Annotated in this window: 148 protein-coding genes and 1 rRNA gene; 36 read left to right on the forward strand and 113 right to left on the reverse strand. The window is 74.0% G+C overall.

Features of this window, described 5'->3' with window-relative positions:
* Positions 1-146: 146 nt before the first annotated feature.
* From ACIPYS_RS25315 to ACIPYS_RS25325, 3 genes are all read right to left on the reverse strand, one after another.
* The gene (locus ACIPYS_RS25315) at positions 147-950 is read right to left on the reverse strand and encodes a DUF3710 domain-containing protein (protein ID WP_093864850.1); all 804 of its coding nucleotides are present in this window, start codon (positions 948-950) and stop codon (positions 147-149) included.
* 69 nt (positions 951-1,019) lie between these two features.
* Positions 1,020-1,487 carry a dUTP diphosphatase gene (gene dut, locus ACIPYS_RS25320; protein WP_093860213.1) on the reverse strand — a complete coding sequence of 156 codons (468 nt, stop codon included), beginning with the start codon at positions 1,485-1,487 and terminating at the stop codon, positions 1,020-1,022.
* Positions 1,484-2,101 carry a PaaI family thioesterase gene (locus ACIPYS_RS25325; RefSeq protein ID WP_231978753.1) on the reverse strand — a complete coding sequence of 206 codons (618 nt, stop codon included), beginning with the start codon at positions 2,099-2,101 and terminating at the stop codon, positions 1,484-1,486. The genes dut and ACIPYS_RS25325 overlap by 4 nt, the downstream gene beginning before the upstream one ends.
* 115 nt (positions 2,102-2,216) lie before the next feature.
* On the opposite strand from ACIPYS_RS25325, the gene ACIPYS_RS25330 reads away from it, so the two are divergent.
* Positions 2,217-2,666, forward strand: coding sequence for a DUF3093 domain-containing protein (locus tag ACIPYS_RS25330; protein ID WP_400749871.1), 450 nt, complete (start codon positions 2,217-2,219; stop codon positions 2,664-2,666).
* A gap of 236 nt (positions 2,667-2,902) precedes the next feature.
* Here the strand turns inward: ACIPYS_RS25330 and ACIPYS_RS25335 are convergent, their stop codons facing one another.
* From ACIPYS_RS25335 to ACIPYS_RS25350, 4 genes are all read right to left on the reverse strand, one after another.
* Positions 2,903-3,202, reverse strand: coding sequence for a DUF4193 domain-containing protein (locus ACIPYS_RS25335; protein WP_030396554.1), 300 nt, complete (start codon positions 3,200-3,202; stop codon positions 2,903-2,905).
* Between the two features lie 508 nt (positions 3,203-3,710).
* Positions 3,711-4,619 carry an acyl-ACP desaturase gene (locus tag ACIPYS_RS25340; protein WP_093864852.1) on the reverse strand — a complete coding sequence of 303 codons (909 nt, stop codon included), beginning with the start codon at positions 4,617-4,619 and terminating at the stop codon, positions 3,711-3,713.
* A gap of 382 nt (positions 4,620-5,001) precedes the next feature.
* Positions 5,002-6,321 carry a sensor histidine kinase gene (locus tag ACIPYS_RS25345; protein ID WP_400749875.1) on the reverse strand — a complete coding sequence of 440 codons (1,320 nt, stop codon included), beginning with the start codon at positions 6,319-6,321 and terminating at the stop codon, positions 5,002-5,004.
* A gap of 55 nt (positions 6,322-6,376) precedes the next feature.
* Positions 6,377-7,030, reverse strand: coding sequence for a response regulator transcription factor (locus ACIPYS_RS25350; protein WP_030396557.1), 654 nt, complete (start codon positions 7,028-7,030; stop codon positions 6,377-6,379).
* A gap of 502 nt (positions 7,031-7,532) precedes the next feature.
* Between ACIPYS_RS25350 and ACIPYS_RS25355 the strand changes: the two genes are divergently transcribed.
* Entirely contained in the window at positions 7,533-7,718 is a 186-nt protein-coding gene (locus ACIPYS_RS25355) for a hypothetical protein (RefSeq protein WP_030301315.1), read from the forward strand.
* Positions 7,719-7,943: 225 nt separating this feature from the next.
* On the opposite strand, the gene ACIPYS_RS25360 is transcribed toward ACIPYS_RS25355, so the two are convergent.
* Both ACIPYS_RS25360 and ACIPYS_RS25365 read right to left on the reverse strand, forming a co-directional pair.
* Positions 7,944-8,750: an inositol monophosphatase family protein gene (locus ACIPYS_RS25360; RefSeq protein ID WP_093864853.1), complete on the reverse strand. Its 807-nt coding sequence runs from the start codon at positions 8,748-8,750 to the stop codon at positions 7,944-7,946.
* A gap of 54 nt (positions 8,751-8,804) precedes the next feature.
* A complete protein-coding gene (locus tag ACIPYS_RS25365; RefSeq protein WP_400749880.1) occupies positions 8,805-9,947 on the reverse strand; it encodes a ferrochelatase in 1,143 nt (380 codons plus the stop codon).
* A 133-nt stretch (positions 9,948-10,080) separates the two neighbouring features.
* On the opposite strand from ACIPYS_RS25365, the gene ACIPYS_RS25370 reads away from it, so the two are divergent.
* Complete coding sequence (locus ACIPYS_RS25370; protein ID WP_400749883.1) at positions 10,081-11,337, forward strand: MFS transporter; 1,257 nt, start codon at positions 10,081-10,083, stop codon at positions 11,335-11,337.
* A gap of 93 nt (positions 11,338-11,430) precedes the next feature.
* The gene (locus tag ACIPYS_RS25375; protein ID WP_400749886.1) at positions 11,431-12,753 is read left to right on the forward strand and encodes a D-arabinono-1,4-lactone oxidase; all 1,323 of its coding nucleotides are present in this window, start codon (positions 11,431-11,433) and stop codon (positions 12,751-12,753) included.
* Here ACIPYS_RS25375 and ACIPYS_RS25380 read toward each other — a convergent pair.
* A complete protein-coding gene (locus ACIPYS_RS25380; protein ID WP_400749889.1) occupies positions 12,750-13,691 on the reverse strand; it encodes a hypothetical protein in 942 nt (313 codons plus the stop codon). The two genes, ACIPYS_RS25375 and ACIPYS_RS25380, sit on opposite strands and share 4 nt — an antisense overlap.
* A gap of 516 nt (positions 13,692-14,207) precedes the next feature.
* On the opposite strand from ACIPYS_RS25380, the gene sepH reads away from it, so the two are divergent.
* Positions 14,208-15,287: a septation protein SepH gene (gene sepH, locus ACIPYS_RS25385; RefSeq protein WP_093860219.1), complete on the forward strand. Its 1,080-nt coding sequence runs from the start codon at positions 14,208-14,210 to the stop codon at positions 15,285-15,287.
* A gap of 86 nt (positions 15,288-15,373) precedes the next feature.
* On the opposite strand, the gene ACIPYS_RS25390 is transcribed toward sepH, so the two are convergent.
* Positions 15,374-16,234 (reverse strand): sulfurtransferase, encoded by an 861-nt coding sequence (locus ACIPYS_RS25390; protein ID WP_400749893.1) that lies wholly within the window; start codon positions 16,232-16,234, stop codon positions 15,374-15,376.
* 165 nt (positions 16,235-16,399) lie between these two features.
* On the opposite strand from ACIPYS_RS25390, the gene ACIPYS_RS25395 reads away from it, so the two are divergent.
* A complete protein-coding gene (locus ACIPYS_RS25395; RefSeq protein ID WP_093860220.1) occupies positions 16,400-17,149 on the forward strand; it encodes a VOC family protein in 750 nt (249 codons plus the stop codon).
* Positions 17,150-17,158: 9 nt separating this feature from the next.
* Here the strand turns inward: ACIPYS_RS25395 and ACIPYS_RS25400 are convergent, their stop codons facing one another.
* The 4 genes from ACIPYS_RS25400 to ACIPYS_RS25415 all read right to left on the reverse strand — a co-directional run bounded on the left by ACIPYS_RS25400 (position 17,159) and on the right by ACIPYS_RS25415 (position 22,775).
* Positions 17,159-17,815 carry a thymidine kinase gene (locus tag ACIPYS_RS25400; protein ID WP_093860221.1) on the reverse strand — a complete coding sequence of 219 codons (657 nt, stop codon included), beginning with the start codon at positions 17,813-17,815 and terminating at the stop codon, positions 17,159-17,161.
* Positions 17,816-17,848: 33 nt separating this feature from the next.
* Positions 17,849-19,033 carry an alkaline phosphatase family protein gene (locus ACIPYS_RS25405; protein ID WP_093860222.1) on the reverse strand — a complete coding sequence of 395 codons (1,185 nt, stop codon included), beginning with the start codon at positions 19,031-19,033 and terminating at the stop codon, positions 17,849-17,851.
* Positions 19,034-19,200: 167 nt separating this feature from the next.
* Positions 19,201-19,800 (reverse strand): DUF5998 family protein, encoded by a 600-nt coding sequence (locus ACIPYS_RS25410; RefSeq protein WP_093860223.1) that lies wholly within the window; start codon positions 19,798-19,800, stop codon positions 19,201-19,203.
* A 92-nt stretch (positions 19,801-19,892) separates the two neighbouring features.
* Positions 19,893-22,775 (reverse strand): GNAT family N-acetyltransferase, encoded by a 2,883-nt coding sequence (locus tag ACIPYS_RS25415; protein ID WP_400749899.1) that lies wholly within the window; start codon positions 22,773-22,775, stop codon positions 19,893-19,895.
* Between the two features lie 229 nt (positions 22,776-23,004).
* On the opposite strand from ACIPYS_RS25415, the gene ACIPYS_RS25420 reads away from it, so the two are divergent.
* A complete protein-coding gene (locus ACIPYS_RS25420) occupies positions 23,005-23,286 on the forward strand; it encodes an HPr family phosphocarrier protein (RefSeq protein WP_030396570.1) in 282 nt (93 codons plus the stop codon).
* 82 nt (positions 23,287-23,368) lie between these two features.
* On the opposite strand, the gene ACIPYS_RS25425 is transcribed toward ACIPYS_RS25420, so the two are convergent.
* The 11 genes from ACIPYS_RS25425 to ACIPYS_RS25475 all read right to left on the reverse strand — a co-directional run bounded on the left by ACIPYS_RS25425 (position 23,369) and on the right by ACIPYS_RS25475 (position 36,467).
* Complete coding sequence (locus ACIPYS_RS25425) at positions 23,369-25,939, reverse strand: ABC transporter permease (RefSeq protein WP_400749902.1); 2,571 nt, start codon at positions 25,937-25,939, stop codon at positions 23,369-23,371.
* 73 nt (positions 25,940-26,012) lie between these two features.
* Positions 26,013-26,765 carry an ABC transporter ATP-binding protein gene (locus tag ACIPYS_RS25430; protein WP_093864855.1) on the reverse strand — a complete coding sequence of 251 codons (753 nt, stop codon included), beginning with the start codon at positions 26,763-26,765 and terminating at the stop codon, positions 26,013-26,015.
* Positions 26,766-26,803: 38 nt separating this feature from the next.
* Positions 26,804-27,208: an SHOCT domain-containing protein gene (locus tag ACIPYS_RS25435; RefSeq protein ID WP_400749905.1), complete on the reverse strand. Its 405-nt coding sequence runs from the start codon at positions 27,206-27,208 to the stop codon at positions 26,804-26,806.
* A gap of 190 nt (positions 27,209-27,398) precedes the next feature.
* Positions 27,399-28,064 (reverse strand): response regulator transcription factor, encoded by a 666-nt coding sequence (locus ACIPYS_RS25440; RefSeq protein WP_093860227.1) that lies wholly within the window; start codon positions 28,062-28,064, stop codon positions 27,399-27,401.
* Complete coding sequence (locus ACIPYS_RS25445) at positions 28,061-29,284, reverse strand: sensor histidine kinase (RefSeq protein ID WP_093860228.1); 1,224 nt, start codon at positions 29,282-29,284, stop codon at positions 28,061-28,063. The genes ACIPYS_RS25440 and ACIPYS_RS25445 overlap by 4 nt, the downstream gene beginning before the upstream one ends.
* Positions 29,285-29,297: 13 nt before the next feature.
* Positions 29,298-29,966 carry a DUF2269 domain-containing protein gene (locus tag ACIPYS_RS25450; RefSeq protein ID WP_400749909.1) on the reverse strand — a complete coding sequence of 223 codons (669 nt, stop codon included), beginning with the start codon at positions 29,964-29,966 and terminating at the stop codon, positions 29,298-29,300.
* Positions 29,967-30,279: 313 nt separating this feature from the next.
* Positions 30,280-30,918, reverse strand: a complete 639-nt coding sequence (locus tag ACIPYS_RS25455) for an NAD(P)-dependent oxidoreductase (RefSeq protein WP_030396577.1) — start codon at positions 30,916-30,918, stop codon at positions 30,280-30,282.
* A gap of 172 nt (positions 30,919-31,090) precedes the next feature.
* Positions 31,091-31,720, reverse strand: coding sequence for an NAD(P)-dependent oxidoreductase (locus ACIPYS_RS25460; protein ID WP_093860229.1), 630 nt, complete (start codon positions 31,718-31,720; stop codon positions 31,091-31,093).
* Between the two features lie 75 nt (positions 31,721-31,795).
* On the reverse strand, positions 31,796-33,442 hold the full coding sequence (locus ACIPYS_RS25465) for a PQQ-binding-like beta-propeller repeat protein (protein ID WP_400749912.1): 1,647 nt from the start codon (positions 33,440-33,442) through the stop codon (positions 31,796-31,798).
* A 31-nt stretch (positions 33,443-33,473) separates the two neighbouring features.
* The gene (locus ACIPYS_RS25470) at positions 33,474-34,448 is read right to left on the reverse strand and encodes an NAD(P)-dependent oxidoreductase (RefSeq protein ID WP_078896849.1); all 975 of its coding nucleotides are present in this window, start codon (positions 34,446-34,448) and stop codon (positions 33,474-33,476) included.
* A 303-nt stretch (positions 34,449-34,751) separates the two neighbouring features.
* On the reverse strand, positions 34,752-36,467 hold the full coding sequence (locus ACIPYS_RS25475) for an MDR family MFS transporter (protein WP_400749915.1): 1,716 nt from the start codon (positions 36,465-36,467) through the stop codon (positions 34,752-34,754).
* Positions 36,468-36,654: 187 nt separating this feature from the next.
* On the opposite strand from ACIPYS_RS25475, the gene ACIPYS_RS25480 reads away from it, so the two are divergent.
* Both ACIPYS_RS25480 and ACIPYS_RS25485 read left to right on the forward strand, forming a co-directional pair.
* Positions 36,655-37,551 carry an SDR family NAD(P)-dependent oxidoreductase gene (locus ACIPYS_RS25480; RefSeq protein ID WP_400749918.1) on the forward strand — a complete coding sequence of 299 codons (897 nt, stop codon included), beginning with the start codon at positions 36,655-36,657 and terminating at the stop codon, positions 37,549-37,551.
* Between the two features lie 172 nt (positions 37,552-37,723).
* Positions 37,724-38,476: a GNAT family N-acetyltransferase gene (locus tag ACIPYS_RS25485; protein WP_400749920.1), complete on the forward strand. Its 753-nt coding sequence runs from the start codon at positions 37,724-37,726 to the stop codon at positions 38,474-38,476.
* 142 nt (positions 38,477-38,618) lie between these two features.
* Here ACIPYS_RS25485 and ACIPYS_RS25490 read toward each other — a convergent pair whose 3' ends face one another.
* From ACIPYS_RS25490 to ACIPYS_RS25550, 13 genes are all read right to left on the reverse strand, one after another.
* Positions 38,619-39,668, reverse strand: a complete 1,050-nt coding sequence (locus ACIPYS_RS25490; protein WP_093860234.1) for an ArsR family transcriptional regulator — start codon at positions 39,666-39,668, stop codon at positions 38,619-38,621.
* Between the two features lie 146 nt (positions 39,669-39,814).
* Positions 39,815-40,993 (reverse strand): hypothetical protein, encoded by a 1,179-nt coding sequence (locus ACIPYS_RS25495; protein WP_093860235.1) that lies wholly within the window; start codon positions 40,991-40,993, stop codon positions 39,815-39,817.
* A 32-nt stretch (positions 40,994-41,025) separates the two neighbouring features.
* Positions 41,026-41,424 (reverse strand): nuclear transport factor 2 family protein, encoded by a 399-nt coding sequence (locus tag ACIPYS_RS25500; RefSeq protein ID WP_030301365.1) that lies wholly within the window; start codon positions 41,422-41,424, stop codon positions 41,026-41,028.
* Between the two features lie 132 nt (positions 41,425-41,556).
* Entirely contained in the window at positions 41,557-42,984 is a 1,428-nt protein-coding gene (locus tag ACIPYS_RS25505) for an NAD(P)/FAD-dependent oxidoreductase (protein ID WP_093860236.1), read from the reverse strand.
* A 4-nt stretch (positions 42,985-42,988) separates the two neighbouring features.
* The gene (locus ACIPYS_RS25510; RefSeq protein WP_030396587.1) at positions 42,989-43,354 is read right to left on the reverse strand and encodes an antibiotic biosynthesis monooxygenase; all 366 of its coding nucleotides are present in this window, start codon (positions 43,352-43,354) and stop codon (positions 42,989-42,991) included.
* Between the two features lie 61 nt (positions 43,355-43,415).
* A complete protein-coding gene (locus ACIPYS_RS25515; RefSeq protein WP_093860237.1) occupies positions 43,416-44,651 on the reverse strand; it encodes a beta-ketoacyl synthase N-terminal-like domain-containing protein in 1,236 nt (411 codons plus the stop codon).
* Positions 44,648-45,934, reverse strand: a complete 1,287-nt coding sequence (locus ACIPYS_RS25520) for a beta-ketoacyl synthase (RefSeq protein ID WP_093860238.1) — start codon at positions 45,932-45,934, stop codon at positions 44,648-44,650. The genes ACIPYS_RS25515 and ACIPYS_RS25520 overlap by 4 nt, the downstream gene beginning before the upstream one ends.
* Positions 45,931-46,359: a cupin domain-containing protein gene (locus ACIPYS_RS25525; RefSeq protein WP_045942344.1), complete on the reverse strand. Its 429-nt coding sequence runs from the start codon at positions 46,357-46,359 to the stop codon at positions 45,931-45,933. Before ACIPYS_RS25525 ends, ACIPYS_RS25520 begins: the two co-directional genes overlap by 4 nt.
* A gap of 5 nt (positions 46,360-46,364) precedes the next feature.
* Positions 46,365-46,847, reverse strand: a complete 483-nt coding sequence (locus tag ACIPYS_RS25530) for an SRPBCC family protein (RefSeq protein ID WP_030396591.1) — start codon at positions 46,845-46,847, stop codon at positions 46,365-46,367.
* 3 nt (positions 46,848-46,850) lie between these two features.
* The gene (locus ACIPYS_RS25535) at positions 46,851-47,120 is read right to left on the reverse strand and encodes an acyl carrier protein (protein ID WP_030301380.1); all 270 of its coding nucleotides are present in this window, start codon (positions 47,118-47,120) and stop codon (positions 46,851-46,853) included.
* Between the two features lie 109 nt (positions 47,121-47,229).
* Positions 47,230-47,562 (reverse strand): TcmI family type II polyketide cyclase, encoded by a 333-nt coding sequence (locus ACIPYS_RS25540; protein ID WP_093860239.1) that lies wholly within the window; start codon positions 47,560-47,562, stop codon positions 47,230-47,232.
* A gap of 111 nt (positions 47,563-47,673) precedes the next feature.
* A complete protein-coding gene (locus tag ACIPYS_RS25545) occupies positions 47,674-48,129 on the reverse strand; it encodes an ester cyclase (protein WP_030301382.1) in 456 nt (151 codons plus the stop codon).
* A gap of 148 nt (positions 48,130-48,277) precedes the next feature.
* Positions 48,278-48,742: a DUF1772 domain-containing protein gene (locus tag ACIPYS_RS25550; RefSeq protein ID WP_231978553.1), complete on the reverse strand. Its 465-nt coding sequence runs from the start codon at positions 48,740-48,742 to the stop codon at positions 48,278-48,280.
* 409 nt (positions 48,743-49,151) lie between these two features.
* Between ACIPYS_RS25550 and ACIPYS_RS25555 the strand changes: the two genes are divergently transcribed.
* From ACIPYS_RS25555 to ACIPYS_RS25570, 4 genes are all read left to right on the forward strand, one after another.
* Positions 49,152-50,282, forward strand: coding sequence for an amidohydrolase family protein (locus ACIPYS_RS25555; RefSeq protein WP_400749931.1), 1,131 nt, complete (start codon positions 49,152-49,154; stop codon positions 50,280-50,282).
* 156 nt (positions 50,283-50,438) lie between these two features.
* Entirely contained in the window at positions 50,439-51,488 is a 1,050-nt protein-coding gene (locus ACIPYS_RS25560) for an SDR family NAD(P)-dependent oxidoreductase (protein ID WP_400749933.1), read from the forward strand.
* 68 nt (positions 51,489-51,556) lie between these two features.
* On the forward strand, positions 51,557-51,937 hold the full coding sequence (locus ACIPYS_RS25565) for a SchA/CurD-like domain-containing protein (protein WP_030396597.1): 381 nt from the start codon (positions 51,557-51,559) through the stop codon (positions 51,935-51,937).
* A 5-nt stretch (positions 51,938-51,942) separates the two neighbouring features.
* Positions 51,943-52,815, forward strand: a complete 873-nt coding sequence (locus ACIPYS_RS25570) for an LLM class flavin-dependent oxidoreductase (RefSeq protein ID WP_400749936.1) — start codon at positions 51,943-51,945, stop codon at positions 52,813-52,815.
* A 202-nt stretch (positions 52,816-53,017) separates the two neighbouring features.
* On the opposite strand, the gene ACIPYS_RS25575 is transcribed toward ACIPYS_RS25570, so the two are convergent.
* The 4 genes from ACIPYS_RS25575 to ACIPYS_RS25590 all read right to left on the reverse strand — a co-directional run bounded on the left by ACIPYS_RS25575 (position 53,018) and on the right by ACIPYS_RS25590 (position 56,412).
* Positions 53,018-53,650 (reverse strand): TetR/AcrR family transcriptional regulator, encoded by a 633-nt coding sequence (locus tag ACIPYS_RS25575; protein WP_400749938.1) that lies wholly within the window; start codon positions 53,648-53,650, stop codon positions 53,018-53,020.
* Positions 53,651-53,835: 185 nt separating this feature from the next.
* Entirely contained in the window at positions 53,836-54,342 is a 507-nt protein-coding gene (locus ACIPYS_RS25580) for a quercetin 2,3-dioxygenase (RefSeq protein ID WP_231978554.1), read from the reverse strand.
* A gap of 71 nt (positions 54,343-54,413) precedes the next feature.
* Positions 54,414-55,403: an alpha-ketoacid dehydrogenase subunit beta gene (locus ACIPYS_RS25585; protein WP_093860242.1), complete on the reverse strand. Its 990-nt coding sequence runs from the start codon at positions 55,401-55,403 to the stop codon at positions 54,414-54,416.
* A 22-nt stretch (positions 55,404-55,425) separates the two neighbouring features.
* Positions 55,426-56,412 carry a thiamine pyrophosphate-dependent dehydrogenase E1 component subunit alpha gene (locus ACIPYS_RS25590; protein WP_197698758.1) on the reverse strand — a complete coding sequence of 329 codons (987 nt, stop codon included), beginning with the start codon at positions 56,410-56,412 and terminating at the stop codon, positions 55,426-55,428.
* Between the two features lie 362 nt (positions 56,413-56,774).
* Here ACIPYS_RS25590 and ACIPYS_RS25595 point away from each other — a divergent pair, with 362 nt between their 5' ends.
* Positions 56,775-57,674 (forward strand): sensor histidine kinase, encoded by a 900-nt coding sequence (locus tag ACIPYS_RS25595; RefSeq protein WP_093860243.1) that lies wholly within the window; start codon positions 56,775-56,777, stop codon positions 57,672-57,674.
* Between the two features lie 132 nt (positions 57,675-57,806).
* Entirely contained in the window at positions 57,807-58,463 is a 657-nt protein-coding gene (locus ACIPYS_RS25600; protein ID WP_030396604.1) for a response regulator transcription factor, read from the forward strand.
* Between the two features lie 147 nt (positions 58,464-58,610).
* Here the strand turns inward: ACIPYS_RS25600 and ACIPYS_RS25605 are convergent, their stop codons facing one another.
* Positions 58,611-58,880: a DUF6059 family protein gene (locus ACIPYS_RS25605; RefSeq protein ID WP_093860244.1), complete on the reverse strand. Its 270-nt coding sequence runs from the start codon at positions 58,878-58,880 to the stop codon at positions 58,611-58,613.
* Positions 58,881-59,080: 200 nt separating this feature from the next.
* Positions 59,081-60,103 (reverse strand): medium chain dehydrogenase/reductase family protein, encoded by a 1,023-nt coding sequence (locus tag ACIPYS_RS25610; protein WP_093860245.1) that lies wholly within the window; start codon positions 60,101-60,103, stop codon positions 59,081-59,083.
* 169 nt (positions 60,104-60,272) lie between these two features.
* Here ACIPYS_RS25610 and ACIPYS_RS25615 point away from each other — a divergent pair, with 169 nt between their 5' ends.
* On the forward strand, positions 60,273-60,902 hold the full coding sequence (locus tag ACIPYS_RS25615) for a TetR/AcrR family transcriptional regulator (RefSeq protein ID WP_093860246.1): 630 nt from the start codon (positions 60,273-60,275) through the stop codon (positions 60,900-60,902).
* Positions 60,903-61,287: 385 nt separating this feature from the next.
* On the opposite strand, the gene ACIPYS_RS25620 is transcribed toward ACIPYS_RS25615, so the two are convergent.
* The gene (locus tag ACIPYS_RS25620) at positions 61,288-61,989 is read right to left on the reverse strand and encodes a DUF4386 domain-containing protein (RefSeq protein WP_093860247.1); all 702 of its coding nucleotides are present in this window, start codon (positions 61,987-61,989) and stop codon (positions 61,288-61,290) included.
* Between the two features lie 213 nt (positions 61,990-62,202).
* On the opposite strand from ACIPYS_RS25620, the gene ACIPYS_RS25625 reads away from it, so the two are divergent.
* Positions 62,203-62,640, forward strand: a complete 438-nt coding sequence (locus ACIPYS_RS25625) for a MarR family winged helix-turn-helix transcriptional regulator (RefSeq protein WP_231978555.1) — start codon at positions 62,203-62,205, stop codon at positions 62,638-62,640.
* Between the two features lie 73 nt (positions 62,641-62,713).
* Here ACIPYS_RS25625 and ACIPYS_RS25630 read toward each other — a convergent pair whose 3' ends face one another.
* The 3 genes from ACIPYS_RS25630 to ACIPYS_RS25640 all read right to left on the reverse strand — a co-directional run bounded on the left by ACIPYS_RS25630 (position 62,714) and on the right by ACIPYS_RS25640 (position 67,026).
* A complete protein-coding gene (locus ACIPYS_RS25630; RefSeq protein WP_093860248.1) occupies positions 62,714-63,907 on the reverse strand; it encodes an RtcB family protein in 1,194 nt (397 codons plus the stop codon).
* 372 nt (positions 63,908-64,279) lie between these two features.
* On the reverse strand, positions 64,280-65,647 hold the full coding sequence (locus ACIPYS_RS25635) for a pitrilysin family protein (protein ID WP_093864861.1): 1,368 nt from the start codon (positions 65,645-65,647) through the stop codon (positions 64,280-64,282).
* A 20-nt stretch (positions 65,648-65,667) separates the two neighbouring features.
* The gene (locus ACIPYS_RS25640) at positions 65,668-67,026 is read right to left on the reverse strand and encodes a pitrilysin family protein (protein ID WP_093860249.1); all 1,359 of its coding nucleotides are present in this window, start codon (positions 67,024-67,026) and stop codon (positions 65,668-65,670) included.
* Between the two features lie 263 nt (positions 67,027-67,289).
* Here ACIPYS_RS25640 and ACIPYS_RS25645 point away from each other — a divergent pair, with 263 nt between their 5' ends.
* Both ACIPYS_RS25645 and ACIPYS_RS25650 read left to right on the forward strand, forming a co-directional pair.
* Entirely contained in the window at positions 67,290-69,740 is a 2,451-nt protein-coding gene (locus ACIPYS_RS25645) for a DNA topoisomerase (ATP-hydrolyzing) subunit A (protein WP_400749949.1), read from the forward strand.
* A 245-nt stretch (positions 69,741-69,985) separates the two neighbouring features.
* A complete protein-coding gene (locus ACIPYS_RS25650; protein ID WP_400749952.1) occupies positions 69,986-70,894 on the forward strand; it encodes a sucrase ferredoxin in 909 nt (302 codons plus the stop codon).
* 79 nt (positions 70,895-70,973) lie between these two features.
* On the opposite strand, the gene ACIPYS_RS25655 is transcribed toward ACIPYS_RS25650, so the two are convergent.
* From ACIPYS_RS25655 to ACIPYS_RS25680, 6 genes are all read right to left on the reverse strand, one after another.
* Complete coding sequence (locus ACIPYS_RS25655) at positions 70,974-72,731, reverse strand: cation acetate symporter (protein WP_093860252.1); 1,758 nt, start codon at positions 72,729-72,731, stop codon at positions 70,974-70,976.
* Positions 72,728-73,195, reverse strand: coding sequence for a DUF485 domain-containing protein (locus ACIPYS_RS25660; RefSeq protein WP_400749956.1), 468 nt, complete (start codon positions 73,193-73,195; stop codon positions 72,728-72,730). The genes ACIPYS_RS25655 and ACIPYS_RS25660 overlap by 4 nt, the downstream gene beginning before the upstream one ends.
* A 123-nt stretch (positions 73,196-73,318) precedes the next feature.
* The gene (locus ACIPYS_RS25665) at positions 73,319-74,065 is read right to left on the reverse strand and encodes a response regulator (protein WP_400749960.1); all 747 of its coding nucleotides are present in this window, start codon (positions 74,063-74,065) and stop codon (positions 73,319-73,321) included.
* Positions 74,062-75,228: a sensor histidine kinase gene (locus tag ACIPYS_RS25670; RefSeq protein ID WP_400749963.1), complete on the reverse strand. Its 1,167-nt coding sequence runs from the start codon at positions 75,226-75,228 to the stop codon at positions 74,062-74,064. Before ACIPYS_RS25670 ends, ACIPYS_RS25665 begins: the two co-directional genes overlap by 4 nt.
* Before the next feature lie 30 nt (positions 75,229-75,258).
* On the reverse strand, positions 75,259-75,744 hold the full coding sequence (locus ACIPYS_RS25675; protein ID WP_093860256.1) for a DUF1453 family protein: 486 nt from the start codon (positions 75,742-75,744) through the stop codon (positions 75,259-75,261).
* A gap of 150 nt (positions 75,745-75,894) precedes the next feature.
* Entirely contained in the window at positions 75,895-78,006 is a 2,112-nt protein-coding gene (locus tag ACIPYS_RS25680) for a type IIA DNA topoisomerase subunit B (protein WP_400749968.1), read from the reverse strand.
* Positions 78,007-78,554: 548 nt separating this feature from the next.
* Between ACIPYS_RS25680 and ACIPYS_RS25685 the strand changes: the two genes are divergently transcribed.
* On the forward strand, positions 78,555-78,785 hold the full coding sequence (locus tag ACIPYS_RS25685) for a hypothetical protein (protein ID WP_030396621.1): 231 nt from the start codon (positions 78,555-78,557) through the stop codon (positions 78,783-78,785).
* A gap of 235 nt (positions 78,786-79,020) precedes the next feature.
* Here ACIPYS_RS25685 and ACIPYS_RS25690 read toward each other — a convergent pair whose 3' ends face one another.
* From ACIPYS_RS25690 to ACIPYS_RS25720, 7 genes are all read right to left on the reverse strand, one after another.
* Positions 79,021-79,833, reverse strand: coding sequence for a S1 family peptidase (locus tag ACIPYS_RS25690; protein WP_400750103.1), 813 nt, complete (start codon positions 79,831-79,833; stop codon positions 79,021-79,023).
* A 308-nt stretch (positions 79,834-80,141) separates the two neighbouring features.
* Positions 80,142-81,788, reverse strand: coding sequence for an RNA polymerase sigma factor (locus tag ACIPYS_RS25695; RefSeq protein WP_286158629.1), 1,647 nt, complete (start codon positions 81,786-81,788; stop codon positions 80,142-80,144).
* 691 nt (positions 81,789-82,479) lie between these two features.
* Positions 82,480-83,412 carry a FadR/GntR family transcriptional regulator gene (locus ACIPYS_RS25700; protein WP_093860259.1) on the reverse strand — a complete coding sequence of 311 codons (933 nt, stop codon included), beginning with the start codon at positions 83,410-83,412 and terminating at the stop codon, positions 82,480-82,482.
* Positions 83,413-83,521: 109 nt separating this feature from the next.
* The gene (locus ACIPYS_RS25705; RefSeq protein WP_159424883.1) at positions 83,522-84,436 is read right to left on the reverse strand and encodes a hypothetical protein; all 915 of its coding nucleotides are present in this window, start codon (positions 84,434-84,436) and stop codon (positions 83,522-83,524) included.
* 3 nt (positions 84,437-84,439) lie between these two features.
* Positions 84,440-86,164 carry an ATP-binding cassette domain-containing protein gene (locus ACIPYS_RS25710; protein ID WP_400749974.1) on the reverse strand — a complete coding sequence of 575 codons (1,725 nt, stop codon included), beginning with the start codon at positions 86,162-86,164 and terminating at the stop codon, positions 84,440-84,442.
* Positions 86,165-86,463: 299 nt separating this feature from the next.
* The gene (locus ACIPYS_RS25715; RefSeq protein WP_093864863.1) at positions 86,464-87,222 is read right to left on the reverse strand and encodes an NUDIX domain-containing protein; all 759 of its coding nucleotides are present in this window, start codon (positions 87,220-87,222) and stop codon (positions 86,464-86,466) included.
* Between the two features lie 150 nt (positions 87,223-87,372).
* Positions 87,373-89,505, reverse strand: a complete 2,133-nt coding sequence (locus ACIPYS_RS25720; protein ID WP_093864864.1) for a glycogen debranching N-terminal domain-containing protein — start codon at positions 89,503-89,505, stop codon at positions 87,373-87,375.
* A 689-nt stretch (positions 89,506-90,194) separates the two neighbouring features.
* On the opposite strand from ACIPYS_RS25720, the gene ACIPYS_RS25725 reads away from it, so the two are divergent.
* Positions 90,195-91,511, forward strand: a complete 1,317-nt coding sequence (locus ACIPYS_RS25725; protein WP_400749977.1) for an alpha/beta fold hydrolase — start codon at positions 90,195-90,197, stop codon at positions 91,509-91,511.
* A gap of 157 nt (positions 91,512-91,668) precedes the next feature.
* On the opposite strand, the gene ACIPYS_RS25730 is transcribed toward ACIPYS_RS25725, so the two are convergent.
* Complete coding sequence (locus tag ACIPYS_RS25730) at positions 91,669-93,213, reverse strand: DUF4192 domain-containing protein (protein ID WP_400749980.1); 1,545 nt, start codon at positions 93,211-93,213, stop codon at positions 91,669-91,671.
* Positions 93,214-93,435: 222 nt separating this feature from the next.
* Between ACIPYS_RS25730 and ACIPYS_RS25735 the strand changes: the two genes are divergently transcribed.
* Both ACIPYS_RS25735 and ACIPYS_RS25740 read left to right on the forward strand, forming a co-directional pair.
* The gene (locus ACIPYS_RS25735) at positions 93,436-95,643 is read left to right on the forward strand and encodes a RecQ family ATP-dependent DNA helicase (protein ID WP_400749983.1); all 2,208 of its coding nucleotides are present in this window, start codon (positions 93,436-93,438) and stop codon (positions 95,641-95,643) included.
* A 502-nt stretch (positions 95,644-96,145) separates the two neighbouring features.
* Entirely contained in the window at positions 96,146-96,802 is a 657-nt protein-coding gene (locus tag ACIPYS_RS25740) for a hypothetical protein (RefSeq protein ID WP_400750105.1), read from the forward strand.
* Between the two features lie 388 nt (positions 96,803-97,190).
* Here ACIPYS_RS25740 and ACIPYS_RS25745 read toward each other — a convergent pair whose 3' ends face one another.
* The 3 genes from ACIPYS_RS25745 to ACIPYS_RS25755 form a co-directional block, all read right to left on the reverse strand.
* Entirely contained in the window at positions 97,191-97,601 is a 411-nt protein-coding gene (locus ACIPYS_RS25745; protein ID WP_400749986.1) for a hypothetical protein, read from the reverse strand.
* Positions 97,602-98,001: 400 nt separating this feature from the next.
* Complete coding sequence (locus ACIPYS_RS25750; protein WP_400749989.1) at positions 98,002-98,712, reverse strand: ribonuclease HII; 711 nt, start codon at positions 98,710-98,712, stop codon at positions 98,002-98,004.
* A 201-nt stretch (positions 98,713-98,913) separates the two neighbouring features.
* Complete coding sequence (locus ACIPYS_RS25755; protein WP_400749992.1) at positions 98,914-99,639, reverse strand: TetR/AcrR family transcriptional regulator; 726 nt, start codon at positions 99,637-99,639, stop codon at positions 98,914-98,916.
* Between the two features lie 158 nt (positions 99,640-99,797).
* On the opposite strand from ACIPYS_RS25755, the gene ACIPYS_RS25760 reads away from it, so the two are divergent.
* Positions 99,798-101,345: an MFS transporter gene (locus ACIPYS_RS25760; RefSeq protein WP_400749995.1), complete on the forward strand. Its 1,548-nt coding sequence runs from the start codon at positions 99,798-99,800 to the stop codon at positions 101,343-101,345.
* A gap of 155 nt (positions 101,346-101,500) precedes the next feature.
* Here ACIPYS_RS25760 and ACIPYS_RS25765 read toward each other — a convergent pair whose 3' ends face one another.
* The 15 genes from ACIPYS_RS25765 to nrdR form a co-directional block, all read right to left on the reverse strand.
* Positions 101,501-103,261, reverse strand: a complete 1,761-nt coding sequence (locus ACIPYS_RS25765) for a DUF4153 domain-containing protein (RefSeq protein ID WP_400749998.1) — start codon at positions 103,259-103,261, stop codon at positions 101,501-101,503.
* Between the two features lie 232 nt (positions 103,262-103,493).
* Positions 103,494-106,691: an Ig-like domain-containing protein gene (locus tag ACIPYS_RS25770; protein ID WP_400750001.1), complete on the reverse strand. Its 3,198-nt coding sequence runs from the start codon at positions 106,689-106,691 to the stop codon at positions 103,494-103,496.
* A 252-nt stretch (positions 106,692-106,943) separates the two neighbouring features.
* A complete protein-coding gene (locus ACIPYS_RS25775; protein ID WP_093860270.1) occupies positions 106,944-107,861 on the reverse strand; it encodes a carbohydrate ABC transporter permease in 918 nt (305 codons plus the stop codon).
* Positions 107,858-108,850 carry a carbohydrate ABC transporter permease gene (locus tag ACIPYS_RS25780; protein ID WP_400750005.1) on the reverse strand — a complete coding sequence of 331 codons (993 nt, stop codon included), beginning with the start codon at positions 108,848-108,850 and terminating at the stop codon, positions 107,858-107,860. The genes ACIPYS_RS25775 and ACIPYS_RS25780 overlap by 4 nt, the downstream gene beginning before the upstream one ends.
* 283 nt (positions 108,851-109,133) lie before the next feature.
* Positions 109,134-110,549: an ABC transporter substrate-binding protein gene (locus tag ACIPYS_RS25785; RefSeq protein ID WP_400750008.1), complete on the reverse strand. Its 1,416-nt coding sequence runs from the start codon at positions 110,547-110,549 to the stop codon at positions 109,134-109,136.
* Positions 110,550-110,802: 253 nt separating this feature from the next.
* The gene (locus tag ACIPYS_RS25790) at positions 110,803-112,014 is read right to left on the reverse strand and encodes a cytochrome P450 (RefSeq protein ID WP_093860273.1); all 1,212 of its coding nucleotides are present in this window, start codon (positions 112,012-112,014) and stop codon (positions 110,803-110,805) included.
* 201 nt (positions 112,015-112,215) lie between these two features.
* Positions 112,216-113,460: a cytochrome P450 gene (locus ACIPYS_RS25795; protein ID WP_093860274.1), complete on the reverse strand. Its 1,245-nt coding sequence runs from the start codon at positions 113,458-113,460 to the stop codon at positions 112,216-112,218.
* The gene (locus ACIPYS_RS25800) at positions 113,457-114,122 is read right to left on the reverse strand and encodes an ATP/GTP-binding protein (RefSeq protein WP_093860275.1); all 666 of its coding nucleotides are present in this window, start codon (positions 114,120-114,122) and stop codon (positions 113,457-113,459) included. Before ACIPYS_RS25800 ends, ACIPYS_RS25795 begins: the two co-directional genes overlap by 4 nt.
* Positions 114,103-114,492, reverse strand: a complete 390-nt coding sequence (locus tag ACIPYS_RS25805) for a DUF742 domain-containing protein (RefSeq protein WP_093860276.1) — start codon at positions 114,490-114,492, stop codon at positions 114,103-114,105. The genes ACIPYS_RS25800 and ACIPYS_RS25805 overlap by 20 nt, the downstream gene beginning before the upstream one ends.
* Positions 114,489-114,935 carry a roadblock/LC7 domain-containing protein gene (locus ACIPYS_RS25810; RefSeq protein WP_400750014.1) on the reverse strand — a complete coding sequence of 149 codons (447 nt, stop codon included), beginning with the start codon at positions 114,933-114,935 and terminating at the stop codon, positions 114,489-114,491. Before ACIPYS_RS25810 ends, ACIPYS_RS25805 begins: the two co-directional genes overlap by 4 nt.
* Complete coding sequence (locus ACIPYS_RS25815; protein WP_400750017.1) at positions 114,932-116,749, reverse strand: sensor histidine kinase; 1,818 nt, start codon at positions 116,747-116,749, stop codon at positions 114,932-114,934. The genes ACIPYS_RS25810 and ACIPYS_RS25815 overlap by 4 nt, the downstream gene beginning before the upstream one ends.
* A 188-nt stretch (positions 116,750-116,937) precedes the next feature.
* Positions 116,938-117,492, reverse strand: a complete 555-nt coding sequence (locus ACIPYS_RS25820; protein ID WP_400750020.1) for a Clp protease N-terminal domain-containing protein — start codon at positions 117,490-117,492, stop codon at positions 116,938-116,940.
* A gap of 3 nt (positions 117,493-117,495) precedes the next feature.
* Positions 117,496-117,735 carry an RNA polymerase subunit sigma-70 gene (locus ACIPYS_RS25825; RefSeq protein WP_093860279.1) on the reverse strand — a complete coding sequence of 80 codons (240 nt, stop codon included), beginning with the start codon at positions 117,733-117,735 and terminating at the stop codon, positions 117,496-117,498.
* Between the two features lie 135 nt (positions 117,736-117,870).
* Positions 117,871-120,765, reverse strand: coding sequence for a vitamin B12-dependent ribonucleotide reductase (locus ACIPYS_RS25830; RefSeq protein WP_400750024.1), 2,895 nt, complete (start codon positions 120,763-120,765; stop codon positions 117,871-117,873).
* A gap of 214 nt (positions 120,766-120,979) precedes the next feature.
* The gene (gene nrdR, locus ACIPYS_RS25835; protein WP_030396649.1) at positions 120,980-121,477 is read right to left on the reverse strand and encodes a transcriptional regulator NrdR; all 498 of its coding nucleotides are present in this window, start codon (positions 121,475-121,477) and stop codon (positions 120,980-120,982) included.
* 345 nt (positions 121,478-121,822) lie between these two features.
* Here nrdR and lexA point away from each other — a divergent pair, with 345 nt between their 5' ends.
* A complete protein-coding gene (gene lexA, locus ACIPYS_RS25840; protein WP_369826377.1) occupies positions 121,823-122,704 on the forward strand; it encodes a transcriptional repressor LexA in 882 nt (293 codons plus the stop codon).
* Between the two features lie 180 nt (positions 122,705-122,884).
* Here the strand turns inward: lexA and ACIPYS_RS25845 are convergent, their stop codons facing one another.
* The 5 genes from ACIPYS_RS25845 to ACIPYS_RS25865 are packed head-to-tail and all read right to left on the reverse strand — an operon-like array spanning position 122,885 to position 130,975.
* A complete protein-coding gene (locus ACIPYS_RS25845; protein WP_093860281.1) occupies positions 122,885-125,017 on the reverse strand; it encodes an ATP-dependent DNA helicase in 2,133 nt (710 codons plus the stop codon).
* A gap of 12 nt (positions 125,018-125,029) precedes the next feature.
* Positions 125,030-126,856, reverse strand: coding sequence for an IucA/IucC family protein (locus ACIPYS_RS25850; RefSeq protein ID WP_400750029.1), 1,827 nt, complete (start codon positions 126,854-126,856; stop codon positions 125,030-125,032).
* Positions 126,834-128,297: a lysine N(6)-hydroxylase/L-ornithine N(5)-oxygenase family protein gene (locus ACIPYS_RS25855; protein ID WP_093860282.1), complete on the reverse strand. Its 1,464-nt coding sequence runs from the start codon at positions 128,295-128,297 to the stop codon at positions 126,834-126,836. Before ACIPYS_RS25855 ends, ACIPYS_RS25850 begins: the two co-directional genes overlap by 23 nt.
* Before the next feature lie 15 nt (positions 128,298-128,312).
* On the reverse strand, positions 128,313-128,915 hold the full coding sequence (locus ACIPYS_RS25860; protein ID WP_231978560.1) for a GNAT family N-acetyltransferase: 603 nt from the start codon (positions 128,913-128,915) through the stop codon (positions 128,313-128,315).
* Complete coding sequence (locus tag ACIPYS_RS25865; RefSeq protein WP_400750034.1) at positions 128,912-130,975, reverse strand: IucA/IucC family protein; 2,064 nt, start codon at positions 130,973-130,975, stop codon at positions 128,912-128,914. Before ACIPYS_RS25865 ends, ACIPYS_RS25860 begins: the two co-directional genes overlap by 4 nt.
* Positions 130,976-131,148: 173 nt before the next feature.
* Here ACIPYS_RS25865 and ACIPYS_RS25870 point away from each other — a divergent pair, with 173 nt between their 5' ends.
* Complete coding sequence (locus ACIPYS_RS25870; protein ID WP_093860284.1) at positions 131,149-132,336, forward strand: serine protease; 1,188 nt, start codon at positions 131,149-131,151, stop codon at positions 132,334-132,336.
* 83 nt (positions 132,337-132,419) lie between these two features.
* Here the strand turns inward: ACIPYS_RS25870 and hflX are convergent, their stop codons facing one another.
* From hflX to miaA, 5 genes are all read right to left on the reverse strand, one after another.
* Entirely contained in the window at positions 132,420-133,928 is a 1,509-nt protein-coding gene (gene hflX / locus ACIPYS_RS25875; RefSeq protein WP_093860285.1) for a GTPase HflX, read from the reverse strand.
* A gap of 107 nt (positions 133,929-134,035) precedes the next feature.
* The gene (locus tag ACIPYS_RS25880; protein WP_400750039.1) at positions 134,036-136,516 is read right to left on the reverse strand and encodes a RelA/SpoT family protein; all 2,481 of its coding nucleotides are present in this window, start codon (positions 136,514-136,516) and stop codon (positions 134,036-134,038) included.
* A gap of 214 nt (positions 136,517-136,730) precedes the next feature.
* On the reverse strand, positions 136,731-137,642 hold the full coding sequence (dapF, locus tag ACIPYS_RS25885) for a diaminopimelate epimerase (protein ID WP_400750042.1): 912 nt from the start codon (positions 137,640-137,642) through the stop codon (positions 136,731-136,733).
* Between the two features lie 105 nt (positions 137,643-137,747).
* Positions 137,748-138,296 (reverse strand): hypothetical protein, encoded by a 549-nt coding sequence (locus tag ACIPYS_RS25890; protein ID WP_197698759.1) that lies wholly within the window; start codon positions 138,294-138,296, stop codon positions 137,748-137,750.
* A 226-nt stretch (positions 138,297-138,522) separates the two neighbouring features.
* Positions 138,523-139,482: a tRNA (adenosine(37)-N6)-dimethylallyltransferase MiaA gene (gene miaA / locus ACIPYS_RS25895; RefSeq protein WP_231978561.1), complete on the reverse strand. Its 960-nt coding sequence runs from the start codon at positions 139,480-139,482 to the stop codon at positions 138,523-138,525.
* Between the two features lie 139 nt (positions 139,483-139,621).
* Between miaA and ACIPYS_RS25900 the strand changes: the two genes are divergently transcribed.
* A complete protein-coding gene (locus ACIPYS_RS25900; RefSeq protein WP_093860289.1) occupies positions 139,622-139,957 on the forward strand; it encodes an antitoxin in 336 nt (111 codons plus the stop codon).
* Positions 139,958-139,981: 24 nt separating this feature from the next.
* Here ACIPYS_RS25900 and ACIPYS_RS25905 read toward each other — a convergent pair whose 3' ends face one another.
* Both ACIPYS_RS25905 and miaB read right to left on the reverse strand, forming a co-directional pair.
* Positions 139,982-140,680 carry a class III extradiol dioxygenase subunit B-like domain-containing protein gene (locus ACIPYS_RS25905; RefSeq protein WP_093864869.1) on the reverse strand — a complete coding sequence of 233 codons (699 nt, stop codon included), beginning with the start codon at positions 140,678-140,680 and terminating at the stop codon, positions 139,982-139,984.
* A gap of 123 nt (positions 140,681-140,803) precedes the next feature.
* On the reverse strand, positions 140,804-142,306 hold the full coding sequence (gene miaB / locus ACIPYS_RS25910) for a tRNA (N6-isopentenyl adenosine(37)-C2)-methylthiotransferase MiaB (RefSeq protein WP_286158630.1): 1,503 nt from the start codon (positions 142,304-142,306) through the stop codon (positions 140,804-140,806).
* Positions 142,307-142,389: 83 nt separating this feature from the next.
* On the opposite strand from miaB, the gene ACIPYS_RS25915 reads away from it, so the two are divergent.
* Positions 142,390-143,397, forward strand: a complete 1,008-nt coding sequence (locus ACIPYS_RS25915; protein WP_093860290.1) for a TAXI family TRAP transporter solute-binding subunit — start codon at positions 142,390-142,392, stop codon at positions 143,395-143,397.
* Positions 143,398-143,475: 78 nt separating this feature from the next.
* Here the strand turns inward: ACIPYS_RS25915 and ACIPYS_RS25920 are convergent, their stop codons facing one another.
* Entirely contained in the window at positions 143,476-144,915 is a 1,440-nt protein-coding gene (locus ACIPYS_RS25920; protein WP_093860291.1) for a HAMP domain-containing sensor histidine kinase, read from the reverse strand.
* Positions 144,916-144,921: 6 nt separating this feature from the next.
* The gene (locus tag ACIPYS_RS25925) at positions 144,922-145,677 is read right to left on the reverse strand and encodes a response regulator transcription factor (protein WP_093860292.1); all 756 of its coding nucleotides are present in this window, start codon (positions 145,675-145,677) and stop codon (positions 144,922-144,924) included.
* A 414-nt stretch (positions 145,678-146,091) separates the two neighbouring features.
* On the opposite strand from ACIPYS_RS25925, the gene ACIPYS_RS25930 reads away from it, so the two are divergent.
* From ACIPYS_RS25930 to ACIPYS_RS25950, 5 genes are all read left to right on the forward strand, one after another.
* Complete coding sequence (locus ACIPYS_RS25930; protein ID WP_093860293.1) at positions 146,092-146,865, forward strand: amino acid ABC transporter ATP-binding protein; 774 nt, start codon at positions 146,092-146,094, stop codon at positions 146,863-146,865.
* Positions 146,866-147,001: 136 nt separating this feature from the next.
* A complete protein-coding gene (locus ACIPYS_RS25935) occupies positions 147,002-147,910 on the forward strand; it encodes a glutamate ABC transporter substrate-binding protein (protein ID WP_093860294.1) in 909 nt (302 codons plus the stop codon).
* Positions 147,911-147,981: 71 nt separating this feature from the next.
* Complete coding sequence (locus ACIPYS_RS25940; protein WP_093860295.1) at positions 147,982-148,635, forward strand: amino acid ABC transporter permease; 654 nt, start codon at positions 147,982-147,984, stop codon at positions 148,633-148,635.
* A complete protein-coding gene (locus tag ACIPYS_RS25945) occupies positions 148,632-149,483 on the forward strand; it encodes an amino acid ABC transporter permease (RefSeq protein WP_093860296.1) in 852 nt (283 codons plus the stop codon). The genes ACIPYS_RS25940 and ACIPYS_RS25945 overlap by 4 nt, the downstream gene beginning before the upstream one ends.
* Positions 149,484-149,617: 134 nt before the next feature.
* A complete protein-coding gene (locus ACIPYS_RS25950; protein ID WP_400750055.1) occupies positions 149,618-151,483 on the forward strand; it encodes an FAD-dependent monooxygenase in 1,866 nt (621 codons plus the stop codon).
* Positions 151,484-151,541: 58 nt separating this feature from the next.
* Here the strand turns inward: ACIPYS_RS25950 and rny are convergent, their stop codons facing one another.
* The 7 genes from rny to ACIPYS_RS25985 form a co-directional block, all read right to left on the reverse strand.
* Positions 151,542-152,993, reverse strand: coding sequence for a ribonuclease Y (rny, locus tag ACIPYS_RS25955; RefSeq protein ID WP_400750058.1), 1,452 nt, complete (start codon positions 152,991-152,993; stop codon positions 151,542-151,544).
* Between the two features lie 290 nt (positions 152,994-153,283).
* Complete coding sequence (locus ACIPYS_RS25960) at positions 153,284-154,318, reverse strand: regulatory protein RecX (protein WP_400750061.1); 1,035 nt, start codon at positions 154,316-154,318, stop codon at positions 153,284-153,286.
* A gap of 4 nt (positions 154,319-154,322) precedes the next feature.
* Positions 154,323-155,441: a recombinase RecA gene (gene recA / locus ACIPYS_RS25965; RefSeq protein ID WP_093860298.1), complete on the reverse strand. Its 1,119-nt coding sequence runs from the start codon at positions 155,439-155,441 to the stop codon at positions 154,323-154,325.
* Positions 155,442-155,595: 154 nt separating this feature from the next.
* Positions 155,596-156,738, reverse strand: coding sequence for an AI-2E family transporter (locus ACIPYS_RS25970; protein ID WP_400750065.1), 1,143 nt, complete (start codon positions 156,736-156,738; stop codon positions 155,596-155,598).
* 249 nt (positions 156,739-156,987) lie between these two features.
* Entirely contained in the window at positions 156,988-157,182 is a 195-nt protein-coding gene (locus tag ACIPYS_RS25975; protein ID WP_093860300.1) for a DUF3046 domain-containing protein, read from the reverse strand.
* 64 nt (positions 157,183-157,246) lie between these two features.
* Entirely contained in the window at positions 157,247-157,807 is a 561-nt protein-coding gene (locus ACIPYS_RS25980) for a GNAT family N-acetyltransferase (protein ID WP_400750069.1), read from the reverse strand.
* Between the two features lie 85 nt (positions 157,808-157,892).
* Complete coding sequence (locus tag ACIPYS_RS25985) at positions 157,893-159,377, reverse strand: S8 family peptidase (protein WP_400750072.1); 1,485 nt, start codon at positions 159,375-159,377, stop codon at positions 157,893-157,895.
* 379 nt (positions 159,378-159,756) lie between these two features.
* On the opposite strand from ACIPYS_RS25985, the gene ACIPYS_RS25990 reads away from it, so the two are divergent.
* Entirely contained in the window at positions 159,757-164,511 is a 4,755-nt protein-coding gene (locus tag ACIPYS_RS25990) for a DEAD/DEAH box helicase (protein WP_400750075.1), read from the forward strand.
* Positions 164,512-164,771: 260 nt separating this feature from the next.
* On the opposite strand, the gene ACIPYS_RS25995 is transcribed toward ACIPYS_RS25990, so the two are convergent.
* The 9 genes from ACIPYS_RS25995 to ACIPYS_RS26035 all read right to left on the reverse strand — a co-directional run bounded on the left by ACIPYS_RS25995 (position 164,772) and on the right by ACIPYS_RS26035 (position 178,512).
* Positions 164,772-165,020, reverse strand: coding sequence for a hypothetical protein (locus ACIPYS_RS25995; protein WP_093860303.1), 249 nt, complete (start codon positions 165,018-165,020; stop codon positions 164,772-164,774).
* A 127-nt stretch (positions 165,021-165,147) separates the two neighbouring features.
* Positions 165,148-165,516: a helix-turn-helix domain-containing protein gene (locus tag ACIPYS_RS26000; RefSeq protein ID WP_045940221.1), complete on the reverse strand. Its 369-nt coding sequence runs from the start codon at positions 165,514-165,516 to the stop codon at positions 165,148-165,150.
* A gap of 384 nt (positions 165,517-165,900) precedes the next feature.
* On the reverse strand, positions 165,901-166,470 hold the full coding sequence (locus ACIPYS_RS26005) for a CinA family protein (RefSeq protein WP_400750080.1): 570 nt from the start codon (positions 166,468-166,470) through the stop codon (positions 165,901-165,903).
* 95 nt (positions 166,471-166,565) lie between these two features.
* Positions 166,566-167,204, reverse strand: coding sequence for a CDP-diacylglycerol--glycerol-3-phosphate 3-phosphatidyltransferase (pgsA, locus tag ACIPYS_RS26010; RefSeq protein ID WP_093860305.1), 639 nt, complete (start codon positions 167,202-167,204; stop codon positions 166,566-166,568).
* Positions 167,201-168,673, reverse strand: a complete 1,473-nt coding sequence (rimO, locus tag ACIPYS_RS26015) for a 30S ribosomal protein S12 methylthiotransferase RimO (protein ID WP_093860306.1) — start codon at positions 168,671-168,673, stop codon at positions 167,201-167,203. Before rimO ends, pgsA begins: the two co-directional genes overlap by 4 nt.
* Positions 168,674-168,769: 96 nt before the next feature.
* Positions 168,770-169,642, reverse strand: coding sequence for a RodZ domain-containing protein (locus ACIPYS_RS26020; protein ID WP_093860307.1), 873 nt, complete (start codon positions 169,640-169,642; stop codon positions 168,770-168,772).
* Between the two features lie 305 nt (positions 169,643-169,947).
* On the reverse strand, positions 169,948-172,647 hold the full coding sequence (locus ACIPYS_RS26025; RefSeq protein ID WP_400750085.1) for a DNA translocase FtsK: 2,700 nt from the start codon (positions 172,645-172,647) through the stop codon (positions 169,948-169,950).
* Positions 172,648-172,804: 157 nt separating this feature from the next.
* Positions 172,805-173,440 (reverse strand): response regulator, encoded by a 636-nt coding sequence (locus ACIPYS_RS26030; protein ID WP_030396687.1) that lies wholly within the window; start codon positions 173,438-173,440, stop codon positions 172,805-172,807.
* A gap of 347 nt (positions 173,441-173,787) precedes the next feature.
* Positions 173,788-178,512, reverse strand: coding sequence for a HAMP domain-containing protein (locus ACIPYS_RS26035; RefSeq protein ID WP_400750090.1), 4,725 nt, complete (start codon positions 178,510-178,512; stop codon positions 173,788-173,790).
* A gap of 415 nt (positions 178,513-178,927) precedes the next feature.
* Here ACIPYS_RS26035 and ACIPYS_RS26040 point away from each other — a divergent pair, with 415 nt between their 5' ends.
* Both ACIPYS_RS26040 and ACIPYS_RS26045 read left to right on the forward strand, forming a co-directional pair.
* Positions 178,928-181,486 (forward strand): SpoIIE family protein phosphatase, encoded by a 2,559-nt coding sequence (locus tag ACIPYS_RS26040; RefSeq protein ID WP_400750093.1) that lies wholly within the window; start codon positions 178,928-178,930, stop codon positions 181,484-181,486.
* Positions 181,487-181,817: 331 nt separating this feature from the next.
* On the forward strand, positions 181,818-182,381 hold the full coding sequence (locus ACIPYS_RS26045) for an acetate uptake transporter (protein ID WP_079008255.1): 564 nt from the start codon (positions 181,818-181,820) through the stop codon (positions 182,379-182,381).
* A gap of 69 nt (positions 182,382-182,450) precedes the next feature.
* Here the strand turns inward: ACIPYS_RS26045 and ACIPYS_RS26050 are convergent, their stop codons facing one another.
* On the reverse strand, positions 182,451-183,287 hold the full coding sequence (locus tag ACIPYS_RS26050) for a phosphatase PAP2 family protein (protein ID WP_400750097.1): 837 nt from the start codon (positions 183,285-183,287) through the stop codon (positions 182,451-182,453).
* A 95-nt stretch (positions 183,288-183,382) separates the two neighbouring features.
* Positions 183,383-183,470 (reverse strand): 5S ribosomal RNA (gene rrf / locus ACIPYS_RS26055); the annotation flags it as partial.

Below are 183,470 nucleotides of genomic sequence, written 5' to 3' on the forward strand. Positions count from 1 at the left end.
GGAGTTTCATTCAACCGACTTCGCTTTCCGCTTGTCCCCGCTCTCTCGCGGCGACTCCGGAACTGTACGGGGACCGGACCGTCAGAAGCAAATCGCCCCCGCCCGGTGGTCCGGGCGGGGGCGATCGGCGTGCTGGGGCGCTGTGCTCAGCGGACCTCGGTGATCTCCGGGCCGCGGGCGAACGGGTCGAGCGAGGTGCCGCCGAAGCGGTTGTCGCCCTCACCGGTGGCCGCGACGGCGCCGCCGCCGTCGGCGACCATCTGCGCGTCCTCGGGGAGCTTCAGCACGATCGGGTCGCGGGGCGCCATCGGGGTCTCGCCGCGGACGACCACCGTCTGCCGGAAGACCTGCTCGAGGATCCCGCCCATCTCGGGCTGGACGGCGGCCTGGCCGGAGATGACACCGCGCAGGAACCAGCGCGGACCGTCGCAGCCGACGAAGCGCACCAGCTGTACACCCTGCGTGCCGTCCGGCAGCTGCACCGGGACCTGGGCGCGGAGGTGCCAGCCCAGCGGGCCCTCCTCCTCCTCGACGAGGCCGCCCTGCGAGGTGATGCCGTTGGCGATCTCCTCACGGACCTCGCCCCAGATGCCCTCCGACTTGGGGGCCGCGAAGGCCTGGAGCTGGATGGCGCTGCTGCCGAGGACCAGGGTCGCGGCCACGATCGAGTCGCCGGCCACCTCGACCCGGAGCTCCATGCCCTCGACACCGGGGACCAGCAGGCCGCCGAGGTCGACGCGGCCCTCCTCCGGGTTCTCCAGCTCGGAGTGGTCCCACGGACCGTCCGGACGCGGAGCCGGCGGCAGGCCGACCCGGTCCGTCGGGTCCAGCTCGGTCACGTTCTCGCTCTCGGCGGAACCTTCGACGTCATCGGCCGTCTCGTCGGCGCTGATGGCGTCGTCGGCGAGCTGCTCGACAGCGTCCTCGCTCTTCTGGCGACGACGGAACACGGTCACTGTCCTTCCCGGTCCAAGACCGATGCGAATACCTGCTCGGCTTCCTGCGAGGCCGCGGGCAGCCTAGACCGCGGCGTGGCCACCGGTCGACCCGAACCCGCCCTCGGCCCGTGCCGACCCCGGCAGCTCGGCCACTTCGTGGAAGCGGGCCTTCTCGACCTGCTGGACGACCAGCTGGGCGATCCGGTCCCCTCGGCGGAAGCTGACGGCCTCGCGCGGATCCAGATTGACGACGATCACCTTGATCTCTCCACGGTACCCGGCATCGACCGTCCCTGGGGCGTTCACCAGAGCAACACCGCAACGAGCTGCGAGTCCGGACCGGGGGTGGACGAACGCCGCGTAGCCGTCGGGCAACGCGATGGCGATGCCGGTGGGCAGCACCGCGCGCTCACCGGGGGCCAACTCCGCGTCCACGGTGGTCCGCAGGTCGGCGCCCGCGTCGCCGGGCTGCGCGTACTCGGGCAGCGGCAGCTCGGGGTCGAGCCGGCGGATCAGGACGTCGAGGGGCTCGCGGGGGGTGGTGCTCAAGGGTTCACCTCAAAGGTTCGGGCGCGCTGCATCAGGTCCGGGTCGTCGAGGACCTTCTCGATGTCCTCGGGACGACCGTGCTTGGTGAAGTGTTCCAGCTTCACCTGGATGAAGAGTGCCCGTGCGCGCACGGCGACCGGGCCGTCGGGCCCACCGATCCGCGCCTCGGCGGCACTGTAGATCTTCCGGCCGTGCGCGCCGGTGATCCAGGCCCGCAGGTGCAGCGTGGAGCCGACCGGCACCGGGGAGAGGAAGTCGGTCTCCAGCCGGCCGGTGACGGCGGGGACGTGCAGCAGCCAGTTGAGGGTGCCGAGGGTCTCGTCCATGGCCGTGGTGAGCAGGCCGCCGTGGGCCAGCCCGGGGCCGCCCTGGTGCTCCGGGCGGACGGTGAACTCGGCGGTGACGTCGAGGCCGGTCCCGGCGACCGCGTCGATCCGCAGTCCGCCGGGGTGCTGCGGGCCGCAGCCGAAGCAGTGCTCGTAGTGGGAGCCGAGGCGGGTGCCGGGGGCCGGGGCCTCGGGCGCGCGCGGCGGGAGGACGGCCTCCGGCGGGGGCGTCGCGGGCGACGCCGGGTGGGCCGGGGCCGCGGACTCGCTGGGGGCGGCGGGGGTCAGGGGCGCGGTGGGGGCAGTCGAACCGGTCACGGCGCCCAACCCTACCGACCGGTAGCCGTGCCGGGAGCGGGGGTTGCGTCGGGAGCCCGGTGTATCGACGCCCACAATGGGGGGCATGTACGACGAACGCCTCACCGCGCCGCGCTCCTGGTGGCTGTTCCCGGTCCTGATCGGCCTCACGCTCGCCCTGATCCTGCTGCGGATCAGCGCGGTGGGCGCCCTGGTCGGGCTGGTGGTCGGCATCGCCGCCGGCGCCGCCGCGATCAGCAGTTACGGCTCCGCCCGGATCCGGGTGGTCCAGGGCTCCCTGGTGGCCGGCCCGGCCCGGATCCCGGTGGACGCACTCGGCGCCGCCCACGCGCTCGGTCCGGCCGAGGCCGCGGCCTGGCGCGGCCCCAAGGCCGACCCGCGGGCCTTCATGCTGCTGCGCAGCTACGTGCCGACCGCGCTCCGGGTCGAGGTCAGCGATCCGACCGACCCGACGCCCTACCTCTACCTCTCCACCCGCTCGCCGATGAAGCTCGCCGAGGCCCTGGAAGAGGCCCGCCGGAACGCCCGCGCCTGAACGGGGCCCGCGGGGCCGACGCCCGGCCCCGGCCGGAACAGACGGAGAGGGACGGTACCGCCTCGCGGTACCGTCCCTCGGCGTCTCCGGGAGACGCGCTTCCGTCCGCCCGTACGACTGGTGCGTCCGTCGGGACGGACGCCGGAGCTGCCGTCCGGCCCCGCTGCCCGGGGCCGGAAGGGGCGTCGCACCGGTCTCGCGGACACCGCGAGGCCCGAGTCATGACGCCCTGGTCCTCAGGCGCCGCAGTCCCGGCAGATCGGGTTGCCGTTCTTCTCGCTGTACAGCTGGCTGCGGTGGTGGACCAGGAAGCAGCTCATGCAGGTGAACTCGTCGGCCTGCCGCGGCAGCACCCGGACGGAGAGTTCCTCGTTCGAGAGGTCCGCGCCGGGGAGCTCCATGCCCTCGGCCGCCTCGAACTCGTCGACGTCGACCGCGTTGCCGCCCTTGTCGTTCCTGCGGGCCTTGAGCTCCTCGATGCTGTCTTCATTGAGCTCGTCGTCGGTCTTGCGTGGGGTGTCGTAGTCGGTAGCCATATTTCGCTCTCCCCCTCCGGGTTGTGCGGTGTGTGCGGTATCTCCAGCGCACGTAACGCATGGGGGGTCGGTCTTGTGCCCGACCCGAGGCGGAGATTTTGCCTTACTTCAAGCCCTGTTACTCAATCGACACCCGGCCGGGGGTCCGCCGGGATGATCCACTTGGGCTCCCGGAGCCTCACGCAGGGCCATCGCCGGAGCGGGTCGGCGAGCGACCGGCAGACACACTCCGTAAGCGAAGGTCCCCCGCGCGCCCGCCAATTCCCTTGCCCACCAGGGCGGGGAGCCGATCCTTCGCCCCGCGTCCGATCGCCGTTCCGGTCACGGACGGCAATCGCGGGGGCCCGAACGATGATCACTCTCCGGGGTTGCCCGATCCCCCGGAGCGACACGGTGTGACCTTGGTCACGTTAGGCTCCGGGCTGGGCAAACCATGGAAAATCCGCCCAAGCCAGTACGTCTGCCGCGGTGCCCGCCGGAGCGTCCGGACGGGCACCCGCCGCCCGGCCTACTGCTGCCGGGCCGCGATGCGCGCCAGCCGGGCCGCCTGCCGCTCGTCGAACTTGGTCGCCTGGGCGTCCAGCCCGCCGAGGAAGACGCCGAGCTCCTCCTGGGCCCGCAGGCCCTCGGGGCCGAGTCCGCCGATCTCCATCACCTTGAGGTGGCGCAGCACGGGCTGCAGCACGTCGTCGTGGTGGATGCGGAGGTTGTAGACGCCGCCGAGGGCGATCTGCGCGGCGGCCCGCTCGAAGCCGGGGATGCCGTGGCCGGGCATCCGGAAGTCGGTCACCACGTCGGCGATCGCCCGCATGGCCTGGTCGGGGGCGATCTCCAGGGCGGCCTTCAGCAGGTTCCGGTAGAAGACCATGTGCAGGTTCTCGTCGTTGGCGATCTTCGCGAGCAGCTGGTCCGCCAGCGGGCAGCCGGCGTAGTGGCCGGTGTTGCGGTGCGAGATGCGGGTCGCGAGCTCCTGGAAGGCCACGTAGGCGACCGACTGCAGCATGCTGTGCGCGTTGTCGGACACGAAGCCCTCGGCCATGTGGGACATCCGCGCCCGCTCCAGCTCGTCCGGGTCGACGGCCCGGGTGGTGAGCAGGTAGTCGCGGATGGCTATGCCGTGCCGCCCCTCCTCCGCCGTCCAGCGGTGGACCCACGTCCCCCAGGCGCCCTCGCGGCCGAACATGGTCGCGATCTCGTGGTGGTAGCTCGGGAGGTTGTCCTCGGTGAGCAGGTTGACCACCAGCGAGACCCGGCCGAGCGGGGTCACCTTGGAGTCGCCGGGCTCCCAGGCCTCGCCGCCCAGCACGCCGGGGAAGTCGCGCCCGCGGCTCCAGGGCACGAACTCGTGCGGCATCCACTCCTTGGCGACCTTGAGGTGGCGCTCGAGCTCCTTCTCGACGACCTCTTCGAGGGCCATGATCAGTCGCGCGTCGGTCCAGGCGCTCGAACCGAGCGAGGCGCTGCGCTGCACGGGGGCGATGGTCACGGGTCTGGCTCCTGGGGGAGGTCACGCGCCGGAGGAGCGCGTTGGACGGGCACACCGGAGTACTGGGGGCAACCGCACTTACGGTTGCGTAGGTTACGACACCGTAAGTTGCCCGGGCCGGAAAAGACAAGCCGCCCCCGCCAGGGCTTATGTCGTCTTGACATGCCTGGCGGGGGCGGCTGGGAACGGTCCGCGCACGGAGCTGGCCCGGGCTGGGCCGCGGACGGGCCCGAGAAGGGCCGTGAAGGGGTCGTGGCGGCTCCGGGAGCCGCCCGGTGCGGCCTCTGTGCGGGAGGGGTGCCGGGAGTGCCCGCTAGATACCGGGGATGCGCACGCGCATGGTGAGGCCGCCGCCGGCGCGCGGGGTCGCCTCGATGGTGCCGTTGTGCGCCCGGACCACCGAGCGGACGATCGAGAGGCCGAGGCCGACCCCCTTGTCGCTGCGGGTGCGGTCGGCGCCCTTGACCCGGCGGAACGGCTCGAAGATGTGCTCCAGCTCGTAGCCCGGCACCACCGGGCCGGTGTTGGAGACCACCAGCTCGCCGCCGCCGGGGACCGGGGCGGTGGTGATCTCCACCCAGCCGTCCGGGGAGTTGTAGCGGACGGCGTTCTGGAGCAGGTTGAGCGCGATCCGCTCCAGCAGGATGCCGTTGCCCGCGACCATCGCCGGGTGCAGCGTGGCGCGCAGGTCGACCTCCCGCTTGGCGGCCTCGGAGCGGGTCTGCTCCAGCGCCCGGGTGGCCGCCTCGGACAGCTCCACCGGACGGCGGTCGGTCAGCTCGTTGTCGCTGCGGGCCAGCAGCAGCAGGCCCTCGACCAGCTGCTCGCTGCGCTCGTTGGTGGCCAGCAGGGTCTTGCCGAGCTGCTGGAGGTCGGCCGAGGCGGCCGGGTCGGAGAGCTGGACCTCGAGCAGGGTGCGGTTGATCGCGAGCGGGGTGCGGAGCTCGTGCGAGGCGTTGGCGACGAAGCGGCGCTGGGAGTCGAAGGACCGGTCCAGCCGCTCCAGCATGTCGTCGAAGGTGTCCGCGAGCTCCTTGAGCTCGTCGTCCGGGCCGTCCAGCTCGATCCGCCGGTGCAGGTCGGAGGAGGCGACCTCACGGGCGGTGCGGGTGATCCGGCCGAGCGGGCGCAGCACCCGGCCGGCCATCGCGTAGCCGGCCGCGAAGGCGATCGCGGCCAGGCAGACCAGCATGGTGAGGGTCTTGCGCAGCAGGGTGTTCAGCGCGGTGTTGGCCTGGTTCAGCTGGAAGGCGTCCAGCCAGTTGTTGAAGCCCTGGGCCGACACCTGCTGCCCGTCCGGGGTGATGAAGGTGAACGGCACGTCGGAGCGGATCGAGATGTTCGGCACCTGGCTGTCGCGGAAGCCCTGCCGGACGAAGACGTACATCAGCAGCAGCAGCGCCACCCCGGCCATCAGGAACATCCCGCCGTAGAGCAGGGTGAGCCGGATCCGGATGGTCGGGCGGAAGGGCAGCCAGGCGAGCATGCCGTCACCGGGCACGTAGCTCTCGGGCTGGTGCAGCCGGGGCGCGCGGGGCGGCTGGGAGGGCTTGGGCGGGACGGGCCGGCCGGGCACGGCGCGCCCGCCGGAGGGCGCGCCGGAGGGCCCGCCGGCCGAGGGCGGGGTGGTCATGATGGTCCTCTCGGGGCGTCCGCCGGGGGCGGGCGCGGGGTGGGGGCGGGTCCGGTCAGATCCGGTAGCCGGACCCGGGCACGGTGACGATCACCGGCGGGTCGCCGAGCTTGCGGCGCAGGGTCATCACGGTGACGCGCACGACGTTGGTGAACGGGTCGGTGTGCTCGTCCCAGGCCTTCTCGAGCAGCTGCTCGGCGGAGACGACGGCGCCGCCGGCCCGCATCAGGACCTCCAGGACGGCGAATTCCTTGGGGGCGAGCTGGACCGGGCGGCCGTCCCGGATGACCTCGCGACGGCCCGGGTCGACCGAGATGCCGGCCCGTTCCAGGATCGGGGGCAGCGGGACGGTGGCGCGGCGGCCCAGGGCGCGGACCCGGGCGACGAGTTCGCTGAAGGCGAACGGCTTCGGAAGGTAGTCGTCCGCCCCGATCTCGAGGCCCTCGACCCGGTCGCTGATGTCGCCGGAGGCGGTCAGCATGATCACCCGGGTGGCGAGGCCCTGCTCGACCACACTGCGGCAGACGTCGTCGCCGTGGACGAGCGGCAGGTCGCGGTCGAGGACGACCACGTCGTAGTCGTTGACCGCGATGCGCTGGAGCGCGGCCTCCCCGTCGTACACCACGTCGACGGCCATCGCCTCGCGGCGCAGACCCGTGGCGACTGCCTCGGCGAGCAGCTGCTCGTCCTCGACGACGAGAACCCGCACGGTCGTTGTCCCTTCTCCAGGCCGGCCCCGGAGGCGGACGCACGGCTCCGACGGTGCCTCCATCCTGCCTGGTCCTGCGGTAAAGCAGCGATAAGCTGCCCCGGAGGCAGGTCCGCCGCCGGACGGTGCCGGGCGCGCTGCGGTTCCGCGACGGGGGTCCGCGGCCGGGGTCCGCACAGGGGTTCGCACAGGGGTTCGTGGCGGGAACAGTCCGGTTGGACTGTGACGCGGGCAACTTTCTCGCGGCAGGAGGTTTCCCCACCCCGGGGGCGGGGAGGACAGCTGCACACCCGCGATCCGGTTTCTGAGCCGATCGCACCCACCCGCCGTGCGTTCATCCGCGCCGGCCCTGGGGCTCGGGGCGTCACGGGAGCGGCCGAGGGCCGTCTCCGCGCCCGACCGGACATCTTCACCGAACCGGATCGGACGCTTCCGTTGGCTACCGCACACCTGGGGCAGGGGGCGCACGACCGTGCACGTCCGACACAGTAAGGGGGCCCGTATGGACGCCTTCACCGCCGGAATCCTGCAGCGCATCGCCAACGCCGAGCAGGACCTGCACCGCGCGATCGAGGCCGGGGACGAGTTCCTCGCCGAGGTGGAACAGTCCGAGCTGGACGATCTGCGCCGTCTCGCCGCCGAGCACGGCGTGGACACGGTGCTGGAGCGCCACCGCACCGCCGCCTGATCCTCCGACCGCCCGACCCGTCGCCGGACCTCCGGCACCAGCGGCCCTACGGGGGCCGTGCGAAAACCCAGGCCCTGGCATCCCCCGTATGTCAGGGCTCTTCGCTGCCCCTCGTGGCCGGAACCGCCACCGGGCCCGCCCGCCGTCGCGCGGGCGGGCCCGGTGGCGTCGGGGCGTGTCCACACGTTCGCGTCGCGACATCCGGCGGGAAGGTGCAGACACGCCCTACCGGTCGGCCCAGGCCCGCAGGGCGGCCAGTCGCTCCTGGAGCGGCTCGTACACCCCGGGCGCGGCGGCCACGGTCAGCTCGCCGTCCGGGCCGTGCCCGGGGCGGCCGCCGACCAGGGCGCCGGCCTCGGCCGCGATCAGGCAGCCCGCCGCCCGGTCCCAGGGGGCCAGCCCGCGCTCGTAGTAGCCGTCCAACCGGCCCGCCGCGACGTCGCAGAGGTCCACGGCCGCGGCGCCGGCCCGCCGGATGTCGCGCACCTCCGGCATCAGGGCGAGCACCACCTCGGCCTGCCGCACCCGCACCTCGCGGACGTAGGCGAAGCCGGTGCCGATCAGCGCCTGGCCCCACGGCGGCGCCGGGCGGGTGGAGAGCGGCTGTCCGTCCCGGTGGGCCCCGCGACCGATCACGGCGTGGAAGAGCTCGCCGCGCGCCGGGGCGTACACCACCCCGACCACGGCGTGCCCGTCCAGCTCGGCGGCCACGCTGACCGCCCAGGAGGGAAGCCCGTACAAATAGTTGACCGTGCCGTCGAGCGGATCGACGACCCAGCGCACACCGCTGGTGCCGGGCCGCTCCGCGCCCTCCTCGCCGAGGTAGCCGTCCTCGGGCCGGCGGGCCGTGATCAGCTCCAGGACGAGTTTCTCCGAGGCCAGGTCCATCTCGGTCACCACGTCGACCGGGCTGCTCTTGGTGCCGGCCACACCGAGGTCGGCGGGCCGGCCGTCGAGCAGCAGCGCCCCGGCCCGGCGGGCGGCGTCCAGGGCGACGTCGAGCAGCTCGTCGAGCAGGGCGGGGTCGGGCACGGCGGGGCTGGACACGGGTTCTCCTCCGGGACGGTTCGGAACGGGACCGGGCGCTCAGCGCTCGGCGGCGGCCGGGCGGGGCGCGCGCGGGTTGGGGCAGCAGGCCACCGCGCAGACGTCGTGGCTGGGCCCGAGCGCGCCCAGGGCGCAGCGGGACACCGGCTCGCCGCGCTCGGCGGCGGCCCGCTCCAGGACGAGCTCGCGGACGGCGGCGGTGAACCGGGGGTCGGCCCCGACGGTGGCGGCCCGGGCGACCGGCAGGCCCAGTTCGGCCGCCCTGGCCGTCGCCTCGGTGTCGAGGTCGTACTTGACCTCCATGTGGTCGGAGACGAAGCCGATCGGGACCATCACCACGGCCGGGGCGCCGTCGGCGTGCTGCGCCTCCAGGTGGTCGCAGATGTCGGGCTCCAGCCACGGGATGTGCGGGGCGCCGCTGCGGCTCTGGAAGACCAGCTCCCAGGGGCGGTCCGCGACGCCGGTGCGAGCGGCGACGGCGGCGGCGACCAGCCGGGCGACGTCCAGGTGCTGGGCGACGTAGGCACCGCCCGGGCGGCCCCGGGCCGGGTCGTCCGGGGCGCCGGAGGTCTCGGCCATGGTGTCGGGGATCGAGTGGGTGGTGAACGCCAGCCGGGCGCCGGCCCTGGTCCGCTCGGGCAGCCGGTCCAGGGCGGCCAGGGTGGCCTCGGTCATCGGCTCGACGAAGCCGGGGTGGTTGTAGAAGTGCCGCAGCTTGTCGACCCGGAGTTCCGGCAGTCCCTCGGCGGCCAGGGCGGCCAGCGCGTCGGCGAGGTTCTCCCGGTACTGGCGGCAGCCGGAGTAGCCGGCGTAGGCGCTGGTGGCGAGGACGGCGATCCGGCGGTGCCCGTCGGCGGCCAGCTCGCGCAGGGTGTCGACCAGGTAGGGCGCCCAGTTCCGGTTGCCCCAGTACACCGGCAGGTCGAGGCCGTGCTCGGCGAAGTCCTTGCGCAGCGCGGCCAGCAGGTCGCGGTTCTGCTCGTTGATCGGGCTGACGCCGCCGAACAGGAAGTAGTGCTTGCCCACTTCCCGGAGCCGTTCCTTGGGGATCCCCCGGCCGCGGGTGACGTTCTCCAGGAACGGCACGACGTCCTCGGGGGCCTCGGGCCCGCCGAAGGAGAGCAGCAGCAGGGCGTCGTACGGGGCGGCGCCGGTGAGGGAGGTGTTGCGCGCGTCGGACATGGGACCGATCCTGCCACTGTGGGCCCCGGGGCCGACGCCGGGACGGCGCCCGGTGTCCGGAAAATACCGATTGCCAAGGTTCGTAAGCTGTTGAGACCAGCCTCGTCCCTTACCCCCGATTTGCGGAGCTCCCGTGCTGTCCAGCTACCGCCAGATATTCGCCGCCCCCGGCACTCTGGCCTTCTCGTCCAGCGGCTTCATCGCCAGGTTGCCGATCTCGATGACCGGCATCGGCATCGTCACCATGCTCTCCCAGCTGAGGGGCTCGTACGGCATCGCGGGCCTGGTGTCGGCGACGCTGGCGGTCTCGGCGGCGATCCTGGGGCCGATGGTCTCCTGGCTGGTGGACCGGCACGGGCAGCGCCGGGTCGCCGTGCCGGCGACCGTCATCACGATCGCCGCCGCGACCGGACTGCTGCTGTGCGCCCACTTCTCGGCGCCGACCTGGACGCTGTTCGTCTTCGCGGTCGGCATGGGCGGGATGCCCAGCACCGGCGCGATGGTCCGTGCGCGCTGGGCGCACCTGTACCGGGACGAGGCGCCGAAGCTGCACACCGCCTACTCCTTCGAGGCGGTGGTCGACGAGGTCTGCTTCATCGTCGGCCCGATCCTGTCGATCGGACTGGCCACCGCGGTCTTCCCGGAGGCGGGCGTCCTGCTCGCCGGGGTCTTCCTCGCCGTCGGCATCGCCCTGTTCACCGCGCAGCGGCGGACCGAGCCGCCGCTGCATCCCGCGCACGCCCACACCGGCCGCAGCGCGATCCTGAACGGCGGCCTGGTCGTCCTGGTGCTGACCTTCGTCGCCACCGGGGCGATCTTCGGCTCGGTCGAGGTGGTCACCGTCGCCTACGCCGAGGCCCAGGGCCACAAGGCGCTCGCCAGCGTGATCCTGGCGCTCTGGGCGCTCGGCTCCTGCGTGGCCGGCTTCGTGTTCGGCACCCTGAAGCTCACCGGGTCGATGGCGAGCCGCTTCTTCGGCGGGGTGGTCTTCATGGCGGTCAGCATGGTGCCGCTGCTGCTGGTCGCCGAGGCGGTGAGCGGGGTGGGCGGCCTGGTCGCGGTCGGCGGCGCGCTGCTGATCGCGGGCATCGCCATCTCCCCCACCCTGATCACCGCGATGGCCCTGGTCGAGCGGCTGGTGCCGCCCGCCCAGCTGACCGAGGGCATGACCTGGACGACCACCGGGCTGGCGATCGGCGTCGCGATCGGCTCCTCGGTCGGCGGCTGGACGATCGACGCCGCGGGGGCGGCGGCCGGTTACTGGGTCCCGCTGACCGCCGGGCTGTTCGGCGTCCTGACGGCGGCGGCCGGACTCAAGCGGCTGCGGGCCGGGCTGGACGCCGAACCGGGCAGCCCCGCGTCCGCCGAAACCGTGGACCTCGGACGCTGACCTGACTTACCCTCCTCCCTACCCGCGGCCTACCCGCGGGTAGGGAACGAGGTGAGCCGAAGCCCGTTCGGCCACGGAGCAGGAGGCGCCGCAATGCCCCAGGCCAGTACCGCTGCCCGCACCCGCTGGACCAACTGGGCGGGCAACCAGAGCACCGTGCCCGCGCGGGTGGTCACCCCCGGCAGTGCGGAGGAACTGGCCAAGGAGATCCTGCGCGCCGCCGACCGGGGCGAGACCGTCAAGGCGGTCGGTTCCGGCCACTCCTTCACCGCGATCGCCTCCGCCGGCAACGGCGTCCTGGTCCGCCCGCACGGGCTGACCGCCGTCCGCGGGATCGACCACGAGAACGGCACCGTCACCGTCGAGGCCGGACTGCCGCTGCACCGGCTCAACCGGCTGCTCGCCGCCGCGGGCCTCTCGCTCACCAACATGGGCGACATCGAGGTGCAGACCGTGGCCGGCGCCACCAGCACCGGCACCCACGGCACCGGCCGGGACTCCGGTTCGCTGGCCGCCCAGATCCGCGGGCTGGAGATCGTGCTCGCCGACGGAAGCGTCCGGCACTGCTCCCCCGCCGCGGACCCGGAGCTGTTCGAGGCCGCCCGGCTCGGCCTCGGCGCGCTCGGCGTGATCACCGCGCTCACCCTCGCCGTCGAACCGGCCTTCCTGCTCACCGCGCACGAGCAGCCGATGCGCTTCGACGAGGTGCTGCACCGGCTGGACGACCTCACCGCCGTCAACGAGCACTTCGAGTTCTACTGGTTCCCGCACACCGACCGCTGCTCCACCAAGCGCAACAACCGCAGCCAGGGGCCGGCCGCGCCGCTGCCCCGGTTCAAGGGGTGGCTGGAGGACGACTTCCTCTCCAACACCGTCTGGGAGGGTGCCTGCCGGGTCGGGCGCCGCTTCCCCGCCTCGGTGCCGACGATCGCCGCGCTGGCCAGCCGGGCCTGGTCGGACCGCAGCTACACCGACACCGCCCACCGGGTCTTCACCAGCCCCCGCAAGGTGCGCTTCGTCGAGATGGAGTACGCGGTGCCGCGTGCCTCGGTGGGCGAGGTGCTGCGCGAGCTGCGGGCCTTGGTCGAGCGGTCCGGCTGGCGGATCAGCTTCCCGGTCGAGGTGCGGTTCGCCCCGGCCGACGAGGTCTGGCTCTCCACCGCCCACGGCCGGGACACCGCCTACCTCGCCGTCCACCTGTACCGGGGCACCGCGGAGCAGGGCTACTTCACGGCGGTGGAGCGGCTGATGACCGAACACGGCGGCCGGCCGCACTGGGGCAAGCTGCACACCCGGGACGCCGAGTACCTCGCCGGGGTCTACCCGCGCTTCGCGGACTTCACCGCGCTGCGCGACGAGCTCGACCCGGACCGCCGCTTCGGCAACGACTACCTGCGCCGGGTACTGGGCGCCTAGGACGCCTGGGGTGCCGGCGGCAGCTGGGGGGCCCGGGGCGTGGTCGCCGGGTCCGGGGCCGCCGACGGGGGGACGACGGCGGTGGTCGGGTCCGGGGGCTTCGGGACCGCGCCGCCGGACGGCTTCGCGGAGGCGCTCCCGCCGCCGGACGGCGCCGGGGACGTGGCCGGGGCGGAGGGCTCGCCGGAGGGGCGGGCCGAGGGGGAGCCCGAGGCCGGCGCGGACGGCGTGGCGCCGGAACCGCCCGGGGCGCCGGAGGACGGGGAGGCCGTCGGGGCGGAGGACGGCCCCTCGCCGTCCTCGCCCGGACGGGCACCGGGGGCCGGCCGGCCGGAGGCGCCGCCGTCCCGGCCCGCGGAGGGCGAGGGCACGGCCGCCGGCCCGGAGGGCGGCGCGTCGCCCGGCGGCTTCCGGTCGACCCGGCCGCCCAGCGAGGTGCCGGTGCCCGACTCGCCCTGGACCGTCGCCGACACCGGTCGGCCGGTCGCCAGCTCGAAGGCGAGGATCGGCACCATCGCGACCGTGAACACCAGGGCCGAGACGGCCGCGTACGTCCTCCAGCTCCGCCGGCGCCGCGCCCGGAGCAGTCGCGGCGCGCTCCACCCGTCCGGACCGGGCGGCGGGACCGGGTCGGCCCGGTCCGGCTCCGGCGCCTGCCGCAGACCGTTCGCGAGCTGCCCCGGACCGGCGGCGCGGTCGACCGCGCCGCGCAGCTGCTCGCCGGTGCGCCGGAAGAGGTGCTGGAACAGCGCCCCGCCGGTGGTCGCGCCGATACTCACCACCGCCGCGCCGAGAATGGTTCCGTACACCCCGAGTTCGGACGCCAGCACCGCCCCCACCACGGTGGCCAGCGCGCTGGCGGCGACCTGAGTCGCACTCAGATCAATTCGCCTGCGACCTTCCTCCGCCGCGCCCCGTTCGGGCTTCTGCTCCGGCATCGACATCCCTCGCGTCAGTACGACTGTCCTTCGAACAAGTCACTCCATCCTGCCCAAAGAAGGACACAAGGGTCGAAAATGCGGTTCTCCGCGAGAGATATATGTGAAGATGATCACCGTTCATCGGTCGATCCTCGGCCATTGGGGTCGTGTGCTCTTGAGATTCCCGTGAATCGCGGGAGACTTGAGCGGCGAGCCGCCCCTTCGGATGCCACGAATGGAGTACTGTTCGTAAAGCCTGAGCCCAGGTCGACTTGTCGACTGCCCATCAACCGGCAGCTTGACAAGGAGTGGTGGCGCAGGCGCGCACGGCGACACCGGTCCCGGATCGTCGCGTCACTCCACGTGCGAGGACGGTCGGGGCACCCAGGCGCGACGTCGACGGATGACGTGGCAAAAAGGCAACCGTGCCACAGCGGTGTGGCCGGGCGTAAGCCCGACACGCCGGGGAACTCAGCAAGGTTGTGGCCAGTCGCGAGTGGGCAGGCCACACTCAGTACGGGAGCAGCGACGCAGGTGACGTCGGCAGGCACCACCCGGGAGGTAAGCGTGCCCGAACTGCGGGTTGTGGCCGTCAGCAACGACGGCACACGGCTGGTGCTCAAGGCTGCCGACAGCACCGAGTACACCCTCCCCATCGACGAGCGGCTGCGGGCCGCCATCCGTGGTGACCGGCCGCGCCTCGGCCAGATCGAGATCGAGGTCGAGAGCCACCTCCGCCCCCGGGACATCCAGGCGCGGATACGAGCCGGTGCCTCCGCCGAGGAGGTCGCCCAGGCCGCCGGCATCTCCGTCGACCGGGTCCGCCGCTTCGAGGGTCCGGTGCTGGCCGAGCGCGCCTTCATGGCCGAGCGGGCCCGGAAGACCGCGATCCGCCGGCACGGCGAGGCCCCCGGCCCGCAGCTGGGCGAGGCGGTCTCCGAGCGGCTGGCGCTGCGCGGCGCCGAGAAGGAGACCGAGCGCTGGGACTCCTGGCGGCGCGACGACGGCACCTGGGAGGTCATCCTCTCCTACCGGGCCGACGGCGAGGGCCGCAGTGCGGCCTGGACGTACGACCCGCCCCGGCGGCTGGTGCAGCCCAACGACGACGAGGCCCGCGCGCTGATCGGCGAGTCGGTCGAGCGCGAGGACGATTCGGTCTTCCCGTTCATCCCGCGGATCGCCCGACTCCCCCACGACCGGCCGCTGCGCCCGATGATCGACCGGCCCTCGGCGGACCGGATCATGTCGGCCCGCGAGGTGCGGGAGTCCCGTGAGGCGACGGCCGAGTCCCGGGACTCGCTGACCAGCCTGCTGGACGTGGTGCCCGCCTTCCGCGGCGACCTCGCGGTCGGCGCGCCGCCGCCGATCGAGCCGGTGCCCGCCGAGGTGGCCGAGGAGGAGGTCGCGGAGCCCGCGGCCGCCGCCCCGGCGGTCGGCGCGGGTTCGGCGTACGCGGACATCCTGATGCCCCGGGCGGTGGCACCGCACCGGGAGCGGCTGGTCGGCACCACCGACCGTCAGGCCGAGGCCGACGGTGTGCGGCCCGGGCGCCGGGCCACCGTGCCGAGCTGGGACGAGATCGTCTTCGGCAGCCGGCGCAAGAAGCAGGAGTAGCACCGCGGGGCGGCAGGACCGCGGCGCGGCAGAGCGGTGCGAAGGCGCGGACGACCCGGTCGTCCGCGCCTTCGGCGTCGGCGGGCTCAGCCGGGCTGGTCGGTGACGGCGACCGGGCGGGCCGCGTCACTGGACCACTCGCTCCACGAGCCCGGGTAGAGGGTGGCCGGCAGCCCGGCCACCGCGAGCGCCAGGATCTGGTGCGCGGCCGTCACCCCGGAGCCGCAGTAGACGGCGGTGCCCCGCTCCCCCGCGCCCAGCTCCCGGAACCGGGCGGCGAGTTCGGCGGCCGGGCGGAAGCGGCCGTCCGGACCGACGTTCTCGGTGGTCGGCGCGGAGACCGCGCCGGGGATGTGGCCGGCGCGCGGGTCGATCGGCTCGGTCTCGCCCCGGTAGCGCTCCCCCGCCCGGGCGTCCAGCAGCAGCGCCTCCCGGGCCCAGGCGGCGGCGCCGTCCGCGTCGACCACCGGCAGCTGCCCCGGGACCGGCTTGAAGTCACCGTCCCCGGCAGGCGGCACCTCGGTGGTGACCGGCAGGCCGGCCTCCTCCCAGGCCGCGAAGCCGCCGTCCAGCACCCGGACGTCCGGGTGGCCGGCCCAGCGCAGCAGCCACCAGGCGCGGGCGGCGGCCAGCGAGGTGGCGCCGTCGTAGACCACCACCGGGCGGTCGGCCGAGACGCCGAGGCGGCGCAGCACGGCGCCGAACTCCTCCGGGTCGGGCAGCGGATGGCGGCCGCCGCGCCCGGGCGGGCCGGCCGGGGCGGCGAGGTCGGTGTCGAGGGCGACGAAACGGGCGCCGGGCAGGTGGCCGGCGGTGTAGTCCTCGATGCCGGGCGGGCCGCCGAGCTGCCAGCGCACATCGAGCAGGATCGGCGGGCGCCCGGAGTCGAGCGACTCCCGCAAACCGGTCACCGACACCAGCGGGGAGTCATCGTGAAGGGTGGTCATGGCGGTCATTCTGGCGCAGGACCGGAGCGCCCCGGCGGGGTGGCGCTCTTTGTGCGCTCTTTGCCGGACTTTCCGCGCGGCCCGAGGGTTCGACGAGCGCCACGGTGGAAGCATCACCCTCACTGCGCCGTTTCGTGCGCCGACCGCCCGTTGAGGAGACCTGTCATGCCCGCGCTGACACTCCGGCTGGCCCAGGGCACCCCGTGCTGGGTCAGCCTGATGACCGACGACCTGCCCGGTGCCCGGGCCTTCTACGGCGAACTGCTCGGCTGGACCTTCGCCCCGGGACCGGCCCAGCTCGGCGAGTACGTCCGGGCCCGGCTCGGCGAGGAGCCGGTGGCCGGGCTCGGGCTGTCCGCGGTGGCCGGCTTCCCGGTGCAGTGGACCAGCTACTTCGCGGTGGACGACGCGGACCGCGCGGCCCAGTTGGTGCGGGAGTGCGGCGGCACGGTCGCGGTCGGACCGCTCCAGGCCGAGCGGGCCGGGCGACTGGCGATCGCGGCCGACGTCTCCGGCGCGGTGTTCGGGCTCTGGCAGGGCGAGGAGCACCTCGGCCGGGAGAGCGGGCCGGGGCCGGGCGGACCGGCCTGGGCCGAGCTGCTCACCCCGGACGCGGAGGGCGCGGCCGTGTTCTACCGCGCGGTGCTCGGGGTGCCGGTGGCCGAGGCCGAGGGCGGGTCGGCCCTGCTGGTCGGCGGCCGGCCGGTGGCCGGGATCCGGCACGGCGCCGAGCTGCGCGGCCACCCGCCGCGCTGGCGCACCCACTTCGCGGTGTCCGACGTCGATCTGACGGCCCGCCGGGCGGTCGAGCTGGGCGGCCGGGTGCTGGTGGAACCGCAGGGGACGCCGCGCGGCCGGGCGGCCCGGCTGGCGGACCCGCGCGGCGGGCACTTCTCGGTCCTGCAGGCCGGCTGACGGCACGGCTCAGGCCTGCTGTTCCTCGAAGGGGAGCACGTCCGGGGAGAGCACGGCTGCGCGGGCGGTGGCCGCGGTCAGCCGACGGCGGTGGTGCCGGCGGCAGAGCACCTCGTAGCCGACCTCGTCCTCGCGCACCGAGATGTCGCCGATGACGACCTGCGCGCCCTCGACCACCATGACCCCGCCGACGGTACGGGCGTTGTGGGTGGCCCGGGCTCCGCACCAGCAGAGCGCCTCGACCTGGAGCACCTCGACCCGGTCGGCGAGTTCGATCAGCCGCTGGGAGCCGGGGAAGAGCCGGGTGCGGAAGTCCGTGGTGATGCCGAAGGTGAAGACGTCGATGTCGAGTTCGTCGACCACCCGGGCGAGCTGGTCGATCTGCGCGGGGTCGAAGAACTGGGCCTCGTCGCAGATCAGGTAGTCCACCCGGCCGCCGGCCGAGAGCCGGTGCACGACATGGGCGTGGAAGTCGAACTCGTCGGCCACCTCGACCGCGTCGGCGCGCAGACCGAGCCGGCTGGAGATGGTGGCCGCACCGGCCCGGTCGTTGCGGGTGAGGATGATCCCCTGCCGGCCGCGGGCGGCGTGGTTGTGGTCCATCTGGAGCGCGAGGGTCGACTTCCCGCAGTCCATCGTGCCGGAGAAGAACACCAGTTCAGCCATGGGTGGTGCGAGGGCCTTTCAGGTCGGGGGAGTTCAGCGGCGGAATTCGAGCAGCGGCACGAACTGCTCGACCGGGGTCATCGAACCGTGCAGGCCGATCATCGCGGACTCGCCGGGCTCGTTGCGGGAGGCGACGACGGCGATGTCGTCGCGGGCGGCGGCGACCACGTCGCCGATCCGGTGGTAGACCCGGTCGTCCACCGCGGGGCCGAACCAGCCGGCCTCGATCGCCTGGTCCCTGGTGGCCACCCACATCCGGTCGCCGAGCACCTCGCTCCAGACCGTGTGGACGTCGGCGGCGGCGCCGGGGACGGCGTAGACGTGGCGGGCGCGGCCCTCGCCGCCGAGCAGCGCGACGCCGGCGCCGAGCTCCCAGTCCTCGTCGAAGTCGATCCGGTCCTCGGGGGCGATGTCGATCATGCCGTGGTCGGCGGTGACGTACATGACCGAGCGCGGGGGCAGCTGTTCGGCGAGCCGGCGGGCCAGCCGGTCGACCGCGTCCAGGGTCATCCGCCACTCGTCCGAGTCCACCCCGAAGCGGTGGCCCGCGCCGTCGAGTTCGCTGACGTACGTGTAGACGAGCGCGCGGTCGTGCTCGGCGAGCCAGGCGGCGGCCCGGTCCATCCGCTCCTCGCCGGTGGTGCGGCCGAGGAAGGTGCCGCCGGAGAGCGCGACCCGGGTGAGCGGGGTCTGCGCGAACAGCGGGGAGGACACCTGGGCGGTGGCCACCCCGGCGGCGTGCACCTGCTGGAAGACGGTGGGGTACGGCTGCCAGCCGGCCGGATCGGTCGGCGGCTGCCAGCGCAGCTGGTTCATCAGGTGCCCGGCGCCGGGCACCGCCACCGTGTAGCCGGCCAGGCCGTGCAGACCGGGCGGGGTGCCGGTGCCGACCGAGGCCAGCGAGGTGGCGGTGGTGGACGGGAAACCCGCCGTCAGCGGGCGGCCGGTGCCGCCGAGCGAGCCGGCCGTCAGCGAGGAGAGGAACGGCGCGTACTCGGGATGGCGCAGCAGCAGCTCCCACCCGAGGCCGTCGACCAGGAAGACCACCGCCCGGTCGGCGGGCGCGAGCGGCAGCGCGGCGCCGAAGCCGGGCACGCCGAGGCCGGCCGCCACCGAGGGCAGCAGGTCGCAGAGCGAGCCGCTGCCGTAGGGCGGCGCGGGCGCGGTGGCGGGGTCGAGGAGCTCGAAGGCGTCGTGGCCGTCGGGGGCGAAGGGCATGGTGGCGGGGGTGGCTTCCTGGCTGGCCGGCGCGGTCCGGACCCGTGGCGGGCGGTGTCCGGACGGCGGCGGGTCGGCGGCGGTCGGCGCGCGACCGTGCGGGTCGGCGCCGGTCGGCGCGGTGGGGGCGGGTCGGCGCGGGTCTGTGCGGCTCGTCCGGGGCGGGGTCAGACCCGGGGGCCGCTGGTGACGGTCGCCTCGGAGAGGGCGCGGGCGAAGACCAGGGCCTGGGCCACCGTCTCCGGTCCGTCGCCGGCCTCGCTGACCCGCAGGGAGAGGTCGTCGGCGGTGGCGGAGCCGGTGTAGCCGTGGTCCGCCTCGCAGTTCGGGTCGGAGCAGCCGGCCGGTTCGAGGTCGAGCCGCTGGACCGCGCCCCAGCCGATGGTCAGCACCACCTCGCGGGGCAGCGTGCCCGGGGTGTAGGTCTCCGGGTTGGCGACCATCCGGCTGACCACCACGGAGTTGATCCGGTCCAGCCGGACGCTCTCGGTGGAGGTGGTGGCGAGCGGGACGGCGGGGCTGCTCCCGTCCCCGGTCTGCTCGTCGGTGTGGCTGACCACGAAACGGGTCGGGGTCAGGACCAGGACGGTGACGTGCCGACGCACCTCGTTGGCGTCGAAGGTGGTCTCCTGGTGCACCAGGTAGGAGCTGATCGGCTCGGGACCCACCGCGGACTCGACCGCCTCGGACACCAGGGCCGGGTAGTAGCCGCTGCGCTCGATCGCGGAACGCAGGTCCTGTGTGGTGGTGGTACCGGTCTTCGCCATAACTCCATCCTGGCATGGTCCGCCGACGAAGCGGGCGGTGCGGCGCCGAGCTTCGGACAACGGCGCCCGGGTCCGGACGCAACCAAGGAAGGTTACAGCGTGCTCATGGCGCGCGGGCCCAGATCACTGCGGACCGGCAGGGGCGCGATGCGTACGCGCGCCCCCAGGATCGCCAGTCCGTGCGGGGCGACGACCACCGGTTCGAGGTCGACCGAGGCGACCTCGGGCAGGTCGTCCACCAGCCGGGACACCCGCAGCAGCAGTTCCTCCAGGGCGTCGGTGTCGACCGCCTCGGCGCCCCGCCAGCCGAACAGCAGCGGGGCCGCCCGCACCTCGCGGACGAGCGAGGCGACGTCCTGGTCGGTGGCCGGAACCAGTCGGTGGGCGACGTCGCCCAGCAGTTCGGCGGGGGCCCCGGCCAGACCGAAGGACAGGATCGCGCCGACCGCCGGGTCGACGGTGGCGCCGATCACGGTGTCCACGCCGCGGGGGGCGAGCCGCTGGACCACCAGCGCGGCCTGGGCGGCGCCGCCGAGCAGCTCGTCCAGCTCGCGGTGCGCGTGCCGCAGTCCGGCCTCACCGGTCAGGTCGAGCCGGACGCTGCCGAGGTCGGGGCGGTGGCGCAGGTGCGGGGCGGTGGCCTTGAGCGCGACCGGGTAGCCGAGGGCCGCGGCGGCCCGCACCGCGCTCTCCTCGTCCGGGGCGGGCAGGGTCGGCGAGACGTCGATGCCGTAGCGGCCGAGCAGCGCGGCCGCCTCGGGGTCGGGCAGGGTGATCCGCGCCCCGCCGGGCTGGGTGCGGGCGGCGACCGCGGGGCGGGTGGCGAGCGCGGCGTCGACCAGGGCGCGGGCGCCCGCCTCGTCGATGCCCTCGAGCTCGGGGACCCTGGCGGTCTCCTCGGCCTCGGCCATCCGGCGGCGCCAGTCGGCGTAGTGGACGGCGTGCGCGAGGGCCCGGACCGCCCGCTCGGGGGCGGGGTAGGAGGGGATGCCGCCGGGGCGCAGCCGGTCCGGCAGGTCGGTCAGGGCCAGGTGGGCGAGGAGCAGCGGCTTGCCGGCGGCCCGGGCGCGCTCGCCGGCGGCGAGCAGGGCGGCGGCGATCTCCGGATCGTCGGACCCCACCTCGGGGCCGGCCCCGGGACCGTCCGGGCCGGCGGGGCGGCCGGCCGGGCGGGCGCCCCAGGACTGGCTGCCGATCGGCGGGATGGCGACGGCGATCACCGCGTCCACCCCGGGATCGGTGAGCGCGGTGTCCAGGGCGATCCGGAAGTTCTCACCGGTGGCGGCGGTGGTGAGGTCGACGGGGGTGCGCGGGCGCAGGCCGGCGGAGAGGCAGGCGTCGTGGGTGAGCAGGCCGAGGGAGTCGGAGTTGCCGACCACCGCGACCCGGTCGCCGGGCGGCAGCGGCTGGTGGGCGAGCAGGTCGCCGGTGTCGTACAGCTCGGTGATGGTCTCCACCCGGGTGACGCCGGCCTGCTGGAAGAGGGCGTCGACGGTGGCGTCCCGCAGGCCGGTCGCGGTGGCCGGGACGGCGTGGCCGGGCGGCAGGCTGCCGGTGTGGCGGGCGCCCTTCACCACGACCACCGGCTTGGCCTGGGCGAGCCGGCGGGCGATCCGGGTGAACTTGCGGGGGTTGCCGAAGGACTCCAGGTAGAGCAGGACGACCTCGGTGGCCGGGTCCTCGGCCCAGTACTGGAGGAAGTCGTTGCCGGAGACGTCGGCGCGGTTGCCGACCGAGGCGAAGGAGGAGACCCCGAGGCCGCGCCGGTGGCCGGCCTCCAGCAGGGCGACGCCGATCGCGCCGGACTGGCAGAAGACGCCGAAGGCGCCCCGGGCGGGCAGCACCGGGGCGAGCGAGGCGTTCAGCGGGTGCTCCGGGTCGGTGGAGATCAGGCCGAAGGCGTTGGGGCCGATCACCCGCATGCCGGCCGCCCGGGCCTGGCGGACCAGGGCGCGCTGGCGGTCGCGGCCCTCGGGGCCGGTCTCGGCGTAGCCGGCGGTGACCACCACCAGGCCCTGGACGCCGTGCGCGCCGCACTCGGCGACCGCCTGGGGCACGGCCGGGGCGGGCACGGCGATCACGGCGAGGTCGACCGGGCCGGGGATCTCCAGGATCGAGCGGTGCACCAGGAGGCCGTCGAGTTCGGTGCCGGGCGGGGCGCTGCGGTTCACCGCGTACACCGGGCGGTCGGCGGCGGCGAAACCGCCGAGCAGGTCGCGCAGCAGCGTCCGGCCGACGGTCTGCGGGTTGCGGGAGGTGCCGATCACGGCCACCGAGCGCGGGGTGAGCAGCCGCTGGACGGAGCGCGCCTCGGCGCGGTGCTCGCGGGCCCGCATGACGGCGAGCGAGGCGGCGGTGGGTTCGAGGTCGAACTCCAGGTGGACCACGCCGTCGGCGAAGCTGCGGCGCTGGACGTAGCCGGCGTCGGTGAAGACCTTCACCATCTTGCGGTTCTCCGGCAGCACCTCGGCCTGGAAGCGACGGATGCCGCGTTCCTGGGCGACCGCGGCGATGTGCTCCAGCAGGGCGGAGGCGACGCCCCGGCCCTGGTGGGCGTCCTGGACCAGGAAGGCGACCTCGGCGTCGGTGCCGGTCTCCGAGGGGCGGCCGTCGGCGTCGATCCGGTCGTAGCGGACGGTGGCGATGAAGCGGTCGCGGACGACGACGGCGAGGCCGACCCGGTGGACGAAGTCGTGGTGGGTGAAGCGCCGGACGTCCTTGGCGGAGAGCCGGGGGTAGGGCGCGAAGAAGCGGAAGTACTTGGACTGGTCCGACACCTGTTCGTAGAACTCGACCAGACGGCCCGCGTCCGCCGGGGTGATCGGGCGGATCCGGGCGGTGCCGCCGTCGCGCAGCAGGACGTCGGCCTCCCAGTGCTGCGGGTAGTCCGGGCCGGTCGGGCCGTGGTCGTGGCGGGCCTCCGTCCGGGCGGGCGTCGGGTCCTGCTCGGGGTGCGGTGCCGCGGAGTCGTCCACGATCGTCAGGTTATCCGGCGGCGGGCCGAATGGCGCCGGGCGTGCGTTCACGGCAGGGTGGGCAGGGCCTCTGAACGGGGATTATGCGCCGTTTATGGCTCTGAAAGAAACAATCACAACTCCCGAACGCGGCGACTCGCAGGGGTCGGCTGCGTGCAACACTGGTCTAGACAACATGGCCGTTCCCCCCATCGCGGCCATGACCAGCTTCACCGGAAAGGCACGTCTCATGGCCGAGCGCCGCGTCACCATCGGTTGGGCCGAGGGCCTGCACGCCCGTCCCGCCTCCGTCTTCGTCAAGGCCGTCGCGGCCACCGGCGTGCCGATCACCATCACCAAGCCGGGCGGCAACCCGGTCAACGCCGGCTCCATGCTCGGCCTGCTGGCGCTCGGCGCGCAGGGCGGCGACGAGGTCGTCCTGGCCTCCGACGCCGAGGGCGCCGACGAGGCCCTGGACCGCCTGGCCGCGCTGGTCCAGCAGGGCCTGGACGAGCTGCCCGCGGCGGCCTGAGCCCCGCGGCACCGCGCACACGTCCGGAGCCCGGGCCCCGTTGGTCGGGGGGCCCGGGCTCCGGTGTGCGCGGCGGCGGCCGTCAGCCCGCCGCGATCGCCCGCAGGATGTCCAGCCGGGCCGCCCGGCGGGCCGGTCGCAGACCGGCCACCGCACCCGCCACCAGCCCGGCCACCAGCACCACGGACAGCTGGAGCGGCGGGACGGCGAAGCTGCCCGTCCCCTCGGTGTCCGCCGCCCGGACCAGCGCCCAGCCCAGGAACGCCCCCAGGCCCAGGCCGCCGATCGTGCCGAACAGCGCCACCAGCACCGACTCCCAGCGCACCATCGCGCGCAACTGGCTCCGGGTCTGGCCGACCGCCCGCAGCAGGCCCAGCTCCCTGGTCCGCTCGTGCACCGCCAGGGTCAGCGTGTTGGCGATCCCCAGCAGCGCGATCAGCACCGCCAGCGCCAGCAGCGCGTAGACCACCGAGAGCATGATGTCGACCACCGAGGCCGAGTCCTTCGCGTACTCCGCCCGGGTCTGCACCTTCGGGTCGCCGAACGGCACCGCCGCCGCCGTCACCGCCGCCTTGCCGGCCGACAGCGAGACCCCGTCCTTCAGCGCCACCGCCACCAGCGAGTCGGAGTCCTGGCCCTTGTGCGGGGCCCACGCCTCCCGGGTGACCAGGTAGTCGCCGGCCAGCTCACTGCCCTGGTACAGCGCCTTCACCGTGAACGGCGTCTCGGTGCCGTCGCTGAACCGCACCGGCACGGTCGTGCCCACCTGCCAGCCCTGCTTCTCCGCCTCGGACCGGGACACCGCCAGGCCGTCGGTGCCCAGCTGGAGCGAACCGTCCACCCGGCCGAGGTCCACGATCCCGGCCAGCCGGGCCGGGTCGGTGACGTCCAGGGTCCGGCCGTGGCCGTCCACCCGCGCCACACCCCGGCCCAGGCCCACGCTCTGCCGCACCTCCGGCAGGGCGGCCACCGCGTCCGCCAGCTTCGGGCTGAGCGCCCCCGCCCGGAATCCGCCGGTGGAGACCGCGAGGTCCCCGGCGAAGGTCCGGCTCACCGTGTCGTCCATGGTCGCCTTGATCGAGGCGCCGAAGACGGTGAACAGCGAGACCACCGTGACCCCGACCATCAGCGCGCTGGCCGTCGCGGCCGTCCGCTTCGGATTGCGGGTCGCGTTGCGCTGCGCCAGCACGCCCGGCATGCCGCGCAGCCTCGGCAGCGGCGCGCCCAGCACCCGCACCACGAAGGTCGCGAACACCGGGCCGAGCACCACCACACCGAGCAGCGTCGCCACCGCCCCGCCCGCGGTCAGCCCCACCGAGGGGCCGTCCGTGGCGCCGACCACCGTGGCGGCCACCCCGGCCGCGACCATCAGCGCGCCGGCGGTCCAGCGGACCCGGCCGGCCCGGCCGTCGGCCGCGCCGTCCACCGCCACCGCCCGCATCGCGGCCAGCGGGGCCGTCCGGCCCGCCCGCACCGCCGGCGCGACCGCCGAGCCGACCGCCGTGACCGTGCCCACCAGCAGCGGCAGAGCCACCGAGACGGCGCCGATCACCAGGCTGCCGGTCGGCAGGCTGAAGCCGATCACCTTGAACAGCGACGTCAGCCCGGCCGCGATCCCGATCCCGCCGAGCACTCCGGCCGCCGAGGCCGCCAGCCCGACCACCACCGCCTCCGCCAGGGTCGCCCCCAGTACCTGGCCGCGGGCCGCGCCCAGTGCCCGGAGCAGTGCGTTCTCCCTGGTGCGCTGCGCCACCACGATGGCGAAGGTGTTGTGGATGGTGAAGGTCGCCACCAGCAGCGCGATGCCCGCGAAGACCAGCAGCAGGGTGGTGAACATGGTCAGGAAGCGGCTGGACACCTGCGCGGTGGCCTCCTCCGAGACCTTCGTCCCGGTCACCGCCTCCAGCCCGGCCGGCAGCTTCGCCGTCAGCACCTTCACCAGCTCCTGCTGGGAGACGCCGCCCTCGGCCCGGAACTGGATCGAGGTGGCCTGGCCCTGCCCCTTCGGGGTCAGGTAACGCTCGGCGTCCGCCAGGGTCAGCCCGGTGTAGGTGTTCTGGCCCATGCCGTCGGCCGAGGCGCCGAAGGTCGCGATGCCGACGATCGTCACCGGCACCGGGTCGGGGGCGCGCAGGATGGTCGAGTCGCCGATGCCCAGCCCGCCGGCCTTGGCCGCGCCCCGGTTGATCACCGCCTCCCCCGGCTGCTGCGGCGCCCGGCCCTCGGCCAGCCGGTACGGGTTGAGCCCGCTGTCCGGCTGCCAGTAACCGGCCAGCGTGGGCGGCCCCTGGCCGCCCACCGCCTTGCCGTTCTTGCCGATCAGCTGCCCGGAGCCCTGGATGGCCGGCTCGGCCGCCGCGACCCCGGGCACCTGGCGCAGCTGGTCCGCCAGCGCGAGGTCCACCGGGGCGCGGACGCCGCCGAAGGTGTTCTCGGTGTCCATCACGTCGGCGCTGCGCACCACCGCGTCGGTGCCGCGGTTGGCATCGGCGAAGAGGGAGTCGAAGCTGCCGCGCAGGGTGTCGCCGAGCACCAGGGTGCCGGTCAGGAAGCTCACCCCGAGCAGGATCGCGGTGAACGTCCCGGCCAGCCGGCGCTTGTGCGCGGCCAGCGAGCGCAGACTGATCCGAAGGGTGGCGGTGGTACTGCTCATGCGTCCACCTCGCTGCGCTCGGCAGGCGCTTCGCCCAATGCGCACCCCACGATGATTCGCTCGCTCCGCTCGCTCATGACCCCGCGCCTCCCCGGCCTGCCGCGGGGGCACGGTCGAAGTCCTTCATCCGGTCCAGCACCCCGGCCGGGGTGGGCCGCTCCATCCGGTCCACCAGCCGGCCGTCGGCGAGGAACACCACCTCGTCCGCATAGCCGGCGGCGGTCGGGTCGTGGGTGACCATGACCACCGTCTGGCCCATCTCGTCCACCGCGCGGCGCATCAGCTCCAGCACCTCGGCGCCCGTCCGGGAGTCCAGGTTGCCGGTCGGCTCGTCCGCGAAGACCACCTCCGGACGGCCGGCCAGCGCCCGGGCCAGCGCGACCCGCTGCTGCTGGCCGCCCGACAGCTCGGTCGGCCGGTGCTCCAGCCGTTCCCGCAGGCCGACCGCGTCGATCAGGGTCTCCACCCACTCCCGGTCCACCTCGCCGCCGGCCAGGTCGACCGGCAGCGTGATGTTCTCCCGGGCGGTCAGCACCGGAACCAGGTTGAAGGACTGGAAGACGAAGCCGATCCGCTCCCGGCGCAGCAGGGTCAGCCTGCGGTCGTTGAGGTTCTCCAGCTCGGTGTCACCGATCATCGCGGTGCCGGCGGTCAGCCGGTCCAGCCCCGCCGCGCAGTGCAGCAGGGTGGACTTGCCGGAGCCGGACGGGCCCATGATCGCGGTGAGCCGGCCGGCCGGGAAGCCGACGGTCACGTGGTCCAGGGCGCGCACCTCGGTGCGGCCGATGCCGTAGACCTTGACCGCGTCGGCCACCCGGGCGGCCATCCGGTCGGTCCCGACCAGTTCGAGGGTCGGCGAGGTGGTCACTTGGTACCGCCCTGACCCGGCTTGCTGTCGTCCGGGCCGCCCTGGAGGTGCTCCAGCAGGGTGTCCCGCCGGGTGCGGTACTCCTCCTCGGTGATCTCGCCGTCGGCGTACCGGCGGGCCAGGCTCGCCAGCGGGGCCTCGGTGCCGCCGCCGGCCCAGGGGGGTCCGCCGCGCCAGCCCGGGCCGCCGCCCCAGGGGCCGCCCCACTGGCCGCCGGCCCACGGCGGGCCCCACGGCCCGCGCCGGCCGAAGCCGCGGCGGCGGAAGACGGTGAACACGGTGACCAGGACGATCAGCCAGAACAGCGGGAAGAGCAGGAACCACGGACCGGGGCCGCCCCCGTTCCAGGGACCCCAGCCCTCCCGGCAGTAAGCGTCGGCGAGCAGTGCGGTGCTCTGCATGTCGGTCAACTCCTCGGTGTGCCCCGCACGTTCGGACGGGGGCCGCGCCGGCCCCGGACGGTCTCCGAGGCCACCACGAGCTTCTCGCCGAAGGGGGGTCCGCCGCGTCCTCCGGGGAGCGGCACCGCGGGTACGACACCGGGAGTACGCCCCGGGGCGCGGGCTGCTCCCGGGCCTTCCGGGGCGGGCTTCAGAGCCAGCCGGGGCGGACCAGGCCGGACTCGTAGGCGAGGACGACCAGCTGGGCGCGGTCGCGGACGCCGAGCTTCACCATGGCGCGGCTGACGTGGGTCTTCGCGGTGAGCGGGCTGACCACCAGGCGGCGGGCGATGTCGTCGTTGCTCAGGCCCATGCCGACCAGGGTGAGCACCTCGCGCTCCCGGTCGGTGAGGGCGTCCAGCAGCTGCCCGCCGACGGAGGGCTCCCGGGAGCGGCTGGCGAACTCGTCGATCACCCGGCGGGTCACGCCCGGGGAGAGCAGCGAGTCGCCGACCGCGGCGACCCGGACGGCGCGCAGCAGGTCGGCCGGTTCGGTGTCCTTGGCGAGGAAGCCGGCCGCGCCCAGCCGCAGCGCCTCGAAGATGTACTCGTCCATCTCGAAGGTGGTCAGCACCACCACCCGGACGGCGGAGAGCTCGGGGCGGGAGCAGATCAGGCGGGTGGCCTCCAGGCCGTCGGTGCCGGGCATCCGGATGTCCATCAGCACGACGTCCGGCCGCAGCTCCTCCACCAGCCGGACGGCCGCCGCGCCGTCGTCCGCCTCGCCGACCACCTCGATGTCGGGCTGGGCGTCGAGCAGGGCCCGGAAGCCCGCCCGGACCAGGACCTGGTCGTCCGCCAGCAGTACTCGGATCATTCCGTCCGCTTCCCCTCGCTCGCCGCGCCCGGCCCCGCGGGGTCGGGCAGCCAGGCCCGGACCCGGAAGCCGCCGCCGTGCGGGCCGGTGGTCAGCTCGCCCGCGAAGGCCGCGGCCCGCTCGCGCATGCCCACCAGGCCGTTGCCGGAACCACCGCCGTCACCGCCGGCGGCCGGGCCCGGATCGTCCACCCGGAGCAGCAGCCCCGCCGGGGAGGACCAGTCCATCAGAACCGTGGCGCTCCGCGCGGCCGAATGGCGGATGACGTTGGTGAGCGCCTCCTGGACGATCCGGAACGCGGCCAGCTCCACCTGGGCGGGGAGCGGCCGGGCGGTCCCGACCGTGTCGACCGTGACGGCGAGCCCGGCGTGGCCGGCCTGGGTCACGAGTTCGGGCAGCCGGGCCAGGCCGGGGGCGGGGGTGCGCGGGGCCTGGCCGTCCGGGCCCCGCAGGGTGCCGAGCACCTGGCGCACCTCGCCCAGCGCCTCCTTGCTGGTCGCCTTGATCACGGTCAGCGCGGCCCGCACCTGGTCCGGGTGCTCGTCGATGAGCTCCAGCGCCACCCCGGCCTGGAGGTGGATCACCGAGATGGAGTGCGCCAGGATGTCGTGGAGTTCGCGGGCCATCCGCAGCCGCTCCTCGGCGGCGCGGTTCTCCTCGGCCTGCCGCCGGGCCAGCCGGCGGGCGGCGAGCTGCTCGCCGCGCGAGCGCATGATCTCGGCGCCGGCCAGGATCAGCAGCAGCCAGGCCGCCGCCCCGGCCTCCTGCCACCAGCTCGGGCCGGGCCCGGGGGCACGCTGCCAGCCGTGCGGCAGCAGGTGGGAGCTGGCCAGATGGATCAGGTAGCCGGCGCCGAGGGAGATCCAGGCCCACCACCGGCGGCCCCGGGCGAGCGCGCCGTAGACGGCGACGGCGAGGCTGAAGAACACCGGGCCGTACGGGTAGCCGGCCAGCAGGTAGCCGATGGTGACGGCGGTGACGCCGGCCACCACCGGGCCGGGGAAGCGGTCGCGCAGGAGCAGCAGGGCGGGCCCGAGCAGCAGCAGCGCGTAGCCGACCGCGTCGAGCGCGGCCCGGTCGGTCTGCTGGCGGGCGGCGGCGGTGGAGCCGACCACCTGGACCAGGGCCACCAGGACGGCGGAGAGCCTGGTCCAGGAGGGTCTGGTCCACGGCGGTCCGGGATAGGGGTCGTGGCCTGTGCTCACGTGGTCGGTGCTCATGAACGGGTAACGGTCACCGCCCCGGCGCCGCGCCCGCGGCCCGGTTGACGCGCGCGGCGCGGGCCTCGGCGGCCAGGCGCTTGCCCCGCGCGGTCATGCCCCAGGGCTTGACCACGGACAGCACGGTGGCGGTCAGGTAGATGGTCAGGGCCACCGAGGGGGCGATCACCAGCACGTGCGGGGCCCGGCCGTCCGGGGGTACGGTGCCGGCCGCGACCTGGCCGGCCGCGTCGTGGATGAAGGCGCGCAGGGCGAAGATCGAGGCCAGGGTGGCGGCCAGGGTGAGCCAGAACTTGGTGGCGACCCAGCGGTAGCGGAGCAGGCCCCAGGTGGTGCCGAGGGACAGCAGCACTCCGGAGAGCAACGAGAGCAGGCTGATCGGGATCAGCAGCCAGTCGGCGAAGATCTCCTGCGCCAGGTAGGCGGCGCGCACGGTGTCCGGGTTGTCGGAGAAGCGGCCGGCGATACCGAGGGCGAGCACACCGGCGGTCAGGCCGAGCCAGCCGACCGAGCAGGCGACGTGCACGGTCAGCCAGACCCGGCGGGCGTGCTTGGGCAGCCGCAGGCGCCCGGCGAGACCGGCCGGGGGCTCCGGCCGGTCGGCACGGTCGGCCGGGGGCCCGGCGGGGGCCGTCGGGGCCTCGGGGGTGTCGGCGGCGGGCGGACCAGGAGGTGTGGGCATCGGCTTGTGCTCCGGAGGGCGAGGGGCGACGCGGGCCACGGGCCGGCGGCCACCGGGTGGATGGTGTACGGCCGCCGGCCCACGGCTTGGGTGATCCACGGGATCACCCCCTACTCTGCCCGGCCGGGGTGGGCGGGGCATCGCACGGCGGGAGTAGCCGGCCGTACCGCCCGTTGAGTACGAACGGCGCGAGGTGCGGACGGCCGACGGCCGGGATCGTTCGGCGGACGGGCTGCGCGCGGGGTTCCGGACGGGCTCCGGACGGGCGGCGGCCGGACGGCGGACGGGCGGCGGACGGGCGGCGGACGGGCGGTCAGTAGGCGATCTCCACGACCTCGCGCCGCGCGGCCGGCTCCTGGAGCGCGGCGAGCAGGTAGTGCGCGAGGTCGGCGCGGGATATCGACCAGGCCCCGGGCAGCCGCCGGCCGACCGCCGTGCGGTAGCGGCCCCGGGCCCGGCCGCCGGTGAGCCGGGCGGCCCGGACCAGCGTCCAGTCCAGCTCGGTGTCCTCCAGCAGGAACCGCTCCATTCGCGCCATGTCGGCGTACGGCCGACGGAGCATCGGGTGCAGCACCCAGGAGGTGAGGGCCCGTTGGAACGGGGCGGCGCGCCAGGGCACCGGGCTCATGCTGGTGGTGGAGACGCACACGACCCGGGAGACGCCGGTGGCGCGCATGGCCTTGAGGATGTGGTCGGTGCCGGCCGAGTAGACCGTGGTGGCGGCCCGGCTGTAGCCGATGCCGAGCGCGGAGACCACCGCGTCCGCGCCCTCCACGGCGCGGGCCACCGCGTCCGGGTCGAGCACGTCGCCCTGCCGGATGGTGCTGGGGCGGGCGTCGGCCAGGGCCAGCGGGTCGCGGGCGAAGGCGACGGTGGAGTGCCCGGCCTCGGCGGCCAGCTCCAGGAAGTGGCGGCCGGTGCCACCGGTCGCGCCGAAGACGACGATGTTCACGGTGCGTTTCCCCCTCGATCGGCCTCGATCGGCCTTGGACGGCCTTGGACGGCCCGGGTCGGCCCCGGTCAGCCCCGGTCGGCCCCGGCGGCGGGTGCCCGGCCGGTGGCCGGCGCGCGGCCGGCCCGCGCCGCGGACGTGCCGCGGGCGGGCCGGCCCCCGCCGGGGGTCATCAGTTGGCCACCTCGACGCGCCGGCCGTAGGTGGCCGTGTCATCCAGATGGGTGACGATGTAGTCGGCCACGTTCGCCCGTGCGATGCGCGACGCCTTCGCGATGTGGCCGCCCACCACCGCCTGGTAGTTGGGAGTGGCCGGACCGTCGGTCAGCATCGGCACCCGGACGATCGTCCAGTCCAGCGGGCTGGCCTCGACCTCGTCCTCCATCCGGGCCAGGTCGAGGTGGATGTTCCGGTACACCCGGTCCACCACGAACTCGGCGACGAAGCGCTGCATCGCCGGCAGGTGCTTGGTCTCCAGACCGGCCGAGGACATGGTCACCAGCCGGCGCACCCCGCCCGCCCGGGCGGCGGCGATGACGTTGCGCGCACCCTCGGAGAACACCGTGGTCGTGGTGCGGGTGGTCACCCCCAGCGCGATCACCACGGCCTCCTTGCCGGCCAGCGGGCCGGTCAGCGAGTCCACGTCGAACACGTCCGCGCGGACCTTGCTCAGCCGCTCGTGCTCGATCGGCAGCTTCGCCGGGTCGCGCAGCAGCGCGGTGACGCTGTGCTTGTTCTCCAGGGCCTTCTCGACGAGCAGCCGCCCGGTCCGACCGGCCGCTCCCACCACGACGATCTCCATAATTTCCTCCTTGCCGGGGCCGGCGGCAACTGGGTGCCGCCGGCCGTGAGTTGACCTTCGCTACGCCGACTGGTCCTACGGTAGGGAAAAGGCGAGCAGAACGCCGCCCGCATTGCTCGGGTACTGCGGGTAGTACGCGGCCTGGACGTAGAGCATGCCGTCCGCGACCACCGCGCCGCCGCCACCGGAGAGCGCCGTGCCGTGCCCCGGCACACCGTTGACCGTGGTGAAGTCGCGGACCACGTCGTACTGCCAGAGCACGGCGCCGGTGGTGGCCGAGAAGACGCGCATCTTGCCGTCGGCGCCGCCCTCGTAGACCAGGCCCCGGGTGGCGGTCACCGCCGGGGTGAAGGCCCGCTGGCACAGCTCGGGGTTGGCGGCCGCGCCGCCCCACTGGCACCCGTCGGCCGGGCTCTCGGTCTGCCAGAGGATCGCCCCGGTCGCCGGGTCGAGCGCGTACAGGGTGCCCGGGTTGGCGAACCAGGTCGCGACGTAGAGCCGGGTGCCGTCGTAGCTGGTGCCCCACTGGATGCCGGAGCTGCCGCCCTTGGTGTTGGGGTCGGCGACCACCGCGCGGTCCCAGACCTTGGCGCCGGTCAGCGCGTCGTAGACGTGGTAGACGCCGTTCTTCTGGCCGATGCCGATCACCCGGCGGTGGCCGATGCTGAAGACGTTGGCGCTGGCGCCGAAGTCCCAGTCGTGATCGGTGCCGTTGGCCTTGCTGGGGCAGTAGGCGTCGGCGCCGGGGATGCCGCAGGCGACGGTGAAGGTGTCCGGGAAGACCTCCTGGGACCGCCAGCGCACGTTGCCGTTGCGGGCGTCCAGGGCGAGCACCGAGTCGGTGTCGCCGGCCGCGCCGGTGTAGTTCTGGCCGGTGCCGACGTAGATGGTGCCGGTCTCCCGGTCGACCACCGGGGAGCTCCACACGGCGACGCCGGAGGGCTCGTAGCGGGCCGCGCCGTTGGGCCAGGTGCCGACCTGCTGCGGCTGCGGGGTGGTCCAGTGCCGCCAGCTCAGCTGTCCGGTGTACGCGTTGACGGCGACCACCGAGCCGCGGAAGGTGCAGCACGGGTAGGTCAGGTCGAAGGTGGCGCCCGACTCCTTGCTGGACACGCCCACGTAGACCTGGCCGTTGTAGACCAGCGGCGAGCTGGTGATCTGGGCCTGCGGGTGGGTGTCCAGCTTCAGCGACCAGCGCAGGGCGCCGGTGCGGCGGTCGAGCGCGTACAGGTAGCCGCGGTTGTCACCGAAGTAGACGGTGTTGCCCTCGACGGCCGGGCTGCTGCGGACCGGGTCCGGGTTGGTGGCCGAGTGGGCGCCGGCCACCGGCGTGACGTCGAAGGTCCAGCGCGCCGCGCCGGTCCTGGCGTCCATGGCGTGGAAGGTGCCCTCGGCACCGCCGACGTAGAGGGTGCCGTCCACCACGGCGGGCTGGCTGCCGAGGTAGACGCCCTGGACCTTCTCGTGGCCGAAGGCCCACTTGAGGCCGAGGTTGCCGACGGTGGCCGGGGTGATCCGGCTCTCCTGGCCGTTGAACCGGCTGCCGGCCTGGTCGAACTGCCAGCTGCTCCAGTTCGCCGGGGGGCGGGGGCGGGACTCGGTGTCCTCGGCGCCCGCGCCGTTGGTGGCGGCGAGCAGGACGAGGGCGGTCAACAGGGCCACCAGGGCGGTGCCGAAACCGGCCGCCCGGGACCGTCTCGGCTGGGGCTGGGACTGGGACACGTGGATCAACTCCTCGGTGAGGGCGCGTGGTTCACGTACGGTCCGGGGTGCCGGGAAGCCCGGCGGTGACCTCCGCATGGGAGAGCACGGCGGCGCAGTCCAGCTCGCCGAGGCCCGCCTCGGCGGCAGCGACGAGGGTCTCGTGGGTGGCGTCGCAGACCGGGGTCGCGACACCGAGGCGCCCGGCCTCGGCGGTGGCCAGCCGGAGGTCCTTGCGCATCAGGTCGAGCCGGAACTGCGGCTCGCCGTAGGCCCGGCGGCGCATCACACCGGCCTTGTACTTCATCACGGGCGAGCTGAAGCCGCTCTCACTGATCATCGAGAGGGCCAGCTCGCGGTCGATGCCGGCCCGCTGGGCCAGCGTCACCGACTCGGCGAGCACCTGCATCTCGACGCCCATCAGCACATTCAGCATCACCTTGGCGGTGGCGCCGAGGCCGCTCGGGCCGAGGTGGCGGATCTCCTTGGCGAGCGGCTCCAGTACGGCGCTCAGCCGCTCGAAGGTCTCCGCGGACCCGCCGACCATGAAGCGCAGTTCGCCGTCCTTGGCGTGCTGGCCGTTGCCGATGATGCAGGCGTCCACGGCGCTGCGGCCGCGGCCGGCGACCCGCTCGGCCACCGACCGGGCGAAGTCCGGGGAGACGGTGCTGGTGTCCATCACGATGCCGTGGGCGGGCAGCGTCTCCAGCACCCCGCCGGCGCCGAACAGCTGCTCCTCGACGGCGGCCTCGGAGGCCAGGCTGAGCAGCACCACGTCCACCTGCGAGGCCAGTTCGGCCGGGGTGGCGGCGACCACGGCGCCGCGAGCGGCGAACGGGGCGGCGCGCTCGGGGGTGCGGTTGTGGACCACGATCCGGTGGCCCTGGTCGAGCAGGCGGGAGGCCATGCCGCCGCCCATGACGCCGAGACCGATGACACCGATCCTGGTCGCCGGGGGTATGCCGGGGGCGGCGGCGGGCGGGAGGTCCCGGGAGAGTGCACGCCGCCGGCTGGGTATGTCGGCCATGGAGTCGACCCGCTTCCTGGTGGGCTGGTCGCGCCGGTACTCCCGGCGCTCGGAGTGCGGCGGGGAAGGCCGTGCCAGACACCCCGCCCCACCGCGGCCGGGGTGCCGACTGCCCGTCCAGCCTAGCGGGTGAACACTCACTCCGCGACGGCTTTCGGCGTCCGTTTCGAGCCGTATCCGATGCTGACGTGCTATCAGTTCAGGCCCCGGACAAGCCTCCTCCCCCACCGCCGGGGGTAACGGTGGGGGAGGAGGGGCTGTCGGGGCGGACGCCGGTCGGTCGACCGGGCGGAGCGGCGGCCGTCAGCCGGCCGCGGTCTCCGGTCGTCCGCCCGCGGGACCGGCGTGCCCGGGCTGACCGCCCTGGCCACCCTGGCCGGCCGGGGCGCCCTGGCCCTGGCCCTGCCACTGGCCGCCGCCGGCGGGAGCACCCTGGCCCTGACCGCCGCCCTGGCCTCCCTGGCCGCCCTGGCCCTGCCACTGGCCGCCGCCCTGGCCCTGCTGCTGGCCACCGGGGCCGCCCTGGCCGCCCTGGCCCTTGCCACCGGGCGCGCCCATCGGCGCCCGCATCGGACGCTCCTTGAGGAAGACCACGACCAGGGCGCCGAGCAGCGCGATGATCATGCCGATCAGGTAGACCGTGTGCAGCGACTCGGCCAGCGCCGAGGCCACGCCGTCGCGCACCTCGGGCGCCTGCGCCCGGACCTTGGCCGGCGAGGTCAGCAGACCGTCCGTGCCGAGCCGCGCCAGCGCCTCGGCCGGGACCTTCTTCGGCAGCTGGTCGCGCAGCTGGGCGTTGAGGATGGCACCGAAGACGGTCACACCCATGGCGCCACCGAGCGAGCGGAAGAAGTTCGCCGCGGCGGTCGCCACACCCAGCTGGCGCATCTCGACGGAGTTCTGGACCGCCGCGATGAGCACCTGGGTGACCAGACCGAAGCCGATGCCGAAGACCGCCAGGAAGCCGCCCGCGGCCACCTGGGACGAGTCGGCCTTGAGGGTCGACATCAGGTACAGGCCGACCGCCATGATCAGCAGACCCGCGATCGGGAACATCTTGTACTTGCCGGTCGCCGCGACGACCTTGCCCGAGACGGTCAGGCTGACCACGGTCGCGATCATCAGCGGGACCAGCAGCAGGCCGGACTCGGTGGCGGTGTCCCCGTTGGCGACCTGGAGGAAGAGCGGGGTGTAGACGGTCGCCACGAAGAGCGAGATCGAGGCGAGGAAGAGGCCGACGGTGGCCACCAGGATGACCGGGTCCTTGAACAGCTCCAGCGGGACGACCGGCTCGCTGGCCCGCTTCTCCTGCAGGACGAAGCCGACCAGCAGCACCGCGGCGAGCACCAGCAGGCCGATGATCTGGACCGAGCCCCACGAGTACTGGTCGCCGGCCCAGACCGAGACCAGCAGGATCGCGACGATGGCGGAGCTGAGCAGCGCCGAACCGAGGTAGTCGAGCTGCTTCTTCTGCTTGTTGACCGGCAGCTTCAGCACCGAGCTGACGACCAGCAGCGCGACCGCGCCGATCGGCAGGTTGATGTAGAAGATCCACGGCCAGGACAGGTGGTCGACGAAGGCGCCGCCGATCAGCGGGCCGACCACACCGGCGATCACGAAGCAGGACTGCGCGTAGCCCTGCCACTTGCCGCGCTCGCGGGGCGGCACCAGTTCGGCGATCAGGGCCATGGCCAGCGCCATCAGACCACCGGCGCCGAGACCCTGGAGGGTGCGGAAGCCGATCAGCTGGCCGATGTTGGCGGACAGGCCGGACAGCGCCGAGCCGAGCAGGAAGATCGTGATCGCCGACTGGAACATCAGCTTGCGGCCGTAGAGGTCGCCCAGCTTGCCCCAGAGCGGCGTGGCCGCGGTGGCGGCCAGCATGTAGGCGGTGATGACCCACGCCAGGTGGGTCACGCCGCCGAGGTCACCGGCGATGGTCGGCAGGGCCGTCGCCACGATCGTCTGGTCCAGGGCTGCCAGGAACATGGCAAGCACCAGGGCGGCAAAGATCGTCAAGAAGGTTTTACGTGGCACTTCCGGGGCGGGTGCAGCGTACGGGGCGCTCATTGGGTACTCCTTGAGAGGCGTCCGCCGGCTCGGAGACCTTGCTCCGAGCTTGAATTCGTATAGACTATACAATCAAAATAAGCCGTCAAGAGCCAACGTCAAGGGCGGCCGCGGCCGCCCGGAAGGGCAGCTAACGATGAGCCAACTCCAGGGGAAGATCGCGCTCGTGACCGGTTCTACCTCGGGCATGGGGGCCGCCGCCGCACTGGCGCTGGCCGCCGCCGGGGCGCACGTCGTGGTCTCCGGCCGCCGGGCCGAGCTGGGCAACGCCGTGGTGGAGCGGATCCGGGAGAAGGGCGGGCAGGCGGACTTCGTCGCCGCCGATGTCACCGTCGAGGATGACGTCGCCCGCCTGGTGGGTACCACGGTCGAGCGACACGGTCGCCTCGACATCGCCTTCAACAACGCCGGCGGCGGCGGGGCCTTCGGCCCGCTGGACCGGGTCCCGGCGGACGCCTTCGCCGCGGTGATCGCGGTCAACCTCGTCGGCACCTACCACTCGCTGAAGCACGAGATCGCCGCCATGCGGGCGAGCGGCGGCGGCAGCATCATCAACAACGCCTCCACCGCCGGTGTCCAGGGCACCGCCTTCGGCCTGGGCGCGTACACCGCGGCCAAGCACGGTGTGGTCGGCCTGACCCGGGCCACCGCGCTGGAGGCCGGCCCGGCGGGCATCCGGGTCAACGCGCTGATCACCGGCCCGGTCGACACCGAGGACTTCCGCCAGCGGGTCGGCGGGCAGCCGGGCGCGCTGGAGCGGGCCGGCGCGGCCACCGCCCTGGGGCGGATCGCGACCGAGGAGGAGGTCGCCCACGCGGTGGTCTTCCTCGGCAGCGACGCGGCCAGCTTCGTCACCGGCTCGCTGTTCGGGCTGGAGGGCGGCATGACGGCCGGCGTCACCGCCGGGACGATGGGGCGGCCCGGCGGCGGCCAGGGCGGTCCCGGTGCACAGGGCGGTCCCGGTGCTCAGGGCGGCCAGGGCGGTCCCGGCGCTCAGGGCGGGCCGGGCGCCGGGCGTCCCGGCGCGAACTGACCGGAACCGGACGCACCGGGGCCCGTTCGCCACTCGCGCCATTGCCAGCAATCCACCCTCCGGCTATTTTTTCGATATGTTCGTAAAAACCACGAGGAACACCGAAGAGTTCATCTCGGAAACCGGTGGGTGGATTGCCGGCAACCCCGTCGAGAATTCCATCCTGCTGACCATGCTGGCCGGCGCGAAATTCCGCCCGCCGACCGCCCCGCCGATAGCCTGGAGCCGGGTCGAGGACCCGGCCTCGGACACGGCGCCGGTGGTCGGCGTCGCGGCGTTCACGGCGCCGCACCTGGTCGTGCTGAGCGGGATGCCGGCGGCCGCCGCGGCCGCGCTCGGCGCCGAACTGGGCGCCGGGCCCGACCTCCTGCCCGGCGTGATCGGGCCGGACGCGGCGGCCGCCGCGTTCGCCGCGGCCTGGTCCGAGGCCACCGGCCGGCCGGTCCGGGCCGATCGCCGCGAGCGGATGCTGTGCCTGGACGGCGCGGTCACCACCGACGGCCGGCCGGCCCCGGACGGGCAGTCCAGGGCCGCCCGCGAGGAGGAGGCGGAGCTGTTCACCGACTGGTGCCTGGAGGCCGCGCACGGCGCCGGACTCAGCCGGGAGATGGCCTCGCGCTCCGTCCGGGGCCAGATCGCCGGCGGCCTGCTGCGGGCCTGGGAGCTCGACGGCGAGCCCGTCGCGATCCTCGGCCGGACCGCCGCCGTCGCGGGCGTGGTGCGCTACGGCCCGCTCTACTCGAAGCCCGACGTCCGGCGCGGCGGGTACGCCCGGGCGCTGCTCGTCGAGTCCTCGACCGAGGTGCGGGCCGAGGGGCTGTTCGGCATGGCGGTCACCGCCGAGGGCAACGACACGGTCCAGGGGCTGTTCGGCTCGCTCGGCTACCGGTCCCGCGGCGGCCTGTCGGAATTCCGGTTCGACTGAGTGGCGCAATCCCTCCGGGAAATACCCGGAGGGAAAACCGCGGGCCCGGATCCGATGTCGGATCCGGGCCCTCTCGCAATACGTCGGAAATTCTCCGGGACGGCCCGGAGGAATTCTCCCCCGGGCCGTCCCGAGCGTCCGGTCAGTCCAGCGGGTCGGGGTCCGGCACGGCCTCGAGCAGTGCGAAGGCCGTCCCGGTGGACACCACCCGGTTGAGCCGGTAGCCGCCGCGCCGGAAGACCTCGGCGAACTGCTCCTCGGTGCGGACCTCGCCGCTCATGGTGACCAGCATGACCAGGTCGAAGTTCTTCACGAACCTCGGCACGCCCTCGCGGTGCACCAGCTCCGCCGCGACGAAGCGGGCGCCCGGCGAGGCCTCCCGGCACTTGCGCAGCAGCCGGACCAGCGCCTCGTCCGGCCAGGAGTGCCAGACCTGCTTGGTGACGTAGGCGCCGATGCCGGCCGGGACCCCGGCGAAGAAGTCGACCGGCTCGAAGTCCAGCCGGCCCTGCTCGGCCAGCTTGGCGACGTCGGGCTGGGTCCTGGCCTGCTCGATGACGCTCGGCAGGTCGGCCAGCACGCCGCGGGCGAGGGAGTCGTACTTGTGCAGGATCGCGGCCAGGTAGGTGCCCTGCCCGCCACCGAGGTCGCAGACCGCGCCGGCCTCGGCGAACTCGGGGTACGCCGACACCAGGGCGTCGGAGAGCGCGTCGGTGAAGTCCGTCATCGCCTGGTTGAACGTCGCCGCGGCGGACGGGTTCTTCTGCAGCCAGGGCCAGAGCGCGGTGCCGTGCACCTTCTCGAAACCGGGCTTCCCGGTGGCCAGGCTGTGGTCCAGCGCGCCCCAGGAGGCCCAGAGCCACTCGGCGCCGACCATCCGGGCCATCGCGTCCATCGAACCGGGCACGCCGGGACGGAGCAGTTCGGAGAGCTCGGTGTTGGCGAAGACGCCGGGCTCGACCTCCTCGAACACGCCGTCCTCGGTGAGCAGCGCGAGCACCTTGGCCAGCGGGCCGGCGGTCACTCCGGCGCGCTCGGCGAGGTCGGCCACCGGCAGCGGGCCCTCGGCCAGCAGCTCGGCGAGCCTGAACTCGGCGGCCAGCGCCAGGCAGCGCGGGGTCGACGGGAACATCAATTCGGAGAGGAACACCGCGCCGGCCGAAGCAGGGGCGGTCTGGGGAACGGCGGTCATGGGGTGAGGCCTCCCTGCGGGGACCGGGGCGGGGGCGGACGGCGCCCCCGGCCCGAGGTCAGCGGTCATGGGTGGACGGGCCGGACGGCCCCGCACCGGGCGGCCCGGACGGGCCGGGCCGCCCGGCGGTTGCGCAAGGCCGGGGCTCAGCCCAGCAGGGCGAAGGCGAAGCCACCGCCGGGGTTGGCCATGAACTTGTTGGTCGGCGGGATCTCACCGCCGGCCGCGATGCCGATGGCCGGGCCGGACAGCGCGATCCGGGACGGGGTGGGAACGATCTGGACCTGGCCGGCGGCCAGCTGGCCCCAGTTGTTCCAGCCCCAGCCCTGCACCGAGCCGTCGGCCAGCAGCGCCAGCGCGTGCCCGCCGTTGCCGGGGGCCGCGTCGGTGCCGCCGCCGCTGACGGAAACGGCCTTGACGCCGGTCAGGCCCGGCACCGGGGCCGGCACCGCGCGGTCGGCCGTGGTGCCGTCGCCGAGCTGGCCGCCGTCGTTGAGGCCCCAGGCCCAGACGGTGCCGTCGGCCAGCAGCGCCACCGTGTGGTGGTAGGCGCCGACCAGCTGGGTGACCGAGCGCAGGCCCGCGACCTTCTGCGGGGCGGCGCGGTCCTCGGTGGTGCCGTCGCCGAGCTGGCCGCGGTCGTTGAAGCCCCAGACCGAGGCGGTGCCGTCGGCGTGCACGACCATGCTGTGACCGCCGCCGGCGCTCAGCCTGACGGCCGGCTCCAGGTTCTCGATCACGGCCGGGCGCGGCCGGCAATCGAAGGAGGCGGTCATGTAGGAACGGACGATCCGGCCCTCGCGGGTCGAACCGGGACCGTCGCCCAGCTGGCCGCGGTCGTCGCGGCCCCAGGACCAGACGGTGCCGTCGGCCTTGAGCGCGAGGTTGTGCGCGCCGCCGACCGCGAGCTCGACCACGTCCTCCAGGCCGTCGACCCGGACCGGGACCGGCTGCACACCGAAGTTGGCCTCGCCGAGGGCGCAGAAGAAGCCGGCGCCCCAGGCCCAGACGGTGCCGTCCTCCAGCAGGGCGGCGGTGTGGCCGCCGCCCGCGCCGACCGAGCGGACCCGGCCGGGCAGGCCGACGGTGCGGACCGGGGTGGCCTGGTTCTCGGTGGAGCCGTCGCCGAGCTGGCCGAAGGCGTTGCGGCCGAAGCCCCAGAGCTCGCCGTCGCCGGTCAGGGCGAGGGCGTGGCCGCTGCCGGCCGCCACCTTGACCACGTTCTCCAGGCCCTTGATGTCCTGCGCGGTGGTCCGGTTGACCGTCCCGCCGTCGCCGAGCTGGCCGTTGGTGTTGTCACCCCAGCTGCTGATGATGCCTGCCATGATGATGCGACCTCTCAATAGTCGGGGGGCGGTCAGGCCCAGAACTGGTCGACGGCGTACTGGTCCTCGGGGTAGGTCCAGAACTCGGCGATCAGGCCGTCCTGGATCCGCGCGACGTTGACGAAGGGCATCTCCAGGCTCTTGCCCTCACGCTCGTACCGGGTGAAGACGGTGGCGAAGGCGAACGAGTCGCTCGCGCCGATCTCGTGGATCTCCATCGTGATCCGGCCCTGGCAGATCTCGAACATCCGGCCGGCGAAGGCCAGTGCGGACTCGATGCCCTCGTGCGCGCCGGACAGCTCGCTGGTGCCCGGGTAGTAGTGCACGCAGTCCTTGGTCCAGTAGCTGGCCGCCTTCTGCACGTCGCCCACGGTGAACGCGGCGTACACCGCTTCCATGAGCTTGGCGTTGGGGTGGTCGACGACCTTCATGACGTTCCTCCTGTAGCTGTACGACGGTGCGATGCGGGGCCGTGCGGTGGAGCGGCGTCGCTCGGCACGGTGCGGACCGGCGTCCCTCGACGCGGTGGAACCGGCTTCGCTCGACGCGGTTGTGACGGATCGTCAGTTGGCGGCGCGACGGACGATGTCGACCAGGGTCTGCCGGTCCGGGGCGGGGAACGGCGGGGGGCCGCCCGCGACCGCCTGCTTGACCCGCAGCCGGATCTCCTCGTCCTCGTACAGGCCGGCCGGGTTGTCGAGCGACATCATGGTGCGGACCAGCCGACGCCAGACCACCTCGTCGGTGCCGGCCGCCTCGGCGACGGTGCCGAAGGTGAGCACGTCCGGCGGCAGCGGCGGCAGCTGCTGGCCGGCCACGGTGGCCCGCCAGAGCCGGGCGCGGCCCGCGTCGTTGCGGACGGCGTCCTCGAACCACGGCCGGAAGGTCCGCCCGGCCAGGCCGGCCGCCAGCGCGGCCTGCTCGGCGTCCGGCTCCGGGTGCTCGCGCACCAGGTCGGCCAGGCCGAGCACATGGGCGATGGCCAGCGAGACGCCGCGGCCGAACGCCGGGTTGGTGGTGCAGACGGCGTCGGCGACCGGGAGGAAGCCGGGCACCGGCTGGGCGTCCTGCCCGTACAGCTTCAGCGAGTTGTCCAGGCCCGCCATCGCGTGCACCGGCGAGATCGGGTCGGAGGCCTCCGGCGACACCCAGGGGGCGAGCAGCGGGGTGGCCCGGACCACGGCGGTGAAGACGTCCTCGGCCCGCATCTGCTTCAGCTCGGTGTCGTCCGGCAGGATGCCGAACGAGATGGCGAAGGTGTTGTTGTCGCCGAGGAACATCACACCGGTGTAGTGGTCCCAGAGCCCGCCGGCGCCGAAGCCCCGGTTGAGCGGACCGACCGGGCGCGGGCCGTGCGCGCGGTAGTAGCGGGTGTAGTAGGTGATGTCGGCGCTCTGCGCGACGAGTTCCGGCTCGGCCAGGCCGTGCTCGCGCAGCCACTCGTGGCCCTGCGAGCGGCGGCCGCTGGCGTCGATCACCAGATCGGCGGCGATGGTGCGGCCGTCCTTGGTGACCACACCGGTCACCCGGGCCGGGCCGCGGTCGGCGACGGTCAGACCGCGGACCGTCTCGCCCCGGCGCAGCGAGATGCCGGGCTTGCGCAGCGCCTCCTGGCGCAGGACCAGCTCGAAGGTGGTCCGTCGGCTGCCGAGCATCCGCAGCTCGGCGTCGGCCGGGTGCGGCGTCTTGTCGGCCAGGGTCGGCGGCATGGCCTTGCCGAGCTCGATCTCCCGCACGCCGGCCGCGACCAGCGCCTGGTAGACGGAGGGCAGCCGCTCGCGCAGCAGGTTGGTGCCGAGCGAGCCGAAGGCGTGCGAGTGGTGGAGCTGCGGCACGGTCGGCCGCTGCCAGTCGCCGTGCGCCTCGTCGACGCTGTCGGGGGCCTCGTTGGCGTCCCGCTCCAGCACGGTGACGTCGTGCCCCAGGTCGGCGAACGCCAGCGCGGCCACCAGGCCGGCGACGCTGCCGCCGATGATCAGAGTCCGTGTCATGACCTCACCCCGCGGTGGTAGGAGTGGAAAGGCCCGCCTTCGGGGTGTCCCGCGAGGTCTCGGCCTTGATGTGGAAGCGGATGGACTTCGCGTCGCTGAAGCACTCGCGCATCGGGCGCACCAGGTCCCGGTGCTCCTCGGTCCGCTCCCAGGCGACGAAGTCGTCCAGCGAGCGCCACTCGCTGGTGATCAGCCACTGCTCCGGGTCGGTGGAGGACTGGCAGACCTGGTCGCGCACGTGTCCGGGGACGCCCTCGGCGACCAGGTGGCGGATCTGCTCGTACGCCTTGAGGAAGTCCTCCCGACGCTCCTCCTTGACGGTGATGAGGAAGAGCACGCGGCCCTGTGCCGCGCCCTCGTCGACCGGCATGACGGTCTCCTTCCGGGTCGTGGTGCTCGTGGGTGGTCGTGCTGCGTACCGCTCGTGGGTGTCAGGAGTGCGCGCGCAGCAGGACGGCGCTGTTGAAGCCGTCGAAACCGCGGGCGCCGATCAGCGCGGTGCGCACCTCGGCGGCCTGCTCCTCGCGGACGAAGGCCAGGTCGCAGCCGTCCGCCGGACGGGCCGGGCCGGCCGAGGGCGGGATCAGGCCGTTGTCCATGGCGAGCACCGCGGTGGCCGCGTCCAGGGCGCTGCCGCCCTGGTAGAGCCGGCCGGTGAGCGGCTTCTGGGTGGTGACGGCGGCCGGGCCGGTGTCGCCGAAGACCGCGCGCAGCGCCTCGGCCTCGGTGCGGTCGTAGGCGGGCAGGCCCACCGCGTCCGGGAAGGTCACGTCGACGTCCCCCGGGGCGAGGCCGGCCCGTTCGACCGCGGTGCCGAGCGCCCGGGCGTACTGGCGGACCGAGCCGGAGCCGGTCCGGCTGGAGGCGACGGCGTCCTGGGTGGCGGACCAGCCGGCGATCTCGGCCCGGATCCGGGCGCCGCGGGCGAGCGCGTGCTCGAGGTCCTCGACCACGAAGACCACCCCGCCCTCGCCCGGGACGAAGCCGGCCGCCCGCTCGTCGAACGGCAGGTAGGCCTCGGCCGGGTCGGAGCCGGTGTAGAGCCGGCCGCTGCGCTGCTGGCAGGCGAGCGCGTACGGGCCGAGCGGAGCCTCGGTGCCGCCCGCGAGCACCACGTCGGCGCCCCGGCGGACCAGCCGGGCGGCGTGGGCCAGCGAGTCCAGGCCGCCGGCGCCCTCCGAGACGAGGACGCTGGACGGGCCCTTGGCCTGGTGCTTGATGGCCAGCTGCCCGACGGTCGCGGCGTAGAACCAGGCGATCGACTGGTAGGCGCCGACGGTCCGCGAGGTGTCCGGCTGCCAGAGCCGCTGGAGCTCGCGCTGACCGAACTGGTTGCCGCCGGAGGAGCTGGCGAGCGCCACCGACAGCTTGTACGGCTCGACCGTGGCCGGGTCCAGCTCGGCCTCGCCGAAGGCCAGTTCGGCCGCCGCGTACGCGAGGTGGGTCCACCGGTCGGTCTGCACCTGGAGCCGGCGCTCGACGTACCGGTTGACGTCGAAGTCCGGGACCTCGCCGGCCAGCGTGGTCTCGTACGGGCCGGCGTCGAAGAGCGTGATCGGAGCGATCCGGCTCTCGCCGCCGCAGACCGACTTCCAGTGCGCCTCGCTGCCGATGCCGCTCGGCGCGACCACGCCGATGCCGGTGATGACGGCACGTCGTGCGCTCATCGGCCCCTCCCCAGCTTGGCGAAGAGCATCGCGGACTGGAAGCCGCCGAAGCCGCTGCCGACCGAGAGCGCCGCGCCGACCCGCACCTCGCGGGCGGTGTTGGGCGTGTAGTCGAGGTCGCACTCGGGGTCGCGGTTCTGCCAGTTGGCGGTCGGCGGGACGACCCCGCGGTCGACGGCCAGCGCGCAGGCGGCCATCTCGATCGCGCCGATCGCGCCCAGCGAGTGGCCGACCATCGACTTGATCGAGCTGATCGGCACCCCGTAGGCGGCGTGGCCGAGCGAGCGCTTGAAGGCGCCGGTCTCGTGCCGGTCGTTCTGGCGGGTGCCGGAGCCGTGGGCGCTGATGTAGCCGATGTCCTCGGGGTTCAGCCGGGACTGGCGCAGCGTCTCGGTGATCGCCTCGGACATCTCCAGGCCGTCCGGGCGCAGACCGGTCATGTGGAAGGCGTTGCCGCGGTTGGCGTAGCCGACCACCTCGCAGTAGATCCGGGCGCCGCGCCGGCGGGCGTGCTCCAGCTCCTCCAGGACGAGCACCGCGCAGCCCTCGCCCAGCACGAAGCCGTGCCGGTCCCGGTCGAACGGCCGGGAGGCGTGCGCCGGGTCGTCGTTGTCCGGGGTGGTGGCCTTGATGGCGTCGAAGGAGGCGACGGTGACCGGGGAGATCGGGGAGTCCGAGGCGCCGGTGATCATCACCTCGGCCTCGCCGTCCACCAGCAGCTGGTAGGCGTGGCCGATGGCGTCGATGCCGGAGGTGCAGCCGGTGGAGACGACCACCGCCGGGCCGTGCGCCCCGTGCCGGACGGCCACGTCGGCGGCCAGGCTGCTCGGGATCAGTCCCTGGTAGAGGAACGGGCTCGTCACGTCGGGGTCGACCAGCCAGTTGCGGCCGGAGTCACTGGCGACGACGAACTCGTCCTCCAGGACGATGGTGCCGCCGACCGCCGAGCCGAGCACCACACCGGTGGCTTCCCGGGTGCGCTCGTCGAGCTCGAGACCGGCGTCGAGCACCGCCTCCTGGGAGGCGGCCAGCGCGAACTGCACGTAGCGGTCGGCCCGGCGCAGCTCGAGCGGGGTGAGGCCGGCGGCGACGGGGTCGAAGTCGGCCTCGGCGGCGATCTGCGAGCGGAACGCCGAGGGGTCGAAGGCGGAGATCCGACGGGTCGCGGTGCGGCCCGAGGTGATCAGTTCCCAGAAGGTCTCGCGGGTGGTGCCGCCGGGGGCCACCACGCCGATCCCGGTGACCACGACGCGGCGGTCACCCGTGGACGGGGAAGCGGTCATCGCTCCCCCAGCACTATGTGGCCCTCGGCCTTGGTGCCCGGGCCGTCCTCGGTGTCGACGTGGCCGAGCTCGGGGGACGGCGCCAGCGGGCCGAGGTGGAAGACCGCGAAGGCCTCCTCGGAACCGGTGTTGCGCAGCCGGTGGCGGATGTCCTTGGGGATCAGCACGCCCTGGCCGGCGAACAGCTCGAACGGCTTGTCGTCCAGGTCGAGGGTCAGCTCGCCGCGGACGAGCAGCAGGAACTCCTCGCTGTACGGGTGGTAGTGCTCGGTGATCCGCTCGCCCGGCTGGAGCCGCGCGGTCCCCATGAAGCCGGAGGTCGCGCCGCAGGTGGCGGGCGAGAGCACCGCGCGGGTCTCGCCGCCGCGCTTGCGGTTGGCGGGGACGTCGTCGGCGGAAATGATGCGGATGTTCCTGGCGGCCACGGCGCTCACTCCTTCTCGGCGGGGACGGCGGTGGAACCGGCGGCGAGGGCCTCGACCTTCTGCCGGATGATCTCCAGCTGCACGGGCGAGTTGATGTTCAGCCGCTCGGTCATGCCCTGGTCGTCGACCGGGGCGACGGGCTTCATGGAGAAGTCCTGGATCCAGGTCATCCGGACGCCGCCCTCGGGCAGCTCCTCGTAGCGCCAGTGGATCTGCATGTAGGCGAACGGGCCGGTCTCCACCCGGTGGGCGTGGACGGTGCGGTCGGCGACGTTGACGGTGCGGTCGCTGACCCAGCTCCAGATCCGGCCCTCCTCGTCCGGGTGCATGGTGAGCCGGAACCGGACGGTCTCGCCGCGGCGCTCGACGATCTCGGCGGACGCGTACTCGGTGAACAGCTGCGGCCAGCCGGCGACGTCGTTGGTGACGTCCCAGACGAGCTTGAGCGGGGCCTGGATGACGATGCTGTTCTCGGTGTGTCCGGCCATCGCTCAGCCCACCGCCCCGGCGGTCTGCAGCTCGGCGACGATCTGGTCGACGCTGAGGGCGACGGCGCCGTCCGGGACCTTCAGGCCGTAACGGTCGGCGATCACCGCCTCCAGCTCGAGCACGGCCAGCGAGTCGAGGCCGAGCTCCTCCAGGGGGACGTGCCGGGAGCCCTCGAACACGTCCGGCGCCGCGCCGGCGCTGGTGATGAGGACGTTCTCGATCTCCTCCGCGGTGACGACAGTGGTCGTCCCGCCGGCCTGGTGGTCGGTCATGGTGCTGCCTCTCGTTTCTCCGGTGTAGGGACTGCTCCTGGGCCTCGCGGCGCGGCCGTACGGGGTGAACGGGTCCCCGTTCGGCCGGCGCCGCCGGCGGAGGGCGGGCTCACCGACCGCCGGTGCCGGACTCCCAGGTGTAGAAGCACTGGGCGACCGCGTCCTGCGGCGAACGCCAGGTGGGCAGGTAGGGGGAGATGAACGGGGTGAGCCGTTCGCTGACCCGGGCGAACTCCGGGTGGCGGCGGGCGGCGTCGACCGCCTCCTGACCCGGGTCGTCGGTCTCCAGCAGGTGGACGTAGGCATCGCCGAGCTTGTACAGCGAGCGGTGGGTGACGCCGGCGAGACGCGGAAGTTCGGTCTGGTCGGACTCACCGAACACGCGGGCGACGTCGCCCTCCGCGCCGGGCAGCATCCGGGCGATGATCAGTGTGCGGTGCATGCGGGCTCCCCTCGGGGTACGGGCTCTCTCGGACTCTCGGACTCTCGGACCCACCGACTCGCGCGGGCTCTTCCGGGCCGGCGTTCGGTGCCTCGGTCCGGCGCCGCGGCTTCAGTGCTGCGGGCGGCCGACCGGCTGGATGGCGCCGATGTCGAGCAGGATCCGGGGCACGTTGTCGCCGATCCAGGACTCGACGACGCGGCCGTCGACGATCCGGTGGCAGGACATCTCGTGCACGGTGACCGGCTTGCCGGTCGGCGGGATGTCGAACAGCTGCCCCTGGTGGGTGCCGCGGGTGGTGAACCGGGCGTAGACCCGGTCACCGTCGCCGGCCACGTCCTCCACGGTCACGTGGACGTCCGGGAAGGCGTTGCGCCAGAGCAGCACGGCCTCCCGGAAGGAGTCCGGGCCGGGGGGCATCGGGGGCAGGCCGGGGGCGTGCACCACGTAGTCCTCGGCGAAGCGGTCACCGATGGCGGAGAGGTCGCCGTCGTTGAACGCCCGCTCGGTCAGGTTGCGGATGAGGGCCTTGTTGGCCTCCACCACGCTCTCGCTGGACGAGGTCATGACAGTCCTTTGCTCGGCGGACGACCCCGGCCGAAACACGGCCGAGGGCGGTCCGGGTGGGCGTGGGGCGACGGCCGGCCCGGGAAACGGGGAGGCTCCGGGAGCCGGCCGGTGCGCGCTGCGGCGCGAGGTGCGGGGAGCGGGCCGGTCAGATGAGCGAGGCGAGCACGAAGCAGGCCGCCGCGCCGATCGCGCCCATGGTCCGGGTCTCGTGCGCCAGGTGCCAGCGGCGGCGCTTGCCGCGCCACGCGGCATCGGTGTCGCGGTACGGGCTCCAGCGCTCGATCTGGCGCCAGATCGGCCGGTTGACGCCCTCGGAGGCAACCGCGACGGTCGCCATGCCGACGGTGCCGGCCGCGTACAGCACCTTGGCCACCTTGCTCTCCGACCGGACGGCCTTGGTGGCGCCGACAGCGGCGGTGGCCAGGCCGTTCCAGAAGGCGATCGGGTGGAACACGTGCATGTCGATCAGCTGGCAGGTGTTGACGTACCGGTCGTAGGGCAGGGAGTTGAGCATCGGCAGGATCGAGGTCTTCATGATCCAGAGCGTGCCGAGCTGAACGCTGGACGAGGTAACCAACCAGACGTCCGAATTATCCTTCATGTCCTTCATATCGATTCCTCGAATCGATCCGGGATCGCGGAATGTCCGCCGCGTCGATGCGGCAGACCGGGGCGGGGTCGCCCGATGCGAGAGACACGGGACCCCGGGGGCCGGGGCATCTCGGCCCCCGGGGCTGCCCCGCCGCCTCATCCTTGCCGCCGGGTGGTCCCAGTGTCAGGAGGCATCCGTCTCCACCGGGCTGGGACGTCGCCCCGGCCGTCACGGACCGCGTCCCGGCCGTTCCGGGCCGTCCGCCCAGCCGGTTCGTTGCACCAACCTCCCGGATTCCGGGCCGTGTTGACGCGCCCACCGGACGCACCCTACGGTGCGAGCGGGCACTCACTCACTGAGCGCCCAGGGCCCGCGACCACCCCGCCGCGCCGACCGGCCGGCGGACATCCCAGGAGGTGCCGAGCCGATGACGATCGATGTGCACGGCCACATCACGTCGCCCGAACTCTTCCGCCGCTTCCCCATGCCGCCGAGCCTCGTCGACGTCGACGGCATGGTGGAGCTCAAGGCGGCGGCCGGGATCACCATGTCCCTGGTCGGCAGTCCCGTCGGCGCGGGCACCATGGTGCGCACGCCCGGGCTGGACAACTACCGCCAGCCGCTGGACACCCTCGAACGCTTCCACGACTGGCTGGGCGAGCAGGTCCGGGCCCGGCCCGCGGCACTGCGCGGCTACGTCTACACCAACCCGCTCGGATCCGACGCCGAACTCGCCGCCGCCGCGAAGCGGTTGGAGCAGGACGAATTCGTCGGGCTGATGGTCAACTCCAGCATCGAGGGCCGGTTCCTGGACACCCCGCAGGCCGACGCCTTCTTCGCGATGGCCGCGCAGTACCGCACCCCGGTGATGCTGCACCCGCCGGCCGAACCGGCCGGGGCCGGGGAGCTCGACGACCTGCGGCTGGTCGAGCAGATCGCCCGGCCGTGCGACGTCACGCTGGGGACGGCCGCGGTGCTGTTCGCCGGGTGGCTGGAGAAGTACCCGGACCTGCGGATCGTCGCCCCGGTCTGCGGCGGCGGGCTGCCGCTGCTGCTGGAGCGGCTGGAGCTGGCCCGGCGGATGCCGGTCACCTTCGGCCGGCCGGGCGGGGCCCCGGGCGGGCCGCCCGGCGGGCCTCCGGCCGGCGTTCCCGGCGGGCCTCCGCCGGGGGTCGGCGGTCCCGGTGCCGGTGGCCCGGGCGGTCCCGGCGGACCGGGGACCGGTGGGCCCGGTGGTCCGGGGGGACCGGGCGGACCGGGGTCCGGGGGACCGGGCGCCGCGCCGGCCGGGCCCGCCGTGCCGCCGCTGGCCGAGGCCCTGCGCCGGGTCTACGTCGACACCGCGACCCCGAGCCTGCGGGCCGTGGCCGCCGCCGTCGACGCCTTCGGGGCCGGCAACGTCATGTTCGGCACCGACTCCCCGCCGATGAGCGCGCCGCTGGACGCCTCGCTGAACCGGCTGAACGGGCTCGGCCTGGATCCGGCCGACGTCGCGCGGATCCGGCACGACAACGCCGCCGGGCTGTTCGGCCTGCCCGGCGCACCCGACGCCACCTGAACCCGGTCCCGCCCGCACCGGGCGGGACCGGACCCGACGCCGGCCGAGCGGACCCGGACAGCACCGGGCCCGGACTCATCACCACCCCCGGCGTCCCCCGATCCGACGCCCCGTCGGATTCCCCGCACCACCGACACGCGACAGGGAGGTGCTGTCATGACGGCAGCCGCACCGACCCCACCGTCCGGGCCGCCCGGCGGACGCCCGGGCGGCGGACCGCCCCCTGGCTTCGGCGGGCCACCCCCGGGGGCGGGCGGGCCGCCTCCGGGCCCCGGCGGACCTCCGCCGGGATTCGGAGGCCCCCCGCCCGGATTCGGCGGACCGCCCCCCGGCGTCGGCGGACCGCCCCCCGGCGTCGGCGGACCCCCGCCGGGCGTCGGCGGACCGCCCCCCGGCTTCGCCGCCCCGCCCCGGCCCGCGCCCGAACGCGTCCCCGCCGACCGGGAGTTCCTCGGCAGCCGGGTCCTGCTGGTCGGCGGCTACGGCAGCATCGGTGCCGCCGTCGCCGAGGACCTCGCCGCCCAGGGCGCCCGGGTCGCGGTGGCCGGCCGTTCGCTGAAGAAGGCCGAGGAGACCGCCGAACGGCTCGCGCCGCTGGCCGCCCGCGGCGGCACCGTGGTGCCGCACGCCGTGGACGTCGCCGACCGCGCCGACGTGGACCGGCTGGTGGCGGCCGTGACCGCCGACTGGGGCGGCGTCGACGTCCTGGTGAACTGCGCCAGCGCGCTGGTCACCGTCGGCGCCGAGGACATCTCCGAGGAGGACTGGCGCACCATCGTCGACACCAACCTGCTGGGCGCCTTCTGGCTCTCCCAGTCGGTCGGCCGGGCGATGATCGCGGCCGGCGGCGGCCGGATCGTCCACCTCTCCTCGGTGCGCGGCAAGTTCGGCGCCCGGCGCGGCTTCAGCGCGTACGGCGCCAGCAAGGCCGGCCTGGACCTGCTGGTCAAGCAGCTGGCCGCGGAATGGGGCCGGCACGGGATCGCGGTCAACGCGGTCGCCCCCGGCTTCGTCCGCACCGACTTCGTCCAGGAGAACGCGAGCAACCCGGAGTTCATGCGGATGGTGCTCGGCCGGATCCCGCTCGGCCGCACCGCCGAACTGCACGAGGTGGCCGACGCGGTCACCTTCCTCGCCTCGCCGCGGGCCGGCTTCATCAGCGGCCAGGTGCTGTACGTGGACGGCGGCGTCACCACCAGCCAGTGAGACCCCGCCCGCACCGCCCCACACCCACCGACGGGCCGAGCCCGGCCCGGAGAACCCAGGAGACGACCATGAGCACGTGGCACGCGCTGTACTACCCGCTGCTTCCGGGCAGCGAGGACATCGTCAAGGACCTGTTCCGCAAGAGCGGCCGCCCGGACTTCGACGTCAAGAGCCCCGACGGCACCGTGGTCGGCAAGCTCCTCGGCACCCAGGCCTTCGTCGGCAAGGAACTGGCCGTCCGGGTGATCGAGATCGAGGGCCCGCTGCCGCTGGTCGCCGCGCACATGAGCCAGCAGCCCGCCGTCCGCGAGTTCGAGCGCGAGCTGGAGAAGCACCTCGCCGTCCCGCGCGACATGACCAGCCGCGAGGGCGCGCAGGCGTTCTTCCGGCTGGCCTCGATGGAGAACGTGCTCTCCCGCCGCCACGACCAGCCGCTCGAAGGCGAGTGAACCCGATGAAGATCGGAATCGGACTCCCCACCTCGCTGGCCGGTGCGGCCGGCGCCGACGTGGTCGCCTGGGCCCGGCTCGCCGAACAGGCCGGCTACTCCACTCTCGGCACCATCGACCGTCTGGTGCACACCAGTTGGGAACCGCTCACCACGCTGGCCGCGGCCGCCGCGGTGACCGAGCGGATCGGCCTGGCGACCAGCATCCTGATCTCCCCGCTGCGCAACAACACCGCGCTGCTGGCCAAGCAGGCGGCCACCGTGGACCGGCTCTCCGGCGGCCGGCTCACCCTCGGCATGGCGGTCGGCTCGCGTCCGGACGACTTCGAGGTCGGCCAGGTGGAGAAGGCCGGCCGCGGTGCCCGGACCGGCACCCAGGTGGCCGAGCTGCGGCGGCACTGGGCCGACGCGCAGTCCGGCCGGGAGCCCTCGGTCGGACCGGCTCCGATCCGGCCGAACGGGCCGGAGCTGATCCTCGGCGGGCACTCCCCGGCCGCGCTGGCCCGGGCGGCCCGGCTGGGCGACGGGTGGATCGGCGGCGGCACCGGACCGATCATGTTCGCCCAGGGCTCCCAGGCGCTGCGCGAGCAGTGGGCGGCCGAGGGCCGGGAGGGGGCGCCCCGGCTGGTGGCGCTCGCCTACTTCGCGCTCGGCGCGGACGGCACCAAGCACACCGAGGGCTACCTGCGGTCGTACTACCGCGACGCCGGGCCGTTCGTCGAGCACATCCTGCGCGGCGCGGCCGACAACCCCGGCAAGCTGCGCGGACTGGTCGGCAAGTACGCCGAGTCGGGCTGCGACGAGCTGTTGCTGATGCCCTGTGCCGGGGACCTCGGCCAGGTCGAGGCGGCGGCCCAGGTGCTGGGCCTCCAGGGCTGAGCACCGCGGGGGCGCGGGGAGGGGCGGACGGCCGCGGGCCGTCCGCCCCTCCCCGTTGTCCCGGGTCCACGCTTCCGGGCGGGTCCGGGCGGCGACGGTCCCCGGGAGGCGACGGTCCTCGGGCGGTGACGGGCCCGGGCATGCGGAAGCCCGTCGCGCGGCGGTTCTCGCCGGGCGACGGGCAGTTCCGCACTCCGGTGGTTCAGCGGGCCTTGGCACGCCCCCGCGCCGGCGCCGACCGGGCGGCCGGGGCCAGCGTCCGCCAGAGCTGCCGGACGAAGGCCTCCGCCTCCCGCAGCGGCTCCGACCCGGTGCCCGGGGCGGCGAACACGCCCCCGTAGGCGGCCAGGTAGCAGGCGCCCAGCAGGAGCTGGGACGCCGCCACCGGATCCGCGTCCCCGCTGACCAGATCGGCCCGCTGGGCCCGGCGCAGGTAGTCGGCCAGCAGCTCGACGGCCCGGTGCGGCCCGGCGTTGTTGGCCTGCATCCACTCCCGGTGGCGGTCGAGCAGCTTGGGCTCGGCGAAGACGGACAGCAGCATCGGCATCGACGCGCGGTAGAACGCGAGCGCCTCCTCCGCCACCTGCTGGAGGGACGCCCGCACCTCGCCCTCGCTGCCGATCTCCTCCGGCAGCGCCCGCAGCACCGGCAGCAGGCCCGGCAGCCGCTCGGCGAGGACGGCCAGGAAGACGTCCTCCTTGCTCCGGAAGTGCCGGTAGATGGTGCCCTCGGAACAGCCCGCCACCTCGGCGATCTCCTTGGTGGTGCAGCGGGCCATGCCGAGGTCACGGATCACCCGCTCGGCGGCGTCGACGATCTGCTCGCGCATACTCATGAAGGCTCCGAAGGGACGGGGCGGCCGGCTTCCGAGCGGGCCGCGGCTGCGGAGGGGCACCCGAAGGATAGCGTGCAGGTGAGTACCCGCTCACCGATTTCGCCGGGCGCCCCGAACGGCGCGCCGGCCCCGCCGCCCACGAGGGGCGCCGGGGCCGGCGAGACATGCTTCAGCGGTGGCTCCGCTCAGCGGGGCGGCCCGGCGGGCCCGCCGACGCCGGGCGGCGGCCCGACCAGCTGCACCCCGAGCGGCGCCAGCTCGCCGAGCAGCCGGGCGAAGTCCGGCGGGCCCTGGAGCGGCGGCGGCAGCTCGAGGCTGGTGGCCGGCTCGCCGGTCCTGAAGAACCACTCCTCGAAGCCGGCCGGGGTGCCCAGCACCAGGAAGCGGGTGCCCTCGGTCTCCACCCGGTACTGGTGCGCGATGCCGCGCGGCGCGAAGACCGTGGCGCCCGGACCGACCTTGTGCTCGTCGTCGCCGATCCGTAGCACCATCTCACCCTCCTGGACGATGAAGAACTCGTCCTCGCGGGTGTGCAGGTGGACCGGCGAGGCGTAACCCGCCGGGGAGAGCTGCTCGGCGAGCCAGAACTGCCCGTTGGTCTCGGCGCCGGTCGCCTTGAACTGGAGCAGCGCGCCCACGTGCCAGATGGCGCGGCCCTCGTCGGGCTGCTTCACGAACGGTTGGGACGTCACTCGGTTCCTCCTCGGTCGGCGGGCCCTCGTCCGGGGCCCGGCAGCACAGCGGTACGGAAACTGATCGATCGTCAGCGCGGCTGTACGGCCGCGTCCTTCACCAGGCCGGTGGCGCGCACGGCGGCGGCCACCTGGTCCGGGCCGGGGGCGAAGGCGTCCTCCAGCTCGGGGCTGAACGGCACCGGCGCGTGCGGCCCGGTGACCATCCTGACCGGCCCGCGCAGGGCGGCGAAACGGTCCTGCGCGACCTGGGCGGCGATGTCGGTGGCCAGACTGCAGCGCGGGTGCGCCTCGTCCACCACGACCAGCCGGCCGGTCCGCTCGACGCTGCCGTAGATGGTCGAGGTGTCCAGCGGCGACAGCGTCCGGGGGTCGATCACCTCGATCTGCACGCCCTCGGCGGCCAGTTGCTCGGCCGCGGCGAGCGCGACCGACACCATCCGGCCGATCGCGACCACCGTGCAGTCGGTGCCGGGCCGGACCACCTTGGCCGAGCCGAAGGGGATCGCGTACGGCTCCTCGGGCACGCCGCCGGGCACGAAGTAGAGCATCTTGTGCTCCAGGAACAGCACCGGGTCGTCGTCCACCAGCGCCTGCGCCATCAGCCCCTTGGCGTCGTACGCGTTGGACGGCGCGACCACCTTGAGGCCGGGCAGGTGGACGAAGAGCGGGTGCAGCGCCTGCGAGTGCTGGGCGCCGCGGCGCAGGCCGGTGCCCCACATCGCGCGCAGCACCAGCGGCACCGAGATCCGGCCGCCGGCCATGTAGCGCAGCTTGGCGGCCTGGTTGGCGATCTGGTCGAAGGCGACGGTGGCGAAGTCGACGAACAGCAGGTCGACCACCGGCCGCAGCCCGGTCGCGGCGGCGCCGACCGCGGCACCGACGAAGGCCGCCTCGGTGATCGGCATGTCGAGCACCCGGTCCGGGAACTCCAGGTGGAGGCCCTTGGTCGGGCCCCAGGCGTTGGTGCTGTCCTCGCCCATCAGGACCACCGAGCGATCGAAGCGCATCTGCTGCGCCAGCGCCTCGCCGATGGCCTGCTGGTAGGTGATCGTGCGCATGGGACTCCCTCCTCGGAGCGGGTCAGCGGGTGTAGACGTGGTCGAGCAGGGTGCGCGGGTCGGCCGTGAAGGGCTCCGAGGCGGCCGTGACGGCGGCCTCGACCAGAGCGGTCGCGTCCCGGTCGATCCGGTCCAGCTCGAAGGCGGCGGGTCCGGCGACGCTGCCGTCGGCGATCCGGGAGCGGAGCAGCAGCAGCGGGTCGGACTCGGTGCGCAGCCGCTCCGGGTCGGCGTCCGGCCGGTAGGACTGGTCGTCCCAGAGCTCCATGTGGCCGTGGAAGCGCTCGGCCCGGAACTCCAGCACGGTCGGGCCCTCGCCGGCCCGGGCGCGCCGCACCGCCTCGGCGGTGGCGGCGTGCACGGCGATCACGTCGTAGCCGTCCACCACCGCCCCGGGGATCCCGAAGCCGGCCGCGCGCTGGGCCATGTCGGTGCCGGAGAAGTGCGCGGCGGCCGGGGTCGCCTGGGCGTAGCCGTTGTTCTCGATCGCGAAGATCACCGGCAGGTCGAGCATCCGGGCCAGCACCAGGCTCTCCAGGACGGCGCCCTGGTTGGCGCCGCCGTCGCCGGTGAAGGCCACCGACACCTGGCCGGTGCCCTGCTGACGCGCCGTCAGTGCGGCCCCGCAGGCGAGCGGGACACCGCCGCCGGCCAGGCCGTTGGCGCCGAGCATGCCGCGGTCGAAGTCCGCGATGTGCATCGAGCCGCCCTTGCCGCCGCAGATCCCGTCCGGGCGGCCGTGCAACTCCTTCATCATCGCCTCGACGTCGCAGCCCTTGGCGATCGCGTGACCGTGACCGCGGTGGGTGCTGGCGAGGTAGTCGTCCGGGGCGAGGGCCGCGCAGACACCGGCTGCGACGGCCTCCTGCCCGCTGTAGAGGTGGACCGCGCCGGGGAGGCTCTTCGCCAGTCCGTGCAGACGGTCCTCGAAGGCCCGGATCACACTCATCGTGCGGTAGATCTCGACGATCTGATCAACGGTCAGATCGGTGGTGCGGGATGTGCCCATGGGGTCGCCTCCTCGGCTCTCCGGGGGACGGCCGGCGGGGCGCCGTGCGCCTCGTTCGCCGGTCTCGCTCGTGGCCCGACTCCATGAGGGTAAGTGCTCACTCACATGGGTGCAACCAAGTGTCCGAATCCGTCACCGCCCCCTCCCCCACCCGCCCCTCCCACCCTTGCGCCCTGCGCAACCACGCCCCTAAGGTCTTGTCTCGGGTGGATTGGGATCACGGCATGGAAACGAACGACGGACCGGTACTCCGAGGTCCGCCGTGCCTGTTTTCGGACATGCCCTAGGAATTCCATTTCCCCGCGCCAGGAACGCCCGTGCACAGTGGGTAAGACGCGAGCGACGGGGGGATCTCAGGAACCATGCTGGACCAGATACTAAAATCCTCCGGCAGGGCCGACCGAAGACCGACCAACCTGGCCGCGAGCGGCGTCGGAGCGCTCGCTACGCGCGGTGAACGGAACACCTCCGACCGGATCGGTCGGCTGGTGAACACCCTGCTCGGGCTGGTCACCGGCCTCGGCGCAGCCGGCCTGCCACCGGCCCAGCCACGCCCCCGGCCGGCCGGCACGCCGGTCGACGAAGCGGAGTCCGACTGTCCGGCGGCCGCCGCCCGACTCGACGAACGCCGCCGTGTCCGCAGGGAGTTGCACGACTCCCTGGCTCCCAGGCTGGCCGCCCTGCACATGCGCATGGAACTCGCCGGCCTCGACCTGACCGGCGACGCCGACCAGGCCCCGGCCCTCCTGGCCCAGGCCCGGGAGGATGTCAGCACCGCGATCGCGGACGTCCGGCAGGTGATCCGGGACCTCGACACCTCCGAGCCCCGGACCGTCGCCGGCACCGGCACACTGCGCCAGTTCCTGCACCGGCAGGCCCGCGCCTTCGAGGAGGCCGGGGCCGGCCGGCTACGGGTCGTCACCGAGCTCCCGGCCGTCCTGGACGATTTTCCGACACGTGTCCAGAAAGAATTGAAGAACATCTCCGGCGAGGCTGTCGCCAATGTCGTCCGGCATGCCGGGGCATCGCTCTGCAGGATCTCCGCGTCGATCGGCCCGGAAGGCCTCGTCCTTTCCATCGAGGACGATGGGATCGGCATTTCCGGCGATGCGGTCGGCGGAATCGGACTTCCTTCGATGTGCCTGCGCACCAGAGAACTCGGCGGCTTTTTCTCGATCGGGACCAGGGCCCCGCACGGCACCGTGGTCCGGGTCCGACTGCCGCACTCGGCGCTCGTCGACGGCTCCCACCGGGTCGACTGACCGGCCCCTCGTCCGCTCTCCCCCGCCCCTGCGGCCACGGCCTCCGTGCCCGACCGACCCGTGCCGTTTCCCTGCGACCCCGTGCGCCCACCGAGTTGACCGTGTTCCCTCACCCTCCCCTTAGGAGCCCCCATGGATCCGGCCGTACCTCGAAACCTCCGCATCCTGGTCGTCGACGACCATGAGCTGTTCCGGGCGGGTTTGCGCCAACTCCTCGACCGGATCGACTCACTGACGGTGGTGGGCGAGGCCTCCAGCGGGGCCGACGTGCTCTCCGCGGTGGAACGGCTCGCGCCGGACGTCGTCCTGATGGACATCAGCATGCCCGGCACCGACGGCATCGAGGCGACCCGGACCCTGCTCGCCCGCCACCCCCGGGTGGCGGTGGTGATGCTGACGGCCGACGACAACGACGACTCCATCGTCGCGGCGGTCCGTGCGGGCGCACGGGGCTACCTGGTCAAGGGGGCCGGTCTGGACGACGTCCGCCGGGCGATCACCGCGGTCAGCCAGGGCGGGGCGCTGTTCGGCCCGGAGGCCGCCGCCCACCTGCTGGCCCAGGTCCGGCGGCCGGCTCCGGAGCGCGAGCCGTTCCCCGACCTGACCCCCCGGGAGATGGCGGTGCTGACCATGCTGGCCGACGGCCGCAACAACGCGCACATCGCCAATGAGTTCGGGCTCTCGATGAAGACGGTGCGCAACTACCTCTCCCGGATCTTCAGCAAGCTCCAGGTGGCCGACCGCGCCGAGGCGGCCGTCCGGGCCCGGCGGGCCGGGCTCGGCAGCTAGCCGCCCGCTCCGGAGGAGACCTCCGCCCGGGCCGGGCGGGCCGTTCGGACCAGGCCGGACGGCCGGCCCCGCCGGTCGCTCACGGATCCGGACCGGACGGCGGAACGGGCCCGGGGCAGGCCCGGGGCAGGCCCCCCGGGGGGCCGGTCAGCGGTCCAGCAGCTGCGCCCAGAGCTCCTCCTCGCGCCGGCTCAGCGGCTCGACCGGCGCCGAGGTCCGTTCCGGGTGCCACTCCGGCACCCCCACCGGAGGCAGCACGTCCTCCGGCTTCCGCGCCCCCGGCAGGGCGGAGGGCGAGGTCATCGCCCCCATCGCCAGACCGAGCCAGATCAGCCCGTCCGCCAGGTAGCGGCCGCCCCGACGCATCCAGCGGCGCAGCAGCAGACGGCGGTGGGCACGGCGCAGGGCGGTACGCATCGGGGGGCCTCCGGCAGGACGGCGACGGGGGAAGCGGTGCTACCGCCATCCTGCGGACCGGCCGTCCCACCGTCATGGGTCGGGAATCCCCAACACGCTGGGAACCTTTCCTGCCCCGTCCCCGGCCGCCGCCCTCCCGACCGGGGACAGGAGTACGGCGACCCGGGCGCGCCCCGTGCCCTGGAGGCGCGCCCCTTCGGTCAGTCCGCGGCCGGGACGAGCACGATCTTCCCGGTGATCGCGGCGGTCTCCATCGCCCGGTGCGCGTCCGCCGCCTCCTCCAGCGGCATGGTGCGGCCCACCCGCGGCTTGACCAGGCCCTTCTGCAGCAGTTCCAGCACGGTCGCGAGGTCCTGCTGGTACGCGGCCGGGTGGGACTTCTCCAGGCTCCAGGCGTTGTAGAACAGCGTCCGCCTGCCGTCCGGGATCAGCTTCGGCAGCACGATGCCGCCCAGGAAGCCCTGGGCGCCGGTCAGCAGGTCCCGCTGGTTGCCGCGCAGCGCGGCGTTCTGGCCGAAGCCGACCATCACGCCGCCGCGCCGCACCGCCTGGTACGAGCGGAGGAAGTGCGGGCCGCCGACCGGGTCGAACACCGCGTCCACCGCGCCGCCCGGCAGGCCGCGCACCACCCGGCGGAAGTCCTCGGTGTCCCGGTCGATCGGGCGGCCGCCGAGCGCCCGCACCTGGTCGGCCCGGGCGGCGGAGCAGGTGCCGTAGACGGTGACCCCGGCGAGCGCGGCCAGCTCCAGGAAGGCGGTGCCGACGCCGCCGGACGCCCCGTGCACCAGGACGGTGCCGCCCTGCCGGACCTCGGCCACCCGGTGCAGCATCTGCTGGGCGATGAAGTAGTTCAGCGCGAGCGCCGAGGCCTCCACCGGGTCGACGCCCTCGGGCAGCGGAACCAGCCGGTTGGCGGCCACCAGCGCGTACTCCGCGTAGCCGCCGCTGCGCACCAACGCGACCACCCGGGTGCCCGGTTCGGGCGCCCTGGTGCCCGGTCCGACCTGGTCCACCACCCCCACCAGGTCGTATCCGGGGGTGAAGGGCCGCTTGGGCCCGCCGGGGATCACGCCGGCACGGAGCAGAATGTCACCGTAGGAGACTCCGGCGGCGAGCACCCGGACCCGGACCTGGCCGACGGCCGGTGCCGGGAGTTCGTCGCTGGACAGCCTCAGGACCTCGGCTCCGCCGAGCCTCGGCACACTCACATGGCGGTACCTCATCGTGGCCTCCGCAGTATGGGGGATGTCGTGACGGGAGTGGCGCCGGTCCTCTGCGGGGGGCGGGTGCGGGAGGCGAGCGCCGCCGCACCGTTCCCTGCCCCCGTATTTTTATATAGACTGAGTGTACAATGAATGTGATAGCACCCGCCTCAGGAGACGTCAACAGCCCATGAGCCCACGCCAGTACCGAGCCGGCCAACGCCAGGTAGCCGCCGAACAGACCCGCACCCGCATTCTGGAGGCGGCCTGCGAGCTGCTCACCGGGGAGAAGGGCCCGGCCTCGTTCAGCATGGACGCCGTCGCCAAGACCGCCGGAGTGGCGCGGATGACCGTCTACTACCAGTTCGACTCGAAGACCGGCCTGCTGGAGGCACTCTTCGACGATCTGGCCCAGCGCGGCGGGATGGCCAGGATGCCCGCGGCGTTCATGGCCCCCAGCGGCCGCGAGGCGCTCACCGCGCTGCTCGACGTGCTGAACGGCTTCTACGCCTCCGGCCGGGTCGCCCTGCGCCGGCTGCGCGGTCTGGGGATCCTCGACCCGGAGCTCGACACCGCGCTGCAGAGCCGCAGCGAGCGGCGGCGCGGCGGCCTCCAGGTGGTCCTGAACCGGCTGCTCGCCGACCGGGGCGCCGAGATCGACGAGGCCGGGCTCGACGAACTGGTGGAGATGCTGTTCATGCTGACCAGCTTCGAGACCTTCGACCTGCTGGCCGGCCCGGGCGGCGAGAGCGATCCGGTCGCCCGCCGCGTCGAGGAACTGATTCTCGCCGTTCTCGACCGCCGTCTCGCGGCGGCCTGACAGCCGGGCGGCTCCCCCGCCCACGACTCACGGGTCCGTCCAGCGGACCCCTTTCACCCGCACCACGTCCGCATCACGCGTGTCCGCCCCCCGGACCGCACCGCACCCCCCGCACCGACGCACCGAACCGCCGGCCGGCGACCCCCCTCCGGTCGCCGAACGACGGTAGGCGGCGCGGCGGCCTTCCTCCCCAGGACACCGCCGCGCCGCCCTCCCTTTTCCTCACGAGCCCTGCGGCCCGCTCGGTAGCGACCGGGCCGCCGCGCCTCCCGGCGCCGCGCCCCGCCGCCCGCCCCCGACCGGGACGGCCCCACCCCCGGAGCACCACCAACGGGGGGTCCGGGCCGTCACCGCGCCGGAGCAGTCGGAACAACCGGGCACCCGGTCAGGCCGGGTCGACCTCGGCCGTGCGGCGCGGACGCTGCTTGGGCAGGATCACGCTGGCCGCGATGAGCCAGATCAGGCCGCCGAAGCGGGCGATCGGCAGGAAGAAGCCGAGGCTGGTGGAGAGCAGGGCCAGCGTGCCCAGCACGCCGATCCCGGCGAGCACCAGGCCGGCCCAGGCGAAGCCCTTCGGCCCGAAGCCCAGCAGCAGCATCGGCACGGCCACCCCGGCCAGCATCACGGCGAACGGCACCACGTGCCCGGGCCCGCCGGAGGCGAAGGTGAGATCGGCCAGCGAGCGGGCCAGCGAGGCGTCGCCGAGGTCCCCGGAGCGGGAGGCGACCCAGACGGTGAGGCCGCACAGCGCCATCGAGCCGGAGGCGAGCACCCCGGACACCAGCGCGATGCCGGGACCGGGGGCGGTGACGCCCAGGCGGCGCAGCCGCTGGTAGACGATCGCGGCCCAGACCGCGAGCGGCACCGAGGCGCCGAACTGCAGCGTCCCGGACACCTTGGCGGCGGTCGCGTGGTCCTTGTAGTAGGCGAGGGTGTCGGCCGCCGAGTCGGTGGGCAGCGGGGTCTGCCGGGCCAGCACGATGGACACCACCATCAGTGCCGCGAACGCCACGGCGGGCAGCAGCAAGGGGGGACCTGACTGCTGTCGCCGGGCGGAGGCGGCCGGCACCGCAGATGTCGTGGTCATGAGGGGCACTCCAGTCGAGAACGGGTCGATGGGTGGTCCGGAGGCCGACGACGGACGGGTCGACACCGACGCCGGTAGTTCCTTGTCCAGAATAGTTCACCCGGGGACATCATTGTCCACTGGTATCGTGTTTCCATGACCGAATCTCCCGACCGCGCCCCGTCGCCCCATCCGGGACCGCAGGGAGCCCAAGTCGCATTTCTGCTGTCCCAGTTGGGTGAGCACGCCTCGCAGGCCTTCGCCCGGCGGGTCGCCGAGCTGGATCTCACCCCGGCCCAGGCGGGTCTGCTCCGGGCGGTCAGCCTGGCTCCCGGCCAGCACCAGCAGGAACTCGCGCGGCGGCTCGGCATGTCGCCGAGCCGGTTCGTGGCCTTCATCGACGCCATCGAGGAACGCGGACTGGTCGAGCGCCGCCGCAATCCCAAGGACCGCCGGTTCCAGGACCTCTACCTCGCACCCAAGGGCGAAGAGGCGATGCGCGGGCTCGCCGAAGCGGCGCTCGCCCACGAGGAGGCGCTCTGCACCGGCCTCGACCCGCAGGAACGTATCGCCCTGGCCGGACTGCTGCGCCGGATCGCCGAGGCGCAGCAGCTCACCGCCGGGGTGCACCCCGGCTACCGGCGGCTGAACCCCCGGCGCGACAGCGTCTGAGCCGCCGGGTCGGGGCGCGCGAAAGCCCCCGGCCGAGGGCCGGGGGCTTCGGACGACGGGCGCCGGAGGGCGCTCAGCCCTTGACGCAGACCACCTGCTTCAGGTGCGCCACGACCTCGACGAGGTCCCGCTGCTGCTCGATCACCTTCTCGATCGACTTGTAGGCGCCCGGGATCTCGTCCACCACCCCGGCGTCCTTGCGGCACTCCACGCCCGCGGTCTGCTCGACCAGGTCGCTGGTGCTGAACCGCTTCTTCGCGGCGGTGCGGCTCATCTTCCGGCCGGCGCCGTGCGAGGCCGAGTTGAACGACGCCTCGTTGCCCAGCCCGCGCACGATGTACGACCCGGTGCCCATCGAGCCCGGGATGATCCCGTAGTCACCGGCCCCGGCCCGGATCGCACCCTTGCGGGTGACCAGCAGGTCGACGCCGTCGTAGCGCTCCTCCGCGACGTAGTTGTGGTGGCAGCTGATCACCTCGTCGAAGGCGACCTTCGCCCGCGGGAACTCGCGCCGGACCACGCCCTGGAACAGTGCCATCATCAGCGCCCGGTTGTGCTTGGCGTACTCCTGCGCCCAGAAGAGGTCCTGCCGGTACGCGGCCATCTGCGGGGTGTCCGCGACGAACACCGCGAGGTCACGGTCGATCAGGCCCTGGTTGTGCGGCAGCGACCGGGCCACGTCCATGTGGTGCTCCGCCAGCTCCTTGCCGATGTTGCGCGAACCCGAGTGCAGCATCAGCCAGACCGCGCCGGTGTCGTCGACGCACACCTCGATGAAGTGGTTGCCGCCGCCGAGCGTCGCCATCTGCTGGGCCGCCCGGCCCCGACGCCACTTCACCTCGGACGCGATCCCGTCGAACCGCTGCCAGAAGTCGTCCCAGCCACCGGTCGGGACACCGTGCAGCTTGCCCGGGTCGACCGGGTCGGAGTGCAGACCTCGCCCGACCGGGATGGTCCGCTCGATCTGCGAACGCAGCCGCGACAGGTCGTCCGGCAGGTCCTTCGCGGTGAGCGAGGTCTTCACCGCGCTCATCCCGCAGCCGATGTCCACGCCGACGGCGGCCGGGCAGACGGCGCCGCGCATGGCGATCACCGACCCCACGGTCGCCCCCTTGCCCAGGTGGACGTCGGGCATCACGGCGAGCCCGTGCAGCCAGGGCAGCGAACTGATGTTGCGCAGCTGCTGCATGGCCTGGCCCTCGACGGTGGCCGGGTCGGTCCACATCCGGATCGGAGTCCGGACGCCGGGTACCTCGGTGTACGACATGGTTCAACGACCTCCTGGGGTCGGACGGTTCAAGCGTAGGCGGGTGCCGCGCGAAGGACCCGGCGCGGTGCGGGGGACGTCAGTGGGGGCGGCGGCGCACGGCCGACGCGGGAGCGGTGCTCAGACCGCGAAGGGGCATCGGGAGGACAGTCTCGGGGAGCACTGTCGATAGGGCTCGACCCGCATGGTGACCGCCTCCTCTCCGTGTGTGCACCGGTTGCCGGGAACATCTACCCACGCACCGCACCACCCCGGCAAGGGAATTAACGCCGGCACGCGAAAGGGCCCGGTGGAGCGTCGCGACGCTCCACCGGGCCCTCGGGGTCCGCTGCCGGACCGGGTGCCGGGATCAGACCCCGACCACGGTCACCGTCAGGCCCCGATCACGGTCACCTCACCGATGCCCAGCTCGCGCACCTGGTCCGCGAACGCCGAGGCGTCACCGACCAGGACCGTCACCAGCCGGTCCGGCGGGAAGGCGCTCACCACGGCCTCGGTGGCGGCGGCGGTCGACAGCTCGGCCAGCTGCCGGTAGACCTCCGCCTGGAAGTCGTCGGCCAGGTGCTGCTCGACCTGGTCGGCCAGGGTGCCGGCCACCGAACCCGCCGTCTCGTACTTCAGCGGCGCCACGCCGACCAGGAACTGCACCGCCTCCTCGCGCTCCGCGTCGGTGAGCCCCTCCGCGGCCAGCGTGCGCAGGATGGTCCAGGTGTCGGCCAGCGCCGGGGCGGTGGAGGCGGTGTCCACCGATCCGCTGATCGCCAGCATGGCGCGCCCGCTGCCGTCCGGGGCCGAGCGCAGCGGCTGCGCGAAGGCCCGCACGCCGTAGGTGTAGCCCTTCTCCTCCCGCAGCACCCGGTCCAGCCGGGAGGTGAGGGTGCCGCCCAGGCAGTAGGTGCCGAGGATCTGCGCGGCCCAGGCCGGGTCGTGCCGGTCCGGGCCGATCCGCCCGATCAGCAGCTGGGTCTGCACCGAGCCGGGCCGGTCCACGATGATCACCCGGCCGGTGTCGTCACCGGTCACCGGGGCGTGCGCGGCGGGCGCAGCCGGGGTGCCCTTCCAGGCGCCGAGGGTGGACTCCAGCAGGGCCGGCAGATCGGTGCCGGTGAGGTCGCCGACCACCACCACCGTGGTGGTGGCGGGACGCACGTGCCCCTCGTAGAAGGCCCGGACGGCGGCCCGGTCGATGGTCTTGACCGTCTCGGCGCTGCCGCCGCGCGGGCGGGAGAGCCGGTCGGCGGCGTCGAACAGCGAGGCGTACAGCGCCTTGGCGGCCCGCCGGGCCGGGTTGGCCTGCTCGTGCACGATCTCGTCCAGCCGGTTGGCGACCAGCCGCTCGATCTCGTCCTCCGGCAGTGCCGGGCTGCCCAGCGCGGCGGCCAGCAGGTCCAGGCCGCGGGCCAGCCGGGAGGCCGGGACCTCCAGCGAGACCCGGATGCACGGGTGGTCGGCGTGCGCGTCCAGGGTCGCGCCGGCCCTCTCCAGCTCGGCCGCGAACTCCTCGGCGGTCAGCGTGTCGGTGCCCTCGCTGAGCGCCCGGGCCAGGATCGAGGCGACGCCGTCCAGGCCCTCCGGCTCGGCGGCGAGCGGGGCGTCGACCAGCACGTCGACGGCCACCAGCTGCTGGCCGGGGCGGTGGCAGTGCAGCACCGTGATGCCGTTGCCGAGCGCGGCACGCTCCGGCGCCGGGAACGCCCACGGGGTGGGGGTGCCGGGCTGGGGCTGCGGGTGGAAGGTCATGGCGGGGACGTACTCGGTGCTCATACGGCGGCGCCCTCCTCGTCGGTCTCGGCGGTGGCAGCGGTGTCGGCGGCGGTGTCCTCGGCCGTGGTCGGCTCGTACACCAGGACCGCCCGGTTCTGCGGGTGCAGCCGGGCCGCGGCGACGGCCCGCACCTCCTCGGCGGTGATGTCGAGGACCTTCGGCAGGGCGTCGTTCAGCAGCTTCGGGTCACCGAACAGCACGGCGTAGCGGCAGAGTTCGTCGGCGCGGCCGGCCACCGTGGTGAGCCGGTCCAGCCACTCGCGCTCGATCTGCGCCTGGGCGCGCTCCAGTTCGGCCGCGGTCGGGCCCTCGGCCGCGAACCGGGCCAGCTCCTCGTCGACGGCCGCCTCGATCTGCTCGACGGTGGCGTCGCCCGAGGTCTTGACGTCCAGCCAGCCCAGGCTCGGCGCGCCGGACAGCCGCAGCAGGCCGAAGCCCGCGGCGACGGCGGTGCGGTCCCGGCGGACCAGCCGGTTGTACAGCCGGCTCGACTCGCCGCTGCCGAGGACGGTCAGCGCCAGGTCGGCGGCGTCCGCCTCGCGGGTACCGTCGTGCGGCAGCCGGTAGGCGGCCATCAGCGCGCGGGAGGGCACGTCCTCGCGGATCAGCTCGCGGATCTCCCGGCCGATGCTCTCCGGCAGGGCGCCGTCGCGCGGCGGCTGCTTGCCGTCGTGCGCGGGGATGCTGCCGAAGTACTTCTCCACCCAGGCGATCGTCTGCTCCGGGTCGATGTCGCCGACCACCGAGAGCACCGCGTTGTTGGGCGCGTAGTACGTGCGGAAGAACGCCCGGGCGTCCTCCAGGGTGGCCGCGTCCAGGTCGGCCATCGAGCCGATCGGGGTGTGGTGGTACGGGTGGCCGTCCGGGAACGACAGCGCGGTGAGCCGCTCGAACGCGGTCCCGTAGGGCACGTTGTCGTACCGCTGGCGGCGCTCGTTCTTCACCACGTCGCGCTGGTTCTCCATCGACGCGTCGTCGAGGGCGGCCAGCAGCGAGCCCATCCGGTCCGCCTCCAGCCAGAGCGCGAGCTCCAACTGGTGGGCCGGCATGGTCTCGAAGTAGTTGGTGCGCTCGAAGCTCGTGGTGCCGTTGAGCGAGCCGCCGGCGCCCTGGACGAGCTCGAAGTGCCCGTTGTTGGACACGTTGGCGGACCCCTGGAACATCAGGTGCTCGAACAGGTGGGCCAGCCCGGTGCGGCCCTTCACCTCGTGCCGGGAGCCCACGTCGTACCAGAGGCAGACCGCGGCCACCGGGGTCAGGTGGTCCTCGGAGAGGACGACGCGCAGGCCATTGGCCAGGCGGTGCTCGGTGATGGCGATGCCTCGCTGCTCGGAGGCGGGGGCCGGGTTGGCCATGCGCTCGGGTCCTTCCCGTCGTCGACGTCGGGGGGTGTTCGTGTGGCGTCCCCCATTGTGGTGCAACGCGCGAGCGGCGCGGATGTGTCCGCGCGGACAGGGCGTTCGCCAGGGGCGGAAGAGGGGCGCTGGCCGGGACTGTCGGCGGGAGGGTCCACAATGGGGGCGCCGAGCCCTGTTGACAACACCGCCGACAGCCCGGCGAGACCGCGCCGACGAGACGTGGACGAGAAGCAAGCGAGACGTAAGGGAGCCCCGCCGCGATGGCCCGCCGCAGTTCGCAGACCCCGCCCCCCGGAGACTTCGAGGAGCGCATCCTCGACGTCGACGTCGTGGACGAGATGCAGGGCTCGTTCCTCGAGTACGCCTACTCCGTCATCTACTCCCGGGCCCTCCCGGACGCGCGGGACGGCCTCAAGCCGGTGCACCGCCGCATCCTGTACCAGGCCAACGAGATGGGCCTGCGCCCGGAGCGCGGCCACGTCAAGTGCGCCCGCCTGGTCGGCGAGGTGATGGGCCGGCTGCACCCGCACGGCGACGCCTCCATCTACGACTCGGTCGTCCGGATGGCCCAGCCGTTCTCGATGCGGCTGCCGCTGATCGACGGCCACGGCAACTTCGGCTCGCTCGGCAACGACGACCCGCCGGCCGCGATGCGCTACACCGAGTCGCGGCTCACCGCCGCCTCGATGGCGATGGTCGAGTCGATCCACGAGGAGACCGTCGACTTCGGCCCCAACTACGACGGCAGCGAGCAGGAACCGCTGGCCCTCCCGGCGGCCTTCCCCAACCTGCTGGTCAACGGCGCCACCGGGATCGCGGTCGGCATGGCCACCAACATGCCGCCGCACAACCTCTCCGAGGTCGTCGCCGCCGCCCGACACCTGATCAAGCACCCGGCCGCCGACCTCGACACCCTGATGCGGTTCGTCCCCGGCCCCGACCTGCCCACCGGCGGACGGATCGTCGGCCTCTCCGGCATCAGGGACGCCTACGAGTCCGGCCGCGGCACCTTCAAGATCCGCGCCACCACGACCATCGAGGCCGTCAGCGCCCGCCGCAAGGGCATCGTGGTCACCGAGCTGCCGTACAACGTCGGCCCGGAGAAGGTCATCTCCAAGATCAAGGACCTCGTCAACGCGAAGAAGCTCCAGGGCATCGCGGACGTCAAGGACCTCACCGACCGCGAGCACGGCCTTCGCCTCGTGATCGAGGTCAAGAACGGCTTCGTTCCCGAGGCCCTGCTGGAGCAGCTCTACAAGCTGACGCCGATGGAGGAGACCTTCGGCATCAACAACGTGGCGCTGGTCGACGGCCAGCCGCTCACCCTCGGCCTCAAGGAGCTGCTGGAGGTCTACGTCGACCACCGCTTCGAGGTGGTCCGGCGGCGCAGCGACTTCCGCCGCCGCAAGCGCCAGGAGCGGCTGCACCTGGTCGAGGGCCTGCTGGTCGCCCTGGTCGACATCGACGAGGTCATCGCCCTCATCCGCTCGAGCGACAACGCGGCCCAGGCCAAGGAGCGCCTGATCGAGCGCTTCTCGCTGAGCGAGACGCAGACCGCCTACATCCTCGACACCCCGCTGCGCCGACTCACCCGTTTCGACCGGGTCGAGCTGGAGCAGGAGCAGGCCAAGCTCAACTCGGAGATCGCCGAGCTGACCGAGATCCTGGAGTCCGACAGCAGGCTGCGCAGCGTGGTCTCCGGCGAACTCGGCGCCGTCGCCAAGCAGTTCGGCACCGAGCGGCGCACCGTCCTGCTGGAGGCCGGGGCCGCTCCGGCCGCCTCGCTGACCGTTCCGCTGGAGGTCGCGGACGACCCGTGCCGGGTGCTGCTCTCCTCCACCGGCCTGCTCGCCCGCACCGCCGACGGCGAGCCGTTCGAGGTGTCGGAGAAGCGCGCCAAGCACGACGTGATCGTCTCCGCGGTGCCGACCACCGCCCGCGCCGACATCGGTGTGGTCACCTCGGCCGGCCGGGTCCTGCGGCTGCCGGTCATCGACCTTCCGGCGCTGCCGCCCACCCCGTCGCCGACGTTGGCCGGCGGCGCGCTCGTCGGCGAGTTCCTCCGGCTGGAGGACGACGAGCGGGTGCTCGCGCTGACCACGCTGGACGAGTCCTCCCCCGGCCTGGCGCTGGGCACCCTCCAGGGCGTCGTCAAGCGGGTGGTGCCCGAATGGCCCGCCAACAAGGACGAGTTCGAGGTGATCGGGCTCAAGGACGGCGACGAGGTGATCGGCGCGGTCGAGCTGCGCACCGGCGAGGAGGACCTCGTCTTCATCACCTCCGACGCCCAGTTGCTGCGTTACCCCGCCGGGCAGGTCCGCCCGCAGGGCCGTCCGGCCGGCGGCATGGCCGGCGTCAAGCTGTCCGACGGCGCCCGGGTGCTCTCCTTCACCGCCGTCGACCCGGCCGTCGACGCGGTGGTCGTCTCGGTGGCCGGCGCCGCCGGAACCCTTACCGGCGAGGCCCAGTCCAGCTGGAAGGTCACCCCCTTCGAGCAGTACCCGCGCAAGGGCCGGGCCACCGGCGGGGTGCGCTGCCAGCGCTTCCTGCGCGGCGAGGACGCGCTCGCCTTCGCCTGGGCCGGCCCCGCTCCCGCCCGCGCCGCCGGGCCCAAGGGCGCGCCGGTCGACCTGCCGGAGCGCGACCCGCGCCGGGACGGCTCCGGCACCCCGGTGAGCAGCCCGATCAGCACCGTGGCCGGCCCCGTCTAGGGGCGGCCCGTCCCGCCCGGAGGGGCGCCGACCGGCCGGTCGGCGCCCCTCCGGCGTTCCCGGCGGCACCGGGCTCCCGTCCCGGCGGCACGGGGCTCCCGCCCCGGCCACCGGCGCCCGTACCCGCCCGCACCGGCCCGCACCCGCCACCGGCGGCCGACCCGCCCTCGACCGGCCCGCACCGGCCCGCCGCACCGACGCGGTCGGCCGGGCCACGAACGACCGGCAAGGGTAGCCTTACCGCCGTGAGCACCTGTGCGACGCTGTCGCGTGAACTGTCGGAGCCGCTGGCCGCCACCGCCGCGACCGCCACCACCTGGCTGCTGGTCGAACAGGCCGGCCCGTGGGGGGCCAAGGCGCTCGGCCAGAGCCACCTGGACCCGGAGACCGGCCGCGCGCTGGACGCCGCGACCGCGGGAACCGGCGTCCGGGTCGCGCTGATCCGCCGCCCCGGCCGGCACGCGGACTGCCTGCCGACCGCCCGGCACGAGGTGGTCGTGGCGCACACCGTCCCGACCCCCGGCCGCGGCTGGGTCCGCCGGGGCCAGGTCGCGGACCCGGCCGAACTGCTCGCCCTGGACTTCACCGCGCTGGGCGCCGGCGAGCACGGCGGCTTCGGCACCGCCCACGTCGGCGGCCCGATCGCCCTGGTGTGCACCAACGGCCGCCGGGACCGTTGCTGCGCCCTGCTGGGCCGGCCCTTGGCGGCCGAGCTGGTCGCCGCCGGGCACAGCGAGGTGTGGGAGGTGACGCACCTGGGCGGCCACCGCTTCTCCCCCACGATGCTGGTCCTGCCGTACGGCTACACCTACGGGCGGCTGACCGCCGAGTCGGCCAAGGAGGTGCTGGCGGCCACGGCGGCCGGCCACATGGCGCCGGAGTGGTCGCGCGGCTGCTCCGGCTGGGACCGGCCGGGCCAGGCCGCGGACCAGGCCGTGCGGCTGGTCACCGGCGAGACCCGGGCGGACGCGCTGACCCTGACCCAGCGGGCCGACGGCACGGGCCGCTGGCGGGTCTGCGTCCGGCACGAGGACGGCCGGTCCTGGGAGGTCGAGGTGGCCGAGGGCGTCAGCGAGCCGGCCCGGCCCGAGAGCTGCGGCAAGGCGGCGGGCACGCCGTCCCGGATGGAGGTCACCTCCCTGCGCGAGCTCTGACCGGTCCGGGAGGCGGAGGAACGGCCACGACCCCCGGCTGAGTTCCGCCGGGGGTCGTGGCCGTTCCTCCGCGTCGCGGTCAGGCGGCCCCGGCCCCGGTCAGGGAGCGGACCTCCAGCTCGGCGTACCGGTCCGGATCGGCCGGCTCGGGCGAGGTGAGGGTGCCGATCCACCCGGCCAGGAAGCCGAGCGGGATGGAGACGAGGCCCGGGTTCTCCAGCGGGAACCAGTGGAAGTCCACCCCGGGGAAGAGCGCCACCTTGGTACCGGAGACGACCGGCGAGAAGGTCACCAGCACCACCGCCGGGATCAGCCCGCCGTACACCGACCAGACCGCTCCGCGCGGGGTGAACCGCCGCCAGAACAGGCTGTAGAGCAGCACCGGCAGATTGGCGGAGGCGGCCACGGCGAAGGCCAGGCCGACCAGGAAGGCGACGTTCAGCTGCTGCGCGAAGAGGCTCAGCACGATCGCCACCGCGCCGATCCCGACCGCCGCGATCCGGGCGACCAGCACCTCCTGGCGCTCGGTGGTGGCCGGCGACCCGTCCTCCGTCCGCTCCGCCGCCGTTCCGGTCGCGGCTTCCGTACCGCCCCGCGCCCGCCGGGAGGCCGGGACGAGCGCCCGTCGGCCGCGCGCCCCCCGCACCCCGCGGCCGCCGCGGCGCGGGCGTCCCCGCCAGGCGCCGGCCCAGATGTCGTGGGCGAAGGCCGCCGAGGAGGCCAGGGTGAGCCCGGCGACCACGGCGAGGATGGTGGCGAAGGCGATCGCCGAGATCACCGCGAACAGCACCACCCCACCGGTGGAGCCGTTGCCGCCGCCCAGCACCAGGGCGAGCAGCGGGACGGCGGTGTTGCCCGCCGCGTTGGCGTGCCGGACCTCCGCGGAACCGACCAGCGCGGTGGCGCCGAGGCCCAGCGCGATGGCCATCAGGTAGAAGCCGCCGACCAGCCCGATCGCCCACATCGTCGAGCGCCGGGCGGCCCGGGCGGTGGGCACGGTGTAGAAGCGGGACAGGATGTGCGGCAGGCCCGCGGTGCCGAGCACCAGGGCGAGGCCGAGGCTGAAGAAGTCCAGCCGGCTGGTGAAGCTCTTGCCGTACTTCAGCCCGGGCTCCAGGTAGCGCCGGCCGGCGCCGCTGTGCTGGGCCGCCTGCCGCATCAGCTCGGCGACGTCGCCGTGGAAGCGCAGCAGCAGCAGTACGGTCAGCAGTACCGAGCCGGCGACCAGCAGGAACGCCTTGACGATCTGGATCCAGGTGGTGGCCCGCATCCCGCCGACCGTGACGTAGACGATCATCAGACCGCCCACCGCCACGATGGTCCAGGTCCTGGCCTCGGCACTGTTGGTGCCGAGCAGCAGGGCGACCAGACTGCCCGCGCCGACCATCTGGGCGACCAGGTAGAACAGCGTCACCACGACGCTGGCACCGCCGGCCGCGGCCCGGACCTTGCGCCGGCGCAGCCGCAGCGCCAGCACGTCGGCCAGGGTGTACCGGCCGGCGTTCCTGACCAGCTCGGCGACCAGCATCAGGACCACCAGCCAGGCGACCAGGAAGCCGATGCTGTAGAGCACGCCGTCGTACCCGAACAGCGCGATCAGCCCGGCGACGCCGAGGAAGGAGGCGGCGGAGAGGTAGTCGCCGGAGAGCGCGAAGCCGTTCTGCAGCGGCGTGAAGTCGCGGCCGCCGGCGTAGAAGTCGTCGGCGCCGCCGCCTCGGCGGCGGCCGGCCCAGAAGGTGATCCCGAGGGTGACCAGGACGATGACGGCGAACAGCACCACGGCCAGGTCGTGGTGGTCGCCGGCGGGGGCCACGGGGGGCGGGGTGGCGGTCCTCATCGCAACTGGTCCTGGGTGTCCCAGCGGAGCGACAGGGCGGCCCGGTCGCGCTGGGTGCGGGCGTTGCGGGCGTAGAGCCAGGTCAGCAGGAAGGTCGTGGCGAACTGCAGCAGGCCGAGCAGCCAGGCCACGTTGACCGGCCCGGCGACCGGGGCGCGCATCAGCCCGGGGGCCGCGGCCTGGGCGGCGACGTACAGCAGGTACCAGGCGAGGAACACACCGCTGACCGGGAAGACGAAGGACCGGTAGCTGTGCCGGATCCGCTGGAAGGCCAGGCTGTTCTGCACGGAGCGGTAGACCTCGGTGCTGGCGTCGTCCGGGGATCCGTCCCCGGCGTCGGCCCCGGCCGACGGTGCGGGCGGTGCCGGGGGCGTCGGGGCCGGCACCGGTGGTGATGCCGGTGCCGAGGCCCACCAGTCCAGTTGTCCGCCCGGCTCTGGACTTCTCGTCTGCGGTTGTGGCACGGCTGCTCCTGGACCGGGGGGTTGTGACCCGAACCATCATGGGGTCGCCCCAACTCCCCAAACTCCCAACGCAGATACGTTCACTCGATGAGGTGATCGATGATCCGACAGACGCTCATCCGACTACTGCGGCGACCCGGTGATTCCGTTTCGGAAGGCGTACGCGACCGCTTGCGCCCGGTCCCGCACGCCGGTCTTGGCGAACAGGTTGTTGATGTGGGTCTTCACGGTCGCCGGACTGACGTACAGCCGACGGGCGATCTCGGAGTTGGAGAGGCCCTCCGCGATCAGCCCCAGCACCTCCGCCTCCCGCGCGGTCAGCCCGTCCGGCGGCTCCGCGCCCGCCCGACCGGAGGACTGACCGGAGGACTGGCCGGACGACTGACCGGACGACTGGCCGGTCGGCACCGGGCCGACCGCGCCGACCGCGCCCGGCTCCCCCGACAGCCGCTCCAGCAGCCGCAGTTGCACCTGCGGCGAGAGCCCCGCCGCCCCCGAGCGGACGTCCGCGATCGCCCGGGCGATCTCCTCGCCGCCCGCGTCCTTGGTCAGGTACCCGCGCGCCCCCGCCTGAAGGGCCGGGAACAGCGACTCGTCGTCGGCATAGGTGGTGAGCACCACGACCTCGGTGCCCGGGTACCCGGCCCGGATCCGCCGGGTCGCCTCGACGCCGTCGCAGCGCGGCATCCGCAGGTCCATCAGCACCACGTCCGGACGGTGCCGCGCGACCAGCGCGACCGCCTCCTCGCCGTCCGCCGCCGCACCGACCACCTCGATCCCCGGCAGCAGCCCGAGCAGCATCACGATGCCCTCCCGGACCACGGTCTGGTCGTCCGCGACCAGCACCCTGGTCACCGCCAACCCCGTCATGCCGGCACTCGCAGCAGCACGCGCCATCCTCCCTCGTACGGGCCCGCCAGCAGGCTGCCGCCGAGCAGTTCAGCGCGTTCGCGCATCCCCAGCAGACCGTACCCGCCACCGCTCGCCGCCAGCTCGCCCGGTGCTCCCGCGCGCCCCGCGGCCCCGTCCCGCACCTCCAGCTCCACGTCCTCGGGCAGATAGCGCAGCTCGACGGTGCAGCGCGCGCCGGGGGCGTGTTTGCGCACGTTGGTCAGAGCCTCCTGCGCGGTGCGCCGGACCGCGAGCCCCACCTCGGCGGCCAGCGGACGCGGCATCCCGGCCACCCGGAAGTCCGCCCGCTCCCGCCCGGTCAGCTCCACCAGGTAGTCGCCGACCGGCGTGAACTCGCCGCGCAGCGCCGACAGCGCCTGCCGGGTCTCGGCCAGCCCGTCCTGCGCCATCCGCCGGGCGGCCACCACCCGCTCCCGGACCCGCTCCCGGTCGGTGCCCGCGTCCAGCATCAGCCGGGCCGCCTCCAGGTGCACCAGCTGGGCGGAGAGGCTGTGCGCCAGCACGTCGTGGATCTCCCGGGCGATCCTGGCCCGTTCGGCGAGCGCCGCACTCTCCGCCTCGGCGGCCCGCGCGGCCCGTTCCTGGACCAGCAGCCGCCGCGCCGTGCCGCGCGCCTCGACGTCCAGCCGCAACAGGTAGCCGAGCAGCAGCAGTCCGCCGCAGGTGGCCGTGATGCTCAGGGCGCCCGCCCAGCTGACCGCCGCGTAGGAGCCGAGCGAGGCCCCGGCGGTGAGCAGCGCCGGCCCCGGCGGCAGCCGGATCAGCGCGGTCACCGCCAACCCGTACCAGAGCACGTCGGCGAGCAGGTAGGCGTGCCCCGCGTTGGCCAGCCAGGCGGTCGCGGACAGTGCGGCCGCCAGCGCGTACGCCGGTGCCGGGCGCTGCTCCCGGCAGACGTGCAGGAAGCCGGCGGCGAGCGCGACCGCCGCGACCAGCCCGGCGGCCTCGGCCACCACCGCCCAGCCGGAGTACCGGCCGTCCGAGAAGGTCCCCCAGCAGACGGTGGTCAGCAGCGCGAGCCGGCCGAGCCCGGCGAGGATCCGCCGGGGGCGGCTGTCGGCGTCGCGCTCCAGCCCCTCCCGGGACGGCCAGCGGGTCCAGAACCGGTCGACCTCGACCAAGGTGGTGCCTCCTCGTGCGCACTGCGGTGGTCAGGACGTCAGGGTGACCCGCCCCGTGGGCACCAGGGCCCGCGCCCTCCAGTGCACCACGAGCGAACGGACCAGCAGCAGCACCGCCAGGCCCAGCAGCAGCGCGCTGCCCGACTGCCGCAGGTGCAGCGCCGCCCCGAGCCCGAACAGGCCGATCCTGATCGCGATCATCCCGCCCCAGGCGGCCAGCGTGGCCCGGGTGCCCTGGGCCCAGAGCGCCCCGTCCGCGTCCCGCCACAGCCGGACGGTCCAGCCCCACACCGAGCCGGCCGCCAGCACCGCGACCACCCCGCAGCCGAGCAGGACGACCGACCAGCCGGTGTCCCGCCGGTCGATCAGCTGCGGATCCCGCAGCGCGACGGCGGCGAGGACCAGCGGCAGCACCCAGGAGCGGCGGTCGGTGTCCAGGCGCCGGGGGCGCATCTGGCGGCGGAGCACGAGCACCATCACCACCACCACGAGAGCGGCGTCGACCAGGGTGGGCATCGGGGTTCTCCGTCCGGGAAGGCTCTGTGCGACCTCTCCGACGCTACGGATCCGCCGCCCGCGGCTGATCGGCGCCGGGGTGGACGGCGGGTGGAACCGACACGGAGGGGCCCTCCACCCACGGGTGGAGGGCCCCTTCCGGCGACGCGCTCAGGCGTCGATGCGCGAACGGTCCAGGGTGGCCGCCGAGTCCACGATGAACTCCTTGCGCGGCGCCACGTCGTTGCCCATCAGCAGGTCGAAGACCTTCTCGGCCTGGTCCAGGTCGCCCAGGTTGATCCGGCGCAGCGTGCGGTGGCGCGGGTCCATGGTGGTCTCGGCCAGCTGGTCGGCGTCCATCTCGCCGAGGCCCTTGTACCGCTGGACCGGGTCCTTCCAGCGCAGGTTCTTGCGCTGGAACTCCAGCAGGGTGGAGCGCAGCTCGGCGTCCGAGTAGGTGTAGTGGTACTTCTCCTGGCCGCGCTTGGGGTTGGTGAGCTCGATCCGGTGCAGCGGCGGCACGGCCGCGAAGACCCGGCCCTGCTCGACCATGGGCCGCATGTACCGCTGGAACAGGGTCAGCAGCAGGCAGCGGATGTGCGAGCCGTCGACATCGGCGTCGGCCATGAAGATGACCCGGCCGTACCGGGCCTGGTCGATGTCGAAGGTGCGGCCCGAGCCGGCCCCTATCACCTGGATGATCGCCGCGCACTCGGTGTTCTTGAGCATGTCGCTCACGGACGCCTTCTGCACGTTGAGGATCTTGCCCCGGATCGGCAGCAGGGCCTGGAACTCGGAGTTGCGGGCCAGCTTGGCGGTGCCGAGCGCGGAGTCGCCCTCGACGATGAAGAGTTCGCTGCGGTCGACGTCGTCGCTGCGGCAGTCGGCCAGCTTCGCCGGCAGCGAGCTGGTCTCCAGCGCGGTCTTCCGGCGCTGGGCCTCCTTGTGCTGGCGGGCGGCGACCCGGGTGCGGGCGGCGGCCACGACCTTCTCCAGCACCGCCCGGGCCTGGACCTTCTCGTCCCGCTTGCCGGAGGTGAGGAAGGTCTTGAGTTCCTTGGCGACGACGGCCGCGACGATCCGGTTGGCCGCCGAGGTGCCGAGCACCTCCTTGGTCTGGCCCTCGAACTGCGGCTCGGCCAGCCGGACGGTGACCACGGCGGTGAGTCCCTCGGTGGCGTCGTCCTTGGTGACGTCGTCCTCGGCGACCCGCAGCAGCTTGGTGGCCCGCAGCACCTCGTTGACGGTCTTGGCCAGCGAGCGCTCGAAGCCGGTGACGTGGGTACCGCCCTTGGGGGTGGCGATGATGTTGACGAAGGAGCGCAACGTGGTGTCGTAACCGGTGCCCCAGCGGAGCGCGATGTCCACGCCGAGCTGCCGGGTGACCTCGGTCGGCGTCATGTGCCCGAGCTCGTCCAGGACGGGCACGGTCTCCTTGAAGGTGCCCTCGCCGTGCAGCCGCAGCACGTCGCTGATCGGCTTGTCCGGCGCCAGGAACTCGCAGAACTCGGCGATGCCGCCGTCGAAGTGGAAGGTGCTCTCGTCGATCCGCTCGCTCTCGGTGAGCCGCTCGTCACGCACGAGAATGGTCAGGCCGGGGACCAGGAAGGCGGTCTGCCGGGCCCGGTTGTGCAGGTGCTCCAGCGAGAGCTTGGCGTCCTTGAGGAAGATCTGCCGGTCCGCCCAGTACCGGATGCGGGTGCCGGTGCGGGCCTTGGGCACCTTGCGGGCCCGGCTGAGGCCGTTGGCCGCCTCGAACGGGGCGTCCGGGCCGGCCTCGGTGAAGATGCCGGGGGTGCCGCGCCGGAAGCTGATCGCGTGGGTGTGGCCGCTGCGGTCGACCTCGACGTCGAGCCGGGCCGAGAGCGCGTTGACCACGGAGGCGCCGACGCCGTGCAGACCGCCGGAGGCCGCGTAGGAGCCGCCGCCGAACTTGCCGCCGGCGTGCAGCTTGGTCATCACGACCTCGACGCCGGACAGCCCGGTCTTGGGCTCGACGTCCACCGGGATGCCGCGTCCGTTGTCGCGGACCTCGACCGAGGAGTCCTCGTGCAGGACGACCTCGATCCGGTCGCAGTAGCCGCCCAGCGCCTCGTCCACCGAGTTGTCGATGATCTCCCAGAGGCAGTGCATCAGGCCACGGCTGTCGGTCGAGCCGATGTACATGCCGGGACGCTTGCGGACCGCCTCCAGACCCTCCAGGACGAGCAGGTGCCGAGCGGTGTAGTTGGAACCGTCGTCGCCGGCCAGCAGAGCGGACGGCACGGTCGTTTCGGCACTCACGCGGCACTCTCCTCGGTGAAGTTCTGTCTCATCGGTCACATCGGGGCACATCCGGACAGGTCCGGAGCGTCCGCCAGTGCAGCACACCGCACCGACAGCCGTTCCCCTCCGTGTGCGCACCCCTCCGCTGGGTGCACAGCACGGCAGGCCGGTCCCGCGCAGCTTGTACGCGCTCCGCGAACAAGAGCCGTGCCGGATTCGGGACGCCGGGGCTCCATCTCCTCCCGGTACCACCGGTCCTGGCGGACCGTGGGGCCGGGCACAGGCTCCGGAACTGCCGTTATGCAGGCTACCGGGGCCCGGGACGGGGCTTATGCTCCAACCCAGCAGAGGATTATGCTACGCGGACTCCCGCACCCGGTTCCGATCGGGCGTTCGAGCCGCGGGCGGATCCTGGGATCCGGTACGCATGAACCACCGGCCCCCGGGGCACGTCCTCATCAACACAGCAGAATCCTCAGAGAAGAAAAGCCACGAGCGGGAACGTTTTCGGCCTGGTTGGATGTTGACCCTGGTACGACAGCTCGTCGAGCTAGAGAAGAGGCGACGTGACTACTGTTCTGACCCCTGCGAGCCCGCTCACCGCGGCTGACCGCTGCGACCGCTGCGGCGCCCAGGCCTACCTGCGCGTCGTACTCGCCAGCGGTGGAGAGCTGCTCTTCTGCGCCCACCACGGCCGGAAGTTCGAGCCGGAGCTCAAGAAGATCGCCGTGGAGATACAGGACGAGAGCAACCGCCTCGGCACCACTGCCGCCACGGCCAACGACGACGAGCGCTGATCCCGAGCGCCAGCAGCAGCAGACCGACGTCGAGCTGTGTCCGGTCGCACACCGCGTGTGACCGGGTGAGCCGGGCGACCGCCCCTCCGGGGGCCGGCCGCCCGGCTTCGTCGTTCTCGGACCGCCCGCCTCCGGAGCAGCACCGGCTCCCGCACCGCCCGGCCCCGGACCGTTCGGCCCCGGCCGGGCCGCTCCCCGGGGCCGCCCGATCGGGCGGCGGCCCGTGCCCGATCGGCTACAGCAGGGAGCGGACGGCGTCGGAGACCGAGGCGATCCGGGTGTAGACGCCCGGGTGGGCGGCCTCGGCGCAGCCCGTCCCCCAGGACACCAGCCCCGCGAGCCGGCCCGCGACCACCAGCGGCCCGCCGCTGTCGCCCTGGCAGGCGTCCCTCCCGCCCTGCTCCTCGCCCGCACACACCATGCCCCGGGCGTCGAAACGCCCGTCCCGGCCGCCCGGGTAGGCCTGCTCGCAGGTGTGGTCCGCGATGATCGGCACATCCACACCCCGCAGCCGGGACGAGTAGTCGCCGTGGCCGGTGGTGTCCCCCCAGCCGTAGACGCGGGCGAGGGTCCCCGCACGGTACGGCTCGGTCTCGCCCTGGCCGACCAGGTCGATCACCGGCCGGCCCCGCTGCGCCTCGGCGAGGGTGACCACCGCCACATCGTTCATATTGGTGGTGAAGGAGTAGTCGGGGTGGATCCGGACCTCCCGCACCTCCACCTCCTGGCCCAGCCGTCCGCCCAGGTCGTCCCGGCCGACCACGACCCGCAGCCCGGGCCGGTCCACCTGGTGCCCGCCGGACTCGTCGTAGAAGCAGTGCGCCGCGGTCACCACCTTGGTGGGGGTGACCAGCGCACCGCCGCAGAACTGGCCCGAGCGGCCGGAGCCGAACTGCTGCCGGCTGGCCAGGGCCACCATCCACGGGTGGTCGCCCGTGCTCTCGGTCGTTCCGCCGACGATCCGCCCCTGCGGCCGGGCCTGCGCGGTGGCGGCGGTGGCCGGGCCGAGGACCAGCAGCGGCGCGGGCAGCGCGGCCAGCAGCGTCAGCACGGCGGCCCGGCGGTGGCGGGGCGGACGGACGGCGGAGCGGCGGGCGCGGGAGGCGCCGGTCGGCAGGTCGGCGCGGTCCGGACGGTCCGGGGTGGGCGGCACCGTGTCTCCAGGTGGCTCGGCAGCAGGCAACCGGCACAGCGTAGGTGACCGGCCACGTTCCGCGACCGCTCGGCGGCGCACCGCCACCCGGACGAGCGACAACGGCCACCCGGACGGTGACGTCCACCCCTCCCGAACAGCCGGAAGGCCCGGAGCGCGAAGCTCCGGGCCTTCCGGTCGGACCGTTGGTGCCGAACCGTCGATCAGTCCAGGTAGTCGCGCAGCACCTGGGAGCGCGACGGGTGACGCAGCTTGGACATGGTCTTCGACTCGATCTGGCGGATGCGCTCACGGGTGACCCCGTACACCTTGCCGATCTCGTCGAGCGTCTTCGGCTGACCGTCCGTCAGGCCGAAGCGCATCGAGACCACGCCCGCCTCGCGCTCGGACAGGGTGTCCAGGACCGAGTGCAGCTGCTCCTGGAGCAGGGTGAAGGAGACCGCGTCGGCCGGGACGACCGCCTCGGAGTCCTCGATGAGGTCACCGAACTCGCTGTCGCCGTCCTCGCCGAGCGGGGTGTGCAGCGAGATGGGCTCGCGACCGTACTTCTGGACCTCGATGACCTTCTCGGGGGTCATGTCGAGTTCCTTGGCCAGCTCCTCCGGGGTGGGCTCGCGGCCCAGGTCCTGGAGCATCTGGCGCTGGACGCGGGCCAGCTTGTTGATGACCTCGACCATGTGCACCGGGATACGGATGGTGCGGGCCTGGTCGGCCATCGCTCGGGTGATCGCCTGGCGGATCCACCAGGTCGCGTAGGTGGAGAACTTGTAGCCCTTGGTGTAGTCGAACTTCTCGACCGCACGGATCAGACCGAGGTTGCCCTCCTGGATGAGGTCCAGGAAGAGCATGCCGCGACCGGTGTAGCGCTTGGCCAGCGAGACCACCAGGCGGAGGTTGGCCTCCAGCAGGTGGTTCTTGGCCCGGCGGCCGTCCTCGGCGATGATCTCCAGCTCGCGCTTGAGCTTGGGGGCGAGCTTGTCGGCGGCCGAGAGCTTGTCCTCGGCGAACAGGCCGGCCTCGATCCGCTTGGCGAGCTCGACCTCCTGCTCGGCGTTGAGCAGCGGGACCTTGCCGATCTGCTTCAGGTAGTCCTTGACCGGGTCGGCGGTGGCACCGGCGACGGCGACCTGCTGGGCCGGGGCGTCGTCCTCGTCGTCGTCGGAGAGGACGAAGCCCTCCGACTCCTCCTCCGGGGCGTCGCCCTCGGCGGCGGGCTTGTCACCGGGCAGGGCGACGTCCTCGAGGATCTCCTCCTCGCCGAGGGCCTCCTCCTCGCCAGCCTTGCCCGCGGTCTTGGCGGTGGTGGTCTTCTTGGCGGCGGCCTTCTTGGCCGGCGCCGCGGTCTTCTTGGCGACGGCCTTCTTGGCCACGGCCTTCTTGGCGACGGCCGCCTTCACCTCGGTGCCGACGGTCGCCCCCTCGACGGTGATCTCGGCGGACACGGTGCTGACCGGCGCGGCGGCGGCCGCGACCGTCGGCGTGGAGACGGGCGCACCGGGCGCGATGCGCACGGGCGGCTTGGTCGGGGCCGACGGAGCGGCCGGGTTCCGGGTGGTGACCGCCTTGGTCGCGGTGCGCTTGGCGGGGCTCTTGGCAGCAACGCTCTTGCGCTTGGCGCCGGCCGGTTCGGCCGCGCTGACCATGAGGTCCACCCCCTCCTCAATCAGAACCTGGTTGAGGCTGCGCATGACGTTCTTCCACTTGGTGACCGGGATCTGGTCCGCCTCGAACGCCTGGCGTACGTCGTCACCGGCGATCTGCCCCTGGGCCTTGCCCCGCTCGATGAGCGCCAGCAGAGCCGCGGACTCGGCGATCTCGGGGGGAAGCGAACGGGATGTGCTGGCCGACACGAACAACCTCTCGGACGATGAGTGGACTCGAACCCGTACCGGCCGCCCGAGCGGGCGGGGAAGGAGATCGCGCGTCGGGCACGCGGTGTCGATTCCGACCGACTCGGGTTTGAGGTCTGGGTTTGCAGGACGGCAGCAGCGCCGCGGACCAACACAGCATTCTGACACGTTGGACTATTCCGGAGCTGCTCCCGCTCAGGAGACATCGCTGCTGCTCGTCAAGTGTTACGCATGGCCTTCGTGTCGCGGGTCACACCGGTGGGCGGCCGCGGCCCGGGGCCGACCTCCATCATCCCCCACCCGCGACCGAACCATTCACCATGGACACGCCATTCTGCTGTTCGGCGGGTGCGGACCGGTTCCGAACCCCCCTCGAACCACCGCCGGACCGACGCCGGACCGCCGCCGGGAGACCCCTTCCGCCCCCTCCGTCTCCTTTTCGCCTTCCGTTTCCTCCGTTTCCTCCGCCCCCTTCGTCCCTCCGCTCCGTGCGACCGCGCCGCACCTGCGCTCCGCGCGGCCCCGGACGTGCGGAGACCCCCCGGCCGCACCGTGGCGGCAGCCGGGGGGCCGGGGTCGGGAGGGGGAATTCGGGAGGCCGCGGAGGAGTCGCGGGCGTCGGACCACGACGGGGCGGGTCGGGAGCGGGTCGCGGGACGGGGCGGCGGTGTGCGGTCGCCGAACGGTCCGCTCAGTGCTCCCGGGGCGCCGGAACGGACGGCTCGATCTCGGGGTGGACGGTGAGCAGCGCCCGCATCGTGTTCTCGGCGGCACTGCCGTCGCCGGAACCGAGCGCCTCCACCAGCCGGGCGTGCATCCCGACCGAGGCCTCCGAGGGCCGCTCGCAGGCGGTGGCCGGCCCGCCGGACACCTGGAGCGCGCAGGCGACGATCCCGGAGAGGTGCTCCAGCATCCGGTTGCCGGCGAGCTGCAGGATGAGCACGTGCAGCTCGGCGTCGGCCCGGGCGTAGGTGGCGAGGTCCGCCTGGGCGCAGGCGTGACCCAGGATCTCGATCAGCTCGGCCAGCCGCTGCTGGACGTCCTCCCGGCCGTGGCCGGAGGCCAACCGGGAGGCCAGCGGCTCGATCGCCCAGCGCAGCTCGAACAGCTCCCGGCGCTGCTCGTCGCGCTGCGGGCCGAAGGCGCGCCACTCGATGATGTCCGGGTCCAGGAGGTTCCAGTCGCTGACCGGACGGACCCGGGTTCCGACGTTGGGGCGGGCGCTGACCAGGCCCTTGGCCTCCAGCACGCGCAGCGACTCGCGGACGACGGTGCGGGAGACCTCGAACCGCTGGCCGATCTCCTCCGGGACGAGCGGGCGGTCGGCGCCGAGGTCGCCGGAGACGATCATCTGGCCCAACTGCTGGACCAGCTGGCCGTGCAGGCCTCGGCCCCGGCTGCTGGTGGTCTTGCGGCCGACCCGGGCGAGGTCCGACTCGGCGCCCTCCCAGCGAGGGGCCGGCGGGACGGGCCGGTCGGCGTAGGAGTAGCGGTCCAGGTCGGCGGAGCCGGGGATGGCCCCATCGGCGGAACGGGCGGGGGTCATGGTGGGGTGCGCAAGGGTACTCACAGCTCCTTTGTCGGCGATCGGCGGGCACAGCTTGAGAATTCTCGTGAAAAGCACACGAAAGGGTGATCGCCCGTGACTGGATAATTGACTTCTTATCAGGGCGAACCACTCATTACGGTCACCCTTGGTCGATCTTGGCGAACCGCCCCGGGCCGCCGCCGGTTCAGAACGCCCGGCGCCGGGCCTGCACCACCAGGGTGACCAGCAGCAACACCAGTACCGGCGTCGCCACGGCGGCCAGCAGCGCCGGATCGGTCAGGGCCGGAGCCGAGGACACGCCCCTCGCCGCCCGGCCGACCCCGCCGTACACCCATCCGTACGCCCACTCGATCCCCGACGGGAACGGCAGCAGTTCCGCCGCCCGGGCCGGCCAGGGCTTCCCGCTCTGCCGCAGCACCAGCGCCACGACGGACTCCAGCAGTGGCGGCAGCGCGCAGAGCAGCAGTACCCCGGCGGTAGCACTGCGGGTCAGCGCGGCGGTCAGGACCCCGGTCCAGCCCGCCACGACCACCAGCAGCACGAAGGCCAGCAGCGCCGTCGGCGCCCCCTGGCCGGCCAGCAGGGCCAGCGGCGCCGCCACCGTCGGCAGCACGTCGAGCCCGCCGGGACCGGACGGGGCCAGCGCCTCCGCGACCCGGACGGACAGCGCGGCGTGGTCCGACCAGGCCGCCACCGTCACCCCGGCGGGCAGCGCGAAATGCACGGTCACCGCGTCGACCAGCAGCGTGACCAGGGCGAGCAGCGCCGCGAGGGCACCGGTCACCGCCAGCTTGGCCGTCAGCAGCCGGACCCGGCGCGGGTAGGACACCTGCGAGGCGGCCAGCCCCCGGTGCCGCACCTCGTGGCCGTACGCGAGCGCGCCCAGCACGCCGGCGCCCAGCGCCGCGAACGGCAGCGGCACCAGCGGCACCGCCGCCGTCAGCAGCCGCACCGCGGCCGCGCCGCCGAGGGTCCGGTCCCCCACCTGGCCCGCCAGCACGCCGGCGACCACGGCGTCGCAGAGCACCACGAGCCCGAGCAGCAGCCAGGTCGAACGCAGGCCGCGCACCCGGCGCAGCTCATAAGCCAGAACTCGCACGGTTCACTCGCTCCGAAGGTCGGAAGGGCCGGAGGGGCTTGAGGGGCCAGAAGGGCCAGTGGGGCCGGAAGAGGCGGTGGGGTCAGCGGTGACGGGGACGACGGGCCCGGTCGGATCCGTCCCGGCCGGGTCCGCATCCGCTGAGGCCGACCGGTCGGGCGCGGGCCGCTCGGCCCGGTCGGACTGCGAGCGGGTGACGCGGCCCAGGCGGACGGTGTCGTCGCTCAGCAGTCCGTCGGCCGCCTTCCCCGGGTGCTCGTGGGCCTCGGCCTTCGACGCGGGAACGGGGGCCACCGCCGAGCGCGCCAGGCCGGTCAGTCCCTCGCGGAAGAGCCGGTCCACCGCTACGACCGGCGAGGTCTCGTCCTCCCGCCGCCCGCCGCCGAGTCGCGCGGTCCATCCGGTCCCGCTCCCGCCGGCCCTGCCGGGTGCCCCGGTCGCCCGGGTCGCCTCGGCCACCTCGGCCGCGCGTCGGGTGACGGCCCGGGCCCCGCGGCGGGGCCCCGGCGCGGCGGACGCGGCCACGGCCGACGAGCCACCGGCCGGGGGCGCCGCGACCGGCAGGGCGAGGGTGGGTGCGGGCTCCAGGTCCCGGGCGGCGGCCGTCACCCGGGGCCGCGCCACCGGCATCGCCAGCGTCCGGTCGGCCTCTCCGGCCCGCTGTGCCTGCTCTGCCTGCCTGGCCCGCCCGGCCTGTTCGACCTGCTCGACCTGCTCGGTCGTCACCGCGTCCTCGGGCGCCGGCGCGTCCGTCGGCGCCGCCGGGGCGACCGGGGCATCTGCTTCTCGGGGCGTCCGGGGGCGGCCCGGGCCGCTCGCGACCACCCGCAGGTCCGCCCGGGGGGCCGGCCGCTCGACGACCCGGTCGGCGAGTTCGTGCAACAGGATGCCGTGGCGGTAGGCGAGTTCACCGATCTCGGTCCGGCCGACGCCGGACACCGCGAGTTCGGTCCCCCCGTCCCGCCGGACCTGCGCCCCCTGACCGGCCAGCAGATCGGCGAGCCGGGCCATCTGAGGACCCCGCACCGCGACCTCCGGGCTGAGCCGGGTGCGCCGGAAGTCCGTCACCGACTGGTCCGCCGCCATCCGTCCCCGGTCCAGGGTCACCACCCGGTCGGCCAGCTGCGAGGCCTCCTGCGGGGTGCGGGTGGTGACCAGGACCGTGCCCCCGTCCGCGGCGAAGGACCGCAGGAAGCCGTGGAACCACTCCACATTGCGCGGCGAGAGCCCTTCGGTGGGCGCGTCCAGGAGCAGCGTTCCGGGCTCGCCGAGCAGCGCGGCCGCCAGGGCGAGCCGCCGGTGCATGCCCGGTGAGTAGGTGCGCAGGCGCTGCTCGGCGACGGCCGCGAGCCTGGTCCGCTCCAGGAGTTCGTCCGCACGCCGGGCGGGCGCGCCGACCGCGGCGGCCAGCATCCTGAGGTGCCCCCGGGCCTTCCGGCCCGGGTGTCCGGCGAGGTCGGCCGCCCCGGAGGCGTCGCCCGGTCCCGAGAGGAGCACCCCGACCTCGCGCTCCGGCCGGCGCAGCCGACGGTAGGTGCGACCGTCGAAGAGGGTGACTCCCCGACCCCGTTCGAGTTCCAGCATCAGCCGCAGCGCGGTCGACTTGCCGGCCCCCTCGGGGCCCAGCAGGGCCGTCACCGCGCCCGGGCGGGCCTCGAAGGTCAGGTCCAGCAGCACCGGGGGGCCTCCTCCCCGGTGCACCTTGGTCAGTCCGGTGATCTGGATCATCGCTGGCTGCTCCCATGCCCTCGGCCGACCTGGTCCGCGGCGCGCCGGGTCGCACCCGCACGGTTCCGCGCCAGCACATTAGGGGGCCGTGGTGGAGATTCCGGGCATTGCGGGAGCGCCACGGGCCGACCGCCCGCACACCTCACCCGATCAGGGGACAATCCGATCCTGCGACCGAGACGCACCGTCCGCGGCGGGCCGGGCCGGGGCCGACGAGGAGCAACAGGGGCCCGGGTGGCGTCCGGCTGGGTGTCCGGCCCCACCGGGGACCGCGGCCGGCCCCGCGACGAGCGGGCGGCTCAGGACTCCGGACGCAGCATCGGCGGATTGAGCACACTGGCCCCGCCGGAGGTGAACAGCTGGGCCGGGCGCCCGCCCTGGCGGGTCGTGGTACCGCCGGAGGGCAGCAGGAAGCCCGGGGTCCCGGTGACCTTGCGGTGGAAGTTCCGCGGGTCCAGCACCACGCCCCACACCGCCTCGTAGACACGGCGCAGCTCGCCGACGGTGAACTCGGTCGCACAGAACGCCGTCGCCAGCGAGGAGTACTCGATCTTGGAACGGGCGCGTTCCACCCCGTCCGCCAGGATCAGCCCGTGGTCGAAGGCGAGCGGGACACCGTCGGCGCCGTCCGGCCCGAGGAGTTCGGTGACCGGGGCCCACCGGGCGCCGCTGGCGTCGCCGCCCGCGCGCGGGGTCGGCAGGTCGGGTGCGAGCACCAGGTAGGCCACGCTGACCACCCGCATCCGCGGGTCGCGCTGGGGGTGTCCGTAGGTGGCGAGCTGTTCCAGGTGGGCGCCGGCGGCACCGGGCCCGGCCGCGTCGTGCCCGGGAGCGGTGGGGGCCCGCAGGCCGGTCTCCTCGGCCAGCTCCCGCGAGGCCGCCTCGGCGAGGCCCTCGTCGGGGCGGACGAAACCGCCCGGCAGTGCCCAGTAGCCCTGGTAGGGCGGCTCGCCCCGGCGGACCAGCAGGGCACAGAGCGCGTGCTCGCGCACCGTCAGCACGACCAGGTCGACCGTGACTGCGAACGGGGGGAAGGCCGACGGGTCATAACGCGACATGGCGACGATCATAGTCGTCTCTCTGACGATAAGCACAGGCCCGCGTACGGACCGTGCTGCGACCGCCCCCGCGACCCTGTGGCCCCGGCCCTCCGCCGCGCCGGCCCGGTGCGGGCCGGGCCGGGGGCGGCAGCGGTGGGAGTGGCGACGTCAGCGGGCCACCAGCTGGAGTTCCGCGGACGCCTCCTCGACCATCGCCACGCCGATCCGGCTGACCCGTACCGAGAAGGGCTCACCTGCGACCCGCAGTCCGGTCAGCTCCAGCTCCCCGAGCGGCGCGGTGCTGGCCGGGCGGACCAGCACCCGACCACCGGGGACGTCCGGCCGCACCCCGGCGAGCGCGAACACCGCGTGCGCGGCCCCGGCGGACGAGACCGCGGCCGGCCGGCAGGCTCCCGGATGCGGGACCGGCGGGGAGCCGGGCGTCCACTGCTCCCCCGCGTACATCTCGGGCAGCCGTCCCTCGAAGTGGGCCGCCGCCGCGAGCAGCCCCTCCAGCAGCGCCCCCGCCTCGTTCTCGTGGCCGGCCTCGGCGAGCCCGGCGACCGCGAGCGCGGTCTCGTGGACGCGCACCGCCCCGCTGCGGTGGCCGAGCGGGTTGAACCGGGGGGACTTGGCGCTGAGCGTGCGCAGCCCCCAGCCGCTGTCCAGCTCCGGCGCCGCCAGCCGCTGGGCGAGCAGCCTGGTCTGCTCGCGGTCCAGCAGGGTCTCGTGGCGGCCGCCGTCGGCGGCGAGGCCGGGGTCGAACAGGTGGACCAGGGAGGCGGCCACCGCGGGCAGCGGCTGCCCGCCCGGGGCGAGCCCGGCGGCCGGGCGCCCGCCGGACAGGTCGTCCAGCCAGAACCGCTCGCGGAACCGGCCGCGCAGGGCGGCCGCCCAGCCCTGCCACTCCTCGGCGCCGGGCCGGCCGAAGGCCGCCAGCAGGTCGGCCCCGTGCAGGGCCGCCCGGTGCGCCTGGGCCTGGACCTCGGCCCTGGCCGGCACCGGGTGGGCGGCCCGCTCCTCGGCCGGGCGGCTCAGGTCGGTGACGAAGCCGTCCACCAGGCCCTCGCGCAGCGCGCCGAGCGCCCGCTCGGCGGCCGGGAGGAGTTCGGCGACCTCCGCCCGGGGCAGGCCCCACCGCCAGGCCTCGGCCAGCACGGTCACGAACAGCAGGGTGGCCTCGGTGGCGGTGCAGGTCGGCGGCAGCTCGGGACCGCCGTGCCGCAGCGCGCCGGGCAGTAGCCCGTCCGGGCGACGGCCGCCCTGGCCGGGCCCGCCCGCCCCGGCGGCGGACTGCTGCTGACGACGGGCCAGGGCGCGCAGGGTGCCGGCGGCCAGCCGGGTGCCGAGCGGCAGTGTCAGCCGGGCCGCCCAGAGCGCGTCGGCCGGGGCCAGGCCGAAGCGCCAGGGCGCGCCGGAGGCCAGGTACAGGTCGGTCGGCCGGTCCGGGTCGGCGAACAGCAGACCCCCCAGGGAGTCCAGGGAGCGCGACACCAGCAGGGCCACCCGCGGGTCGTCGCAGCGCACCTCGGGCTCGGCCCAGGGCAGCGGGACACCGGGGCCGCGACCGCCGGGCGGGCGCGGGGCGGGCACCGTGCTCTCCAGCTCGGCCCGGAGTTCGACCGACCAGCGCGCGCCCGGCTGGACGTCGAGGTCCCAGCGCAGCACACCGGCGCCGGCCAGCACGGCGTGCGGCGACGGCTGGGCACTGACCGTGGCGCTGTGCGTCGGCCCCGCCCAGCGCAGCCCCGCGGACTGGACCTGGCCGGGCAGGTCCGGGGAACGGTGGCCGGCGGCGATCTCGGCGACCGGACCGAGATCGGTGGCGAGCGCGATCTCCAGCGGCAGGCGGGCCGGACGGCCACCGGCGTTGCGCACGGTGACGGTCTCCACGCCGTCGGCGTGCCGCAGCCGCTCGACGGTGAGCGCCGGGTCCGGGTCGAGGTCGCCGGGGAGGCGGACGGCCCCCAGGAACCGGGCCTGGGCCGCCGTGGTCAGGGTGCCCTGGAGCGGGAGCGGTTCGATCCCGCCGAGCCGCAGCTCCATCCGGGCCACCACTCGGACGCCGGAGCGGTAGAAACCGTGCAGGCCGTGCCCGCGCAGCTGGCCGTCGGAGTCCGAGGCGGCCATCGCCGGCGCCTTCACACACAGCACCGCGTGGTGGACCGCGGCCGGCTGCGGGCGCGGGGGCGCGGACCTGGCCGGACCACCTGGACCGGCCGGGTGGGCCTGGTCCGGCCGGCCCGCCGGTCTCGGCGCGCCGACCACACTCTCGGCCGGTGCGGCCTGTGGCGGCCTCATCGCGGTCACCGGACTCTCCTCCCCTCGGCGGTCCGGTGGCCGGTCAGGCCGATGGGCCGCGAGCATGCTCGATCGCGTGCTGGTTCCGGACCGGCGGAACCCCCGCCGGTCTGTGCCGTGTCTGGCCGTACCCGGTGCCGGGCCGTGCCATGCGGTGCCGGGTACCCGGTCGGTACCCGTCCCGCGTCGTTGGTCCCCGGGCGTTCTCGCGCCCGGAGGCCCCCGCCTCCCCGTTGCCCGGTCGGGCCCGACGGTCCGACCGCACTCCGCCGCCGGCCCCGGAGCCGGTGCCCCGTCCTGCCCCGGCGACAGCCGGACCGAGGCCCGTTCCGCACCCCGTCCGGCGGCGCCGTCACCGGTGCCGGGTCGGGTCCCGGTCCGCCCCGTCCGGGGCGGTGACGCCCGGGCACAGGGCCCCCGGGGTCAACGCCGGACACCGGTCACAGGTCACGCCCGCCGGGCGTCCGAGGCCCGCCCGGTGCGCCGCGACCGCGCGCTGCCCGCCGGGGCCGCCGATCCGTGGTCCCGGCCCGGCCGCACGGTCCGCCGGGTGGGCGGTCGCGGGCGGCCGCCGCCGGAGGCGGCCCCGGGCCGCGGCCAGGATACGGTGCGGGGGTCGCGGCGCCGCCACCGGCAACCCCGGGCGGAGCCGACGCGACCGCTGTGACCAGCAGAGACCGAGGAGTTGTATGTCGACCGCCAGCCGGCTGCCCGGGATTGCCTTCACCGACCACGTCTTCCAGGTGCCGCTCGACCACGCCGCCCCGCAGGGCGAGCAGATCGAGGTGTACGCCCGCGAGGTGGTGGCCTCGGGCCGGACCGGGGACACCGACCTGCCCTGGCTGCTCTTCCTCCAGGGCGGACCGGGGGGCAAGGCCGGCCGGCCGCTCGGCCGGGACGGCTGGCTGGAGCGCGCGCTCGACGACCACCGGGTGCTCCTGCTCGACCAGCGCGGCACCGGGCGGTCCACGCCCGCGACCCGGCAGACGCTGGCCCGGCGGGGCGGGGCCAAGGAACAGGCCGAGTACCTGGCGCACTTCCGCGCCGACTCGATCGTGCGGGACGCCGAACTGATCCGCCGCCGGCTGCTCGGCGGGGACCGCCGCTGGAGCGTGCTCGGTCAGAGCTTCGGCGGCTTCTGCACCCTCACCTACCTCTCGATCGCTCCCGAGGGACTGGACCGGGCTTTCGTCACCGGCGGCCTGGCCGGTCTGCGCAGCTCCGCCGCCGACGTCTACCGGGCCGCGTACCCGCGGGTCGTCGGCAAGAACGAGGACCACTACGCGCGGTTCCCGCAGGACGTCGACGCGGTGCGGCGGATCGCCGGGCACCTCGCCGGGACCCCGGCCACCCTGCCCGACGGCGGGCTGCTCACCGTCGAGGCGTTCCAGGCCCTCGGGATGCTGCTCGGCACCGGCAGCGGCTCCGGCACCCTCCACTACCTGCTCGAGGAGGCCTGGGTGGAGGGTGTGGAGGGCCCCGAGCTCTCCGACACCTTCCTCGCCGGCGTCCAGGCGCAGCTGTCCTTCGCCCAGGGCCCGCTCTACGCCGTCCTGCACGAGTCGATCTACGGCCAGCGATCGGTGGACCCGGCCGGGACCGCCTGGGCGGCCGAGCGGGTGCGCGCGGAGTTCCCGGAGTTCGACGCCCGCGCCGCGCTGGAGTCGGGTGCGCCGGTGCTGTTCACCGGGGAGATGATCTACCCCTGGCTGTTCGACACCGACCCGGCGCTGCGCCCGCTGAAGGTGACCGCCGAACTGCTCGCCGCCCGCACCGACTGGCCGGACCTGTACGACCCGGCCGTGCTCGCCGCCAACGAGGTGCCGGTGTTCGCGGCGGTGTACCACGACGACATGTACGTCGACACCGCCGACTCGCTGGAGACCGCGCGAGCCGTGCGGGGGGTGCGGACCTGGATCACCAACGAGTGGGAGCACGACGGCCTCCGGGTCAGCGGGGGCAAGGTACTGGACCGGCTGATCGCGATGGCACGCGGCGAGGTGTAGCGCGCCCGCACCCCGGGCCGCCCGGCGGTTCCCCGGCCGGCCGTCGGGCCGACGGTCGGGGCGGCCGGCCGGACGGCCGGGGAACCGCCCCGGCGCCGGGCCGGTGGTGCGGCGGCGGGGGCGGCGTTCGACCGCCCAGGCCGGGCCGCCCCGGAGGTCATCGCGCACGGTGCTGCCCCCGCTGCGCTGCGCCCGTGCCCCGGCGCCCGGGGACCCCGGGCAGGACGGCCGCCGCCCCGCGCGCCGGACCGGGGACCCGTGCCCGGCAGAGCTCGCCCCGCCCGACACCGTCCGGTCCGGCCGGGCTGCCGGGCGGCTCCGCCCGGTCGGCGGTGTCGGAGGCGGGGGCGGCGGACCCCGGCGGGGTCTCGACGGGCGGCGAGCCCGCCACCGGGCGACCGCGCCGCCGTCGGCCCCGGCGGGCCTTCCCCCGCGCCGGAGCTCCCGCCGCCGCGCCCCCGGGCCCGGGCTCCGCACCGTCTCCGCCCGCCCGGTCGGGTCCGGGAGCGGAACCGGGCGCACCACCGAGGTCCGGCCCGGGGGACGACTCCGGAGCCTCCTCCGCGGCCTCGGCCTCCGCCCGCTCCCGCTCGGTGCGGCGGTGGCGCTCCTCCTCGATGCTCGCCAGCAGCACCTCCGGCGCGAACCCGCCGTTCATCGACTCGTAGAGCAACTGCGCGAGCAGGTAGCCGGGGGCCCGGCGGAGCGTGTGGCCGAGCACCACCCGCGCGGTCGCGGCGTCCCCCGCGACCCACGACACCCAGGCCAGCAGGGTGAGCGGCGGGGCGGCGAGGCGCTCGTGGGGCGCGACGCAGCGGGTGGCCAGGAAGGCCCACAGCCGCCGGGCGGCCGCGAGCTCGGCCGGCCGGGCGTACTCGGCGGCGCGGTCCCGCAGGACCCGGTCCTGCAGCGCCAGCAGCAACCGGGCCGCCCGGTCGTCGTCGAGCGAGGCCGCCCCGGCCACGAACTCGGCGACGGCCGTGTCGACCAGCCGGGCGCCCTCCCGCCGGTCGAGCGGCCGCCGCCCGCCCGGAGCGGCTCCCGGTCCGGCCCCGGCCCGGGCCAGCGCCGCCCGCGCGGACTCCGCCCCGGGCGGGCCGATCGGGGCCAGCCCGGCCAGGATCTCCTTGCGACTGCCGCGCGGCGCCAGACCGGCGACGGTCGCCGCGACCGCGACCGGGCCGGGCCCGGGCTCGCGCCGGACCGGGTGTCCCCCCGGCGCGCAGCAGCCCTCCCGGGTGCAGAGGTAGGACCACCAGCGGCCCCCCGAGACGCAGAGCGACTCCTTGACCCGCACGCCGCGGCTCTCGAAGGACTGCCGCAAGCGCTCGGCGAGCGGCCTCAGCCGCTCCGCCACCGGCGGGCCGTGCTCCCGGCCCGGCCCCCGCACGGCCGGGTCCTGGCAGAGGTAGAGGAGCACCTGGACCGGCCGCTGGTCCTGCCGCTCGGAGAGCCGGACCATGAGGGCGGCCGTCTCCTCAGCGGCGGACGGCCACTCGGCCGCGGACTCGGGGATGTCCAGCCGGATCACCCCGCCCTGGTGCAGGCCGGGCGGCTGCAGCCCGACGGCGACGATGCTGTCGTCCGGGAAGAAGCCGAGGAGGTAGGGCAGCGCCTCGGCCATGTCGGCCGGGCCCCGCATGGTGAGCGAACGGCCACCGGGGCCCTCGCCGAAGGGAAGCGCGATGTGTGCGTCGGTCATGGCCCGAAGGCTGTCCCAATTTCCCGGGACCCTCGGAAAATTCTTCGGAATCTGTGGATAAACCCGGCCTGTGAATAACTCCTCCCTCGTTCGGCGTACGGCCGCGCCACTCGCCCGAGGGAAAAATGACGGCCGTTCAGCAGAAGAACGGATGAAATACCTCCGGACTTCGCCCGCTCCTCGCCCATCGCCGTTCGCCCGCTGTCGGTCCCTCGGGGTTTCATGGACGCCATGGAGCAGCCGAAGACCCACACCACCGCCACCACCGCCGACCGGGCCGAGGTCCGGGCCCGGGCCGAGGCCGTCCTGCGCGAGCTGGCCGGCCCCGGCGCGACCCTGCGCGAGGACCAGTGGACGGCCATCGAGGCCTTGGTGGTCGACCACCGCCGGGCCCTGGTGGTGCAGCGCACCGGCTGGGGCAAGTCCGCCGTCTACTTCATCGCCACCTCCCTGCTGCGTGCCCGGGGCGCCGGACCGACGGTGATCGTCTCGCCGCTGCTCGCCCTGATGCGCAACCAGGTCGACTCGGCCGCCAGGGCCGGCATCCACGCCCGCACCATCAACTCCGCCAACACCGACGAGTGGGACGCCGTCCAGGCCGAGGTCGCCGCCGGGGCCGTCGACGTCCTGCTGGTCAGCCCCGAGCGGCTGAACAACCCCGACTTCCGCGACCACGTGCTGCCCAAGCTCGCCGCCTCCACCGGCCTGCTGGTGGTCGACGAGGCCCACTGCATCTCCGACTGGGGCCACGACTTCCGGCCCGACTACCGCCGGCTGCGCACCATGCTCGCCGAGCTCACCCCCGGAGTCCCGGTACTGGCCACCACCGCCACGGCCAACGCCCGGGTCACGGCCGACGTCGCCGAGCAGCTCGGCACCGGCGCCGGCGACGAGCACGCCCTGGTGCTGCGCGGCCCGCTCGACCGCGAAAGCCTCACCCTCGGTGTGCTGACCCTGCCCGATCCGGCGCACCGGCTGGCCTGGCTCGCCGACCACCTCGACCGGCTGCCCGGCTCCGGCATCGTCTACACCCTCACGGTCGCCGCCGCCGACGAGGTGACGGCCTTCCTGCGCGAGCGGGGCTTCGCGGTGGCCTCCTACTCGGGCCGCACCGAGGACGCCGAGCGCCGCACCGCCGAGGCCGACCTGCTGGCCAACCGGGTCAAGGCGCTGGTCGCCACCTCCGCCCTCGGCATGGGCTTCGACAAGCCCGACCTCGGCTTCGTGGTCCACCTCGGCTCGCCCAGCTCCCCGATCGCCTACTACCAGCAGGTCGGCCGGGCCGGGCGCGGCGTCGACCGGGCGGAGGTGCTGCTGCTGCCCGGCCGCGAGGACGAGGCGATCTGGCGCTACTTCGCCTCGCTGGCCTTCCCGCCCGAGGAGCAGGTCCGCCGCACCATCGACGCGCTGGCCGAGGCCGGCCGGCCGCTCTCCACCGCCGCGCTGGAGCCCCGGGTGGACCTCCGCCGCGCCCGGCTGGAGACCATGCTCAAGGTGCTCGACGTGGACGGCGCCGTCCGCCGGGTCAAGGGCGGCTGGACGGCCACCGGCCGCAGCTGGGAGTACGACAGCGCCCGCTACGCCAAGGTGGCCGCCTCCCGGGAGGCCGAGCAGCGGGCGATGCGCGAGTACGCGACCGGCGGCGGCTGCCGGATGGAGTTCCTGCGCCGCCAGCTGGACGACGAGGAGGCCGTGCCGTGCGGGCGGTGCGACAACTGCGCCGGGCCGCTGCACGGGCCCGAGGTCTCGGCCCAGGCGCTGGAGTCGGCCCGGGCCGCGCTGGGCCGCCCCGGCGTCGGTTTCGAGCCGCGGCGGCTCTGGCCCACCGGTATGGACTCCCTGGGCGTCCCGCTCAAGGGCCGCATCCCGGCCGGGGAGCAGGCCGAGTCGGGCCGGGCACTCGGCCGGCTCTCGGACATCGGCTGGGGCAACCGGCTGCGGTCCCTGCTCGCCGACCAGGCCCCGGACGGGCCGGTCCCCGGTGAGGCGGTGGACGCGCTGGTCACCGTGCTGGCCGACTGGGCGCGCGGGCCGGGCGGCTGGGCCGGCCCGGAGGCGTCCGACGGCGGCCGGCTGGACCGGCCGGTCGGTGTGGTCACCATGGCCTCCTCCTCCAGGCCCCAGCTCGTCGGCAGCCTCGGCGCCAGGATCGCCGAGATCGGGCGGATGCCGTTGCTCGGGCGGATCGAGTACGCGACCGGCCAGCCGCCGCACGGCTCGCGCAGCAACAGCGCCCAGCGGCTGAACTCGGTGGCCGGCGCGCTCACCCTGCCGCCGGAGCTGGCCGCGGCACTGGCGGCCGCCGGCGGACCGGTGCTGCTGGTGGACGACCTGGTCGACTCCGGGTGGACGGTCACCGTGGCCGCCCGGTTGCTGCGCCGGGCCGGGGCGAGCGCCGTGCTGCCGCTCGTCCTGGCGGTCCAGGGCTGACGGAGGGCGCCGACGCGGCGTTCCCGGCTCCGTACCCGTTCCACCCCGGGTCCGGTGCCGGGAGCGGAGCAGCCGGCGAGCGGGGTACGGCGGGAGGCCGGGAACAGCACGGGAACGGACCGGCGGCGGCGCCGAAAGCGGTGCGATCGACCGGACGGACCAACGGGAGACGATCACGGGAAAGGAGGAACGAAGGTGTCGGACCTGCTTCGGAGTGCGCTGCGACACGGCCGGATCGCGGCCCGGAGGCGTCCTGGCCGGTTTCGCGCGACCGTGGAATATATCCGGCAGAACGTTGACTTTCGGGCGGCGTTCATCATTTCATCATTGCCGCTCCACCCCTCCTACCCTGAGAATTGGACCGTACCCGGAGCCCAGTCCCATGGACGGTGCCTTCGGCGTACGCATGCACCCGCGCGCCCGTGGGTCGGGAAGGAGGATCGTGATCAGCGGCATCGACCGAGGTCAGTATCCCCTCGCCCGGAGTTCGTCGCCCAGACGGATGCTCGACCTGGAGACCTGGGCGGACTCGGGGATCCCGCTGCTCCGCGAGCCCCGCGACTTCGTGCTGGAGCTGCACCAGCGGCACCTGCCGCCGCCGGGCACGGTCGTGGTCGCCGTCCTGGACCCCGAGCACCGGGTGACCGCCTCGGCCTCCTTCGCCCCCTGGCCGCACGATGCGGACGGCTGGCAGCACCGCAACGCGATCCTCGCCCACCTGCGCCAGGTCACCCCGCACGACCTGCGCCTGCCCAGCCCGGCCCGGACGGCCGTGCTGCTGCGCTGCCGGGAGGGCGCGGCCGGCTGGACGGAGCAGGACGGCGCGTGGATGTGGGCCCTGCGGGACGCCGCCACCCTGCACGGGCTGCGCTGCGGAGCGTACGTGGCGCTCACCCCGGCCGGCTGGCAGATCCTCGGGGACGGACGGAGCGGCCGCAATCCGCACGCGGGTTCGTGGACGGAAGGTCCGGTCCACACGGTGACCGAACTGCCACCGCGCACCGCGCTGGAGGGTTCGCACGGGCAGCGGCCCCTGCGGCCGGCGCCCGAACGGCCGCAGCGCGGCGAACGGCCCCAGCGGTCCCGCCAGGGCGACCGCCCGTGGACGCCCGCCCGGGTCACGGCGATCGAGCCGGCCCGGCGCACCGGCACCCGCTGACCGGACGGCCACCCGTCCGCGGTCCGTGACGGCGGACGCCGGTCCGGTACGCACCGGATGCGGCGCCGCCACCGGCCGGTCGAGCGGCCCGGCACCCCTTGCCCTTCCGCACGCCTTACCGCACCGCCCTCCCGCACCGCCCTCCCGCACCGCCGTGCCGCGGCAGCCCCGGGGCGCCAGGGCCCCGGGGACTGCAGGTCCTGCGGTCCCCGGTCCCGGACATGCCGAAGCCCGGCACCCACGGGGCGCCGGGCCGGGACGGAACGGACGGGGAGGAGGGCACGGCACAGGGCCGGGCAGAGCCGCCGGCAGAGCGGTCGACCGGGCCGGAAGACCGGAGCCGCGAGGGCCTAGGGGCCCCCGCGGGTCGCGGATCCGGGCGCGGGCGTCAGGCGGGCAGAACGCGCGGTCCGGGTGCGCCGGCGACGGCGAGCGCCGTACCGGCGACCGCCGGGTCGGTGCCGCCGCAGACCACCAGCAGTTCCTCCGCGTACCGCAGTGCCTTGGCGTACGCCGATGCGGCACGTGCGGCCGAACCACCGTTGACGACCAGCACGACCACCGGTCGGCGGACCGGGCGGGTCAGCTCCGCGTCGGCGTAGAAGACGTCGCCGCCCTCGGTGAGTTGCGCCCAGTAGCGCTCCTCGCCGAAGGAGAGTTCGTGCTGCTGCCACGGGTGCGCCGCACCGACGGTCAGCACCAGGACGGCGCCGGGCTCACGGCCGGCGTCCAGCAGCAGGTCGACGGTCTCGTCGGCGCGGTCCAGCGCCGCCGCACGGCTGGCGGGGACGTGCCGCACCTCGACCGGCGCCGGTTGCGGCGCGGGTCGAGGACCGGGCTTGGGGATCGGGCTCGGCCGCGGCGACGGCCCCGGACGGTCCGCACGCGCGCTCGTCGAACGCGGCCGCGCCGCCCGCGGCGGTGCGGGGCGGGGCCCCGGCACCTGGACCGGCGCGGGGCCGGCGGCCGACGGTACGACGGGGGTCGCGCCGCCGGTGGACGGCGCGTGGAGGGCTTGTGCGTCCGACTCGCGGGGACTGGGAACGCCGGGGCCCGGGAGGCTCTCGTTGATCTCCGGCTCCTCGGGGAAGACAGGCATACCCGGATATCTATCAAATGCCGGTCGAACGCGCACGGGCGCCCCACCCATTGGGCACCTCGATCCCTACGGTCCGCGGTCGAAATATCCAGACGTAGCGTCAGAAACCGAGCGCGAGCTGCTCCCCGGCGGACTCCGCGGAGACCGTCCCGGCGGGGCCGGGCACCGTCCGGGTCCGCTTCAGATGGCGCCACTCGGGCAGCGCGTCCAGATAGGACCAGGAGAGGCGGTGGTGCTCGGTCGGGCCGAGCTCCTCCAGTGCGGCCCGGTGGACCGGGGAGGGGTAACCGGCGTTGTCGGCGAAGGCGTACTCGGGGTGCTCCTCGCCGAGTTCGGCCATCATGCCGTCGCGGTGGACCTTGGCGAGCACGGAGGCGGCGGCCACGCAGATGCACGACTGGTCGCCCTTGATCACCGTGCGCACCTGCCAGGGGCCGCCGAGGTAGTCGTGCTTGCCGTCCAGGATCACCGCGTCCGGCTCCACCGGCAGTGCCTCCAGCGCGCGCACGGCGGCCAGTCGCAGCGCGGCCGTCATCCCGAGCTCGTCGCACTCCGCGGCGGAGGCGTGACCGAGGGCGTAGGCGGTGACCCAGTCGGCGAGGACGGGTGCGAGCGCCTCACGGCGGAGCTGGGTGAGCAGCTTGGAATCGGTCAGCCCCTCGGGAGGCCGGCGCAGGCCGGTGACGGCCGCGCCCACGGTGACCGGACCGGCCCAGGCACCACGCCCGACCTCGTCGAGGCCGACCACGATCTTGGCGCCGGACCGGCGCAACGAGCGCTCGACGGAGTGCGTCGGCGGGACGATGGGCATGAGGGGGGTCCGTTCAGCTGGTCGGCCTCCAGCCTAAGCCACCCGCCCACACCCCCGCCCCGGGCCCGGGCCCGACCCCACTCCCGCCCCGGGGCCCGGCCCCCACCCCGTCCCCACCCCGTCCCGAGCCCGAGCCCGACCGAGCACCCCACCCGGGCCGCGCCGGAGACCCGCCCCCGGGCCCGGGAGCGGGCCGTCCCCTCAGCTCCGGACCGGAGGGACCCGGATCAGCGGGACGAGGACCTCGTCCACCAGCTGGTCGACGAACTCGGGCCCGACCTGGCGCCCGCAGACCTTCACCCGGTACAGCAGCATCGCCGGGACGACGTCGGCGACCAGCGGGGTGGCCGCGTCCGGCCGGACGTCGCCGCGTTCGGCGCCCCGGCGGAGGATGTCCAGGATCACGCCCTTGGTGGGCTCGATCATCCGCTGGGCGATGAAGTCCTTGAAGAGCTGGGCCTGTTCGTGGTCCAACTCGGCCATCACCGCGGTCACGGCGCCGCCCGCGCGGGAGCGGGCCACCGAGGCGAAACTCTCGACCAGGTGCCGCAGTTCCTCGCGGGCGGACCCGAGGTCCGGGGTGTCGGTGGGGCGTGGGAGAGTGGAGTCCAGGGCGTCGATGACGAGTTCCACCTTGGATGCCCACCGCCGGTACAGCGCGGCCTTTCCGGTGCGCGCGGCACCGGCGACCCCTTCCATCGTCAGCCGTGCGAACCCGCCGGAGGTGAGCTGATCGAGCGTCGCTTCGAAGATCGCCGCCTCCAGCTCCCGCCCGCGCCGCCGCGCCGGCCTGGTCAGCGCCTCGGCCACGGCCTGGACCGGACAGGGGCCCCGCGTGGGCTCGAGCGTGCGCTCCGCCTCGACCCGGGGGGCCTGCCGATCGGCCGAGCGTTCCTTCGCCTGGCGCCGCACCAATTGATCCATCATCACCAACCCTAAGGAACGCTTGCGTTCATAATCTCGCCGACGCTATCGTCCACAGTAGTGAACGATACCGTTCCTTCATAGTCCGCGGGACGCCGACGGGCCGGGCCGGACCCCAGGGTCCGCAGCATACGAAGCAGTAGCCAGCAGGGGGCATCAACTTGGCTATCTCCAACACACTCAGCAAGAACTCTCCGACGCGCAGCGGGCACGGCCCGAACAAGGGCATCACCCTCGCCGTCATCGCGGCCACGCAGCTGATGGTGGTGCTCGACGCCACCATCGTGAACATCGCGCTGCCGCAGATCCGGGACGCGCTGGAGTTCTCCACCACCAACCTCTCGTGGGTGATCAACGCCTACACGCTCACCTTCGGCGGCCTGCTGCTGCTCGGCGGACGCGCGGGCGACATCCTCGGCCGCCGCCGGGTCTTCATCGCCGGCACGCTGCTGTTCGGGCTGGCCTCGCTGCTCGGCGGCTTCGCGCAGGACGGCGGCATGCTGCTGGCCGCCCGCGCGCTCCAGGGCATCGGCGGCGCGATCTGCTCGCCGACGGCCTTCGCCCTGATCGCCACCAACTTCGACGAGGGGCCCGAACGCAACCGGGCCTTCGGCGTGTTCTCCGCGGTGGCCGGTTCGGGCGCCGCGATCGGCCTGCTGGCCGGCGGCCTGCTGACCGAGTACCTCGACTGGCGCTGGGTCTTCTTCGTCAACGTGCCGATCGCCGTCCTAATCGCGCTCGCCGCGCCGCGCTACATCGCCGAGTCCGAGCGCCACCCGGGCAAGTTCGACCTGCCGGGCGCACTCACCTCGACGCTCGGCCTGGTCAGCCTGGTGTACGGCTTCATCCGCGCCGCGTCCGACGGCTGGACGGACCCGGTGACGCTCGGCTCCTTCGCCGCCGGCGTCGTACTGGTGGCCGCGTTCGTGGTCATCGAGACCCGCACGGCGCAGCCGATCACCCCGCTGAAGCTGTTCGCGGACCGGAACCGCACCGGCGGCCTGGTGATGATGCTCTGCATCGCCGCCGCCATGTTCGGCATCTTCTTCTACATCACGCTCTTCGTGCAGGGCCCGCTGGACTACAGCCCGCTCAAGGCCGGCTTCGCCTTCATGCCGATCAGCGCCTCGATCATCGTGGCCGCCCAGCTGGCGTCCACCCTGCAGGCCAAGTACGGCCCGAAGCCGTTCATGGCGGGCGGCGCGCTGCTCGTCACCGTCGGACTCACCTGGCTGACCTTCATGAACGCGGACAGCGGCTACGTGGACGGCATCCTCGGCCCCACCGTGGTCTTCGGGTTCGGCATGGGCCTGGTCTTCGTCCCGGTCATGCTGCTCTCCGTCGCGGGCGTCTCCGGCCAGGAGACCGGCGCCGCCTCCGGCCTGCTGAACTCGATGCAGCAGATCGGCGGTTCGCTCGGCCTGTCGATCCTGACCACGGTGTTCGCGCACTACGCCACCGCCGAGGCCAAGGTCCAGCTGCCCGGTTTCATGGCTACGGCCACCCCGGAGCAGAAGGCCTGGCTGCTGGAGAAGCAGGAGTTCCCGAAGGGCACCGGCGCCGCCAACGAGGTGCTCGCGCAGGGCATCTCGCACGGCTTCGTCGTCGGTGCCGTGATGGCGGGCCTGGCCTTCGTGATCGCGGTCGTCGCCATCAAGGCGAAGGCCTCCGACCTGCCCTCGGACGCGGCCGGCGTCGCCATGCACTGACCCGGACCCCGCCTCGGCGGGCGCACCGGACGCAACACCGCAGGGGCCGGTCGGGAGCACACTCCCGACCGGCCCCGTCGCATCCCCCACCCCCGACGCGCCCCGACCCCGCCCCAGACCCCCCGCCCCGGCCCCCCGGCCCCGGCCCCCCGCGCTCAGCCCTCGAAGGCGTAGTCGCGGTTCATGCCCACCCGGTCGCAGGCGTCCTCCGCGTACGAGTAGTGCTCCGGCATCGGCCGTTCGGCCAGGATCCCGTGCGCCCGCGACTCGGCCAGACTGGTGGCGTACCAGGGCGCGTCGCCCTTCGTCCGCAGGTTGTACGCCAGCAGGCTCAGCGCACAGGTCCGGTAGTCACCGGGCAGCCGGTCCAGGGTCGGAGCGGCGTCCGCCGAGAGGTGGCGGACGTTGCGCAGATCGATCTGCCCGGTCCGCTCGAACCGGGCCACGTTGTGCTCCGCGACCATCGCGTCCGGCCCCATCAGCCCGTAGACGGCGGCGGCCGCCGCCGCGCTCAGCACCGCCGCACGCGGCAGCCAGCCCGCCGACGGGGTCAGGCCCGCCACGATCAGCAGCACGAACACCACGCCCAGCCAGAGTTCGACCGCCAGCACCCAGAGCCGGAGGGTGGTCAGGCCGGAGGCGTCCACGTAGAACCACATCCGCCCCAGCGCCGAGGCCACCACCACCAGGGTCAGCAGGCAGAGCGCGCCGAGCAGCAGCCGCACCAGCCGGCGGTCGGCCTCCGTCCCGCGCGGCGCCCAGCGCCTGGCGAGCGCGACGACCACCAGGGTCAGCACGGTGACCACCAGCAGCTGCCAGAAGCCCTGCCGGGCGTACTCGGAGCGGCTCATCCCGGTGCGCTCGAGGATCGCCTCTGCGCCGCCGAGCACCACCACCGCCTGGAGCACCACGAAGGCGCCGAACATGAGGTTCAGCGCGGCCAGCGGCAGGGCCCACTCCAGCCGGCCCCGGGCACGGCCCGGCCGGACCTCCGTGAGGTCCCAGCGCCGCGGACCCGCCGCGATGTGGGCGAAGCCCAGGGCGGTCGCCAGACCGAGCGCGAACAGGGCCGCGCGAGCCGGGACCTCACCGAGGTCCAGGCTGGGGACGAGGCTCTCCAGGACGTTCGCCATGGCCGCGTCCGCTCCGGCGAACAGGGCGCCGAAGACGGTCAGCAGCACCACCGCCACCAACACGCCCTTGAGCACCGGGACCACCTGGCTCCGCTCCGCGACACGACGGCCGCGCAGGGTCCGGCCGGCCCACACCAGGCCGGGCACGAGCTGCCAGAGCAGACCCGGCAGCGCGAGCAGGACACCGGTCCAGCGCCGTCCGCCGTGCAGTGCGAGGGAGGCGAGGGCCACCGCCGAGGCCGTGCTCAGCAGCACCGGCCAGTCGGCCTCGTACAGCGCCGGAACGGCGAGCAGGGCGAGCGCGAGCGCGCTCCACAGCACCGTCCACACCCTCGGCCGACGACCGGCGGCCCGGGCGGCGACCCCGGCACCGACCGTGACGACCGCGGCGCAGAGCAGCAGATTGACGCCCAGTCCGTCGATCAGCAGCCAGGAGCTGAGCAGACCGGCGAGCACCGCCGCCAGCACCGTCCGGCCGGTGGCCGGGGCCTTCCGCTCCGGGTCGCTGGGCCGCAGCCACTGGAACGGCTGCGGCGCGGGGGTGCCGGGCGCCCGGTACGGACCGGCACCGGGAGCAGCACCGGGGCCGTAACCACCGGCGCCGTAACCACCGGGCCCGTAACCGCCCGGCCCGTGACCGCCGGCAGGACCGAAGGCCCCGGCAGGACCGGCCATCGGCGCACCGGCACCGCCTCCGGCCCCCGCCCCCTCCCCGGCGCCAGTACCGCCGGCACCGGGCCGGGGCGGCACTCCGTCCGCGGCGGGCATGCTGAATCCGGACATGGGATCCCCCTCAATGGTCGGGTGGGAACGCGGAATCCACCCTCCGGGCGGTCCGCCGACGAGCACGCGGAACCACACCGGCGGGAACACCGGGCACCACGGCCGAAGCCGACTGTAGACCATTCTGAACAGGTTCAAAAACACCGGGCCGGGCTCTGTCACACCCCTGTGACAGAGCCCGGCCCGAAGCCGGGGAGGTACCGGGAGGAGCCGCGGACGAAGCGCGCCGGCGTCAGTACGTCCCGTAGAGCGAGTAGCGGAAGGAGTCCTTCACCGCGGGCCCGAAGTCCGCCGGCCAGGTCCCGAACGGCACCACCGTGTTGCTGTACGCCCCCTGCCCGGCGGTGCCGGTCGAGTAGTTCATGTTGTTCACCGTGGTGCTGGTGCCGTTGGTGTTGTAGACGAACCAGTACGAGGTGTTGGCGCTCAGGGTGAGGTTCACCGGCAGCGAGTTCCACGCGTTGGCGGTCAGCGTGCCCGAGGCCGTGGCGGCCACCAGCGTGCCCGGCGAGCCCCCCGCGTCGGTGTAGACGGCCAACTGGTACCGGTTGTTGGGCGCCGCGGCGATCGGCCCGACGTGCACGCTCAGCGCGGTGAGCGCCGCCGGATCGGCCCCGGTGGTCACCCGGCTGCCGTTCAGGTGGTTGGAGTCGGTGTCGTCGACCAGCGACCCCACGGCCGTGTTCCCGATCGTCCGGGGCTCCGCTCCCCCGGTGGTGAAGGAGAACGTGTACGGGGCGGCCAGGGCGTTCCCGGACCGGTCCCGGACGCCCTGGACGGTCGCGGTGTACCCGGTCGTGAGCGCCAGCGGGGCGGCCGGCGTGAACACCACCCCGTTCGCCGCCGCGTCATGGGCCACCGACCCCGCGACCGCCGCCCCGCCGGCCGTGGTCCGCAGGGTGACGGACCCGCCGCCGACGCTCGCCGGGTCCAGCGGCTCGTTGAAGGAGAACCGCACCGCCGTGCCCGGGGCCACCCCGGCTGCGGCGCCGGCCGGGTTGGTGCCGATCACCGTGGGCGCGGTGGTGTCCTGCCCGTAGCTCGCGCTGTACGAGCCGACCGCGCCGTCGAAGAACGCGTAGGCGATGCCCTTGACCGTCTCGACCCGGTACGGCACCGGGTGGCCGCCCGAGGTGATCCCGGTCAGCGTCCCGGCGGCCGCGTCGACCGGCAGCATGGCGCGCAGTCCGTTGGCCCCGCCGGTGATGCCGAAGGTCAGCGTGCTCCCGTTCCAGGCCAGCCCGGTGAAGGCCGAGGCGTTGCGCCCGTCCAGCCAGGTGAGCATCTGCCGGCCGGAGACCACCGGGGCGCCGTGCGCCTTGGCGGCGGCGACGACCGCGTCCGAGGCCGCGGAGGCGGCGAAGTCGGTGTGGATGTTGGCGGTCAGCGCCGCGTAGTAGCCCTTGGCCCCGTACGCGGCGTCGAGCAGGGTGTCGACGGTGCCGGGGTACGACTGGCCGGACTCGTCGGTGAGCTGGGTGGTGGCCTGGTACTCGTCGATCACGCTGCCGTCGGTGTCGGCGAAGCGCATGATCTGCGCCGTGCCGTTGAAGTAGCCGGGCCGGTCCTGGGTGAAGTTCGACGGGTAGAAGTAGTAGTCGGTGTCCAGCCGGATCCCGTTGGCGAGCTTGGTCCTCGCCTGGGTGGCCCAGTCGTCCCACTCCACGCAGTGGGTGCGGCTGCTCGACGGGTTCGGCAGGTTCGGGTACTTGGCCCGCCAGGCCGCCAGCTGGTCCCGGTAGTAGCCCTGCAGGACGGAGGTGCTGCCCCAGGGGCGGCAGTTGGTGCTGACGTGCACGCCGACCTCGAAGCCCTGGTCGCTGTACGCCTTCGCCTGGGCCGGGGTGAGCGGGTCGTCCGTGTAGATGTAGGAGGAACCGCGGACGCACTCCCAGTCGGCGACCGAGCAGCCGGGCGGGCTCTGCGCGATGTAGCCGTCCCAGCGGCCGGCCGTGCCGCCCACGCCGTGGTCGTCCCCGGTCATCACCACCACGGCCTTGACGTCGCGCGGGAAGTACCAGAAGCGCGGCAGCGGCCGGTCGGTGGAGGCGAGCTGGGTGAGCAGGTTGGCGAGCAGCCGCTGCTGCTCGTCGGCGATCGGGATCAGCGCCTTGTCCAGGTCGTTCCAGTCGGGCTGGCCGCCGGTGCCGAAGAACATCTCGCTGGCCTCGTAGCCGTCGACGCCGTCGCGCTGCTGGCCGGCCCAGGCGGCGTTGCCCTGCCGGGTCTGCACCACCGACTTCGCGAGGTCGTAGCTGAACGCGGCGGCGCGGCCGCTGCCGGCCGTGCGCAGGCTGACCGCCGGGTTGGCGGTCGCGGTCGCGGAGTCGCTGTACAGCGTGGCGACGGCGGTGGCGCCGTTCAGCGTGTAGAGGTCCGCGGGGCCGTGGTAGCCCATGGTGTCACCGGTGATCCCGGCGCCGGGCGCGGCACCGGTGTTCACCTTGAGGTAGGCGTCGGCGCGGGTGCCGGTGGCCGGGGTGAGCCCGAACAGCGGCGCGAGCTGCCGGTCCGGGCGCATCGCGACCAGTTCGCCGCCACCGTTGGTCCAGTTGGTGAACAGCGCGGCCTGGGCGGCGGTGAGCGGCATCTCACCGAGCAGCACCACGTCGGCGGAGGCGAGCACCGACGCGGTCACGGCCGAGACGTCCACCTGGCGGTAGGCGTTCAGGCCCTCGGCCTTGAGGATCTCGGCCAGGTACCGGGTGTACGGATTGGCCTGGCTGGTGACCAGCAGGATCGGGCCCTCGGCGCCCGGGCCCGCGCTCGGCGGCGGGGGCGGCGGGGCCGCCTCGGTGGTGTAGGTGGCGTAGATCGAGAAGCTCAGCCCGCTGCTGGTGACCGCGCCCGCGGTGGCCGGCCAGTTGCCGAACGCCAGGCCGCCGTTGCCGTACACGCTGGTGCCGCCCGGGCTGTAGCGCAGGTTGTTGACCGCCGGACCGGAGCCGTTGGTGTTGTAGGCCAGCCAGTACGGCGTGTTGGCGGTCAGGCTCGCCGTCAGCGGGACGGTGTTCCAGCCCGGTCCGGTGAGGGTGGCGGTCGCGCTGCTCGCCAGCAGGGCGCCCGGGCTGCCGCCGTTGTCCTGATAGATCGCGGTCTGGAAGCGGTTGTTGGGCGCGGCGTCCACGCCGTCCACGTACACCGAGACGCTGCTGACCGTTCCGCCGGCCGAACCGGTCACGTACCGCGAGGCGTTGAGGTAGTTGGAGTCGGCCGTGTCGGTGGCGGTGCCGACCGCCGTACTGCCGAGCGTCGCCGTGACGGCCTCCGCCGGGGGCGCGCCCGGCCCGGCCACCACCGCCGCCGCCGTGGTCAGGGCGGCCAGCAGGACTCCGGCCCGGCGCCACCACCGCCCTCCTACGCGCCCGGCGCTCCGACCGCCACCGTGTCTGTCCGTGCGCCCGCCCAGGCGTGTGCCCGTGTCTGCCATGACCGCCCCCCTGTGTCATCTCGGCCGACCAGCCCCTAACGGTGTACCGGCAACCCACCGATCGTGTCCACGAAATCGTCACATTCGCCATGGAACGGCCTGAACCCTGACGTTCCCGCGGGCAGCACCGGGCAGCGGGCGAACAGGCCGACCGGGCGGCCGGGCGGAACGGGCGGCCGGGCGGAACGGGCGACCAGGCGAATCAGGCCGACCGAGCAGAACGGCCGGCCGGGCGGAACGGGCGGAACGGTGTCAGCCCTTGACCGAACCGGCCAGCAGCCCGCGCACGAAGTAGCGCTGGAGCGCGAAGAACACCGCCAGCGGAATCACGATGGACAGGAACGCCCCCGCCGTCAGCAGCTCCCACCGCCCGCCGAAGGACCCGGACAGCTGCGCCAGCCGGACCGTCATCGGCGCCACCTCCGGGGTGCCACCGGCGAAGGTGAGCGCCACCAGCAGGTCGTTCCAGACCCAGAGGAACTGGAAGATCGCGAACGAGGCCAGCGCGGGCGTGCAGAGCGGCAGCACGATCGAACGGAAGATCTTGAAGTGCGAGGCGCCGTCCACCACCGCCGCCTCCATAAGGTCACGGGGAAGCTGGGCGATGAAGTTGTGCAGCAGGAAGATCGCCAGCGGCAGCGCGAACATGGTGTGCGCCAGCCACACCGGCGCGTAGGTGCCCTTGAGGTCGAGCGCCGGCAGCAGCGTCAGCGAGCCCAGGTGCGCACCGCCCGAGAACAGCTGGAGCAGCGGGATCAGCGCCATCTGCAGCGGCACCACCTGGAGCGCGAAGACCACGAAGAACAAGGTGTCGCTGCCCCGGAAGCGCACCCAGGCCAGCGCGTAGGCGGCCATCGCCGCCAGCGCCAGCGGGAAGAGCGTGGCCGGGACGCTGATCGCCAGCGAGTTCACCAGGAAGGGCATCAGACCGGTGGAGACGCCGGAGCCGCCCTCGAACAGCACGGTGTGGTAGTTGTCCAGCCCGAGGTCCGGGTGGAGCAGGGCGTTCCACCAGCCGTCCGCGGTGACGTCCCGTTTCGGACGCAGCGAGGTGACCAGCAGCCCCAAGGTGGGCACGGTCCACAGCACCGTCACCACGATCACGAACACCGAGGCCAGCGGTGCGGAGAAGGCCTTCCGGACGGCGCCGCCGTCCCGCCGTACGCTCATCGGACCGCACGCTCCTTGCGCAGCTGGAGGATGTTGTAGGCCACCAGTGGCAGCACCGCGAGGAAGAGGATCACCGCCAGCGCGCTGCCCCGTCCGGTGTTGAACTGGACGAAGGACTGCGAGTACATCTCGTTGGCCAGCACCTGGGTGCCGAAGTTGCCTCCGGTCATGGTGCGGACGATGTCGAAGGCCTTCAGCGTGGTGATCATCACCGTGGTCAGCACCACCACCACCGTGGTGCGGATCATCGGCACGGTGATGTGCCGGAAGAGCCGCAGCCCCTGGGCGCCGTCCAGCCGGGCCGCCTCGGTGACCTCGTCCGGGATCGCCTTGATCGCCGCTGACAGCACCACCATGGCGAAGCCGGTCTGCACCCACACCATGACCGCCATCAGCAGGAAGGTGTTGAGCGGCTGGGCGAGCATCCAGTTCGGCGGGTCGTCCCAGCCCAGCCAGATCGCCAGCTGACTGAGCAGGCCGATCTGCCGCTGCGAGTGGTCCCGCGACTCGTAGACGAACTTGAAGATGATCGAGGCGCCGACCAGGGAGATCGCCATCGGCATGAAGATCAGCGACTTGTAGACCGCCTGGCCGCGCATCCGGTCCACCAGCAGGGCCAGCACGAGCCCGAGCCCGGTCGCCGCCAGCGGGGCGATCACCAGCCAGAGCAGCGTGTTGACCAGCACCTCGCGCACCGAGCCGGTGGTGAGGGCCCAGCCGAAGTTCTCGCCGCCGACGAAGCGGCTGCTGTCGTCGCTGTACAGGCTCAGGTAGACGGTGCGGACCAGCGGCGCGACCAGGCCGAGCAGCAGCAGGACCAGCGCCGGGCCGAGCAGCACCAGCACGGCCAGCGGGCGGGCGATCCGGCCGGAGGCGCGGCCGGCGACCAGGAAGACCAGCAACAGGATGCCGAGGAAGCCGGCGATCGCACCGAGGCCGTTGCCGAACTTGACCATCGCGTCGCCCCAGGCACCGGCGGCGAGGGACATGGCGTCACGTCCTTTCCCAACGGGAGGCGGAACGGGGTTACCGGGGAGCGGGGTTACCGGGGAGCGGGGGAACCAGAAGCAGGGGAACCGGGAAGCAGGGCACCCGGGAGGCAGGGGAACCGGGCAGCCGACGTCCCGGGACCCGGCCGCACCGGACGGCGTACGCGACGGACCACGGCCACGAACGCACCGGACCGGGAGGCAGCCGGAAGCGGAGGGGGCGGGCGGTGCGGGTGGGTGGCCCCGCACCGCCCTTCGGCAGGTGGTCCTGCGACGCGCGCCGCTACTGCGGCCAGGCGGCGTCGATGTCCGCGGCGGTCTTCTGGATCGACTGCCCCTCGGCGAACCAGGCGGTGAGCGACTTCCACTCCTGCCCGGCACCGACCGCGGCCGGCATGAGGTCCGAACCGTCGAACCGGAAGGTCGCCGCCGGGTCGGTCAGCGCGTCGGCGGAGATCCGGTCGATCGGATCGGTGTACAGGCTCTTGTCCACACCCTGATTGGCCGAAACCCACCCGGTCGCGGCCTTCACCCGGCTGCTCGCCCAGTCCGAGCTGGACAGGTAGTTCTGCACCGCCTGCACCTCGGGCCGGCTCGCGAACGCGGTGAGGAACTCGCCGCCGCCCTCGACCGGGTTGGGCACCGAGGGGTTCACCGCCGGCAGGTGGAAGGCGAAGATGTCGCCGTCCGGGCCGATCTTCGTGTCCTTGGGCCACTGCGCCTTGTAGAACGAAGCCTGCTGCAGCATCAGGCACTTGCCGGTGAGGATCGGCGTGCCGGCGTCCTGGAAGGTCGTGGTGGCGATCGACTTCACGTCACCGTAGCCGCCGTTGACCCAGGCCGGGTTCTGCATCCAGTCGGCGACCGTCCGCATCGCCGTGGCGATCTTCGGGTCGGAGAACTTCACCTGGTGGTTCACCCACTGGTCGTAGACCTCGCCGCCGTACGTGCCGAGGACCACCTCCTCCAGCCAGTCGGTGGCCGGCCAGCCGGTGGCCGTGCCGGAGGCGATGCCGCCGCACCACGGCTTGGCGCCGCCGCCCGCCTTGGCGATCCGGTCGCTGAGCGCCATCAGGTCGGCCCAGGTCTTCGGGACCTCGTAACCGGCCTGCTTGAAGGTCTTGGGCGAGTACCAGACCAGGGACTTCATGTTGGCGCTCATCGGCGCCGCGTAGAAGGTGCCGTTGACCGAGCCGTAGGTCTTCCAGACCGGGCTCCACTTCTCCTGGTTCGCCACGGTCTGCTGCGGCGGCTTGACCACCTTGCCGCTCTTGACCATCTGCGCGAGCAGACCGGGCTGGGGGATGATCGCGAAGTCCGGGGCGTTGCCGCCGCTCACCCGCACCGGCAGCTGGGACTCGAAGTCGTTGCTGCCCTCGTAACTGATCCGGATACCGGTGCACCGGGCGAAGTCGGCCCAGGACTTCTCCAGATTGTCCGACTCAGGGCTGAGGATCGAGGCGAACACCGTCACCGTGGTGCCCGCGTGGCCGGCGTAGGGCTGGTAGCGGGCGCAGTCGCCGGACAGGGTCTGGCCCCCGCCCCCACCCGAACCTCCCGAACTGTCGGTGCTGTTGGAACAGGCCGCGGTCAGGGCCGCGACGGCCAGCAGGGCGACCGCCGCCACCGGACGGCGACGACGACGGGCGGAGAACGGGGGCGGCACGGTGATGGACGGCACGGTCGGGGTGGAAGTCAACGCGGTCCTCCTCGCCGGGGCGTGAACGCTCGGCTGTGCGACAGAACGGCATTGCGCTGTACCGGAGTTCGACGTTCGACATGGACGCGGCGGCCGGCCGATCCGACGACGGTAACGCAGCCGGGACCTGCCGCCAAGGTCCGGGCACGCCCTTCACCACCGCGTGCCCCAGTTGTGACCCGGGCCGCCGGGCACCCACGGGGCCCGACGGCCGGGCATTCCGGGCGCTCCCGCCGACCGGCCGCCCCGACCGTCAGAACAGCCGGACCGGCAGCTCCTTCAGCGCGTTCACCACCAGCGAGCCGCTCGGCCGCAGCTCCTCGTCCGGCACCGCCAACGACAGCCCCGGGAAGCGCTCGAACAGCGCCGGCAGCGCGATCCCCGCCTCCAACCGGGCCAACGGCGACCCCGGGCAGACGTGCGGGCCGTGACCGAACGACACGTGCCGGATCGGGTCCCGGGTCACGTCGAACACCTCGGCCGTCACCCCGTGCTGCGCCGGGTCCCGGCCGATCGCGTTGTAGGACACCAGCACCGGCTCCCCGGCCGGAATCACCGTGTCGCCCACCGCCACCTCCTCGGTGGTGAACCGGAACAGGAAGTTGCTGGTCGGCGGCGTCCAGCGGAGCGACTCCTCCACCACCGCGTCCCAGCCGACCTTGCCCGCCCGCACCAGCGCCAGCTGGTCCGGATGGGCAAGAAGCGCCCGAACCGCGTTGCCGATGAGGTTCACCGTGGTCTCGTGACCCGCCGCGATGATCACCCGCAGGGTGGCCGCCGCCTCCGCGTCGGTCAGCGCACCGCCCTCGGTGTCGGCCTGCAGCAGCACGCTCGCCAGATCCTCACCGGGGGCCGAACGGCGCTGCGCCACCACCCCGTTGACGAAGGCGTTCAGCCCGGCGATGGTCGCCTGGATGCCCTCCGGATTCGGGCGGGCGCCGAAGAACCGCTCGTAGAGGTCGCGCAGCAGCGCGTGCTCCGACTCCGGGACCCCGAGCAGCGAGCAGATCACCGTCATCGGCAGCGGGAACGCGAAGGCGGACTTCAGGTCCACCACCGGCTCCCCCGCCGCCAGGGTGTCCAGCAGGTCCCGGGTGATCTCCTCCACCCGCGGACGCATCAGCTCCACCTGGCGCGGGGTGAACGCGTGCGCCACCAGCGCCCGCAGCCGCCGGTGCTCCGCGCCGTCGGTGGTCACCATGCTCGGACCGGGCACCGCCAGACCGATCAACGGCCACGTCTTCGGCACCTCGCCGCGCTGGAACGCCGCCCAGTGCCGGGCGTCCTTCACCAGCCGGGCATCGGTCAGCAGCTCACGGGCGGGCGCGTGCCGGGTCACGGCCCAGGCGGACACGCCACCGGGCAGCTCCACCGGCACCACCGGACCGGCGGCGCGCAGCAGCGCGCCCTCGGCGGCGTTGTCGCGGGCCAGCGGGTCGAGGACGAACGGGGCGGGGGCGGTCATGGCTACAGCACTCCTTCGGTTCTGGTGAAGCGGTACAGCGACCCCGGCACCACCGGGGCTCCCGGATCCCGGGCCGGACCCGGGCCGGGATCCGGGCCGGGATCCGGACCAGGCCGGCCGCGGACCAGGTCGGCCGCGGACCAGGCCGGCCGCGGAAGCTGCCGGCCCCGGCCCGGACCCGGCCCGCGCCGGGAAGCGGACTCAGCCCGCGTATCCCGGGGCGAACGACACCGGCAGCGCCACCAGCCCGCGCACCCAGGCCGACGGCCGCCACACCAACGCGTGCTCGGCCACCGCCAGCCGCAGGTCCGGCAGCCGGTCCAGCAGCACCTCGACCGCCGTCGTCGCGATCACCTCGGCCGCCTCCTGGGCCGGGAACGGACAGCCGTGCTCGCCGTACGAGTAGCTCAGGTACGCCCGGTTGCCCTCGGCCGGCCGCCCGTCCGACTGCCGCACCGAGGGGTCCGCGTTGGCCCCCGCGAAACCCAGCAGCAGCATGTCCCCGGCGGCGATCCGCTGCCCGCCCAACTGGGTGTCCCTGGTCGCCCAGCGGCCCGCGAAGATCTGCGTCGGGGTGTCCTCCCACAGCGCCTCGTTCAGCGCCTGGCTGATGCTGCGCCGACCGCCCGACAACGAGGCGGCGAACCGCTCGTCCGTGAGCATCAGCCGCAGCGCGTTGGACATCCAGTACGAGGTCGGCTGGTGACCGGCGATCAGCATCACCCGCAGGTCCCGCATGATCTCGTCGTGGTTGAGACCCGCCGGGTGCGCCAGCATCCGCGAGGCGACGTCGTCCCCCGGGTGCGCCGCCTTCTCCTCGACCAGCTCCAGCATCACGGCGAGCAGCCGCTGCGCACCGGCCGGCGCGTCGGGGCCGCCGTCCAGCATGGTCAGCAGGCCCTCGATGAGCACCGGGGCCTGCTCCTCGCTCAGCCCGAGCACCCGGCAGAGCACCAGCAGCGGCAGCCGGTGGGCGTACTCGGCGACCAGGTCCGCCTCGCCGCGCCCGGCGAACCCGTCGATCAGCCGGTCCGCCAGCTCCTCGCAGTGCTTGCGCAGCTCGTACGGGTCGACGGCGGCCAGCGCGTCGGTGACCGCCGCCGAACGCCGGACGTGCTCCTCGCCCTCGGCGTAGAGGATCGACGGCACCGGCGCCATCATCGGCTTGAGCGGCCAGTCCTCGGCGACGGTCGCCCAGCCGCTCCAGCGGGTGGAGTCCCGGCCGAACAGCTGCGGCTGGCCGGTGACCAACTGGAGCTCGCGGTAGCCGATCACCAGCCAGGCCGGCACCCCGCCGGCCAGTTCGACCGGCGCGACCGGACCGTGCCCGGCCCGCATCTCCCGGTAGACCTGGGAGGGGTCGGTCTGGAAGCGCGGCCCGTACAACGGGGTGGCGCCGGCGTGGGCCGGGCAGCCCGGCGGCGGGGTGGCGGCGGGCTCGGTCACGGGGTGCTCTCCTCAAGGACGGGGGCGGCGGCGGAGGCGGGGGTGCCCGCCGTCTCGGCCTCGACCCGGGCGGTCAGGTGGCGGACCAGCTCGATCAGCACCTGCTTGCCGGACTCCCGGTCCCGGGCGTCGCAGTCCAACAACGGCACCTCGGGCGGCAGGTCGAGCGCCTCCCGGACCTGGTCCAGGGTGTGGGTCGGGTCGCCGAAGTTGTTGCGGGCGACGACGAAGGGCGTGCCGTGGTGCTCCAGCCGGTCGATGGCGTACCAGGAGTCCGCCAGCCGCCGGGTGTCCACCAGCACGACGGCCCCCAGGGCGCCGGAGAACAGCCGGTCCCAGAGGAACCAGAACCGCTCCTGCCCCGGTGCGCCGAACAGGTACAGCACCTGGCTCGCGGAGAGGGTGATCCGGCCGAAGTCGAAGGCGACCGTGGTCGACCGCTTGCCCCAGGCGCCGGTGGGATCGTCGATCCCCTCCCCGGCGCTGGTCAGGGTCTCCTCGGTGTTCAGCGGACGGATCTCGCTGACCGCGCCGACCAGGGTGGTCTTGCCCACGCCGAAGCCGCCGACCACGACGATCTTCAGCGCGTTGTCGGCGGTGCGGCGCAGCGGTGTCCGCCCGCTCGGCCGCGGGTCCCGGCCCTCAGAGCCGTTGGAGTCCATGCAGTACCTGCTTCAGCGTGTCGAGATCGGGCAGCCGGGCCTTGTTGGGGGCGAACCGGGGGTGGCGGGCGGTGATCGACCCGGCCTCCAGCAGGTCGCCGAGGAGGATCTTCACCACCGACACCGGCAGCGCCAGCTCCGCGGCGACCTCCACCACGGCGGTCGGCGCCTCGCACATCCGCAGGATGCGCGCGTGCTCCGACTGCATGCCCGACGCCGGCTCCCGCTCGGCGACGATCAGCGTGACCAGGTCGAACGCGTTCTCCGGGGCCCGGCTGCGGCCCCGGGTGATGGTGTAGAGGCGGTCCGGGTCGTCGTCCCGGCCCGGCCGGACCGGCCGCCCGTCGGTGTTCCCCCCGCGCCCGCTCATGCCCGGGCGCTCCCGTCGGCCACCGGGCCGTCCGCCCCGACCGCGCCCTCCCGGGCCGGCGCGCTGAGGTGGACGCCGATCTGCTCGATCAGCCCGTGCATGTTGTGGCCGACCACACCCACGTCGGCGTCCTCGTCCGTGACCACGGCGAGGTGGGCACCCTCACCGGCGGCCACGATGCACAGCACTCCGCCGTGGAACTCGGTCATCGACTGCCGCACACCGCCGGTGCCGTCGCCGAACTCGATCGACGCGCCGTGCGCCAGGCTCTGCAGACCGGAGGCGATCGCGGCGAGCTGGTCGGCCCGGTCGTTGCCGAGGCCGGAGGTGTGGCACAGCTTGAGGCCGTCGGCGGACAGCACCAGGGCGTGCCGGGTGCCGGGGGTGTTGGTCAGCAGGTTTTCCAGCAGCCAGTCGAGGTCGCGGTCGGTGGCACTGCTCATCGGAAGTCCTTCTCGGTGACGGGGGAGGCGTCGGACGCGCGGTCCGCGGCGGACCGCGTGCCCGGGGTGTCCTGGACCGGTACGGCGCCCTCGGCCGGTGCGGGGGCACCGGCGGGCGCGGGGTTCGGGGCGGCGGCGGGCGCGGCGGCGGCGGACGCGGCCGCAACAGGCACGGCTGCGGCGGGAACGGCGGCGGCAGCAGGCGCGGCAGTGGCTGCGGGCAGGGCGGCCCGGCGGAAGGCGCCCAGCCTGGCGGCCGCCGTCGCCCCGTCGGGACGGGCGGGCCGCTCGGCGGGAGCCGTCGCCGGGGAGGCGGCGGCCATGGTCCGGCCGCGACGGCGCTGCGGCAGACCGCTGTCGGTGACGGCGGGCGCGGCGGTGGCCGGTTCGGCGGGCGGACCGGCCACCGCAGCGGCGGGCGCGACCGGCGCGGCGGGCGCCGGACGGGCGGGAGTGAGCGCGGGGCGCGGCCCCGTACCGACCGCCCGCTCGACCACGCGCTCGACCGGCGCGGGCAAGGGGGCCGGCACCGTCGCGGGATGCGTGACCAACTGCTGCGGAATCAGCACCACCACCCCGGTGCCGCCCCGCGCCGACGGGCGGAAGGAGATCTGCAGCCCGTGCTTGCGGGCCAGCACGCCGACCACCGCGAGTCCGATCCGGGTCCCCGCCGACAGCGTGGTGAGGTCCAGCGACTCTGCGGAGACGGCCCGTTCGGCGCGGCGCAGCCAACTGTCGCTCAGTCCCAGGCCGCTGTCCTCGACGGTGACGACCAGGCCGGCCGGCACCTCCTCGACGTACACGTGCACCTCGGCCGGCGGCGCGGAGAACGTGGTCGCGTTGTCCAGCAGTTCGGCGAGCGCGTGCATCACACCCTCGGCGGCGAACCCGGCGACCGCCGCCGTGCTCGCGTTGTGCAGCCTGACCCGCTGGTAGGCGCCGATCCGGCCGAGGGCGCCGCGCAGCACCGACTCCACCGGGATCGGCCGGCCCCAGCGACGGCCCGAACGGGCGCCGGTCAGCACCGCGATGCTGTCGGCCATCCGGCCCGCCTGGGCGGTCGAGTGGTCCAGCCGCAGCAGATCGCCGAGGACCTCCTCGTCGTGCCGGTGCTGCATCTCGCGCAGTTCCGCGTGCATGCTCGTGGCCAGGGCCTGCACCCGGCCGGCCGCGGTGGCGCAGACCGCCAGGGCGGCGGCCCGCTGCCGCTCGCCGCGGCCGATCTCCTCCGCCACGGCGCGCAGCAGCGGACGCTGCGGGTGGTCGCGGTGCGCGGCCAGGGCGGCGTCCACGGTCGCGCCGCTCCGCAGCCGCGCCACGAGGACGGGCAGCACCTCGTCGGCGATCCGGTCCACGGCGGCCCGCTCGGCGCGCTCCGCCTCGGCCCGTTCCCGGGCCCCGGTCGCCTCCGCGCGGGCGGCGGCGACCTCCTGCTCGGCCCGGGCGAGTTCCGCCCTGGCCTCGTCGCGCTCGGCCTCGGCGGCGCCGGCCCGTGCCTTGGCGGCGGTCTCGCTCTGCCTGGCGGCGCCGGCGACCACGAGGGCGGTCATCGACTCGCCCTCCCACCGGCCCAGTTCCAGCTCCAGCCGGCGGGCCCGTTCGGTGGCGCTGCCGGCCTGCCGGACGGCGATCAGCCAGAGCACGGTGACCGCCGCGACGGCGGCCGCGGTCAGCGGCTGCCCGGCGTCGAAGGCCCGCATCACCCCGACCGGCCCGGCCACCGCCGCCAGCAGGGCGGCAGCCGCCACAACGGCCCTGGTGCGCACGTCGGATCGACGGGTGGGCCCAGCGTCGGGGCTGGTGGTTTCTGTCATCGGTGCGGTGTCCTCGGCAGAAGTCGGGCAAATGCGCGACCGCCCGGCCGACGTCGTGGAACGTCTCCGGGCGGTGTTTCGGTTCACGCAGTCGGCCGATCATATCCATTCAGACGATGTGCTCAAACGGTAAGTTGACGGTCAGTCTCTTCCGGCCACGCTCCGTATACCGATCCACCTCCATCCCCTCACTCCATCGCCACCTCGACCGCACGTCGCACCTCGGCGAGGTCCAGCCCGTGGCCGGCGACGACCCGCGCCCCGAGCCCCTCCCCCTCACGGAGCACCCCGAGCAGGAGGTGGCCGACCGCGATGTGCCCGGACTTCATCCGCAGCGACTCGCGCAGCGACAGTTCCACCGCCTTGCGCGCCGGCGCGGTGAACGGGCTCCGACCCTCGGCGCGGAACCACCCCCGCCGCCTCGGTTCCGGCTGCGGCGGGGAGTCCAGCGCCCCCGCCCCGAACACGGACTCCACCGCCTCGCGCACCGCCTCCAGGTCCACCCCGATCGAGGCCAGTGCCTGCGCGTCGCCACCCGTCCCGAGCAGCCGACCGACGGCCCGCCGGGCCTCCGTGTGGTCGAGCCCGGCCTCGATCAGCACCCGGGCCGCCGGGTCCGCCGGCTCGGCCAGGACCGCCAGCAGCAGGTGCTCGGTCCCGACGTGCCCGTGCCCCAGCTCCGCCGACTCGCGCCCCGCCTGCCCGACCGCCCGCCGGGCCTCCTCGGTGAATCGCTCGAACATCGCTCAGTCCCCGTCCTTCCCGCTTCCACCGGCGTCGCGCCGCGCGTACTTCTTGTGCACCGCCTGCCTGGTCACCCCGAGGCAGACCGCGATGTCCTGCCACGACCAGCCCTGGTCCCGCGCGCTGCCGACCTGCAACCCCTCCAGCCGGTCCGCCAGGTCCCGCAACGCCCGGACCGCCCGGAGCCCCACGGCCGGATCCCGACTGGCCGCCGCGGCCGCCAGTTCTCCGCTCTCGTTCATACTGTCAACCTAGGTTGACGCCGGTGAGATGTCAACCAAAGTTGACAGAAAAGCCGAAAAGGCGGGGCGAGGACATCGCTGTCCTCGCCCCGCCTTCAGTACCGGCTCACCTCACTCGGGAGGCGGCGGCTGCGCTCAGCTGCAGCCGCTGGTGGAGCCGCAGCCTTCGCAGAGGTAGCAGCTGCCCGCGCGGCGCATCTTGGTGCCGCAGGAGAAGCAGAGCGGCGCGTCGGCGTTCATGCCCAGCTGGATCTCCATCAGCTCGGTGGAGTTGTGGGCCTGGGCCGGGGCGGCCTTGGGCGCCGGGGCGGCGACCGGGGCCGGAGCCGGGACGGCGACCGGCTTCGCGGCCACCGGGGCGGACTGCGCAAGCGTCTCGGTGTCCAGCTCCTCGTCCGCCTCCAGCGGCTCGTAGGAGCCCGTCTCCAGGTGGCGCTGACGCTCCTCGACCGAGTGGATGCCGAGCGCCGAACGGGTCTCGAACGGCAGGAAGTCCAGCGCCAGGCGGCGGAAGATGTAGTCGACGATCGACTGCGCCATGCGCAGGTCCGGGTCGTCGGTCAGACCGGCCGGCTCGAAGCGCATGTTGGTGAACTTCGAGACGTAGGTCTCCAGCGGGACACCGTACTGCAGGCCCACCGAGACGGCGATGGAGAAGGCGTCCATCATGCCCGCGAGGGTCGAGCCCTGCTTGGACATCTTCAGGAAGACCTCGCCGAGGCCGTCGTCCGGGTAGGAGTTGGCGGTCATGTAGCCCTCGGCGCCACCGACCGTGAAGGAGGTGGTGATGCCCGGGCGGCCCTTGGGCAGGCGCTTGCGGACGGGACGGTACTCGACGACCTTCTCGACCGCGGCGGGAGCCTCGGCGGCGGCCTTCTCCTCGTCCTTCTTCTTGGCCGAGAGCGGCTGGCCGACCTTCGAGTTTTCGCGGTAGATCGCGAGCGCCTTGACGCCGGCCTTCCACGCCTCGAAGTAGATCTCCTCGACGTCCTCGACGGTCGCGGAGGCCGGCATGTTCACCGTCTTCGAGATGGCGCCCGAGATCCACGGCTGGATCGCGGCCATCATCCGGACGTGTCCCATCGGGGAGATGGAGCGCTCACCCATCGCGCAGTCGAACACCTCGTAGTGCTCGCGCTTCAGACCCGGCGCGTCCACCACGTTGCCGTGCTCGGCGATGTGGGCGACGACCGCCTCGATCTGCTCGTCCTGGTAGCCCAGGCGCTTGAGGGCGCGCGGGACGGTGCCGTTGACGATCTGCATCGAGCCGCCGCCGACGAGCTTCTTGAACTTGACCAGCGCGAGGTCGGGCTCCACGCCGGTGGTGTCGCAGTCCATCATCAGACCGATGGTGCCGGTCGGGGCGAGCACCGAGGCCTGGGCGTTGCGGAAGCCGTTCTGCGCGCCGATCCGCAGGACCTCGTCCCAGGTCGCGGTGGCGGCGGTCCAGACCGGGGCGTCCAGCTCGTCGAAGGACACGCCGGCCTTCGAGGCGTCCGCGTGCTGCTTCATGACCCGCTGGTGCGGGGCCGCGTTGCGGGCGTAGCCGTCGTACGGGCCGACCACACCGGCGAGTTCGGCGCCCCGGCGGTAGGCGGTGCCGGTCATCAGGGAGGTGATGGCGCCGGCCAGGGCGCGGCCGCCCTCGCTGTCGTAGGCGTGGCCGGTGGCCATCAGCAGGGCGCCGAGGTTGGCGTAGCCGATGCCGAGCTGGCGGAACGCGCGGGTGGTCTCGCCGATCTTCTCGGTGGGGAAGTCGGCGAAGCAGATGGAGATGTCCATCGCGGTGATGACCAGCTCGACGACCTTGGCGAAGCTCCCGGCGTCGAACGAGTCGTCGTCGCGGAGGAACTTCATCAGGTTGAGCGAGGCGAGGTTGCAGCTGGAGTTGTCCAGGTGCATGTACTCGGAGCAGGGGTTGGACGCGTTGATCCGGCCGGACTCCGGGCAGGTGTGCCACTGGTTGATGGTGGAGTCGTACTGGATGCCGGGGTCGGCGCAGGCCCAGGCGGCCTCGGCCATCTTGCGGAAGAGCTTCTTCGCGTCGACGGTCTCGATGACCTCGCCGGTCATCCGGGCGCGCAGGCCGAATCCGGTGCCGTTCTCGACGGCGGTCATGAATTCGTCGTTGACGCGGACGGAGTTGTTGGCGTTCTGGTACTGGACGGAGGCGATGTCGTCGCCGCCGAGGTCCATGTCGAAGCCCGCGTCGCGCAGGGCGCGGATCTTCTCCTCCTCCTTCACCTTGGTCTCGATGAAGGCCTCGACGTCCGGGTGGTCGACGTCGAGCACGACCATCTTGGCCGCGCGGCGGGTGGCGCCGCCGGACTTGATGGTGCCGGCGGAGGCGTCGGCGCCGCGCATGAAGGAGACCGGGCCGGAGGCGTTGCCGCCGGAGGAGAGCAGCTCCTTGGAGGACCGGATCCGGGAGAGGTTGAGGCCGGCGCCGGAGCCGCCCTTGAAGATCATGCCCTCTTCCTTGTACCAGTCGAGGATCGACTCCATGGAGTCGTCGACGGACAGGATGAAGCAGGCCGAGACCTGCTGGGGCTGCTTGGTGCCGACGTTGAACCAGACCGGCGAGTTGAAGCTGAACACCTGGTGGAGGAGGGCGTGGGTCAGCTCGTGCTCGAAGACCTCGGCGTCGTCCGGGGTGGCGAAGTAGCCGTTCTTCTCGCCGGCGGCGCGGTAGGTGAGCACCACGCGGTCGATGATCTGCTTGAGGCTCCACTCGCGCTGCGGGGTACCGAGGGCGCCGCGGAAGTACTTGGAGGTGACGATGTTGACCGCGTTGACCGACCAGAAGTCGGGGAACTCGACGCCGTGCTGCTCGAAGTTGATCGAGCCGTCACGCCAGTTGGTCATGACGACGTCGCGCCGCTCCCAGCGGACCTTGTCGTACGGGTGCACGCCAGGGGTGGTGTAGATGCGCTCGATCCGCAGGCCGCCCTTGGGTGCCTTGCCGGCACCCTTGCCCGCGGTCCGGTCGGACTTCGACCCGCGTGCGGAACCGCTCGTGGTGTCTGTCACTTCTGTTCCTCCTCCTGGTTGGGCAAACGCCCGAAGTGCACCGAAAAGTCCGGGCACGGCTGGTTCGCTCTTCCGGTGTGCGGCAGGCAGGGATCTTCACCCACCGCGCACGTTTTGTCATGGTCTGTGCGCCGTTTTCGGGCACACGTCGGCCCCGGGGGACCGAAGGAGTTGCGCCGACCCCGGAAAGGGGCCGGTGGAGGGGCCGGGCCGGCTAGGGCGCGGCGGCGGCGACGGGCACGCAGGCGCCGTCGGCCTCGGTGGCGGGCTGCTCGGCGCGGAGCTCCGCGATGGCGGCCTCGAAGTCTTCCAGTCCGTCGTACGCCTGGTAGACGCTGGCGAAGCGCAGGAACGCGACGACGTCGAGTTCCTTGAGCGGGCCGAGTATGGCGAGCCCGACGTCGTGGGTGGTGAGCTCGGCGTTGCCGGTGGCCCGCACGCACTCCTCGACCCGCTGGCCGAGCTGGGCGAGGGCGTCCTCGGTGACCGGGCGGCCCTGGCAGGCCTTGCGGACTCCGGAGATGACCTTCTCCCGGGAGAACGGCTCGGTGACGCCGCTGCGCTTGATGACCATCAGGGCTGCCGTCTCCACCGTGGTGAATCGGCGACCGCAGTCCGGGCACTGCCGGCGGCGGCGGATGCAGCTGCCGTCCTCGGTGGTCCGGCTGTCGACGACGCGGCTGTCGGAGTGCCGGCAGAAGGGGCAGTGCACCTGAGGATCCCTCCTTGGCAGGACGTGCGGACTTGGTCGAGTCTATGCGATCCCAGGGCCCTGCGAGCAACCCGATCTTGAGGCCTCGACCACAAGTACTGGGCCACGGAGAGGACTGTAGCCACTACATCTAGGTTTCGGAGCGAAGGAGGGGTGCTGGCGTGTCGCCGCGCGCGATACCCTCGGAGCCGATTTCCGATCGAACATTTAATCGATGTACAACAAAGCCTTGATCGAGTCAGCCAACTCCCGAATAATTCACTCGAACGTGTGTTTGGCGCAACCTTTCGATACGAGGTGCGTTGGGCTGGAAAAAGGAGAGGACAGCCGTCGAGAGGGGCAGCCGTGAACGCCGTCGAAAGCAACACCATCCCGGTGCAGGATCACTCCCAGCTCAAGGTGGGGCAGCGCACCACGAATCAGCAGAGCGTGGACATCAGCATGGACCGCAGCGAGGACCATCGCCCCCTGGGCCCGGGCATTTCCGGGGTCGGGCGTGTTCCGGACCAGCCCATCGAACACTCCCCCGCCCTGGACGACGCCCACCCGGCGCCGACCCGTTCCGCGCCGGGCCGCCCGCCCGGGATCCGGACCGACGAGGCCGGCCTCACCGAGCGCCAGCGCCGGGTGATCGAGGTCATCAGGGACTCCGTGCAGCGCCGGGGCTACCCGCCGTCCATGCGCGAGATCGGCCAGGCCGTCGGCCTGTCCAGCACCTCCTCGGTGGCCCATCAGCTGATGGCCCTGGAGCGCAAGGGCTTCCTGCGGCGGGACCCGCACCGCCCGCGCGCCTACGAGGTCCGCGGCGTCGAGGTGGCCCGGCCGAACACCGCCGAGACGGCGGGCCGCCCGTCCACCTCCTACGTGCCGCTGGTCGGCCGGATCGCCGCCGGTGGGCCGATCCTGGCCGAGCAGACCGTCGAGGACGTCTTCCCGCTGCCGCGGCAGCTGGTCGGCGAGGGCGAACTGTTCGCGCTCACCGTGCGCGGTGACTCGATGATCGAGGCGGCCATCTGCGACGGCGACTGGGTCACCGTCCGCCGCCAGCCGGTCGCCGAGAACGGCGACATCGTGGCCGCGATGATCGACGGCGAGGCCACCGTCAAGCGCCTCAAGCGCGAGGACGGCCGGATCTGGCTGATGCCGCACAACCCCGCGTACGAGCCGATCAACGGCGACAACGCGACCATCCTGGGCAAGGTCGTGGCCGTCCTCCGCCGACTCTGACCGCACCGGCTCCGCCGTACCGGAAGAAGCCGGAACCCCCCGGAACCAGCCGGACGGAGCCGGAAGCACCCGGCGTCCACGAGCCGCCGCCCCGCCCGGACCCACAGGAAGGGGCTCCCCGCACACCTCGCGTGGAGCCCCTCCGGCCTGTCCCGACCTGTCCCGGCCCGTCGGCCCGGATCAGCCCCGCTTCGGCACCGGCCGGACCGGCGCCGCCGATTCGTCGATCGCCGCCAACGAGCGGCGCACCTGGTTGCGGTCCGTGGTGTACCAGAACTCCGGCATCGAGGACCGAAAGAAGCCGCCGTACCGCTTGGTCTCCACCCGCGGGTCGAGCACCGCCACCACGCCCCGGTCCTCGGCCGCACGCACCAGCCGCCCCGCACCCTGCGCCATCAGCAACGCCGCATGGGTGGCCGCGACGGCCATGAAGCCGTTCCCGCCGCGCTGTTCGACGTCCTTCTGCCGGGCGCTCATCAGCGGGTCGTCCGGCCTCGGGAACGGGATCCGGTCCATCACCACCAGCTGGCAGGCCGAACCGGGCACGTCCACGCCCTGCCAGAGCGAGAGGGTGCCGAACAGGCAGGTGCTCGCGTCCGAGGCGAACTCACGGATCAACTCGCCCAGGGTGTCCTCGCCCTGGAGCAGGATCCGCTGGTCCAGCCGCTCCCGCATCGCCTCGGCGGCCGTCTGCGCCCCCCGCATCGACGAGAACAGCCCCAGCGTCCGCCCGCCGGCCGCACCGATCAGATCGGCCAACTCGTCCAGCATGTCCGGCCGTTCGGGATCGCGCCCGGGATCGGCCAGGTGCCTGGCGACATAGAGGATGCCCTGCTTGGAGTACTTGAACGGCGAGCCGACATCGATCCCCCGCCAGTGCGGCACCGGCTCGTCGCCCATGCCCTCGCCCGCCGCCTCCGGGTTGTCGCCGGGCGTGCGGACGTCCGGCAGCCGGGCGTCGGACGGCAGGCCCACCGAGGCGGCCACGCCGGTGAAGTCCCCGCCGAGCTTGAGGGTGGCCGAGGTGAGCACCACCGCGCGCTCCTTGTACAGGCCCTCCCGCAGCAGCCCGGAGACGCTCAGCGGGGCGACCCGCAGCGAGGCGGTGCCCAGCCCGTAGCGGTCGCTGCGCTCGATCCAGACCACGTCGTACTCGGAGTCCTGGAGCAGCCGGTCGGCGGTCTCGTGCAGGGACTCCGCGGCGGCCATCGCCTGCTTGCGCACGGCGTCCTCGTCGCTGAGCCCCTTGTCCCTGGTCTCGCCGAGCGAGGTGATCACCTGCCGGGAGGCGTCCCGGATCGCCGTCACGGCGTAGGCGAGGTACTCGGGCAGCTCCTCCACCCGGCCGGGCTGGGCGGTCTCCATCAGGCCGTGGTAGTTCTCGGCGGCGGCCTGCAGCGCGTCCACGGCCTTCTCGTTGGCGAGCCGGGCGGCCCGCTTGACCGTCCGGTTCACCGCGCCGACGGTCAGCTCGGCGGTGGCCGCCCCGGTGACCCGGTTGACCAGCTCGTGCGCCTCGTCGATGATCAGCAGCCCGTGCTCGGGCAGCACCGGAGCACCCTCGATCGCGTCGATCGCGAGCATCGCGTGGTTGGTGACGACGACGTCGGCGAGCTTGGCCCGCTCCCGGGCCTTCTCCGCGAAGCACTCCTGGCCGTACGCGCAGCGGGTCGCGCCCAGGCACTCCTTGGAGGTGACCGCGAGCTGGGCCCAGGCCCGGTCGGAGACGCCGGGGGTCATGTCGTCCCGGTCGCCGGTCTCCGTCTCGTCCGCCCAGTCGCGCAGCCGGAGCACCTCCTTGCCGAGCTTGCCGGCCGGCCCGCCCAGCGCCTCGACCGGGTCGAACAGGCCCTCGCCCTCGTCGCTCGGGGTGCCCTCGTTGGCCCGGTGCAGGCACAGGTAGTTGGACCGGCCCTTGAGCATCGCGAACAGCGGACGGCGCCGCAGCACCGGGTGCAGCGCCTCCACGGTGCGCGGAAGGTCCCGCTCGACCAGCTGGCGCTGGAGCGCCAGGGTCGCGGTGGCGACCACCACGCGGTCCCCGTGGGCGAGCGCCGGCACCAGGTAGGCGAGGGACTTGCCGGTACCGGTGCCGGCCTGCACCAAGAGGTGCTCGCCGTGGTCGACGGCGTCCGCGACGGCCTCGGCCATCCGGAGCTGTCCGGGGCGCTCGACGCCGCCGACGGAGGCCACCGCGGCGTGCAGCAGCTCGGGGACACGGGCGCGGGGGACGGCCTCCGCCGGGGCGTCCGCGACGCTCCCGGCCTCGTCGGCGTCCTCGGCGGGGAGCTGGGATTCGGAGTCGTTCGTCATGACCCACCCAGCCTACGGGGCAGGGGTGACAATCCGGTCCCGTCGGCGGGGCACCCGGCCCGTACCGTCCGCGGCGAGCGGGTTGGGCACGGTGCCGTGCCGGGCCGCGTGCGGCCGGTGCGGGCGGTCGCCGTAGCCGTCCAGCAGCAGCCGGTTGCGGTTCAGGCAGAGCCGGTCGATCCGGGGCCGGAACAGGTCGAACAGCGCGAACCGTTCGGCCAGTTCCGGGAAGCGCCCCTGGTAGCGGTGGATCTCGGCGCGCAGCAGCGCCCAGAACTCCGCCTCGGCGAGGCCGGTCCCGGCCTCCAGCAGCGGTGCCAGATAGCGGTACACGCCGATGAACAGCCCGGAGTGCAGGAACTGGCACAGGCCCTGCGGGTCCTCGCGCAGCAGCACCGCGTCCACCTCGGCGGGCAGGTCGCGCAGTTCCGGCAGGTCCTGGTCGCTGAGGTTGACGTCGTCGACGAAGTCCTTGACCGCCAGCCGGACCGGCACGTCCCGCTCGTCGAAGACCAGGACGGCGTTCTCGCCGTGCGGGGAGAACACCAGCCCGTAGCGGTAGAGGAAGTGCAGCAGCGGCGGCAGCATCGCGGCGAACAGCCGGCCGGTCCACTCGGCGGGGGCGAGCCCGGAGCGGGCGACCAGTTCGGCGGCCAGCGGCCGTCCGTCGCGTCCGGTCTGGAGCAGGGCGGCCAGGGTGCGGCCGCGCTCGCCGGGCGCCAGGGCCGGGCCGAGCGGCTCCCGCCAGATCGCGCCGAGCAGCTCCTTGTACTGGTAGGGGGCCTCGGGCAGGTCGCGGTAGACCGGGTGGTCGACGGTGACCGAGGCGATCTCGCCGAGCAGCACCACCCGGCACTCCTCGCGCAGGAAGGGGTCGGCGTCGCGCAGCCCGTGGATCCAGGCGGTGACGGCGGGCGCGGCGAGGGTGCGTTCGGTGGGCAGGCCGCGCCAGACCAGGGTGTTGAGGACGGCCAGCGGCAGTTTGACGGTGCAGCGCTCGGGGTGGCTCTCGTTGAAGAACGAGCGGATCGACTGCTGGGGCAGCCGCAGGTCGCCGTCGGTGCCGAGCGGCACGATCTCGCCGGAGGCGATCCACGGGGCGAACAGCGGCACCACGGTCTCGTCCCACTGCCACGGGTGCACCGGCAGCAGCAGGTAGTCGTCGGCGGCGGCGCCGAGCGGGGCACGGAGCGCGGCCGGGTCGTCGAGCTCCCGGCGGTACAGCAGCTCGGCGTCGGCGAGGCCGGCCACGCCCCGGTACTCGGCGAGCCGGCGGTGCACCGCGATCCAGGGCAGCGGGCGCGGGGTGCGGGCCTCGGGGGCCCAGCGCGCGGCGTCGGCGGCGGAGAAGCCGATCCGGCCCTTGTTGGGGACGATCCACGGGTGGCCGCCCTGCCGGCCCTCCAGCTCGGTGTGGCCGAGGTCGGCGAGTTCGGCGGCGGTCAGGCCGGTGGCCAGCAGGTGGGCGTCGGCGATCAGGGTCGCGGTGAGCTCGCGCAGCAGGTGGCCGGTGGTGTCGCCGCGCAGCCCGAGGACGTGCCGGGCGTGGACCAGGAAGCGCAGCGGGTCGAGGCCCGCCGGGTCGTCGCAGTGGACGGATCCGGGGTCGACGAGCCAGCTCCCGTAGGCGCCGCGCCGGGCGGTGAAGCCGTACTCGGCCCCGGGCAGGGCGAGCGTCCAGCCGTCCGGTTCCCCGGTCCCGGTCGGGGCGAGGAGTTCCTCGTAGGCGAACTCGCCGAGCATCTTGGCGAGCAGCGCGCGGCCGGCCCGCTGCCAATGGCCGGCGGTGAGCTGCGGCGGCAGGTACAGCGGCGGTTCAGCGGCCGGCGGTTGCGGCACGGGTCGGCTCCTGGGGTCGGGGGAGGCTGGAAGCGGGAAGGGAGGAGGCGGGGGCGGCCTCGGCGGCCGGACGGGCCCCCGCGGTCGTCGGGGCGGGCGGCGCGGAGGCCGGGGCGGGCGGCGCGGGCGGCGCGAAGCCGGTCCAGGCGGTGCGCCGGGGCAGCCGGTGGACGGTCCGCCCGGTGACGGCGTTGAGGATCACCGCGGCCCGGTGGGCGCCGAGCCCCAGGTCGGGAGTGCCCACCCCGTGGGTGTGCAGCTCGCCGTTCTGCACGTACAGCCCGCCGGTGACCTCCGGTCGGGTGGCCACCCGGTGGTCGAGGTCGACCCGGTAGCGGCCGGCCGGGTCGCGGTCGATCAGGTGGGCGAGCGGTTCCAGGGCGGCCGGTCCGGCCGCCCGGTAACCGGTGGCGAGCACCACGGCGTCGGTGCGCACCAGGTGCGCGGTACCGGAGTCGGTGTGCCGGCAGTCGAGTTCGAGCCCGCCGCAGGGGCCGGGCCGCGCCTCGGTGACCTCGGTGCCGGGCGTGATCTCGACCGGCGCCGCGCCGACCGGCCGGCCGACGGTGCGTTCGTACAGCTGGTCGTGGATCTCGGCGAGGGTCTCGGCGGAGGCGGCCTTGTGGAGCTGCCACTGGGCCTCGACCAGGTGGTCGCGGACGGCTCCGGGCAGGCCGTGGAAGTACCGGGTGTAGTCGGGGGTGAAGTGCTCCAGGCCGAGTTTGGAGTACTCCATCGGCGCGAGCGCCCGGGTGCGGGTGAGCCAGCGCAGTCGCACGCCGTCACCGTCGTGGCGGCGCAGCAGGTCGAGGAAGATCTCGGCGCCGGACTGCCCGCTGCCGACCACGGTGACGTCCCGGGCACCGGCCAGTCCGTCGCGCCGGTCGAGGTAGTCGGCGGAGTGGAAGACGCCCGGGTGGCCGTCGAGCGCGGCGAAGGCCGCGGGGCGGACGGGCAGGGTGCCGACGCCGAGCACGACGTTGCGCGCCTCGACGGTGTGCTCCCGGCCGGTGGCGGGTTCGCGCAGCTCGGCGCGGTAGCGGTCGCCGGTCCAGTGCAGGGCGGTGACCTCGGTGCCGAAGCGGCAGTTGGCGAGCCGTTCGGCGGCCCAGCGGCAGTAGTGGTCGTACTCGCGGCGGGTGAGCTGGAAGCGCTCGGTGAAGTAGAACGGGAACAGCCGCTCCTCCTCCCGCAGGTGGTTGAGGAAGGACCAGGGGCTGGTCGGGTCGACCAGGGACACCAGGTCGGCGAGGAACGGCACCTGCATCCGCGCGCCGTCGACGAGCATCCCGGGGTGCCAGCGGAACTCCGGGCGCCGGTCGCAGAAGAGGGTGCGCAGCCCGGGGACGGGCTCGGCGAGCGCGGCGAGCGAGAGGTTGAAGGGGCCGATGCCGATGCCGAGCAGGTCGTACGGTCCGGACGGGGAAGCTGGGGTGTCCATGAGTCGGGTGCTGTCCTAGGCGGGGTGCGGGGTGCGGTCGCGGATCATCAGGGCGGCCCGCTTGTCGGGCAGGTCGAGTTCGGCGGCGAGCCGGAAGCCGGCCCGCCGGAAGGCGCGGACGGAACGCCGGTTGCGGACGTCCGGCTCGGCGACCACCCGTTCGCAGCGCGGGCGCTCGCGCAGCACCCGGTCGGCCAGGGCCGCGAGCAGGGCGGTGCCGAGGCCCCGGCCGCGGCTGGCGGCGGGCCCGAGCAGCAGGTGCAGTCCGGCGTCGTGCGGCCGGGCCGGGTAGTGCGCGGCGAGCGGGTCGAGGTCGGCGCGGTAGACCTCCCAGTAGCTCATCGGGGTGTCGTCGAGCAGTCCTAGGCAGGGCAGGCTGCTGCCGTCGCCGTCGAGCTGGCGGCGCAGGTGCCGTTCGGTCACGGCGGACGGGCCGGCGAGTTCCCAGAACGCGGCCACGTCGGGGTCGTTCATCCAGCGGGTGAGCAGGCCGAGGTCGGCGGGGAGCCGGACCCGGCGGAGCCGGAACTCCCCGGCGACGGTGGTCATCGCGCCCCATCCGGCGGGATCGTCCGCCGCGCGGCCGGTGCCGGCCGTCCCGGCCGCCGGCCCGCTCACGCGCCCGCCACCGGGTTGGGCAGCTCGATGTAGACGGACTGGGTGGCGACCGGCCCCACCAGCTCGTCCAGGCCCTGGATCCGGGTGAGCAGATTGGCCTTGCAGGGCAGCGTCGGGGCGTCGAGCAGCAGGCCCGGGAGCACGGAGCCGGTGGCCCGGGCGGCGGGCCCGGTCAGGAAGCTCCGGAGTGCGGCCAGCAGCACGGCCTCGTCGGCGAGGCGCTGCGAGCCGAGGGCGCCGACCAGGCCGAGGACGTGGTTGATGCCCAGGTAGTAGGCGAAGTGGTGGTCGATCACCGGGTCGTCGAGGAAGGTGTCGCTGCGCGCGCCGAGGCCGGGCAGCCGGGCGGTGAGCCGGTCGGTGGCGCTCCGCCGGTAGTAGTAGCCCTGGTTGTCGCGGTAGCGGCCGCCGTTGGGCCAGCCGTCGGCGTCGAGCAGGACGAGGCTGTTCTGCTGGTGCGCCTCCAGCGCGATGCCGGCCTGTCCGTCCAGCCAGAGCACGGGCAGGACGACGGCGTCCAGGTAGCGCAGGAACCATTCGGCCGCCACGGTGGGCAGCGGCCGTCCGGTCCGGGCGGCGAGCGTCCGGAGCAGGTCGCCGAGCCGGGACGGGACGCGCCCGGCCTCCTCGCCGGTCCCCGCCGGGTGGGGCCGCTCGGCGACCAGACCGGCCACGCAGTGGGCGCGGTCGCCGGGGGCGAAGGGCTGGGCGCGCAGCACGGTGTCGAAGCCGCCGGGGTCGCCGAGACCGGGGTGGTCGACGCCGATCCAGGCGGGGTCGCGGACGATGTCGAAGCCGGGGTGGGCGGCCCGCCACTCGGCGCCGAGGCCGCTCTCCAGCAGCCGGTGCATCTCCAGGCCCCGGTGGAGCTCCTTGCGGAGGTTCTCCCGGCGGGAGTTGGTGATCCGCAGGCCGAGCGAGAGCTTCAGCATCCAGGGGGTGCCGGGCCGGTAGACGGTGCGCACCGAGGAGGTCGGGTACCAGGCGGCGCCGGACGGGCCGAGGTCGTGCAGCCGGCCCTCGGCGAGCAGGGCGGCGACGGCCGGGCGGTGGGCCAGTTCGCGGGCCTGCCAGGGGTGCAGCGGCAGGGCGGCGGTGCCGGGCGGCAGCAGGGCGGGGTCGCCGAGCAGCTGGGCGGTGATCCGGTCGGCGCCCTCGGTGAGGGCGGAGCCGGCGGCGAGCAGTTCGCGGTCGACGGCGTACCAGTGCAATTGGAAGGAGCCGTGCAGTTCGGGCGAGTAGGCGGCGCTCTGGGCGGGGCCGAGGCCGTCGCGGCTCTTGGGGGTGGGGTGCAGCGGGTGGCCGAGCAGCAGGGACTGCTCGGTGGCGAGGAACGCGGAGCGCTCGGGTCCACCGGGCGCCGGGGCGGTGCCGGAGCGGTGGTGGGCGAGGATGTCGGCGGTGCGGACCACCGAGTCGGCGACCCGCGCGGCGAGGTCGGCGATCTGCCCGGGGTCGGGCCGGTCGGCGGCCGCGGCGGCGAGCAGGGCGGCGGCGGTGACGGCGTCCACCGGGGCCTCGTGGAGGTCCTCCGCCGCGCCGGCCCCGAGGGTGGCCGGGCCGAACCGGTGCCAGCCGGCCGGCGACCAGTGCCGGACGGGGGCGGAGAGCCGGGCGGCGCCGCCGAGGACGGCGATCCGCAGGTGTCCGTCCGGGCCGGGCGCGGCTCCGGTCTCGCGGGCCCAGCAGCGCAGCAGGGCCTCCACGCCGGCCTGTTCGGCGGCGACGGCGGGGTCCGGGTGGAGCAGCCGGTCGGACACCGCCGGGGCGGCGGCGGGAACGGTGCCGGCGGCGGTGGGAACGGTGCCGGCGGCGGTGGGAACGGTGCCGGCGGCGGCCGGGGCCGCGGGGCCTGGCCGGCCGGCCGGGGTGTCGGGTGGGGCTCCGGTGAGGGCGGTGCTCAATGCTGCTCCTTGGTGCGCGTGGAGTGCCGACGCGCGTGGGGTGGAGGAATCCGGCGGGCGCTCGCACCGTCGCGTCAGGTAAGGGTTACCTATCCCTGACGGTTGATCACAAGAGCGCTTCACTCGTCCGGGTGAAGACCGGTGAAGGTTCACCATTCGGCGGGGAGCGGGCCCCCAGTGCCAACGAGCCGACGGCCCCCGCGTCACAGATCGGTGACCACCCACCGGGAAGCGCAACCGGGGGCCGCCCGGCGCCGTCCTGGTGGCCAGTGGCAGACTCCAGGACGGCGGCCCGCCGCCCACACCGAACCACCAGGGGGACAGCACTCATGCCAGCGATCCACCGGTCCGCCGCGGCCGCCGTCCTCGCCGCGGGGACCCTGCTCGCCGTCACCGCCTGCGGCCCCGACGGGCCTTCGGGCGGCGGGGGAACCGCCGCCCCGCCGCCCTCGGCGGGCGCCTCCGCCTCCACCACCGCCGCGGGGGGCGGCAGTGGCGTGATCGGCGGCATCACCCTGCCCACCGGCATCCCGACCAGCCTGCTGGAGGGCCTGCCGAAGAGCTGGGACGACCTGACCCGGTGGAAGTTCGAGGACTGGGACAACTGGGCGTCCAAGCACGTCTTCAACAACCCGATCGTCAAGGACTTCTGGAACCCGGACAAGATGGGCGACTCCAAGCCGGCCGACCCGGCGCCGCCCACCGCCAAGCCCGCCGACGACGCCGGGGTCACCGACCCGGAGCCCGCGACGGTCAAGGCCGTGCCGGTGCCGCGTCCGTACACCAAGCAGCCGTCCGGGAAGGTCTTCTTCTCCGCCGAGGGCGGCCGGGGCAACTGCTCGGCCACCGTGGTCCAGGACCCGGCGCACCCGGGCAAGAGCAATCTGGTCTGGACGGCCGGCCACTGCGTCCACCCCGGCAAGGGCGGCAACTACTTCAAGGACCTGGTGTTCGTCCCCGCCTACAACAACTCGGGTGCCTCCAGCGGCGGCAAGAAGGCCCCGCTGACCGAACTGGCGCCGCTCGGCACCTGGTGGGCCAAGGACGTGGTGACCTCGCCGCAGTGGCTGGTCGAGGGCGGCGGTACCGGTGACGCGGCGAACCAGTACGACTTCGCGATCATGCGGGTGGGCAACCAGAACGACACCGGCAAGTCGCTGGAGGAGACCGTCGGCGGGGCCGTGCCGGTCTGGTTCGACGCCCCGCGCGACAAGGTCACCGCCACCGCCGTCGGCTACCCGCTGTACAAGCCGTTCGACGGCCAGGAGCTGTACAAGTGCGAGGGCGGGAAGCCGACCCGGCTCTCCTTCGACCCGAAGCGCCCGTCGATGCTCACCATCGGCTGCAACATGACCCAGGGCTCCAGCGGCGGCGGCTGGTTCGCGCCGATGCCGGACGGCAAGCTGGCGCTGGTCTCCAACACCTCGATCGGCACCCAGGACCACACCTCGCTGAGCGGGCCGTACCTGGAGACGGTCGCCAAGCAGGCGCTGGACTGGATCGCCAGGAAGAAGTAGCCCCGGCCCGGACACGCCGACGGCCCCGGCCCCCCTTCCGCGAGGAGGGGGGACCGGGGCCGTTCGCGTTCGCGCGGGCCGGATCAGCCCTGCGGCGTCAGCGCCACCGCGAAGGGCTCCAGCTCGGCAGCCAGCTCGGCCGGCACCTTGGCGTGCAGCAGGGTGCCCTCGCCCGTGTGCTCGGCACCGAGCAGCTCGCCCTCGGCGTGCACCCGGGACACCAGCGCGCCCTGGGTGTACGGGACGAGCGCGTGCACCTCGACCGCCGGCCGCGGCAGCTCGTCGTCGATGAGCGCGAGCAGCTCCTCGATGCCGACGCCGGTGCGGGCCGACACCACGATGGCGTGCGGCTCGCGGCGCAGCAGCCGCTGCAGCACCAGCGGGTCGGCCGCGTCGGCCTTGTTGATCACCACGATCTCCGGCACGTTCTGCGCGTCGACCGAGACGACCACCTCGCGGACAGCGGCCAGCTGCGTCTCCGGCTCGGGGTGCGAGCCGTCCACCACGTGCAGGATGAGGTCGGCGTCGGCGACCTCCTCCATGGTGGAGCGGAACGCCTCGACCAGGTGGTGCGGCAGGTGCCGGACGAAGCCGACGGTGTCGGCCAGGGTGTAGACCCGGCCGCTCGGCGTCTGCGCCCGGCGCACGGTCGGGTCGAGGGTGGCGAACAGCGAGTTCTCCACCAGCACGCCCGCGCCGGTGAGCCGGTTGAGCAGGGAGGACTTGCCGGCGTTGGTGTAACCGGCGATGGCCACGGACGGCACCTGGTGGCGCTTGCGCTCCTGGCGCTTGGTGTCGCGGCCCTTCTTCATGTCGGCGATCTCCTTGCGGAGCTTCGCCATCTTCTCCCGGATCCGGCGCCGGTCGGTCTCGATCTTGGTCTCACCCGGTCCGCGGGTGGCCATGCCGCCGCCGGACGAGCCGGAGCCACCACCGCCCATCTGCCGGGAGAGCGACTGGCCCCAGCCGCGCAGTCGCGGCAGCATGTACTGCATCTGCGCGAGCGAGACCTGCGCCTTGCCCTCGCGGGACTTGGCGTGCTGGGCGAAGATGTCCAGGATCAGGGCCGTCCGGTCGACGACCTTGACCTTGACCACGTCCTCCAGGTGGATCAGCTGGCCCGGGGTGAGCTCACCGTCGCAGACCACGGTGTCGGCGCCGCTGGCGGCGACGATGTCGCGCAGGTCCTTGGCCTTGCCGGAACCGATGTAGGTGGCCGCGTCGGGCTTGTCACGGCGCTGGATCACGCCGTCCAGCACCTCGGAGCCGGCCGTCTCGGCCAGTGCGGCGAGCTCGGCCATCGAGTTCTCCGCCTCCTCCAGGGTGCCGTCGGTCCAGACCCCGACGAGCACCACGCGCTCCAGGCGGAGCTGGCGGTACTCGACCTCGGTGACGTCCTCGAGCTCGGTGGAGAGGCCGGCGACACGGCGGAGCGCGGCGCGCTCGCTGCGGTCGTACTGGTCGCCGTCGTAGTGGTGGCCGTGGTCCTCGTCGATGGCCGCGAGGTCCTCGTCCATGAGGGCTTCCGCCCGCAGACCGTCGATGCGGCGCGCGGCGTCGGTCTGGTCGCGGGTGTCGAACGTGGAGGTCATTCTGTCCTTCGGCTGCTGGAACGGGTGGCCTGTGCGCGACCGTACGGACGGTCGTGCCGGGAGTCTGCCCGGCTGCCGCCCCGACTACCACTCGGGCGAGGTGCGAGCTACCCCTCGGGGCCGCGGTTCGGGCTGGGACTCCTCTGCCCCGAGAACGCCGCGGTCCGGCCGTGAATTCCCCATGATGGTCGCACGCCGGGCGCGGACGGGTCATCCGCATTTACCTCCGGCGCCGCCGGGTCGCCCGCCGGACGGCCCGCCGGGCCGGGCGGGACGGCCGGGGCCCGGCCGGGGCCGCCGCCGGGCGGGGCGTGCGGCCGCTCCACGTCGTACACCCCTGACACCCGCAGCATGGCCCGCAGCACCGCGGCCAGCGCGGCCGGGTCCGGCAGCTCGACGGTGTAGGTGTGCCGGACCCGCAGCTCCTGCGGCGGCTCGACCTCGGCCGAGACGATGCCGACGCCCTCCCCCGAGATCGCGGCGGTGAGGTCGGCGAGCAGCCGGGGCCGGTTCAGCGCCTCGGCCCGCAGGGTGGCCCGGTAGCCGGCCGGCGGGGCGCCGCCGGGGCGCCAGTCGACGTCCAGCGCGCCGCGCCCGTCGGCCCGCATCCGCTCCCCGGCCGGACAGGCGGTCCGGTGCACGGCGACCGCGCCGCCGCGGATCGGGTAGCCGACGATCGCGTCCGGCGGCACCGGGGTGCAGCAGCGGGCCAGCCGGACCGGCGCGCCCGGACGGCCGGCCGCGGTGACCGGGACGGCGGGACGGCCGGCGGCGACGGGGTGCGCGGGCGGCGCGGGCTGGCTCGGCGAGGGGCCGGTGCGGACCACCGGGCGGCGGGCCGGATGGTCGGCGAGCCAGCGTTCGATGGCGATCCTGGCGGCCGGGGTGCGGGCGTGCGCGAGCCACTCGGGGGCGGGGCCGGAGGGCTCGGAGCGGCGCCGGCCGGCCGGAGCGGCGGAGCGCCCGGCACCCCCGGAGCCGTCGGGGCCGTCAGCGCCGTCCGGCCGGTCGGAGCCGGCCGGCCCGTGGGGGCCGTCGGCCGTGTCCGAGCCGTCGGTGAGGATGGCCACCCGGTCGCCGTCCTGGAGCACCGTGGAGAGCGCCACCAGCCGCCCGTTCACCCGCGCCCCGATACATCGGTGCCCGGTCTCCTCGCCCAGCAGGTAAGCGGCGTCCACGCAGGTCGCCCCGGCCCGGAGCTGGAGCGTCTCACCGAGCTCGGTGACCGCGGTGATCTCGCGGTCACCGGCGAGGTCGGCGGTCAGCGCGGACCAGAAGGCGTCCGGGTCCGGGGTCTCCTGCTGCCACTCCAGCAGCCGGGAGAGCCAGCCCGGCCGGGCCGGGTCGGTGCGGTCCAGCTCGTCGGGGGCCTGCTCGCCGCCGCGCGCGGGCTGCCGGGGGTCGCCGAGCGCCACCACCCCGGTCTCGGCCACCTCGTGCATCCGGCGGGTGCGCACCAGCACCTCGACCACCTCGCCGCCGGCCAGCGCCACCGCGGTGTGCAGCGACTGGTAGAGGTTGAACTTGGGCGCGGCGACGAAGTCCTTGAACTCGCCCGGCAGCGGCGTCCAGCAGGTGTGCAGCTCACCGAGCACGGCGTAGCAGTCGGCGTTCTCCTCGACCACCACCAGCAGCCGCCCGAAGTCGGCGGGCTGCGGCTCCTGCGGCCGGCCGTCCCGCCCCGGGGCGGCGTCCCGCTTGAGCAGCACCCGGTGCAGCGAGACGCAGTGCCGGGGCCGGACGGTCACCTCGGCGGCGACCCCGGCCTCGGCGAGCTGACGGCCCAGCACGCCGGCGAACGGCGCCAGCAGGGTGTCCGGGCCGTCCTCGTGCCGGGCCAGCAGGGCACGGGTGCGGGCGTGCTCCTCCGGGTGCAGGGTGGCGAAGACGATGTCCTCCAGCTCCGCCTTCAGCACTTGGATGCCGAGCCGCTCGGCCAGCGGGATCAGCACGTCCCGGGTGACCTTGGCGATCCGCACCTGACTGGCCGGCTTCATGTGCCGGATGGTCCGCATGTTGTGCAGCCGGTCGGCGAGCTTGATCACCATCACCCGGACGTCGTCCCCGGTGGCGACCAGCATCTTGCGGAAGGTCTCCGCCTCCGCCGCCGCCCCGAAGTCGACCTTCTCCAGTTTGGTCACCCCGTCGACCAGATAGGCGACTTCGGGACCGAACCCCCCGGCGACCTGCTCCAGCGTCAACTCGGTGTCCTCCACGGTGTCGTGGAGCAGCGAGGCGACCAAGGTGGTGGTGCCGGCGCCCAGTTGGGCCAGGATCATGGTGACGGCCAGCGGGTGGGTGATGTACGGCTCGCCGCTCTTCCGCTTCTGGCCCCGGTGGCTCTCCTCGGCCAGCCGGTAGGCGCGGCCGAGGAGGCCGAGGTCGGCCTGCGGATGGTGCCGCCGGTGGGCCTGGACCAGCGGTTCGAGGGCGTCCGGCACCGGTGGGCGGCCGGTGGCCAGCAGCGCGGCGCGCCCGGCGCGTCCGAGCGCGGCCCGGCCCAGTCCGCCGAGCGGCCGTCTGGGCGGCCCGGCTTGCCGTGCGGACGTCGGCTGCCCCGCCAGGGGCTGCCCGGCTTCGATGGTCATCGGCACCTCCGGCAGCGGTACCGGGGGCGTGGGCCGACCCGGTGGTCCATGCTACCGAGCAGAGCACGTTCCGCGATGCCCCGCTTCCCGTCCGTCATCCCTGTCACCCGAACGGGGGGATTCGATCCGATACGAATTGGGCAAACGCGTTCGTCGACGGCCGCGCGACCCGGAGAAGACACCCCGGGCCGCGCGCACCGCTCGTGAGGGACGGTCAGACGCCGCCGAGCAGCGCCGTCCAGGACGGGTCCAGCTCGCCGCGGGCGACGATCGTCGCGGGTCCGGTCTTCTCCACCCGGCCGTCCGGGTGCTCGGTGATCGTCAGCCGGCCGCCCAGCACGTCGACCACGTAGGTCACGGCGGCGCCGGTGACCGTCGGGTCCAGGCCGTCCCGCCGGGCGGCGGCCACCGCGACGGCGCAGGCGCCGGTGCCGCAGGAGAGGGTCTCGCCGGAGCCGCGCTCGTGCACCCGCATCGCGACGTGCCGGGGCCCCCGGTCCACCACGAACTCGACGTTGACACCCTCCGGGTAGGCGCCCTCGGGGCTGGTCGCCGGCGCTGTCCGCAGCTCACCGGCGTGGTCCAGGCTCTCGACGAACGCGACCGCGTGCGGATTGCCCATGTTGACGTTCAGGGCCGGCCAGCTGCGCCCGCCGACCGCCACCGCGATCCCGTCCGGTCCGGGCAGCGCGGCGCGGCCCATGTCCACGGTGATCTCCCCGGGCGTGCCGTCCGCGGCGTCCGCCGCCACCCGCACGGTGCGCAGTCCGGCCCGGGTGGCCACCGGCAGCTCGCCCGGCTCGGCCAGTCCGGCCTCGACCAGGTAGCGGGCGAAGACCCGGACGCCGTTGCCGCACATCTCGCCGATCGAACCGTCCGCGTTGCGGTAGTCCATGAACCACTCGGCCCGGTCGGCCTGGTCGGCCGCGGCCGGGTCGGCGGCGGAGCGCACCACGCGCAGCAGGCCGTCCCCGCCGATGCCGGCGCGGCGGTCGCACAGCGCGGCGACGGCCTCGGGGCCGATGGTCAGCCGGCCGTCCGGGTCGGGGACGATGACGAAGTCGTTCTGGGTGCCGTGCCCCTTGAGGAAGGGGAGGCCGACGGGCTGCGCGGAGGTTGCGGTCACCCTCCCGATGGTACCGAGGGGCGCCGGACGCCCGCCGTCCGGTTCCGTCCGGCGGACCGCCCGTCGGCTACCGAACCGGCCGCCGACTGCCGGACCGCCCGCCGGCTACCGGCCGGAGAGCCGGACGACCCGCCACAGGGCCAGCGCGCAGGCGGCCAGCACGATCAGGGTGTAGATCACGATCGCCCGCCACCCGGCCCGCTCGCCGGTGCCGCGGCGCGGCAGTCCGGGCCACTTGTAACCGGCGTGCCGGGCGGCCATCGCCCCCCAGCCGAGCGAGGCGGCGGTCAGCAGCAGGCCGAGCATCCCGATCATCGCCGAACCGGCCCCGGCCGAGCCGAAGGCCAGCGGGAAGGCGAACATCAGCGACCCGGCGGTGGCCAGCAGGGCTATCGGCAGGGTCTGCCACCAACGGAGCCGACGGCGCGGCCGGATCTCCCGCTCGTGCACCGCGCCGGCGGGGGCACTGGTGTCCAGTGCCGGCAGCGCGAGGGCGTACGAGGTGGGCATGTCCAGTCCGGCCAGCACCGGCAGGTCCGGCAGCGTGGAGGAGTCGAGATCGGCGGTCTGCGCCGCGGCACCGCCGCCGACGGCTGCGCCGTTCGCGGAACGTCCCGCGCCCTGGCCGGTTTCGGGGCCGGTACCCGTGGACACGCGGCCTCCCCTGACAGTTCGACACGAGTGCGACTCGCGGCCTGGCCGATCGGCCCGCCCGGGCCGACCCTTATGACCTCGATGATGGCATGTCCAGGGTGGCGTTCCGGGCCTGACCGGGGTCGTCGGGTGATCCGTGGCCATCACGTGATCCGGTCGTGACCGCCGGGCCGTGCTGCACGGCCCTCTGCCCGCGCAACTGCACCGCCGGATGGCCGGAAACCGCCTACCGGGCGGCCGTTTCCTGACGATCGATCAGCCCCAGCGAACGGTCGAGCAGCTCGGCCGGGTCGGTCCCGGCCGGCCGGGAGAGCCAGTGGATCCGGTCGTCCCGGCGGAACCAGGACTCCTGCCGCCGGGCGAAGCGCTTGGTCGCCCGGACGGTCTCGGCCCGGGCCTCGTCCTCCGTGCAGGTCCCGGCGAAGTGGTCCAGCACCTGCTGGTAGCCGAGCGCCCGGGAGGCCGTCCGCCCCTCGCGCAGTCCGATCCGCTCCAGCGCCCGCACCTCGTCGAGAAGCCCGTCCCGCCACATCCGGTCCACCCGCAGGGTGATCCGCTCGTCCAGCTCGGGCCGCGGCACCGCGACGCCGATCTGCACCGCGTCGTACACGGCGGTGTTGCTCGGCAGGTTCGCGGTGAACGGCTGCCCGGTGATCTCGATGACCTCCAGCGCCCGGACGATCCGCCGGCCGTTGCCGGTGAGGATGGCCTCGGCCGCCGCCGGGTCCAGCGCGGCCAGCCGGCCGTGCAGCGCGTACGGGCCGAGCTGCTCCAGCTCGGCCTCCAGCCGGGCCCGGACCTCCGGGTCGGTGCCCGGGAACTCCATCTCGTCGATCGCCGCCCGCACGTACAGACCGGAGCCGCCCACCAGGACGGGGGTGCGGCCGGCCGCGAGCAGCCGGTCGATCTCGGCCCGGGCCAGCCGCTGGTACTCGGCGACGCTGGCGGCCTCGGTGACGTCCCAGACGTCCATCAGGTGGTGCGGGATCCCGCCCCGCTCCGCCGCGGTGAGCTTGGCGGTGCCGATGTCCATGCCCCGGTAGAGCTGCATGGAGTCGGTGTTGATCACTTCGCCGCCGAGGGCGCGGGCCAGGGCCACGGCCAGGTCGGACTTGCCGGCGGCGGTCGCGCCGACGACCGAGACGACACGGGGGCGGCCGGGCGGGACAGTAGTGGAGCTGCTCACCGGACAAGTCTGCCAAAGAACGGCGGCCGACCGACCGGCCCCCCGTTCGGACCCCCGTTTTCGTCCTTTCCGTCCCGTTGCGAACGGTTCGGGCGTGACGGACGTTGTGAGAGAGACAGCGAACGAAGGGTGAGGCGCCATGGGTCTGATGGACAACCTCAAGGGCAAGGCCGGGGAGCTCAAGGAGAAGGCCAGCGAGTTCGCCGGCAAGCACAGCGACCAGATCGGGAGCGCGGTGGACAAGGCGGGCGGCGCGATCGACAAGGCCACCAAGGGCAAGTACAGCGAGAAGATCGAGCACGGCACCAGCAAGGCCAGGACCGCCGTGGACGACTTCGCCCACAAGCCCGAGGGCACCGGGAGCACCGGGAGCGCTCCGAACACCGGGAGCGCTCCGGACGCCGGAGGCACCGGCACTGTCCCGGGCGGCCCGAACGGCAGCCCGAACGGCGGAGCGCCCGGCCCCACCGGCTGACCGCCCCCGGGCCCGGCCCGGGGCTCAGCTCCAGGAGGCGACCAGGTACCCGACCCCGTACGGCGCGTCCTGGTAACCCAGCCGCGCGGTGAGGCCGGCGCCCTCGGCGGCGCCGGCCAGCACCTGCCAGGGCGCCCGGCCCTCGGCCTTCAGCTCGGCCGCCAGGCCCGGGTCCAGCGCCGCCAGCGCGGCCGTGTCCGCCGTGCCCAGCGCCCGCGCCAGCGCCGCGTCGTAGCCCTCGGCCCGCTCGTCCAGGTAGCCGGGCGCCTTCAGCGAGCGGCAGGCACTGCCGTCGCCCATCACCAGCAGCCCGACCCGGTCGGCCAGCCCGGCCAGGCCCTGGCCGAGTCCGAGCATCCGGTCCGCGGGCGCGTCGGCGGGCACCGCGCAGGCGTGCGTCGGCAGGGTGGCCCCGGCCCGGCCCAGCAGCCAGGCACCGACGGTCAGCGCGGGCGACAGCTCGGGGCCCTCGGCCCGGCCGCCCGGCAGCGCGGCCACCACCGGCACGCCGTACCGGTGGAAGGACCCGGCCCCGCCCTCGGTCCAGACCTCGGCCTCCGGACCGGTGCCGACGACGACGAGCAGGTCCGGCCCGGCCGCGAGCACCACCCCTAGCGCCTCGTCGCAGGCCGCGCGCAGCGGCTCGAGCTCGGCCGAGGCCCCGGCGGCGACCTCCGGGACGAGCAGCGGCGGACAGGGGCACACGGCGGCGGCAACCAGCATGTGGATCACTCTAGGGGTTGACCCGCCGGGAACGCCGGACGGCCCGGGGGACCGTGCGGGTCCCCCGGGCCGTCCGGTACCGGGCGAAGGTCCGACCGCCCTCCCGGGCCGGCCGGTGCCGGGTCAGTCCCCGCAGCAGGCGCCCCCGGCCGGGGCGGCGAGCGGCAGCGCCTTCGGGGCACCGATCGACGGCAGCCCCAGCATCACGCCGGCCGGCTTGGCCGCGGCCGCGCCCTTGCGCTTCTCCCAGGCGTCGCCGGCCCGGGTCCGCCGCACCGCGAGCGTCGGCCCCTCGGCCAGCAGGTGGTGCGGGGCGGCGTAGGTGATCTCCACGGTGACCGTGTCGCCCGGGCGGACCGGCTCGGCGGGCCGGGTGAAGTGCACCAGCCGGTTGTCCGGGGCGCGGCCGGAGAGCCGGTCGGTCCGGTCGTCCTTCTTGCCCTCGCCCTCGGCGACCAGGATCTCCAGGACACGGCCGACCTGCTTCTTGTTCTCGTCCCAGGAGATCTCCTCCTGGAGCGCGATCAGCCGGTCGTAGCGGGCCTGGACGACCGCCTTCGGGACCTGCTCGTCCATCTCGGCGGCCGGGGTGCCCGGGCGCTTGGAGTACTGGAAGGTGAAGGCGTTGGTGAAGCGGGCCTCGCGGACGACCTTCATGGTCTCCTCGAAGTCCTCCTCGGTCTCGCCGGGGAAGCCCACGATGATGTCGGTGGAGATGGCGGCGTCCGGCATCGCCTCCCGCACCTTGCGGATGATGCCCAGGAAGCGGTCCTGCCGGTAGGAGCGGCGCATCGCCTTGAGGACCCGGTCCGAGCCCGACTGCAGCGGCATGTGCAGCTGGTGCATCACGTTCGGGGTCTCGGCCATCGCGGCGATCACGTCGTCCGTGAAGTCGCGCGGGTGCGGCGAGGTGAAGCGGATCCGCTCCAGGCCCTCGATCTGCCCGGCGGCGCGCAGCAGCTTGGAGAACGCCTCGCGGTCGCCCAGGTCGGAGCCGTAGGCGTTGACGTTCTGGCCGAGCAGGGTCACCTCGATGACGCCCTCGCCGACCAGCGCCTCGATCTCGGCGAGGACGTCGCCGGGCCGGCGGTCCTCCTCCTTGCCGCGCAGCGCGGGGACGATGCAGAAGGTGCAGGTGTTGTTGCAGCCGACCGAGATCGCGACCCAGGCGGCGTACGCGGACTCCCGGCGGGTGGGCAGGGTGGAGGGGAAGGTCTCCAGGGACTCCAGGATCTCGACCTGGGCCTTGCGCTCGACCGCGGCCCGCTCCAGCAGCGCCGGCAGGTGGCCGATGTTGTGGGTGCCGAACACCACGTCGACCCAGGGGGCCTTGGCGACGATGGTGTCCCGGTCCTTCTGGGCCAGGCAGCCGCCGACGGCGATCTGCATGCCCTTGTGGCGGGTCTTGACCGGGGCCAGCTGTCCGAGGTTGCCGTACAGCTTGTTGTCGGCGTTCTCCCGCACCGCGCAGGTGTTGAAGACCACCAGGTCGGGGTCGCCCTCCTGGCCCGCCTTGACGTACCCGGCGTCCTCCAGCAACCCGGAGAGCCGCTCCGAGTCGTGGACGTTCATCTGGCAGCCGTACGTGACGACCTTGTAGCTCTTGGATCCGCTGTCACCGCTCACCCGACCAGGGTACGGGCAGCGCCCGCCGTGCTTCCCCGCGCTTCCCCCTCCCGTTCGCCGCGGGCGCCTGGCACTATCCCTCCATGGCCTCCCGCACCTCCTCCCGACTCGGCACCGCCGCGCGCCGACCGCTGTGGCGGATCGTGGCGGCGCTCGTCCTGGTGCTGGCCGGCCTGGGCGGCTGGTGGCTGTCGGAGAGCCGCTCCCCCGGCTACCCGCGCGGCGAGACCCGCCTGGCCACCGGTGTCCAGCGCGGGGTGTACGACCGGTACGGACAGCTGCTGGACGCCCAGCTGGCCAGGGCGATGCCCGGGGTCCGGCTGGAGCTCGACAACTCCGAGGGCTCGATCGACAACCTCCGCCGGGTCACCTCCGGCCGGGACGACTTCGCGATAGCCACCGCGGACGCCGTGGCCCAGTACACCGGCCCCGGCCGGGAGAAGCTGCGGGCCATCGCCCGGCTCTACGACGACTACCTGCAGCTGATCGTGCCGGCCGACTCCCCGGTGCGCCGGGCCTCCGACCTCAAGGGCCTGCGGGTCGGCGTCGGCCAGCCGCTCTCGGGCGTCAACCTGGTCACCCGGCGGCTGCTGGCCGCGGCCGGGCTGGACCCGGACCACGACATCGTCCAGGCCCCGCTGGGCATCGGCGACGCCGCCGACGGGCTGCGACGCGGGGAGGTGGACGCCTTCTTCTGGTCCGGCGGCCTGCCGACCAGCGCGCTCACCGACCTGTCCGAGCACGTCCGGATCCGGATCGTGCCGCTGGGCGACCTGGCCGAGTCGGTCCACAAGGTCGAGGGCGGCGGCACCGACGCCTACCGGGCGGCCACCATGCCCAAGGGCACCTACCCCAACGCCGAGCCCCAGGACGCGGTCGCCACCGTCGCCGTGCCCAACCTGCTGATCACCCGCGCCGACGTGGACGACGACCTGGTCCAGGGCATCACCCGCGCCGTGATCGACAGCCGCGACCAGATCGGCGCCCAGGTCCACGCCGCCCAGCTGGTCGACCTGCGCACCGCCGTCTACACCGACCCGCTCCCGCTGCACGAGGGTGCCGCCCGCTACTACCGCTCGGTCAAGCCCTGACCCTCGGGCCGGACCCCGGTCCGCGGGCCGGGCCCTGACCCCCGGGCCCGACCGGGTCCGGCCCCGGCGCCCCGCCCCTCAGCCGCGCTTGTCGGCGGCGCGGGGGACGGCGAGGGTCACGGCGAGGCCGTGCGGGACGGCGGTGCCGAACGTGAGCGAGCCGCCGGCGGCCTGGAGCAGGGTGGTGGCGATCGACAGGCCGAGACCCGAGCCGTCCACGTTCTGGTGGCGGGTGCTGCGCCAGAAGCGGTCGCCGGCCCGGGCCAGCTCCTCCTCGGTGAGGCCCGGCCCCTGGTCCGAGACGGTCACCGCGACCTCCTCGCGGCGCACCGCGACCAGCACCCGCACCCGGCTGCCGGGCGGGCCGAACTTGAGCGCGTTGTCGACCACCGCGTCCAGCGCGCTGCCGAAGCCGATCGGGTCGGCCAGGCCGAGCGCCAGTGCCGGGCCCTCCCAGACCAGCTCGATCCCGCGCTGCCCGGCCAGCGGACGCCAGGCGTCCACCCGGGCCAGGGTGAGCACGGCCAGGTCGGTGGGCTCGGGTTCGGGGCGGGCGTGCTCGGCGGTGGCCAGCCCGAGCAGGTCGTCCAGTACCCGGGCCAGCCGGACGCCCTCCTCGCGGACCCCGCCGAGCTCCTCGTCGTGGCCCTCGGGCAGCTCCAGACCCAGCACCTCGACCCGCAGCAGCAGTGCCGCCAGCGGATTGCGCAGCTGGTGCGAGGCGTCGGCGACGAAGGCCTTCTGCTGGTCCAGGGCGAGCACCACGTGGTCGGCCATCTCGTTGAACGAGCGGGCGAGCCGCTGCAGCTCGGGCGGTCCGCCGCCCGGCGCCACCCTGGCGTTCATCCGGCCGGTGGCGATGTCGTGGGTGGCCCGGTCCAGGGTGCGGACCGGGCGCAGCACCCATTCGGTCAGCCGGGCCGCGAGCAGCACGGCGACGATCATCGCGGCGGCCTCCCCGGCCCCGATGACCAGCCACTGGCGCAGGACCCGGGTGCGCAGCGCACCGGTCGGGGAGTCGCTGAGCACCACCGCGACCACGTCGCCGTCGCGGACCACCGGGGTGGCGACGGTGAGCGTCCGGTCCGGGGTCCACGGCCAGACCTGCGGCGGGTTGTGGCTGCGCCGGCCGTCGAGCGCCTCCTGGAAGGCCTGGTCGGCCCAGCCGCTGGCGGGCACCCGCCAGTCGGCCGGGGCCACCGCGATCGGTACGCCGTCGCGCTGGAAGATGCCGATCCGCACCCCGTACAGCTCGTGGTAGCGCACCACCTCGGCGTCCAGCGCGTGGCGGCGGCTGAGGTCGCCGGGGGCGGGCCGGGGGTCGCCCTTGAGCGCCGACTCGAGGCCGGAGACGCCGGAGGTCGGCAGGTCCTGGGCGAACCGGGCGGCGTCGTCCAGGCGGTCGACCACCACCCGGCTCTGTTCGGCGGCCGCGAACGCCGCGGCGAGCGGCATTCCGAGCGCGGCGAGCACACAGAGCATCAGCGCGATCAGGATGCCGAGGAGGCGGGTGCGCACGTGCGGTCAGTGCTCCGCGCGGGCCGGGGGCGGGCTGTCGGCGGCGGGCGCCGGGCATTCCGGGATCAGCCGGTAGCCCACGCCGCGGACGGCCTCGACCAGGCCGGGCAGGGCGAGCTTGGTGCGCAGCGAGCCGATGTGCACCTCCAGGGTGCGGCCGTTGCCCTCCCAGCCGCTGCGCCAGACCTCGCTGAATATCTGCTCGCGGCGGTAGACCACGCCGGGGCTCTGGGCGAGCAGCGCCAGCAGGTCGAACTCCTTGCGGGTGAGCGGCACGTCCCGGCCGTCGACGCTGACCCGGCGGCGCTCGCGGTCGATCACGATGCCGCGGGACTCCAGCGGGCCGCGCTGCTGCGGGACGGCGTCCGGGGCGGGCGCGGTGGCGGCGGCGGGCGCGGCGCCGCGGCGGGCGACGGCGTGGATCCGGGCGAGCAGCTCGCCCATGTCGTAGGGCTTGGTGACGTAGTCGTCGGCGCCCAGGTTGAGGCCGTGGATCCGGGAGCGTATGTCGGCCCGCGCGGTCACCATGATCACCGGTACGCCGCTGCCGGCCCGGATCCGGCTGCAGACCTCGAAGCCGTCCCGGTCGGGCAGCCCGAGGTCGAGCAGGACCACCCGGTACGGCTCGTTGCCGTCCGGCACCAGGGCGTCCAGGGCCTCGTGCCCGCTGCGGGCGTGCCGGACCTGGAAGCCGTGCCGGCCCAGGACCGCGACCAGCGCGGCGGCCACGCGTTCGTCGTCCTCGACGAGCAGCAGTCGCATGGTTCTCTCCTCCTCTCCCGGACGGTTTGCCGGGGGGTGTCCCTCGGTCGCCGTGCGATCGTCACGGCCCCTGCCGGGCAGGTCCCGGTTCTGCGCAGTATGGGCCAGCGGACGTCCGGACGCCAGGCTCGGCCGACGGCCGTCCGCCACCGCCGGGGCTCCGCGATCACGCCCCCGCGACCTCCGGACGCTGTCACTGTGCCCCTGCCGGGCCCAGGTGAACAGCGTCCGCCGGGCGTGTGTCCGGATCGTGATCCTCAAATTCCACTCAGATCGGCTGACGTGGCGCCGTCAGGGCTCCTATGGTCGCCCCACCGAGGGCCGCGGCTCCGCCGGCTGCGGCTCTCGGATTCCTACCACCATTGCCGCCCAAGGGAGTTCGCACCCACGGGCCGACCCGAGGGAGCAGGCCCGATGAGCACGAGCCTCGACCAGGACTCCCGCGCCGACGCCGCTCCCCTGGTGGTCCTGCGCAACGTCAACAAGCACTTCGGTGCGCTGCACGTCCTCCAGGACATCGACCTGGAGATCAAGCAGGGCGAGGTGGTCGTCCTGATCGGCCCCTCCGGCTCCGGCAAGTCCACGCTGTGCCGGACGATCAACCGGCTGGAGACCGTCGACTCCGGGACGATCACCATCGACGGCCGCCCGCTGCCCGCCGAGGGCCGGGAGCTGGCCCGGCTGCGGGCCGAGGTCGGCATGGTCTTCCAGAGCTTCAACCTGTTCGCCCACAAGACCGTGCTGGAGAACGTGGTCCTCGGCCAGGTGAAGGTCCGCGGCATCGCCAAGGACCAGGCCGTGCGGACCGCCGAGGAACTGCTGGAGCGGGTCGGCGTCGGCGCCCAGGCGTCGAAGTACCCGGCCCAGCTGTCCGGCGGCCAGCAGCAGCGCGTCGCGATCGCCCGGGCGCTGGCGATGAACCCCAAGGTGATGCTCTTCGACGAGCCCACCTCGGCACTCGACCCCGAGATGATCAACGAGGTGCTGGAGGTCATGCGCCAGCTGGCCGCCGACGGCATGACGATGGTCGTCGTCACCCACGAGATGGGCTTCGCCCGCTCCGCCGCCAACCGGGTGCTGTTCATGGCGGACGGCCGGATCGTCGAGCAGAACACCCCCGAGGCGTTCTTCACCGCACCGCGCTCCGAGCGCGCCAAGGACTTCCTCTCCAAGATCCTGCACCACTGATCCCCCGGTCCGGACCCCCGGCCGGCGGCGGGCGCCACCGCGCGCCCGACCCTCCCGCCCGCCGGGCCCCCACCCGTACCGCACCCTTCGCCAGAGCCCGGTCGACCCGTGGCCAAGCCCGAGGAGAACTGCCCTCATGAGGACTCGTCGCACCTTCGCCGTCGCGCTCTGCGCCATCGCGCTCACCGCCACCGCCGCCTGCGGCAAGGACGGCACGCCCGGCGCCGCCAACACCTCGTCCGGCGGCAGCGCCGCCCCCGCGCTGCCCACCTACACCGTGAAGACCGACGTCAAGGTCGACTCGGCCGTGCTGGCCGAGGCCAGGAAGCGCGGCCAGCTGATCATCGGCGCCAAGTCCGACCAGCCGTTCCTCGGCTGGGAGGACCTCGCCAGCGGCGACCGCAGCGGCTTCGACATCGAGATCGCCAAGATGGTCGCCGCGGACCTCGGCTTCACCCCGCAGCAGATCAAGTGGCAGACCCTGGTCTCCTCGCAGCGCGAGCCGGCCATCTCCAAGGGCCAGATCGACTTCTACGTCGGCACCTACAGCATCAACGACGAGCGCAAGAAGACCGTCTCCTTCGCCGGCCCGTACTACGTCGCCGGCCAGGACCTGCTGGTGAAGTCCGACAACACCGCGATCACCGGCCCGGACTCGCTCAACGGCAAGAACGTCTGCACCGCCACCGGCTCCACCTCGATCAAGAACATCGAGAAGTACTCGCCGAAGATCACCCAGTTCGACACCTACTCGGCCTGCGTCGAGAAGCTGATGTCGGGCGAGGTGGACGCGGTCACCACGGACGACGCCATCCTCAAGGGCTACGCCTCGAAGTACTCGCCCAAGCTCAAGGTGGTCGGCCAGCCGTTCACCAAGGAGAACTACGGCGTCGGCCTGGGCAAGGACGACAAGGCGCTGCGCGACGCGATCAGCGACGCGCTCAAGGCCCACCAGGACAACGGCGACTGGAAGAAGGCCTACGACGCCACCCTCGGGCTCTCCGGCGCCGCCGCCCCGCAGCCGCCGGCGCTCGACCGCTACTGATCCACCCGGGGCACCGGGCCACCGGGCCACCGCTCCCCTTCATCACCGAACCCTGAGAGGAGGGCCGCCGGATGGGCTTCCTGTTCGAGAACGGCAACTTCGCGCTGTTCCGCGACGGCTTCCTGCAGACGATCGAGCTGAGCGCGCTCAGCGCGCTGCTCGCCCTGCTGCTGGGCACCCTGCTGGCGGCCTTCCGGGTCTCCCCCGTCCCCGTCCTCCGTGCCTTCGGCACCGGCTGGGTGACGATCTTCCGCAACACCCCGCTGACCGTGCTGTTCTTCGCCGTGACCTTCGGCCTGCCGCCGCTCGGGGTGCACTTCAGCCACCTCGTGTTCGCGGTGCTGGCGCTCGGCAGCTACACCGCGGCGTTCGTCTGCGAGGTGCTGCGCTCGGGCATCAACACGGTCCCGATCGGTCAGGCCGAGGCGGCCCGCAGCCTCGGCCTGACCTTCGGCCAGACCCTGACCCAGATCGTCCTGCCGCAGGCGGCCAGGACGGTGCTGGCCCCGATGAGCAGCGTCTTCATCGCGCTGCCGAGGAACTCGGCGATCGCCGGCGCGTTCAGCGTCGGCGAGCTGTACAGCGTCCAGCAGGGCTTCTCCGACGGGGACGGCTACTCGATCTTCGCGATCTTCTTCTGGGTCGCCTGCGCCTACCTGCTGATCAGTGCCGCTGTCGCCCTGCTGTTCCGTTTCCTGGAGTCCCGACTGGCGGTGGCCCGATGAGCAACCTCTTCACCCGCTCCGCGACGGCCAGCGTCCTCTACGACGCCCCCGGGCCGAGGGCGCGCAACCGCAACCGGATCTTCGGGGTGCTCTCGCTGCTCGGCATCGCCGGCCTGGCCTGGTACGTCTTCATCACGCTGAACGACAACGGCCAGTTCGAGGCCGGCCTCTGGGACGCCTTCCAGTACACGACCATCCAGCAGCGGATCGTCGACGGCCTGGTCGCGACCCTGAAGGCCTTCGGGCTGGCGGCGGTGTTCTCGCTGGTGCTGGGCGCGCTGCTGGCGGCCGGGCAGCTCTCCGACCACCGGCCGGTGCGCTGGGTCTGCGTCTCGGTGGTCCAGTTCTTCCGGGCGATGCCCCTGCTGATCCTGATCGTCGCGCTCTACTACGGCTTCTTCGCCAAGGAGCCGATGTGGGCCCTGGTGCTCGGCCTCACCCTCTACAACGGCTCGGTCCAGGCCGAGATCATCCGCAGCGGCGTCAACGCGGTGCCGCGCGGCCAGGGCGAGGCGGCGTTCGCGCTCGGCATGCGCAAGACCCAGGTGATGACCACCATCCTGGTCCCGCAGGCGGTCCGCTCGATGCTGCCCACGATGATCGGCCAGCTGGTCGTCACCCTCAAGGACACCTCGCTGGGCGCCATCATCACCTACCACGAGCTGCTCTTCGTGGGGAAGGCCATCGCCACCCAGCCGCTCAACGCCGCGGGCTTCCCTTACATCCCCGTGGTCCTGGTGATCGGCCCCGTGTACATCGCGATGTGCCTCCTGCTCACCGCGCTCGCCCGGTGGATCGAGGCACGTGGCCGACGCGGCGCGAACCGGCGCACTTCAGCTGCTGCTTGACGGACACGCAGGTGAACTGTTGCATTGCTCTTCGTGACACCATCCGGGAGCATCCACGCGGCATATGACGGCAGGCTGACGGCCGGTCCGTGCTCCGAGATCCACGGCGCCCGCCCGGGCCCGGAGGGACCGGCATGGACCCGGTGATCGTGGTCGGGGCCGGGCCGGTCGGCCTGGCCCTGGCCCTCGCCCTGGCCCGGCACGAGGTGCCGACCGTCGTCCTCGACGAGGGCTCCGGTCTCTGCCCCGAGAGCCCGCGCAGCGTCGTCCTCGGCGCCGACACCGCCGCCTTCCTGACCCGGATCGGCTACACCCGGGCGGCCTCCGACGCCGCCCGCTGGGACGCCTTCGCCGTCTGGCGCCGCCGCCAGGAGGTGCTCCGGATCGACCTCGCCGACACCCCCGTGCTGCACCTGCCCCAGCACCGCCTCCAGCGCGGCCTCCGCGACGCCCTCACCGGCAGCCCGCTGGTCGGACTGGTCCCGCTGAACCGGGTCACCCGGCTCGAACAGGACCGGGACGGCGTCAGCGTGCTCACCCGCAACCCGCAGGACGGCACCGAGACCTGGTGGCGCGGCAGCCACCTGGTCGGCTGCGACGGCGCCCGCTCGGCCGTCCGCAAACTGCTGAAGGTCCGCTTCCCCGGACGGCCCGCCGTCGACCGCAGCGCGATCGCCACCGTCCGGGTCGACCTGCCGTTCACCGAACCCCGGCTGCACCGCGAGCCGCCGTGGCGCGGCGACCGCGAAGCCACCGCCCGCCCGCTGCCGGACGGCGTCTGGCGCCTCGACTGGCGGCTCCCCCCGGGTCGGCCGGCCCCCACCGAACCGGTCGACCCGCACGCCACCTGGCCCGGCATCGTCACCGGCGACACGCTGCTCACCAGGGTCTCCGCCACCCTCACCGGCTGGTGCGGCGAGCTCCCGAAGTTCGACCTGCTCGCCGCCGCCGACCACACCGCCCAGCAGCGGCTGGCCGCCCGGTTCCGGGTCGGCCGCTGCTTCCTGGCCGGCGACGCCGCCCATCTGCACGGCGCGCTCGGCATGCAGAACCTCACCGACGGTCTGCGCGACGCCGACAACCTGGCCTGGCGGCTCGCCCTCGCCTGGCATCTCCACGCGGGCGGCCCGCAGCCCGGCGGCTCCCTGCTCGACGGTTACGAGGCCGAACGCCGCGGCGCGGTCGGCGCCCGGCTGCGCGCCGTCGACCAGGCCATGCCACTGCTGCGCCCGCTGCGCGGCTGGGCCCAGACCCGGCGCTCGCTGCTCACCGGCTCCTTCCGCAAGCACGCCCCGATGCTCGCCGACGGGCATCTCGGCACCGGGCGGTTCGGCGGCGCCCCCGCCTATCCGGCCGCCCCCTCCGGCGTGCCCGGGCGGGTCCCGGTCCAGCGGGGCGCCCGCAGCACCACCTCGCTCAGCGAGCTGCTGCCCGCCACCGCCCCCGGGGTACTCGTCCCCGACCTGCCGGTACTGGCCACCGACGGCACCCCGGACCGGTTGCACTCCCGGCTCGGGGCGGGCTTCCTGCTGCTGCTGGTCGCGCCCGGCACCGCCGTGTGGTCCGCGGAGCGCTGGCTGGGCGCCGGGCTGATGCCCCGGCTGGCCGAGGTCGCCGCCGCGCTGCCGGTGCCCGCCGAGGTCCTGGTCACCGAGGCCTATCCGGGCGCCGGCCCGCACACCGTGCTGCTGATCCGGCCCGACGGCCATCTGGTCGGGGTGACCCAGGGTGCGGCGGCGGAGGACCTCCAGGCGCTGGCCGACGGGGCCAGGGGCGGTCCGGCCTCGCTCACCGGCGGGCCCGACCAGGAGGCAGCGGCCCCGGAGCCGGCGGGGCCCGGCGCCACGGCCGCCGGGACCGCGTCTCCCGCTGCCGCGGCCACCGGTGCCACGGCCGGCGGCACCACGGCCACCGGCCCGGTCACCGCTGCTCCGGCCACCACGCCGACCGCCGCCCCGACCGCCGAGCAGGCCCCGCCGGTCCGCCCGTCCGGGCGCTGACCGGGCGCCGACCGAGCCCGGCGGCCGGACGGCTCGACCTCCGGATCCACCCGGTCGGCTACCGGGCCACCTCGGTCGCCCGGCTCTCGCGGACCACGGTGACCCGGATCTGGCCCGGATAGGTCAGCTCCTCGGCGACCTGCTTGGCGACCTCGCGGGCGATCACCTGCGCCCCGAGGTCGTCCACCACCTCCGGCCGGACCATCACCCGCACCTCCCGGCCGGCCTGCATCGCGTAGACGGTGGCCACGCCGTCGTGCGCCCGGGCGATCTCCTCCAACCGCTCCAGCCGCCGCACGTACGCCTCCAGCGACTCCTTGCGGGCCCCCGGCCGCGCGCCCGAGCAGGCGTCGGCGGCCTGGGTGAGCACCGCCTCCACCGTGCGGGGCTCCACCTCGCCGTGGTGCGCGGCGATCGCGTGCACCACGTCCGCCGACTCGCCGAACCGCCGGGCCAGGTCGGCGCCGATCGCCGCGTGGCTGCCCTCGACCTCGTGGGTCAGCGCCTTGCCGATGTCGTGCAGCAGCGCCGCGCGCCGCACCGGCTCCGGGTCCACCCCGAGTTCGGCGGCCATCATCCCGGCCAGGTGCGCCGACTCCACCAGGTGGCCGAGCACGTTCTGCCCGTACGAGGCCCGGTAGCGCAGGGTGCCGAGGGTCCGGACCAGCTCCGGGTCCATGGCGCCGACCCGGACGGCGAGCAGCGCGTCCTCGCCGGCCCGCACACAGCGGCGCTCGACCTCGACCCGGCTGCGCTCGTGCTCGTGCTCGATCCGCAGAGGGTGGATCCGGCCGTCCTCCACCAGGTGCTCCAGGGTGAGCCGGGCGGTCTCCCGGCGGACCGGGTCGAAGCAGGAGAGCTGCACCACCGAGGGGGTGTCGTCGATGATCAGATTGACGCCGGTGACGGCCTCGAAGGTCCGGATGTTGCGGCCCTCGCGCCCGATCACCCGGCCCTTCATCTCCTCGTTGGGCAACCGGAACACCGACACCGCGGTCTCGGCGGTCTGTTCCGCCGCCAGCCGCTGGATCGCCCCGGCCAGGATGCCCCGGGCCCGCTGCTCGCCCTCCTCGCGGGCGGCGCGCTCGATCTCCCGGACGGCGACCGCCGCCTCCCGGCGGGCCTCCGACTCGGCCTCCCGGACGAGTTCGGCGCGGGCCTCGGCGGCGGAGAGCCCGGCGGTCCGCTCCAGCTCGACCGCCCGGCGCCGGAGGAGCTCCCCGGCCTCCGCCGAGACGCGGGCCAACGCGGCCGAGCGCTGGGCGAGTTCGTCCTCGCGGGTACGGAGCCGGTCGAACTCCCCGGCCAGCCGCTCCTCGCGCCGGTCGAGTTCGGCCCGCAGCCGGTCGGCCCGCTGCTCGGTCTGCTGCCGGGCCCGTTCGGCCGCCGCGGCGGCGCGACGACGCGCGACCCTCGACCGCCGGACCAGTAGCCACGCTGTCGCCAGGACCACCAGCAGGACGGCCGCCGCAAGGGAAGCGGCCGATCCGGCGCTCACCGCGATCCTCATGCTGCCCACTCCCCGTCCCGCCGCGGCACACCGCCCGGGACCACCGCGCGGCCGCCCGGAACCGCCCGGTCACAGGCATGGCCGGGCGTACGGCCGGGGCGGCCGAGGAACGGTCGACGTGCTCCCGCACTGAGTGCGAGGCTAAGCGCGGGTTACGAAACGGTCAAGACTGGCCAGGCAGTTGACCAACCCTCCGGTAACACTCGGGGCGGACCGGGCCGACCCGACCGGCCTCACCGAGCGGAGCCCTCAGGAGCAACCAGGAGCAGCCGGGAGCAGCCGGGCCGGACTCAGTCCTCGTAGCCGTCGCCCTCGTCGCCGTACTCGTCCTCGTCCTCGGCGCCCTCCGCGTCCAGGGCGTCGCGGACCACCCGGAAGGCCAGGCCCTCGGAGTAACCGCGCCGGGCGAGCAGCCCGACCAGTCGGCGGGTGCGGGTCTGCCGCTCCAGGCCCCGGGTGGCCCGCAGCCGCCGGTCGACCAGGGCCCGGGCCGCCTCGGCCTCGTCGTCGTGGTCGAGCTGGGCCAGGGCCTGTTCGGCGAGGTCACCGGAGATGCCCTTGGTCCGCAGCTCCTGTGCCAGCGCACGCCGGGAGAGTCCGCGGACGCTGTGCCGGGACTCCACCCAGGCCCGGGCGAAGGCCGCGTCGTCGATCAGCCCGACCTCCTCCAGCCGGGTCAGCACCTCCTCGGCGACCTCGTCCGGGATCTCCCGCTTGCGCAGGGCGTCGGCGAGCTGCTTGCGGCTCTTGGCCGCACCCGTGAGCAGCCGCAGGCAGATGTCCCGCGCCCGGCTCTCGGGATCGGCCGGCTCCTCGGTCCGGGCACCGCGGCCTGCTCCGCGACGGCCCGGAGCACGCTCCGCGCCGTCGTGCTCCCGGCCCCCGGGAGCGGCGGCCCTCCGGGTACGGCCGGACCGCCGCGCGGGAGGTTCGTCCGGGAACTCCGGAGCGAGGTCGGCCGCACCCCCGTGACCGGCCGACCCCGCTCCCTCGCCCCGGCCGTCCCGCTCGCTCCGGACGGCCGGGCCGCTCTCGGCCTCCAGCGCCGAGCGCCGTCGGCGCCGCCCTGCGGGCAGCTCGGAGGCCTGGACCAGCCCCAGCCCGTCCACGTCCGCCGGACGGGCCGCCGGACGCTTCACCGCGCGGGCCCGCTCCGGCGCGGGCTCCGGCGACCATGCCGGGTCCCAGACCGATTCCGCCCGGACCCGCCGCCGGGCCGGCGACTCGGCCCCTGGACCCGCGACAGCCGCGAACCAGTCCGGCGGCCCGTAGTCGTCGTCCTCTTCGGACTCCTCGGGGCCGACCGGCCCACTGTGCTGCGTCAACGACTCAGGCCTTGGCGGCCGCCGCCGTCGTCTTCTTCGCCGCTGCCGTCTTGGCGGCGGTCGCGGTGATCGGCTTGGCCGCGCCCTCGGCGCCACCCGCCGCCTCGCCCTCGGCCGGCTCCTCCACCTTCGGGCCGATGCCCAGCTTGCTCTTGAGCTTCCGCTCGATCTCGTCGGCCAGCTGCGGGTTGTCCCGCAGGAAGTTGCGGGCGTTCTCCTTGCCCTGGCCGAGCTGGTCGCCCTCGTAGGTGTACCAGGCGCCCGACTTGCGGATGAAGCCGTGCTCCACGCCCATGTCGATCAGGCCGCCCTCGCGGCTGATGCCCACGCCGTAGAGGATGTCGAACTCGGCCTGCTTGAACGGCGCGGCGACCTTGTTCTTGACGACCTTGACCCGGGTGCGGTTGCCGACCGCCTCGGTGCCGTCCTTCAGGGTCTCGATCCGGCGGATGTCCAGCCGGACCGAGGCGTAGAACTTCAGCGCCCGGCCACCGGTCGTGGTCTCCGGCGAGCCGAACATGACGCCGATCTTCTCGCGCAGCTGGTTGATGAAGACCGCGGTGGTGTTCGACTGGTTCAGCGCACCGGCGATCTTCCGCAGCGCCTGGCTCATCAGGCGGGCCTGCAGACCGACGTGGGAGTCGCCCATCTCGCCCTCGATCTCGGCCCGCGGCACGAGCGCCGCCACCGAGTCGATGATCACCAGGTCGATCGCGCCGGAGCGGATCAGCATGTCGGTGATCTCCAGCGCCTGCTCGCCGGTGTCCGGCTGGCTGACCAGCAGGGCGTCGGTGTCCACGCCGAGCTTCTTGGCGTACTCCGGGTCGAGCGCGTGCTCCGCGTCGACGAAGGCGACCGTGCCGCCGGCCTTCTGGGCGTTGGCCGCCAGGTGCAGCGTCAGCGTGGTCTTGCCGGAGGACTCGGGACCGTAGATCTCGACCACCCGGCCGCGCGGGATGCCGCCGACCCCGAGCGCGACGTCCAGGGCGGTGGAACCGGTGGAGATCACCTCGATCGGCTCGTTCGCCTTCTCGCCGAGGCGCATCACCGAGCCCTTGCCGAACTGGCGCTCGATCTGGGCGAGCGCCGTCTCAAGAGCCTTCTCGCGGTCCGTACCTGCCATGGCTTCCACCCTCGGGTTCTGTGCTGTGCGCTTCATCGTCCTCGACGCTAGCGCCTTCCACTGACAATCGGCCCCGACCGGGCTCTGCCTGGGGAAAACTCTGCGCCGGAGAGTACAAAGAACAAGTGTTCGAATCAAGCCGGAGCCGTTCGGACTACTTCCGCCCGGAGTCCCCGCCGACCATCCGCCGCAGCCGCCGGGCCGCCTCCCGGCGCAGCTCCCGGCGGTGCCGGCGCTGCTCGCCCCGGTCGATCCGCGGGTCCGTGGCCACCTCGTAGCGGCGCACGTACGTCCCGACGAAGCCCTGCAGGGTGGCCGCCGCCGGGATCGCGATCAGCGCGCCGACCGCGCCCAGCAGCGCCGCGCCCGCGATCACCGCGCCGAACGCCACCGCCGGGTGCACGTCGACCGTCCGCGCGGTGATCCGCGGATGCAGCAGGTAGTTCTCGATCTGCTGGTAGACCACCACGAAGGCCAGCACCCAGAGCGCGTCCACCGGCTGCGGGGTGGTGAGCGCCACCAGCACCGGCAGCGCCCCGGCGAGATAGGTGCCGATGGTCGGCACGAACTGCGACATGACGCCGACCCAGACCGCGAGCGCGGCCGCGTAGGGCAGGTCCAGCAGCGCGAACATCACCCAGTGTGCGAGGGCCGACACCACCGCGAGCAGGGCCCGCGAGTAGAGGTAGCCGCCGGTCTTGGCGAGGGCGATCTCCCAGGCCCGCAGCACCTCCGCCTGCTTGGCGGGCGGCAGCATCGAACAGACGGTCCGCCGCACCCGGGGCCCGTCGGCGGTGAAGTAGAAGGTGAAGAGGCCGACCGTGAAGGCCTGGAAGAGCCCGCCGATCAGGGTCGAGGAGACGCCCCAGACGTTGTCCGCGGCCTGCTGGGCGTAGTTCTCGATCGCGCCGGAGTCCTTGAGCAGCTTCTTCTGCAGCTCGTCCAGCGAGAGGTCCTGGTGGAAGGTGCGGTTGACCCAGTCGATCAGGTTGTCCAGCAGGTGGGGCAGGTCACCCGCGATCTTCGCGACCTGGTCGACCAGCAGGGTCCCGAGCGCGGTCAGGAATCCGGCCACGGCGATCGCCACCGCGACGAAGACCAGGAAGGTGCCGATGCCCCGGCGCACGCCGCGGGCCGCCATCCGGTCCACCGCCGGCTCCAGCGCCAGCGAGAGGAAGAACGAGACCAGCAGCATCACGAAGAGGTCGATCAGCTGGTGGAAGGCCCAGTCGGCGAGCTGGAACACCCCGACCAGGACCAGTGCGAGCACCATCGCCCGCGGCAGCCAGCGCGGCATGCCGGAACCCCAGAGACCGTCACCCGCGGTCCGGGGTCCGGTCGGCTCCCCGGGCGGGCCCGGCGGGGAGGCGGGCGGAGGGCCCGCGGCCTCGTCGGCGACCTGCGCCGACCTGTCCGGATTCGGCTGTTCTGCACTGCTTGCCACCCGCACAGTTTGACCCATGCCCGACGAACGTTCGAGCACTGCCGGAGGGTTCGCGGAGCGGAGCGGGGGCCGGTCGGGCCCGGTCCCCCGCGCGGGCCGGGGTCAGCGGAGCACGCCGGACACTCCCTGGGTCTCGCAGACGACCCGCCAGACGTCCTTGGCCTCCTGGCCCGCGTCCAGGGCCTGCCGGACGGTCCGCCCGCCCAGCTCGCTCATCACGTGGTCGCTCGCGAAGGACTCCGCGTACGCCTCGCCGAAGTGCTCGTACATTCGCCGCCAGAACTCCGTCAGCCTCATGCCCCCAGTATCCCGGACCGCCCGCCCGCCGGTCCGGGCTCCCGGCACCCGGCGCCCGGGCCGCTCAGGCCGCTCGGGCCCGCCAGTCGGCGGCCGTCAGCGCGTACTCGACCTCGCCGTGCTCGCTGCCCGCGATCGTCTCCGGGTAGTCCTCGTGGAAGGTGCGCACGTACGAGAGCCCGGCCTTCTCCATCACCCGCCGGGACCCGCGGTTGACCGCCATCGTGTACGCCACCACCCGCTCCACGCCCAGCCCGGTGAAGCCCCGTCGGACCAGCGCCCGGGAGCCCTCGGTGGCGTAGCCGTGCCCCCAGGCCGCGCGGCGCAGCCGGTAGCCCAGCTCGACCTCGGCGCGGTCGCCGTCGAGCGACCGGAACTCGAACCAGCCGAGGAAGGCGCCGCCCTCCCGCTCCTCGGCGGCCCACCAGCCGAGGTCGCCGAACCGCCGGTAGTGGTCGAAGTACAGCGGCAGCAGGGTGTCCTCGACCACCGCCCGCGGGGTGGGCCGGCCGCCGGTGAGGTAGCGGGTCACCTCCGGGTCGGCGTCCAGTTCCACCAGGGCGTCCACGTCGGCGTCGGTGAAGCGGCGCAGTACCAGCCGCTCGGTGGTGAGGAAGGTGTCCATCCCGTGATCCTCGCCCGCCGTCCCCGCGCCGTCACCCGGTTTTCCGCGGCCCTCCGGCCCCGCACCACCCCGGCGCGGCCGCGGCTCAGTGCGGCAGCGCCAGCGCCCCGGCGCCGTAGAACTCGTGGTCCCCGCAGACGTGCGGCCCGGGCGGGCAGGCGGCCGCCGCGTCCGCGGCGAGCAGGGCTGCCAGCCGGTCGGAGCCCCAGTCCGGGTGCAGCGCGGCGGCCACCGCGACCGCGCCGGTGACGTGCGCGGCGGCCATCGAGGTGCCGGCCAGCGCGGCGTACCGGCCCCCGGGCCAGTCGGAGACCACCGCCCCCCGGGCGCCGCCGTCCGGGTCCCCGCCGGGGGCGGCCAGGGAGACGTGGCCGCGCCCGTAGTTGGTGTACGCGGACGGGCGGCCGTCCCGGTCGACGGCGGTCACCGTGACCACGCCGGGCAGTTCGCCGGGCAGCCGGACGCACTCGGGGCCGACGTGGCGGGACTGCGGCGGACCGGTCGTGCGGTCGTTGGGGCTGCGCTCGTCGGTGCGGGGCGCGCCGAGGTCCTGCGCGTCGTTGCCCGCCGAGGCGACCACCACCGCGCCCTTCGCCCGGGCGTACTCGACGGCCCGGCCGACGGCGGCGGTCAGCGCGGCCTGGTCGGGGTCCTCGGGGCAGTTGTACTTCCACGGGTCGGCGAAGTAGCTGTTGTTGATCGCCCGGGCGCCGTGGTCGGCGGCCCAGAGCATGCCGCAGACGATGTTCTCGGCGTAGTACTGGCCGAGCGGACCGAGCAGCCGGACGGCGGCGATCCGCACACCGGGCGCGACCCCGCTGACGCCCCGGCCGTCCCTGGCCGCACCGACGATCCCGGCGACATGGGTGCCGTGGCCGCTCTCGCCCACCCCGGCGTCCGGGCGCCAGGCGCCGGTCCTGGCGTCGGGGCGGCCGTCGGCGCAGGAGGCGGAGCTCCTCGGGTCCACGGCGGCGCGCAGATCGGGGTGGGTGTCGTCGACGCCGGAGTCGAGGACGGCGACCAGCACCCGGCGCAGGGCGTCGGCCGCCGGGGTTCCGGCGCCGCGCAGCAGATCGGGGGTGGCGTCCGCGGCGGCGGCGGGGGCGGCGCCGAGCAGCGCGAGGTTCCAGGCGTCCTGCTCGCCCGGGTCCGGCACGGTGGCGGTGGCGTCGTCCCCGCCGTCCCGGCCGTCCCCGGCGCGCCCGGACGGTGCCCGGTCGCCACCGGCCCGGTCGCCGGCCGCCGGGTCCGTCCCGGCCCGGAAGTCGCCGGCGCCGTCCAGCGGCCGGGGCGGCCCGGGCACCGGCGAGGTGCGGCTGGCCCCGACCGCGGCCACTCCCGGCCGGCCCCGGACCTTCTCCGCGAAGCCCCCGCCGGCGTACGCGAGCACCGCCCCGATCTGCGGGTACTCCTGGACCACCTGTCCCCCGGCCGCCCGGGCCTCGGCGGCCGCGCGCGCGGCCCCGTCGGCGTCGGCCCGCTCCGCCAGCACCAGGTAGCTGAGGAAGGCGCGGCCCGGCCCGGCGACGTAGGGCACGGCGCCGCCGACGACCAGCGCGGTCAGCAGCATCGCGAGCAGGACCCGGAGCGGCCCCCGGGTGCGGCGCCGGACCGGCCTGCCGGGGCCGGCCGCCCGGACGGGCACGGGCGCCGGGCCCGCCCCGGGGGCCGGTCCCGCGCCGGGAGCGGGGAGAGGACCGGGGCCCGGGAGAGGACCGCCGCGGCCGGACGGGTCCGCCTGCGCCATGGCACGGTCTCCGCTCGTCGGCCCGGCGGCCGTGCCGGAGCCGGCCGGCCACCGGAGGGCTGATCATCACAGAAGCATCACGGTGGTAAGAATCATCACCATATGGTCGGTTTGTCCGACTCGCCTTCCCGATTGCCCCGAACGGCCACCCGGCCACCGCCGCCCGGCCCGCGTTGTCAGTGCCACCCGGCACCATGGGGGGATGGCGACCGAGCACCCGACCCCGCCCCCGGCCGACCCGCTGGCCGGCTTCGCCCCGGCCACCCGGGCCTGGTTCACGGGCGCCTTCTCCGCGCCGACCGCCGCCCAGGCCGAGGCCTGGCACGCCATCGGCCGGGACACCGACGTGCTCGTGGTCGCCCCCACCGGCTCCGGCAAGACCCTCGCGGCCTTCCTGTCCGCGCTGGACCGGCTCAGCAGCACCCCGCCCCCGGCCGAGCCGGGCCGCCGCTGCCGGGTCCTCTACATCTCCCCGCTCAAGGCCCTCGCGGTGGACGTCGAGCGCAACCTCCGCGCACCGCTGGCCGGCCTGCGCCAGGCCGCCGTCCGGCTCGGCCTGCCCGAGCCGGAGGTCCAGGTGGGCATCCGCTCCGGCGACACCCCCGCCGCCGACCGCCGGCGCTTCGCCACCCACCCGCCGGACATCCTGATCACCACCCCCGAATCGCTCTTCCTGCTGCTCACCTCCGCCGCCCGGGAGGCCCTGCGCGGCGTGGACACGGTGATCCTGGACGAGGTGCACGCCGTGGCCGGCACCAAGCGCGGCGCCCACCTCGCCCTCTCCCTGGAACGGCTGGACGAGCTGCTCGACCGCCCGGCCCGCCGGATCGGCCTGTCCGCCACCGTCCGCCCGGTCGAGGAGGTCGCCCGCTTCCTCAGCCCCGGGCGCGGCGCCGAGGTGGTCCAGCCGCCCGCCGCCAAGGAGTTCGACCTCTCCGTGGTGGTCCCCGTCCCGGACCTCGACGACCTGCCCGCCGCCCCCTCGACCGGCGCCGCCGGTGCCGAGGACCCGCAGCGGAAAGCCTCGATCTGGCCGCACGTCGAGGAGCGGATCGTCGACCTCGTCCAGGCCCACCGCTCGACCATCGTCTTCGCCAACTCCCGCCGCCTCGCCGAGCGGCTCTGCAACCGGCTGAACGAGATCGCCCTGGAGCGGGCCGGCGGTACCCCGCCGCCGGAGGCGCACGCCCCCGCCCTGCTGATGGGCGGCTCCGGCGCCGCCCGCGGCGCCCCGCCGGTGATCGCCCGGGCCCACCACGGCTCGGTCTCCAAGGAGCAGCGCGCCCTGGTCGAGGAGGAGCTCAAGGCCGGGCGGCTGCCCGCCGTGGTCGCCACCTCCAGCCTGGAGCTCGGCATCGACATGGGCGCCGTCGAGCTGGTGGTCCAGGTCGAGTCCCCGCCCTCGGTCGCCTCCGGCCTGCAGCGGGTCGGGCGGGCCGGCCACCAGGTCGGCGCCGTCTCCACCGGCGTCGTCTTCCCCAAGTACCGGGGCGACCTCGTCCAGTCCGCCGTGGTCACCGAGCGGATGCGGGCCGGCCGGATCGAGGCGCTGCGCATCCCGCGCAACCCGCTCGACGTCCTCGCGCAGCAGCTGGTCGCGATGACCGGGATGGACACCTGGCAGGTCGACGACCTGCTCACGCTGGTCCGCCGGGCCGCACCGTTCGCGACCCTGCCGCAGTCCGCCTTCGACGCGGTGCTCGACATGCTGGCCGGCCGCTACCCCTCCGACGCCTTCGCCGAGCTGCGCCCCCGCCTGGTCTGGGACCGGGTGGCCGGCACGGTCACCGGCCGCCCCGGCGCCCAGCGGCTCGCCGTCACCTCCGGCGGCACCATCCCCGACCGGGGCCTGTTCGGCGTCTTCATCGCCGGCACCGACGACCGGAAGGGCGCCGGCGGGCGCCGGGTCGGCGAGCTGGACGAGGAGATGGTCTACGAGTCCCGGGTCGGCGACGTCTTCACCCTCGGCACCACCTCCTGGCGGATCGAGGACATCACCCACGACAAGGTGCTGGTCACCCCGGCCCCCGGGATCCCCGGCCGGCTGCCGTTCTGGAAGGGCGACACCCTCGGCCGCCCGCTCGAACTCGGCCGCGCCCTCGGCGCCTTCACCCGCGAACTCGGCGCACTCGACCCGGCGGCCGCCACCGAGCGGCTGAAGCGGGCCGGCCTGGACGACTGGGCCGCCGCCAACCTGCTCGACTACCTCACCGAGCAGCGCACCGCCTGCGGCCACCTCCCCGACGACCGCACCATCGTGGTCGAGCGCTTCCGCGACGAGCTGGGGGACTGGCGGATCGTCGTCCACTCCCCGTTCGGCGCCCAGGTGCACGCCCCGTGGGCGCTCGCCCTGGCCGCCCGGCTGCGCGAGAAGCACGGTCTCGACCCGCAGGTCATGCACGCGGACGACGGCATCGTGCTCCGGCTGCCCGACGCCGACCTGCTCTCGCCCGACTTCGACTTCGGCGGCCCCGCCACCGCCGCGGGCACCGCCACCGGACCGGTCTCCGACGACGCCCCGGTCGGCGCCGACGCCGCCCTGTTCGACCCGCAGGAGATCGAGCAGTTGGTCACCGACCAGGTCGGCGGCTCCGCCCTGTTCGCCTCCCGCTTCCGCGAGTGCGCCGGCCGCGCCCTGCTGCTCCCCCGTCGCAACCCCGGCAAGCGCACCCCGCTCTGGCAGCAGCGCCGGCGCGCCGCCCAGCTGCTGGAGGTCGCCGCCGAGTACGGCTCCTTCCCGATCGTCCTGGAGGCCGTCCGCGAGTGCCTCCAGGACGTCTTCGACGTCCCCGGCCTGGTCGAGCTGATGGGCGACCTCGAGTCCCGGGCCGTCCGCCTGGTCGAGGTCACCACCCCCGAGCCCTCCCCGTTCGCCCGCTCACTGCTCTTCGGCTACGTCGCGCAGTTCCTCTACGAGGGCGACTCCCCGCTCGCCGAGCGCCGCGCCGCCGCCCTCTCGCTCGACTCCCGGCTGCTGTCCGAACTCCTCGGCCAGGCCGAGCTGCGGGAGCTGCTCGACCCGGACGTCCTCGCCGAGCTGGAGGCCGAGCTCCAGCGGCTCACCCCGGAGCGCCGGATCAAGGACGCCGAGGGGGTCGCCGACGCGCTGCGCCTGCTCGGCCCGCTCAGCGAGGCCGAGCTGACCGACCGCGGCGCCGAACCGCTCCTGGCCCTCGAACTCGAGGCCGCCCGCCGGGTGATCCAGGTCCGGATCGCCGGCGAGCTGCGCTGGGCCGCCGTCGAGGACGCCGGCCGGCTGCGCGACGCCCTCGGCACCCCGCTCCCGGTCGGCGTCCCGGAGGCCTTCACCGAACCGGTCAAGGACCCGCTCGGCGACCTGCTCGCCCGGCACGCCCGCACCCACGGCCCGTTCACCGCCGCCGAGGCCGCCGCCCGCTTCGGCCTCGGCACCGCCGTGGTCACCGGCACCCTGCACCGGCTCACCGCCACCGGCCGCCTGGTCCAGGGCGAGTTCCGCCCGCCCGGCACCCACCGCCCCGGTCCGGAAGCTCCGCACGCCGCCCCCGCCGAGGGGCACCCCGGCGCGGTCGAGTGGTGCGACGCCGAGGTGCTGCGCCGACTGCGCCGCCGTTCGCTGGCGGCCCTGCGCCAGGAGGTCGAACCCGTCCCGCCCCGCGCGCTGGCCGCCTTCCTGCCGCAGTGGCAGCACCTGGCCGGCCACCGGCTGCGCGGACCGGACGGCCTGCTCCGGGTGGTCGAGCAGCTCCAGGGGGCCGCCCTGCCCGCCTCGGCGCTGGAGAAGCTGATCCTCCCGGCCCGGCTGAGCGACTACTCCCCCGGCCTGCTCGACGAGCTGACGGCGGCCGGCGAGGTCGGCTGGGCCGGCGCGGGCGCGCTCCCCGGCAAGGACGGCTGGATCAGCCTGCACCTGGCCGAGAACGCCCAGCTGCTGCGGCCCGAGCCGGTCCCGCCCACCGTCACCCCGGTCCACACCGCCCTGCTGGAGGCACTGGCCGGCGGCTACGGGCTGTTCTTCCGCCAACTGGTCGCCCACCTCCCGGAGACACCCGAGCCCGAGATCGTCGAGGCCCTGTGGGACCTCGTCTGGGCCGGCTACGTCAGCAACGACACCCTGGCCCCGCTGCGGGCCCTGCTCGGATCCGGGCGAACGGCCGGAGCCACCGCGCACCGGGCACCCCGGGCCACCCCGCGCGGCCGCTACGGCGGTGCCGGCCGGGCCCACGGCCGGCTCGGCGGAGCCCTGCGCAGCGGCCCGCCGACGGTGGGCGGCCGCTGGTCGCTGCTGCCCCCGTTCACCACCGACCCCACCCTCCGGGCCACCGCCCAGGCCCAGGGCCTGCTGGACCGGCACGGTCTGCTCACCCGGGGCACGGTGGTCGCGGAGCGGGTCCCGGGCGGCTTCGCCGGGGTCTACCGGGTGCTCGCCGCCATGGAGGAGCGCGGCCGGGCCCGCCGGGGCTACTTCGTCGAGGGGCTGGGCGGCGCCCAGTTCGCCATGGAGGGCGCCGCCGACCGGCTGCGCTCGGTCAACGGACGGCTGGAGCGGGCCCGGGGCGCGGAGTGGCCGGCCGCCCCCGCCGCCGAGCCCCCGCAGGCCCTGGTCCTGGCCGCCGCCGATCCGGCCAACGCCTACGGGGCCGCGCTGCCGTGGCCCGAGCCGCCCACCGGGGCGGCCGAGACCGCGGGCAAGGCGCACCGGCCCGGCCGGAAGGCCGGCGCCCTGGTGGTCCTGGTCGACGGCGAGCTGTGCCTGTACGTCGAGCGCGGCGGCAAGTCCCTGCTGGCCTGGCCGGAGGACGCTGCGACACTCGCCGCCGCGGCGGCCGCGCTGGCCGGGGCGGCCCGGGCCGGGGCGCTGGGCAGCGTGACCGTCGAACGGGCCAACGGCGAGCCCGCCCTCGGCTCGGCGCTCGGTGCCGCCCTGGAGGAGGCGGGCTTCCACCCCACCCCGCGCGGTCTGCGGCTGCGCCCCTGAGCGCGGCACCGACGGTGTCGGCGGCGCCGACGCGTCGACGGGCCGACGGCTTCGGCGGCGTCGGCGGCGTCGGCCCGTCGACGCAAGGGGACCGGAAAGCACCCGGAAGCGGCCGAAAAGCACCCGCCGCGGGAGCAGCGGCCCGCCGCGCGCCGGTCCACCGGGCCTCTGCGGACACAGAACGAGGGCCGCGGGACGTCGACGTCCCGCGGCCCTCGTCCGCGCTCTGTTCACCGGGTCTCACCGGATCTCGCCGGGTCTCACCCGGCCGGGCCCGACCTCGTCCGGTCCCACCCGATCGGAGACTCGGCCTCCGCTGGTCCGACCGGCTCAGCCGTCCGGCGCCGCGAGGGGCCGGTGGACCACCGGTCGGCGTGGACCGGGATCAGCCCGAGGCCCCAGCCTCCGGCCGCCAGCAGCCCCAGCATCGCCCCGTCGGGCAGCCGCCCGACGCCCGCCGACAGCCACCAGCCGGACCCGACGGCCAGGACCGTCAGGAGGGCCAGCACCGCCGGGAGCCGCCGTGACCGCGCCCACCGGAGCCGTATTCGGGCTCCGGCACGCATCGCCGCCGCATTCCGCACGACCGCCTCCTTCGCTCGACCCGGGCCGCAGACGGCCCGCTCCGAGGCCGGGTCAGGCGGCGACCACGTCCATCGCGGCGGCCTTGGGCGACATGTTCGCCCGGTCGGCACCGGGGGCCGGCAGCGGCACCGGTTCGAGCACCGGCCTCAGCAGTTCACCTTCGGAGAGGGTGGCCATCGCCGCAAGTTCGGCGAGCGACAGTTCGTCGCTGACCTCGCGCATGACCTCGGACATCCGGACGTCGAGTGCGTCGCAGATGGCGGAGAGCAGCTCCGAGGAGGCCTCCTTCTGTCCCCGCTCGACCTCGGAGAGGTATCCGAGCGAAACCCTGGCGGCCGCCGACACCTCGCGGAGTGTGCGGCCCTGGCGCTGGCGCTGCCGACGCAGTACATCGCCCAGTAGGCGACGGAGCAGGATCATCGGTGCCTCCCTCCTCGGACTGCGGATCGAGATGTCACGCCCCCACCGTACCGCCTTGCCCGCTTCGCGTGCGGGGACCATGGTCGTGTTCACTCTGGGCTGCAAGGCTGTCCCCTCCCCTGTTTCGGTGTCGCGCCCGGGCCGATGGGCACCCCGTCGTACCCTCCGGGCGGCACCGGGTCACCGCCGCGCCACTCGTTCGCCACCTGGTTTCTGCCCAACCAGGGCCTCCGATGTAACACGATCCTGCAGTTGTCCGATGCCCGCACGCCAGTTCGCCGGATCCCGGTTCGGTGGAGATCCTGCGAGCGGCCGGCGGCGAGGGCCGGGCCGGGGATGGTGCGTGGACGGTCGGAGGCACGGTGACGACGGTGCGGACGATGCTCAGTGCGTGGGCGTACCGGACAGGAGCCGCCCGGCGAGCAGCTCCAGAGCGGCGGTCACCGCCCTGTGACGGATTGTGGCACGCTCCCCCGACAACCGTGGCGAACTGACCAGACTTCCCCCCGGGCCGGCCACCGCGAGGTGTACCGTGCCGACCGGCTGCCCGTCCTGGGGGTCAGGGCCGGCCACTCCGGTGGTCGCGATCCCGTAGGTGGCGCCGAGCAGCTTCCGCACGCCTTCGGCCATCTGCCGGGCCACCACCGGGTGGACCGGGCCGTGGACCGCCAGCAGTCCCTCGTCGACCCCGAGCACCGTGGCCTTCAGCTCGGTCGCGTACGCGGTCACCGAGCCCCGGAAGGTCGCGGAGGCCCCCGGGACGTCCACCAGCGCGGCCGCCAGCAGTCCGCCGGTCAGCGACTCCGCGACGGCCACCGTGCCGCCCTCCGCCCGCAGCCCGGCGTGCACCCGCTCGGCCAGTCCGAAATCGACCGGCCCGAAGTCGACCGGCCCGTCAACGACCGGCCTGTCACCCACCGCACCGGAATCGACCGCACCGGCTCCGCCGCTCATCCCGACGTCCCTCCCTCGCGTTCCCCCGGGCCCACCCCGGAGTACCCGTCATTGTGGGCCCGGGGGGCCGTCGGGGGGCCGCTTCGCCCCGGGTTTCACCCGGTCGTGCGCCGCGCGGCCAGACCCTCCCGGCGGAGCCGCAGTGCCTGCCCCACGTAGTCCAGCGCGGTGCCGACGGTCAGCAGGACCGCGACCCCCATCAGCAGTGCCCTGGCGGTGGCCAGCCAGCCGTCCAGCTCCAGCACGTACATGCCGACCGCGATGCCCTGGGTGAGCGTCTTGATCTTGCCGCCCCGGCTGGCGGGGATCACGCCGAAGCGGATCACCCAGAACCGCATCAGCGTGATGCCGAGCTCGCGGGCCAGGATCACCACGGTGATCCACCAGGGAAGGTCCCCCAGCACCGAGAGCCCGATCAGCGCCGCGCCCATGATCGTCTTGTCCGCGATCGGATCGGCGATCTTGCCGAAGTCGGTGACCAGGCCCTTGCGCCGGGCCAGCTCGCCGTCGAAGAGATCGGTGATCATCGCGACCGCGAAGGAGGCCCAGGCCACCGAGCGCCACTTGGGGTCGTGCCCGCCGTCGGCGAACAGCAGGGCGACGAAGACCGGGACCAGCAGCAGCCGGACCATGGTCAGCATGTTCGCGATGTTCCAGATCCCCGGCGCCGGCGGCGCCACGGCCGCCGGTCTGCCCGGGTGGGCCGCGGCCGGGGCGCCTGGCCCCTGGGTCATTCCCCGGCTCCGGGCGCCCGGCGGACCCGCACCTGCTCCAGCGCCTCGGCGACCAGGTCGACGCCCTCGCTGGCGACCACCCGGGCCCGGTAGAACTGCCCGACCTCGGCGTCCTCGACCCCGAGCAGGGTGGTGAGACCGTCCGTCTCGGGGGCCTGGTGGGCGGCACGGCCCTCGACCACGTCCCCGTCGACCGACTCGACCAGCACCTCGACCTCGGTGCCGATCCGCTGCTCGGCGCGCTGGGCGGTCATCTCCTCGGCGAGCCGGGTGAGCCGGTTGAGCCGGTCGGCGACCACGTCCTCCGGCAGCTTGCCGTCGTAGCCGGCCGCCTCGGTGCCCTCCTCGTCGGAGTAGCCGAAGACGCCGATCGCATCCAGCCCGGCGTGGGTCACGAAGCGCTCCAGCTCGGCGAAGTCCGCCTCGGTCTCGCCGGGGAAGCCGACGATGAAGTTGGAGCGGGCACCGGCCTGCGGGGCCTTGCCGCGGATGGAGCCGAGCAGCTCGAGGAACTGGTCGGTGGAGCCGAAGCGCCGCATCCGCCGCAGCACGGCCGGCGCGGAGTGCTGGAACGACAGGTCGAAGTAGGGCACCACGTCCGCGGTGCCGGTCATGGCGTCGATCAGCCCGGGGCGCATCTCGGCCGGCTGGAGGTAGGACACCCGGACCCGCTCCACCCCCTCGACCGAGGCGACCTCGCCGAGCAGCGTCTCCAGCAGTCGGATGTCGCCGAGGTCCTTGCCGTACGAGGTGTTGTTCTCGCTGACCAGGACGACCTCGCGGACGCCCTCCCCGGCGAGCCACTGGGCCTCGTGCAGCACGTCCGAGGGGCGGCGGGAGATGAACGAGCCCCGGAAGGCCGGGATGGCGCAGAACGAGCAGCGCCGGTCGCAGCCGGAGGCGAGCTTGACGGAGGCGACCGGGTTGTCGTCCAGGCGCTTGCGCAGGGTGCGCGGCCCGGAGGCGGGCGCGAGGCCCTCCGGCAGGTCCTCGGGGGCACCGTGACCGGGCAGGGCCACCTCGGTGGCGGCGGCCTGGCGCTCGACGGGGCTCAGCGGGAGCAGCTTGCGGCGGTCGCGCGGCAGGTGCGGGGCGTGGTGGCCGCCGGACAGGATGGTCTGCAGACGGTCGGAGATGTCCGAGTAGTCGTCGAAGCCGAGCACACCGTCGGCCTCGGGCAGCGCGTCGGCCAGCTCCTTGCCGTAGCGCTCGGCCATGCAGCCGACCGCGACGACCGCCTGGGTGCGGCCGTGACCCTTGAGGTCGTTGGCCTCCAGGAGGGCGTCGACGGAGTCCTTCTTGGCGGCCTCGACGAAGCCACAGGTGTTGACGACGGCGACGTCGGCTTCGGCTGCGTCGTCCACGAGCAACCAGCCGTCGGCCTCCAGTCGCCCGGCGAGTTCCTCGGAGTCCACCTCGTTGCGGGCGCATCCGAGCGTGACAAGGGCGACAGTACGGCGATCAGGCATAGGGCCAAGATTAACGCGCGGCCGCCGAAGCCGTTCGCCCCGGAGGCCACGCGTTGGCTCCGGCCGGGTTCCCGACCGGTCGGACGCCCCTCGTCATCAGCCCGCCTGCGGGTCGCCGGGGGTGTACGTGACGTGCACCACCTGGCCGTTCTTGCCCGCCGGACCGAGGTCCTTGCCGTTGACGTACACGTGCACGGCGCCGGCGTTGCCGATCACCAGCTTGATCTGCTTGGGGTCGGTGAAGGTCTGGTCCTGACCTTCGGCGATGTTGTTCTGGAACAGCGACTTCCCGGTGCCGTCCACCGCCGAGACCCAGCTGGTGTCCTTCTCGGCGACCAGCTTCACGGTGACCTTGTCGGCCGGGACGGCGGCGATCGCGGCGGCGCTGGGCGCCGGCGCGGGCGGCTGGACCGTCGGGGTGGGCGCCGGGGCCACCGGGGCGACCGAACCGGTGCCGGAGCCCGAGGGCAGCGGGGCGCTGGCGGAGCCGGTGGTGCCGACGCCGGACTTGCCGCTCACCAGGTTGAAGCCGATCACCCCGACGACCGCGACGATGGCGGCGACCATGGCCGCCGTCCAGTTCGGGCGGCCACGGCCGGGGACCTTGATCGGACCGCTCTCGATCAGCTCGGTGGGCCGCTTGGAGGCCGGGGAGCCGCCGTGCGCGGCGTCGTAGCGGGCCACCAGGGCCTCGCCGTCGACGCGGACCAGCTGGGCGATCGCGCGGATGTGGCCGCGGGCGTAGAAGTCACCACCACAGCGACCGAAGTCGTCCTCCTCGATGGCGTGCACGATCGGCACCCGCACGCGGGTGGCACTGCTCACCTGATCCACCGTGAGCCCGGCGTCGATCCGGGCGGCGGACAGCACCCGGCCGATGCTCGGCGCATCGGCCGCCTGTTCCGCGGTGCCGGAGGGCAGCGCGGACGACGGGGCGTTCTCGCGGTCGGGGGACTTGCCGATGGTCACGGTGCACGCCTTTCGAGCGGTTGGCCACCTGCTGGGGAACAGTCTAGGGGCGCGAGCGGATCGTTTCTCAAGCGGAACAGGCCCGAATGCGTCCGCCCGCCCCGGCCGGGGGCCGGGCGTGCACTGACTGTCCGTCGGTGCGCGGGCCGCCGTCCCCGGGGCCCGCGCACCGGGGCGGCGCATCGTCCGTTGCCCGTGGGACGCCGTCCGCACCCGATCGGTTCCGCACCCGCCGCCTACCCCGGTCCGAACGGGTGAACACTCCTCCGGGCCCCGGCGCGACGCCCTCCGGCCGCCGCGGCGCCTCAGCCGCGGATGGCGACGATCACCCCGTCCAGCTCGTCCGGCTGCACCAGCACGTCGCGGGCCTTGGAGCCCTCGCTGGGCCCGACGATGCCGCGCGACTCCATCAGGTCCATCAGCCGGCCCGCCTTCGCGAAGCCGACCCGCAGCTTGCGCTGCAGCATCGAGGTGGAGCCGAACTGGGTGGAGACGACCAGCTCGGCCGCCTGGATCAGCAGCTCCAGGTCGTCGCCGATCTCCTCGTCGATCTCCTTCTTCGGGCCGCCGCCGACCGTCACGTCCGCGCGGTAGGCGACCGCGGACTGCTCCTTGCAGTGCTTCACCACCGCGGCGATCTCGGCCTCGGTGACGAACGCGCCCTGCATCCGGATCGGCTTGCTCGCCCCCATCGGGAGGAACAGCGCGTCGCCCTTGCCGATCAGCTTCTCCGCGCCGGGCTGGTCCAGGATGACCCGGGAGTCGGCCATCGCCGAGGTGGCGAAGGCCAGCCGGGACGGCACATTGGCCTTGATCAGACCGGTGACCACGTCCACCGAGGGACGCTGGGTGGCCAGCACCAGGTGGATGCCGGCCGCGCGGGCGAGCTGGGTGATCCGGACCACCGAGTCCTCGACGTCGCGCGGCGCGACCATCATCAGGTCCGCCAGCTCGTCGACGATCACCAGCAGGTACGGGTACGGGGTCAGCTCGCGCTCGCTGCCGAGCGGCGGCGTGACGGTGCCGGCCCGGACCGCCGCGTTGAAGTCGTCCACGTGGCGGAAACCGAACGCGGCGAGGTCGTCGTAGCGCAGGTCCATCTCGCGGACCACCCACTGGAGGGCCTCGGCGGCCTTCTTCGGGTTGGTGATGATCGGCGTGACGAGGTGCGGGATGCCCTCGTAGGCGGTCAGCTCGACCCGCTTGGGGTCGACCAGCACCATCCGCACCTCGTCCGGAGTGGCCCGGGCGAGGATCGAGGTGATCAGGCAGTTGATGCAGGACGACTTGCCCGCGCCGGTCGCACCGGCCACCAGGATGTGCGGCATCTTGGCGAGGTTGGCCATCACGGTGTGGCCCTCGACGTCCTTGCCCATGCCGACGACCATCGGGTGGGCGTCCTCGGCGGCGGTGCGCGAGCGCAGCAGGTCGCCGAGGTTGACCATCTCCCGGTCCCGGTTGGGGATCTCGATGCCGACCGCGGACTTGCCCGGGATCGGGCTGATGATCCGCACGTCCGGGCTGGCCACCGCGTAGGCGATGTTCTTGGCCAGCGCGGTGATCCGCTCGACCTTGACGGCCGGGCCGAGCTCGACCTCGTAGCGGGTGACCGTCGGGCCGCGGGTGAAGCCGGTCACCCTGGCGTCCACCTTGAACTCGCCGAAGGTCCCGGCGAGCTGGGCCACCACCTCGTCGTTGAGGGCGCTGCGGGCCTTGGCCGGACCGCCGCGCTCCAGCAGGTCGAGCGGGGGCAGCGCGTAGCCGGGGCCCTCGCCCTCGTCGAGCCTGAGCTGCTCCATCCGGACGGGTGCCGGGCCGTGCTCCTCGGGGGCGCCGGGGCCGGCACCGCCGGTCCTGGCGGCCGGGACGGCGGGCTCCTCCGGCGGTGCGGTGCGGTCCTGCACCTGGTGCATCATGTCCGCCACCGCCGAGGAGGCGGGCACCCCGTAGACCAGTGCGCCGTCCAGGTCGGCGGCGGCGCCGGCGGCGATGTCCCGGGTGGCGTACGGGTCCAGGGCCTCCTTGGAGAACATGTCCGGCTCGTCGGCGGGCGCCTCGGCCGGATCCGGCCTGCGCCTGCGGCGGCGCCGGCGGGCGGCCACCTCGTCCGTCGGATCGTCACCGTCGGTGTCCACGGTGAAGGGCAGGGCCGAGGGGTCGGCGTCCTCCGGCGGCTCGTGCGAGAGCTCGCGCTCCGGCGTGCGCCCCTCCGTCCCGGTGTCCTGCGCGGCGGCCTCGACCACGCCGAGCCGGACGCCGGCCGCGCGGATCCGCTCCGGGATCCGGTTCACCGGGGTGGCGGTGGTGACCAGCAGTCCGAAGAAGGCGAGCAGCAGGAGCAGGGGCACCGCGAGGGCCGGCCCGGCGGCGGCCATCATCGGGGTGGACGCGGCCCAGCCGATGATCCCGCCGGCGGTCCTTATCCGGGTCGCGCCACTGCCCATCACGGGCGCGCCGCAGCCGATGTGGACCAGGCCGAGCACCCCGACCAGCAGGGTGCTCAGGCCGATCATGATCCGCCCGTTGGCCTCCGGCAGCTCGGGGTGGCGCAGCAGCCGGACCGCCACCGCGGCCAGCAGGAAGGGAACCAGCACGTCGAGCCGGCCGAACAGGCCGGAGACCACATTGGTGGCCGCCTCGCCCAGCCAGCCCTGCGGGCTGAACCAGGTACCGGCGGCGGTCACCAGGGCCAGCGCGAACAGCAGCAGGCCGATGCCGTCCTTGCGGTGCGCCGGGTCGAGGTTCTTCGCGCCGTCGCCGAAGCCGCGGAAGACCGCGCCGACGCCGTGCGCCGCGCCGAGCCAGACGGCGCGCACGGCCCGGAAGAGTATCGGCCGGGGCGGGGGCGGCGGCGGGGCCTGCTTGGCCGCCGCCTTCTTCGCCGGGGCCGCCTTCTTGGCGGCCGCCTTCTTCGCGGGCGGCTTGGCCGGAGCCTTCGCCGCGGCCTTCTTGGACGGTCCCGGACTCGGGTTGCGTGCCGCGCTTCCGGGCGTGCGTGTGGCCATGGGTCAGCAGCCTACCGGGGCAGGCGAGCTGTGCCCATGTCGTCCGTCCGGGGTGCCCGGACGTGTCGCCGACACACCGTCACGCCGGTCGTGTTCACCCGGACGGGCGAGCGCCGACGGGCCGGTCGGCCGCCTCCGGGCCTGGGCCCGGCGGGCCTCAGTCGGTACCGGGGCGCAGCGCGTCCAGCGCCCGCCGCAGCCCGGTCAGCTTGCGCTCCAGGTGCGCCGCGGTGGCCGCCACTCCGCCGTCCTCGGTGCCGTCCAGCTGCTTGGTCAGCGACTCGGCCTGCTCCTCGACGGCGGCCAGCCGGGCCGACAGCTCGCCGAGCAGCGCTCCGCCGATGGCGGGCTCGGCGCCGGTCGCCTCCAGCTGCAGCCGCAGCAGCGCGGCCTGCTCCTTCAGCTGGCAGTTCTTCATGTAGAGATCGACGAAGACCGAGACCTTGGCGCGCAGCACCCAGGGGTCGAAGGGCTTCGAGATGTAGTCGACCGCGCCGGCCGCGTAACCGCGGAAGGTGTGGTGCGGCCCGTGGTTGATCGCGGTCAGGAAGATGATCGGGATGTCCCGGGTGCGCTCGCGGCGCTTGATGTGGGCGGCGGTCTCGAAACCGTCCATGCCCGGCATCTGGACGTCCAGCAGGATCACCGCGAAATCGTCGGTGAGCAGCGCCTTGAGCGCCTCCTCGCCGGAGGCGGCCCGTACCAGCGTCTGGTCCAGCGCCGAGAGGATCGCCTCCAGTGCCAGGAGGTTCTCCGGCCGGTCGTCGACCAGGAGGATCTTCGCCTTCTGCATTACGACGCGCCCTCCTGTCGCCTGCCTACCTGGGGAAGGCACCCGCGTACTGCCCACCACTACCCCGGTCATGCTAGCCGCACCCCCTCGCCCGGCACATCGCTCCGTCGCGTCCGGATCCGGAGCGGTGCGCAGCCAGTGCACCGGCGTACGCTCACCAGCGAGTCGTCACTCGGTCACTGTTCGCAACGATCGGTGACCCTACCCGGTTCCCGACCCTCCCCGCCAGCAAACCGCCCACCCACCGGCGTGAACCCCGGAGCGTACTCCGGGATTCACGCCCCCGCCATTCGAACGGGCCGAACTCGGCCGCCGCCGGGGCGCGGTGGGCCCCGGACACCCGGCGGTCAGGACTTCCGGAGGGTGAGCCACTCGTGCATCACCGACAGCAGGTGGTCGGTCTCCACCGGCTTGGTGATGTGGTCGGTGGCGCCGGCCGCCAGGGACTTCTCCTTGTCGCCCTTCATCGCCTTGGCGGTCAGCGCGATGATCGGCAGACCGGCGAACTGGGGCATCCGCCGGATCGCCTCGGTGGTCGCGTAGCCGTCCATCTCCGGCATCATGATGTCCATCAGGACCAGCGCCACGTTCTCGTGCTGCTCCAGCATCTCGATGCCCTCACGGCCGTTCTCCGCGTACAGCACGGTCAGGCCGTGCTGCTCCAGCACGCTGGTGAGGGCGAACACGTTGCGCACGTCGTCGTCGACGATCAGCACCTGCTCGCCGTCGAACCGGATGTCGCCGCGCCCGGCGGGCCGGACCGCCTGGGAGGTCTCCGCGGCGCGACCCTCGGCCGGACGCCCCTCGGCCGGCCGGAGGCCGCCGGGCCGGGCCGGGGCGGACCGGCCCCCGGCGGACGGCACCTCCGGGGCCGCGCCGCGGCGGCGCTCGACCGCGCCCCGGCGGCGGACCTCGACCAGCTCGCGCACCTCCTGGGCCCAGTGCTCGGCCGGGTTCTCCCCCACCGGCACCGGCGTCCCGACCGGGGTCACCCCGACCGAGGCGCGCAGCGCGGGCAGGCCCGGCCCCTGGCCTCCGGCGCCCGGGGCCTCGGTGCGCAGCGGCAGGTAGAGGGTGAAGGTCGAGCCCTTGCCCAGTTCGCTCTCGGCGTGGATCTCGCCGCCGAGCAGCCGGGCGATCTCCCGGCTGATCGACAGCCCGAGGCCGGTGCCGCCGTACTTGCGGCTGGTGGTGCCGTCGGCCTGCCGGAACGGCTCGAAGATCTCCCGCAGCTTGTCGCCCGGGATGCCGATCCCGGTGTCCGACACGGTGAAGGCGATCAGCGGGTCGTCCGGGCCCTCGATCGCGCCCGCCTCGAGCAGCTGCTCGCGCACGTGCTGCGGCACGCCCCCGCCCGCCGGGCTGATCGAGAAGTCCACGGCCCCGGTGTCGGTGAACTTCACCGCGTTGGAGATGAGGTTGCGCAGCACCTGCTGGAGCCGCTGCTCGTCGGTGTGCAGGGTGACCGGCAGGGCCGGCGAGACCCGCACCTCGAACTCCAGGTTCTTGTCCAGCGCCACCGGCTGGAAGGTCGCCTCGACGTAGTCGACCAGCTGGACCAGGGCGATCCGGGCCGGCCGGACGTCCATCTTGCCCGCCTCCACCTTGGACAGGTCGAGGATGTCGTTGATCAGCTGGAGCAGGTCGGACCCGGCGCCGTGGATGGTGTCGGCGAACTCGACCTGCTTGGGCGAGAGGTTGCCCTCGTTGTTGTCGGATAGCAGCTTGGCCAGGATCAGCAGCGAGTTCAGCGGGGTGCGCAGCTCGTGCGACATGTTGGCGAGGAACTCGCTCTTGTACCGGGAGGCCAGCGCGAGCTGTTCGGCGCGCTCCTCCAGGACCTGCCGCGCCTCCTCGATCTCGCTGTTCTTGATCTCGATGTCGCGGTTCTGCTGCGCGAGTTGCTCGGCCTTCTCCTGCAACTCCTCGTTGGTGCGCTCCAGTTCCTCCTGGCGCGCCTCCAACTCCGCCGAACGCATCGAGAGTTCCGCGGTCAGCCGCTGGGACTCCAGCAGCAGGCCCTCGGTCTTGGTGTTGACGCTGATGGTGTTGACGGTGACGCCGATGAGGTCGGCGATCTGGTTCAGGAAGTCCAGCGCGACGGTGGTGAAGGAGCTGAAGGTGGCCAGCTCGATCACCCCCAGCAGCCGGCCCTCGAACAGCACCGGCAGCACCACGATGTGGGCCGGCGAGGCCTCGCCCAGACCGGAGGCGATCTTCAGGTACCCGGGCGGCGCCTCCTTGAGGATGATCGCCCGCTTCTCCACCGCGGCCTGGCCGATCAGCGACTCACCGGGGTGGAAGGTGGTCGGCATCGCCCGGCGCTGGTAGCCGTAGCTGCCGATCAGCCGCAGCACGGTGTCGTTCTCGTCGTCGTCCTCGGTGATCAGCTCGGCGGTGCGGCCGGCCGGCTGGGCGAGGAAGAAGGCGCCGTGCTGGGCCGAGACCACCGGGGTGAGCTCGGTCATGATCAGCGAGGCCACCGCCTCCAGATCGCGCCGGCCCTGGAGCAGACCGGAGATCCGGGCCAGATTGGTCTTCAGCCAGTCCTGCTCCTGGTTGGTGCGAGTGGTCTCGCGCAGGTTGGCGATCATCTGGTTGATGTTGTCCTTGAGCTCGTCGAGCTCGCCGGCGGCGTCCACGTCGATCCGCAGCGACAGGTCGCCCCGGGTCACCGCGGTGGCGACCTGCGCGATCGCGCGCACCTGCCGGGTGAGGTTGTTCGCCAGCTCGTTGACGGACTCGGTGAGGTCCTGCCAGGTGCCGTCCACCCCAGGGACCCTGGCCTGGCCACCGAGCCGCCCGTCGGTACCCACCTCGCGGGCCACCCGGGTGACCTCGTCGGCGAACGCCGACAGCTGGTCCACCATGGTGTTGATGCTGGTCTTGAGCTCCAGGATCTCGCCGCGCGCGTCGACGTCGATCTTCTGCGACAGGTCGCCCTTGGCCACCGCGGTGATCACCAGCGCGATGTTCCGCACCTGACCGGTCAGGTTGTTCGCCATCAGGTTGACGTTGTCGGTCAGGTCCTTCCAGATGCCGGCCACGCCCGGCACCCCCGCCTGGCCGCCCAGGATGCCGTCGGTGCCCACCTCGCGGGCCACCCGGGTGACCTCCACCGCGAAGGCGGACAACTGGTCGACCATCGTGTTGAGCGTCCCGGCCAGCGCCGCGACCTCGCCCTGCGCCTCGATGGTGATCTTCTTGGAGAGGTCCCCGGAGGCCACCGCCGTCGCCACCTCGGCGATGTTCCGCACCTGGCTGGTGAGGTTCGAGGCCATGAAGTTGACGTTGTCGGTCAGGTCCTTCCAGATGCCCGACACCCCGCGCACCCTGGCCTGACCGCCGAGGTTGCCCTCGGTGCCCACCTCGCGCGCCACCCGGGTCACCTCGTCGGCGAACGCCGACAACTGGTCCACCATGGTGTTCACGGTGGTGACCAGCTCCAGGATCTCGCCCCGGGCGTCGACGGTGATCTTCTTCGAGACGTCCCCGCGGGCCACCGCGGTGGTCACCTCGGCGATGTTGCGGACCTGGCTGGTCAGGTTGTTGGCCATCAGGTTGACGCTGTTGGTGAGGTCCTTCCAGGTACCGGACACCCCCGGCACACTCGCCTGACCGCCGAGGATCCCCTCGGTGCCGACGTCCCGGGCCACCCTGGTCACCTCGTCCGCGAAGGCGGACAGCTGGTCCACCATCGTGTTGATGGTGTTCTTCAGCTCCAGGATCTCCCCGCGGGCGTCCACCTGGATCTTCTGCGACAGGTCGCCCCGGGCGACGGCCGTGGTCACCTGGGCGATGTTCCGCACCTGGTCGGTGAGGTTGTTCGCCATGAAGTTGACGTTGTCGGTGAGGTCCCGCCAGACCCCGGCCGCCCACGGCACCTGCGCCTGACCGCCGAGCCGCCCCTCGGTACCCACCTGGCGGGCCACCCGGGTCACCTGCTCGGCGAAGCCCGACAGCTGGTCCACCATCGTGTTGATGGTGTTCTTCAGCTCCAGGATCTCCCCGCGGGCGTCCACCTCGATCTTCTGCGACAGGTCGCCGCGCGCCACCGCCGTGGTCACCTGGGCGATGCTGCGGACCTGACCCGTCAGGTTGTCCGCCATGAAGTTCACCGAATCGGTGAGGTCCCGCCAGACCCCGGCGACACCCGGCACCTGCGCCTGGCCGCCCAGCCGGCCCTCGGTACCCACGTCCCGGGCCACCCTGGTCACCTGGGCCGCGAAGCCGTTCAGCTGGTCCACCATCGTGTTGACGGTGTTCTTCAGCTCCAGCATCTCGCCGGCCACCTCGACCGTCACCTTGCGGGAGAGGTCGCCCTTGGCCACCGCGGTGGTCACCTGCGCGATGTTGCGCACCTGCGCGGTCAGCCGCCCGGCCATGGTGTTGACCGAGTCCGCGAGGTCCTTCCAGCTGCCGGAGACGCTGCGCACCTTCGCCTGGCCGCCCAGCTTGCCCTCGGTGCCCACCTCGCGGGCCACCCGGGTCACCTCGTCGGTGAACTCCGACAGCTGGTCCACCAGCCCGTTGACGGTGCGGCCGATCTTCAGGTACTCGCCGCGCAGCGGGTGGCTCACCCCGTTGCTGTGCAGCGAGCGCAGCTCCATCTTCTGGTCCAGGTCGCCCTCGGCGATCGAGCTCAGCACCCGGCCCACCTCGGCCATCGGCCGCGCCAGGTCGTCGATCAGGGCGTTGCAGTTGTCGACCGCCGCCATCCAGGCGCCCTCGCCGGCCCCGGTCTCCAGCCGCTCGTTCAGCCGGCCCTCGCGGCCCACCGCGCGGCGCACCCGGGCCAGCTCGCCCGTCAGGTGCTGGTTGCGCTCCGCCACCTCGTTGAACACCGCGGCGATCTCCGCCAGCGGTCCGTCCCCGGGCACCGTCAGCCGGCGCCGGAAGTTTCCGTCCCGCATCGCCGTCAGCGCGGCCAGCAGCTTGCGCAGCTCGGCCGGCTCGGCGCCGCGGTTGTGGTTGGCACGTCGGCCGGCCGCGCTCCGCGGCGCGGCCCCGGACCGCCCGCCACGCTGAGCGGGCGGCGTCGTACCGGTTGCGTCCTTGGTGGCCGAACTCAACGGGCCCCTCCCAGATCGTGAACTGTCCGGGCCCCCGCGGCCGCGCCCCGCCGGGGCCCGCCGCCGGGAACCGTCCCGGTGTACGTCCCGGCGGGCCCCTCGGGTCCACCGGAACCCGCGACGACCGTACTGCTCCGAACGGACATCGCGGACCCCCCAGTCTGGCAGCACTCGCGCCCGGTACAAGACCGGTTGCGCTCGGTTGGTACCGGCCCGGTCCCAAACAGGTGGGCAGAATCACCCTCCGGTGCCTGTTTCGGCGCCCCGCCCCCACGGGGAACCAAGCGGAAAGTAGGGTGGAGCGCTGCACCGGGCCACCGACCCGCCCCAGCGTCGCCGCCACCCGCCGGCACGCACCGGGAGTCGAGGCCGCACCCCCGGGCAGTCAGGGCCAGAGCAGAGGAGACGTGGCAACGTGGTCACCGCGCGCGCAGCCGCCACCTTCGAACCCGTGGGCCGGTCGGCCTCCGCCGCCCGCGCCTTCGTGCGGGACGCGCTGCTGGGCTGGGGCCTGCCCGAGGTCGTCGACGACGCCGTGGTCCTGGTCAGCGAACTCGTCACCAACGCCGTCGTGCACGCCGGCACCGCCGCCGAGGTCTGCTGCCTGCGCGAGGACGGCACGGTCCGGATCGAGGTCACCGACCACCACCCCGAACGCGGCCTGCCCACCTTCGCCGACGTACCGACCACCGCCTCCGACCACTACGCCGACGCCGACGGCGAGGGCGGCCGCGGACTGCTGATGTGCGCCGCCCTCGCCGAACGCTGGGGCGTCGAGTACGGCTCCGGCCGCAAGACCGTCTGGTTCCGGCTCGCGCTGCCCGCGCACACCGCCGGCACCCGCTACGCGCTGCCCGCCACTCCCGGCGGCGAACTGCCCCGCAGCAGCGGCCCGGTGCACGTCGCCGTCGTCCAGCTCGACGACGACGGCCGGGTGCTCGCCTGGAACCCCGACGCCGAGGCGCTCTTCCAGCACCCCGCCGACACCGTGCTCGGCCGCCCCTGGGCCGACCTCGCCGTCTGGCCGCAGCCCGCCGAGGCCGGTCTCGGCCTCGCCGCCACCCTGCGGCTCGCCCGCTGGGAGGGCGGCTACGCGCTGCGCCGCGCCGACGGCACCACCACCGACGTCTACGGCGTCCAGGTCCGCCTGCGCGACACCGACGGCACCCCGTCCACGCTCTGCCTGCTGGTCCTCGACGACGAGCGCGCCGTCCTGCGCTCCCCCGCCCGGGCCCTGCCCGGCGACCGCGCCGAAGCGGCGCCCCGGCTCGACCTGCTGGCCGGACTCGGCAGCGGCGAGGACCTCGACACCCTGCTGCAGCACACCGTCGAACGCGCCCGCGACCTGCTCGACGCCGACGCCGCCTACCTGCTGCTCACCACCGAGGACGAGACCGAGTTCGAGCTCCGCGCCACCACCGGCCTGCCCTCCGCGGTCCGACCGCACACCCGCTTCCCGGTCGACACCGGCAACCGCTACGACTCGCCCCGCCTGCCCTCCGTCCACGAGGACCTCGCCACCCGGCCCACCGGCCCGAGCGTCCTGGACGACAGCGCGCTGCGCTCCCTGCTCACCGTCCCGCTCAAGGTCGAGGGCCGCCTGATCGGCTCGCTCGGCATCGCCACCGCCGCCCCCGGCCGCTACGACAACGAGGACGCGCTGCGGCTGCAGTCCGCCGCCGACCGGCTCGCGCTCGCCGTCGAGTCCACCCGCCTCACCGAGCTCGAACGGCTGCGCCGCGGCTCGCTGTCCTTCCTGGTCGAGGCCTCCGACCTGCTGGCCGGCACCCTCGAACACGAGCAGACGCTGGCCCTGATGGCGCAGATGGCCGTCCCCACCCTCGCCTCCTGGTGCGCCGTCTACACCAACGGCGACCACGGCGCCCCCGCCTCGCTGGCCTTCGTCCTGCACGAGGACGAGGACCGGATCGACCCGCTGCGCGCCCTGCTCGACAAGACCACCGTCCCGGACACCGGCCCCACCCACGGCGCCCGCTTCTGGGCCGGCCCCACCGAGACCGCCGACGGCAGCGGCTTCGCCGACGAGCCCGGCCTCGGCGGCCTCCTCGGCGAGACCGTCGTCCTGCCGCTGACCGCCCGCAACCGGGTGATCGGCCTGCTCGCCCTCGGCACCCCCGCCGGCGTCCGGTTCCGTCAGGAGGTCCTGGAACTCGCCGAGGACCTCTCCCGCCGGGCCGCCCTCGCCCTGGACAACTCCCGGCTCTACTCCGAGCGCACCGCCACCAGCCAGGCCCTGCAGCGCAGCCTGCTGCCGCCGGACCTGCCCGACATCCCGGGCGTCGAGGTGGACGTCTACTACCAGGCCGCGGGCGAGGGCAACGAGGTCGGCGGCGACTTCTACGACCTCTTCCCGATCCGCGAGGGCACCTACGGCTTCGCCATCGGCGACGTCTGCGGCACCGGTCCCGAGGCCGCCTCGGTGACCGGCCTCGCCCGGCACTCGCTGCGGCTGCTCGCCCGCGAGGGCCTGGACGCGCCACAGGTCCTCAGCAGGCTCAACACCGCCATCCTGGACGAGGGTTCGCGCAGCCGCTTCCTCACCCTGCTCTACGGCGAACTGACCCCCCGCCCCGACGGCAGCACCGAGCTCTCCATGGTCTGCGCCGGCCATCCGCTGCCCCTGCGGCTGCGCACCGACGGCCGGGTCGACCGCGCCGCCACCCCGCAGCCGCTGCTCGGCGTCATGGACGAGCTCGACCTCACCGCGGAGCACCTGGTGCTCCACCCCGGCGAGGTCCTGCTCTGCGTCACCGACGGCGTCACCGAACGCCGCGAGGGCCGGCGGATGCTGGGCGACGACGGTCTCGCCGAGGTGCTCACCGGCTGTACCGGCCTCACCGCCGGGGCGGTCGCGCTGCGCGTGCAGCGGGCGGTCGAACGCTTCGCCCCCGAGCCGCCGTCCGACGACATGGCCATCCTCACCCTGCGGGTGCCCACCCAGCGGACCGGCTGAGCCCGACCCCGCACCGGGGCCGTCGCACCGGGACCGTCGGACCGGCCCTGTCCGCCCGGCTGTCGCAGCCTGAACGATCCGCGACGGGCCGGCGACACAAAATGTGCGATTCACAAGGGTACAAGCCCGCTCACCGTGGGTACACCGATCTCACCGGGGAATCCCCCGGAGGGGACGTGACCAGCGGCTCTCTCGCTGGCCCAGCTTTCTGACCGCAGCCGTCGCACGCTCCAGCCGTGCGCGCCCGGCGCGGTCGCGCGCCTTCACCTCATCGAAACTCACCCGCGTTCACTGCGCCCTCGCGCGCGCCCATGAGTGAAAGGAGCCTCCGGTGAGCAATGAAGCTACCGGGGCACTGAACGCCCGCTCCACCGGCGCCGACGCGGGTAACCTCGGTTACCTCGCGCTCGGCCTGACCCTCCTCGCCTACGGCGTTCTCTCGACCGGCCTGTTCAGCGGCACAGCCGCGGCGAACTCGGCCCATCTCGCCCACATCCTCGGCGGCATCACCCTGTTCGTCGCCGGACTCTGGCAGCTCCGCGGCGGCGAAGGCTTCACCGGGACGGCTTTCACCAGCCTCGGTGCCTTCTGGGCCACCTGGTCCACCGCCTCCGGTGCCGGCAAGAACGCGGCCGGCCTGTTCCTGCTGCTGTGGGCCCTGCTCGCACTCACCCTGACCGCGGCCAGTTGGAACGCAGGACTGTTCAGCCGCGCGATCTACGGCCTGCTGACGGTCTCGCTGTTCCTCTCCGCGATCGCCACCTTCAACACCTCCGGCGGCCTCGCCAAGGCGGCCGGCTGGATCGCCGCGGCCTCCGGGCTGGCGGCCTGGTACTGGGCCACCGCGTCGCTGACCAACAGCGCGTGGGGCCGTGACGCCCTGCCGGTCAAGTAACGGCGGGTGCACCGGTGGGCCGGACCCTCCCCCCACGGGGCCCGGCCCACTGGCATGCCGCGCGTCCGCTCAGCCGCGGGCGCCCACCCTGTCCCGTCCTGCTTCCGACCGGACGTCCGCCGCGGCCCGCGCCCGCCACCGCGCGTAGCCGCTCTGTGCCGCGTACGCCAGCAGCAGGATCGCCACCGCGACCAGGCCGTCCGCCCAGAAGTGGTTGGCCGTCACCACCACGACCGCGACGGTCAGCACCGGGTGCAGCACCGTCAACCACCGCAGCGGGCTCCGCGAGACCCGCACCACCGCGACCGCCACCAGCACGCACCACGCCACATGGACGGACGGCATCGCCGACAGCTGCGCGGCCTGCACCAGCCCGCCGACCCCACCGCCGTAGACGGACTGCCCGTACTCCGCCGCGACGTCGACGAACCCCTTCTCCGGCAGCATCCGGGGCGGCGCCACCGGGATGAACTGGACGGCCAGGCAGACCGCCGTCGTGATCACCACCGTGGTCCGCACCCAGGCGTACCGCTCCCGGTGTCTGAGGAAGACCCAGACCAGCACCGCGATCATCACGGTGAAGTGCATGGACGCGTAGTAGTAGTTCGCCAGCTTCACCAGCACCGGGTACGGCGTCACCGCGGCCTGCCAGGAGGCCTCGTCGGGCAGTCCGACCGCCAGCTCGGTTCCGTGGATCCAGCGGGCCCGGTCCAGGGCGTGTTCGGTGCTCATCAGCGAGAGGCGCCCGACCAGCTGCCAGAGCGCGAACAGCGCGAGCAGGGTGCCGGCCTCCCGCAGGACCGTCGAGACACCGGGCCGCCGCACCCGGGCCGCCACGTACGAGCCCCCGTAGAGCACGGCCGCGGTACCCCCGGCGGACTGCCAGGTAAGCGTCAGGTTCTGCAACGGTTCGTGCCTCTCCACCGAGCTCGGACGTGGTGGGGAGACGTTAACGCAAAAAGACCCCCTCCTGAACCGGAGGGGGTCTTTTTGGAATGATTGTTCGGCGGCGTCCTACTCTCCCACAGGGTCCCCCCTGCAGTACCATCGGCGCTGTGAGGCTTAGCTTCCGGGTTCGGAATGTAACCG

Origin of the sequence: Kitasatospora sp. NPDC089913, assembly GCF_044748625.1 — a bacterium.
Classification (GTDB): Bacteria; Actinomycetota; Actinomycetes; order Streptomycetales; family Streptomycetaceae; genus Kitasatospora.

What these genes read in the sequence shown, in the direction of transcription:
- ACIPYS_RS25330 (WP_400749871.1), top strand. Translation starts at nt 2,217, where the DNA reads ATGTACGACGAACGCCTCACCGCGCCGCGCTCCTGGTGGCTGTTCCCG.
- ACIPYS_RS25335 (WP_030396554.1), bottom strand. Translation starts at nt 3,202, where the DNA reads ATGGCTACCGACTACGACACCCCACGCAAGACCGACGACGAGCTCAAT.
- ACIPYS_RS25340 (WP_093864852.1), bottom strand. Translation starts at nt 4,619, where the DNA reads ATGGCCCTCGAAGAGGTCGTCGAGAAGGAGCTCGAGCGCCACCTCAAG.
- ACIPYS_RS25345 (WP_400749875.1), bottom strand. Translation starts at nt 6,321, where the DNA reads ATGACCACCCCGCCCTCGGCCGGCGGGCCCTCCGGCGCGCCCTCCGGC.
- ACIPYS_RS25355 (WP_030301315.1), top strand. Translation starts at nt 7,533, where the DNA reads ATGGACGCCTTCACCGCCGGAATCCTGCAGCGCATCGCCAACGCCGAG.
- ACIPYS_RS25365 (WP_400749880.1), bottom strand. Translation starts at nt 9,947, where the DNA reads ATGTCCGACGCGCGCAACACCTCCCTCACCGGCGCCGCCCCGTACGAC.
- ACIPYS_RS25375 (WP_400749886.1), top strand. Translation starts at nt 11,431, where the DNA reads ATGCCCCAGGCCAGTACCGCTGCCCGCACCCGCTGGACCAACTGGGCG.
- ACIPYS_RS25380 (WP_400749889.1), bottom strand. Translation starts at nt 13,691, where the DNA reads ATGCCGGAGCAGAAGCCCGAACGGGGCGCGGCGGAGGAAGGTCGCAGG.
- ACIPYS_RS25390 (WP_400749893.1), bottom strand. Translation starts at nt 16,234, where the DNA reads ATGACCACCCTTCACGATGACTCCCCGCTGGTGTCGGTGACCGGTTTG.
- ACIPYS_RS25395 (WP_093860220.1), top strand. Translation starts at nt 16,400, where the DNA reads ATGCCCGCGCTGACACTCCGGCTGGCCCAGGGCACCCCGTGCTGGGTC.
- ACIPYS_RS25400 (WP_093860221.1), bottom strand. Translation starts at nt 17,815, where the DNA reads ATGGCTGAACTGGTGTTCTTCTCCGGCACGATGGACTGCGGGAAGTCG.
- ACIPYS_RS25405 (WP_093860222.1), bottom strand. Translation starts at nt 19,033, where the DNA reads ATGCCCTTCGCCCCCGACGGCCACGACGCCTTCGAGCTCCTCGACCCC.
- ACIPYS_RS25410 (WP_093860223.1), bottom strand. Translation starts at nt 19,800, where the DNA reads ATGGCGAAGACCGGTACCACCACCACACAGGACCTGCGTTCCGCGATC.
- ACIPYS_RS25420 (WP_030396570.1), top strand. Translation starts at nt 23,005, where the DNA reads ATGGCCGAGCGCCGCGTCACCATCGGTTGGGCCGAGGGCCTGCACGCC.
- ACIPYS_RS25425 (WP_400749902.1), bottom strand. Translation starts at nt 25,939, where the DNA reads ATGAGCAGTACCACCGCCACCCTTCGGATCAGTCTGCGCTCGCTGGCC.
- ACIPYS_RS25430 (WP_093864855.1), bottom strand. Translation starts at nt 26,765, where the DNA reads ATGGCCGCCCGGGTGGCCGACGCGGTCAAGGTCTACGGCATCGGCCGC.
- ACIPYS_RS25435 (WP_400749905.1), bottom strand. Translation starts at nt 27,208, where the DNA reads ATGCAGAGCACCGCACTGCTCGCCGACGCTTACTGCCGGGAGGGCTGG.
- ACIPYS_RS25440 (WP_093860227.1), bottom strand. Translation starts at nt 28,064, where the DNA reads ATGATCCGAGTACTGCTGGCGGACGACCAGGTCCTGGTCCGGGCGGGC.
- ACIPYS_RS25445 (WP_093860228.1), bottom strand. Translation starts at nt 29,284, where the DNA reads ATGAGCACCGACCACGTGAGCACAGGCCACGACCCCTATCCCGGACCG.
- ACIPYS_RS25450 (WP_400749909.1), bottom strand. Translation starts at nt 29,966, where the DNA reads ATGCCCACACCTCCTGGTCCGCCCGCCGCCGACACCCCCGAGGCCCCG.
- ACIPYS_RS25460 (WP_093860229.1), bottom strand. Translation starts at nt 31,720, where the DNA reads ATGGAGATCGTCGTGGTGGGAGCGGCCGGTCGGACCGGGCGGCTGCTC.
- ACIPYS_RS25470 (WP_078896849.1), bottom strand. Translation starts at nt 34,448, where the DNA reads ATGGCCGACATACCCAGCCGGCGGCGTGCACTCTCCCGGGACCTCCCG.
- ACIPYS_RS25480 (WP_400749918.1), top strand. Translation starts at nt 36,655, where the DNA reads ATGAGCCAACTCCAGGGGAAGATCGCGCTCGTGACCGGTTCTACCTCG.
- ACIPYS_RS25485 (WP_400749920.1), top strand. Translation starts at nt 37,724, where the DNA reads ATGCTGGCCGGCGCGAAATTCCGCCCGCCGACCGCCCCGCCGATAGCC.
- ACIPYS_RS25490 (WP_093860234.1), bottom strand. Translation starts at nt 39,668, where the DNA reads ATGACCGCCGTTCCCCAGACCGCCCCTGCTTCGGCCGGCGCGGTGTTC.
- ACIPYS_RS25495 (WP_093860235.1), bottom strand. Translation starts at nt 40,993, where the DNA reads ATGGCAGGCATCATCAGCAGCTGGGGTGACAACACCAACGGCCAGCTC.
- ACIPYS_RS25500 (WP_030301365.1), bottom strand. Translation starts at nt 41,424, where the DNA reads ATGAAGGTCGTCGACCACCCCAACGCCAAGCTCATGGAAGCGGTGTAC.
- ACIPYS_RS25505 (WP_093860236.1), bottom strand. Translation starts at nt 42,984, where the DNA reads ATGACACGGACTCTGATCATCGGCGGCAGCGTCGCCGGCCTGGTGGCC.
- ACIPYS_RS25510 (WP_030396587.1), bottom strand. Translation starts at nt 43,354, where the DNA reads ATGCCGGTCGACGAGGGCGCGGCACAGGGCCGCGTGCTCTTCCTCATC.
- ACIPYS_RS25515 (WP_093860237.1), bottom strand. Translation starts at nt 44,651, where the DNA reads ATGAGCGCACGACGTGCCGTCATCACCGGCATCGGCGTGGTCGCGCCG.
- ACIPYS_RS25520 (WP_093860238.1), bottom strand. Translation starts at nt 45,934, where the DNA reads ATGACCGCTTCCCCGTCCACGGGTGACCGCCGCGTCGTGGTCACCGGG.
- ACIPYS_RS25530 (WP_030396591.1), bottom strand. Translation starts at nt 46,847, where the DNA reads ATGGCCGGACACACCGAGAACAGCATCGTCATCCAGGCCCCGCTCAAG.
- ACIPYS_RS25535 (WP_030301380.1), bottom strand. Translation starts at nt 47,120, where the DNA reads ATGACCGACCACCAGGCCGGCGGGACGACCACTGTCGTCACCGCGGAG.
- ACIPYS_RS25540 (WP_093860239.1), bottom strand. Translation starts at nt 47,562, where the DNA reads ATGCACCGCACACTGATCATCGCCCGGATGCTGCCCGGCGCGGAGGGC.
- ACIPYS_RS25545 (WP_030301382.1), bottom strand. Translation starts at nt 48,129, where the DNA reads ATGACCTCGTCCAGCGAGAGCGTGGTGGAGGCCAACAAGGCCCTCATC.
- ACIPYS_RS25550 (WP_231978553.1), bottom strand. Translation starts at nt 48,742, where the DNA reads ATGAAGGACATGAAGGATAATTCGGACGTCTGGTTGGTTACCTCGTCC.
- ACIPYS_RS25555 (WP_400749931.1), top strand. Translation starts at nt 49,152, where the DNA reads ATGACGATCGATGTGCACGGCCACATCACGTCGCCCGAACTCTTCCGC.
- ACIPYS_RS25560 (WP_400749933.1), top strand. Translation starts at nt 50,439, where the DNA reads ATGACGGCAGCCGCACCGACCCCACCGTCCGGGCCGCCCGGCGGACGC.
- ACIPYS_RS25565 (WP_030396597.1), top strand. Translation starts at nt 51,557, where the DNA reads ATGAGCACGTGGCACGCGCTGTACTACCCGCTGCTTCCGGGCAGCGAG.
- ACIPYS_RS25570 (WP_400749936.1), top strand. Translation starts at nt 51,943, where the DNA reads ATGAAGATCGGAATCGGACTCCCCACCTCGCTGGCCGGTGCGGCCGGC.
- ACIPYS_RS25575 (WP_400749938.1), bottom strand. Translation starts at nt 53,650, where the DNA reads ATGAGTATGCGCGAGCAGATCGTCGACGCCGCCGAGCGGGTGATCCGT.
- ACIPYS_RS25585 (WP_093860242.1), bottom strand. Translation starts at nt 55,403, where the DNA reads ATGCGCACGATCACCTACCAGCAGGCCATCGGCGAGGCGCTGGCGCAG.
- ACIPYS_RS25590 (WP_197698758.1), bottom strand. Translation starts at nt 56,412, where the DNA reads ATGGGCACATCCCGCACCACCGATCTGACCGTTGATCAGATCGTCGAG.
- ACIPYS_RS25595 (WP_093860243.1), top strand. Translation starts at nt 56,775, where the DNA reads ATGCTGGACCAGATACTAAAATCCTCCGGCAGGGCCGACCGAAGACCG.
- ACIPYS_RS25600 (WP_030396604.1), top strand. Translation starts at nt 57,807, where the DNA reads ATGGATCCGGCCGTACCTCGAAACCTCCGCATCCTGGTCGTCGACGAC.
- ACIPYS_RS25605 (WP_093860244.1), bottom strand. Translation starts at nt 58,880, where the DNA reads ATGCGTACCGCCCTGCGCCGTGCCCACCGCCGTCTGCTGCTGCGCCGC.
- ACIPYS_RS25610 (WP_093860245.1), bottom strand. Translation starts at nt 60,103, where the DNA reads ATGAGGTACCGCCATGTGAGTGTGCCGAGGCTCGGCGGAGCCGAGGTC.
- ACIPYS_RS25615 (WP_093860246.1), top strand. Translation starts at nt 60,273, where the DNA reads ATGAGCCCACGCCAGTACCGAGCCGGCCAACGCCAGGTAGCCGCCGAA.
- ACIPYS_RS25620 (WP_093860247.1), bottom strand. Translation starts at nt 61,989, where the DNA reads ATGACCACGACATCTGCGGTGCCGGCCGCCTCCGCCCGGCGACAGCAG.
- ACIPYS_RS25630 (WP_093860248.1), bottom strand. Translation starts at nt 63,907, where the DNA reads ATGTCGTACACCGAGGTACCCGGCGTCCGGACTCCGATCCGGATGTGG.
- ACIPYS_RS25635 (WP_093864861.1), bottom strand. Translation starts at nt 65,647, where the DNA reads ATGACCTTCCACCCGCAGCCCCAGCCCGGCACCCCCACCCCGTGGGCG.
- ACIPYS_RS25640 (WP_093860249.1), bottom strand. Translation starts at nt 67,026, where the DNA reads ATGGCCAACCCGGCCCCCGCCTCCGAGCAGCGAGGCATCGCCATCACC.
- ACIPYS_RS25645 (WP_400749949.1), top strand. Translation starts at nt 67,290, where the DNA reads ATGGCCCGCCGCAGTTCGCAGACCCCGCCCCCCGGAGACTTCGAGGAG.
- ACIPYS_RS25655 (WP_093860252.1), bottom strand. Translation starts at nt 72,731, where the DNA reads ATGAGGACCGCCACCCCGCCCCCCGTGGCCCCCGCCGGCGACCACCAC.
- ACIPYS_RS25665 (WP_400749960.1), bottom strand. Translation starts at nt 74,065, where the DNA reads ATGACGGGGTTGGCGGTGACCAGGGTGCTGGTCGCGGACGACCAGACC.
- ACIPYS_RS25675 (WP_093860256.1), bottom strand. Translation starts at nt 75,744, where the DNA reads ATGCCCACCCTGGTCGACGCCGCTCTCGTGGTGGTGGTGATGGTGCTC.
- ACIPYS_RS25710 (WP_400749974.1), bottom strand. Translation starts at nt 86,164, where the DNA reads ATGATCCAGATCACCGGACTGACCAAGGTGCACCGGGGAGGAGGCCCC.
- ACIPYS_RS25715 (WP_093864863.1), bottom strand. Translation starts at nt 87,222, where the DNA reads ATGTCGCGTTATGACCCGTCGGCCTTCCCCCCGTTCGCAGTCACGGTC.
- ACIPYS_RS25720 (WP_093864864.1), bottom strand. Translation starts at nt 89,505, where the DNA reads ATGAGGCCGCCACAGGCCGCACCGGCCGAGAGTGTGGTCGGCGCGCCG.
- ACIPYS_RS25725 (WP_400749977.1), top strand. Translation starts at nt 90,195, where the DNA reads ATGTCGACCGCCAGCCGGCTGCCCGGGATTGCCTTCACCGACCACGTC.
- ACIPYS_RS25730 (WP_400749980.1), bottom strand. Translation starts at nt 93,213, where the DNA reads ATGACCGACGCACACATCGCGCTTCCCTTCGGCGAGGGCCCCGGTGGC.
- ACIPYS_RS25735 (WP_400749983.1), top strand. Translation starts at nt 93,436, where the DNA reads ATGGACGCCATGGAGCAGCCGAAGACCCACACCACCGCCACCACCGCC.
- ACIPYS_RS25740 (WP_400750105.1), top strand. Translation starts at nt 96,146, where the DNA reads ATGCTCGACCTGGAGACCTGGGCGGACTCGGGGATCCCGCTGCTCCGC.
- ACIPYS_RS25750 (WP_400749989.1), bottom strand. Translation starts at nt 98,712, where the DNA reads ATGCCCATCGTCCCGCCGACGCACTCCGTCGAGCGCTCGTTGCGCCGG.
- ACIPYS_RS25755 (WP_400749992.1), bottom strand. Translation starts at nt 99,639, where the DNA reads ATGATGGATCAATTGGTGCGGCGCCAGGCGAAGGAACGCTCGGCCGAT.
- ACIPYS_RS25765 (WP_400749998.1), bottom strand. Translation starts at nt 103,261, where the DNA reads ATGTCCGGATTCAGCATGCCCGCCGCGGACGGAGTGCCGCCCCGGCCC.
- ACIPYS_RS25770 (WP_400750001.1), bottom strand. Translation starts at nt 106,691, where the DNA reads ATGGCAGACACGGGCACACGCCTGGGCGGGCGCACGGACAGACACGGT.
- ACIPYS_RS25775 (WP_093860270.1), bottom strand. Translation starts at nt 107,861, where the DNA reads ATGAGCGTACGGCGGGACGGCGGCGCCGTCCGGAAGGCCTTCTCCGCA.
- ACIPYS_RS25780 (WP_400750005.1), bottom strand. Translation starts at nt 108,850, where the DNA reads ATGTCCCTCGCCGCCGGTGCCTGGGGCGACGCGATGGTCAAGTTCGGC.
- ACIPYS_RS25790 (WP_093860273.1), bottom strand. Translation starts at nt 112,014, where the DNA reads ATGACCGCCCCCGCCCCGTTCGTCCTCGACCCGCTGGCCCGCGACAAC.
- ACIPYS_RS25800 (WP_093860275.1), bottom strand. Translation starts at nt 114,122, where the DNA reads ATGGACTCCAACGGCTCTGAGGGCCGGGACCCGCGGCCGAGCGGGCGG.
- ACIPYS_RS25805 (WP_093860276.1), bottom strand. Translation starts at nt 114,492, where the DNA reads ATGAGCGGGCGCGGGGGGAACACCGACGGGCGGCCGGTCCGGCCGGGC.
- ACIPYS_RS25810 (WP_400750014.1), bottom strand. Translation starts at nt 114,935, where the DNA reads ATGAGCAGTGCCACCGACCGCGACCTCGACTGGCTGCTGGAAAACCTG.
- ACIPYS_RS25815 (WP_400750017.1), bottom strand. Translation starts at nt 116,749, where the DNA reads ATGACAGAAACCACCAGCCCCGACGCTGGGCCCACCCGTCGATCCGAC.
- ACIPYS_RS25820 (WP_400750020.1), bottom strand. Translation starts at nt 117,492, where the DNA reads ATGTTCGAGCGATTCACCGAGGAGGCCCGGCGGGCGGTCGGGCAGGCG.
- ACIPYS_RS25825 (WP_093860279.1), bottom strand. Translation starts at nt 117,735, where the DNA reads ATGAACGAGAGCGGAGAACTGGCGGCCGCGGCGGCCAGTCGGGATCCG.
- ACIPYS_RS25845 (WP_093860281.1), bottom strand. Translation starts at nt 125,017, where the DNA reads ATGACGAACGACTCCGAATCCCAGCTCCCCGCCGAGGACGCCGACGAG.
- ACIPYS_RS25855 (WP_093860282.1), bottom strand. Translation starts at nt 128,297, where the DNA reads ATGGACACCCCAGCTTCCCCGTCCGGACCGTACGACCTGCTCGGCATC.
- ACIPYS_RS25865 (WP_400750034.1), bottom strand. Translation starts at nt 130,975, where the DNA reads ATGGTGAACCTTCACCGGTCTTCACCCGGACGAGTGAAGCGCTCTTGT.
- ACIPYS_RS25870 (WP_093860284.1), top strand. Translation starts at nt 131,149, where the DNA reads ATGCCAGCGATCCACCGGTCCGCCGCGGCCGCCGTCCTCGCCGCGGGG.
- hflX (WP_093860285.1), bottom strand. Translation starts at nt 133,928, where the DNA reads ATGACCTCCACGTTCGACACCCGCGACCAGACCGACGCCGCGCGCCGC.
- ACIPYS_RS25880 (WP_400750039.1), bottom strand. Translation starts at nt 136,516, where the DNA reads ATGACCATCGAAGCCGGGCAGCCCCTGGCGGGGCAGCCGACGTCCGCA.
- ACIPYS_RS25900 (WP_093860289.1), top strand. Translation starts at nt 139,622, where the DNA reads ATGGGTCTGATGGACAACCTCAAGGGCAAGGCCGGGGAGCTCAAGGAG.
- ACIPYS_RS25905 (WP_093864869.1), bottom strand. Translation starts at nt 140,680, where the DNA reads ATGCTGGTTGCCGCCGCCGTGTGCCCCTGTCCGCCGCTGCTCGTCCCG.
- ACIPYS_RS25915 (WP_093860290.1), top strand. Translation starts at nt 142,390, where the DNA reads ATGGCCTCCCGCACCTCCTCCCGACTCGGCACCGCCGCGCGCCGACCG.
- ACIPYS_RS25925 (WP_093860292.1), bottom strand. Translation starts at nt 145,677, where the DNA reads ATGCGACTGCTGCTCGTCGAGGACGACGAACGCGTGGCCGCCGCGCTG.
- ACIPYS_RS25930 (WP_093860293.1), top strand. Translation starts at nt 146,092, where the DNA reads ATGAGCACGAGCCTCGACCAGGACTCCCGCGCCGACGCCGCTCCCCTG.
- ACIPYS_RS25935 (WP_093860294.1), top strand. Translation starts at nt 147,002, where the DNA reads ATGAGGACTCGTCGCACCTTCGCCGTCGCGCTCTGCGCCATCGCGCTC.
- ACIPYS_RS25940 (WP_093860295.1), top strand. Translation starts at nt 147,982, where the DNA reads ATGGGCTTCCTGTTCGAGAACGGCAACTTCGCGCTGTTCCGCGACGGC.
- ACIPYS_RS25945 (WP_093860296.1), top strand. Translation starts at nt 148,632, where the DNA reads ATGAGCAACCTCTTCACCCGCTCCGCGACGGCCAGCGTCCTCTACGAC.
- ACIPYS_RS25950 (WP_400750055.1), top strand. Translation starts at nt 149,618, where the DNA reads ATGGACCCGGTGATCGTGGTCGGGGCCGGGCCGGTCGGCCTGGCCCTG.
- rny (WP_400750058.1), bottom strand. Translation starts at nt 152,993, where the DNA reads ATGAGGATCGCGGTGAGCGCCGGATCGGCCGCTTCCCTTGCGGCGGCC.
- recA (WP_093860298.1), bottom strand. Translation starts at nt 155,441, where the DNA reads ATGGCAGGTACGGACCGCGAGAAGGCTCTTGAGACGGCGCTCGCCCAG.
- ACIPYS_RS25970 (WP_400750065.1), bottom strand. Translation starts at nt 156,738, where the DNA reads ATGCCGCGCTGGCTGCCGCGGGCGATGGTGCTCGCACTGGTCCTGGTC.
- ACIPYS_RS25975 (WP_093860300.1), bottom strand. Translation starts at nt 157,182, where the DNA reads ATGAGGCTGACGGAGTTCTGGCGGCGAATGTACGAGCACTTCGGCGAG.
- ACIPYS_RS25980 (WP_400750069.1), bottom strand. Translation starts at nt 157,807, where the DNA reads ATGGACACCTTCCTCACCACCGAGCGGCTGGTACTGCGCCGCTTCACC.
- ACIPYS_RS25985 (WP_400750072.1), bottom strand. Translation starts at nt 159,377, where the DNA reads ATGCTGCTGACCGCGCTGGTCGTCGGCGGCGCCGTGCCCTACGTCGCC.
- ACIPYS_RS25990 (WP_400750075.1), top strand. Translation starts at nt 159,757, where the DNA reads ATGGCGACCGAGCACCCGACCCCGCCCCCGGCCGACCCGCTGGCCGGC.
- ACIPYS_RS26000 (WP_045940221.1), bottom strand. Translation starts at nt 165,516, where the DNA reads ATGATCCTGCTCCGTCGCCTACTGGGCGATGTACTGCGTCGGCAGCGC.
- ACIPYS_RS26005 (WP_400750080.1), bottom strand. Translation starts at nt 166,470, where the DNA reads ATGAGCGGCGGAGCCGGTGCGGTCGATTCCGGTGCGGTGGGTGACAGG.
- pgsA (WP_093860305.1), bottom strand. Translation starts at nt 167,204, where the DNA reads ATGACCCAGGGGCCAGGCGCCCCGGCCGCGGCCCACCCGGGCAGACCG.
- rimO (WP_093860306.1), bottom strand. Translation starts at nt 168,673, where the DNA reads ATGCCTGATCGCCGTACTGTCGCCCTTGTCACGCTCGGATGCGCCCGC.
- ACIPYS_RS26025 (WP_400750085.1), bottom strand. Translation starts at nt 172,647, where the DNA reads ATGGCCACACGCACGCCCGGAAGCGCGGCACGCAACCCGAGTCCGGGA.
- ACIPYS_RS26030 (WP_030396687.1), bottom strand. Translation starts at nt 173,440, where the DNA reads ATGCAGAAGGCGAAGATCCTCCTGGTCGACGACCGGCCGGAGAACCTC.